This window comes from Streptomyces sp. NPDC058001 (genome assembly GCF_042886315.1).
GTDB lineage: Bacteria > Actinomycetota > Actinomycetes > Streptomycetales > Streptomycetaceae > Streptomyces.
In genome coordinates this window covers 1-227,892 of record NZ_JBHVQT010000001.1, presented here as the reverse complement: position 1 = coordinate 227,892, position 227,892 = coordinate 1, and the positions used below count along the sequence as shown (strand labels likewise).

Below are 227,892 nucleotides of genomic sequence, written 5' to 3'. Positions count from 1 at the left end.
CGTGAAGGACTTGCTCAGCGGAGTCTCGACGGTGTTCTTGCCCTCGGTGGCGTGGCGCTTCGCCTTGGCGAGGCGCGCGGCCTTGGCGGCCTTGGCCGCCTTGGGGGCAATGCTCGGGTGACGCGTGGCCATCAGGCGTCGCTCCCTTCGGTCTCGTTGGTCGCGGCGGGCGCGCCGGACACGAAGGACTCGAAGGCGGCCTGGGTGAAGACCACGTCGTCCGAGACGAGCACGTCGTACGTGTTCAGCTGGCCCGGCTCCAGGATGTGCACCTGGGGCAGGTTGCGGGCGGACAGCCACGCGGCCTCGTCGGCCCGGTCGATGACCAGGAGCAGGTTCTTGCGCTCGCTGATCTTGCCGAACAGGGTCCTGGCGGCCTTCGTGGACGGGTTCTCGCCCTCGATCACGCCGGAGACGACGTGGATGCGGTTGTTGCGGGCCCGGTCGGTGAGGGCGTGGCGCAGGGCCGCGGCCTTCATCTTCTTCGGGGTCCGCTGCGAGTAGTCACGCGGCTGCGGGCCGTGGACGACGCCACCGCCGGCGAACTGCGGGGCGCGGGTCGAGCCCTGACGGGCGCGGCCGGTGCCCTTCTGGCGGTACGGCTTCCTGCCACCGCCGCGGACCTCGCCGCGTGTCTTGGTCTTGTGCGTGCCCTGGCGGGCAGCGGCCAGCTGGGCGACGACAACCTGGTGGATCAGCGGGATGCTGATCTTCTCTACGTCGAAGATCTCCGAGGGGAGTTCGACGGACCCGGCCTTGTCGCCTGCCGGCGAAAGGATGTCAATGGTGCTCATCGTTACCTCAGGCCCCCTTGGCCGCGGTACGGACCAGGACGAGGCCGCCGTTCGGACCAGGAACCGCGCCCTTGATGAGGAGCAGGCCCTTCTCCGCGTCAACGGCGTGGACGGTCAGGTTCTGGGTGGTGACCCGCTCGTTGCCCATACGACCCGCCATGCGCAGGCCCTTGAAGACACGGCCCGGGGTGGCGCAGCCACCGATGGAGCCGGGAGAGCGGTGCTTGCGCTGGGTGCCGTGACCGGCGCCGAGGCCCTTGAAGTTGTGACGCTTCATGACACCGGCGAAGCCCTTGCCCTTGCTCTTGCCGGTGACGTCGACCTTGACACCGGACTCGAAGGTCTCGGCGGTCACTTCCTGGCCGAGGGTGTACTCGGCGGCGTCGCCGGTACGGATCTCGACGAGGTGGCGGCGAGGGGTCACGTCGGCCTTGGCGAAGTGGCCCTTGAGGGGCTTGTTCACCTTGCGCGGGTCGATCTCGCCGAAGGCGATCTGGACCGACTCGTAGCCGTCGCTGTCGTTCGTTCGGACCTGGGTGACGACACAGGGTCCGGCCTTGACCACGGTTACCGGGACGACACGGTTGTTCTCGTCCCAGACCTGGGTCATGCCGAGCTTCTCGCCCAGGATGCCCTTGATCTGCTTGGTCATCTCTTCCGCGCCTCTCAGAGCTTGATCTCGATGTCGACGCCGGCCGGAAGGTCCAGGCGCATCAACGAGTCAACGGTCTTGGGCGTCGGGTCGAGGATGTCGATCAGGCGCTTGTGCGTGCGCATCTCGAAGTGCTCGCGCGAGTCCTTGTACTTGTGCGGCGACTTGATGACGCAGTACACGTTCTTCTCAGTGGGCAGCGGCACCGGGCCCGCGACCGACGCACCAGTACGCGTCACCGTCTCGACGATCTTCTTCGCCGATGAGTCGATGACCTCGTGGTCGTAAGCCTTGAGCCGGATGCGGATCTTCTGTCCCGCCATGGCTGCTTCGTAGTCCTGTCTCTTGATGAACGCTCTGGAACCCGGGAGGGCTCGTACTACCGTCTTCTCCGACCCACGCGGTCGGGCGTGTCGCACTCCCGCTGACATGGATATCCCGAAGGATTTCCCTGCTAGGGGATGCGATCGACGACCGCGGAACCGGGGGAAAGACACCCACCGGGCGCCTGGTCGGTACCCCGCTGACACTTCCCGGAAGATTCCCGTACGTCCGCTCCAGCGCTGCCGTGAGGCAGTTGGGGCGACGAGTACTGTGGGACTCGCTTCCGGTCCTCCCGGCGGGAGGCGCGCAGCATCGGCACTCAACCGAGCAACCCAGGTAGTCTGCCATACGGGGCACAGACCACGCCAATCGAGCCGAGGATCGTACCCCACGCGGGGGCACTCGAAGCATGGACGGCGCGTGCGGGCGCATACCGGGTGGAACCCGGCCCCGCTGATCACCCTCTCCCCAGGCGTGCCCAACGAACCTGCTCGAAGACGCCTCGCGCCGGGGCGCCGGGCGCTCCTGCTCACCGGTGCCGCCGCGACGCTCACCACCGTCGTCGGCTGCGGCCGTACCCCGCCGGCGCCGCCGATATCGGCGCCCTCTCCCGCGAGCGGGACCCCCGCCACCGAGGGCGGCAGGGCCCTGCTGCTCCAGGTCCTCGCGCACCCCGACGACGACCTGTACTTCATGAACCCGGACACCCAGCGGGCCCTCGACGCCGGCATCCCCCTCGTCTGCGTGTACGTCACCGCGGGCGAGGCCGACGGCGTCAACCGGATACCCGGGCAGCCGCGTCCTCCGGCCCACCGGGCCGCGTACTCCGCCGCACGCCACCAGGGTCTGCGTCAGGCGTACGCCGGGATGCTGGGGCTGCCCCTGTTCACCGGCTGGCGGACCTCGGTCGCCCGACTGACCGGTGGATTCCGCGCGGAGACCAACACGCTGGAGCACCGGGGCCGCCGGGTCGAGCTGGTCTTCCTCAATCTGGCCATGCACACCCCGTACGGACAGCAGGGCCTGCCCGCGCTCTGGCGGGAACGGGCCCTGCGGCTGCGCACGTTCCCCGCCGAGGGCTCCCCGCTGAGCACGGTCCAGTCGTACGACGCGGACACGCTGATCGCCGTACTGACCGGCCTGTTCGACACCTACGCGCCGACCCTCGTGCAGACGCTCGACCCCGACCCGGACATCCGGCACACCGACGAGCGCACCCGGCGCCTCGACAGCGAACAGCGCGGCTTCTGTGACCACGCCGACCACACGGCGGTGGCGTCGTTCACCTGGGCCGCGCTGATCCGCTGGGCGCGGTCGACGCCGGGCGGACCGCCGCCGTTCGTGGCGACCGCGTTCCGCGGCTACTACGCCAACCACTGGCCCAAGAACCTCCCCGAGCGGGTGCTGAGCGCCAAGGCCGCGCATCTGGTGGCGTACGGCGCAGCGCCCGACTGGCCGTGCGGGAACCCCTCGGGCTGCGGCGACTACAACATCGGCGGCGACCGTCCGCTGACCAACCGCAAGGGCTGGGTCCGCTCCACGCACCACCGCTACCCGGGCCCCCGGCTCGCCCTCGCACCGGGCACGGGTGGCCGGCTCGCCGCGTACGGGGTGCTCGGGATGCGGGCCGTGCGCTGGCACGAGCGGACGGACGGCACCTTCGGTGAGCCGCTGGACCTGGGCGGCGGCCCGCTGGCGCCGGTCCTCGGCTCGGCCGTCCTTGACGACGGCCGCCATCTTCTGTTCGGGCTGCGCCTTGCGGCCCTGAGCCCGCGCGGCGGTCCGGACGTACGGGAGATCGTCGTCCTCGAACAGCGTTCCCCGCAGGGCGAGTTCAGCGCCTGGGACGGGCTCGGCAACCCGGAGTCCGACCCGGACCGGGGCCGCCGGATCGGGGTGCCCGTCGCGGTCACCGACCGGGACGGCCGGGTCCATCTCTTCGTACGCACCGCCGACCAGGGCGTCAGCACCCGGATACGGGGGCGCGACGGACGGTGGTCGTGGTGGCGGGACCTGGGGGGCGGTCCGGTCCAGGACGGGCTGACGGCGGCCGTCGGTGAGGACGGGGAGGTGCACCTCTACGCGCCCGGCCGGGACACCGTCCACCACTGGACACCGGACGGACCCGTGCCGCCGACCGGGCTTCCGGTGCCCGCGGGGCCGATAGCCGTGGCGGACGGCCGCCTGTACTACCGGCCACCCGCCGCACCGGACCTCGTCACGGAGCCGGGCACCGGCACCTCGGCGGCGGGCAACCCCCCGGTGTTCCCCGGTTACGGACCCGTCGTCGCGGTGGGCCGCTCCCTCGTCGGCCGCGATCTGCGCGGCACGCTGCGCCTGCTGCACGAGGGCCGGCTGTCCCCCGCGTCCGCCGCGCCGTCCGGCATCGACGGCCCGAACCTCACGCGCACCCCGACCGGACCGGCCGCCGCTGGGCTCTCCCCCGCGGCCCGCCCCTGGCTCTGGCGCCCCGGCGCCGACACCTCGGCGACCTGACCCCGCCCCTCCCCCTCCCCCACCCCCGTCCCCGGGCATGGCGAAGGGCCCGTACGACCGAAGTCGTACGGGCCCTTCGTGGTGCTCTCGGAGCAACCAGGCCGAAGCCGTCGAAGCAGGGAAACCTACTTGACGATCTTGGTGACCTGGCCGGCGCCGACGGTCCGGCCACCCTCACGGATGGCGAACTTCAGGCCCTCTTCCATGGCGACGGGCTGGATGAGGTTGACCGTCATCTCAGTGTTGTCGCCCGGCATGACCATCTCGGTGCCCTCGGGGAGGGTCACGACGCCGGTCACGTCCGTGGTACGGAAGTAGAACTGCGGGCGGTAGTTGTTGAAGAACGGGGTGTGACGGCCACCCTCGTCCTTCGACAGGATGTACGCCTGCGCCTCGAACTCGGTGTGCGGCGTGACCGAACCCGGCTTGATGATGACCTGGCCGCGCTCGACGTCCTCGCGCTTGATGCCACGAAGCAGCAGACCGACGTTCTCACCGGCCTGACCCTCGTCGAGCAGCTTGCGGAACATCTCGATGCCGGTGACCGTGGTGGTGGTCTTCTCGGTCTTGATACCGACGATGTCGACGGTCTCGTTGACCTTGAGGATGCCACGCTCGATACGACCGGTGACGACGGTGCCACGACCGGTGATCGTGAAGACGTCCTCGATCGGCATCAGGAACGGCTTGTCGACATCGCGCTCGGGCTGCGGGATCGACTCGTCGACGGCCTTCATCAGGTCGAGGACGGTCTGGCCCCACTCCTTGTCGCCCTCAAGGGCCTTGAGCGCCGAGACCTTGACGACCGGAAGGTCGTCGCCCGGGAACTCGTACTCGGAGAGCAGCTCACGAACCTCAAGCTCGACGAGCTCCAGGATCTCCTCGTCGTCCACCATGTCGGCCTTGTTCAGGGCGACGACGATGTACGGAACGCCGACCTGGCGGGCCAGGAGCACGTGCTCCTTGGTCTGCGGCATCGGGCCGTCCGTGGCGGCGACCACGAGGATGGCGCCGTCCATCTGGGCAGCACCGGTGATCATGTTCTTGATGTAGTCGGCGTGACCGGGGCAGTCGACGTGTGCGTAGTGACGCGTCTCCGTCTGGTACTCGACGTGCGCGATGGAGATGGTGATACCGCGCTGGCGCTCCTCAGGAGCCTTGTCGATCTGGTCGAAGGCCGAAGCCTCGTTCAGGTCCGGGAACGCGTCGTGCAGCACCTTGGTAATGGCGGCCGTGAGGGTCGTCTTACCGTGGTCGATGTGACCGATGGTGCCGATGTTGACGTGCGGCTTAGTCCGCTCGAACTTCGCCTTCGCCACTGGGGTCCTCCTGGGGAGTGGTTCTGTACGCCTTACTCATCGGCGCCAGGTGATCTTTGCTGGAAAGCCGGTCCGGGGGGTGCTCCGCAGAAATGCCGCGGAACACCCCGTGGGGCCCGGAGTCAAGCCTAAAGCGTGAACTCGGTGAGTTACTCGCCCTTGGCCTTCGCGATGATCTCCTCGGCGACGTTCCGGGGAACCTCGGCGTAGGAGTCGAACTGCATCGAGTAGCTCGCGCGACCCGATGTCTTGCTGCGGAGGTCGCCGACGTAGCCGAACATCTCCGACAGCGGGACCAGGCCCGTGACGAGCTTGGCACCGTGGCGGTCTTCCATGGACTGGATCTGACCGCGACGGGAGTTGATGTCACCGATGACGTCGCCCATGTAGTCCTCGGGCGTCGTCACCTCGACCTTCATCATCGGTTCGAGCAGGGCCGGTGAAGCCTTGCGCGCGGCCTCCTTGAAGGCCATCGAACCGGCGACCTTGAAGGCCATCTCGGAGGAGTCGACCTCGTGGTAGGCACCGTCGAGAAGGATGACCCGGACACCCGTGAGCGGGTAGCCGGCGAGCACGCCGAACTCCATGGCCTCCTGGCAACCCGCGTCCACGGAGGGGATGTACTCCCTCGGGATACGGCCACCGGTGACCTTGTTGACGAACTCGTAGCCGTCGCCCTCAAGCGGCTCAAGGGCGATCTGCACCTTCGCGAACTGACCGGAACCACCGGTCTGCTTCTTGTGCGTGTAGTCGAGCCGGTCGACCGTCTTGCGGAGGGTCTCGCGGTACGCCACCTGCGGCTTGCCGACGTTGGCCTCGACCTTGAACTCGCGCTTCATGCGGTCGACCAGCACGTCCAGGTGCAGTTCGCCCATGCCCGCGATGATGGTCTGGCCCGTCTCCTCGTCCGTGTGGACCTTGAACGACGGGTCTTCCTCGGCCAGGCGCTGGATCGCGATGCCCAGCTTCTCCTGGTCGCCCTTCGACTTGGGCTCGATGGCGACCTGGATGACGGGCGCCGGGAAGTCCATCGACTCCAGGATCACCGGGTTCGCCGGGTCGCAGAGGGTCTCACCGGTGGTGGTCTGCTTCAGACCCATGACGGCGACGATGTCGCCGGCACCCACCGCTTCGATCTCCTCACGCTTGTTGGCGTGCATCCGGTAGATCTTGCCGATGCGCTCCTTCTTGCCCTTGACCGAGTTCTGCACCTGCGAACCCGACTCCAGACGACCGGAGTACACCCGGACGAAGGTCAGCTTGCCCAGGTGCGGGTCGCTCGCGATCTTGAACGCGAGAGCGGCCAGCGGCTCGTCCACGGACGGCTTCCGCTCGATGACCTGCTCCGGGTCGCTCACCGAGTGACCCTCGATCGCCTCGATGTCGAGCGGCGAGGGCAGGTAGCGGACCACGGCGTCGAGCAGCGGCTGAACGCCCTTGTTCTTGAACGCGGTACCGCAGAACACGGGCGTGATGGTCGCGCCGTCGCCCTTGCCGGAGCCGATGGTGATACGGCGGATCGCCGCGTACAGCTGCTCCTCGGTGGGCTCCTGGCCCTCCAGGTACAGCTCCATCATGGCGTCGTCGTTCTCGGCGACCGTCTCCAGGAGACGGCCACGCCACTCGGCGGCGGCCTCGACGTGCGTGTCGGGGATCTCGACGACGTCGTACGCCTCACCGAGCGCGGTCTCGGCCGACCACACCAGGGCCTTCATGCGGACCAGGTCCACGATGCCCTTGAAGTCGGCCTCGGCACCGATCGGAAGCTGCATCACGATCGGGGTCGCGCCGAGGCGGTCCGTGATCATGTCGACGCAGCGGTGGAACTCGGCGCCGGTCCGGTCGAGCTTGTTGACGAAGCAGATACGCGGCACGCCGTAGCGGTCCGCCTGACGCCAGACGGTCTCGGACTGCGGCTCCACACCGGCGACACCGTCGAACACCGTCACCGCACCGTCGAGCACGCGCAGCGAGCGCTCCACCTCGACCGTGAAGTCGACGTGGCCCGGGGTGTCGATGATGTTGATGGTGTGATCGACGTCCTCAAGCGGCCAGTGACAGGTGGTGGCAGCAGACGTGATCGTGATGCCACGCTCCTGCTCCTGCTCCATCCAGTCCATGGTGGCAGCGCCGTCGTGGACCTCACCGATCTTGTACGAGACACCGGTGTAGTACAGGATCCGCTCGGTGGTCGTCGTCTTGCCCGCGTCGATGTGAGCCATGATCCCGATGTTGCGGACCTTGGCCAGGTCAAGTGAAGTGGTAGCCATAAGGCTCAGTCTTCTCTCGGTCTCTCGATAGGGGTTGCGACTACCAGCGGTAGTGCGCGAAGGCCTTGTTGGACTCCGCCATCTTGTGGGTGTCTTCGCGCTTCTTGACGGCCGCACCGAGACCGTTGGACGCGTCGAGCAGTTCGTTCAGCAGACGCTCGGTCATCGTCTTCTCGCGACGGGCGCGGGAGTAACCGACGAGCCAGCGCAGCGCCAGCGTGTTGGCGCGGCCGGGCTTGACCTCGATCGGCACCTGGTAGGTGGCGCCACCTACCCGGCGGGACTTGACCTCAAGGGTCGGCTTGATGTTCTCCAGCGCGCGCTTCAGCGTGATGACCGGGTCATTGCTGGTCTTCTCGCGCAGGCCCTCCATGGCGCCGTACACGATGCGCTCGGCAGTGGAGCGCTTGCCGTTCATCAGCACCTTGTTGATGAGGGAGGTCACCAGAGGAGAACCGTAGACCGGGTCGATGATGACCGGGCGCTTCGGGGCGGGGCCCTTACGAGGCATGCTTACTTCTCCTTCTTGGCGCCGTAGCGGCTGCGGGCCTGCTTGCGGTTCTTGACACCCTGGGTGTCGAGCGAGCCGCGGATGATCTTGTAGCGAACACCCGGCAGGTCCTTCACACGGCCGCCGCGCACGAGCACGATGGAGTGCTCCTGCAAGTTGTGTCCCTCACCCGGGATGTAGGCCGTGACCTCGATGCCGGAGGTCAGACGCACACGCGCGACCTTCCGCAGGGCCGAGTTCGGCTTCTTCGGGGTGGTCGTGAACACACGCGTGCAGACGCCACGGCGCTGGGGGGAACCGTCCAGTGCGGGCGTCTTGTTCTTCTCGACCTTGTCCTGCCGGCCCTTCCGGACCAGCTGCTGGATCGTAGGCACTACTTCTCCGGTTTCTGTGTGCCGATCATGAAGCTAACCTGGAACATCGCCGACCCACGCGGTCGGGTGTGTCGAATACCGCGGACTCCCGCAAAAAATGCGGGCAGGGCGCGAATTACGGTGGCCGCTAACGGCTCTCCACACGGCTGAGGACACGCGCAAGAGCCAGGGCACACCCCAGGCACAAGGTCTGAGCGTACCTACCGCATCCAGTCCGGTCAAAATGATATTGAGAAACCCAGACACGCCGGTCAGCGGAGCGTTCGTTTAAGGGGCGCGGGGAACTGCGCACCGCCCGAAGGGCGGCCCCCCCACAAGGGGAAGACCGCCCTCCGGCTCAAGCATCGCGCAGCGACCCCTACTGGTTGTACGGCCCGTAGTCGTAATCCTCCAACGGCACCGCTTGACCAGACCCCGTACCGAACGGCGAGTAGTCGATGTCGTCGTACCCGACGGCCGAGTACATCGCGGCCTTCGCCTCCTCGGTCGGCTCGACCCGAATGTTCCGGTAGCGGGCAAGACCCGTACCGGCCGGGATGAGCTTGCCGATGATCACGTTCTCCTTGAGGCCGATCAGGGAGTCGGACTTGGCGTTGATCGCCGCGTCCGTCAGCACCCTGGTCGTCTCCTGGAAGGACGCCGCCGACAGCCACGACTCGGTGGCCAGCGATGCCTTGGTGATACCCATCAGCTGCGGTCGGCCGGAGGCCGGGTGGCCGCCTTCCTGGACCACACGACGGTTCTCCTTCTCGAACCTCGTCCGCTCGACCAGCTCGCCCGGCAGCAGCTCCGCGTCGCCGGACTCGATGATCGTCACCCGGCGCAGCATCTGCCGGATGATGATCTCGATGTGCTTGTCGTGGATCGACACACCCTGCGAGTTGTAGACCTTCTGGACCTCGCCGACCAGGTGGACCTGGACGGCCCGCTGACCGAGGATGCGCAGCACGTCGTGCGGGTTGGTGGCACCCACGGTGAGCTTCTGGCCCACCTCGACGTGGTCGCCCTCGCCGACCTGGAGACGGGCGCGCTTGGAGATCGGGAACGCCGTCTCCTCGCTGCCGTCGTCCGGGGTGACGACGAGCTTCTTGGTCTTCTCGGTCTCCTCGATCCGGACACGACCGGCGGCCTCGGAGATCGGGGCGACACCCTTCGGCGTACGGGCTTCGAACAGCTCGACGACTCGGGGCAGACCCTGGGTGATGTCGTCACCGGCCACACCACCGGTGTGGAAGGTACGCATCGTCAGCTGGGTACCGGGCTCACCGATGGACTGGGCGGCGATGATGCCGACCGCCTCACCGATGTCGACCAGCTTGCCGGTGGCCAGCGAGCGGCCGTAGCACATGGCGCAGGTGCCGACGGTGGACTCACAGGTCAGGATCGACCTGGTCTTGACCTCCTCGACCCCGTGGTGCACCAGCTGGTCGATGAGCACGTCGCCGAGGTCCACATTGGCCGGCGCGATCACCTTGCCGTCGATGACGACGTCCTCGGCGAGCATGCGGGCGTAGACGCTGGTCTCGACGTCGTCGCCCTTGCGGAGCGTGCCGTCGGCGCCGCGTACGGCGATCCGCAGCTTCAGACCGCGCTCGGTGCCGCAGTCCTCCTCGCGGATGATGACGTCCTGCGACACGTCGACCAGACGACGGGTCAGGTAACCCGAGTCGGCGGTCCGCAGGGCGGTGTCCGCCAGACCCTTACGGGCACCGTGCGTGGAGATGAAGTACTCCAGGACGGAGAGACCCTCACGGAACGACGCCTTGATGGGCCGCGGGATGGTCTCGTTCTTGGCGTTGGACACCAGACCACGCATACCGGCGATCTGACGCATCTGCATCATGTTTCCGCGCGCGCCCGAGTTCACCATCATGAAGATCGGGTTCGTCTTCGGGAAGTTCTCGTTCATGGCCTCGGCGACCTCGTTCGTCGCCTTGGTCCAGATCGCGATCAGTTCCTGAGTGCGCTCGTCCTTCGTGATGAGGCCGCGCTCGTACTGCTTCTGGACCTTCTCGTCCTGGGCCTCGTAGCCCTTGACGATCTCCTTCTTCGCCTCCGGGACGACGACGTCCGAGATGGCGACGGTGACGCCGGAGCGGGTGGCCCAGAAGAAGCCGGACGCCTTCAGGTTGTCGAGCGTCGCCGCCACGATGACCTTCGGGTAGCGCTCGGCGAGGTCGTTGACGATCTCGGAGAGCTGCTTCTTGCCGACCTCGTAGTCGACGAACGGGTAGTCCTCGGGCAGCAGCTCGTTGAAGAGCGCGCGGCCCAGGGTGGTCTTCAGCCGGAAGGTGTCGCCCTGCTGCCACTCACCGGAGCCGAAGCCGTCGGTGGAGATGGCCGTGGAGCCGTCCTCGTCGACCGGCGGGGTCCAGCCGCGCGGCGGGATGGTGCCCACCGGGAAGCGGATGTCCACCCGCGACTGGAGCGACAGGTCGCCCGCGTCGAAGGCCATGATCGCCTCGGCCACGGAAGCGAAGGAGCGGTCCTCGCCCTTCACGTTCCGCATCTCGCCGTCCGTGGTCAGGAAGAACAGACCGAGGACCATGTCCTGGGTCGGCATCGTGACCGGGCGGCCGTCGGCCGGCTTGAGGATGTTGTTCGAGGACAGCATCAGGATGCGGGCCTCGGCCTGCGCCTCCGCGGACAGCGGCAGGTGCACGGCCATCTGGTCACCGTCGAAGTCCGCGTTGAACGCGGTGCAGACGAGCGGGTGGATCTGGATGGCCTTGCCCTCGACCAGCTGCGGCTCGAACGCCTGGATACCGAGGCGGTGCAGGGTCGGCGCACGGTTCAGCAGCACCGGGTGCTCGGCGATGACCTCTTCGAGGACGTCGTACACCACGGTGCGACCGCGCTCGACCATGCGCTTGGCCGACTTGATGTTCTGCGCGTGGTTCAGGTCGACCAGGCGCTTCATCACGAACGGCTTGAACAGCTCCAGGGCCATCGCCTTCGGCAGACCGCACTGGTGCAGCTTGAGCTGCGGGCCGACGACGATGACGGAACGGGCCGAGTAGTCGACGCGCTTACCGAGCAGGTTCTGCCGGAAGCGGCCCTGCTTGCCCTTGAGCATGTCGGACAGCGACTTCAGCGGACGGTTACCGGGACCGGTGACCGGGCGACCACGGCGGCCGTTGTCGAACAGCGCGTCGACGGCCTCCTGGAGCATCCGCTTCTCGTTGTTCACGATGATCTCGGGCGCGCCGAGGTCGAGAAGCCGCTTGAGGCGGTTGTTCCGGTTGATCACACGGCGGTACAGGTCGTTCAGGTCGGAGGTCGCGAAGCGGCCACCGTCCAGCTGCACCATCGGACGCAGGTCCGGCGGGATGACCGGCACGCAGTCCAGGACCATGCCCTTGGGGCTGTTGCTGGTCTGCAGGAACGCCGAGACGACCTTGAGGCGCTTGAGCGCACGGGTCTTCTTCTGGCCCTTGCCGGTACGGATGATCTCGCGGAGGCGCTCGGCCTCCTCGTTGAGGTCGAAGGACTCCAGGCGCTTCTGGAGCGCGGCGGCGCCCATCGAACCGTCGAAGTAGGTACCGAAGCGGTCGCGCAGCTCGCGGTAGAGCAGCTCGTCGCCCTCCAGGTCCTGGACCTTGAGGTTCTTGAAGCGGCTCCACACCTCGTCGAGACGGTCGATCTCGCGCTGCGCGCGGTCGCGCAGCTGCTTCATCTCCCGCTCGGCGCCTTCGCGCACCTTGCGGCGCACATCGGCCTTGGCGCCCTCGGACTCCAGCTCGGCCAGGTCGGTCTCAAGCTTCTTGGCGCGGGCTTCGAGATCGGCGTCGCGGCGGTTCTCGATCTGCTGCCGCTCGACAGAGACATGCGCCTCCAGCGACGGCAGGTCGCGCGTACGGCGCTCATCGTCCACGAACGTGATCATGTACGCGGCGAAGTAGATGACCTTTTCCAGGTCCTTCGGCGCGAGGTCGAGCAGGTATCCGAGGCGCGAGGGGACGCCCTTGAAGTACCAGATGTGGGTGACGGGCGCGGCCAGTTCGATGTGGCCCATCCGCTCACGGCGCACCTTGGCGCGGGTGACCTCGACGCCACAGCGCTCACAGATGATGCCCTTGAAACGGACACGCTTGTACTTGCCGCAGTAGCACTCCCAGTCCCGGGTCGGACCGAAGATCTTCTCGCAGAAGAGTCCGTCCTTCTCGGGCTTGAGGGTGCGGTAGTTGATGGTCTCGGGCTTCTTGACCTCGCCGTGGCTCCACTGACGGATGTCGTCAGCGGTGGCCAGACCGATCCGGAGCTCGTCGAAGAAGTTGACGTCGAGCACTATGCGTCAATCCCTCTCAGGGTTGTAAGTCTGGGGTCTGATACGGGGGTCCTGGGGCCGGCGGCCTTCGGGTGGAAGGCCGCCGGAACTCCCGTCAGACCTCTTCGACGCTGCTCGGCTCGCGCCGTGACAGGTCGATGCCAAGCTCTTCCGCAGCGCGGAAGACGTCCTCGTCGGTGTCGCGCATCTCGATGGACATGCCGTCCGAGGACAGCACCTCCACGTTGAGGCACAGGGACTGCATCTCCTTGATGAGCACCTTGAAGGACTCGGGGATGCCGGGCTCGGGAATGTTCTCGCCCTTGACGATGGCCTCGTAGACCTTCACGCGGCCGGTGACGTCGTCGGACTTGATGGTCAGCAGCTCCTGGAGGGCGTACGCGGCGCCATATGCCTCCAGCGCCCACACCTCCATCTCACCGAAGCGCTGGCCACCGAACTGGGCCTTACCACCCAGCGGCTGCTGGGTGATCATGGAGTACGGACCGGTCGACCGGGCGTGCAGCTTGTCGTCGACCAGGTGGTGGAGCTTGAGGATGTACATGTAGCCGACGGAGACCGGCTCCGGGAACGGCTCGCCGGAGCGGCCGTCGAACATCCGGGCCTTACCGGTGGGGAGCACCATGCGCTCGCCGTCACGGTTCGGGATGGTGTGCTGGAGCAGTCCGGCCAGCTCGTCCTCGCGGGCGCCGTCGAAGACGGGCGTCGCGACGTTGGTGCCCGGCGCGACCTGGTCGGCCTCGATGGCCTGGAGGCGCTGCGCCCACTCCTCGGTGATACCGGAGACGTCCCAGCCGCGGCTGGCGAGCCAGCCGAGGTGGATCTCCAGTACCTGTCCCGGGTTCATTCGGGACGGCACACCGAGCGGGTTGAGGATGATGTCGACCGGGGTGCCGTCCTCCAGGAACGGCATGTCCTCGATCGGCAGGATCTTCGAGATGACGCCCTTGTTGCCGTGCCGGCCGGCGAGCTTGTCACCGTCGGTGATCTTCCGCTTCTGCGCCACGTACACGCGCACCAGCTGGTTGACACCGGGGGGCAGCTCGTCGCCCTCCTCGCGGTCGAAGACGCGTACGCCGATGATCTTGCCGATCTCGCCGTGCGGCACCTTCAGCGAGGTGTCACGGACCTCACGGGCCTTCTCACCGAAGATCGCGCGCAGCAGCCGCTCCTCGGGGGTCAGCTCGGTCTCACCCTTGGGCGTGACCTTGCCGACGAGGATGTCACCGGCGACGACCTCGGCGCCGATACGGATGATGCCGCGCTCGTCGAGGTCGGCGAGGACCTCTTCGGAGACGTTCGGGATGTCCCGGGTGATCTCCTCGGGGCCGAGCTTGGTGTCACGGGCGTCGACCTCGTGCTCCTCGATGTGGATCGAGGAGAGGACATCGTCCTGTACGAGGCGCTGCGACAGGATGATCGCGTCCTCGTAGTTGTGGCCCTCCCACGGCATGAACGCCACGAGGAGGTTCTTGCCGAGCGCCATCTCGCCGTTCTCGGTGGCGGGACCGTCGGCGAGGACCTGGCCCTCGATGACCCGGTCGCCCTCGGAGACGACGACCTTCTGGTTGACGGAGGTGCCCTGGTTGGAGCGGGAGAACTTGGCGACGCGGTACGTGGTGTACGTGCCGTCGTCGTTGGTGACGGTGATGTAGTCGGCCGAGACCTCCTGGATCACACCGTCCTTCTCGGCCTTGATGACGTCACCGGCGTCGGTGGCACAGCGGTACTCCATGCCCGTACCGACCAGCGGCGCCTCGGCCTTGATGAGGGGCACGGCCTGACGCATCATGTTCGCGCCCATGAGGGCACGGTTGGCGTCGTCGTGCTCCAGGAACGGGATCATGGCGGTCGCGACCGACACCATCTGGCGCGGCGAGACGTCCATGTAGTCGACGTCCGTGCCGGGCACGTAGTCGACCTCTCCGCCACGGCGGCGGACCAGTACGCGGGCCTCTTCGAACCGGAAGTCGTCGGTCAGCGGCGCGTTGGCCTGCGCGATGACGAAGCGGTCCTCCTCGTCGGCGGTCAGGTAGTCGACCTCGTCGGTGACTTGGCCGTCGACGACCTTGCGGTACGGGGTCTCGATGAAGCCGAAGGGGTTGATCCGGCCGTACGAGGCGAGCGAGCCGATCAGGCCGATGTTCGGGCCTTCGGGCGTCTCGATCGGGCACATGCGGCCGTAGTGCGAGGGGTGCACGTCACGGACCTCGAAGCCGGCCCGCTCACGCGAGAGGCCACCCGGGCCGAGCGCGTTGAGGCGACGCTTGTGCGTCAGGCCCGACAGCGGGTTGTTCTGGTCCATGAACTGGGACAGCTGGCTGGTGCCGAAGAACTCCTTGATGGAGGCGACGACCGGCCGGATGTTGATCAGGGTCTGGGGCGTGATCGCCTCGACGTCCTGGGTGGTCATGCGCTCACGCACGACGCGCTCCATACGGGCGAGACCCGTACGGACCTGGTTCTGGATCAGCTCGCCGACGTTACGGATACGGCGGTTGCCGAAGTGGTCGATGTCGTCGGTCTCGACGACGATCTCCCGGCCCGACTCGCCGACCGTCTCGGTCTCGCCGGCGTGCAGCTTCACCAGGTACTTGATGGTGGCGATGATGTCGTCGGTGGTGAGCACGCCCGCGTTCAGCGGCTCGTCGGCACCGAGCTTCTTGTTGACCTTGTAGCGGCCGACCTTCGCGAGGTCGTAGCGCTTCGGGTTGAAGTAGAGGTTCTCCAGGAGCGTCTGCGCGGCCTCACGCGTGGGCGGCTCGCCCGGACGCAGCTTGCGGTAGATGTCGAGCAGCGCGTCGTCCTGGCCCTGGGTGTGGTCCTTCTCCAGGGTGGCGCGGATCGACTCGTACTCGCCGAACTCCTCAAGGATCTGCTCGGTGGTGTAGCCGAGCGCCTTGAGCAGGACGGTCACGGACTGCTTGCGCTTGCGGTCGACGCGGACGCCGACCATGTCGCGCTTGTCGATCTCGAACTCCAGCCAGGCACCCCGGGACGGGATGATCTTGGAGGAGAAGATGTCCTTGTCGGAGGTCTTGTCGATGGACGAGTCGAAGTAGACACCCGGCGAGCGGACCAGCTGCGACACGACGACACGCTCGGTGCCGTTGATGACGAAGGTGCCCTTGTTGGTCATGAGCGGGAAGTCGCCCATGAAGACCGTCTGGGACTTGATCTCGCCGGTCTCGTTGTTGGTGAACTCGGCGGTGACGAAGAGCGGTGCGGCGAACGTGAAGTCGCGCTCCTTGCACTCGTCGATGGAGTTCTTCGACGGCTCGAAGCGGTGGTCGCGGAACGTCAGGGACATCGACCCGGAGAAGTCCTCGATCGGGGAGATCTCCTCGAAGATCTCCTCCAGACCGGACTTGGTGGGGACGTCCCGTCCACTTTCCAGAGCCGCCTCGACACGAGCCTTCCACGCGTCATTGCCGAGCAGCCAGTCAAAGCTCTCGGTTTGCAGCGCAAGAAGGTTCGGAACCTCAAGGGGCTCCTTGATCTTTGCAAAGGAAATGCGCAGCGGGGCGGTGCTGGCGCCGTTGTTCGTATTCGCGGTCGAGGCAGTGCGCGAGGCGGCCAAGAGGGGGTCCTTCCGAGGGCTCGGACTCACTACGCGCGTACCGGTCCCATGAAAGGCACAGAGACAGAAATCCCAGGTCAGGGCTTCCGTAGTCGTCGATGCTCACACATGGGCATGCCCCTGGTGACGGGCAGGAGGCAGCTAACAGGCAGCGCAAAGGGTCAGTGTAGCCACTTGGCCCACTGATGTCCAGTGCGGGTTTTTCGAGACCCTCGTTGTTCTCATCACCTTGCTGCCAGTCACGCCCTCAACGCCTCGATACTGCCCTCTTCGCCGCCGATCCATGCCTCGGATCCCGGATCGTTGTGACGACGCGTCCTGAGAATTGCGCGCTGCGTGCGGTTCGTCAAGGCCCCCCAGCGCGAACGAAGTGCTCCGATCGTCACTGATCACCCGTCACTGCGAGCCGTCACCCGGACCGCCTGAGGCACGATGAAGATCACCATACTCGTCACGACCCGCTCCGCAAGGCAGCCCTCGCGGTGCCTTGGGGAACGCCGAAGGGCGACCACCCAGATGGGTGATCGCCCCGCGGTGCGTCCGCGTTACAGGGTTCCCCGTGAGGGTGACCCGAACGCGGCTGCGATTACTTGACCTCGACGGAGGCGCCGGCGCCCTTGAGGGACTCGGCGGCCTTCTCGGCGGCGTCCTTGGCGACCTTCTCCAGGACGGCCTTCGGGGCGCCGTCCACGAGGTCCTTGGCCTCCTTGAGACCCAGCGAGGTCAGCTCACGCACGACCTTGATGACCTGGATCTTCTTCTCGCCGGCGCCGGTGAGGATGACGTCGAACTCGTCCTGCTCGGGCTCGGCCTCGACGGCGGCGGCAGCGCCACCGGCGGCGGCAGCGGCGACCGGGGCAGCGGCGGTGACGTCGAACTTGGTCTCGAACGCCTTGACGAACTCGGAGAGCTCGATGAGGGTCATCTCTTCGAACTGCGCGAGCAGGTCGTCCTGGCTGAGCTTCGCCATGAGGGGCGATCCTTCCACTATTTCGGCAGGTGCCGGGATGTACATGTCGGCGGGCGTACGTGTGGCCCGCTGTGACCACCGCGTCGGGCGGCGGTCAATGTGCGAGCCGAGTTACTCGGCACCGCCCTGCTCGGCCTGCTTGGCACGAAGCGCCTCCGCGGTGCGGACGAACTTCGAGGGAAGCGCCTGGAAGAGCGCGGCAGCCTGGGACTGCTTGCCCTTCATGGCGCCCGCCAGCTTGGCGAGCAGAACCTCGCGGGACTCAAGGTCCGCAAGCTTCTTGATCTCGTCGGCGGTCAGCACCTTGCCGTCAAGGACACCGCCCTTGATGACGAGATTGGGGTTGTCCTTGGCGAAGTCACGAAGACCCTTCGCCGACACCACCGGGTCACCGGTGACGAAGGCGACCGCCGTCGGACCCGCGAACAGGTCGTCGAGCGCGTTGATCCCGGCCTCGTTGGCCGCAATCTTGGTCAGCGTGTTCTTCACCACGGCGTACTGGGCGTTCTCACCGAGCGAACGGCGCAGCTGCTTGAGCTGTGCCACGGTGAGACCGCGGTACTCGGTCAGCACAGCGGCGTTCGAGCTACGGAACTTGTCCGTCAGCTCGGCAACCGCGGCAGCCTTGTCGGGCCTCGCCATGAGCCTCGGCCTCCTTCCGGGTGATTCGGACCGCGCGGACCCGAAGGAGGACTGGGGAAAACGAAACGCCCCGGCGCAGGCGCTCGGGGCGTAGCTCGACCGGGGCGGAGAATCCGTCCGGGAGCACTTCCACGGTCACCTGCGCGGGTCGTCCGCAATTCAGCGGATCCTTCGGCCACCGCACTCTCGGACGAGCGCACGGCAACTACCAGCGGTCTTGGGCTTCCTGGGAAGCGTACGCGACCGGATCCTTGTCAAGCAAATCCGGTCGCGGGCTCCTGCTTCGGAGGATCTTCAGGCAGATCTCCGGACGGATCGTCAGCGGAGGGTGCCGGGGCTCAGGCCGGGTCCTCGGCGCCCAGCTCCTCCAGATCCTTCAGCATCTCCATCAGGTCGAAGGTGTCCTTCGCGGCCGGCGGCGAGACCTTCACCGCGGTGCCGTAGTCCGAGTACTTCATGGAGATGTCGACGGTGCCCTCGGCGTTGTCCATCGCGATGTCCATGCGGGCCGGGTAGTCGTCCTCGTTGACCCAGACCTCGGTGTCGTAGCCCGTGATGCCGGCCTTCTCGATGTTCTTCAGGATCTCGTCGCGCTCGCTCTCGCTGAAGACGTCGAGGGAGTCGTTGGACTCCATCATCTCGGTGACGGTCAGCTTGCCCTTGTAGTGCTCGGTCTGCTGACCGTCGATCTTCTCGCTGCCCACGTGCTTGAGGTTCGGCGAGTCGAGGAGCATCGCGAGCTGCTGCGCCGGGTCCTGGTTGGCGCTGTCGATGCTGCCGGTGAGCTGCTTGGCCATCTTGTCGTCGCCGGACTGCTCGGCGATGGCGTTGAGGTCCATCTTCATCCAGCGCTTGCCGTCCATGTCCTTGGCGGCTTCCGCCCCCATGTCCATGTACATGACGTTGTCCTGCCAGACCATACGGATCTTGTCGGGCCCGCCGGCCGCGCCGGCGAACGCGGAGCCCGACGCGGTCATGTCCATCACCGTCGGGTCCCAGCCCATCAGGCCGCTCATCTTCATGTCGCCGCCGCCGTCGGCCGCCCCGGCCGGCATCTTCATCGTCATCTCGACGTGCGCGGACTTGGCCGCGGCGGTCTTCTTGTACGCGGCGGTGATGGCCTTGGCGACCGCTGCCTTCGAGTGCGGCTGCTGGTCCGCCTTGGCCCCCTTGGAGCCGCCCCCCGTGCTCTCCGAACACGCGACTGCGCCACCGCACAGCAATGCGGTGGCGAGCACCGCACCCGTCATCCTTGACTTCTTCATGACCTTCATAGCCCCCGTCCCCTGTAATGCGAACAACACATAACTTTACTGGGACTTTAGCGGAGCACTACGACAGGGGCCGCAAATTAACTGCGTAGGCGGGTTCCGGCGACCAGCTCCGACCAGCTCCGACTAGCTCTGATCGAGAAGGTCCTGGTAGTCGACGGTGTCCTCGGCGGGCGGTGCCTTTCCGGCCTTTACGGGTGCGCCGAAATCGCTGTAGTGCGCGGTCGTGTCCATCGCCCCGGACGCCGTACCGCTGCGCTCCACGCGCTTGACGAGCAGGTTCCGGGCGTCGATCCAGACGTCGACCCGCTGGCTGGTGACCCCGGCGTCCTGAAGCTGTTTGCGCAGGTCGGCCGAGCCCGCGGCGTCGGGCCCCTCGGTCGGCAGATCGGCCACCCGTACGGTGCCGGTGTAGTGCGTCGTACTGACGCCCCGTACCGTCTCCCGGCCGACCTTGCGGGCGTCCCCGGCGGCGAGCAGGAGGGCGACGGACTGGTTCGGGGCGAAGTTCGTCGAGGCGTCGTAGCGGTACTTGACCCAGTGCCGGCCCTGGGCGAGTGCGGCGAACTTGTCGCTCATGCGCGCGTAGTACACGTCGGCGACGAAACGGGCCTCGGTCCGCGCGCTGCCCAACTCCCGCATCGTCCGGGCCATGGAGCCGCCGGTGTAGCCGATGGTCAGGGTGCCGCTGAGGCCGTCGGACCAGCCGAGGGTGCCACGGGTCGTCGTGGACATCCGGTCACCGATGCGCAGCACGGCGTCCACGCGCGCGGAGCCCGCCCTGTCGGTCGCGGTGTGCGCCGCGCGCAGGGCCTCGGTCACCTCGGGCGGCGCGGACACCGGGGCGCTCGTACGGGCCGTGGGCGCGGTCGTGTCGCCGTGGTCCGGATCGCAGCCGACGAGCCCGAGGAGCGCTGCGGATCCGGTCAGCGCGGCCACGATGAACGTACACATGGCCGTGAACACGACGTCGCCCCGCCCGGTGTCCCCGCTCCCTAGCATCCCGGCTCCCACCCCCGCGCCCGTATCGCCTGTCCTCCGCACGCTAGCGCAGCTCAGGCCGGGTCGGGGGGCGGCAATGGGACGGGCCCCGCACCTCGAAAGGTGCGGGGCCCGTCCGGGAACGCGTGCGTGGACGCGGTCGCCGTGGGGAGCCGGGAGGCTCAGACGGCGGCCGGGTCCTCCTCCGTGAGGAGGTTGCGGGTGCGGTTCGGGTCGACGGGAACGCCGGGGCCCACCGTGGTGGTGATGGCGGCCTTCTTGATGTAGCGACCCTTGGCGGCCGACGGCTTCAGACGGAGGATCTCCTCCAGCGCGGCGCCGTAGTTCTCCACGAGCTTGGTGTCGTCGAAGGACACCTTGCCGATGATGAAGTGGAGGTTGGAGTGCTTGTCGACGCGGAACTCGATCTTGCCGCCCTTGATCTCGTTGACGGCCTTGGTCACGTCAGGAGTCACGGTGCCGGTCTTCGGGTTCGGCATCAGACCACGCGGGCCGAGGACACGGCCGAGGCGGCCGACCTTGCCCATGAGGTCGGGGGTGGCGACGACGGCGTCGAACTCGTTCAGGCGGTTGCCCTTCGAGATCTCGTCGATCAGCTCGTCGGAGCCGACGATGTCGGCGCCCGCGGCACGCGCGGCCTCGGCACGGTCACCGGTCGCGAAGACCAGGACCCGGGCGGTCTTACCGGTGCCGTGCGGGAGGTTCACGGTGCCACGGACCATCTGGTCGGCCTTGCGCGGGTCGACACCCAGACGGAAGGCGACCTCGACGGTGCCGTCGAACTTGCTGGTGGAGGTCTCCTTGGCGAGACGCACGGCCTCAAGCGGGGCGTAGAGCTTGTCCCGGTCGATCTTGGCGTCCGCAGCGCGGAGAGACTTGCTGCGCTTCACTTCTACTCCTGGGTTCAGGGTGGGAGTTCGTGGTCCGGGCCAGCGCTGGCCCTACCACTGTGAAAGGTCGTACGGGGGCGCGATCAGCCCTCGACGGTCACGCCCATGGAACGGGCCGTACCAGCGATGATCTTCGCGGCGGCGTCCAGGTCGTTGGCGTTGAGGTCGGCCATCTTGGTGGTGGCGATCTCGCGGACCTGCGCGTCGGTGATCTTCGCGACCTTGGTCTTGTGCGGCTCGCCGGAGCCCTTCTCGATGCCCGCGGCCTTCAGGATCATCCTGGCGGCCGGCGGCGTCTTGGTGATGAAGGTGAAGGAACGGTCCTCGTAGACCGTGATCTCCACCGGGATCACCCAGCCACGCTGCGACTCGGTCGCGGCGTTGTACGCCTTGCAGAACTCCATGATGTTGACGCCGTGCTGGCCCAGCGCGGGGCCGACCGGCGGCGCCGGGTTGGCCGCACCGGCCTGGATCTGGAGCTTGATGAGCCCCGTGACCTTCTTCTTCTTGGGAGGCATTGCTCTCTCCGGGTCCTAGTGAGAGTTTTGAGCCGTCCACTCCGGATCATCCGGATGGAGGCATACCGCACCACGATAACGGGTAACCCGGCGGGGCCCAAACCGGAGTCCCGGCCACCCCCTGATGGCCGGGACCCTGAGTGAACGCGGACGCGTCCGGCGGTCTGGTGCTCAGCAGCGCTTCGACGTCACCGCCTGGCCGGGCACCGGGTCGCCAGGGGCGCGCAGGGTGCCGATGGCGGCGGTGCACTCCTTGACGGTCGCTGCGGGCAGCGACCAGAACTCCTGGCCGTTGGTCGCGTTCCACCAGTCCTGGCCGACGACCTGGTCCCGCGAGTAGCTGTACACGCCGACGCTGACGTCGTAGTCCTTGGTCTTGTCGCGGAAGCTCTGCCACACCCACAGATAGCCGTAGTTACGGTCGCAGCGGGGCGAGTAGAACTGCTTGACCGAGGCGGCGTGGGCGCCACCGCGGTTGATGTAGACGGTGGTGCCGATCTGGTAGGCGTCCGAACAGACGCCCGCCGCCGCGGCCTTGGCGGTGCGCGGGTTGCCGGCCTCCGACGCGGCGGTGGACTGGGTGGCCGCCTTCTTGGTGGGCGCGGGCGCGGGTCCCGTACCGGCGAGGGCGGTGGTCGCGGGAATGAGCGCGAAGGCGCAGGCCGCTGCCGCGATGAAGGGTGTGCGGGCACGCATGTGGTGGTTCCCCCTGACTGATGTGTGGCTACATACGCGGACGATGCCGGTCAACCTTCGTGGATCACGCAGAACACCACGAAGAACACCGTCCACGCGTTTCGGTCACAGGGTCAGACCCGCGGGGTCACCGGATGGTTGTGGCGCAGAACACATTCGGGGGGTACACGATCGGGGGGTACACGATCGGGGGGTACACGATCGCGCGTACGAAAAAGCCCCCGCCGACCGTCTCCGGTGAGCGAGGGCTTCCGCGTGCGGCGCGGTGACTGCCGGGCCGCTGGTTCTTCGTATGCGTCTAGTTCTTCTGGATCTGGTCGAAGCTCAGCTCGACCGGGGTCTCGCGGCCGAAGATCTCGACGAGGCCCTTGACCTTCTTCGAGTCGGCGTTGATCTCGTTGATGGTGGCCTGGAGCGTGGCGAACGGGCCGTCCGTGACGGTGACCGAGTCGCCGACCTCGAAGTCCAGGACCTGGACCTCGACCTTGCGCTGCGGAACCGGGCGGCCCTCGGCCTCGGCGGCCTCGCGGGCGGCCTTCTCCTCGGCCTCCGGGGCGAGCATCTTGACGATCTCGTCCAGGGTCAGCGGGTACGGGTCGTAGGCGTTGCCGACGAAGCCGGTGACGCCGGGGGTGTTGCGGACGACGCCCCAGGACTCGTTCGTCAGGTCCATGCGCACCAGGACATAGCCGGGGAGCTTGTTCTGACGGATGGTCTTGCGCTCGCCGTTCTTGATCTGGGCGACCTCTTCCTGCGGCACCTCGGCCTGGAAGATGAAGTCTTCGACGTTCAGCGAGACGGCACGCTGTTCGAGGTTGGTCTTCACACGGTTTTCGTAGCCGGCGTAGGTGTGGATGACATACCACTCGCCGGGCAGAGTGCGGAGTTCCTCGCGGAGGGCGGCGACCGGGTCGACCGGCTCGGCCTCTTCCTCGGCAGCCTCTTCTTCGGCTTCCTCGGCGGCTTCTTCGCTGCCCTCGGTGTCGTTCGTGTCGTCCGTGTCCTCGTCGGACTGCGTGGCTTCCTCAGCGGCCTCGGTCTCGTCCGTCTCGGACTCGTCGTCGGTCTCGACGTGCACAGCCGCCTGCTCGGCGGGCTTGCCCGCGGCGGCGTCGGAAGCTTCGGCCTGGTCCGGGTCCTCGGCGTCCGCCGCCTCGACGATGTCGAGCTCGTCCTCAGCGGACTCGACAGCGCCCGGCCGCGGCTCGACGGCGTCGTTCAGGTTCGGGTCAGACACTGTGGCTGCTTCTTCCTGGATACAAGGGGTGGAACACGCGAAAGGGGCGCCAGGAACGGCGCCCTTCGCCTTCGATCAGCCGAAGACGTATTTCGCGACGTGGCTGAGCCCATAGTCAATCACGGTCACAAGGCCGATCATGATGACGACGAAGACGATCACCACAGTGGTATACGTCGTCAGCTGATGGCGAGTCGGCCAGACCACCTTGCGGAGTTCCGCGACGATCTGGCGGTAGAAGAGCGCGAGCCGACCCAGGGGGCCCTTCTTGCCGCGCTTGCCGCCCTTACGGGCCTTCTTCTGGGACTCGGGCAACTCGTCCTGGGCATCAGGCATGTCGATGGAGCCCACGGCGTCCGTCACTCGTCCTCACCTGAATCCCGGGTCGTGGCCGTGCCGCGCCCGGTTGAGCCGCACGGCGATGCATTGCAGTGTGTACTTCCCACACATCCTGGCGGAGAGGTGTGTGTTGCAGGGCCGGAGGGACTTGAACCCCCAACCGCTGGTTTTGGAGACCAGTGCTCTACCAATTGAGCTACGACCCTTTGGTGCGCCCCAACGTACCGCATCCGCTCAACTGCGTGGAGTGCGCTGCGCGGGAGCGGCCCCTGAAGGCCAACGAGGTGAGAGTGTACGTGGTCCTCGGGCCGACGTCGAACAGTAAGCGCCGCTCACTCGCCGCGTGCCCGGCTGCCCGCACTGTGAAACCCGTGTGCCGGGTGCGTTTCCGGTCTGAAACGATGGGGTCATGAGCGCTGCAACCTCTCCGACCGAGCGCCGGGTCTCCGCCCGAGTCGGCGCGATCTCCGAGTCCGCGACCCTCGCCGTGGACGCCAAGGCCAAGGCCCTGAAGGCCGCCGGACGGCCGGTGATCGGCTTCGGCGCCGGTGAACCGGACTTCCCGACGCCCGACTACATCGTCGAAGCCGCCGTCGAGGCGTGCAAGAACCCGAAGTACCACCGCTACACGCCGGCCGGCGGACTGCCCGAGCTGAAGGCCGCGATCGCCGCCAAGACGCTGCGCGATTCCGGTTACGAGGTGGAGGCGTCGCAGGTCCTGGTGACCAATGGCGGAAAGCAGGCGATCTACGAGGCGTTCGCCGCGATCCTCGACCCGGGCGACGAGGTCATCGTCCCGACGCCGTACTGGACCACGTACCCGGAGTCGATCCGGCTCGCGGGCGGGGTGCCGGTCGACGTCGTCGCGGACGAGACGACGGGGTACCGCGTCTCGGTCGAGCAGCTGGAGGCGGCCCGTACGGAGCGCACCAAGGTGCTGCTCTTCGTGTCGCCGTCGAACCCGACGGGCGCCGTCTACAGCGCCGAGGACGTCGAGGCGATCGGCCGCTGGGCCGTCGAGCACGGGCTGTGGGTACTGACCGACGAGATCTACGAGCACCTGGTCTACGGCGACGCGACGTTCACCTCGCTGCCGACGGTCGTGCCGGAGCTGCGCGACAAGTGCATCGTGGTCAACGGCGTGGCCAAGACGTATGCCATGACCGGCTGGCGCGTGGGGTGGCTGATCGGTCCGAAGGACGTCGTCAAGGCGGCGACGAACCTCCAGTCGCACGCGACGTCCAACGTGTCCAACGTCGCGCAGGTCGCCGCGCTGGCCGCCGTCTCGGGCGATCTGACGGCCGTCGCGAAGATGCGGGAGGCGTTCGACCGGCGCCGCAGGACGATCGTGCGGATGCTGAACGAGATCGACGGCGTCCTCTGCCCGGAGCCGGAGGGCGCCTTCTACGCGTACCCGTCGGTGAAGGCCCTGATCGGCAAGGAGATCCGCGGCCGGCGCCCGAAGGACACGGTCGAGCTGGCCGCGCTGATCCTGGAGGAGTCGGAGGTGGCGGTCGTCCCGGGCGAGGCGTTCGGTACGCCGGGCTATCTGCGGCTGTCGTACGCGCTGGGTGACGAGGACCTCGTCGAGGGTGTCTCGCGGCTCCAGAAGCTTCTGGCCGAGGCCAAGGACTGACCGCTCCGGAACTTCGTCCGAAGGCGAAAAGCGCCTCTACGCGCGCGTGCGGGCCGTTTCCCCCTGGGGAGGCGGCCCGCTTCTTCGTTCGGTGCGGACCACGAACGGGGAAAGCGGCTACCAGGAAGCCGGGTGCGTGCGGCAAGATCCTGGGATGGAGCGAGTACGTGACCTGGCCGCATTGCCCAAGGCCCATCTGCATCTGCACTTCACCGGGTCGATGCGGCCCGCGACCCTGCTCGAACTCGCCGACAAGTACGGAGTGCACCTCCCGGCCGCGCTGACCAGCGGTGAGCCGCCGAAGCTGCGGGCGACCGACGAGCGTGGCTGGTTCCGTTTCCAGCGGCTCTACGACGCGGCGCGGTCGTGTCTGCGGGAGCCCGAGGACATACAGCGGTTGGTGCGGGAGGCCGCCGAGGAGGACGTCAGGGACGGCTCGCGGTGGCTGGAGATCCAGGTCGACCCGACCTCGTACGCGCCCCGGCTCGGCGGGCTGATCCCGGCCCTGGAGATCATCCTGGACGCGGTGGGTACGGCCTCGCGGGAGACGGGGCTCGATATGCGGGTCCTGGTCGCGGCCAACCGGATGAAGCACCCGCTGGACGCCCGTACGCTGGCGCGTCTCGCGGTGCGGTACGCGGACCAGGGTGTCGTCGGGTTCGGGCTGTCCAACGACGAACGGCGGGGCATGGCACGTGATTTCGACCGCGCCTTTGCCATCGCGCGCGAGGGCGGGCTCCTGTCGGCCCCGCACGGCGGCGAGCTGACGGGCCCCGCGTCGGTACGGGACTGCCTGGACGACCTGCACGCGAACCGGGTGGGGCACGGGGTGCGGGCCGCTGAGGACCCCCGGCTGCTGAAGAGGCTCGCGGACCGGGGCGTGACCTGCGAGGTGTGTCCCTCGTCGAATGTGGCGCTCGGCGTCTACGACAAGCCCGAGGACGTACCCCTGAGGACTCTGTTCGAGGCGGGGGTGCCGATGGCGCTCGGGGCGGACGATCCGCTGCTGTTCGGGTCGCGGCTGGCGGAGCAGTACGAGATCGCGCGCCGGGACCACGGTTTCGACGACCGGGAGCTGGCGGAGCTGGCCCGGCAGTCGGTGCGGGCGTCGGCGGCGCCGGAGGGCGTCAAGGGGGAGCTGCTGGCCGATGTGGACGCGTGGTTGACGGCGTGAGCCGGTGAGGGTGTGGGCTGACGCGTGTCCCGCGCGCGTGGGTGACGCTCAGGCGATACCGGCGACACCGGCGAGCAGGGTGCGGGCGATGCCGGCGGCGAAGGTGTCGAGGGACTGTGGGGGCCGGCCGGTCTCGGTCATGTCGTAGGCAAAGGCGCGCTGGGCGCAGGCGCCGAGAAGCAGCGACGCGGCGGCGAAGGTGTCGGCGTCCGCCCGGACCCGGCCGGCGCGCTGTTCGGCGCGCAGATAGGCGTCGAGGCTCTGGATGGGCCGGTGGGGGCCCGCGTCCATGTCGCGCAGGGCCGCGTCGTGGCGGCGCTTGAGGCGGGTCTCGGCGTAGAGCGACGCGGCTATCGGGAAGCTCTGCTCGTAGAAGAGGGCGGCCCGGCGGGCGATCTCGGTGAGGTTCTCCTCGACGGTGTGCGTCTCGGGTTCCTCCATGAGGTGTTCCAGCAGCGGTCCGAGCTTGGGCAGCCGCTCCGCGAGGACGCTGATGAACAGCTCCTCCTTGCTCGCGAAGTACTTGTAGAGCGCGGCTTCCGAGCAGCCGGCCGCCTTGGCGATCTCCTTGGTGGTCGCGCGGGCGAGCCCGACGGTGAGCATCAGCTCGTGCGCGGCGTCGAGGATGCGGGGCCTGGCGGACTGCTGCCGCATACGCGCTCCCTCCGGGCTTGACGGGTGGGTGACGACGTATCCACCCTAGTGGGTGAGTGAGTACTTACCCACCGCCAGGAGGCGCACGATGAGGCTGACAGTGTTCGGGGCGACCGGCGGCATCGGTCAGGAGATCGTCCGGCAGGGCCTGGCGGCGGGCCACCAGGTCACCGCGGTGGTGCGGGATCCCGCGCGGCTGTCGGTGACGGGTGAGGGTCTGGAGGTGTTCCGGGCGGATCTGACGGACGCGGAGGCGCTGCGGCCCGCCGTGACGGGCCGGGACGCGGTGCTGTCCGGGCTCGGCGCCCGCAGCCGCAAGGACGTGGGGGTCGCGTGCCGGCTGACCCGTACGGTCCTGGAGGCGATGCGGCCCGAGGGGGTGCGCCGGCTCCTGGTGGTGAGCGCGGCCCCGGTGGGGGCCTCCGCGGCGGACGAGCCGGTGCTGGACCGCGCGGTGCGGTCGGTGATCCGGTCGCTTCTGAAGGGCGTCTACGCCGATCTGGCGGAGATGGAGGCCGAGTTGGAGCGCAGCGACACCGGCTGGACGTCGGTGCGGCCTCCGCGCCTGCTGGACAGGCCCCTGACGGGTACGTATCGCCGGGTCGTCGGCGGGAATCCGCGCAAGGGGCGCATGATCGGCCGCGCGGACGTGGCGCACGCGATGCTGTCGATGATCGACGACCCGGCGACGGTACGGAAGGCGGTGGGGGTCGCGTACTGAGCGCGCACAGGGTGTACGGGGGCTTACTCGGCCTGTACTGCGCGTGCTAGAGGTCGACGCCGACCATCACGGGCTCGTTGACCAGGGTGACGCCGAAAGCGTCCCGGACTCCGGTGACGACCTCGCGCGCGAGGGCGAGCAGGTCCTCGGCCGTGGCACCGCCCCGGTTGGTGAGGGCGAGCGTGTGCTTGGTGGAGATCCGCGCCGCCCCGGTGCCGTATCCCTTGGTGAATCCGGCCCTGTCGATGAGCCAGGCCGCCGACGTCTTCGTACGGCCGTCCCCCGCGGGGAAGGCGGGCGGCGCCGCATCGGCGCCCAGTCGCTCCACCACGCGCGCGTGGAACACGCCGAACTCCTCTTCGGTGAGGATCGGGTTGGTGAAGAAGGACCCCGCCGACCAGGTGTCGTGGTCCTCCGGGTCGAGCACCATGCCTTTGCCCGCGCGCAGCTTGAGGACGGTCTCGCGCGCGCGGGCGAGCGGTACCCGCTCCCCCGCCTCGACGCCGAGGGCCCGCGCGGTCTCCGCGTACTTGAGGGGCGCCGACAGACCGTCCGCGTCCTCCAGGAGGAACCGCACCCGCAGCACGACGAAGCGCTCGGGCTCGGCCTTGAACCTGCTGTGCCGGTACGAGAACGCGCAGGCGTCGTTCGCCAGGGTGACCGTCTCGCGCGTATGCCGGTCGTAGGCGACGACCTCGGTGACGGTCGAGGAGACCTCCTGGCCGTAGGCGCCGACGTTCTGGATGGGCGTCGCGCCGGCGGAGCCGGGGATTCCGGCGAGGCATTCGATGCCGGCGAGTCCGGCGTCCACGGTGCGGGCGACAGCGTCGGTCCAGACCTCTCCGGCGGCCAGTTCGAGCCGGGTGCCGTCGAGGGTGAAGCCGCGGGTGGCGATGCGCAGGGCCGTGCCGAGGAAGCCCTTGTCGCCGATAACGAGGTTGCTGCCACCGCCGACGAGCAACAAAGGCGTGCCCGTGTCGTCGGCCTCACGGACGGCGTCGATCACTTCGGTGTCGGTCGTCGCGGTGATCAGACGGGTCGCGGGGCCGCCGAGCCGGAAGGTGGTCAGCGGGGCGAGCGGGGCATCGAGGAGTTCCTGCACGCGCACAAGGGTACGGTCTCGCCGGTGGGCGAGGGCCTGGCGCGCGTAAGGGGCACCCTTCATGGAGCAGCACCCCTTACCTGTCCCTCTCGGGTTACCCGTCTCTCCCGGGCCGACCACTCTGAGGCCAACCCTTCTCAGGCCAACCTCAGGCCAGCCGCACGACTGCCCGTGACATCCCCAGGACCTTCTGGCCGGCGGACAGGGCGGTCAGGTCGACGCGGACCTTGTTGTCGTCGAGTTTGGCGGCGACTTTGCCGGTGACCTCGATCGTGGCGCCCTCGTCGTCGTTCGGTACGACCACGGGACGGATGAAGCGGACGCCGTACTCCACGACCGCGCCCGGGTCGCCGGCCCAGTCGGTCACGACGCGGATCGCCTCGGCCATGGTGAACATGCCGTGCGCGATGACGTCCGGCAGTCCGACCTCCTTGGCGAACTTCTCGTTCCAGTGAATGGGGTTGAAGTCGCCGGAGGCGCCCGCGTAGCGCACGAGCGTGGCCCGGGTCACGGGGAAGGCCCGCGCGGGCAGTTCGGCGCCAACCTCGATGTCGTCGTACGCGATGCTCGCCGTCATGGTCACGCCTCCTCGGCCGCTCGGGACACCAGCTTGGTCCAGGCGGTGACCACATGGTCGCCCACCTCGTCGTGGACCTCGCCGCGGATGTCCAGGATGTCGTTGCCCGCCATGGACTTGATGGCCTCGATGGTCGAGGTGACGGTGAGCCGGTCCCCCGCGCGCACGGGGCGCGTGTAGGTGAACTTCTGGTCGCCGTGCACGACCCGGCTGTAGTCCAGGCCGAGTTGCGGGTCCTCGATCACCTGTCCGGCCGCCTTGAAGGTGATCGCGAAGACGAAGGTCGGCGGGGCGATCACATCGGCGTGGCCGAGCGCCTTGGCGGCTTCCTGGTCGGTGTACGCGGGGTGGGTGTCCCCCACGGCCACCGCGAACTCACGGATCTTCTCCCGGCCGACCTCATAGGGGTCGGTGGGCGGGTAGGTCCGCCCCACGAAGGACTGGTCGAGCGCCATGGCTCGGCACCTCCTGGTTTCCACGACGTGCTGACGGTTCCGGAGGGGCCGGCTCCGTAGCTCATGGCTCCGGAGGGCCAGGCTCCGTAGAGGGTGGGCGGCTGTCCGCCGAAGAGCGGTCGCCGCCAACGCCGCGAGGCCGCCCCCGGGGAGGGGACGGCCTCGCGAACGAGCCTGTTTTATCGCGTTTCGCGGTGCGCGGTGTGCGCGTTGCAACGCGGGCAGTGCTTCTTCATCTCAAGACGGTCCGGGTTGTTACGCCGGTTCTTCTTGGTGATGTAGTTCCGCTCCTTGCACTCCACGCAGGCCAGCGTGATCTTCGGGCGGACGTCGGTGGCAGCCACGTGAGTGCTCCTTGACGAACGGATGGAAATGGCATTAACGCAAGAAAGAGTAGCCGACTGAAGGACCGACCCCGCAATCGGCTACTGAGAGTAGCGGTGACCGGACTTGAACCGGTGACACAGCGATTATGAGCCGCTTGCTCTACCGACTGAGCTACACCGCTGCGATGCGCTTCGGCACCTCACCCGAGGGAGAGGAACCTCACACATCAGAGCCCCAAAACGGAATCGAACCGTTGACCTTCTCCTTACCATGGAGACGCTCTACCGACTGAGCTATTGGGGCGAGCGATGAAGACATTACACGCTCGCCCACCGATCGCCCAAATCCGTTTCGTACCGGGCACGCAGGGGCAGTACGGCTTCTTCTCCCCGCCCTCTCCCCGCCCTCTCCCGGCGCTCTCGCGACCCTCTCGCGCCTCTGACGCCCCTCCCGCGCGCGTTGTTCCGGACTGGGCCGAACCCCCGTGGACACACCCGCACCGCACCACACCGGTACGACTATTCCGCTCCTCCGCGAAGCCACCCGGCCGTCGCCCTAGGCTCGACTCACGCTGAGTGATCTTGCACGCAGAGCCCCCAGCAGAGCCCCAGGAGCGCGATGCCCGACAGCCAGCCGCAGCAGCCCCCGCCCTCCGGTTCGCCCCGCCCGACGCCCGGTGACGACGGCAAGTCGTCCGACGCCGCGGGCCTGCTGCTCTGCGGCGCCCGCCTCACGGACGGCCGGATCGTCGACGTACGGCTCGGTGGCGGGCGGATCGAGGCGGTCGGCACGACGGGGAGCCTGACGGCGTACACCGCGCGCGTGGACCTCGCCGGCCATCTGCTGCTGCCCGCGCCCGCCGAGCCGCACGCGCACAGCGACACGGCCCTGTCGGCGGACACGGACGGGCCGGTCTCGTACGAGGTCCACGATGTGCAGCGCAGGGCCACCGAGGCCGCGTTGCTGCAGCTCGGGCACGGTGCCACGGCACTGCGTTCGCATGTGCGGATCGGTGACGTACCGGGGCTCGCCGCGATGGAAGCGGTCCTTCAGGCGCGGCGGTCGCTGCGGGGTCTGGTGGATCTCTCGGTGGTGGCGATGCCCCGGCTGCTGACCGGAGTGGCGGGCGCCGACGGGCTCTCGGAGCTGCGCGACGCGCTCAAGATGGGCGCCTCCGCCGTCGGCGGCTGCCCGGACCTCGATCCCGATCCGACGGGCTATGTGGAAACTGTCCTGGAGGTCGCCGCGGAGCACGGCTGCGCGGTCGATCTGCACACGGACGGCGACGATCCCGCGCGGCTCGCACGGCTCGCCGCGATGGCGGGCGGGCTGCGGCCCGGTGTGACGATCGGGCCGTGCGGCGGTCTGGCCCGGCTGCCGGCGGACGCGGCAGGGCGGGTCGCGGACCGGCTCGCGGCGGCCGGTGTGACCGTGGTCTGTCTGCCGCAGGGCGGCTGCGACGGCGCCGAGCGCCGGGACACGGCGCCGGTACGGCTGCTGCGCGCGGCCGGGGTTCGGGTGGCCGCCGGGAGCGGCGCCCTGCGGGACGTGGGCAACCAGGTGGGGCGCGGCGACCCGTTGGAGGCCGCGTACCTGCTGGCGTCGCGGTTCGGGCTGCGGCCCGAGGACGCGTACGACGCCGTCTGCGCGGAGTCCCGGGCCGCGCTGGGGCTGCCCGAGGTACGGGTCGAGGCGGGCTTCCCTGCGGAGTTGCTCGCGGTGCGCGGCGAACGCCTGTCGGGGGTGCTGTCCCTCGCGTACAGCCGCATCGTGGTGCACCGGGGGCGCGTGGTGGCGCGGACGAGCGCGGTACGCGAGTACTGCGATTCGGCGGTGGCCGTGGCGCTCGACCTGCCACGCCAGGGGAGGACGGCGCCGGGTGGGGGTGCCGGGGGCGGCAGTGGGGGCGGTGCGGGGGGCTCGGGGGCGTCCTGACGCGGGGGTTGGATGCGTCCTCACGCGCGCGGCGGGATGTGTGGCGGGTGCGCGGTGGGATGTGTCGCGGGTGCGCGGTGGGTGGGTGTTGCGTCAACCTGGCGCAAGGCCGTACGGCGAGGACGTCCTGCCCGGCGTACGGTCGGAGGCATGCGCATTGTCATCGCTGGAGGTCATGGTCAGATCGCGCTGCGGCTGGAGCGTCTGCTCGCCGCGCGCGGTGACGAGGTGGCGGGGATCATCCGCCGCCCCGAGCAGAGCGGCGACCTGCTGGAGGCGGGCGCCGAACCGGTCGTGTGCGACCTGGAGTCGGCGTCGGTCGAGGACGTGGCGCGCCATCTGGCGAGCGCGGACGCGGCGGTGTTCGCGGCGGGCGCGGGTCCGGGAAGCGGCGCCGACCGCAAGGACACCGTGGACCGCGGCGCGGCCGTCCTGTTCGCCGACGCGGCCGAGGCCGCGGGGGTACGCCGGTATGTCGTCGTGTCGTCGATGGGCGCCGATCCGGCCCACCCGGGCGACGAGATCTTCGACGCGTATCTGCGCGCCAAGGGCGAGGCCGACGACAACGTACGCGCGCGTGCCGGTCTCGATTGGACGATCCTGCGCCCCGGGATGTTGACGAACGACGCCGGTACCGGGCAGGTGCGGCTGGAGGCGGACACAGGTCGCGGGCCGGTGCCGCGCGACGATGTGGCGGCGGTCCTCGCGGAGTTGGTCGACACTCCGGCGACGAGCGGGCTGACGCTGGAACTGATCAGCGGGTCGTCACCGGTGGCGGTGGCCGTGAAGTCGATCGCGGGGAACTGACCCGGCCCCCGGGCCGTTGACTCATCGGGGCGATCAGAAAAGTCAGTGGAGCCATCGGTAGAGCCATGAGTAGAGCCAGAAGAGCCGGTCAGAACAGCGGCAGTTGTCCGGGGAAGTCTGGGACCGTGTAGCCGTCCAGTGCGGGCTGGGCGGCGTCGAGTTGGGCCGGTCGGCGGGAGCCCGCGCAGGAGAGAAGGGTGCTCTCGCCGCGCGGACCCGGCGGATCGTGACGTGCGAAGCGGCCCGCGACGACGGCGATTTCGCGACGGCACTCGGGGCAGAACCTGCGACGGGACGACATGGCTTCAGTCTGCACCGAGGAAGCCCACAGGGAGCAGATACGCAGCGGACACGGCACACCGAACCCACGGGACCAGGCGTTGGGCCATGTCCTGGACGGTGGCTTCGAGATGGCGGATTCGGGATGGCGGTTTCGCGATATCAGTCGGCGGATAACGCATACCGGACGCCCCGGTGCCACAACTAGGTTGGGCTGATGGCAGAGATCAGCTATCGGGCGGCCGACCACTGTGCCCTGTACGCCACCACCCTCGGAGAGGGGCGGCCTCTTGTCCTCATGCATGCCGGAGGCCCCGACCACAAGAGCATGCTCCCGCTGGCCGAACGGCTCGCCGACCGCTTCATGGTCGTCCTCCCCGACCTACGCGGCTACGGCCGCTCGATCTGCACGGATCCCGCCCGCTACTCCTGGGCCCGGTACACCGACGATGTGGTCCAACTCCTGGACCACATGGACATCCCGGCCGCCGTACTCGCCGGCGCGGGCCTCGGTTCCACGATCACCCTCCGGACGGCAGCCGCGTATCCGGACCGGGTGCGGGCCGCCGTGCTGATCGGGGTCGAGGACATCGAGGACGACGAGGCGAAGGAGGCCGAGATCCGCTTCCTCGACGCGTTCGCCGCCCGGGTCGCGTCGGACGGTATCGAAGCGGGCTGGGAGCCCATCCTCGCCGACTTCCCGCCCGTCGTCGGAGCCATGGTGCGCGACGCCATCCCGCGCTCCGACCCCGCGAGCATCGTGGCCGCGGCGGCCATCGGCCACGACCGCTCCTTTCGCAGCGTTGCCGAACTCGCGACGATCGCCGCTCCGACACTCGTCTTCCGCGGCACCGATCCGCGCCACCCCTCCGCCCTCGCCGAGCAGGCCGCCGCGACCCTCCCCCACGGCCAACTGGCCGAACCCGCGATCGACGGCACCCTCCACACACCCACCGACCTCGCCCGCGCGATCGCCCCGGCCATCCGCGCCTTCCTCTGACCGAGCAAGCCATGTGATCGGTGCGCCCGGCTCAACACGTCCCGTACCGCGATGCGTTCGGCCGTCGCCAACGCGCCCACAAACGAAGAAACCCCCTCCGCACTGCACTCACGCAGTACGAAGGGGGTCTCTCACTGTGGCGGCGCCAGGATTCGAACCTGGGAAGGCGAAGCCGGCAGATTTACAGTCTGCTCCCTTTGGCCGCTCGGGCACACCGCCAGGGATTGCTGCTGTGGAGGCGCTTTCGCGGGGCTCCCCTGCAACGACGTAAACGATACCCGATGCCCAGGGGTGCTCCGCCACCCGATTCCGGGGCGCCCGGTGGGGGGCGCATGGCTAGTCTTTGCTGATGCGGCCCGGGACCGACGGCCGTGTCTTACGCACACCGTTTTGCGCACACCGATACACCGATACAAGGAGCCACAGGACATGGCCGACTCCAGTTTCGACATCGTCTCGAAGGTCGAGCGGCAGGAGGTCGACAACGCCCTCAACCAGGCCGCCAAGGAGATCTCGCAGCGCTACGACTTCAAGAACGTCGGCGCCTCGATCGCCTGGTCCGGCGAGAAGATCCTGATGCAGGCCAACTCCGAGGACCGGGTCGACGCCATCCTCGACGTCTTCCAGTCCAAGCTGATCAAGCGTGGTATCTCGCTGAAGGCGCTCGACACGGGTGAGACGCAGCTCTCCGGCAAGGAGTACAAGCTCTTCGCCTCGATCCAGGAGGGCATCTCCCAGGAGAACGCGAAGAAGGTCGCGAAGATCATCCGTGACGAGGGTCCCAAGGGCGTGAAGGCCCAGGTGCAGGGCGAGGAGCTGCGTGTCACCTCGAAGAACCGCGACGACCTCCAGGCCGTCATCTCCCTGCTCAAGGGGCAGGACTTCGACTTCGCGCTCCAGTTCGTGAACTATCGCTAGCTGAGTGGCGGCGCCCGCGGATGTGACGGAGGGCGGCACCCGGACCGGGTGTCGCCCTCCGCTGTACGTACTGTCGTGGGCGGCGTCAGCGGCGCGAGTGGCCGAAGAGAATGCGGTAGCCGATCAGCAGGACCAGGGAGCCGCCGATCGCGGCCATCCAGGTGGCGCCGTCGTAGAAGTGGGTGGCCACGGGACGGTCGAGGAAGCGGGCGGAGATCCAGCCGCCCACAAAGGCGCCCGCGATGCCGATGAGGGTCGTGCCGATGAAGCCGCCCGGGTCTCTGCCGGGCAGCAGGACCTTGGCGATGGCCCCGGCCAGCAGCCCCAGAACGATCCAGCTGATGATGCCCATCCGTGAACCCACCTTTCGCACGCTCTTGTCCCATGAGACGTAGAGGCGACTCGTTCCGGTTGCGGCGGTCAGTAGGGTGCGGCGCATGACACAGCGGCTGCGGCGGTCTCTCGGCGTCTTCGATGCCGTCGTCATCGGGTTGGGCTCGATGGTCGGCGCGGGCATTTTCGCCGCCCTGGGTTCGGCCGCGGGGGCTGCCGGGTCTGCCCTGTTGCTCGGGTTGGGGCTGGCCGCCGTGATCGCGTACTGCAACGCGATGTCGTCCGCGCGCCTCGCCGCCCTGTACCCCGCGTCGGGCGGGACCTATGTGTACGGGCGGGAACGGCTCGGACCGTTCTGGGGGTACCTCGCCGGCTGGGCGTTCGTCGTCGGCAAGACGGCGTCCTGCGCGGCGATGGCGCTCACCGTCGGCGCGTACGCGTGGCCCGATCAGGCACACGCGGTGGCCGTGGGCGCCGTGGTGGCGCTGACCGCCGTGAACTACGGGGGCGTTCAGAAGTCCGCGTGGCTGACGCGGGTGATCGTCGCGGTGGTCCTGGCGGTCCTCGTCTCGGTCGTGGTCGTCTGTCTCGGTTCGGCCGCCGCCGACTTCGGGCGGCTCGGAACGGGCGCGTCCGGTGGGCCGGACGGGGTGCTGCGGGCGGCGGGGCTGCTGTTCTTCGCCTTCGCCGGATACGCGCGCATCGCGACCCTCGGCGAAGAGGTACGCGATCCGGCGCGCACCATCCCCCGCGCGATCCCGCTGGCTCTGGGCATCGCGCTCGTCGTGTACGTGTGTGTGGCGACGGCCGTCCTTTCGGTGCTGGGGTCGGGCGGACTTGCGGACGCGACAGCTCCGCTGGCGGACGCGGTCCGGGCGGCGGGTGTGCCCGGACTGGTGCCCGTGGTGCGGGTGGGCGCCGCGGTGGCGGCTCTGGGCTCGTTGCTGGCGCTGATCCTCGGGGTGTCGCGGACGACGCTGGCGATGGCGCGGGACGGTCATCTGCCGGGTGCGCTGGCCGCGGTGCACCCCCGGTTCCAGGTGCCGTACCGCGCGGAGCTGGCCGTGGGTGTGGTGGTCGCGGTGCTCGCCGCCACAGTGGATGTCCGTGGGGCGATCGGTTTCTCCTCCTTCGGTGTGCTGGTGTACTACGCGATCGCCAACGCGTCCGCGTGGACCCTCGACTCCTCGCGGTTGTCGCGGGTCGTGCCGGTGGTGGGATTCGCCGGGTGCCTGGCGCTGGCCTTCGCCCTGCCGGTGCCGTCGGTCCTGCTGGGGGTCGGGGTCCTGGCGGTGGGTGTGGTGACGTACGGGGTGCGGGGGCGGTGACAGACTGGGGCCGGAACCGGGGCCGGGGTTACGGCATCGCGTCCGCTCCCCTCGACTCCCCCGCTTCCTTCGCCTCTCCCGCTGCCCGCTCCCGCTCCGTCCGTGCTCGGAACTCGGCCCACGGTGCCAGGTCAAGGCCGTCGTTGGCCTCCTCGTACCAGCCGGCGCCGTCGAGCCAGGTGCGCAGCCAGTCGGCGAGGCTCGGGGCGTCGAGGTACCAGGCGTGGTCCGCCTCGTCCGCGTTGGGCTCGAAGAGGAGGACCGGCGCGTCCTCGGTCAGGCAGTCGACGCAGGCGTACATCCCGCAGCCCCAGTGGGATATCGGGAGCAAGCCCTCGGGCCACGGCCAGGAAGGGTCGTCGCGGCCGTCCTTGCGGTGGTCCAGATACTGGGCGACGACGGGCATCTCGCCGGACGGGAAGCCTTCGAGCAGGGGCAACAGGCCGTATTCCGGACCGAATCCGCCGTCGCCTATCCGCAGGTAGAGGGCGGTGAGCAGTGGCGGCAGCGGGAAACCGAGCGCGGCCTCGGCGCGGGCCACGGACTCGGCGTCCACCGGGTCGGGCAGGGAAGTCCAGCCCCACGGCCGGCTTTCCCTCGCCCGGACGGCGAGCCTGGTCAGCAACTGCTCGATCTCGGTCATGGGTTCATGATGCAGGGCCCCACTGACAATCGGCCCTCGCCCGCCGCTCGGACGGAGTTCACCGTGAATCGACCGCCGTGCATCGATCGCTAGCGGTCGACCGCCGTCAGTCGATGACGACCCGGACGCCCCGCTCGGTGAGGTGCGTGAGGAATTGCTCGAAGGTGGCCGGGCGGTAGTCGGTGCGCGGAGTCACGCCGAGGCAGGTACGGGCCACTTCGGCGTCGTGCCAGACCAGGGTGAAGGGCGAGGTCGCGCCGAATCCGCCGCGCAGGCAGTCGAACAGGCCGCCCGAAGTGCCGCCGAAGTAGCCGCCGGGCCCGTTCATCGCCTCGCCGAGTGCGCAGTAGAAGCCCTTCTCGTCGGTGATGTGGCGGCCGTCGAGGTGGTACGGGGAACCGGGCGGCCGGTGCGGGGCGCCGCGGTGCCGGTTTTCGAGGGCCAGGGTCAGCCAGACGTCGCGGCCCTCCGAGGAGCAGGGCGCCCAGAGGTTGGTTCGGGTGGGGCGGCCGTCCCACCACAGGTCCCAGACGTGGCGGGCCGCGAACGGCGGCTGGTCCGACCAGGATTCGAGGGTGAGGTCGATGAGGCCGTGCCCGCGCGCGGAGGGGATCCACGCGGTGATCTCGCCCTCGACGGCGGACGCGAGAGTCCCGCCGAGGGCGTCCAGGCGGAGGAGCATGGCATGTCCGAGGTCTTCCTCGCCCCTGTCGAGGGCCTCGCGCAGGGCGCCGCGCGGGGAGCAGCCGGTGAGCCGTATCGGGGGCTCCTCGGGTTCGGAGCGGTCGTCCGCCACGCGCGCGAGGTCCTTGCAGCGGCCCCAGGGCCGGTCCTCCGCGTCGAGCAGTTGGTAGCCGGGCGAGAGGGCGGGGCGGGCCGGGTAGTCGGCCTGTTGGGCGTGGGCCGGCTCGGACGCCTCCACGGTGAGGTCGCGTAAGGACAGGTCACGCGCGCAGGGGCGGTCGCCGAGGAGGCGTACGTCCTCCAGACACCACTCGTCGACGTGGTGGCCGTTCTTGTCGAGTGCCTTCATGACCAGGACGCCGAGCGGCGCGGAGCCCTCGGTCCGGGCGCGGTCCAGGGCCGTACGCAACGCGCCCTCGACGGCGCAGCCCAGGAGTTCGTACCGCTCCCGCGCGCGGAGGCGCGGGTTCACGAACAGGTCGTCGGCGTCGGCGCACAGGGCCCACACCTCGTCGTACCCGGGCTCGCCGTCGGTGAGTTCGGCGGCGTCGTACGACACCAGCGCGTATCTCGGCAGTTGCACCCCCGTGCCGTCCGCTACCGCGAGGCGAACGGCTGGTCCGTCGGGACGATCTCGCGTCCCAGGGGCAGCAGCGAGACGGAGATCATTTTGAAGTTGGCGATGCCCAGCGGGATGCCGATGATCGTGAGGCACTGGAGGATGCCGGTGGTGATGTGGGCCAGCGCGAGCCACCAGCCCGCGAGGACCAGCCAGAGCACATTGCCGACGCACGACGGCGCTCCGGCGTCGCGGCGCTCGACCGTGGTGTAGCCGAAGGGCCAGAGCGCGTAGAGGCCGATGCGGAACGAGGCCAGGCCGAAGGGGATGCCGATGATGGTGATGCAGAGGATGACCCCTGCCAGGAGATAGCCCAGGAACAGCCAGAAGCCGCTCAGGACGAGCCAGATGATGTTGAGGATTGTCTTCACTGCTGACGACCTGCCATCTGTTCTAGCCGGGAGATGCGCTCCGCCATCGGCGGGTGCGTGGAGAACATTTTGGACAGCCCCTGGCCCGGACGGAAGGGGTTCGCGATCATCATGTGGCTCGCGGTCTCGATCCGCGGCTCGGGCGGCAGCGGCAACTGCTTGGTGCCGACGTCGAGTTTACGGAGGGCGCTCGCCAGAGCCAGGGGGTCGCCGGTGAGTTGCGCGCCGGACGCGTCCGCCTCGTACTCCCTGGAGCGGCTGATGGCGAGCTGGATGACGCTCGCCGCGAGCGGGCCGAGCAGCATGATGAGCAGCATGCCGAAGATGCCGGGACCGTCGTCGTTGTCGGAGCGGCCGAACGGGATCAGCCAGGCGAAGTTCACCAGGAACATGATCACGGAGGCGAGGGCTCCGGCGACGGACGAGATCAGGATGTCGCGGTTGTACACGTGGCTCAGCTCATGGCCGATGACGCCCCGCAGTTCCCGCTCGTCGAGGATCCGCAGGATGCCGTCGGTGCAGCAGACCGCGGCATTGCGCGGGTTGCGGCCGGTCGCGAACGCGTTCGGCGCCTCGGTCGGTGAGATGTACAGCCGGGGCATGGGCTGGCGGGCCTGCGTCGACAGGTCGCGGACCATGCGGTAGAGCTGGGGTGCCTCGAATTCGCTGACCGGGCGGGCCCGCATCGCGCGCAGGGCCAGCTTGTCGCTGTTCCAGTACGCGTACGCGTTGGTGCCGATCGCCACGACGAGCGCGATGATCAGGCCCGTACGCCCGAAGAGACTGCCGATGACGATGATGAGTGCGGACAGTCCCCCGAGGAGTACGGCGGTCTTCAGCCCGTTGTGCCGGCGGTGCACAGTACGCCCTCCTGATGGTGCGGCAGGGGAACCCTCTGCTCATTGATGCTCTGGTGCTTCCACTGTCCAGTGGACCCTCCCGCAATGGTCAACGCCAGGCGGGGAGCACTAGTTCCCTTGTGCGCGCACTCACCGTGATGGTCCGCTCGGGTGACGGCCTCACTACGGCCCGGGATGGGGCCTTCCGGCCGCCGGTGGGACGGGGTGTCAGAAGAGGCCGGTGGCGGAGAACCGGAGGACGAGTTGGGGTGCCCCGGAGAGCGCGATGCCCAGGACGGCGGTCAGGGCGATGGCCGCCGTCAAAGGCGCGGGGACCTTGAGACGGGCACTTTCGGATGCCTGTTCGGGGGCACGGAACAGGAGGGCCGTCCACCGGAGGTAGTAGTACAGCGCGATGACGACGTTCACGGCCATGACGACGGCGAGCCAGCCGAGGCCCGCGTCGACGGCCGCCGAGAACACGGTGACCTTCGCGAACAGACCGATGATGCCGGGCGGCAGTCCCGCGAGGCACAGCAGGAAGAAACCGAGCACCAGGGCGGTCAGCGGGCGCTCCGCGTAGAGGCCCCGGTAGTCGCTGATCCGGTTGAGGGGCCGCGAGCGGGCGACGAGGGCGGCCACCGCGAACGCGCCGAGGTTCACGGCCGCGTACATCAGCGCGTACGCGACGGTCGATCCGATGGCGCGCTCGGCGTCCTTCGCGTACCCGGCGGCGGCGATCGGTACCAGGAGGTAGCCGGCCTGGCCGACGGACGACCAGGCGAGCAGCCGGACCGCGCTGTACGCGCGCGTGGCGCGCTGGCGCAGCGCGGCGACATTGCCGGCGGTCATCGTGAGGGCGGCGAGCACGGCGAGCGCCGGGCCCCATACGTCCGCGTACGACGGGAAGGCGATGACGGTCACCAGGATCAGCCCGGAGAAGCCGACCGCCTTGCCGATCACGGACAGATAGGCGGCGATCGGGAGGGGGGCGCCCACATAGGTGTCGGGCACCCAGAAGTGGAAGGGCACGGCGGCCGTCTTGAAGGCGAAGCCGACGAGGGTGAGGGCGACGCCCGCCTGGGCGAGGGTGTGGAACTGCGGGTCGACCTGCTGAAGTTTTCCGGCGATCTCCGTCAGGTAGAGCGTGCCGGTGGTGGCGTAGACGAAGCTGACGCCCAGCAGGGTCACCGCGGTGGCCGTGACGGACGACAGGAAGAACTTGAGGGCGGCCTCCGACGACTTGCGGTCGCCGTGTTTGATGCCGACCAGCGCGAAGGCGGGCAGGGAGGCCACTTCGAGGGCGACGACCAGGGTGGCCAGGTCGCGTGAGGCGGGCAGCAGCGCGGCACCGGCCGCGGAGGACAGCAGCAGGAACCAGTACTCGCCGCCGGGCACGTCCCGCGCGCGGGAGGTGTCCTTGAGGGTGCTCATCGACAGCAGTGCGGTGAGCAGGGCGCCGCCGAGGACCAGGAACTGGATCACCAGCGTGAACCGGTCGGCGGTGTAGCTGCACACGGTCGGGTCGCCGGCGAGGCAGAACGAGGACCGGTCGCCGTCCAGGAGGGGCAGCAGGAACACCAGCGCGGCGACGAGTCCGGCCACGGACACCCAACCGAGGACGCTTTTGTGCCGCTCCCCCACGAACAGGTCGGCGACGAGCACCAGCAGGCCGACGACCGCGGCGATGGTGGGCGGCGCGATCGCGAGCCAGTCGACCGACTGGACGAGGCTGCCTCCGGCGGCGACTGTCACGATTTGCCTCCTGCGAGGAGCTGCTGCACGGCCGGGTCGGTCAGGCCGAGCAGCAGGGCGGGCCAGAGTCCGGCGATGACGGTGAGGGCGACGAGCGGGGTCCAGGCGGCGAACTCGTAGCCACGGACGTCGGCGAGTGCGGGACGTTCCCCCGCGCGCGGGGTGCCCATGCAGACCCGGCGCACCACGATGAGCATGTAGGCGGCGGTGAGCAGGGTGCCGAAGGCGGCGAAGGCCATGAAGGTCAGGTACGCGGGGCGGCTGAGCCCTTCGGCGGGCCGGAACGCGCCGAACAGGGCGAGCATCTCGCCCCAGAATCCGGCGAGTCCGGGCAGGCCGAGCGATGCGACGGCGCCGAAGGCGAGCAGACCGCCGAGGCGCGGTGCCTTGCCGTAGAGCGCGGCGCCCGTCTCCTCGGCGAGGGAGTCGAGGTCGGTGGTGCCGGTGCGGTCCTTGAGGGCGCCGACCAGGAAGAACAGCAGGCCGGTGATGAGGCCGTGGGCGATGTTCGCGAACAGCGCGCCGTTGACGCCGGTCGGGGTCAGGGTGGCGATGCCGAGCAGGACGAAACCCATGTGGCCGACGGACGAGTACGCGATGAGGCGCTTGAGGTCGCCCTTCGCGCCCTGCCGGGCGAGGGCGAGGCAGGCGAGGGATCCGTAGATGATCCCGATCACGGCGAAGGCCGCGAGATACGGGGCGAACGTGTGCATGCCATCTGGTGTGATCGGCAGCAGAATCCGGACGAACCCGTACGTACCCATCTTGAGCAGGACACCGGCCAGCAGGACCGAGCCGACCGTCGGCGCGGCGGTGTGGGCGTCCGGCAGCCAGCTGTGCAACGGCCACATCGGCGCCTTCACGGCCAGCCCGATCCCGATCGCCAAAACGGCGATGACCTGCACCGATGTACTCAGCGACCGGCCGTTGTCAGTGGCGAGTGCAACCATGTCGAATGTGCCCGCCCTCAGCCCGATGAGGAGCAGGCCGAGCAGCATCACGACCGAACCGAGCAGCGTGTACAGGATGAACTTCCAGGCAGCGGCCTGCCTGCCCTCGCCGCCCCAGCGGGCGATGAGGAAGTACATCGGGATGAGCACCATCTCGAAAGCGAGGAAGAACAGCAGCAGATCGAGGACGGCGAAGGTCGCGAGGGTGCCGGACTCAAGCAGCAGGACCAGGGCGACGAATGCCTTCGGGGACGGGCCCGCGGGCATCTTGAAGTACGAGTAGAGCGCGCAGAGGAAGGTCAGCAGCGCCGTCAGGACGAGGAGGGGGAGCGAAATGCCGTCGATGCCGAGATGGATCCGTACGTCGAGTGCCGGAATCCAGCTGATGTCCGTCGTGGCCTGCATCCTCGACGGCTGGTCGTGGTCGAAGCCGAGCGCGAGGACGATCGCCGCGAGGAGGACGGCGCCACTCACGGTCACGCCGTGCCGCAGCACGGCCTGGTCCGGTGACTTCCCCTTCAGCCCGGGAGGGGCCGGCAGCAGAGCCGTGGCCGCGCCGAGGAGCGGGCCGACGACCACGAACGCCAGAAGGAACTGCATCACGGACTCGCTGATATCGATCACTGCTGCTCACGCTCCGGCGGTGGCGACGAGGACGGCGGCGACCGCCAGGACGACGGATCCGGCGAGCAGCGCGGTCAGATAGGTCTGGACGTTGCCGGTCTGCGCGCGCCGTACGGCGGTGCCGAGCCAGCGGGGCAGGGCGCCCGCGCCGCGCACATAGGTGTCGACGACCTCGCGGTCGAGGAAGCGGACCAGTTCGGCCGCCGCCTGGACGGGGCGCACGAAGAGCGCGCCGTAGATCGCGTCCAGGTGGAATCCGGCGGCGGCGTGGCGGTGCAGGGGGCCGAGCAGCAGCCGTCCGGGGTCGGCCGGGTCGGGGGCGGACGCGATATCGCCGTAGGCGGGCGTGTGGGTGGCGATGGCCTCGGCCTCGACGAGTCCGGCGTCGCCCTCCGGGTGGGCGGCGAGGGCACCCAGTGGGTACCGCGCGGTGAGGGCCGTGGTCTGCCGCCAGGCGCCGTAGGTGACCAGCCCGCCGACGAGCGCGACACCCGTACCGAGGACGGAGGTGGTGAGCGTGGGGGTGAGCGCGCGCCCGTGGAACCAGTCGGGCAGTACGCCCACGGTCAGCCCGAAGGCGAGGGATGGGACGGCGAGTACCCATAGGACGGCGTTCATCGCGACCGGCTGTTTTCCGTGGTCCGGAGCCTCCGCTCCCTGACCGCGGAAGGTGAGCAGCCACAGCCGGGTCGCGTAGGCGGCGGTGAGCAGGGCCGCCACGAGGCCCGACACGAGGACGATCCAGCCCGCGGCGCCGGGGATGTCCGCCGCATGACCGGTGGCGGCGTGTTCGGCGGCACCGAGCACGGCCTCCTTGGAGAAGAAGCCGCTGAAGGGCGGGATCGCGGCGAGCGCGAGAAGCGCCACGGTCATCGTCCAGTACGCGTCGGGTACGCGGGCGCGGAGGTCCTTCATCCGGGACATCGTGGCCAGCGAGTTGGTGCCGGCGGCGTGGATGATCACGCCCGCCGCGAGGAACAGCAGCGCCTTGAAGGCGCCGTGCGACAGGAGGTGGAAGACGGCGGCACCACGGTCGCCGACGGCGAGGGCACCGGTCATGTAGCCGAGCTGGCCGATCGTCGAGTACGCGAGGACGCGTTTGATGTCGTCCTGCGCGAGCGCGGCGAGCGCCGAACCGGCCATGGTGATCGCGGCCATGACGGCGAGTACGACCAGCGCCGCGGCCGACGCGACGAAGACGGGGAGGAGACGCGCGACGAAGTAGACACCGGCGGCGACCATCGTCGCGGCGTGGATCAGCGCGGAGACCGGAGTGGGACCGGCCATCGCGTCGGGCAGCCAGGTGTGCAGCGGGAACTGCGCCGACTTGCCCGCGACACCGGCCAGGAGCAGCAGCGCGATCAGCGTGGGGTGGTCGATCGCGCCCGCCGCGACCGCGCCGAGGACCCGGGTGATGCGGAAGGACCCGGCGTCCACGGCGAGTGCGAACAGACCGATCAGGAAGGGGACATCGCCGAGCTTGGTGACCAGGAACGCCTTCAGGGAGGCCGCGCGGGCTTCCGGGGTCTCCCAGTAGTGGCCGACGAGGAAGTACGAGCAGATGCCCATGACCTCCCAGCCGACCAGCAGCACGATCAGGTCGCCGGAGTAGACGACCAGGAGCATGGCGGACGTGAACAGAGACACCAGCGCCGCGTACGAGGCGTAGCGCGGGTCGTCGCGCAGGTAGGCCGTGGAGTAGATCTGCACGCAGGAGGCGACCACGCCGACGAGGACGGCGACGAGGACGGCGAAGCCGTCGAGGTGCAGGGCGAGTTCGATCGGGACCGAGCCGGTGGGCGTCAGTTCGGTGGCCGCGTCGATGGCCCGGCCGCCGCCCTGCCGCGCCGCGACGAGCACGGCGAGCACCAGCGACAGCAGGGTCGGCAGCACCGCGAGCGGGCGTACGAAGCCGGGGGCCGTCCGGCCGATGAGCAGCCCGACGGCGGCGGCCAGGAACGGCAGAAGGGGGACGAGTACGGCGAGGGTCGTGGTGGTCACGCGGCGGCCTCAGTCCTGTCTGCCGTGGCGGGAGCGGCCGGGCGCCGGGTTGAGTCGGGGTGCTCCGGGTCGTCGGGGTCCGTGTCGGGCTCGGCGGTGTCACGGAGCTTGTCGACGTCGGAGGTGCCCCGGTTGCGGTACACGGCGAGGACGATCGCGAGGCCGATGCCGATCTCGGCGGCGGCGATGGCGATCGTGAACAGGGTCAGGGCCTGGCCGGAGTGCAGGGTGTCGCGGGCGGCCTTGCTGAGCCAGACGTCGAAGGCGACGAGGTTGAGGTTGACGGCGTTGAGCATCAGCTCGACGGACATCAGGACGAGGATCGCGTTCCGGCGGGCGAGGACCCCGTACAGGCCGGTGCAGAAGAGGAGGACGGAGAGCACGGCGGGATAGGCGAGATGCATCAGCGCTGGCGCTCCTTGTCGCTCGGGTCCGGGTCGCGGGGGTCCGGGGTGCTCGGGGTGCTCGGGGTGACGTTCTTGCGGGAGAGGACGATCGCGCCGACGAGCGCGGCGAGCAGGAGCACGGAGAGCGCCTCGAAGGGCAGTACCCAGTTCTGGAAGAGGGCCTCGCCGGTGACCTTGGTGGAGCCCTCGGCAGGCCCGTCCAGGTCGACCCAGGTGGTGCGGAAGGCGTCCACGACGACCCACACCAGGACGGCGGCCGAGGCGACGGCCACGGCGAGCGCGGCCCAGCGGTTGCCCGAATCGGCGTCCGGGGAACGGCCGATGGGCGCCCTGGTGAGCATCAGCCCGAAGAGGAGGAGGACCACGACGGAACCGACGTAGATGAGGACCTGTACCCAGGCGATGAACTCGGCCGTGAGCAGGAGGTATTCGACGGCGATCCCGCCGAGTGCGACGACGAGCCACAGTGCGGCGTGCACCAGTTGCCTGGTCGTGACGGTGACGATCGCCGCGCCGAAGGTGACGATGCCGACGAGAACAAAGGCGATCTCGACTCCGGTCGGGGAGAGGAAGCCGTGGCCGGCGGCTGCGAGGGTCACGGGGTTCCCTCCGGTCCGGGGGTTTCGGGGGCCGCGGTGTCCTGAGCCGCCGTTTCCTGAGCGGCCGTTTCCTGGGCAGTCGCCAGTTTGTCGGCGGTCTTGCGGGCGGCGGCGAGTTCCTTGGGCTCCTCGGCGCCGGGGTCCAGGGCGGGCGGCGCGGGCACGGTCCACATCCACTCGCGGAGCTTGTCGCGCTCGTGGGTGAGTTCGCGGATGTCGGTCTCGGCGTACTCGAACTCCGGAGACCAGAACAGCGCGTCGAAGGGGCAGACCTCGATGCAGATACCGCAGTACATACAGAGGGAGAAGTCGATGGCGAAGCGGTCGAGTACGTTGCGGCTGCGCTCGCGGCCACCGGGGGCGGCGGCCGGGACGGTCTCCTTGTGCGAGTCGATGTAGATGCACCAGTCCGGGCACTCGCGGGCGCACAACATGCAGACCGTGCAGTTCTCCTCGAACAGACCGATGACACCCCGGGAGCGGGGCGGGAGATCGGGCTGCACGTCGGGGTACTGCGCGGTGACCGTCTTCTTCGTCATCGTGCGCAGGGTGACGGCGAGGCCCTTGGCGAGACCGGCGCCAGGGAAGGTCCGCCGGGTGGGCGGGAGCGGCTCGGCCATGGTTACTGGATCACCACCTTGACGACGCCGGTGAGGGCGATCTGGGCGAGGGCGAGGGGGACGAGGAGAGTCCAGGCGAGCTTCTGGAGCTGGTCCTCACGCAGCCGCGGGTAGCTGACCCGCAGCCAGATGACGACAAAGGCGAGCAGTGCCGTCTTGAGCAGCGTCCACATCCAGCCGAGGCCGTCACCCCCGAAGGGACCGTGCCAGCCGCCCAGGAAGAGGACGGTGGTGAGCCCGCACAGGACGACGATTCCGGCGTACTCGGCGAGGAGGAAGAGGGCGAAGCGCAGGCCCGTGTACTCGGTGTACGCGCCGAAGATGATCTCGGAGTCGGCGACCGGCATGTCGAACGGCGGGCGTTGCAGCTCGGCGAGACCGGCGACGAAGAAAACGAGCGCGCCGACGATCTGCCAGGGAACCCACCACCACTCGAAGGCGTTGAGAACACCGGGGAGCGAAACCGTGCCGGCGGCCATCGCGACGGAGGCCGCGGTGAGCAGCATCGGCAGTTCGTAGGAGAGGAGTTGGGCGGCGGTGCGGAGACCGCCCAGGAGGGAGAATTTGTTGGCGGACGCCCATCCGGCCATGAGCGAACCGAGGACGCCGACGCCCATGACCGCGAGGACGAAGAAGATACCCGCGTCCACGATCTCGCCGACCGCGCCCTCCTGGGGGCCGATGGGGATGGCGACGAGTACGAGGAGATAGGGCAGCAGCGCGACGGCGGGGGCGAGTTGGAAGATTCGGCGGTCGGCGTCGGCCGGTACGACATCTTCCTTCTGCGCGAACTTCACACCGTCGGCGACGAGTTGGGCCCAGCCGTGGAAGCCACCCGCGTACATCGGGCCGAGGCGACCCTGCATATGAGCCATCACCTTGTGTTCCGTCTGGCCGATGACCAGCGGAAGGACGAGGAAGACGGCGAAGACGACGAGGAGTCGCAGAGCGACGTCGAGCACGTCGTTCACTGCGGGCCTCCGGTGGGGGTGTCGGGGTTGTCGGGGGATGTGGTGCCGGGGGCGTCCGGGGTGGCGTCCTCCGGGGCGGGCGGAGTCGCCGGGGGCTCCTGAGACTCCTGGCGGTCCTCGGGGGCGGGCTCGGGATCCCGGTCCGGTGCGGCCTCGTGGTCCGGAGTGGGCTCCCGATCTGGCGTGGGCTCCCGGTCCGGTGCGCGCTTCTGGTCCGGGTCCTCGAATGCCGGGCGGGCATGGTGCCACGGGGCGTCGGGGGCGGCGGGACGTGACGGGGTGGGGGCGGCTGCGGGTGCCTCGGTCTCGCTGGCCGGTGGCCCGGTGGCCGGTGGTTCGCTGGCCGGTGGCTTGGGGGCGACAGGCTCGGTGGCCTCTGTCACCTCGGTTGCCTCGCTTGCCTCAGTCGGCTGGGCGGTCGGGGCGGGGGCCTTCGTGCTCGTCGGGTCCGTGGTTCCGGGTCCGTTGGCCGGAGGCTTCGGGGCTGCGGCGCCCGTATCCGTACCCGCGCCCGTATCCGTACCGGAACCGGTATCCGTACCGGTGGCGGCGGGAGCCGGGGGTGCCTGGCTTGCTGAGCCGCTCGCCGCGGAGCGGGTGCGTCGGGGCGGGCGATCTCCCGCCGCGCGGGCCGCGCCACGGGCCGGGCGGGACGGCGCCGGCGGGAGTTGGCCCTTGAGGGGGCCCCACTCGTTGGGGTCGGGTACGCCGGGGGGCAGCATCTGGCGGCGCTTCGGGCCCCCGTGGTCCGACTCCCCCGGTTCCTTCGCGCCGGGCCACGCCTTGGCCACGCGCGCGGCGAGGACGAAGTCCTTGCGCAGGGGGTGGCCTTCGAAGCCCTCGGGAAGGAGCAGCGCGTCGAGTCCGGGGTGGCCGTCGAAGCCGACGCCGAACATCTCGTGGGTCTCGCGTTCGTGCCAGGCGGCGCCCGCGTAGACGCCGACGGCGGACGGCAGGACGGGCGCGTCGTGCGGGACGGTGGTCCGCACGAGCAGACGGCGTACGGGGGCGAGCGCGACCACGTGGGCCGCGACGCGGAAACCGGTGCCGGGTTCGTCGACGGCGCTCAGCCAGTCGAAATACGTGCAGCCCAGCACGGAGCGCGCGGTCTCCAGTGCGGCGATCCAGGAGGCGGCGGGTACGTCGACGGTGAGCAGGTCGTACGACTCGTCGGCGGTCGCGTCGGCGCCGAAGAGTTCCTCGACGGGGGCCGTCAGCCAGCCGGTCACCGGTCTCCCTCCCCGGCGGCATCGGCGGCATCGGCGGCGGGGGGCGCGGCGGGCGGCCGGACCAGGTCGCTCTGGAGTGCCGTGGCCGAAGGACGCCCGGCGACGGCCCCGTACCGCTCGCCCAGCGACTCGCGGGCGATCTTCTCCTGGAGTTTGAGGATGCCCTGGAGCAGCGCCTCGGGCCGGGGCGGGCAGCCGGGGACGTAGACGTCGACGGGGATGATCTGGTCGACGCCCTTGGTGACGGAGTACGAGTCCCAGTAGGGGCCGCCGCAGTTGGAGCAGGCACCGAAGGAGATGACGTACTTGGGCTCGGGCATCTGTTCGTAGAGGCGTTTCACGGCGGGGGCCATCTTGTCGGTGACCGTGCCGGAGACCACCATCAGGTCGGCCTGGCGGGGTCCCGGTGCGAAGGGGATGACGCCGAGCCGGATGAAGTCGTGCCGGGCCATGGACGCGGCGATGAACTCGATGGCGCAGCAGGCGAGTCCGAAGTTGAAGACCCAGAGGCTGTAGCGGCGGCCCCAGTTGAGGATCACCTTCATGGGCTCGGGGGCGAGCCGGGAGAGCGCGCCGAGCCGTTTCGGCTCGGGCAGGAACACGGGCGGGGCGACCGCGCCGGGCTCGGTGGGTGGTGCGGCGTCCTCGGCGGACGCGGGCCGGGTCACGTCCATGCGAGGACGCCCTTCTTGTACGCGTACAGCAGTCCCACGGCGAGGAAGCCGAGGAAGATGAACATCTCCACGAGCGTGGTGGCCCCGTACCCATCGGCGGCGAAGATCGTGGCCCAAGGGAAGAGGAAGATCGAGTCGACGGCGAAGATCACGTACAGGAACGCGTAGACGTAGTACCGCACCTGGGTGTGCGCCCAGCCTTCGCCGACCGGGTCGACTCCGCACTCGTAGGTGAGGAGTTTCTCGGGTGTGGGCACGACCGGCCGCAGCAGCCGTCCGGCGCCGAAGGCGACCGCGACGAAGAGCACGCCGATCAGGGCGAGCAGTCCTACGACGGAGTACGACTGGAAGTAGCCCTCCGCGAGCACGGTGGTCGGCTCCCGCACGTCCGCACCTCGCTCTCTGACCTCATGGACCTCGTGTCGGGTGGTGCGCCTGTCGTGCACCGTGTTCGACGATCTGTACGCACGGGAGTCTAGGGCCTGTTAAAGAGAGGGTAAGCAGTCCGTCACAGGAAGAGATAACCAGGGACGGGGCGGGACCGGGAAGGTATCGGGGAGGTATCGGTTCCGGGCGCGGAAAGGTCCCTGGTGGCGCCAGGTCCCGGGCGGGGAGGGGCCGTGGTCGTGCCGGGTCCTGGGCAGGGAGGGGCCGTGGTCGTGCCAGGTCCCGGGCACGGTGGGGTTATCCACAGTGCGGTTCTGCGGTCCACCTCATGGCGCCCGGCTTCCGGGCCGGGCACGCTGTCGATATGACCGCACGAATCATCACCACGACCGCCGACGGTGGCGGCGGCACCCAGCGGGGCGGATCCGGCGTCGCCGCCTTCCCCGCCGGTGCGACCGGCCCGGACCGGCTGCCTCCGGCGCGCTTCGCGCTGGGGCGGCAGACCTGGCTGGAGATCGCCCATCTCCTGACCAATCTTCCGCTGGGCCTGGTCGGCTTCGTGTATGTGGTGACGGCACTGTTCACCAGCATCGGGCTGGCCGTGACCGTGATCGGCTTTCCGCTGCTCGCCCTGGCGCTGCTGGGGACCCGGCAGCTCGGCAAGGCGGAGCGGGCGCGGGCGCGGGCCCTGCTGAAGGTGCGGGTGGACGAGCCGAGCCCGCTGCCACCGGGCCGGCAGGGTTTTCTCGGCCGGGTGTGGGCGGGCCTGAAGGACCCGGTCGGCTGGCGGACGGCGTTGTACGAGTTCATCCGCCTGCCCTGGGGCATCGCCACCTTCACGATCACGCTGGCCTCGCTGTTCGTGCTGTGGCCTGTGCTGCCGTTCATCGCGCGCGGTCTGACGAATGTGGACCGGATGATGGTCCGGGCCCTGCTGTCGCCGTCCGACGAGTTGGAGCGGCGGATCGCGGAGCTGGAGTCGGACCGGGGCGTCGTGGTCGACACGGCCAATGCGGACCTGCGCCGGATCGAGCGGGATCTGCACGACGGCGCGCAGGCCCGGCTGGTCAACCTCGCCATGGGCCTCGGCCTGGCGAAGGAGAAGCTGCTGGAGGACCCGGACACGGCGGCCTCGATGGTCGAGGAGGCACACGGCGAGGTGAAGCTCGCCCTCCAGGAGCTGCGGGACCTGGCCCGGGGTATCCATCCGGCGGTCCTCACGGACCGGGGCCTGGACGCGGCGCTGTCCTCGGTGTCCTCGCGGTGCACGGTGCCGGTGAAGGTGACGGCCGACCTGGACGCGCGCCCTGCGGCGGCGATCGAGGGCATCGCGTACTTCACGGTCTCGGAGCTGCTGCAGAACGTGTCGAAGCACAGCGGTGCCCGCTCGGCGGCCGTCGATGTGTGGCGGACGGACGACCGGCTGCTCATACAGGTGTGGGACGACGGCAAGGGCGGGGCGAACCTCGACGGGGGTACGGGGATGGCCGGCCTCGCGGATCGCCTCGGCGCGGTCGACGGGCTGTTCGTCATCGACTCACCGGTGGGCGGCCCGACGACGGTGACGGCGGAGCTGCCCTGGCGGGACCGGGAAGCGCCAAGAGGGTAGGGAAAACCCCCGGTCCAAGAGGCCGACCTGCCGCATGGTCCCGTGGCCGCGCGCCGAGCACTCTTGAGATACATCGGCACACACCGAGTGACCGCACGGGAACACCGAAGCGCTGCACGACCGGCACACCCGGAGCACCGGAACACCCGAGACGCCCAGTGACGCGATACCAAGAGGACGGACGAGAGCGATGGCCACGGAGTACGGACAGGGGTACGGACAGCCGGGCCGGCCCGGGTTCGACGGGGCGGGGGCCGGAGGCAGGCGGCATCTGCTGCCGGCGGGGCTGCGCGCGCCGATCGAGGGGCGGGCCTGGCGGGAGTTCGGCTATGTGCTGCTGAGCCTGCCGATAGCCATCGCGGCGTTCACGTTCGCGGTGACGATGGTGTCGCTGGGCGCGGGTCTGCTCGTCACGTTCCTCGGCATCCCGGTGCTGGCGGCGGCCCTGGCGGGGGCCCGGGGCTTCGGGGCGATGGAGCGGTTGCGGGCGCGGGCGCTGCTGGGCGTGGAGCTGGCGGACCCGGTGCCGCTCCGGGTCAAGAAGAACGGGCCGGTGGCGTGGATGGGCGCCGTGTTCAAGAGCGGCACCTCCTGGCGGAATCTGCTGTTCATGGTGCTGCACTTCCCGTGGGCGGTGTTCACGTTCTCGGTGGCGGTGACGTTCTGGACGACCGGCTGGACACTGCTGACGTATCCGCTGTGGCAGTGGACGCTCCCGATGTACGGGGGGCAGGGGGGCATCCAGTTGTACGGGGACGAGGACCACTCGGTGTATCTGGACAACCCCTTCGAGATCACGGTGACGGCGCTGCTCGGGCTGCTGGTGACGCTGGCGACGCCGTGGATCATCCGGGCGCTGACCACGGTGGACCGGCTGATGGTGCACGGGCTGCTCGGGCCGTCGCGGCTGGCCACACGCGTCGTGGAGCTGGAGTCGGACCGGGGGGTCGTGGTGGACACGGCGGCGGCCGATCTGCGCCGGATCGAGCGGGATCTGCACGACGGGGCGCAGGCCCGGCTGGTCAGCCTCGCGATGGATCTCGGGCTCGCGAAGGAGAAGCTGACGGAGGACCCGGAGGCGGCGGCGCGGATGGTGGACGAGGCGCACGGTGAGGTGAAGACGGCGTTGCAGGAGCTGCGGGATCTGGCCCGGGGTATCCATCCGGCCGTTCTCACGGACCGGGGCCTGGACGCGGCGCTGTCTTCGGTGGCGTCCCGGTGCACGGTGCCGGTGCAGGTGGAGGTGGATCTGCCGGCCCGCCCGGCGCCCGCGATAGAGGGGATCGCTTACTTCACGGTGTCGGAGCTGTTGCAGAACATCAGCAAGCACTCGCGGGCGTCACGGGCCACGGTGGATGTGTGGCGGGTGGAGAACCGGTTGATGCTCCAGGTCACGGACAACGGTCTGGGCGGCGCCGATGTCTCCCAGGGTTCCGGTCTGGCGGGGCTCGCGGAGCGGCTCGACGCGGTGGACGGCATCCTCGTGGTCGACTCGCCCCCGGCGGGCCCGACACGGATCACGGCGGAGCTTCCCTGGCGCCACTGACCGGCCTTCGTCTACCAGGGGCCCTGCCGGGACCGGGCTCGCCGTCCGCCCAAGGGCCCCGACCGACCAGAAGCCCGTGCCGCCCGGCACCAACCCCCGGGCGGTATGACCCCTGCCTCGCACCCCCACCTCGCGCCGCTCCCCTACCCCTCCCCGCCCCCACCCGACGCCCCGCTCACCGTCCACTTGCGGGGTCGTCACCCCTCGTGTTCCGGATGCTGGGATGCTGGACGTTGTTTGATGGGCGGGTCAAGGCGGGGGGCCGAGGGTTGTGGAGGACAGGGTGCGTGTGGTCATTGCCGAGGATTCGGTGCTGCTCAGGGAGGGCCTGACCCGGCTGCTGACCGACCGTGGGCACGAGGTCGTGGCGGGGGTCGGGGACGCGGTGGCGTTGATCAAGACGATCACCGAGCTGGCGGCGCAGGACGCGTTGCCGGATGTCGTGGTCGCCGATGTACGGATGCCGCCGACACATACGGACGAGGGCGTGCGGGCGGCGGTGCTGCTGCGTAAGCAGCATCCGGGGCTCGGGGTGCTGGTGCTGTCGCAGTACGTCGAGGAGCAGTACGCGACGGAGCTGCTGGCCGGGTCGAGCAGGGGCGTGGGCTATCTGCTCAAGGACCGGGTGGCCGAGGTCAGGGAGTTCGTGGACGCCGTGGTGCGGGTCGCCCGGGGCGGCACGGCACTGGACCCGGAGGTCGTGGCGCAGTTGCTAGGCCGCAGCCGTAAGCAGGACGTGCTCGCGGGGTTGACCCCCCGGGAGCGGGAGGTGCTGGGGCTGATGGCCGAGGGGCGGACGAACTCGGCGGTGGCCAAGCAGCTCGTCGTGAGCGACGGAGCCGTCGAGAAGCACGTCAGCAACATCTTCCTGAAGCTGGGTCTGTCGCAAAGTGACGGGGATCACCGGCGTGTTCTGGCAGTCCTTACATATCTGAATTCCTGAGGACCTGACACCCTGTCAGATATGCGAGGGAATACCGGCACAGAACCACCCGTTGCGCCGAGAGCGTCGTCATGGGAAGAGCCGGGGGACGAATCACATCATGGCAAATCAGGGCGTCAGGCCGTCTCAAATGAGCGTCCATCATACGAACGGCCGAGGGAAGGCGACCCTTACCGACGTAGGGTGGGCCCTGGGGAGGCCGGTCGGCCGACCGTCCCCGAAGAGCCGCCCCGAGGGAGGTCCAGTTCAGTGACCAGCCAGGTCAGTAGCCCAGCAGAGCCGGCCGACGGGACCGTCGTAGGTGAACACGTGGGAGGGCAGCGCCATGCGCCGTCCGACTCACCGGGTGAGAAGGAAGTACGCCGACTCGACCGGGTCATCATCCGCTTCGCGGGCGACTCGGGCGACGGCATGCAGCTCACCGGTGACCGTTTCACCTCGGAGACGGCGTCCTTCGGCAACGACCTGTCGACGCTGCCGAACTTCCCGGCCGAGATCCGGGCGCCCGCCGGGACACTGCCGGGTGTCTCGTCGTTCCAGTTGCACTTCGCCGACCACGACATCCTGACGCCGGGTGACGCGCCGAACGTTCTGGTCGCGATGAACCCGGCCGCGCTCAAGGCGAACATCGCGGACGTCCCGCGCGGCGCGGAGATCATCGTGAACACCGACGAGTTCACGAAGCGCGCGATGCAGAAGGTGGGGTACGAAACCTCGCCTCTGGAGGACGGCTCGCTGGACGGGTACAGCGTGCATCCGGTGCCGTTGACGACGTTGACGGTGGAGGCGCTGAAGGAGTTCGACCTCTCGCGCAAGGACGCGGGCCGCAGCAAGAACATGTTCGCGCTGGGGCTGCTGTCGTGGATGTACCACCGGCCGACGGAGGGCACGGAGAAGTTCCTGGCCACCAAGTTCGCGAAGAAGCCGGCCATCGCGGCGGCGAACATCGCGGCGTTCCGGGCGGGCTGGAACTTCGGCGAGACCACCGAGGACTTCGCGGTCAGTTATGAGGTGGCGCCGGCGTCGAAGGCGTTCCCGACAGGCACGTACCGCAACATCTCGGGAAATCTCGCGCTGTCCTACGGGCTGGTCGCCGCGTCCCGGCAGGCGGACCTGCCGCTCTACCTGGGCTCGTACCCGATCACCCCGGCCTCCGACATCCTGCACGAGTTGTCGCGGCACAAGAACTTCGGGGTGCGCACCTTCCAGGCGGAGGACGAGATCGCGGGGATCGGGGCAGCGCTGGGTGCGGCGTTCGGCGGATCGCTCGCCGTGACGACGACCTCGGGCCCCGGCGTCGCGCTCAAGAGCGAGACGATCGGCCTGGCGGTCTCCCTGGAGCTGCCGCTCCTGGTGATCGACATTCAGCGGGGCGGTCCCTCGACGGGGCTGCCGACGAAGACGGAGCAGGCGGACCTGCTCCAGGCGATGTACGGGCGCAACGGCGAGGCGCCGGTGCCGATCGTGGCGCCGTGCACCCCGGCCGACTGCTTCGACGCGGCGCTGGAGGCGGCGCGGATCGCACTGACGTACCGGACGCCGGTGTTCCTGTTGTCGGACGGCTATCTGGCGAACGGTTCGGAGCCGTGGCGAATTCCGGAGGTCGATCAACTTCCGGATCTGCGGGTGCAGTTCGCCCAGGGCACGAACCACACCCTGGAGAACGGCGAGGACGTCTTCTGGCCGTACAAGCGCGATCCCCAGACCCTCGCGCGGCCCTGGGCGATTCCGGGGACGCCGGGCCTTGAGCACCGTATCGGCGGCATCGAGAAGCAGGACGGGTCGGGCCATATCTCCTACGACCCGGCGAACCACGAGTTCATGGTCCGCACCCGGCAGGCCAAGATCGACGGCATCGAGGTCCCGGACCTGGTGGTCGACGACCCGGCGGACGCGTCGGGCGAGGGCGCGAAGCTGCTGGTCCTCGGCTGGGGATCGACATACGGGCCGATCACGGCGGCGGTCCGGCGCCTGCGGAAGGAGGGCGGGAAGGTCGCGCAGGCCCATCTGCGTCATCTGAACCCCTTCCCCGGGAACCTCGGGGAGGTGCTGCGGCGTTACGAGAAGGTGGTGATCCCCGAGATGAACCTCGGTCAGCTCGCCACACTGATCCGCGCGAAGTATCTGGTGAACGCCCACTCGTACAACCAGGTCAACGGAATGCCCTTCAAGGCTGAGCAGCTCGCCACGGCTCTCAAGGAGGCCATCGATGGCTGACACCACCACGGAAGGCACCGGTTCGGGGAGCATCGAAGCGCTCTCGCTGGTGCCCAAGGCCGAGGCCAAGCAGTCCATGAAGGACTTCAAGTCGGACCAGGAGGTCCGGTGGTGCCCCGGCTGCGGTGACTACGCGGTGCTGGCCGCCGTCCAGGGCTTCATGCCGGAGCTGGGCCTGGCGAAGGAGAACATCGTCTTCGTCTCGGGCATCGGCTGCTCCTCCCGCTTCCCGTACTACATGAACACGTACGGGATGCACTCGATCCACGGCCGTGCCCCGGCCATCGCGACCGGACTGGCGTCGTCGCGGCGGGACTTGAGTGTGTGGGTGGTCACCGGTGACGGCGATGCGCTGTCGATCGGCGGCAATCACCTGATCCACGCCCTGCGGCGTAACGTCAACCTGAAGATCCTGCTGTTCAACAACCGGATCTATGGGCTGACGAAGGGCCAGTACTCGCCGACCTCCGAGGTCGGGAAGATCACCAAGTCGACGCCGATGGGCTCCCTCGACGCGCCCTTCAACCCGGTGTCGCTGGCGATCGGCGCCGAGGCGTCGTTCGTGGCCCGTACGGTCGACTCCGACCGGCAGCATCTGACGAGCGTGCTGCGCCAGGCCGCCGCGCACCCCGGCACTGCGCTGGTGGAGATCTATCAGAACTGCAATATCTTCAACGACGGCGCGTTCGAGGTGTTGAAGGACCGTCAGCGGGCGCAGGAGGCGGTGATCCGCCTGGAGCACGGGCAGCAGATCCGTTTCGGCGTGGACGATGCCAAGGGTGTCGTACGGGACTCGCTGACCGGGGACCTCAAGGTGGTCGCCGTCACCGAGGAGAACCAGTCGCAGATCCTGGTCCACGACGCGCACAATCCGTCGCCGACGAACGCGTTCGCGCTCTCCCGGCTCGCCGACCCGGACACCCTGCACCACACGCCGATCGGAGTGTTCCGCTCCGTGGACCGGGCGGTGTACGACACGCAGATGTCGGACCAGCTGGACGCGGCGGTGGAGCAGAACGGTAAGGGCGACTTGCAGTCGTTGCTGACCGGTGGGGATACGTGGACGGTGGTCGGGTAGTTCCGGTTCCGTCGGCTCCCGTGCCCTCGCGGGGCTCCGCCCCGGACCCCGGTCCTCAAACGCCGGACGGGCTGATTGATTGCGCCAGGGCCCGGTTTTGAGCAACACCAAGGCCCGGTTCTGAGTACTTCTCAGAGCCGGGCCTTGTCGTATGCCTCCCGGGCCCCCTCCACCGCCTCCATCCGCCGCTCCGTCCACAGCGCCAGCCCCCGTACCTGCTCCGCCGCCTCGCGGCCCAGCGGGGTGAGCGAGTAGTCGACGCGCGGCGGGATCACCGGCTTGGCGTCGCGGTGGATCATGCCGTCGCGCTCCAGGGTCTGAAGGGTCTGCGTCAGCATTTTCTCGCTGACCCGGGCGACCCGGCCGATCTCCCGGCGCAGCTCGCTGAAGCGGTACGAGCGTTCCTCCAGGGCGATCAGGACGAGGACGCCCCAGCGGCTGGTGACATGTTCGAGGACCAGGCGGTACGGGCACAGGGCCTCGCTCACTGCGTTACTTACCGGCATGCCGGTACCTTACTTTGAAGTGGGTACTTTCGTGAAGTTAGTGCCAGTCCTAGGGTGAGTGTCAGAGCCGGTCGAGCAGCACGGGCCGGACCGTACCGACCTGATGAACTGGAGTTTTCCCTCATGAGCATCGTCGTCACCGGAGCCACCGGCCATCTCGGCCGCTTTGTCGTCGAAGGGCTGCTGGCCGCCCAGGTGCCCGCCGGGCAGATCGCCGCCGTCGTGCGCGACGAGGCGAAGGCCGCCGATCTCGCGGCGCGCGGCGTGGAGGTACGGGTCGCCGACTACAACGCGCCCGAGACGCTGAAGGGTGCCTTCGCCGCGGGCGACCGGGTGCTGCTGATCTCGGGCAGCGAGGTCGGCCGGCGGGTGGAGCAGCACACCGCCGTGATCGGGGCCGCGCGCGAGGCGGGTGTCGCGCTGCTCGCGTACACCGGGATCCTGGGCGGCCCCGACGCCGACTTCGATCTCGCCGACGAGCACAAGGCCACCGAGCGGGCGATCCTCGACTCGGGGCTGCCGTATGTCTTCCTGCGCAACGGCTGGTACCACGAGAACTACACCGAGAACCTCGCGCCGGTCCTGGAGCACGGCGCCGTCGTGGGCTCGGCGGGTGACGGCCGGGTCGCCTCGGCGTCGCGCGCGGACTACGCCGCTGCGGCCGTCGCCGTACTGACGGGCGAGGGCGAGGGGCACGAGGGCAAGGCGTACGAGCTGAGCGGCGACACGGCCTGGTCCCTGGACGAGTACGCGGCCGAGATCGCCCGGCAGTCCGGCAAGGACATCTCCTACGCGCGCGTGCCCGCCGAGCAGCACCTCGCGATCCTCACCGGCGCCGGGGTGCCGGAGCCGATGGCCGCGATCCTCGTGGATGTGGACGCGGCGATCGAACGGGGGCGGCTCGCCGGGACCAGCGGTGATCTCGCACGCCTCATCGGGCGGCCGACGACTCCGGTGGGCGAGGCGATCGCGGCGGCGCTGCGCGACTGACCTCAGAGCGGCGCATGTCATGACCGTATGGCGATACGCATATGACATGGCGCCCGGCGCGGCGCTACCTTCATCCACGGCTCGGGTGTCCGGGCGGTGGAGGAGGGGCTGTGGGGTCGTCGAAGGACGAGCGGCGGACGGGGCTGCTGAACGGCATCGCCGCGTACGCCATGTGGGGCCTGGTCCCGCTGTTCTGGCCACTGCTCAAACCCTCGGGCGCCGGGGAGATCCTCGCCCACCGCATGGTCTGGTCGCTGGTCGTCGTCGGCGTCGCGCTCGTCGTGATGCGGCGCTGGGCCTGGGCCAAGGAGTTGATACGGCAGCCCCGCAAGCTGGCCCTGATCGTGGTCGCTTCGGCCACGATCACCGTCAACTGGGGCGTCTACATCTGGGCCGTCAACTCCGGCCATGTCGTGGAGGCGTCCCTCGGCTACTTCATCAACCCGCTCGTCACCATCGCGATGGGCGTCCTGCTGCTGAAGGAACGGCTGCTGCCCGTGCAGTGGGCGGCGGTCGGCATCGCCTTTCTCGCGGTCGTCGTACTCACGGTCGGGTTCGGGCATCCGCCGTGGATCTCGCTCTGTCTGGCCTTCTCCTTCGCGACGTACGGACTGGCGAAGAAGAAGGTCAACCTCGGGGGTATCGAGTCCCTGGCCGCCGAGACCGCGATCCAGTTCCTGCCCGCGCTCGCATATCTGCTGTGGCTCGGGTCCCGGGGCGAGGCCACCTTCGGGGGCGACGGCACGGGACATGCCGTGCTGCTCGCGGCGACCGGCCTGGTGACCGCGGTGCCGCTGGTCTGCTTCGGGGCCGCGGCGATACGGGTGCCCCTGTCCACGCTGGGGCTGTTGCAGTACCTCGCACCGGTGTTCCAGTTCCTGCTGGGCGTCCTGTACTTCCATGAGGCGATGCCGGCGGAGCGGTGGGCGGGGTTCGCGTTGGTGTGGCTGGCGCTCAGTCTGCTGACGTGGAACGCGCTGCGGACCGCGCGACGGGCACGGGAGGGGGTCCGTTCGGCCACCGCCACGGCCAGTTCCCACACCGGTGCCGCCATCACCGCCACGGCCAATTCCCACACCGGTGCCGCTCTCACCGCCACCGCCGGCCCCGGCACCCATGCCGACACCGACACCGGCCCCGATCAGCCCCCCGCACCGGACCCCGACCCGATCTCCACCACCCGCGCCCACTCCGGCGGCGCATCCGGTACGTAATAGGGGTCGTCCTCATCCCACATCGCGTCCGTGTGATGCCGGGGGAACAGCCCCACCACCGTCCGGCACGGCGGCGGCGCGCTCGGCCAGGGTGTCTGCCCGTCGGTCAGGACCACGATGACATCGGGCCGGGGCGACTCCCGGAGCGCCCTGGCGAAACCCGTCCGCAGATCCGTACCCCCACCGCCCACCAGCGGTATCCCCTCGGCGTGGCACATCGAGTGCACCAGCCGGGCCGACGCGTCGCACGGCAGTACGGAGACCAGGTCGCGACGGCCGCCCACGGTACGGGAGATCTCCGCGACCTCGCGGAGCGCGCTGCCCAGTTCGGCGTCGCTGACCGAACCCGAGGTGTCGATGATCACGGAGACCCGGGGCGGTCTGCGCCGCAGGCTCGGCAGGACGACACCGGGCACCGAGGTCGAGCGGCGCGCCGGGCGCCCGTAGGTGTAGTCCTCGCCCACACCGGGCACCGAGGTCGCCGAGCGGACCGCCGCTCCCAGCAACTCCCGCCACGGCTGCGGCGGTTGGAACGCCTCCTCCGCCCAGCGCCGCCACCCCTTCGGCGCCTTTCCCGGACAGCCGGTGATGCCCTGCGCCACCAGGAACCTGACCGCGTCCCGTTCCTGCTCGCTGAGCCCGTACGCGCCGTCCGGACCCAGCTCCCACTCCCGCTCAAGCCCGTCGGCCCCGCTGCCGCAGTCCAGCCAGGCGAGACTCTGGGTGCGCGGCCCGAGCCGGAACTGGCGCAGATAGTCCTCCATGAGTTCGCCGTCGCTGAGCGCGAGCAGTGCCGGATCGACGGCGCCTTCGGGCCGGGTCAGACCGTCGCCGAACACGTCGTCGTTGATCTCGCAGTCCGCCGCGATGTTCATCCGCAGCCGTTCGGCGGGGCCGGACAGCCCGTGCTCGCGGGCGTACCGGTCGCTGCGCCCGTGGTGGTCACGGAGCAGATGCGACACCTCGTGCACCCATACCCCCGCCAACTCCTCCTCCGGGGTGCGGTCCACGAACGCCGGTGAGACATAGCAGCGCCAGTACCGGTCGACGGCCATCGTCGGTACGTGGCGGGACTCGACGATGTGCAGGGCGAAGAGTGCCGTGGCCAGGTAGGGGCGGGCGCGGACGGCGTGCAGTCGGGCGGCGAAGAGTTTGTCGCGGTCCAGGGTTCGCCGGGTGTTCGGGGGCTCCGGGGTGTCCGATGCGTCCGGGGTGTCCGGGGTTCGGGCGGTCATCGGCCCGCACGCGCGCCAAAGGTGCCCCGTTCCGCTGCCCTGTCCCCCACCCGATCCGCCCGCCGCGACAGGGTCACCACCCCGGCAAGCCGCTCGATCGACGCCGGAACCTCCCAGTCCGCCCGCCGCAGCGACGCGAGCGTGGTCGCCGGGACGACCACCAGGTCCGGGGCCCCGGTCTCCAGAGCCCGGACAAGCAGAGCCCAGGCCGCGTCCCAACGGGACTTCTCAGGCCGCTCACGCACCGCCGCCACCACACCGTCGAGCACGGCCTGCCGCAGATCGCCCCGTTCGGGCAGCTCGGCGCCCGCCGGGTCGGCGAGCAGCGTCTCCGGGTCCGGGAGGTCCATCCGGTCCAGGGATGCCAGCAGTTCAAGCCCCGGACCGTCCCCGACCGTGCCCCTGACCAGCAAGGACAGTACGTCCCGTGAGGAGCCGGCCGCCGTCGCGAAGGCGATCAGGCACAGCGTCATCTCCCAACTGCGCGGCGACGGCCAGGGCCCGCCCCGGCGGGTCTCACCGCTGGGCAGCCGGTGGACGAGGGTGGGGCGGGCGGCGAGCAGCCCGCACACCGCGCGCCGGGCGAAGTCCACGGCCTCCGGCAACCGCTCCGGTGCGAGCCGGGGCAGCGTCGCCCGGGGCCAGGTCCCGCCGAGACCGCGTACGACGACCTCGTGGTCGTGGGTCCACTGAAGGTGGACGAAACGGTTGGCCAGCGGTGGGCTCAGCTCCCAGCCGTCGGCCGCCGACGACCGCGGATTGGCGGCGGCCACGATCCGTACACCGGGCGGCAGTCGCAGCGCGCCGATGCGCCGCTCCAGTACGAGCCGGAGGAGGGCCGCCTGAACGGCGGGCGGCGCGGTGGACAGTTCGTCCAGGAAGAGCAGCCCCCGGCCGGCCCGTACCAGTCGGACCGCCCAGTCCGGCGGGGCCATCGGGACACCTTGCTCGGCGGGGTCGTCCCCGACGATGGGCAGCCCCGAGAAGTCGGACGGTTCATGGACGCTGGCGATGACCGTGGTGAGCGGCAGGTCGAGGGCGGCGGCGAGTTGGGTGAGGGCCGCGGTCTTGCCGATCCCCGGCTCACCCCACAGCAGGACGGGCAGATCGGCGGCGACGGCCAGGGTCAGGGCCTCCAACTGGATGTCGGGACGCGGTTCCGTGGTGGCGTCCCGGAGGAGGGACAACAGCGCTGCGGCTACGTCGAGTTGGGGGGCGGTCTGGGGCGTGAGGGACGGGGTGGCTATGGGCACGTTTGATCACCTTTGGGGTTGTGAGGAGCGATGAGTGATGCGCCGGGTGAGTGCCGGGAGGGTGCCTGGGGCTGGGAGGGTGCCGGGGGTGCCGGAACGTGCGATTCCCGGGTCAGGACAGGTCAGATCAGGTCAGGAGAAGGTCGCGAGGCGCGGGTGATCGCGACGGTGGAGAGGCCGGCCGGGGAGACGGTCCGGTGCGCGGTGATGATCCGGGCGGTCGCGTTCGGCTCTGCGGCCGGGCGCGGGTACGGGTACGGGTGCCGGGCCGGGTCGAGGCCCCGGTCCAGGTCCGGCCAGACCCACTCTGAACAGCCCGTACGCGATCCGCCGCGCCACGGCCCGCTCCAGTTCGTCCCGCAGAGCGCCCTCGCGCAGCACCGCATCGGGTCCGAGGAGGCCCTCGACCACGGCCAGTGCGCCGGCGGTATCGCCGTGGTGCAGGCGTTCGCGGACGCCGACGAGACAGTCCGGGTGCCGGTGTGCCTGGTCGATCGCCCGAAGGCAGGCGAGCGGAGTGCCGGTGAGTTCGGCCAGCAACTCCTCGCGGCGGATCTCGGCCGGGTCATGGTCCAGCGGGGCCAGTACGCCGTCGACCAGACCGATCCGGTGCGTGCCTCCCCGGCACTCCACGAGGTACGGCCGGTCCGCCGGGTCGGGAGTACGGGACGGACCGGACGGCGTGTGACCCGGTACGAGTGCCGAGGCCACCAGCGGATGCAGCCGGTCGGGCTCGATCGAACCGGTGCAGAGCAGGTCCAGGTCGGGGAGCGCCCAGGTCGCCGCGTCGGGCAGGACCGGCAGCGCGGAGGGGGCGGCACCGCCGTCCGTGGTCGCCGGCGCGATCCGGGGTACGGGGTTACCGAGGCCGTTCCGGTCCAGGTCCACGTCCAGGTGCACCCAGTGCCGGGTGCCGAGGCGCACGGCGACGGTACGGGGATCAGTGCCGGTGGCGGTCCCGGTGCCGGGGTGCCTCTCGGCGTGGAGCAGGATCGCCGCCTCGGCCGCCCATTGGTCAACGACACAGTGACGGTACGGCCCCTGCACGGAATGCCGTTCGCCGGGCGCCCGATCCGCCCCGGACCGGATCCGCAACTCATCGGTTCTGCGCGCGTCCCAGAGGTGGCGGTGCAGATCGAGACGGAATCGACGGCTCGGGTGGGGATGCGGATAGCGGTGGGCCGCACGCGCCTCGGGATGAGATCGACGGGACCCGTCCCACAGGGCGAGGCTCATCCGCTGACCGGCATCCGCCCAGGCAGGCGGAGTCCGGACCACCAGGAACACCGCCCCGTCCCGCCCAGGAACCGGGACCCGGACCCGGACCCGGCCCGGAACCTCGTACCGAGCCAGTGCGACCGTCAACCCCGGCCGCAGCACCCCGTACGGAGCGATCCTCGGCATGTGCCAGCGCAGCAGGTCAGGCGCCAAGTTACGGAGATCGGACCGGAGTTGGGTCACGAATTCCGTGCCGTGAGTGCGGGCCACAGCACGGAGATTCAGGTCGACGTCGATGCCCGCGGCAGCACACGCGCCTGCCCAGTCCCCGGCACGTCGGCGGGCGGTCGCGGTCTCGATCACGGACGGCAGCACGGCGAACTCGCGGACGCGCAGCCAGAAGGAGAGCCGGGATTCGTCGCGGGATTCCTCGGCGGATTCCTCGCGGGGTACTTCGGGGGATTCCTCGTTCGCGAGCGAAGGGAGCATCAGCACTCACCTTGCGCGGACGGGACCCCCAATCCGAGAGCGGAGTATGTCGTCATCGCGGGGAGAGTAGCCGGTCCCCGCTCCGGTCCGCCAACTGTTTATCCGCCCACAATTTATCGGCCCGCTATTGATCGGCCCGCAATTGATCGGCCCGCAATTTGTCGGCCCGCTACTGATGCGAGCTGCTCGGCGACCCCACGGCCGCCCCGCCGGAGGACGCCCCGTACGACTCTCCCCGCCGCTCACTCCGCCGCTTCCCCGGCCGCCTCCCCTGACTCCCCCACACCCCAACGCCGGACAACACCAACCCCACCACCACCATCACCACCGGCACGGTCAGCGCCGCGCGGAACGCCGTCAGGGTCGACTCCGCGTCCGTGGCCGGTCCTTCGGGCTTCGACAGACCGTAGACAGCGGTCACCGCTGAGATGCCGACCGCCGAGCCGAACTGGGTCGCCGTGTGCAACAGCCCACCCGCCAGCCCCTGTTCCGACGCGGCCACGCCATCGGTCGCCGCGATCGTGAGCGGCCCGTACGCCAGCGCGAAGGCCACACCGGCGAGGAACAGCGTGGGGAGCATCGCCATGTAGGTCCAGTCCATGCCGACCGGCAGGAAGAGCCCGTACGCCACCACCGCGAGGACGAAACCGCCGAGGATCACGCGGGCGTTGCCGAAGCGCTCGACGAGTTTCGGAGTGAGCGTGGGGGCGAGGATCGCGTCGCAACCCATGATCACCAGGGCGACGGCCGTCTGGAGCGACGACCAGCCGCGCAGTTCCTGGAGGTACAGCGTCACTACGAACTGGAACCCGAAGAACGCCCCGACGAACAGCAGCGCCCCCAGATCGGCCCGTACCACCGAGCTCATACGGAAGATGCCGAGCCGGACCAGCGGTGCGGCGCTACGGCGTTCGACGGCGACGAACGTGCCCACGAGCAGCAGCCCCGCCGCCACCGCGCCCGCCGTCAACGGCCAGCCCACGAGCCCGTGTTCGAGCCGGACGATCCCGTACGCGGTCAGCAGCATCGCGCCCGCGGCGGTGATCGCGCCCAGCGTGTCGAAGCCGCCCTTCGCGCGCGGGGGCGCCGGCTGTGCGGGGATCACCCGGACCGCCGCCGCCAGCAGCGCGCCGGCGAGCAGCACCGGCGCGAAGAACACCCATCGCCAGCCGAGTTCGGTGAGCAGCCCGCCGATGACCAGGCCCAGCGAGAAGCCGCCGGCCCCGGTGCCCGCGAAGACGAGGAGCGCCTTGTTGCGCTGGGGGCCCTCCTCGTAGGAGGTGGTGATCAGGGACAGCGCGGCCGGTGTCATGAACGCGGCCGACACGCCCGTGACGAAGCGCGCCACGATCAGCATCCACCCGTCCGTCGCGAAGCCGCCCAGGCCGGAGAAGAGCAGGAAGACCGTCAGCCAGAACAGGAACATCCGGCGCCGCCCGAGCAGATCGGCCGCGCGCCCGCCGAGCAGCGTGAAACCGGCGTACCCGAGGACGTAGGCGCTCATCACCCAGGCCGCCGTGCCGGTCTCCAGGCCCAGATCGGCCCTGATCGAGGGGATCGCCACGGCGAGCATCGCGACGTCGATGCCCTCCAGAAAAATCGTCCCGCAGAGGACGAGTAGCAGTGCCCAGGCGCGTGCGCCCATGGTGGCTCCTGAGGGTGATGGCAGCGATGTCGGCAGCGATGATTACGGCCCCTTGAAGGGCCTTGGTTACGGGAATGAGGGTCGGTTCCCTCTTGTAACCAATGGAAGCCTGCGGCACCATCGGCAGGTATGGAAGAAGGCACTTCGAAGTCACCCGGTTACCTGGAAGGCACCGTGGGCACGACGGGGGCCGCCGAGTGCCGGACGGGGGTGGCAGGGGCGGCGGGCGCGGCGGGCGCGGACTACGACGCCGACCCCTTCCAGTGGGACACCCGTGAGGACTGCGAGGTGCGGCAGATCCTCGACCGGGTCGCCGACAAGTGGTCCCTGCTCGTGATCGCGCTGCTCGACCGGCGCCGCATGCGGTTCACGGAACTCCGCCGGGAGATCGACGGCATCAGCCAGCGCATGCTGACGGTCACGCTCCGCCAACTGGAACGCGACGGCCTGGTCCTACGTACCGTGCACCCGGTGGTGCCTCCGCGCGTCGACTACGAAATGACGGACCTGGGCTGCACGTTGCACGACACGATCCAGGCGCTGGTGACCTGGACGGAGGAGCACCGGAACGAGATCGCGGCGGCGCGGGCGGCCTACGACGAGCGGTCGGCGGCGGAGGCGGAATCCCGCTCATCGGTCTGATCGGCCTGATCGGTCCGAGCCGGACGGGTGCGATCGGCGAGGTGGGCGCGGTGACTGCGCACCTTGTGCAGGTTTCCGCAGTGCTCCATGGCGCACCAGCGGCGGCGCCCGGGGCGCGAGGTGTCGACGAAGAGCAACTGGCAGTTGTCGGAGCCGCATTCGCGGATGCGGTCCGCGTACGGACCGGTGAGCAGGTCGACGGCGTCGCGCGCCACCGTCGCCAGTAGTTGCGGACCGGTGCCGCCGGGGGCCCACGCGCGCCCGCCGTCCGGTGTGATGCGGGCGGCCAGGGGCGCGCCCGCCGCCGCCGCGTTGACGACGGCCAGGTGTACGGGATCGAGGGGGCGGCCGTGCACCCGGTCGGACGCGATCGGCTGAAGGGCGTCACGGAGGGTCCGCAGCGCGGCCACGTCGCCGTCCGTGAGCGTCAGTTCGAGACCGGGGGCCAGTCGGCTCTGTTCGACCCAGCTCGCGAGGTCGGCCGGCTCGAACAACACCTCGAAGCGCGCGAGGGCCCCAGGGCCGCCGGTCACGAGCAGTTCCATGCAGAGGGCGCCGGGGTCGAAGCGGTAGGGCCGACCGGTGCGGGTGCGCAGCGTGAGGCCGGGCTCCGGTTCGGTCCGGCCCCCGGTCGGCTCCACGGCCGCCGCCACTGGGGAAGTCAGCCAGGACGTCTGCGTGGACGCTTGCGCGGACGCTTGCGCGGACGCTTGCCCAGAAACTCGCTCAGAAGCTTGCCCCGACGCCTGCCCGGACCCTCGTCCGCCCGCCGCATGTTCCCTTGCCGTCTCCGTCACGTAACCACTATAACTAGTTACATGACTCGTACGCAGCCCCTGCACTGGAAAGTCGTCGTCGACGCCGCCGACCCGCACCGCCAGGCGTCCTTCTGGTCCGACACCCTCGGCTACACGCTGGAGGACCACAGCGGTCTCATCGAGCACCTGCTCGGCCTCGGTGTGGTCACGGATGCGGACACGGTCGAGTACGAGGGCCGCCGCGCCTGGCGGGAGGCCGCGGCCGTACGGCACCCGGACGACCCGTACGCAGAGGAGAGCGGTACGGGACTGGGACGCCGGATCCTCTTCAACCGGGTGCCGGAGCCGAAGACCGGCAAGAACCGGCTGCACCTGGACGTCCACACGGGCGCCGGCGCCGACGAGCGCGCGGCGGAGGTCGCCCGGCTCACGTCACTGGGCGCGGCGGTGCAGCGCGAGGTCAAGGAACAGGGCGGCGAGTGGGTGGTCATGACGGACCCTGAGGGGAACGAATTCTGCGTCCACTAGCTGATGCCGGCCCAGGTGGGGAGCCAGACTTCCTCCGGGAGCGGGGGCAGGGTTCCGAAGTGGTCGATGATGGCCCGGAGTCCTGGGTGCGGGTTCGTTCTGGGGAAGATGAGCGAGAGCGGGTACGCGAGCGTCGGATTCACGATCGGGATGCGGCGCAGGTCGTAGCTCGTCGGCCAGATGTACCGGTCGCGGGCGCCGACGAGGGTGGCCACGTCCGCGGAGTCCGCGAGGGCGTCGAGGAGTACTTCGTTGCCGAAGTTCGGGCCCGCGGCGTCGACGCGTAGGTCGAACTCGGTGGTGAGCTGGTCGTAGAACTCCGCCCATTCGCTGCGGGGCGCGATTCCCGGCACCCAGATCCGATGCCGGCGTAGCTGCGGTGGCGTCAGTGTGCGCGCGGCGGCAAGCGGATGTCTCGGGCCGACGAGGAGTTCCAGCGGCGAGTGGAACGCGTGGATCATCCGCAGCTCGCGCGGCAGCGCGGCCGGATCGGTGACCGTGCGGAACGAGGCGTCGATATCGCCCGCCTCGACGGCGGCGACCGCCACGCGCGGGTCGTTGACCCTGAGGGTCACCACGTCGAGGTTGGTCTCGGGATGCGACCGCCAATAGTCGTGCAGAACGACGGCCTGCGCGGATCGCAGGCCGAGTACGTCGATCCGCAGGGCCCGGGAGCCCGGCCTGACGGCGCTGATGGCGCGCTCGGCACCCGTGACAATGCTCCGGGCGTGCGGGAGAAACGCCTGACCGTCGAGGGTCAGCTCGACCCCTCGGGCGGTACGGGTGAACAAGCGGACTCCGACTTCCCGTTCTAGGGTCGCGATCCGCTTCGAGACGGCCTGTTGCGTCACGCCCAGCTCGTCGGCCGCGTGTCGCAGCTGTCCCAGCTCGGCCGCCCGGACGAACGAGCGCACTGCCTCGGTATCCATGGACCCAGCCTATGTGCGCCCAACCAATGGTTGTGGCTGGTCGGGGGCTCAGTTGTTTGATCCTGATCCGGTACGGCTGATGTGATGCGGGGACCCGAGCATCGGTTGTCCGAAGGAGTGGGATGCGCGTTCAACTGGGACGCAACTTCGGCCGGCTGTGGTCGGCCTACGCCGTCAGCACCTACGGCACGTGGATCGCCTTCGGAGCGTTCCCGCTCATCGCGGTGCGCGTGCTGCACTCAACGGCCTTCGCCGTCGCGCTGCTTGAGGCGGCCGGGCTCGCCGTCGCCGCGGTCGTCGCGTTTCCACTGGGGCCGTGGGTCGACCGCCGGGCCAAACGGTCGGTGATGATCGCGATGGACCTGGCCCGGTTCCTCGCGACGGCGAGCGTTCCGGTCGCGTACTTCCTCGGCCTGCTGTCCTACGTCCAACTGCTGGTTGTCTCGGTCATTTCGGGGACCGCGAGCATCGCCTTCACGGCCGCCGCCGGCGCGTATCTGAAGCACCTCGTCCCCGGCGATCATCTCCTTGCCGCGAACGGAAGATTCGAAGGCACGAGCTGGGTGGCGACCGCGGCGGGCCCACCCCTCGGTGGCGCGCTCATCGGCTTGCTCGGCCCGGTCGTCACTGTCCTGGCCAACGCCCTCAGCTATCTGCTGTCCGCGCTCGGGGTCCTCCGCATCCGCGGCAGTGACGTCGCGGCACCCCGCGCCCCGGTCAGCAAGCGCACACCGGTCACCGAACGGGCCCCGGCCACCAAACAGGCACCGGCCACCGAAGGAGCCCCGGCCACCAGCTCGCGCGGATCCGACCTTCTGGCCGGCTGGCGGTTCATCGTCCACGACCACGCACTACGGCGCCTGTTCCTCAACTCGATCCTGGTCAGCGGCCTGATCATGGCCACCGTCCCGCTCCTGTCCGTCCTCCTGCTGGGCGAATACCGGTACCCGGCCTGGCAGTACGGTCTTGCCTTCGGCGTCCCGGCACTCGGCGGCTTCGTGGGGGCCCGCCTCTCCGCACGTCTCGTGAAGCGGTACGGTCGGCACCGGGTCATGATCGTGTCCGGCTGGTCGCGCTCGCTCTTCCCGCTCGGTCTCGCGTTCATCCGTCCCGGCATCCCCGGGCTCCTCACGGTGATCGTCGTCGAGGCACTGCTGATCACCTGCATGGGCGTCTTCAATCCGATCTACGCGACGGAACGCCTGCAACGGGCCCCCTCGGATCATGCCGCGCACATCCTCAGCACCTGGAGTGTCAGCAGCAAACTCGTACAGGCCGCCCTGATGGTGATCTGGGGCATCCTCGCCACACTCACCAGCCCACTCGCCGCGATCACCATGTCCGGCGTTCTCCTGCTGGCCACCCCGCTCCTGCTGCCCAAACGGATACACATGTCCGAACCGCCCTCGGTTCCGGCAGGGGAGACCCGGCGCCGGACCGCCCCCGGGGAATGGCGTGATCGGCCGTCACCACAGCGATCTGGCCACTTTCGAAGGCAGCGCGACGTCCGGTCGGCGCCTTCAGGAACAAGCCGAGACAGCACACCCCGATAATCGAACACCCGTGTCCAAATAGCGCTCTTGACGGAACTTCAGAATCCGTTGACCATCGGGCACCACATTCCCCCCACGGAATCCGGAGCCCCCCACATGAAGCTCTCCGTTCCCGGGCGCCTCTCGACGGCTGCCCTCGTCGCGGGTGTCACGGTCGTCGCGACGCTGCTCGCCACCGGCCCGATGGCCGGCGCGGCGCCCGCCCGGTCATCGGTCACGGCGCCCCTCCCGGCCGCGGCGCCCGACATACCCGTGGCCAACGTCCAGGCCCATCTCTCCCAGCTCCAGTCCATAGCCACCGCCAACGGCGGCAACCGCGCACACGGCCGCACCGGTTACCAGGCATCCCTCAACTATGTGAAGGGCAAGCTGGACGCGGCCGGATTCACCACCTCCGTACAGCAGTTCACCTCGGGCGGCAGGACCGGGTACAACCTCATCGCCGACTGGCCGGGCGGTGACCTCAACCAGGTCGTGATGGCGGGCTCGCACCTCGACAGCGTCACCGCCGGCGCCGGTATCAACGACAACGGCTCCGGTTCCGCGGCCGTCCTGGAGACCGCGCTCGCCGTGTCCCGCGCGCAGTTGCAGCCGACGAAACATCTGCGGTTCGCCTGGTGGGGCGCCGAAGAGCTGGGCATGGTCGGCTCCCGTACCTACGTCAACAGCCTCTCGACCGCCAACCGGGCCAAGATCAGCGGGTACTTGAACTTCGACATGATCGGCTCCCCCAACCCGGGCTACTTCGTCTACGACGACGACCCGGCGATCGAGAAGGTCTTCAAGGACTACTTCGCCGGCATCAACATCTCCACGGAGATAGAGACCGAGGGCGACGGCCGCTCCGACCACGCCCCGTTCAAGAACGCGGGCATCCCCGTCGGCGGCCTGTTCAGCGGCGCCGACTATCTGAAGACCTCCGCCCAGGCCGCGAAGTGGGGCGGCACCGTGGGTCAGCCCTTCGACCGCTGCTACCACTCCTCCTGCGACACCACCGCGAACATCTCCGCCACGGCCCTCGACCGCAACAGCGACGCACTCGCCCACGCGGTCTGGACCCTGTCCTCATAGCGACGGCGGCCCCGCGGTCACCGGCCAGGGCAGCCACGCGGTCCCCCGTCAGGGCGGCCACACGGTCACCCTGACACGGTCCCCCTGACACAAGTACTTGCGCGTGCATATACTGCATGCGCAAGTACTTGTTCCCCGTACTTGCGCGCCGTACCCGTTCGCCGTACGCCTGACCGCCGAGTCCGAGGAGTCCCCCATGGGCCGCCGCTTCCTGTTCCTGCTGGGCAGCAGCCGGAACGAGAGCAACACCGAGATGCTCGCCCGATGCGCCGCCGAGCAGTTGTCGCCGGACGTCGAACAGCGCTGGATCCGGCTCGCCGACCATCCGCTGCCCGAGTTCGAGGATCTGCGCCACGACACCGACCACGCCCGCCCGACCGACGGCAACGCGGCCATGCTCCTGGACGCCACCCTCGACGCCACGGACATCGTCATCGCCTCGCCCGTGTACTGGTACACGCTCTCCACGGCCACCAAGCACTACCTCGACCACTGGTCCGGCTGGCTGCGCACACCCGCCATCGACTTCAAGGCCACGCTCACCGGGCGCACCCTGTGGGGCGTGAGCGTCCTGGCGGCCGAGGAGAAGGTCTTCGCGGACCCGTTGATCGGCGCCCTCAACAACTCCGCCGCCTATATGGACATGCGCTTCGGCGGGGTCCTCGTCGGCAGCGGCAGCAAGCCCGGTGACGTACTCCAGGACACCGAGGCGCTCACCGACGCCAAGACCTTCTTCCGCCAGGACGCGCCGCTCGCCCGCTTCCCGTACGCGACGGCCACCGGCACGGCGATGGCCACCGCGTGAGGTCGACGGCTACGCCGTGATGTCCTTCGCCGTGAACCTCGCCCACGCCGCCGACCCGAACACGGCCGCGTACAGCGCCTGTATCTGCAGGTTCTTGACGAGGTCGTCCCAGTAGATCGGGTCCCGCATCAGGTCCGCGAAGGACAGCCAGTAGTGCGAGAAGAAGTACGGCTGTATCGCGTGCAGTTGGGGGATCTGGTCGAGGATCTGCACCGTGATCAGCAGACCGACCGTCGTCGCCATCGCGGCGATGCCACTGTTCGTCAGCGTCGAGACGAACAGGCCGAGCGCGGCCACGCCGATCAGTGACACGGCCACCGCCACGGCGATGAACAGCGCCCGCAACAGACCGTCCCCGAAGCTGATCCGGGTGCCCGAGATCGTCGTGACATCCCCCAGCGGGAACAGCAACGCCCCGACAGTCAGGGCCGACCCGGCCACGACGAGCGTCGCGACCAGGCAGAACGTCAACGTCGTCGCGTACTTCACCAACAGCAGCCGGGTACGGCCCGCCGGTGCCACCAGCAGATAGCGCAGCGTGCCGGAACCGGCCTCGCCCGCGATGGCGTCCCCGGCGATCACCCCGATCGCCATCGGCAGGAAGAACGGGAGGGTCGCTGCGAGTGCCGTGAAGACCAGGAACAGGCCGTTGTTGGTGACCTGGGCGATGAACGCCGGGCCCCCGGTGCCGTCCCCGGCGGGCCCGCCGCCCAGGCCGCCGCCGTCCGAGGTCTCGATCTTGATGGCGATACCCACCAGGACGGGCACCGCCGCGAGCACACCGAGCAGGGCGAGAGTCCGCCACCGCCGGAACGTCGTGGCCACCTCGGAACGGAACAGCCCCAGGGTCCACACCCACCGCACCTCGGGCACCGCGCCGACCGGGGTCCCGGATCTGGCGGCGGAAGCCGTCGTCTCAGCCCGCGACATCGAAGCCCTCCCCCGTCAACTGCACGAACGCGTCCTCCAGCGAGGCCCGTTCCACCGTGAATCCCCGCACCCGCACCCCCGCGGTGACCAACGCCGCCGTCAGCTCGGACAGTTCCCCGTCCGGGGGCTCGGCGGTCACCCGGTCCTCGGTCGCGACGACATCCGTCAGGCCCTGTTCCTTCAGGACGCGGACCGCGTCGGCCGGGTCCGGCGTCATCACCACGAGCCTGCCCCGGGCGTGCGCGGCCAGGTCGGCGACCGGGCCCTGCGTGATCAGCCGGCCCCGCGCCATCACGGCCGCATGGGTGCACACCTGCTCGATCTCGTCCAGGAGATGCGAGGAGAGGAAGACGGTGGTGCCGTCCGACGCCAACTCCCGGACCAGCGCCCGGATCTCCCGCATTCCCTGCGGATCCAGTCCGTTCGTCGGCTCGTCCAGTACGAGGAGTCTGCGGGGCTGGAGCAGCGCGGCGGCGAGAGCGAGCCGCTGCTTCATCCCCAGGGAGTACGCCCGCGCCTTCTTACCGCCCGCCGCGGTCAGTCCGACCCGGTCGAGTGCGGTGCCGACCCGCGCGCGGCGGGTACGCGGGTCGGCGGTCGGGTCGGCCGAGTCGTACCGCAGGAGGTTGTCCCGGCCGGACAGGAACCCGTACAGCGCGGGGCCCTCGATGAGTGCGCCGACCTGCGGCAGGACCGCGCGGGACGAGCGCGGCATCGGCCGGCCGAGGACCTCGGCGGAGCCCGAGGTCGGGTCGATCAGGCCCATCAGCATCCGGATGGTGGTGGTCTTGCCGGAGCCGTTGGGCCCGAGGAAGCCGAAGACGCTGCCCTCCGGAACGGCCAGGTCGAGCCCGTCGACGGCGAGCTGCCCGCCGCGGTAGCGCTTGGTCAGGGCACGGGTGGTGATCACCGTGTCCCGCCCCGCGGCGGACAGTTCCTCCATGCGCTCCCCCAGCCTGTTCCGGTGGCCGAGCGCCCCTGCTCCGGCCGTGCTGTGCCTCCTAGTGTGCCGCGTCGGCCGCCTTCACCAGGGCGTCCTTGGTGACCGCACCCACGTAGACCTTGCCGTTGTCCGTGACCAGGGCGTTGATCAGGCGGGTCGAGAAGACCGTGCCCTTGCCGAACTTGCCGGTCACCTGGTCACCCAGCGAGTTCAGGAACTTCTGCGCCTCGGGAGAGCCGCCCGTCTCGCTGCCTGACGGTATGCCCTGGCCACCCGGGGTGTTGATGACGGCGATGGAACTCCAGCCCTCGCCGATGACATCCGTGCTGTTGAAGCCCTGCTCGGCGGCGCCCTTGCCCTGGTCCTTCGCGGAGCCGTCGGCCTTGTGCTCGGCCTTGACGTCGTCGGCCTCGGTGACCTTGGCACCCTTCGGCGGAGTGAAGTCGAAGGTGGACGCGGCCGGCTTGGAGAAGTCGACGCTGGTGAATCCGGCGTCCACGACCGCGCTGCCGCCGCTCGCCGGGGTCAGCGTGAACTTCAGCGGCGTACCGTTCCGCGCGTCCACCGCGATGGTGATCGCGCCGACCGTCGAGCCGGACTGCTTCGGCTTGATCAGCAGCTTGTAGGCGTCGCGGCCCGCGACCTTCGCGGTGCCGTCGACCGTCACGGATGTGGTGTCGGCGGATGCCTTCAGGGCCTCGTCGGCGAACTCCTTCGGTGTGGAGGGGAGGTCCTTCGGCGCGGTCTTGTCGGCCTTGTCGCTCTTGTCGCCCTTGGCGCCGTGCTCGGCGGCTCCGGTGTCCTTGGCGTGGTAGACGGAGTTCGACTTGCTGTCGTACGCCCAGACCTGGTCGCCGTTGTGAATGAGGCTGTACTCCGCGGCGTCGTCCAGGACCGACAGCTTCTGCCGGTCCGGGCCGTCGCCCGCGACGCGCAGCGTGTGCGTGCCGGTCGCCAGCTCGGTGAGCTTGGCCTGCGGGTCCGCCGTCGCGTTCCCGCCCTTGGCGCCGGGCGCGAAGGAACTCAGGGCGCCACCCACATCCGGCAGGCCGAGGTCGGTGCTGATCTTCACGGTGCCGGAGAACTGCTGGGTGTCCGACTTGGCGATCTTCTCGATGAGCTGCTGTGCGCTGATCTTCGGCAGATCGGGGTCACCGGAGCTGGCGAGCGCGGGCACGAGCCCGATGGTCGCCGCCGCCACCCCCATGACCGTCACCGGGACCGCGTAACGCGCCGCCTTGCGGCGGCGCGCCGCGCGCAGGTCCGCGGCGTCCGCGGCGCCTTCGTCGGACGTGTTGCCGGATTCGTTCGGTGCCATCTGTTTGCCCTACCTCCGTGGTTCGGCGGCGGCCTTCGGTCATCCTGCGTCGTCCACCCCGCGCCGCCATGCTCACCCGTGTTGCTCAGGAGTGGTGCTTTCCATAAGACCAAATCGGCGCGGAAGAGGCGTCAACCCCCGGGGCCAACTCCGTGTACTGCTGCGGTATGACATCGAGTGCGCTCACCCTGACCCACCCGTAGGGGTCGGCCCTTGCGACACATACCCCAGTAGGGGGGTTCCCCGGTCCGGCGGGCGCGATCGGCCCGCCGGTGAAACGGGGGTCAGCCCGCCCGGTGCACCACCGCGTCGCACAGTTCCACCAGCGCCGCCTTCGCGTCGCACTCGGGCAGCGGTGCGAGCGTGGCGCGGGCCTCCTGGGCGTACCGCACGGTGTCGCGGCGGGCCTGCTCCAGGGCGGGGTGCGCGCGCAGCCGGTGCAGCGCCTCCTGGTGCCGGGCGTCGTCGGTCAGGTCGGAGTCGAGCAGTTCGCACAGGGCGATGTCCTCGGCCAGGCCCAGCCGGGCGACCCGCTCACGCAGCAGCAGCACGGGCAGCGTCGGAATGCCCTCGCGCAGATCGGTGCCCGGCGTCTTGCCGGACTCGCGGGAGTCGGAGGCGATGTCCAGCACGTCGTCGGCGAGCTGGAAGGCGACGCCCAGCCGTTCGCCGTACTGCGTGAGCACGTCCACGACGGTCTCGTCGGCGCCGGACATCATCGCCCCGAAGCGGCCGGACACGGCGATCAGTGAACCGGTCTTGCCGCTGATGACATCGAGGTAGTGCTCGACCGGGTCACGGCCGTCGCGCGGACCCGCGGTCTCCAGGATCTGACCCGTGACCAGGCGTTCGAACGCCTCGGCCTGGATGCGGACCGCCTCGGGCCCGAGGTCGGCCAGTATGTGGGACGCGCGCGCGAAGAGGAAGTCGCCGGTGAGTACGGCGACCGAGTTGTCCCAGCGGCTGTTGGCGCTTTCGACGCCTCGGCGGACCTCCGCCTCGTCCATGACGTCGTCGTGGTAGAGCGTGGCCAGATGGGTCAGTTCGACGACGACGGCCGAGGGCACGACACCCGGCGCGTAGGGGTCGCCGAACTGGGCGGCCAGCGTCACGAGCAGCGGCCGGAAACGCTTGCCTCCCGCGCGGACCAGGTGCTGCGCGGCCTCCGTGATGAAGGGGACCTCGCTCTTGGTGGCCTCCAGGAGGCCCTCCTCGACAGCAGCCAATCCGGCCTGGACATCGGCTTCGAGAGCCTGGTCCCGCACGCTCAGCCCGAACGGCCCGACGACGGTCACGAGGGGTTCTCCTGTCTGCTGACGATCACATGGTCGATGACATGGTTTGTCGATGTGTCGCTGCTGTCACTCAAGTCAGCGTATCCGGTCGCCTTTCGATCACCATGGTCGCCTGCCCGGCCAGAGGGGGCGGCACGCGATCGGCGCCGGTATGTTTTTGATCAGCTCATCGGATTTCACCTGACAGCCTGACGAATGCTGCTGAACCCCATGAAATAACGGCTCTGCCGACCATGACGATCGGATACCGCCCCTTTGTCCCGCAGCCCGGCCGATACCGATCCGTATCCCGAGCCCGAACGCGATCCGGCGTCCGAGCCGCCACCCGGTGACGACCACGCCTTCTTCGGGCACCCGAGAGGGCTGCTCACGCTCTCCGGCCTTGAGGTCTGGGAGCGTTTCTCTTTCCTCGGGATGCAGGCCATCCTGGTCCTGTTCTTCGCGGACACGGTCGCCCACGGCGGGCTCGGAATGTCCCCCGGAACGGCTGCATCCGTTTCGGCGGCGTACGGCACTCTGGTCTATCTGGTGTCGGTGGCCGGCGGCTGGCTCGCCGACCGTGTCCTCGGCTCCTACCGCGCGGTGCTGTGGGGCGGGATCCTCATCGCCTGCGGGCACTACGCGATGGCCGTGCCGGCGGCCGCGATGACCTGGGTGGGGCTCGGACTGATCAGCGCGGGCACCGGGTTGCTGAAGCCGAACGTGGCGACCATGGTCGGCAAGCTCTACCGCACCGACGACGAACGCCGCGACGCCGGTTTCGCCCTCTACTACATGGCCATCAACATCGGCGCCTTTGCCGGGCCGCTGGTCACCGGCTGGCTCGGCGAGCACAAGGGCTGGCACTGGGGTTTCTCGGCCGCCGCCGTCGGGATGACCTTCGGCCTGATCCAGTACGTCGCCGGACGGCGTCACCTGGCCGGGCGCACGGACGCGGCGGAATTCGCCCTCCCGCCCGAGACGATGCGCGCCACGGTGACCCGGATCGCCGGCGGACTGGTCGTGGTCGCGGCGTTCGCCACCGTGCTCGTCCTCGGGGGCGTGCTCACCATGGCCCGCTTCGTCGACGTCCTCACCGCGGTCTCGGTGGTCGCGCCGGTCGTCTACTTCGTGGTGATGTTCCGCAGCCCCCGGGTCGCCCCCGACGAACGCCGCAGGCTGCGCCCGTACATCGTGCTGTTCCTGGCGTCCGTGGTGTTCAACTTCATCCTCTTCCAGGCGTACTCGACGATGATCCTGCTTGCCTCCACCAACGCGCGCACCGAGATCCTGGGCTACCACTTCCCCGCGAGCTGGTACGCCTCCGCGCTCGGGGCCTTCGAGGTCGCCCTCGCGCCCGTGGTCGCCGCCGTCTGGTCGCGGATGGGGCCGCGCCAGCCGCACGCCTCGAACAAGATCGCCTTTGGTGTCGTCCTCGGCGGTCTGTCCTTCCTGCTGATGGTGGTGCCGACCTCCGGGCACAGCGGTGACACTTACAAGATGGCCGCCTGGTGGATCGTCGGCTCCTATCTGCTGCTCGGGCTCGGCGACATCCTTCTGGAGACCTCCGGCATGTCGGCCACCACGAAGCTCGCCCCGGCCGCCTTCGCCAGCCAGACGATGGCGCTCTGGTTCCTCTCGCTCGCCCTCGCCAACGGCATCCAGGCCCAGGTCGTGAAGCTCTACGACAAGGTCTCGCACCCGGCGTACTTCGGCGTCAACGGCGCCATCGCGGTCGCCGCGGGGCTCGCCGTGATGGCCGCCGCGCCCTGGCTGCGCCGCACCATGCACCCCGTCCACTGAGACCGCTGAAAACGCCCCGTCCACCGAAACCGCCGAGAAACTCCCGGCCGCCGAGAAACTCCCGCCCACGGAGATCACCGACGCCCCGTCCGATCGAGGTCACCGCTCATGCAGATCCGCACTTCCTTCCCGTACGAGACGACCCGTGAGGACATCCGGATCCCGCTCCCGGACGGCACCACGCTGTGCGCGCGGGTCTGGCGCCCCGTCACCGACGGACCCGTGCCCGCGCTGCTCGAATACCTGCCCTACCGGCTGACCGACTGGACCGCCCCCCGCGACTGGCAGCGCCATCCCTGGTACGCGGGCCACGGCTACGCGTCCGTGCGCGTCGACATCCGCGGACACGGCAACTCCGAGGGGCTGCCGGGCGACGAGTACTCCGCGACGGAGCTGGCCGACGGGGTGGCGGTCGTCGACTGGCTCGCCGCGCAGCCCTGGTGCGACGGCTCGGTGGGCATGTTCGGCATCTCCTGGGGCGGCTTCAACTCCCTTCAGATCGCGGCCCTCGCGCCCGAGCCGCTCAAGGCGGTCGTCACCGTCTGCTCCACGGACGACCGCTATGACAACGACGTGCACTACATGGGTGGTTCCGTCCTGGCGGTGGACATGCACGCCTGGGCTTCGACGATGCTCGCGTTCGTGTCCCGGCCGCCGGACCCGGTGTACGTCGGGGACGCGTGGCGCGAGCTGTGGGCGCGGCGCCTGGCGGCCGTCGACCCGTTCGTCCACACCTGGCTCGGCCACCAGACCCGGGACGCGTACTGGCGGCACGGCAGCGTCTGCGAGGACTACGCGGCGATCAAGGCACCGGTCCTCGCGGTGGGCGGCTGGCACGATCCGTACCGCGACACCGTCCTGCGTCTGATCGAACATCTGCCCGGTCCGGTAAGGGGTTTGATCGGGCCGTGGTCGCACCAGTACCCCGACCGGGGGCTGCCGCCGGGGCCCGCGATCGGGTTCCTCCAGGAGACGCTGCGCTGGTGGGACCAGCATCTGAAGGGCAAGGACACGGGGATCATGACGGAGCCCCGGCTGCGCTCGTACGTCACCGCCGCGCACCCGCCCGCGACGGTGTACGCCGAACTGCCGGGCCGCTGGGTCGGCGACCCGTCCTGGCCGTCGCCGCATGTCGCCTCAGTGCCGTACGCGCTCGGCGGGGCGCCCGTGATCGTACGGTCTCCGCAGCACACCGGTCTGGACGCGGGCCGCTTCTTCCCGTTCGGGAACGACGCCGATCTGCCCCCTGACCAGCGGGACGAGGACGCGAAGTCGGCGTGTTTCGAGTTCGAGGTACCGGACGACGTGTGGGTCCTGGGCCGGCCGCGGGTCCGGTTGCGGCTGACGTGTCCCGTGGAGCGTGGACAGGTCGTGGCACGGCTGTGCGACGTGGCGCCGGACGGGGCGTCGACGCTCGTCACGCGCGGGGTGCTGAATCTGTCCGCGCGGCACGGCCGGGACCGCGTGTCGCACTGGCCGCCGGGCGCCACGGAGACCGTCGAGTTCGACCTGAACGGCATCGGGTACGCGTTCCCGGCCGGGCACCGCATCCGGCTCGCCGTCTCCTCGGCGTACTGGCCGTGGATCTGGCCCCAGCCCGGCTCGGACCAGGGCTTCACCCTGCACCCCGAGGGCAGCGCCCTGGAACTGCCCGTACGCGCGCGGGAGTCGTCGTACGGGGCCGGGGAGCACCCGATCACCTTCGAACCCCCGGAGCAGGCACCGCCCCTGGGTGTCGTCTCGCCCGGCACGCTGGACGAACAGCGCCCGGAACGCCTGGTCGTACGGGACGTCGCCCAGGGCACCTGGCGCCTACAGGTCGACCCGCGCTACGGCGGTACGCGGATCTACCCCGACGGCCTGGAATTCACCGAGGACGCCCTGGAGACGTACACGATCGACGCGGCCGACCCGCTCTCCGCCCGCGCCGACGCGACCTGGTCGATCCGCCTGCACCGCCCCGACCTGGCCTGGGACACCTCCGTACACACCACGTCCTCGCTCACCTGCGACGCGACCCATTTCGTCACCGTGGACGAGGTGGTGTGCCGGGCGGGCGACGAGGTGGTTTTCCACCGGACCTGGCGGAAGAGAATCCCGCGCACGGCGGGGTGACGCGAGCGGACGCGACCAAAGGCGCCAGTCGTTACGCGCCGCACAGCCGGAAGCCATACGCGCCGGACAGCCGCGAGCCTCACGCGCCGCACAGCCACCGGCCTCACGCGCGCGTGGGGAACAGTCGCTCCGTGGGATCGGTGGGGTCGTTGGTACCGGTGCGGGCCGGGAACAGGTGCTCCAGGGACGCGGCGACGCCGTCCTCCTCGTTCGAGAGGGTCACCTCGTCGGCCACCGCCTTGAGGTCCTCGTGGGCGTTCGCCATCGCGACGCCGTGACCCGCCCACAGGAACATGGGGATGTCGTTCGGCATGTCACCAAAGGCGATGGTGGCCTCCGGCGACGTGCCCAGGCGCTCGGCGGCGAGGGCGAGCGCGGTCGCCTTGGTGACGCCGAAGGGCTGGAGTTCCACCGCGTCGGGGCCCGCCGTGGTCACCGTGACGAGATGCCCGGCGACCGCGCGGGCCACCTCCGCGAGGGCGTCCTCGGCGAGACCGGGGTGGTGGATCAGCACCTTGGTCAGCGGCCGGACCCACAGGTCGTCACGGCGCCGGGCCCGCTCCCCCCCGAGCGTCGGATGCGTCACCGTGAAACCCGGCTCCATCAGCATCAGACCGTCCGTACCGTCCTGGTTGACCGCCGCGCAGACCGCGCCGACCTCCGCCTCGATCTTGCCGAGCGCGGCCTCGGCGACCTCACGGTCCAGCGTCACGGACCACACGATGCGGTCCGCGCCGGCGTCGTACAACTGCGCGCCCTGCCCGCACACCGCGAGCCCCCGGTGCCCGAGGGCCCGCAGGACGGGTACGACCTGCGGCACGGGCCTTCCCGTCGCCACGAGATGCAGCGCCCCCGCCACGCGCGCGTGGGAGAGGGCGGAACGGGTACGGGACGACAGCGAGTCGTCGTCCCGCAGAAGGGTCCCGTCGAGGTCAGTGGCGATGAGGGCATATGCGAGTGCGGCCATGATCCGAGAGAATACGGACCCTGCGAGGGTCAGTGGGATGGCGGTTGCGCACACAAGCTCCACAGGGTATTGACACCGCCCACCGACAGATGAGCCGGACATCAGGCACTGATAACTTCCCTGGCGGGTAAGAAGGTTGTCACATCAGGGGTGTCGCCTTCGGGCGGACGTAACGGGGGACACGGGGTGGCGGGGAGTCGGCCGACGGATTGGCATGTCCTGGACCTGGACAAGGATCCGACGCCGGGTGATCCGGACCGGGTGCGGACGCTGGCGAAGGGACTGCACGACTTCGCGGACGACGTCGCCGAGGCGCTGCGGCTGATCAAAGGCATGGCCGAGGAGGACACGGTCCTGGTCTGGGCGGGCAAGTCCGCCAAAGCGTTCCAGGACGAGTTCTCCGGAGTGCCGAAGAACCTGCGCAAGCTGAAGAAGTCGTACGAGATGGCGGGCGACGCGCTCGCCGCGTACTGGCCGAAACTGGAGCGTGCCCAGGCCCTCGCCGACAAGGCACTCGTCAAGGGCCGCGAGGCGCAGACCGATCTCTCCTCGGCCCAGTCCAAGCTGACCTCCGCCGAATCCTGGGTCGACCGGGCCGGCAAAGAGGCCGACAAATACAAGGACGACCCCACCGGCGGCAAGGACGTCCCCAAGCCGGATCCGGACAAGGTGAAGGCGGCCACCCGGGACGCGCAGAGCGCCAAGGACGCCCGCAGCAGCGCGCAGTCGGATGTCACCTCGGCCGGCAACGCGCTGGACGCGGCGAAGAAGATGGCCGGGGACGCCCGCAAGATGCGGGAGGACGCGGCACGCGAGGCGAAGGACAAACTCGACGACGCCTCCGACGCCGGGATTCACAACCGCAAGTGGTGGGAAGAGGTCGGCGACTGGTTCACCGACAACTGGGACACCATCGTCGCCGTCTGCAAAGTCGTCGTCGCCGTCCTCGGCATCATCGCCCTGATCATCGGCGGGCCCATCCTCGGCGCGATCGTCCTCATCGCGGCCCTCATCGTCCTCGCGGACACCCTCAACAAATACTTCAAAGGCCAGGCATCCCTCTGGGACGTGGGCTTCGCCGCGCTGGACTGCATCCCCGGCATGAAGGGCCTGACCAGCCTCCGCGGCCTCGCCAAGGGTCTCAAGGGCCTCAGCAAGATCGGCCTGAAGGGTATGGCGCTCGGCGCCAAGGGCCTCGGCCCCAAGGTGAAGTCGCTGGGCCGTCAGATGAAGAACCTCTTCACCTGCGGAGACCCGATCGACGTGGCGACGGGCCAGATGGTCATGTCGATTCCGGACATCACCCTGCCCGGAGTCCTCCCCCTGGTCGTCGAACGCAGCCACCGCACCGGCGTACGGAACGGTCGCTGGTTCGGGCCCGACTGGACCTCCACGCTCGATCAGCGGCTCCTCGCCGACAGCGACGGCATCAGATTCATCGCCGAGGACGGCACGGTGCTGTACTACGCCGTTCCGGAACCGGACGCTCCGATGTACCCCGTGGCCGGTCCGCGGTGGCCGCTGCGCTGGGACGGTGTCCCTGGCAGCGAGATGACGGTGGAGCAGCCGGAGGCCGGCCGGACCCTTCAATTCCGGGCGTTGCCCGGCGATCCGTCGGCTGCGGCGCATGTCCTGACCGGCGTCCACGACCGTAACGGCAACGCGTGGGAGGTACGCCACTCCGAGACCGGCGCACCCTCGGAGCTGGTCCATCACGGCGGCTACCACATAGGCGTGACCTGCGAAGACGACCGCATCACCGCCTTCACCCTGCTCAGCGCGCCCGACCGGCCCCGGCTGCTGGACTTCGGATACGACGCGGACGGCCGGCTCGACACGGTGACGGACTCGTCGGGAATTCCCCAGCGGTACGCGTACGACCACGGGCAGCGCGTCTCGGGCTGGCAGAGCCGGGACGGCTCCTGGTACCGGTACCTGTACGACGACGCCGACCGATGTGTGGGCAGCGGCGGCACCGAAGGCGTACTCGCCTATGCGTACCGGTACGACGAGAACGCCCGGACCACCGTGGCCACCAACTCCCTCGGGCACAGCGTCACCTACGGATTCGACAAGAACTACCGCCCGGTCACCGAGACGGACGCGCTGGGCGCGACGGCCCTGCGTGGCTGGGACGAGGACGGCCGCCTCACCTCGCTGACCGACCCGCTCGGCCGGACCACACGCTTCGCCCACGACCCGGTCGGCAATGTCACGGAGATCGTCGGCGCGGACAGCTCCGTCATCGCCCGGGAGTACAACGACCTTCGCCAGGTCACCAAGGTGACGCAGGCCGACGGGGGCACCTGGGAGTCGGTCTACGACAGCCGGGGCAACCGGCTGGCCGTCATCGATCCGTCCGGCGCCAGGACGTCCTACACCTACGACGACCGCGGCGGCCTCACCGGCGTGGTCGACCCGCTCGGGCGACGCCAGGAGACGGCCGTCAACGACGCGGCGGGACTGGTCACCGGCACGACGGGCGCGCTGGGCGGAACCAACACCTTCGTACGGGACGCCTTCGGCCGGATCACCGAACTCACCGATGCCTTCGGGGCGGTCACCCGGGTGGGCTGGACCCGGGAAGGCCGCATCTCCTGGCGCGAGCTGCCCCAGGGCACCGTCGAACGCTGGACCTATGACGCGGAGGGCAATCCGCTGTCGTTCCGGTCGTCCACCGGCCGCCACACCACGTACCGGAACACACACTTCGACCTCTGCTCCGAGCGGGAGGACGAGGACGGGACGCTCGAACGCTTCACCTACGACACGGAACTCCGCCTGACGAGCGTGACCAACGCGGCCGGGCACACATGGAGTTACGCGTACGACCCGCTGGGACGACTCACCGCGGAGACGGACTTCAACGGCCGCACGCTCACCTACGGCTACGACGCCGCCGGGCAACTGGTCGAGCGCACCAACGGCGCGGGCCAGACCACACGGTTGCGATACGACGTCCTCGGCAACGTCACGGCGATGGACGCGGACGGCGCCACCACGACGTACGCGTACGACCCGCTGGGCAGACTGATCGGCGCGCGGAACGCGGACGGTGAACTCGGCCTCGAACACGACGCCGTGGGCCGGGTCACGGGCGAGCACTGGAACGGTCGGCGGGTCGGCTCCCGGTACGACATGACCGGGCGCAGGACGGAGCGCACCACGCCGAGCGGCGCCGTCACCCGCTGGACGTACGAGCCCGAGCGGCGGTCACTGGTGCAGCGGATGGGGACGCGTGACGTCACCTTCCGGTACGACATCGCGGGCCAGGAGATCGAGCGGCTGATCGGGGACGCGGTCCGGCTGACCCACCACTGGGACTCCGGGCGGCTGCGCACCACGCAGCGCCTCACCTCGACCGGCGGCGATGTACGGGGCCGGGTGTTCAACCACCGGGCGGACGGCGCCCTCACCGGGATCTCCGAGCTGGGTGACGGTCGCGCGGAACGGGCCTTCGAGTTCGACGGGGCGGGACGGGTCGTCGCCGTGCGAGGCGGAGCCGAGGAGACCTACGACTACGACGCCCTCGGGAACCTTACGCACTTTGGTACCTCCGGGACGGTCCGCGACCAGGACCAGGACATTTACCAGGAGTCCGGGCCCGGTGACCGCACCTACTCCGGCACCCTGATCGAGCGGGCGGGCCGCACCTTCTACCGCCACGACGGTCAGGGCCGGGTCACCGAACGAGTGACGAAGCTGCTGTCGGGCGGCCGGCGCGTGTGGCGGTACGCGTGGAACGCCGAGGACCAACTCACGGACGTCCTGACGCCCGACGGCCGGCACTGGCACTACGCGTACGACCCGCTGGGGCGGCGCACGGCGAAGCAACTCCTCGACGATGACGGTACGACCGTGGCCCAGGAGGTCTCCTTCCACTGGGACGGCGATCTCCTGGTCGAGCAGACGGACGGGGCGGTCAGCACGTCGTGGGACTTCGACGACGGGCACCACCCGGTCGGGCAGCGGGTCCGCGTCACCGGTATGTCGCAGGCCGAGATCGACGAACGTTTCTACGCGATCGTCACGGACCTCATCGGCACGCCGACGGAACTGGTCGACGCGGACGGCGACATCGTCTGGGAGCGGTCATCGACCTTGTGGGGCCTTCCCACCGGATCCGGCGACGGTGATCGCGTCGACTGCCCCTTGCGTTTTCCCGGTCAGTACCACGACGCGGAAACCGGGCTGCACTACAACCACCACCGCTACTACGAGCCGGGCACCGCTCGCTATCTGAGCCCCGACCCACTGGGCCGCACGCCCGCGCCGAACCAGCACGCGTATGTGAAGAATCCGCTGCAATGGACGGACCCGCTGGGCCTCAAAGCGCCCTGCATGGTCGACCTGTACCACGGGACGTTCGGCAGCGCGGCGGACAACATCATGAAGCACGGAATCGACATCAACCTGAGCCAACGCAAGATGGACTTCGGTAAGGGCGGCTTCTATGTCACCAACGACCCGAAGCAGGCCCTGGACTGGGCCAAGAACCTGGCCACACGCAATAGCGATGTGCCCGCAGTGATCCACTTCCGGGTCCCCAAGGCCCAACTGGACAGCCTGAACAGCAAGATATTCAATGGCCCCGGCGACGACGTGGCCGACTTCATCCGCCACCATCGCAATGGTGGCGCCATGCACGGCTACGAGATGGTGGAAGGACCCATGCTCCTCAACCTCAAGGGCTTCCTGAAGGGCGGCAAACCTCCGGTACTCGAAGGTCACCAGATCGCCATCTTCGGCGACCGGGCGGCCGAACTCTTCAGCAATTCCATCCATAGGCGAGTGGGGCCATCGACGTCATGACCGAAGAATTCCTGATGCGCCTCGACGAGGGCATGCTTGAGTATTTCCGCGACATCGCGCAGGAGATGACCGAGCGGTTCGGCGTCTCCCACGCGGAGGCCGTCGCACGGATCAACGAGCGCTACGGGGACACGGAGATCGGCCCCTATCCGGATGTCATGGGTCATGAGATGCCGGAGTTCTGGGCGTACGGGCTGTACTACCGGCCCGACGCGCAAGGCCGGCTGCCGTCCGGCGACGAGGACGCGGACGCGGACATCGACGAGTCCGCCCTTGAGGTCCGCCCGGCACCTCCGGCCGACTCGTCCGCGTGGACCCTTCCCCGATCCTGACCGACACCCGACCGGGGGCCCGCGTCGCCGGCCAGGAGCGCACCTTCACCCCGGTGAACAGGGCGAGCGGCGTCGAGTCGGCGCCGAAGTAGGCGTGCACGATCCAGTCCTCGGCGTCCTCGCGCGGCAGATACTCCTGGAGGACGACCCCGGGGTCCTCCCCCCAGCCACGCGCCGGCGCGAGCAGCGCCGCACGGTGCGCTGTCCGGGTGGTGCCGTGCACCGCGGGGCCGGGCCCGTCGGACGAACGCCTCCCGGTTCTTCGCGACCACCGGGAACCGCGCGGAACGGGCGAACGTTTCAATATCGGCGTAGGACCGCGGAAACGCCGCCGCCCGACTCGGGAAGCCGTGCTCGACGCAGAGTTCGTGCAGCCCCTGCTTGCTCGCGAGGCGCCGGGGTAGCGCGGCCTCCACGCGCGGGAAGAGGAACTTCCCGTCACCGGCGAGCTGTTCCTGGTGTTCGGCGATGAGGACGGCGGCCTCCTCGTCGGTCGGGATCAGCACGGTCGGCCGGCCGATCTGGCGCGCGATGCGCAGCAGACCCTCGACCAGCCGGCCCGGCTCCTCGGTGCCGGTGGTCGGCCAGACGAACGCCCGCCGCAGATAGCGGGACACCGCCGCCGGTGTGTGACGGTCCTCCGTGATCGCATACATGGGGACCCCGATACGCCCCAGGCTGCGGATGGCGCCGACGCCTCCGTGGTGCAGTGGATAGTCGCCGAACTTCACGATCAGCCCCGGTACGTCCCGGTCGGCGTCGCACGGCACACCTGCGGTGTTCCTGGCCACGGGTCCCCCCACGTGTCCCCCCTACGACCCGGACCCACCCCGTCCGCGTCCCCCGAAGACGCCAGGGCGGAACAGAACAATCCAGCAAGGCTCGTTAATCGGACATTGCGAACTCTTTAGACGCTGCCCTCCGATGGAACTCCCACGTAACGTGTGCCCCAACCACACGGAAAGCGAGGCAGCAGCCGATGCCCGAGCAGCACGAGCAGACCCCGCTCGACCTTCCCGAGGGTGACCCGTCCAGCCTTCCCGAGAGCGACCCGTTCGGGCTTCCGGCCGGTGACCCCTTCGGCCCGCACAACCTTCCCTACGGCGTGTTCTCCCGTACCCCCGCCGAGGGTGCCTCCGCCGAGGACGCGTCCGCCAAGGGCGCGGCGGAGACCCCGCGCGTGGGCGTGCGCCTCGGCTCCTATGTCCTGGACGCGGGAGCGGCGGCGGCGGCCCTCGGCTCCCCGTATGTGTCCCTGCTCGCCCAGCCCACACTGAACGCCCTCCTGGCGGCCGGACGCACGGCCTGGAGCGACGTACGGCGCGCGATCACAGCCTGGGTGACGGTCCCCGCCCACCGCGACACGCTACGGCCGCTGCTGCACCCTTTGTCCGAGGTGACCCTGCATCTGCCGTTCGAGGTCGCGGACTACGTCGACTTCTACGCGTCCGAGAATCACGCGCGCAATGTTGGCCAGATCTTCCGCCCCGACGCCGAGGACTCGCTGACCCCCAACTGGAAGCATCTGCCGATCGGTTACCACGGCCGCTCCGGCACGGTCGTCGTCTCCGGTACGGCGGTCGTCCGGCCGCACGGCCAGCGCAAGTCACCCGCCGACCCGGCCCCCGTCTTCGGCCCCTCGGTACGGCTCGACATCGAGGCCGAGGTCGGTTTCGTCGTCGGCCTCCCCACCGAACAGGGCGCCCCGGTGGCCCTGCGCGACTTCCGCGAGCACGTGTTCGGCCTGTGCCTGCTCAACGACTGGTCCGCGCGGGACGTCCAGGCGTGGGAGTACGTGCCCCTGGGCCCGTTCCTCGGCAAGTCCTTCAGCACCTCCGTCTCCGCGTGGATCACGCCCCTGGACGCCCTGGACGACGCCCGGACCGCCCCGCCCGCCCGCACCCACGAGCTGCTGCCCTACCTGGACGACTCCACGGAGGCCGCGGACGAACCCGGCGGCTACGACATCCGCATCACCGTCGCGATCAACGGCCACGTCGTCTCGGAACCCCCCTTCGCCACCATGTACTGGACCGCCGCCCAGCAACTCGCCCATATGACGGTCAACGGCGCTTCCCTGCGCACCGGCGACCTCTACGGCTCCGGCACCGTCAGCGGCCCCACCGAAGCCGAACGCGGTTCCCTCCTGGAACTCACCTGGAACGGCCGCGACCCCCTGGAACTGCCCGACGGCAAGCGCACGTTCCTGGAGGACGGCGACGAGGTGACCCTCACGGCCTGGGCCCCCGGCCCGGACGGCACCCGGGTGGACCTGGGTGAGGTACGGGGGCGGATCGCGGCGGCGAGGTAGGCCCGGCGCGGGACCGAGCCGGCGGAGAAGCCGGGGGCGGGGCGAGCGCTACCAGCCCAAGTCGTCCTCCGGCTCCTCCGGTTCGGGCTCCCGCTCCCACGCGGCATCCGCCTCGCCGGAACCCGCACGGCCCACGACGGACCCGGCGGCGGCAACGGAACCCGCAGTGACACCGGAACCCACGACGGCGGCCACCTCGCCGGGCCCAGGTCCCTGCGCGGACAGGACCCCGAGCACCCCCTCGCCATACGTCATCAGCTTCTTCTCGCCGACCCCGCTGATACCGCCCAGTTCCTCGATGGACCGCGGCGCCACCGTGACAATCTCCCGCAGGGTCGCGTCGTGGAAGATGACATACGCCGGAACGCCCTGTTCCCTGGCCTGTTCGGCGCGCCAGGCGCGCAGGGCCTCGAAGACCGGGAGCAGTGCCTCGGGCAGTTCGACGGCGGCCGTCTTCGCCTTGCGCTCCCCCTTGCCCCCGCCCGACCGGGATGCCGTGGGCCGCTTCGGCTCCTTGCGCAGCGGTACGTCCCGCTCGCGCCGCAGCACCGTCCCGCTGGCGTCGGTCAGCACCAGCGTGCCGTACTCGCCCTCGACCGCGAGGAGTCCCTGGGCGAGCAACTGCCGTACCACGCCCCGCCATTCGGCCTCGGCCAGCTCCTCGCCGATACCGAAGACGGACAGCTGGTCGTGGTCGAACTGAATGATCTTGGCCGTCTTACGGCCCATCAGGATGTCGATGATCTGTCCCGCGCCGAACTTCTGCCCGCGCTCCCGCTGCAACCGCACCACCGTCGACAGCACCTTCTGCGCGGCCACCGTGCCGTCCCAGGTCTCCGGCGGGGTGAGGCACGAGTCGCAGTTTCCGCAGGTCGACGCGGACGGGTCCTGGCCGAAGTAGGTCAGGAGCTGGGCGCGCCGGCACTGGACGGTCTCGCACAGGGCGAGCATCGCGTCGAGATGGGATGCGGCCCGGCGGCGGAACGCCTCGTCGCCCTCGCTGGACTGGATCATCTTCCGCTGCTGCACGACGTCCTGGAGGCCGTACGCCATCCAGGCCGTGGACGGCATTCCGTCGCGGCCCGCGCGGCCCGTCTCCTGGTAGTACCCCTCGACCGACTTGGGCAGATCGAGGTGGGCCACGAACCGTACGTCAGGCTTGTCGATGCCCATGCCGAACGCGATGGTCGCGGTGACGACGAGGCCGTCCTCGCGCAGGAATCGTGACTGGTGGGCGGCGCGCGTCCCGGCGTCCAGGCCCGCGTGGTACGGCACGGTCTCGATCCCGTTGCGCGAGAGGAACTCGGCGGTCTTCTCGACCGACGCGCGCGACAGGCAGTACACGATGCCCGCGTCGCCGGGGTGCTCCTCGCGCAGGAAGGTCAGGAGCTGCTTCTTCGGGTCGGCCTTCGACACGATCCGGTACTGGATGTTCGGCCGGTCGAAGCTCGCCTCGAAGTGCCGCGCGCCGGGCATGCCGAGCCGCTGGGTGATCTCCTGATGCGTCGCGTGCGTGGCCGTCGCGGTCAGGGCGATGCGGGGGACGTCGGGCCAGCGCTCGCCGAGGACCGACAGGGCCAGATAGTCGGGCCGGAAGTCATGGCCCCACTGCGCCACACAGTGCGCCTCGTCGATCGCGAACACCGACACCTTGCCGCGCGAGAGCAGATCCAGGCTGGAGTCGAGGCGCAGCCGCTCCGGCGCCATGTAGAGCAGATCCAGCTCGCCCGCCATGAACTCGGCCTCGACCACGCGCCGTTCGTCGAAGTCCTGCGTGGAGTTGATGAATCCGGCCCGCACGCCGAGCGCCCGCAGCGCGTCCACCTGGTCCTGCATGAGGGCGATCAGCGGGGAGACCACCACACCCGTACCGGGTCGGACCAGGGCCGGGATCTGGTAGCACAGGGATTTGCCGCCGCCGGTCGGCATCAGCACCACCGCGTCACCACCCGCGACCACGTGCTCGATGACCTGTTCCTGCTCGCCACGGAAGGCGTCGTACCCGAAGACCCGGTGCAGGGCCTCCAGTGCCTCGCTCCGCATACCTCCGTCGACACCGCCCGCCCCGGGCACCCCCGCCGCCCCACTCGCTCCAGTCGCCTCGGTCATTCCGCCGATCCCACCCATCCCGGTCATCGCCTTGCCCCCGTGCTCCGTACTTCCGCCACCACAGCCACGATAGGCGCCCGCACCGACACAGAGAGAGTTATCCACAGGCCCACGGAGCGCACGACCCGGTCGCGCGCCCCGCCCCCCGTCACCACACGCCGGTGGCCCGGCGCCCTCCATGGGGGCACCGGGCCACAAAGCCGGGTCACGCCGGCACAGGCGCTACGCACTACGCACTGCCTGTTACCGAACGAACACCCCCGCCTGCCCCGCCAGATCAAGGAAGTACTGCGGCGCCACACCCAGCACCAGCGTGACCGCCACGCCGACCGCGATCGCGGTCATCGTCAGCGGCGACGGCACGGCGACCGTCGGGCCCTCGGGCCGCGGCTCGCTGAAGAACATCAGCACGATCACCCGGATGTAGAAGAACGCGGCGACGGCCGACGAGATCACACCGATCACGACCAGCACACCCGCGCCGCCCTCGGCCGCCGCCTTGAAGACGGCGAACTTCCCGGCGAACCCGGAGGTCAGCGGAATGCCGGCGAAGGCGAGCAGGAACACCGCGAACACGGCCGCCACCAGGGGCGATCTCCGGCCGAGCCCCGCCCATTTCGACAGATGGGTGGCCTCGCCGCCCGCGTCCCGTACCAGCGTCACGACCGCGAACGCGCCGATCGTCACGAAGGAGTACGCGCCCAGGTAGAAGAGCACCGAGGAGATGCCGTCGGGCGTGGTCGCGATGACACCCGCGAGGATGAATCCCGCGTGCGCGATGGACGAGTACGCGAGCAGGCGTTTGATGTCGGTCTGGGTGATCGCGACGATCGCACCGCCCAGCATCGTGATGATCGCGATGCCCCACATGACCGGCCGCCAGTCCCAGCGCAGGCCCGGCAGGACCACGTACAGCAGGCGCAGCAGGGCGCCGAACGCGGCGACCTTGGTTGCGGCGGCCATGAAGCCCGTGACGGGCGTCGGGGCGCCCTGGTACACGTCCGGGGTCCACATGTGGAACGGGATGGCGCCGACCTTGAACAGCAGGCCCATGACGACCATGGCGGAGCCGACGAGCAGCAGCGCGTCATTGCCCATGGTGTCGGCGAGCGCCGGGTTGACGTCGGCGACGGTGCCCTCGACGACCTGCGCGATCGTGGCGTACGAGACGGAGCCCGCGTACCCGTACAGCAGGGCGACGCCGAAGAGGGTGAACGCGGAGGCGAACGCTCCGAGGAGGAAGTACTTGACCGCCGCTTCCTGCGACAGGAGCCGCTTGCGGCGGGCCACCGCGCACAGGAGGTAGAGCGGGAGCGAGAAGACTTCCAGGGCGATGAAGAGGGTCAGCAGGTCGTTCGCCGAGGGGAAGACCAGCATGCCGCCGATGGCGAACAGGGCCAGCGGGAACACCTCGGTGGTGGTGAACCCGGCCTTGACCGCCGCCTTCTCACTGTCGCTGCCCGGCACGGCGGCGGCCTCGGCGGCGAACGAGTCGACGCGGTTGCCGTGCACCGCCGGGTCGAGATGCCGTTCGGCGAAGGTGAACACCGAGAGCAGCCCGACCAGCAGGATCGTGCCCTGGAGGAACAGGGCGGGGCCGTCGACCGCGATGGCCCCCATGGCGGCGATGTGCGCCTTTGTCGTGCCGTACCCGCCGGACGCGAGGGCGATCACCGCGGCGAACGCGGCGGCCAGGGCGACGACGGAGAGGAACAACTGCGCGTAGTACCGGGACTTACGCGGCACGAATGCCTCGACGAGAATCCCGAGGACCGCCGCGCCGATGACAATCAGCGTGGGCGACAGCTGGGCATACTCGATCTTGGGCGCCTCGATCTTGGAGATCGGATCGGCCGCCGTTGTCCACAGGCTGTGGACGGCTGATGCGCTCACTTGGCCGCCTCCACCTCGGGCTTGGGGTCCTTCTGCTGGACGTCGGACATGGTGTGCCGCACCGCCGGGTTGACGATCTCGGTGAGCGGCTTCGGATAGACACCGAGGAAGATCAGCACCGCGATCAGCGGGACCACCACGGCGAGTTCACGCACCCGCAGGTCGGGCATCTTGGCGACCTCGGCCTTCACCGGGCCTGTCATCGTCCGCTGATAGAGGACGAGGGTGTAGAGCGCGGCCAGGACGATGCCGAACGTCGCGATGATGCCCGCCGCCGGATAGCGCTCGAAGGTGCCGACCAGCACCAGGAACTCGCTGACGAAAGGCGCGAGTCCCGGTAGTGACAGGGTCGCAAGGCCGCCGATCAGGAAGGTGCCGGCGAGTACCGGGGCGACCTTCTGCACTCCTCCGTAGTCCGCGATGAGCCGCGAGCCGCGCCGCGAGATCAGGAAGCCCGCGACCAGCATCAGCGCGGCCGTCGAGATGCCGTGGTTGACCATGTACAGCGTCGCGCCGCTCTGGCCCTGCGAGGTCATCGCGAAGATGCCCAGGACGATGAACCCGAAGTGCGAGATCGACGCGTACGCCACCAGGCGTTTGATGTCGCGCTGGCCGACCGCGAGCAGTGCGCCGTAGATGATGCTGATGAGGGCCAGGACCACGATCACCGGGGTCGCCCACTTCGACGCCTCGGGGAACAGGCCGAGGCAGAAGCGGAGCATCGCGAAGGTGCCGACCTTGTCGACGACGGCCGTGATCAGCACGGCGACCGGCGCGGTCGATTCACCCATGGCGTTGGGCAGCCAGGTGTGCAGCGGCCACAAAGGCGCCTTCACGGCGAACGCGAAGAAGAAGCCGAGGAACAGCAGCCGTTCGGTGTTGGTCGCCATATCGAGCGTGCCGGCGGCCCGTGCCTGCGCGATCTCCTGGAGCGAGAAGTTCCCCGCGACCACATACAGGCCGATGACGGCGGCCAGCATGATGAGGCCGCCGACGAGGTTGTAGAGCAGGAACTTCACGGCCGCGTACGACCGCTGGGTCGCGGCCGTCTCGTCGCCGTGCTCGTGGGCCCGGTCCCCGAAGCCACCGATGAGGAAGTACATCGGGATGAGCATGGCTTCGAAGAAGATGTAGAAGAGGAAGACGTCGGTGGCCTCGAAGGAGATGATCACCATCGCCTCGACGGCCAGGATCAGGGCGAAGAAGCCCTGCGTCGGCCGCCACCGGGAACTCTTCGTCTCCAGGGGATCCGCGTCGTGCCACCCGGCCAGGATGATGAACGGGATGAGCAGCGCGGTGAGCGCGATCAGGGCGACCGCGATGCCGTCGACCCCCAGCTCGTACCGCACCCCGAACTCCGGGATCCAGGCGTGCGATTCGGTGAGCTGGTAACGGGCGCCGCCGGGCTCGAAGCGGACGAGGACGACCGCCGCGAGGACCAGGGTGGCGAGCGAGACGAGCAGCGCGAGCCATTTGGCCGCGGTGCGCCGGGCGGCGGGCACGGCGGCGGTGGCGATCGCACCGACCGCCGGAAGCGCCGCCGTCGCTGTCAGCAGAGGAAAGGACATCGGTATCAGACCGCCCTCATCAGCAGGGTGGCGGCGATGAGGAGCGCCGCACCGCCGAACATCGAGACGGCGTACGAGCGTGCGTAGCCGTTCTGAAGCTTGCGCAGGCGTCCGGAGAGGCCGCCGACCGAGGCCGCCGTGCCGTTGACCACGCCGTCGACCAGGGTGTGGTCGACGTACACCAGGGAGCGCGTGAGGTGCTCGCCACCACGGACCAGGACCACATGGTTGAAGTCGTCCTGGAGGAGGTCGCGCCGGGCGGCGCGGGTGAGCAGCGAGCCGCGCGGTGCGGTGACCGGGACGGGGCGCCGGCCGTACTGCGCGTACGCGATGGCGGCGCCGACGACCAGGACCACCATGGTGGCCAGGGTGACCGTCGTGGCGCTCAGCGGCGAGTCTCCGTGCGTGTGCCCCGTGACGGGCTCCAGCCAGTTCAGGAAGCGGTCGCCGATGCTGAAGAAGCCGCCGGCGAAGACCGATCCGAAGGCGAGGATGATCATCGGGATCGTCATGGACTTCGGAGACTCGTGCGGGTGCGGCTCATGGCCTTCCGCATCCGGCTGCCAGCGCTTCTCGCCGAAGAAGGTCATGATCATCACGCGCGTCATGTAGAACGCGGTGATCGCGGCGCCGAGCAGGGCCACGCCGCCGAGGATCCAGCCCTCGGTGCCGCCCTTGGCGAACGCCGCCTCGATGATCTTGTCCTTGGAGAAGAAGCCGGACAGACCGGGGAAGCCGATGATCGCCAGATAGCCGAGGCCGAAGGTGGCGAATGTGATCGGCATGTACTTCCGCAGGCCGCCGTACTTGCGCATGTCGACCTCGTCGTTCATCCCGTGCATCACGGAACCCGCGCCGAGGAAGAGACCCGCCTTGAAGAAGCCGTGCGTCACCAGGTGCATGATCGCGAAGACATAGCCGATGGGGCCGAGTCCGGCGGCCAGCACCATGTACCCGATCTGCGACATGGTCGAGCCGGCCAGCGCCTTCTTGATGTCGTCCTTCGCGCAACCGACGATCGCACCGAACAAAAGCGTGACCGCTCCGACGACGGCGACCGCGAGTTGGGCGTCCGGCGCGGCGTTGAAGATCGCGCCGGAGCGGACGATCAGATAGACACCGGCGGTCACCATGGTCGCGGCGTGGATGAGGGCCGAGACCGGAGTCGGGCCCTCCATCGCGTCGCCGAGCCACGACTGGAGCGGTACCTGGGCGGACTTGCCGCACGCGGCGAGCAGCAGCATCAGGCCGATCGCCGTCAGCTTGCCCTCGGACGTGTCGCCCACGGAGCCCAGGACCGGCCCGAAGGTGAAGGTCCCGAAGGTCGTGAACATCAGCATGATGGCGATCGACAGACCCATGTCGCCGACCCGGTTGACCAGGAACGCCTTCTTCGCGGCGGTGGCCGCGCTGGGCTTGTGCTGCCAGAAGCCGATCAGGAGGTACGAGGCGAGGCCGACGCCCTCCCAGCCGACGTACAGCAGCAGGTAGTTGTCGGCGACGACGAGGAGCAGCATCGCCGCGAGGAACAGGTTCAGATAACCGAAGAAGCGGCGGCGGCGCTCGTCGTGCTCCATGTAGCCGACCGAGTAGATGTGGATCAGGGTGCCCACACCGGTGATCAGCAGCACGAACGTCATCGACAACTGGTCGAGCTGGAAAGCGACGTCCGCCTGGAAGCGTTCGACGGGGATCCAGGTGTACAGGTGCTGATACAGGGCGCGGTTGTCGGCGCTCTTGCCGAGCATGTCGGCGAACAGGACGACACCGACGACGAACGACGCGCCGGCGAGTGCCGTACCGATCCAGTGGCCGATACGGTCCAGGCGTCGGCCGCCGCAGAGCAGGACGGCGGCTCCGAGCAGGGGCGCCGCTACCAGCAGCGCGATCAGGTTCTCCACGATTCAGCGACCCCTTACAGCTTCATCAGGTCGGCGTCGTCGACCGAGGCCGAGTGGCGGGAACGGAACAGCGACACGATGATCGCGAGCCCGACCACGACCTCCGCGGCGGCGACGACCATCGTGAAGAACGCGATGATCTGCCCGTCGAGATTGCCGTGCATGCGCGAGAAGGCGACGAACGCGAGATTGCAGGCATTGAGCATCAGCTCGATGCACATGAAGACCACGATCGCGTTCCGCCTGATGAGCACGCCGGTGGCACCGATCGTGAACAACAGGGCGGCGAGATAGAGGTAGTTGACCGGATTCACTTCGACGCCTCCTCGGGGCGCGTCCGCTCCAGACGATCCTCGGAGCGTTGTTCGAGCGCCTTCAGGTCGTCGATGGCCTCGGCCGACACATCGCGGATCTGGCCCCGCGCGCGCAGCGTCTGGTTGACGGTCAGCTCGGACGGGGTGCCGTCCGGGAGGAGTCCGGCGATGTCGACGGCGTTGTGCCGGGCGTAGACACCCGGGGCGGGCAGCGGCGGCAGTTGCTTGCCCTCGCGTACGCGCTCCTCGGCCAGCTCGCGCTGGGTCTTCGCGCGCTCGGTGCGCTCGCGGTGCGTGAGCACCATCGCGCCGACCGCCGCCGTGATGAGCAGGGCGCCGGTGATTTCGAAGGCGAAGACGTACTTGGTGAAGATGAGGGCGGCCAGGCCCTCCACGTTGCCGTTGGCGTTCGCCTTTGTCAGGCCCGTGGACTGGGTGATCGACGCGTTGCCGATCCCGGCGATCAGGAGGACGCCGAAGCCGAGGCCGCACACCAGGGCCAGCCAGCGCTGTCCCTTGATGGTCTCCTTCAGCGAGTCCGCCGCGGAGACACCGACGAGCATGACGACGAAGAGGAACAGCATCATGATCGCGCCGGTGTAGACGACGATCTGGACGATGCCCAGGAAATAGGCGCCGTTGGCGAGGTAGAAGATCGCCAGGACGATCATCGTCGCGGCGAGACAGAGGGCGCTGTGCACGGCCCGCTTCATGAACACCGTGCACACCGCGCCGATCAGGGCGACCGAGCCGAGGATCCAGAACTGGAACGCCTCGCCGGTGGAGGTGGAGTAGGCGGCGAGCTGATTCATGCCTGCTCCCCCTTGCCGGTGTCCGCGTCGGGCCCCTCGCCCTTGGAGACGGCGACCTGCTGGGTGGTGCCCGGGGCGGCGTGCGTGACCAGCAGGTTGTAGTAGTCCTGCTCGTCGGTGCCCGGGAAGATCGCGTGCGGCGTGTCGACCATGCCCTCTTCGAGGCCGGCGAGCAGCTGCTCCTTGGTGTAGATCAGGTTCTCGCGGCTGCTGTCGGCCAGTTCGAACTCGTTCGTCATCGTCAACGCGCGCGTGGGGCACGCCTCGATGCACAGGCCGCACAGGATGCAGCGGGCGTAGTTGATCTGATACACCCGGCCGTACCGCTCGCCCGGCGAGTAGCGCTCCTCGTCGGTGTTGTCGGCGCCCTCCACATAGATGGCGTCGGCGGGGCAGGCCCAGGCGCACAGCTCGCAGCCGACGCACTTCTCCAGACCGTCCGGATGGCGGTTGAGCTGGTGCCGGCCATGGAACCGCGGCGCGGTCGTCTTCGGCTGCTCCGGATACTGCTCGGTCAGCCGCTTCTTGAACATGGCCTTGAAGGTCACGCCGAAGCCGGCCACGGGATTCTGGAACCCCTGTGCGGTATCCCTGGACTCGCTGGACTCGCTGGGCTCCCTGGATCGCTCAGTCATCGGACGCCTCCTTTCCATCTGCACCGTCACTCGCAGTATCCGACCCACCACTGACAATCAGCTCCCGCTCCCGGCGCGGGCGTCGCCGCGGCACCGGGGGAAGAGTCTGTCCGGGCAGGGGCGGCACGGGGAATCCGCCCGCCATCGGGTCGAAGCCGGTGGGTTTGTCGACCGGCTCCGCACCGGACGCCGCCTGGCCGCGGCCCTTGTCGCGGAAGATGTCCACGACGAACGAGAGCAGCAGCAGGGCGAGGATTCCGCCGCCGACATAGAGCGCGATCTCGGCGAAGTCGTAGTTCTCGTTGCGCAGGGTCCGCACGGTCGCCACCAGCATCAGCCACACGACCGAGACCGGGATGAGGACCTTCCAGCCCAGCTTCATCAACTGGTCGTAGCGGACGCGGGGCAGGGTGCCGCGCAGCCAGATGAAGAAGAACAGAAGCAGCTGCACCTTGATCACGAACCAGAGCATCGGCCACCAGCCGACGTTGGCGCCCTCCCAGAAGGTGCTGATCGGCCACGGGGCCCGCCAGCCGCCCAGGAAGAGGGTCACCGACACCGCCGACACCGTCACCATGTTCACGTACTCGGCGAGCATGAACAGCGCGAACTTGATCGAGGAGTACTCGGTGTTGAAGCCGCCGACGAGGTCGCCCTCGGACTCCGGCATGTCGAAGGGCGCGCGGTTGGTCTCGCCGACCATCGTCACGATGTAGATCACGAACGACACCGGCAGCAGCAGTACGTACCAGCGGTCCGCCTGCGCCTCCACGATGGTCGACGTCGACATCGAACCGGAGTACAGGAACACCGACGCGAAGGCGGCGCCCATCGCGATCTCGTACGAGATCATCTGCGCCGCGGAGCGCAAACCGCCGAGCAGCGGGTACGTGGATCCGGAACTCCACCCCGCGAGCACGATGCCGTAGATGCCGACGGAGGCGACCGCGAGGATGTACAGCATCGCGATCGGCAGGTCGGTGAGCTGCATCGTGGTGCGCTGGCCGAAGATCGAGACCTGGTTGTCCGCGGGCCCGAACGGGATCACGGCGATCGCCATGAAGGCGGGGATCGCGGCGACGACGGGGGCGAGGATGTAGACCGCCTTGTCCGCGCGCTTGACGACCAGGTCTTCCTTGAGCATCAGCTTGATGCCGTCGGCGAGCGACTGGAGCATGCCCCAGGGGCCGTGCCGGTTCGGGCCGATGCGCAGCTGCATCCAGGCGACGACCTTGCGTTCCCACACGATGGAGAACAGCACGGTCACCATCAGGAAGGCGAAACAGAACACCGCCTTGACTGCCACGAGCCACCAGGGGTCGCGGCCGAACATCGACAGGTTCTCCAGGGCGAGCGAAGTCACCGTGTCCGGCGTCATGACGTCACCTCCGTGACCTCCTGTGACACCGGCGCCACGGCCGGTCCGATACGGACGAGTTCACCGGGGCGCGCGCCCGTGTCGGAGGCGACGCCTCCCCCGGTGGAGTTCAGCGGGAGCCAGACCACGCGGTCGGGCATCTCCGTCACCAGCAAAGGCAGTTCGGTGCTGCCCGCGGATCCGGAGACGGCGAGAACGTCACCGCTTTTGACGCCGACTTCGGCCGCCGTGGTCGCCGACAGGCGGGCGACGGCAGCGTGCCGGGTCCCGGCGAGCGCGTCGTCGCCCTGCTGAAGGAGGCCCTGGTCGAGCAGCAGCCGGTGTCCGGCGAGCACGGCCTCCCCCGCGGCGGGGCGCGGCGGCGGCGTCGTGGTCTCCAGCGGGTCGGTGGCCAGGGGCCCGTCCCACGCGCCGAGCCGGTCCAGTTCGCCGCGCAGGGTGCGCAGGTCGGGCAGGCCCAGGTGCACGTCCATCGCGTCGGCGATCATCTGGAGCACGCGCGCGTCGGTGGGCGCCAGCCGGCGGACCATCTGTTCCGGCTTGAGCGCGGCCTCGAAGGTGCGGGCGCGGCCTTCCCAGTTGAGGAAGGTGCCCGCCTTCTCGGCGACCGCGGCCACCGGGAGGACCACGTCGGCACGCCGGGTGACCTCGCTCGGGCGCAGCTCCAGGGACACGAGGAAGCCGACCGCGTCGAATGCGCCACGCGCGCGTACCGGGTCCGGCAGGTCGGCGACCTCGACGCCCGCGACGAGCAGGGCGCCGAGTTCACCGGTCGCGGCGGCCTCGACGATCTGGCCGGTGTCGCGGCCGTAGCGGAGCGGGAGTTCGGCGATGCCCCAGGCGGCGGCGGTCTCGACCCGCGCGCGCGGGTCGGTGGCCGGGCGTCCGCCGGGCAGCAGCGACGGCAGGGCGCCCGCCTCGACGGCGCCCCGGTCACCGGCGCGGCGCGGGATCCACACCAGCCGGGCACCGGTCGCGGTCGCGGTCCGTACGGCGGCGGTGAGGCCGCCCGGCACGGCGGCCAGGCGCTCACCGACGACGATGACGGCGCCCTCGGCGCGCAGGGCCTCGGCGGCACGCGCCCCGTCCCCGTCGAGTCCGACACCGCCCGCGAGGGCGTCCAGCCACTCGGTCTCGGTGCCGGGCGCGGCGGGCAGCAGCGTGCCGCCGGCCTTCTCCAGACCGCGGGTGGCGTAGGTCGCGAGGGAGAACGTGCGCTGTCCGTGGGCACGCCACGCCTTGCGCAGCCGCAGGAAGACACCGGGTGCCTCCTCCTCGGCCTCCAGGCCGACGAGCAGGACGGCGGACGCGCCCTCCAGCTTGTCGTACGTGACGCCCGTGCCGTCGAGGTCGTGGCCCCGGCCCGCCACGCGGGCGGCCAGGAAGTCGGCTTCCTCGCTGCTGTGCACGCGCGCGCGGAAGTCGATGTCGTTGGTGTCGAGCGCCACGCGCGCGAACTTGCTGTACGCGTAGGCGTCCTCGACGGTGAGCCGGCCACCGGTCAGAACACCGGTGCGGCCCCTCGCCCCGGCGAGTCCGCGGGCCGCCGCGTCCAGCGCCTCGGGCCAGCTCGCGGGCTCCAGCTCACCCGTGTCCGCGTTGCGTACCAGGGGCTGGGTGAGGCGGTCGGGCTTCTGTGCGTACCGGAAGCCGAAGCGGCCCTTGTCGCACATCCACTCCTCGTTGACCTGGGGGTCGTTGGCCGCGAGGCGGCGCATGACCTTGCCGCGCCGGTGGTCGGTGCGGGACGCGCAGCCGCCGGAGCAGTGCTCGCACACACTGGGCGACGACACCAGGTCGAAGGGGCGTGAGCGGAACCGGTAGGCCGCCGAGGTGAGCGCGCCGACCGGACAGATCTGGATGGTGTTCCCGGAGAAGTACGACTCGAAGGGGTCGCCCTCGCCGGTGCCGACCTGCTGGAGCGCGCCCCGCTCGATCAGCTCGATCATCGGGTCGCCCGCAATCTGGTTGCTGAACCGGGTGCAGCGGGCGCACAGCACGCACCGCTCACGGTCGAGGAGCACCTGCGTGGAGATCGGTACGGGCTTCTCGTACGTGCGCTTCTTGCCGTCGAAGCGGGTGTCCGGGGCGCCGACCGACATGGCCTGGTTCTGCAGCGGGCACTCGCCGCCCTTGTCGCAGACCGGGCAGTCCAGCGGGTGGTTGATCAGCAGCAGTTCCATCACACCGCGCTGTGCCTTCTCGGCGACGGGCGAGGTGATCTGGGACTTGACGACCATGCCGTCGGTGCACGTGATCGTGCAGGACGCCATCGGCTTGCGCTGGCCCTCGACCTCGACGATGCACTGACGGCAGGCGCCGGCCGGGTCGAGGAGCGGGTGGTCGCAGAACCGGGGGATCTCGATGCCGAGGAGTTCGGCGGCCCGGATGACCAGGGTGCCCTTGGGCACGCTGATCTCGATGCCGTCGATCGTCAGGGACACGAGGTCCTCGGGCGGGGGCGCCGCCTCGCCGCCCCCGGAGGGAGCGCTAGTGGTGACCGTCATGCGTTCACCTCCGTGGTGTCGATGGGGCCGGCGGCCCAGGCGGTCGACCGTGCGGGGTCGAAGGGGCACGCCCGGCCGGTGATGTGCTGCTCGTACTCGTCACGGAAGTACTTCAGCGAGGAGAAGATCGGGGCGGCGGCTCCGTCACCGAGCGCGCAGAACGACTTGCCGTTGATGTTGTCGGCGATGTCGTTCAGCTTGTCGAGGTCGCTCATGGTGCCCTTGCCGGCCTCGATGTCCCGCAGCAACTGCACGAGCCAGTACGTGCCTTCACGGCAGGGGGTGCACTTGCCGCAGGACTCGTGGGCGTAGAACTCGGTCCACCGGGTGACGGCCCGTACGACACAGGTCGTCTCGTCGAAGCACTGGAGCGCCTTGGTGCCGAGCATGGAACCGGCGGCGCCCACGCCCTCGTAGTCCAGCGGGACGTCGAGGTGTTCGTCGGTGAACATCGGCGTCGACGAGCCGCCGGGGGTCCAGAACTTCAACCGGTGCCCGGGGCGCATCCCGCCGCTCATGTCGAGGAGTTGGCGCAGCGTGATGCCGAGCGGTCCCTCGTACTGGCCGGGGCTCGCGACATGGCCGCTGAGCGAGTACAGCGTGAAGCCCGGGGACTTCTCGCTGCCCATCGACCTGAACCAGTCTTTTCCCTTGTGCAGAATCGCGGGAACCGACGCGATCGACTCCACGTTATTCACAACAGTGGGGCAGGCGTAGAGGCCGGCGACGGCAGGGAAGGGGGGACGGAGTCGCGGCTGACCGCGGCGGCCTTCGAGCGAGTCGAGCAGCGCGGTCTCCTCACCACAGATGTACGCGCCCGCGCCCGCGTGCACGGTGAGTTCCAGGTCGAGTCCGCTGCCCAGGATGTTCTTGCCGAGGTAGCCCGCCTCATACGCCTCACGGACAGCCTCGTGCACCCTGCGCAGCACGGGGACGACTTCACCGCGCAGATAGATGAACGCGTGTTCCGAACGGATCGCGTAACAGGCGATCACGATGCCCTCGATGAGGCTGTGCGGGTTCGCGAAGAGGAGCGGGATGTCCTTGCAGGTCCCGGGCTCCGATTCGTCGGCGTTGACAACAAGATAGTGAGGCTTGCCGTCTCCCTGCGGGATGAACTGCCACTTCATGCCCGTGGGGAATCCCGCCCCGCCGCGCCCGCGCAGGCCGGATTCCTTGACGTAGGCGATGAGGTCGTCCGGCGACATGGCGAGTGCCTTGCGCAGTCCCTCGTACCCGTCGTGGCGTCGGTAGACGTCCATCGACCAGGACTTCTCCTCGTCCCAGAAGGCGGAGAGGACGGGTGCCAGGACCTTCTCCGGGTCCGTGTCGTTCAGCTCGGCTGCCAATGTCATCACTCCCCCTCCTCGGATACCGGACCCGCGGGGTGGGACGGGTCGGACGCCGAGGTGTTCTGCGGTGCGTCGTGCGAGCTGAGGTGCTCGGACCCGGGTTGCGGCCGGTCTTCGGGTGCGCGGTCCTCGGGGGTACCGGCGCGGGGGTGGACCACCCGCGGGGTGACGCCTTCGCCCCTGGCCAGGCGGAGCCCGGTGAGCGAGGCGGGGCCGGCGCCGCCGGTCGCCTCGACGGCTCCGGGGCGCTCGTCGGGGAAACCGGCCAGGATCCGGGCGGTCTCCTTGAAGGTGCACAGGGGGGCGCCGCGCGTGGGCCGGACGGTCTCTCCCGCGCGCAGGTCGTCGACGAGGCGCTTCGCGGAATCGGGGGTCTGGTTGTCGAAGAACTCCCAGTTGACCATCACGACGGGCGCGAAGTCGCAGGCCGCGTTGCACTCGATGTGTTCGAGGGTGACCTTGCCGTCGTCGGTGGTCTCGCCGTTGCCGACGCCGAGGTGCTCCTGGAGGGTGGCGAAGATGGCGTCGCCGCCCATCACCGCGCAGAGCGTGTTGGTGCAGACGCCGACCTGGTAGTCACCGCTCGGCTTGCGCCGGTACATGGTGTAGAAGGTGACGACCGCGGTGACCTCGGCGGTGGTCAGGTCGAGGATGTCCGCGCAGAACTTCATGCCGGTGCGCGTGACATGACCTTCCTCGGACTGGACGAGGTGGAGCAGCGGCAGCAGCGCGGACCGGGAGTCCGGGTAGCGGGCGATGACCTCCTTGGCGTCCGCCGTGAGCCGGGCGTGGACGTCGGCCGGGTAGTCGGGTGCGGGCAGCTGGGGCATGCCCAGGCTCACCTCATGAGCAGGTGTGGCTGTCACCGGTCAACGCCTCCCATCACGGGGTCGATGGACGCCACGGCGACGATGACGTCGGCGACCTGGCCGCCCTCGCACATCGCTGCCATGGCCTGAAGGTTGGTGAAGGACGGGTCGCGATAGTGGACCCGGAAGGGGCGGGTGCCGCCGTCGGACACGACGTGCACGCCGAGTTCGCCCTTGGGGGACTCGACGGCGGTGTAGACCTGTCCGGCGGGGACGCGGAAGCCCTCGGTGACCAGCTTGAAGTGGTGGATCAGGGCCTCCATCGAGGTGCCCATGATCTTCTTGATGTGGTCGAGGGAGTTGCCGAGTCCGTCCGGGCCCAGGGCGAGCTGCGCGGGCCAGGCGATCTTCTTGTCGGCGACCATGACCGAGCCGGGCTCCAGGCGGTCCAGGCACTGTTCGACGATCCGCAGCGACTGCCGCATCTCCTCCAGGCGGATCAGGAAGCGGCCGTAGGAGTCGCAGGTGTCCGCGGTGGGGATGTCGAAGTCGTATGTCTCGTAGCCGCAGTACGGCTGGGCCTTGCGCAGGTCGTGCGGGAGGCCCGCGGAGCGCAGGATGGGGCCGGTGGCGCCGAGGGCCATGCAGCCGGCCAGGTCGAGATGGCCGATGTCCTGCATACGGGCCTTGAAGATGGGGTTCCCGGTGGCGAGCTTGTCGTACTCGGGAAGGTTCTTGCGCATCTTCTTGATGAACTCGCGGAGCTGGTCCACCGCACCGGACGGCAGGTCCTGGGCGATTCCGCCGGGCCGGATGTACGCGTGGTTCATGCGCAGGCCGGTGATCAGTTCGAAGATGTCGAGAATGAGTTCACGATCACGGAAGCCGTAGATCATGATCGTGGTGGCGCCGAGTTCCATACCGCCGGTGGCGATGGCGACGAGGTGCGAGGACATCCGGTTCAGCTCCATGAGGAGCACCCGGATGATCGTCGCGCGGTCGGGGATCTCGTCCTCGATGCCGAGGAGTTTCTCGACGGCGAGACAGTAGGCGGTCTCGTTGAAGAACGGCGTCAGGTAGTCCATGCGCGTCACAAAGGTGGTGCCCTGTGTCCACGTACGGTATTCGAGGTTCTTCTCGATGCCGGTGTGCAGATAGCCGATGCCGCAGCGGGCCTCGGTGACCGTCTCGCCGTCGATCTCCAGGATGAGGCGGAGCACTCCGTGGGTGGAGGGGTGCTGGGGGCCCATGTTGACGATGATGCGCTCGTCGTCGGCCTTGGCGGCGGACTGGACGACCTCGTCCCAGTCGCCGCCGGTGACCGTGTAGACGGTCCCCTCGGTCGTCTCGCGTGACGATGCAGATGGAGTAGTCATCAGGAGTACGACCTCCGCTGGTCCGGAGCCGGGATCTGGGCGCCCTTGTATTCGACGGGGATGCCGCCGAGGGGGTAGTCCTTGCGCTGCGGGAAGCCCTGCCAGTCGTCCGGCATCATGATCCGCGTCAGCGCGGGGTGGCCGTCGAACACGATGCCGAAGAAGTCGTACGTCTCGCGCTCGTGCCAGTCGTTCGTCGGGTAGACGAGGACCAGTGAGGGGACGTGCGGGTCGGCGTCGGGGGCGGAGACCTCCAGGCGGATCAGCCGGTTGTGGGTGATCGAGCGCAGGTGGTAGACGGCGTGCAGCTCGCGGCCCTTGTCACCGGGGTAGTGCACACCGCTGACACCGGTGCACAGCTCGAAGCGGAGCGCCGGGTCGTCGCGGAGGGTCTGGGCGACCCGGACGAGGTAGTCACGTTCGACGTGGAAGGTGATCTCGTCGCGGTCGACGACCGTCTTCACCAGGGCGTTCTCGGGGACGAGGCCCTGTTCCTCCAGGGCGCCCTCCAGCTCGTCGGCGACCTCGTCGAACCAGCCTCCGTAGGGGCGGGTCGCGGCGCCGGGGAGCCGGATGGAGCGGACGAGTCCGCCGTAGCCGGAGGTGTCGCCGCCCTTGTCGGCGCCGAACATGCCGCGCTGGACGCGGATCTCCTCGCCGTGGTCGCCCCGCTGACCGGGGAGGTTCTCGGCGTTGATGTCCTTGTCGGGGTTCACACCGTTCTGCTCAGTCACCGCAGCAGCCCCTTCATCTCGATGGTGGGAAGCGCCTTGAGCGCCGCTTCCTCCGCCTCGCGGGCCGCCTCCTCGGCGTTCACCCCGAGCTTCGAGGTCTGGATCTTCTGGTGCAGCTTGAGGATCGCGTCGATCAGCATCTCGGGCCGTGGCGGGCAGCCCGGGAGGTAGATGTCGACGGGGACGATGTGGTCGACGCCCTGGACGATCGCGTAGTTGTTGAACATGCCGCCCGACGAGGCGCAGACGCCCATGGAGATGACCCACTTCGGGTTCGGCATCTGGTCGTACACCTGCCGCAGCACGGGCGCCATCTTCTGGCTGACACGGCCGGCCACGATCATCAGGTCGGCCTGGCGCGGTGAACCGCGGAAGACCTCCATGCCGAACCGCGCGAGGTCGTAGCGACCCGCGCCGGTCGTCATCATCTCGATGGCACAGCAGGCCAGGCCGAAGGTGGCCGGGAAGACGGATGACTTGCGCACCCAGCCCGCGGCCTGTTCGACGGTGGTCAGCAGAAAACCGCTCGGCAGCTTCTCTTCGAGTCCCATTGGTGGCCCCTAGACCCCTCTATCCCTCGCGGGTTCTCAGTCCCATTCCAGGCCGCCGCGCCGCCATACATACGCGTATGCGACAAAGACGGTGAGCACGAAGAGCAGCATCTCCACGAGCCCGAAAAGCCCCAGGGCGTCGAAGGTGACCGCCCAGGGGTACAGAAAGACGATCTCGATGTCGAAGACGATGAAGAGCATCGCCGTCAGGTAGTACTTGATCGGGAATCGTCCGCCGCCGGCCGGTGTCGGCGTCGGCTCGATACCGCACTCGTACGCCTCTAGTTTGGCCCGGTTGTAACGCTTTGGACCGATTAGCGTGGCCATGACCACGGAGAAGATCGCAAAGCCTGCCCCGAGGGCTCCCAGTACGAGGATGGGCGCATACGCGTTCACCGCTCCTCGCTCCTCTCAGTCGGCACTGACTGCTACGGCGGGTTGAACTCACCCGCCTCACACATCCCATGGATCCCACGGGCCTCGACCATCTCGTGGATCATCTCGGCCCTGAAGATCGTGCTCATGTGAAGCAGGTCACAAGCCCAACTGCCGTGCATCCTATGCCTGCGGGTCTGTGATCTGCGACACGGGGTCCTTGATCGTCCTTGTGATCTCCACCACCCGGCCTCTGATCATGGACTTTGGGGGCCTGCGGCGCTCGTACGCGAAGCGCCCGAGCGGTCACCAGACGCGACAACTTCCCCCATTACCCCTGGTAGATGACGTTTCGCACTATCAAGGGGCGAGAGGCGGAGGCAAATTGGCGCTGGACGCGTGGCCCTGATAGAGGAGTCCGTTCACACGTCGGGGGGAGTCGGGGGGACGGACGTGGACAGCCTTGGACGGCGGGCGGGACCGGAGAGACCGGACGGCACGCACGGACGACACGCACGCATGCGTGCACGCGTTCACGAGCGACCTGCCACATCCGGTCGAACCCGGCCGCACCAGATCGAACCCGGCCGAATCGGTCGCCCCATCAGGTTCACCCTCACCGAGGAACCCAACAAAGACGCAGTTCATCGTGAGACCGTTCCGTGACCTGTGCCACATTGGTGAAGATCGTGGACATGTGGGGCTTGGCCATCGGTGTCAACGGGTGGTAGGTGCGGGGCAATTCGGGCGAAATTCAGAAAGCCCATGATCACAGGCATGATCGCCCGTGTCCGCATTGCCCGTTACGGCGTCAATAAGGAGTGACACGCCTGGGATTCAGCCACCCTGTGAGCCAACTGTGGCGCAGCACACGTACCTTGAAGGTAACGGCGACCCCCTGATACCCGTTGTCTCATGTCCCACACCGCTCACATACCCAGCCACCGGAAGCCCCGCCGCAGTGGCTCGAAGCTCGCACTGCGCGCCGGAGTTGCCGGTGGCGTCCTCAGCACCCTGGCAGTGGCCGGTGCGGCCGGGCCGGCGACCGCCGCCGAGCCCGTGACCGAGACCATCGAACTGCCCACGCTCACCGCCGATCTGGCCATCCAGGTAGCCCAGTCCGCGAGCGCCACGCAGCTCGCCGCGGTCTCCTACGAGGTCCAGGCCGAGCAGGACGCGGCCACCGCGAAAGCCGCGAAGCAGGCCAAGAAGGACCTTGCGGACGCCGAACGCAAGGCGGAGGCCAAGAAGAAGGCCAAGGCCGAGGCGGAGCGCAAGGCCGCCCAGGAGCGCGCGTCGCGGACCGCCTCGCGCACCACGCTCAGCGCCTCCGCGGCTCCGTCCGCCTCGACGGGCAGCCAGGTCTCCGTCCCCTCCAGCGGCAGCGTCTCGGCCGTCATCAGCTTCCTGAAGGCGCAGCTCGGTGACGCGTACGTCATGGGTGGCACCGGACCGAACTCCTGGGACTGCTCCGGCCTCGTCCAGGCCGCGTTCCAGCAGGCCGGAGTGAGCCTGCCGCGCACCTCGCAGCAGCAGTCGACGGCGGGTACGCAGGTCGGTACGTCCAACCTCCAGGTCGGCGACATCCTCTACTGGGGCGGCGCCGGATCCGCGTACCACACGGGTGTGTACATCGGGAACGGCCAGTACCTCGACGCGGCCAACCCCGGCAAGGGCGTGGTCATACAGAACCTGTCGGGTTACCCGGCGAGCGGTGCCATCCGCGTCCTCTGACGCGCGGAACAAAGCAGAACAAAGACGCCCGGAACAGAGCCGAGGGCCGTCCTTCCCGAGTGGGAGGGACGGCCCTCGGCGTCCTCAGGCGTCCTCACGGCGTCGGCGCCCGCGAAGGGCGACCGGGTCACGCCTCTGGAGCGGAGCGACCGGGTCACGCCTCACGGGCGACGGGTCACGCCTTCGGCGCCACCTTGCTGAGGCCGTTGATGATGCGGTCGCTGGCGTCGCCGCCCGTCGGGTCCGTCAGGTTGGCCAGCATCTTCAGGGTGAAGCGCATCAGCATGGGGTGGGTCAGGCCGCGCTCGGCGGCGAGCTTCATGACCTTCGGGTTGCCGATGAGCTTCACAAAGGCGCGGCCCAGCGTGTAGTAGCCGCCATAGGTGTCCTTGAGGACCTTGGGGTAGCGGTGCAGGGCGAGTTCGCGCTGTGCGGGGGTCGCGCGAGCGTGGGCCTGCACGATGACATCGGCGGCGATCTGCCCCGATTCCATCGCGTATGCGATGCCTTCGCCGTTGAAGGGGTTCACCAGGCCGCCCGCGTCACCGACGAGGAGCAGGCCCTTGGTGTAGTGCGGCTGCCGGTTGAAGGCCATGGGGAGCGCGGCGCCGCGGATCGGCCCGGTCATGTTCTCCTCGGTGTAGCCCCACTCCTCGGGCATCGAGGCGCACCACGCCTTGAGGACCTCGCGCCAGTCGAGTTCCTTGAACGCGGCGGAGGTGTTGAGGACGCCGAGCCCGACGTTGGAGGTGCCGTCGCCCATGCCGAAGATCCAGCCGTACCCGGGCAGCAGCCGGTCCTGCGGGCCGCGCCGGTCCCACAGCTCAAGCCAGGACTCCAGGTAGTCGTCCTCGTGCCGGGGCGAGGTGAAGTACGTACGGACCGCGACGCCCATCGGGCGGTCCTCGCGACGGTGCAGGCCCATCTGGAGGGACAGCCGCGTGGAGTTGCCGTCGGCCGCGACGACCAGCGGGGCGTGGAAGGTGGCGGGCGTCTTCTCCTCGCCGAGCTTGGCGTGGACGCCGGTGATCCGGCCGGTGCGCTCGTCGACGATCGGGGCGCCGACATTGCACCGCTCGTGGAGCCGGGCGCCCGCCTTCTGGGCCTGGCGGGCGAGCTGCTCGTCGAAGTCGTCGCGCTTGCGGACGAGTCCGTAGTCCGGGAAGGACGCGAGATCGGGCCAGTCGAGCTGGAGGCGGACACCGCCGCCGATGATCCGCAGGCCCTTGTTGCGCAGCCAGCCGGCCTCTTCGGAGATGTCGATGCCCATGGCGACGAGCTGTTTGGTGGCGCGTGGCGTGAGGCCGTCCCCGCACACCTTCTCGCGGGGGAAGGCGGTCTTCTCCAGAAGCAGTACGTCCAGGCCGGCCTTGGCGAGGTAGTACGCGGTCGTCGATCCGGCCGGCCCGGCTCCGACGACGATCACATCCGCCCGGTGTTCGGAGACGCGCGACTCGGAGACGCGAGGCTCGGAAAGGGGTTCGGAGGAGGGCTCGGAGAAGGGTTCGGAGAGGGGCTCGGTCACGGCGGGTTCTCCCCCAGGACTCGTAAAGACTCGTAATCAGCGTGCCGATGGCACTGGACGTGTGCAGTCTATGAGGCGGTACTGATCAACGAGCTGAAGGGCTGCCCTGTGAGCCGAGCACTCCCCGCCGTACAGCTACGAGTCCCCACCGACGAGGACGCTTTCGCCTGGCACCGCGTCTTCGACGACCCCGACGTGATGGAGTTCCATGGCGGCAGGTCCGCGGAGCTTTCGGTGTACGAGGAGTTGACGGCACGCCAGCGCCGGCACGACGCCGAACACGGCTTCTGCTTCTGGACGATGCTCGGCGAGGGGGGAGATGAGGCAGGAACGAACGGGGCGAACGGCGGTGAGGTCATCGGATTCACCGGCGCGCAGCCGTGGCCGCACGCCTGGGGCCCCGTGGGCGAGATCGAGATCGGCTGGCGGCTCGGCCGCGCGTACTGGGGGCAGGGCTATGTGACGGCGGCGGCGCACGCGACCCTGGAGCGGCTACGGGCGGCGGGCGTCCGCGGTGTCGTGGCGATGGTCGACGCGCGCAACGAACGGTCCATCGCGGTGACACAGCGGCTGGGCATGGACCTGGCGGAGACGTTCACGACACCGACGTCGGCGCGGATCGGCCACTGCTATCGACTGGAGCTGTGAGGCGCACATAGGTATCGGGGAGCTACTGGGGTACGGGGCGTGGTGGCCCGCGCACCGGACGTCGCGGCGGTTCCGGCGGACCGGTGCGGAGAGCTACCCTTTCCGGTACCGCTGGGGGTGAGTCCGTGCGCTTTACACCCAAAACACCGGAAGTGCGGGTACCGCGGTTCGTCGGCCTCATGGCGATGGACGCGCGGGAGACCGCCGCGGCGCGGGGTGTGCTGCTCGCCGCGCCCGACCGCCCGGACTTCCGACGCGTTGTCGTCGACTACGTCGTACGCCAGTACCCGCCGCCCGACACCGAGGTGCCGCGCGGCGCGGTGGTGACCGTGTGGTTCGAACTCGGTCCCGACGAGGGCGACGGCGGCGCGGGCGTCCGTGAGCCGCGCGTTCCGGCCCCGCCGTCGGGCGGGCTGCGCCGCGAGATCGACGAGACCGGCACGCCGCCCGGCGAGTTCGAGCCGCTCAGGACGGGTCCGTGAGCCGCCAGGAGTCCAGCGCGACGCGGAGCGTGGTGGCCAGATCGCTCTCCCACAGATCGTCGTGGCCGCTGAGAAGGATCGCGTACTCGGTGCCGTTCGCGGCCACGTATCCCTGGTCCTTGCCGTGGATGGTCTGTCCGGCCTCGTCGGTGTAGGTGTACTCCCAGACCGCGCCCGCGCGCCCCTGGAAGCTGTTCTTCGACAGTTCGAGACGCCGGTAGTCGGTCTTGTTCTTCTTGGCGATCGCTTCCATCTTCAGGAAGTTGTCGTACGAGGAGTAGCCCGCGTCGGGGATGACGCCGACGGTGAAACTCTCCAGGCCGGTCGACCCGGCGTACGTGACCTGGCTGCCGTTCTTCACGCCCCGGCGGCTCCAGACGTCCGGCACGGCGAAGGAGAAGCCGAGGGGGTCGGTGACCTGGTGATACCCGTCGGGAGCGGCGTCGGTTCCGGTGGCGGTGTCCCCGCTGTCGGTGGAATCGGTCGGGGCCGTGGTCAACTCCTCGGTGACGTCGGCCGGTTGCCGCTCGGTACCGGTCGGATCCTGCGACAACTCAGCGCTGTAGGTCTCCTCGGGCTTCGGCTTGGGCTTGGGATCGTCGCTGCCCCGGTCCTGCCACACGAGCACCCCGGCGGCGGCACCGCCCCCGACGAGGAGCGCCCCGGCGATGGTCGCGGCCCAGATCCCGGTACGGGTACGGCGGGACGACCCGGAGTCCGGGGTTCCGGCGGCCAGGTGGACGGGATGGAGGGCGTACGGGGGTGGGGAACCGTCGGGGGGAGGCACCGGCATGAAGGCCGGGGTCGGGGGCGGGGGCGTGGACGTGGGCGGCACTGGAGTGCCGGTCGAGAGGGAGGGGGCCGTGGCCGGGTGGGCGGGATCGGAATCGGGGGGTGTGGGCGGCGCGGGGGTTCCGGGCGGGACGGGCGTTCCGGGTGGCACCTCAGCCCCAGGCACCGGCGAAGTCCCAGGCGGCACCGGACCAGCGGGCGGTACCGGAGTACTCGGCGACACCGGAGTACTCGGCGGCACCGGACTGGCCGGCGGTATCACCAGCACCCCAGTCCCCGCGTGGGCCCCGCCACCCCACTCCCCCGTATGCCCCACATACCCCGCACGCCCCACCCGCCCCGCCACCAACGGCCCCAGGAGCACCCCGCCCCCGACCCACAGCACCCCGAACAACAGCGCGTCCGGCACGCTCGTGCCCAAGTGGAACGTGCCGCTGCCACCGCCGACGCCGAGCAGCCCCGCCGACTCGGAGGTCTCGACACCCAGCCCACCGACCCCGGCGAGCAGCAGGAACAGGCCCAGGAAAACGGCCCCGGCGAGTACCCGTTCCCGCAGATCGGCAGAGCGGCGCGCGGCCAGTACGCCGAGGGTGAGTACGCAGATCGCGCCGAGCGCCAGCGCGCCCACCACGGCCCAGGCACCCCACGCGTCACCCAGGTCGGAGAGCCCGAACGACTCGTGCTCGTAGCCACCGCCGCCCGACAGCGAGCCGCCGCGTGCCTCGGCCTCCACGGGGGCGCCCCACGACAGTCCGAGCAGTCCGACGGCCAGATTCGGCAGGATGAGGAGCGCGACGGCGAACGGTGGGACCCCGCTGCCGTCGAGGTCGGACGACACGCTCGACACGTCGTCGTCCTGGGCGGCGACGACGACGAACGCGACGACCGAGCAGAGCACCAGGACCACGCCGAGCGCCCGCAGCGCGGTGCCGGTGGCCCGTACCAGCGCGTGGACGCCGGGGCGGGCGGCGAGCCAGTGACCGAGGTCGACGCCGCACAGGACACCGCAGGCGACGGCGAGTGAGAGCAGCAGGGCGCCGAGCGCGGCGAGCACCGGCGCCGACGAGAACTCCACGCCGGCGACCGTGGGCTGCGCGAACAGGGCGAGGACCAGGACGGCGACGGTCACCGTCACGGCGACCCGGACGGCGGCTTCGAACCCCTCCGTGCGCCCGGGACCGCTCGGCACGCCGATCGGGACACCGTACGGGCGGCGCGCGAGGGTCCGGGTCCGCAGCACCCGTACGCCGATGTACAGCGCGAGGAGCCACAGGGCCGTCACGGCCAGCGGGACCATCGAGAAGGAGACGCCGTCCCCGGCGGCAGCACCGGCCCCGCGCCCGAAACCGTCACCGTAGCCGTCCCCGTAGGCGCCGCCCGGCGAGTCTCCGAAGACCCCGCTCCCGCTCGCGCGGAAGGAGAAGCCCCCGCCGAGTCCCTGGAGCAGCATCGCGAGCGTGATCCGTGTGCGGTCGGCGAATCCGACGAGGACGTCGTCGCCCTGCCCGTACGACGGGACGGCGATGGTGAGCGCCGCGAGCACCAGCAGCCCCACGGGCCAGAGCGCGGCCTGCGCGGCACCGGCCCAGTCCCCCCGGAACGTCCGCCCGAGGAAGGCCCCGACGGGCGAGGGCCGGGCGGGACCGGGGGCGGGACCGGGAACGTAGACGGGCGGCGGCGGCCCGGCGGGCGGACTCATACCGGGCGGACTCATACGAGGCGGACTCACAGGAGGCGCGGCACCCGGCACCGGAGGCGCCCCGTCCGGCACCGTCGGCACCCGCTCACGCCCGCAGCGCATACAGAAGCGGGCTTCGTCCGGCGAGGGTGACCCGCAGTGCGGGCAGTACGACGTCACGTAGTCATCGGACACCACATCCGCGTGACCGGTTCCCGTCAAGCAGGGTTCCGTTCAAGGAAGTTCTGTGGAGATGCCGCCCGCGACTCAACCCCGGACGGACGACCTCACCCCTCCGTGAACCCGCCTCACGCCCCCGTAAAGCTGCCTCACGCCTCCTTGAACCCCCGGTGCAGCGCCACGATCCCGCCGGTCAGATTCCGGTACGCCACCTTCGACCAGCCCGCCTTCACCAGCCGGGCGGCGAGCGCGGGCTGGTCGGGCCAGGCGCGGATGGACTCGGCGAGATAGACGTACGCGTCGGGGTTGGACGAGACCGCGCGGGCCGTCGGGGGCAGGGCGCGCATCAGGTACTCGGTGTAGACCGTACGGAAGGGGGCCCAGGTCGGATGCGAGAACTCGCAGATCACGACCCGTCCGCCGGGCCGCGTGACCCGGTACAGCTCCCGCAGCGCGGTGTCCGTGTCCTGCACATTGCGCAGCCCGAAGGAGATGGTCACGGCGTCGAAGGTGTCGTCCTTGAACGGCAGTTTGGTCGCGTCGCCCGCGGTGAACGGCAGCCAGGGGTGCCGTCCTTTGCCGACCTGGAGCATGCCGAGGGAGAAGTCGCACGGCACGACATAGGCGCCGGTCTGCGCGAAGGGCAGCGACGAGGTGGCGGTCCCGGCGGCCAGGTCGAGGACCTTCTGCGCGGGCCGGGCGTCGACGGCCTTAGCGACCGCCTTCCGCCACACTCGGTCCTGGCCGAGCGACAGCACGTCGTTGGTCAGGTCGTACCGTTCCGCCACGTCGTCGAACATCGAGGCGACTTCGTGCGGCTGCTTGTCCAGGGATGCGCGGGTCACTCCCCCATTGTGGCAGGGCGGCTCAGGTCAGCAGCCTCGGCCTCCGCCCGGATGTGAGACATTTCCGTTCTATGGCAGGAAAAGGGACCACACGGGAACGGATGACAGCACGGTGCGGACTCTTGTGAAATCGGCCGCTCTTCTGAAATCGGCCGCCGGACTCGTCTGCGCCGGCGCGTTGGCCATGACGGGATGCTCGTCGCCCTGGACGTCAGGGTCGGCGCCCGCGCCCTCCGCGTCCCACGCGGCGTCCGCCTCCGCGGCGGCCACCGGACCGCCGTACACCCCTTACGTCAGCGCCACGACCGCCGCCGACACGGACACGGCGGGCTCCCCCGCCGCGTACAACCTGGCCTTCGTCGTGGCGGACATGGCCAGTTGTACGCCCCAGTGGGGCGGCACCGCCGCCGTGGACGACCCGGCCGTGTCGCACCGCATCCGCGAACTGACGGCGCCTGGGCGTGCGGTACGGGTGTCGTTCGGCGGCGCGGACGGCACCGAACTGGCGCTGGCCTGCGACAGCGCGTCCGCGCTCGCCGACGCCTACGCCCGCGCGCTGGACAACGCCGACGCCACCGAGGCCGACTTCGACATCGAGGGCACGAATCTCACCGACACGACCTCGCTCGCGCGGCGCCTGGAGGCCATCGCGCAGTTGCAGAAACGGCGCGATCTGAAGGTCTCGTTCACCCTGCCCGTCCTGCCGACCGGTCTCGACCCGGACGGAGTCGCGCTGCTCGAATCCGCCAACGACCACGGTGTGAAAATCGCGACGGTCAATGTGCTGGCGATGAACTACGGCACGTCCTACACCGGCGACATGGGCGACTACGCCATCACGGCGGCGACCGCGGCCCAGGCCCAACTCGGCTCCGTGTTCGGCCTGTCGGAGCCGGACGCGTGGCAGCGCCTGGCGGTGACGGTCATGCTCGGCGTCAACGACGTGGCGGGCGAGACCTTCACCCTCGCCGACGCGACCCACTTCCGCGCCTTCGCCGAGAAGAAGAACCTCGCCTGGCTCTCCTCCTGGTCCACCTTCAGGGACCGCCAATGCACCAACGGCACAGCGACGAGATCATCGACGACGTGCAGTGGGGTCCTACAGGTACGGGGCGCATACGCCAGAGCCTTGTCGGGCTAGCCTCGTTGTGCCCTAACGGAGCCGGTGCACCAGTCGCCCCGCGCAGACGGTGGCCACGCATACCCCGCCCCCATCGAGAACGGCAAGATCAGCCCGCCCACCCTCGGAGAGAACCGGCACCGGGTCCAGGGAGCCGAGCACCAGCAACCCGCCCCGCTCGACGGCGACCCTGACGGCCCCGGACTCGACGCGATCCCCCCGAACGGCCACCACCCCCGCCCGAAACAGCAGATGCACCCGCTCCCGAGGCGTCGGCGCGTCCGGCAGTACCCCGGTGTGCACCCGGCCGGGGCCCAGCACCCCGCCCCACTCCCGTACCCGCGCCCCGGGAAACCGCTCCCGCAGCGCCGCGAGCGTCCCGATCCCGGCGACCCGGTCGCCCCGCAGGGCCACGGCGCCCCCGTCCAGGGGCTCCGCGTCCCAGGCGACCCGCACGGAGTCGGCGGTGTGAATCGTCAGCACGGCGCGGTCAGTTGGAGGCGAGCAGCTTCAGCTCGGGATGCGCGGTGCCGCCCGCGATGGCGGTGGACGAGATGTGGGACTGCACCCGGTCGTCCACGGGATCGTTCGCCGGGTCGTCGTGCACGACGAGGTGCTCGTACGTCGTGGCCCGCTGCGCCGGTACGCGCCCCGCCTTGCGGATGAGGTCGATGATCTCCATCCGGTTCGAACGGTGCTTGGCGCCGGCCGACGAGACGACGTTCTCCTCCAGCATGATCGACCCCAGGTCGTCCGCGCCGTAGTGCAGCGAGAGCTGGCCGACCTCCTTGCCGGTGGTGAGCCAGGAGCCCTGGATGTGGGCGACGTTGTCGAAGAAGAGCCGCGCGATGGCGATCATCCGCAGGTACTCGAACAGCGTCGCCTGGGTGCGGCCCTTGAGGTGGTTGTTCTCGGGCTGGTACGTGTACGGGATGAAGGCGCGGAAGCCACCCGTCCGGTCCTGTACGTCACGGATCATCCGCAGGTGCTCGATGCGCTCGGCGTTGGTCTCGCCGGTGCCCATGAGCATCGTGGACGTGGACTCGACACCGAGTCCGTGCGCGGTCTCCATGATCTCCAGCCAGCGTTCGCCAGACTCCTTGAGCGGGGCGATGGCCTTGCGGGGGCGCTCGGGCAGCAGTTCGGCACCGGCGCCCGCGAAGGAGTCGAGTCCGGCGGCGTGGATCCGGGTGATGGCCTCCTCGACGGAGACCTTGGAGATCCGGGCCATGTGCTCGACCTCGGACGCGCCGAGTGAGTGGATGACGAGGTCCGGGAAGTCCTTCTTGATCGCCGCGAAGTGCTTCTCGTAGTACTCGACGCCGTAGTCCGGGTGGTGGCCGCCCTGGAACATGATCTGCGTCCCGCCGAGTTCCACGGTCTCCGCGCAGCGGCGCAGGATGTCGTCGAGGTCCCGGGTCCAGCCCTTGGCGGTGTCCTTGGGGGCCGCGTAGAAGGCGCAGAACTTGCACGCCGTCACGCAGACGTTCGTGTAGTTGATGTTCCGCTCGATGATGTACGTGGCGATGTGCTCGGTCCCCGCGTACCGCCGTCGGCGTACCGCGTCGGCCGCCGCGCCCAAGGCGTGCAGGGGGGCGTCGCGGTAGAGGTCGAGGGCCTCTTCGGGGGTGATCCGCCCACCGGCGGCGGCACGGTCGAGGACGGACTGAAGGTCGGCCTTCTCGGTCACCGGGCGTCCCTTTCATAAGGGGGTGGACGGACCGATCCAGCGTACGCCAGGCTCCCCCGGTCCCCGACGCCAGGCATGGTCAGGCCCCGTACGCGCCGAGCACGAGCCCCACGAAGGCGCCGCCGAGCAGGAACGGGCCGAACGGCATCGACGTCTTGCGCCCCGCCCGCCGCACCACGACGAGCCCCATTCCGTACAGCGCGCCGAACAGGAACCCGGCGAAGGTGCCGAGCAGCACGACGGGCCAGCCGTACCAGCCGAGTACGGCGCCGAGCGCTACGGCGAGCTTGACGTCGCCGAAGCCCATGCCGTTCGGGTTGATGAGGAACAGGACGAAGTATCCGGCGCCGAGGGCGAGGGCGCCGTAGAGGGCGGTGAGCCAGGTGCCGGCGTGCTCGGGGAGCAGCGCGGCGGCGCCGAGGAGGGCGAGCGCGGTGGCGGCGAGCGGGAGGGTGAGTACGTCGGGGAGGCGCTGTACGGAGAAGTCGACCACGGCGAGGAGGATGCCGATGGGGGCGAGCAGGAGCCAGGCCGCGAGTTCGGGGCGGGTGCCGGTCGCTGCCGCGAGGGTTGCGGTGACCAGGGCGGTGGCTACCGCCACCGGGGTCGTGCCGGGGCCGTATCGGTCGCCCTCGGGGCAGCGGGCGCGGCCCAGCCAGCTTCCCAGCGGGTGCCCTTCCGGGCAGGTGGTACGCCAGTTCTCCTCGGGCGGCACGGAGAGCCGGTACGCGGCCCTCGGTACGAGCAACCCTGCGCACAGGCCCCACAGAGCCGAGCAGACGATCAACCAGGCGTCGAGATCCACAAGACGTCAGCTGACTGCGGTGACGGCTGAGCGCCAGGTCGGGAGGAGTTCGTCCAGCAACGCCTCTGTCCTCGGGGGGACCCCCCTCGCGCCGCTCCTCGCCACCAGATCCGCCGCCACCCTCTTCAACCTGTCGTCGTCGCCCGTCGCATGTGTCGCCCGCAGGAGTTCGTTCCACAGGCGCTCGTCGCCCGGTGCGGAGCCGAGCGCCGCGGTCAGGGCCTCGATCGCCTTTTCGGCACGGTCCCGCTCCAGGTGGAAGGCGGAGAGCGCGAGTCCGATGTCCGCGACGAGCAGCGGCAGTTGGGCGTCGATGATCTCGTGCGTGAGCCATCCGTACCGGCCGGCGGACCGGTCCGCGAGCAGCGGTCCCCGTACCAGCACGAGCGCGTCCGTGAGCAGCCGTCCCCGTACCTGTCGGCTACCGGCCCCGCGCCCCTGTGTCGCCTCGTGGTAGAGCGAGCGCAGGACGTCCAGGTCGGACACGACGGTCCTGGCGAGGGTGAGCCGTCCGGTGTCGTCGGTGCCGAGGCGCCCGGCGCCGTCCGGGTCCGTACCGAGCCAGGTCCGCAGGCGTTCGATCAGCGCGTCTCGTACGTCCTCGGTGACCCCGCGCGGCCAGAGCGCCGAGGAGAGCACCCGGGGGTGGACGCCCTCCCTGTGCAGCAGGAGCAGCGCCAGCGCCTCGTGCATCAGCGGGCTGCGGTCGCCGTCGGGCGTCTCCAGGCCGATGATCTCGTACGGTCCGACCAGGCGCGCGTACACGGCGGGCCGGCCCTGTTCGCTGACGTCGACGAGGAACGGCGGCCGGTTGGCGGGGCCGTTGTCGGACGAGGGCTCCGGGTCGGCGTCCGAGAACAGGTCGACCACGGCGCGCTGCTGCTCCATCGGCAGCCGCTGCGCGTCGAGTTCGAGTCCGAGGAGCGGGGCGAGGAGCTTGCCCTCGGTGGTGATCTCCATCTGCCAGGCGGCGCCTGGCAGATCGCCGCTCTCGGTGCCGACGAGGTAGCCGATGCCGAGGCGGCTGGCGTCGGCGGCGAGTTCGGCGAGCTTGATCGCGTCGTCGGCGTCGGGCTCGGCGGCCAGGAGGACCAGGTGCGGGGCCCAGCGGGTGTGCTGCGCCGGTCCCGTACGGCCGGTGAGGACCGAGTCGTGTCCGGCGGCGCCGAGCGCGCCGCGCCGCTGCCGGGTCTCGGCCTCCATCGTCTCGATCAGGGCCTCGATGTCGTCCAGGTGGCGCAGCCGGTTGGGCGCCAGCGGGGTGAGGTCCTGGCCGAAACCGACCAGCGTGATGGTCATCCGGTCCGACCAGCCGTTGGTCGCCAACTCGGCGGCGACGGAGGCGAAGACGGCGGCGCGGTCCTGTTCGGTGCCGCTCAGCGAGACGATGCCGGGCACCGACTCCAGGTTCATCAGGAGCCGTGAGTCGTCCAGGGTTCCGAGGCTGACCAGGCCCGGGTAGGGCGCGGCGGTGTCGACGTCCTCGTACTGCTCGGCGTCGGCGCGGGCCAGCATCCAGAACGTCTGGTCCTGGCCGAGCTGCCACGGTGTGGGCGGCTTCCCGGCGGGCTGGGCGAGTTGGAGGTGCAGGTCGCCGTTGCTGAGCCAGGCCGCGTACACGGTCGGCAGCGGCCGTGACTGCTCGCCGAGCGCGGCGGCGAGGCCGCGCAGCGACAGGTCGAGGAGGCGTACGCCCTCGGGGTCGGCGCCGATGAGGAGCGCGTCCTGCGCGTCGGCCGCCGGACCGGTCGGCGTCGGCGGTTCCATGCCGCGCCGCCCACCGATGGCGCCCATCGCGGACTGCCAGAGCGCGGCCCGGCGCCGACGCCCCAGGGCGCCCAGGAGGCCCGCCGCGAGCAGCGGGGCGCCGATCAGGGCCTCGGGCAGACCGAAGGAGAAGCCGTCGCTCTCGGCGGCCGGGGTCGCCTGCGGGGGCGCCTGCTGGTCGCCCTGCTGCCCCTGCTCCGCGGGGCGCTGCGGCGGTACGGAGATGTGCGCGGTGTCGCGGTCGACGGACCCGCTGCCGGACCCACCGCCCTGCTGTCCGCCGCCCTGCCGGCCCGCGCCCTGCTGGTGGTCGCCGGACTTGGAGTAGTCGGAGATCTGCCGCTGCACCTCTTCGGACACCTTGGGCGCCTCGTCGGGCATCTCCACGAGGTCGCCGCCGTGGGCGTCGGCGGGCATCTCCATGATCCAGCCGGGCCGGATCAGACTGGCCTCTGAAAGGCGCGAACCGTCGGGCTGCTCGCGGTCCTTGTTGAGCTGGTAGATCTCCTTGTAGCGGCGGCCGTCGCCGAGGTGGCGTTCGGCGATCTCCCAGAGCGAGTCGTGGTGGCGGCCCTCGGGAGGCTGGATCCGGTAGTACTTGGTGTCGCCGTCCTTGGCCGTACTGGAGCCCGCCTCGGCCTGCGCGTTGGCGTTCGCCGCCTGCTCGGCGATGGCGCTCGCGGTCTGGGCCGCGGACTGCTGCTCCTGCCCGAAGAGGGTGCCCGGCGTCTGCTGCGCGGCGGCCGACGGCGCCTTCTGATTGCCTTCGAGCGACTGCCCGAGCTGGGCGAGGCCGGGCGCGAAACTGGCGGCGGTCGCGGTCACCAGGAGGAGCGCGGCGATGAGCTGCCGGGCGAGCAACTGGCTGGGGCCCGCGCCGGGTACCCGGCCGGGTACCCCGACGCCGGAGACCGCCGCCTTCACCTCGACCAGTACACACGCCGTGAACTGCGCCCACGCCAGCCAGACGACGACGGTGAGCACATTCAGGAATGTGTCGACCGTGATCTCCTGCTGGAGCCAGTCCATGGACGGCGCGCCGGTGGGCAGCGGCCATCCGAGCTGGGTCGCGAGCGCACCGGGCACCGCGACCAGCAGAACGAGCAGCGCGACGAGCGCGAAGAACGCCTTCACGAAGTCCCCGGCCGACCGCTGCCGGGGCAACGGCTGCGGAGTTCGCCGGCTGTTCGATCCCGTCGAGCTTGAACTGCTGCGCGCCATGGCGGGTTCCTGGTGTCCTCTGGGGGGCGAGACGTATATGGGGTACGGGGTGCGGCGGTACGGGTGCGGGGGTACGGCGAGACCTTCGGGCCGAGACTACTGAGATGGTACGGACGGTGTCGAAGGCCAGACACCCCACCGACCTGCGACAAAGCCCCTTTTGCCAGCTTGCTCCGGATTCCCGGTCCGCATTCCCGGCCCCCCTTTCACCATTCATCCTCAACCACGCCGATGGGCTCCGGCTCGGTTCCCTCACCCGTCCCTCTGCCCGTTGCCCTCTGCCCGCTGTCGGTGCCTGGTCGTACCCTTCTTGAAGGGGCTGACCGCCCGTCGACGCCAGGAGGGGGACCTGACATGGGAAAGCCGGATCTCGCGCTGCCGCTCAGCGACTTGGAGGACTACGGGGGACGGCTCCGGTCGATCAAGACGCGGTTGAACGGCACCAAGAAGCTCTTCCAGTCCTATGAGGACGACATCGGGGACAAGGGCGTGTATGACGCGTTGGACGACTTCGAGTCCGGCTGGGAGGACGGCCGCGAGGACATCTCGCAGCAACTCACCGCGCTCGCCGAGATGTCCGACGCCGTGGTCCGCGAGTTCAAGAAACTCGACGACCAACTCGCCAAGGACGTCTCGGAGGGCGTGAAGACGGAGGAGAAGTAACGGGCGCCTCCGGCCGCGTACTTGTGACGGACGGTGACGGACGGCCCCGGGAACGCCCCGGGGCTCAGCCGACCTGGTTCTCCGCGATCGAGCGGCCCCGCACCACGACCGAGCCGCCGTAGAACACCCCCGTGAACACCGGGTCGTAGGTGAGCTGGATCTCCACCTCCACCTGCTGGGCGTTGGCCGCGACGCAGTGGCTCGCCGCGATGTCCGCGCCGTTCATCCCCATCTCCGCGGCGAACGCCTTCACGCGTGCCCCGCAGTTCTGGTAGTTGATCGGCGCGCCCTGGGCACCCTCGTACAGGCCCTCGGTGTCGACGTCCTGCGCCGCGTACCGTGCGGCCTGCTCGGCGATGTCGGCGGCGCGTTCCCGCTTGGAGATGGACAGGCCGCCGTCGATCACGAACGCCGACAGGGAGAGGAAGACCAGCGCGAAGATGATGACCGCGCCGGCGCCCGAACCCCGGTCGTCCAGACGGTCCTTGCGCGCCGCGAGCCACGATCCGAAGCCGGTGCCGCCGCTCACGCCGACCTCCGGTACGGGTCCAGCGGTGAGCTGAAGCTCGCGCTCAGCGTCGTCGGAATGTCCAGGCCCAGCATCGCCAGGCCCCTTACCTCACAGCTGACTTCGACGGTGAAGAGGGTGTCCGGCTCGAAACCGGCACTGGTCTGGCTGACCTTCACCGGGCCCGAGCAGACGTCCGCGAGATCGGCCTCGGCCGCCTTCTTCGCCTCCGACATGGCCGTCGCGTAGTCCTTCTGGATCGATCCCGCCCGCGCCGCGTCCCGGGCCGCGCCGTCGATCGCGCCGCGCCCGTCCACGAGTTGCCCGAACGCGACCAGGACCAGAATGAACATGATCATCACCGGGGCGAGGATCACCACCTCGACGGTCGAGATCCCCCGGTCCGCTCTCCTCCTCGCCAGGGCCGTCAGCCGGTCCCGGAGCCAGGCATGTGTACGCCCCGGCATCACCCACCCCCCTCTTCCACGAACCGCTCCACCGGCCCCGACGACTGCGCGTGCACCGTCAGATCCAGGCCGGGGAACACCGTGGGCACCCGTGCCGTGATCTCCACGCCGACCGTGTTCGGCTCCGGCTGGAGCGTCGTCACCCGGGGCGAGAGGACCAACTGCGGTCCGAGCTGCTGGATGTAGCTGTCGACCACGTCCCGCGCCTGGCCGCGCCACGCGCCGGGGTTCTCGTCCGCCGTGGCCCGCGCCTTGCGGGCGCCCGCCTGGGCCGCCGCCTGCGCCACATGGTCGGCGAAGAAGTACAGACCGAACTGCACCGTCGCGAAGATCATGAAGAAGAGGACAGGCGTGAGCAGCACGAACTCGATCGCGGTCATGCCGGATTCGCCGCGGGTGGAGGCTGCCTCCACCCGGCGGCGTACCCACGTCCGCACGCGCCGCACCACGGTCCCTTTCGCCTCCGGTCTCAGCAAGTACCGCTCTGGTTGGCGCCCTTGATGCAGTCGCCGACCTTGTTGGCGCCGTCGCTCAGCGCGGCGTTGATGATCGCGGCGACCACGCCGACGATCGCGACGACGACCGCCGAGATGATGACCCACTCGACGGCGGACGCGCCGCGGTCGAGTTCGCCGGAGCGGGCCCGCCGCACTCGGCCCTGGAGAAAAGTGATCAGGAAGTCCACAGTCGGGTGGCTGAAGCGCCGTCCGTTCATTGCTCAGTCCTTTCGGGAAGAAGTCGAGAAGAAGGCGGAAGTAGACGGGAGAAGGAGAAGAAGACGGTGGATGGAGGCACACATCAATCGGATCGGATCGGGCAGGTCGCACCGCACGGGCCGACCGGGACCGCGTGCCGCTGCCGTACACCTACCCCGGAACAGCTGCGCGGCCTCACACCTGGAACACGCGCACCGCCGCCGGAAAGATCAGGAAGACCAGGAAGCCGGCACACAGCAGGAGTTGCGCCACCAGCATCGACTGGGACTTCTCGCCCGCGCTGCCCTCGATCTCGGAGAGTTCGCGATGCCGCATCGTCTCCGCGCGCGAGGCCAGCGACTCACGCACCTTCGCTCCGTCGTCCGCGACCAGCGCCAACGACGCGGAGAGGTCCTTGAGTTCCTCGACGCCGAGTTCCTCACCGAGTGAACCGAGCGCCTGCCACTGGCTGATACCGGTGATCCGCGCGTCGGCGAGCGCGTTGCGGATCCGGTGGGTCGCCCAGCCGTCGGACACCTCGGCCGCCGCCATCAGCGCCTCGGGCAGACCGCGCCCGCCGGCCAGGCTCATCGACACCAGGTCCAGATAGGCGCCGATGACCCGTCGCAGGTCGCGGCGCTTGTCGGCCGCGTCGCGCCGTACCTCAAGGTCGGGCAGGAAGAAGAAGAGGAGCGCGAAGGCGAGGGCCAGCCACACCGGGATGACCGGGCTGCTGCCGAAGCCGAGCGTCCACACCACCGCGAACAGGAACGGCCCGAAGAACAGGCCGGCCGCCGCGAGCAGCACCTTCGTCGCCAGGAAGCGTTCCCAACTCCGGTCCAGGACCGCGAGGTCGGCGCGGAGCGACCGCTGCTCCCAGCCCTGCTGGAGGTAGAAGTCGGCGACCCGGTCGCCCACCCGGGCGCGTACGCCGGCCAGTCGCCCGGAGTCCTTCTCGGCCGTGCGGTGCGACGACTCGTACGCCGCTCCGCGCGCCCGCATCGCGTCGATACGGGCCACCGTGGCGACCGCGCTGCGCTTCGTCGGCATCAGGGCGCGGACCAGGGCGAAGATGCCCAGGCCAAGGACGGCGCCGATGACGATCGGCAGGGTCAGGTTCATCGGCGTACCGCCCCCTCGCTCTCGGAAGACCCGGCGGTACCGGACGGCGGACCCTGCGGGCCCCCCGCCGCGTGCGGCGAGCGGGGCCGGACGAACTTGACCGCCGACTCGTCGTGCACCAGGAACCGTTCGGGCGTCTCGATGGTGGACAGCTTCCGCAGCCACCAGAAGCCGAGTGCGAACAGGCCGCAGACACAGACGAGTACGAGCTGTCCCACCGCGGTGCCGTAGGGCTCCACGAAGTCACGGTTGAAGATCGACAGGCCGAGCACGAAGGCGATCGAGACGGCGACGACGATCTGTACGGAGCGCCGGGTCGAGGCGCGCTGGGCCATGACCCGCTGCCGCATGTCGACCTCTTCGCGCGCCGACTTGGCGAGCGCGCCCAGGACCTGGCGCAGACCGGGGCCGCGCAGCCGGGCGTTGAGGATGAGCGCGGCGACGATGATGTCGGCGGACGCGTCGTCGATCTCGTCGGCGAGCTGCTGGAGCGCGTCGGGCAGCGGGGTGCGGGAGCGCAACCGGTCGACCAGCGAGTCCAGATGGGGGCGCAGGACGGGAGCGGAGGCCCGTGCGGACGCGGGGATGGCCTGCTCCAGGCCGACGGCCCCGGCGATGGTGTCGCGCAGCGACTCGGTCCAGGAGGCGAGGGCCTCGACGCGCTTCATCGCGGACTTCTCCTCGGACGCGCCGCCGAACAGCTTGTCCCAGAAGAAGACGAGGACACCGGAGGCGATACCGGCGACGGCCCATCGGGTGAGCAGCAGGACGGCGAGTCCGACGCCGACCGCGAGGGAGCCGCGCTGTCCCGCGAACCGGATCAGTTCGTTGGCGCGTTCGCTCGCCTTCTGCTTCTCGTGCTCGGGCTTGGCGGGCAGTCCGCGCACGGCGACCACGAGCAGTGCGAGGCCGCCTCCGACGGCGACTCCGCAGCCGAGCCCGTACAGGACGGACGTCGAGAACAGGCCACCCATGGAGCCGAGCGAGCCCAGTGCGGCGAGGGAGGTCATGTCGGTACTCACCCCCAGCTTCCGGTCGGCCGGTAGCCGTAGACGGCGAGGTCGTCGAGGCAGGAGATCGGCGCGTGCGGCACGATCCGGCCGTCCGACGTCTCGGCGAACACCTCGCTGGACAGGACGCGTCCGTCGACGCCGTTGACTTCACGGACCGAGGTCACCATGCGTTGCAGCCTGCCGCCGCTCTCGAAGTTGTTGCGCCGCTGGATGAACACGACGAAGTTGACGGCGCCCGCGACGAGCATCTGGCTGGCCTCGATGGGCAGCCGCTCATTCGCCTGGAGCGCGTAGGTCGAGATGCGGTTGAACACCTCGCTGGAGCTGTTGGCGTGGATCGTGGACAGCGAGCCGTCGTTGCCCTGCGACATCGCGTTGAGCATGGTGACGATCTCGTCGCCGAGCACCTCACCGACGATGACCCGCGACGGGTTCATACGCAGCGACCTGCGCACCAGCTCGGCCATCGAAATGGTGCCCTGGCCCTCGGAGTTGGGCAGCCGCTCCTCGAACGCCACGACGTTGGGGTGCAGGTCCGCGAAGGTGTCGAGGCCGAGTTCCAGGGCGCGTTCGACGGTGATGAGCCGCTCGTGCGGCGGGATCTCGTTGGCGAGCGCGCGCAGCAGTGTCGTCTTACCGGCGTTGGTGGCGCCCGCGATCATGATGTTCTTACGGGCCCGTACGGCGCAGGCGAGGAAGTGCGCGACCTCGGGTGTGATGGTGCCGTTGCCGACCAGGTCGGCCATGAACACCTTGCCCATCCGGGCGCGCCGGATGGACAGCGCGGGCCGCCGGGTGACGTCCATGACCGCCGACAGACGCGATCCGTCGGGCAGCCGCAGGTCGAGTTGCGGGTTCGCGGAGTCGAACGGCCGTGAGGACAGACCGGAGTAGGCGCCGAGGATCTGGATCAGCTCGATCAGTTCCTCGTCGCTCTCGGCGACCGGCTCGCCCGTCACCTCCTGGCCGTTGGCGTATCCGACGAAGACCTGGTCGTAGCCGTTGATGTCGATGTTCTCGACCTCGGGGTCGTCCAGGAGCGGCTGGAGCCGTCCGACGCCGAACAGCGCGGCGTGCACGGCCGCCGCGTACTGCTCCTCGGTCTCCGCGTCCAGCGGCGTACGCCCGGCGTTGATCTCCGTACGGGCGTACTCCTCCAGGATCTGGGCTATCACCGCGCGCGCGTACTGGCGTTCGTCCTCGTTGGACATCGGCGTGACGCCGGAGACCTGGTCGACGCGGCGCTGTTCGGCGATACGGTCGCCGGCCTCCTGCCGGAACCGCTTGACCAGCTGGTGGTCGACGGCACTCATCGACCGGCCCCTGCGGCGGGTCCGCCCGCGGGGACGGCCCACGCGGCGCCGAACTGCTGGTAGAGGTCCACGGTGACCTTGCGGGCCGAGCGGATGAGCAGCGACTTGTCGAGCCGGCCGCGCCTGCGGCCCGCCAACTGCTCGGCGCCCGCCGGGTCGTCGGCCAGGGTGCCGACCACGCGGGCGCCGGTCTGGGCGGCGACGAGCATGTCGTTGACCTGGTGGACGACCTTCGCGGACTCGCCGGGGTCGGCGATGAGGATGACGCCGATGAGCGGGGTGCCGAGGGACGCGGCGCCCCGGGTGCCGCCGTGCAGCTTGGCGTTGAGCGCCGCCGCCCGGTCCCGTACCCGGGCGATGGCCTCGGGTTCGGTACGGGAGATCAGCAGGACGAGCGCGGCGTGCGGGAACAGTTCGGCGGCCGGGGTCTCGCCGCTGATCCGGCCGCAGTCGGCGATGACGTCTGCGGGCGCGTGCGGTGAGTCGGCGAGCTGCGAGAAGGCGCGGCCCAGCGTGGGCCACAACCCGGCGAGCCCGGCGGCCTGTTCGGCGATGCCGAGCCCGACGAGCACTTCGAGCCCGCCGCTCAACGGCTGTACGTGGTCCCAGAGTTGGTCGGGTACGAGGCCGCGGCGCGCGGTCGCGGCGATGGACAGCATCCCGGTGTTCGGGTTGAGCTGACCGCCGTGCGCTGCGGCGCTGCGGTACACGAGGTCGCCGCCCGCCGGGTCGGTCTCGGCGAGCAGTGCCCGCCGCGGCCAGACGGCGGCGAGCGCGACGGCCGCGGTGGTGACCCCGGGGGATCCCTTGTCGGCGGCCAGAGCGATGAGGGCCATCTCTGCCGCGCGCCTAGCCGGCGGAGCCGCTGGACGGTACGCGGACGACGGCGACGTCACCGGCGGCCGCGGCCCGTGCGAGGGCGGCCACGTCGGCGGAGTCCACGGTGACGGTGACCGGCAGGTTGGTGCTGCTGATGGTGCCGTCGCTGGTGACCTTGACGGAGGCGACGAGGGCGTTGGCGACGAGGGGGGTGCCGCTCGTCCCGGTGGAGCCGGAGGCGCCGTCCTTGCTGTCGCCGCTGCTGCTGTCGCCGACCTGGTAGGCGGCGACGATGTCACCGGGCTTCAGGCCGTTCGGGTACTGGCCCTCCTTGAGGGAGAGACCCACATTGGACTTGCCGTCGGGCAGCTCGTTCTTCTCGCTGAACATGTCACCGATGACGACGGTGCCCTTGAAGACCTTCGACTTGGCGTGCAGCTTGACCAGGGCGTTCACCTGGGTCCACTTGATGTAGTTGACGTCGCCGTCGTCGGCGACCATCACGGAGGTCACCTTGTCCTTGGTGACGAGTTCGCCGGCCTCGATGTCCGCGGTGACCTTGACGACCTCGATACGGTCGCCGGCCCGCAGGACGAGAACGGTGGCACCCAACGCGCCCACCAGGATGAGCAGTACGGCCAGAGCGGCCAGTGCCGGTTTGCGCTCGCGAGGCGGCGAGGGAAGACGCTCACCGACCGGAGGCTGAACCGGTGCGGGAGAGCGGTGACTGCCCGCCCCCGCACGCTCTTGGATCTTCACGCAACTGCTCCCCGTACACCCAAGAAGAATTCGGTCAATTGACACACTTCAGATGTCTGGGGTCGTTAATCCGGCCCCAGGACGACTGTCAAGTCATCGCACCGTATCAGCAGCACATAAGCCCCTCAAGGCGCTTCGCGCGTCGCCGAGGCCGTGCCCCGCATCGTTACTCACGCGCAATCAGGTACGTCCGGTTCCCGGGGTGGGGAGGGTCGTTGGACGGGCCCTGGACGGGGGTACGAAGCGGCCCCGGCGGACCGTGGACGGAACGCGGAAATGTGCGCTCGCGAACTCAACTTCTTTGCGGTGGCTCCACATTCACCACGGGATCGCCACATGGACCTATTCCACGAACCGGAAGGTGGAGGTGATGGCGTCGAACACGTCGAAGAAGGACTCGGCGAGGTCGAGTACCTGGCTGCTCCCCGAGACGAGCGCGACCTTGCCCTCCTGGCCGGGCACCGGGATGAAGGTCTGCATCAGCACGGCGCGAACGGTCCGGGTGTCGTTGGGGATCGGGATGTCCTCGATGCCGTACGTACGGGCGGCGGCGCCGACACCCGGGATGTCGACGGTCGTCACCTTCCGCCAGGCGTCCCCCTCACGCTTGGCCTCCCGCACGGCGAGTTGCCCGGCGATGGCCTGCGGGTCGGTGGACAGGGGCTCACCGGACTGCTTGCGTCCGCCGACGAGGGAAACGGTGATGGACCCCGTGATCGGGGTGTCACCACCGAAACTCTCCGCCATGCAGCCGCAGTAGAGGGCGCCGGACTGCCATGCCTCCCGGGCGGACTTCTGGAGAAAACCGGTGTAGACGTCCCGGTACGGAGCCAACTCCGGGTGCTGTCGCACCCGTTCATTGACCATGGTCCGGATCGAGTCGTCCCGCGACTCGGGCCGCACGTCGAACTCCCACCAGGACTCGGGCACCTTGATCCGGAATCCGCCGCGCTCGACGGTGAGGGTTTCCATGTAGCGGGCCATGGTGGTGGGTTCCCCGTTTCGGTGGGTGGTAATGGGCGAGTGGTGGGTGGTGGTGATCGTTGGGCCGAGGGTTCAATTTTCGCAAGGGTGCGCAAGGGGTGGGGGCGGCGGGGTCGATCGGGCGCCGATCTCGGCGCCGGTTCGGCCCGGCTTCGTCATGGCGAAGTTCACGGTGGCGAAACCGCAAGGCCCACGGTTAACGTCGTGACTCCTTGACCACGCCCTCGCCCCACCGGGAGTCGACCGTGAAACGCCGTACCCTGCCCGCCGCCGCCGCGCTCACCGCGACCGCAGCCTTGCTGCTGACGGCATGCGGGGGCGACGAAACCCCCAAGGACCAGGACAAAATCGCAGGAGCAGAATCCAGCGACGCAAAGAAGTCCCCGTCCCCGACAGCGACTCCGGACACGGCTGGGCGACCGGACATTGCGCTGCCGAAGGACGTCAAGGACGTCTTCGAGGGGTGGAAGACGGGGGACGCCACGAAGGACGCGGTGCTGGCTGACGCGGGTCGCGCTCAGACCGCCACCAACTACGCGATCATCAAGGGCAATCCCGAGGAACCTGCCATGGCTTTCTACCGTCAGGGCGACGCCTTGGTCAGCGGCCAGGAATGGGTCCAGTCCTTCGTCAAGGACAACATCTCCTACACGGGGACTGTCCGGTACTACTCACCCAACCTCCAGATGTTCGACAAGAAGGCCGCGGGCCTTGTGTTCTGCATCGACGAAAGCAAGGCGTACAACAAGGATCTCAAGACCGGAAAGGTCGAGAAGACCACGCCCTCGAACGACTCCTACGTCCTGTACAACACGCGCCTGGAGAAGAACGACCAGGGCATCTGGCAGACCACAAAGCTCATTTCCGAACGGGGGAACAAGAAGTGCACTCCGTGACCGGGCGACACCGATGGTTGACCGTGACTGCGATCACGGCTCTCTGTGTAGCACTGCCGGGAACTGCTAACGCCGACCGAGGCAGGGGAGGTTCGGACGGCAAAACCAAAGTGACCGGTGAAGAGAAAGCCGGCACGCTGCGCTCGGAGATCGTCTTCTCCGGCTCCACCCGGGGAACGGGTGGAAAGAATGCCGGTCCCGTCACCCCGTTGGGGAACTGGACCCCGCCCGCCTGCTGGTACGAACCCCGCTCGGCCGCCGAGTTCCAGAAGTACGTCGAGGGCTTCTACAAAACCACCGTGAACTACCCGGGTCAGCACAGCTATGCGAAGACGGCGGTCGGACAGTTCCGGGAGATGTACAAGGACGGGGAGTACAAGAACTACAACCTCGACAAGGCGGACGAGGGCAACTTCTGGGTGTCGGTGCAGGACGAGAGCCGTCTCGATGACCCGGGTGCATTCACGTGCAGCAAGCTACCGTTCTGGGTCGAGAACGGCGACCCGCCCAATGTCGAGAACGCGGTGACCCCCGCAATCCTCGCCGCCCTCGCCTACAACGAGATCGAACTCCCGGACACAGAAGTGACGTTGGCCCCGGAAAACGTCACCAAGGTGAATCTCCCGACCTGGGCCTGGCTCGACAAGGCGAAATTCAAGCCGGTCTCCGTCACCGCAAGGCTCGCGGTCAACGGCTTGAACATCGAGGCCACGACCACCGCGACACCCGACTCACTGAAACTGGAACCCGGCACCAGCGAAGCGAAACTGCACCCCGGCTCGGGAGAATGCAAGTTCGGCGCGGACGGCAGCATCGGCACCCCGTACCAGAAGGGCAACGCGGGCAAGACACCCCCGTGCGGCCTCACCTACCTGAGGTCATCAGGCACCGACGCCTACCAGTTGAAGGCCACGGTCACCTGGAAAATCCGCTGGACAGGCACAGGCAACCCGGAGCCCCAGACCCTCCCCGCCGGCACTTTCGGCACGGAACAAGCCATCACGGTCCAGGAAATCCAGTCCATCAACCGCTGACCAGGTCGTCGAACGGATCCTGCTCGGCGGTGACCCCCGCGTCCGAGGGTGAGGACAGGCAAGAGGACCTCCTCACCCTCGTTCAGGCGCGGGAGAAGAACCCTGTCCGCCCACCCGGCGTCGTACCGTTCCACTCGGGACGCATGTCGAAACGCATGGGGGACGGTCTGCACTGCCCGCGGAGTATCTGGCTGAATCCGGACCCCCGATGAGGGACGGAGCCCGGGTGGGTCGGGGGCGTTCCGGGTGAGGGGACTCGGGCCGGTACAGTCCTCACGCCTTCTCGATCCGTATGCGAGGGAGTTTCAACTCGCCTTTCCCTCAAGGGAGTAGCCCCCGTGCCCAGTGGTCGGTTCGGTGTGGTTCGGGGTGGGATTCGCCTTTTCGTGTGCGTAGCCGCTCTGGGCGTTTTCCTTGGCGGGACCGCCTTTGCGGAAGCAGGGCGGCGGCCCAATCCCGGGGGGTCGCTCAGTGTCGGGCAGAAGATAGCCGACGCGTTGCGGGTGTCGCCCGTGTATGTGGATCCCGCGTATGCGGAGGCCGTTCCGGACGCTCGGCGGACACGGCTTGTCGCGCAGATCCGGACGACGCACCTCCCGATCAAGGTGGCCCTCGTGCCGCTCGCCGAAGGCGACGTCTTCGGCGGGGACCCGGGCGTCCTCGCCCGGGTGCTGCACGACCGCATCAGCGGCGAACTCGTCGTGATCACTGTCGGCGACGACGACTGGCTCGGTGGCAGGGAGTGGCCCGACGGCAAGTACCAGGCGCAGCACGCGGTCAGCGCCGTCGCCCTGCTCGGCGACACGAGGAACGCCGGGCTCGCCGACCGCGTCGCCAAGGCCGTGGAGCTGGTCGCCCGGGGCGACGGCGACTCCGTCTACGAGCAGGCGACCGCCGAGCTGTCGCGGGACGACGAACCCGGTATCCCCTGGGCACCGGTCACCCTCGCCGCCGCCCTCATCGCCGGCTGCGCCTTCTACGCCGTACGCCGACATCGTTTTCCTCAGCGCGGCCAACTCTTCTCGGTGGCCCCCTCCGACGACAGCGGCACCGGCACCAATACCGGCTCCGATGAACTCCGGTTCCGCGCCGAGGCCGAGGTCGATGCCCTGGGACATCTGGTCAAGGCGGGCCCGGTCCAGGCCCAGCACGCCCACGAGGCCGCCCTCATCGCGCTGCACGGCGCCCGGGGCACCGCCGACCTCGCGGGAGTACTCGTCCTGGCGGCAGCGGGCCGCGACGCCCTCGGGCCGGGCGCGGGGGCCGAACTCCCGTACCCGCTCTGCTACTTCAACCCCCTGCACGGCCGCGCCCGGCACCGAAGCTCCGGCACGGCGGTCTGCCCGCCGTGTCACGCCGCGCTGCGCGCCCGCCGCGCCCCCGATGTCCTCACCGACGAGGGCCCCGACGGGCGCACGGTCCCGTACTTCGACGTCCCGGCGGACCACAGCGTGTGGGCCGCGATCGGCGGCGGCTCCCCGTTGGCCGACGACGAACTCGTCCCGCGCATCCGCCGCGCCCTCGGCCTCGTCAGCGGTTGACCGACTGGATCTCCTTCACGGCGACGTCCTGCTCGTACGTCGACAGCCCGTCCGGCAGGCCCGGCTGCTGCGCGGGCCCGTCCGGGTTCGCCGAGTCGGTCCAGGTCACCTTCCAGGTGATGGACGCCTTGAAGGGGTACGTGCCGCTGCCCGACGAACGCCGGTAGGTGACATTGCAGCCGGCGTCCTCGCTGTTGACCTGGTAGCCGCCCTTGCCCTTGGTGAGGTCGTAGGTGCAGGTCTGCGGGTCGGCGTCGTCCGTGCCGGCCTCCACCTTGAGCGCCACGGGTGTCGCGACGGTGGTCGCCGCCATCTGGACGCCCTTGTAGTTGATGCTGGCGGTCGTCCAGACACGGTCGAAGTCGCCCTCGAAGGCCACGCGGGTACCGAGGTTGACGACCAGGCGGTCCGCTCCGGGCTTCAACCTCACCGGCGGGGCCGGGAGTTCGGTGGCGTTGTAGGCGAGTTCGGACAGCTTCTCCGGGGTGATCTTGTTCGGGTCCGGCTGCGGGTCGGCGGGCGGAACCCAGATCTCCCAGTTGTCCGTGCTGATCGGGCACGCCTCCTGGTACGTGTCGTTCCGGAAGGCGACCTTCCACCACAGACCGTCGTCACCCTTGTGGTACTTCTCGCCGTCCCGCTTCTTGGCGTAGCTCGCGGCGGGTTCCTGGGCGCCGTTGTACGCGTCCTTGATGAACTTCTCGTACTCCTCGGGCGTGTACTCGGGCTCGTACCAGCACACCGGCGGCTTCCAGTTGGGGTTGATCGGCCGCACCGGCGTGGTCTTGGTCCCACCGCCCGGGGCGTGCCGGTTCAGGTTGATGTGCGCCCCGATGGTGCCGTCGCCGGACTCGCCGCCCCGGTTCGGGGGCTGTGTCGATCCGCTGTCGCCCTCGTTGCGCTCGCTGCCGGCGTACGCGGGTACCGCGCCGCCCAGCACCACGCTCAGGCACACGGCGGCCCCGATGCCCACCGCCGCCCGGCGGTGCCCCGTCTCCCGTGTCCTCATCCCCGTACGCATGCCTCGACCCCCTTCTTCCAGCTCACCGAACGCACTTGCCAGTCGCCCTTGGGGCCTTGCACGGCCTCCAGGCGGTTCTCGATGAAGTCGTCCTTGCCGGGTTCGGTCCGGTGGATCTTGCCGCTCTTGATCTCCTTGTCGAACCCTTCGCGCTGGTCCTCGCAGTAGCGGACGGCCGCGGACTTCTTCTGGAGGTCGGTCACCTCGAAGTCGTAGTACGCGTACGTGCCCGTCGCCGTGAGCCCGTCCTTCTTGAGCCGGTCGATCTGCTCGCCCCAGTAGGACAGGGCGGGCATCGCGAAGTACCGGTTCATGTTGGCCGTCTTGCCGTCGCCCTTGGCGAAACCTTCGTTGAGCGCCCGTACCGCATAGCCGACGTCCCGGATGAGCGCGTCCTTGGCCGCGTCCTGCGTCGGCTTGGCCGTGACGTCGACCGTGAGGTCCGACGGCAGGTCGAAGGTGGGCGCGTCCTTCTCCGGTGTCGCCGACGCGGACGGCGACGGGGACGACTTCCCGCCGGTCTCCGCCCCCTCGATCTTGTCGTTCCCCGAACCGCCGCCGGAATCGCCGCCGCCGCACGCCGTCAGCGTCAGCGCCGCCGCGGTGAACAGCCCGGTCGCAACCGTCACGGCCCGACGTCGCGTGGTCAGCATCGTTGTCTTCCCCAAGGGTTGGTCGTCGACGTGGTCAAGGAGGCCGGTGCCGGTTGTTGACGTACTCACCGATGATGGCACGGCAGGTACATGACCGGACAAGCCGTACTGTGGGACGGATACGGGACTGTGGAAAGGCTGTTACGAGACGACCACGGGCGGACGGCTCCGAGCTACCGGCACCGGCTAACGGAACCCGCCATCTGCTACCGGCTTCTGGCCGCGCGACTCTTGCCCTTACCCTTCTTGCGGAGCCCCCACAGCCGCTCCCGCTCGGCCACCGCCCGTGCCTGGGCCCGACGTCCCCTCAGCAGGACCACTCCCCCGCCGACCACGGCCAGTGTCAGGGCGTGGGCGAACAGCGCGGTGCCGTTCCCGGGAATGTACGCACAACCCTCCCGGTACGACGGGCAGTTCTTGCCGAGCAGCGACCCCAGTACGAACAGGAACGCGGCGAGGGCAAGTCCCCAGCTCAGCCCCGCCCGTGCCCGCCCGGCTCGGCCCTCGTCATCGACGCGCAGTCCGGCGACGGCACCGAGCACGATGCCGAGGAGAGCGAGCCAGTCCCGCCCCCGGAACCCACCACGCGCGTCTTCCTCAGTCAACGCCTGCCCCCACCCTCATGGTTCCCTCAGTCCCAGTGCAGTGTCCCCGCCACGACGTCGAACAACTCCACCATCCGGTCCGCGAGCGGGTCCATCGGCGTGGAGAAGGTGAGCAGCAGCCACCGGGTGGTCACGGGAATCGGCACGTAGTAGGTGAGCGTCGTGGTGGGGAGCGTGTTGCCGAGTTGCTCGGCGGGGTCGGCTTCCTCTCTGCGACGCTGACGGACCGCCCTGCCCGCCGCTTCGAGTTCCACGACGCCGATCTCGCCGTCCGTGACCCGGGGCGGAGGCGTCATTCCGGCCAGGTGCTCGGCGAATTCGTCGGCGTCCTCGCACACCGGCCACTCGTCCGGTGCCGGGAGACTGATCAGAAGCGAGGACGCGAGCGGGACCGGGCCGATCGTCAGCGTCGACAGATACAACTCGGTGCCACCGACCTTGAAGGCGTCCTTGGCCTTTTTCTGCAGATCCCGCATGAACTGCTTCTTCAGGTGCGGAGCGTTGTCCACACCCTGGAACTGCCGGTCGGCGAGGGCGATGATGCCACGGTCCCGGTCCGCCGGATCGAGCGCGAGCTGAAACCAGCCGTCCGGCACGACGACGTTGTAGTCACTCGGAGGCGACGTGAATTCACTGGCCTTCTTCATGAGAACTCCGCCCCGCTACCCCGGCTCGATTTCATTACCGTCGGCGTCCACCGGGACGACTTGCATGCCGGCTACCAAATCGTCCGTGATCTGAGTCAAGTCATCATGTTCATGGATACGCTGCCAACTCACGGTGACCACGACAAGTGAAGTGAATCCTGGTGGAAAAACGGCGTACTTGACGAATTCTCCGAGCTGACGACCGAAACCGAGTAGGCGCTTGGTGCTCACCATCGCGTGCACACGAACCGCGGGCCCCGCAGGGTGATCGAAGTTCGTGACTTCCGGTTCACCCGCAATGGTCGCATTGGACCAGTCCAGAAGGAGTGGCGTGACCTCTTCGGGCGAGGGCCTCGGCACCCCGTCCTCGCCGTAGGAGTCGACCATGAGGTCGGCCAGCGCGATTCCTCCGGGCGTGTAGTAGGCGGCGGCCATGATCGGCTCGTCGCCGTTGAGGTCCATCGCCCGGTCGACCAGATCGTCGAATAGTTTCCGGCTGTCGACCGACAATTCGACCGGGTTGAAGTGGCGCATCACGGCACCCGCGAGGCCCATGGCCTCGGCTCGCGTGCGGCCTTCCAGGGTCAGATCGACCCATCCGTCCTGAAAGCTGAAACGACACTTGTAGTCGTCGGCCACAGGGAAACCGCTCTCCATCGCGCTCATCACTTTCCTCAACTCAGCAAGGGGTTCAGGTTACTGTCCAGGGAGAGACCAGCGGCAGTGATACCTGAGCCGACCAGTGAGACGCCGGTCGCCATCCTTGAGATCCTGTTGACAGCCTGAGAGTCCGACAACCCGTGGGCCGCGTACTTGATGTCCTTCAGATGCGAGGCGATGCCGGGATCAGCGAAGGAGAGGGAACGCCCCACCCCGAGAGCTATATTTCCGTCACCCCGGATCGTCATCTTCGACCACGCCGCACTGTAGTTTCCACTGCCGGGCTTGAGAACGCTCAGATTGTCTTTCCAGGCACGAGAGAAAGGTTCGACGAAGGGCTCCTTCAGGGATTTCCATCCTTCCCCAGGTTCCAGCTTGAAGGACTTCATCTTCCCCGCGACCGACTCCTTCAACGAGCCCCACGGACGTGACTTCTCGACTTTGAAGGCATTGCCGGCCATCTTGTTGATCTTCTTCTGCGCCCGCCCCGCCTGCTTGGTGGTCGACGCCGTCCCTGCCTTACCGAGCCGGCCGAGCGCCGTCTTGGCGAAGCGTCCCGCCACCTTCGAGAACGCCTTGCCCACGCCCATCATCAGGAAGCCGAGGGCGGCCATTCCCAGGTCGGTCCAGTCGGCGTTTCCCTGGAGCACCTGCACCAGCGTGGCCAAGGTGTTGACCAAGGTCGCGATCATGGCGATGGCGCCCAGTACTCCTGCCAGTGCCTGGCCGATCACCGGGATCCAGCCGACCACCAAGGAGAGGATTCCGCACCAGGTGGCGATGATCGAAGTCCACTCGGCGATGTCCGCGACGACGGAGTCCCAGAAGCCGTCCTTCAACGAGTCGTGGTTGATGACCGCGTCGATGGACTCCCGCGCGCGCTTGGCCGCGTTGTCCCGGATCCGCCGGGCCTCGTTGATCTTCTCGCGGGCCGCCGAGATCTCGTCACCGGCCGCGTCCCGCTTGGCCTCCAGCTCCGTCTTCCGCTGCTTCGCGTCGGCGCCTTTGTCGTCGCCGGAGCCCTGGCCGCCCTTCTTGTCGGACAGACCGTCGAGGGTCTTCTGCGCGGCACCCTTGCGCTGGTCCGCCTCCTGGGCCTCCTTGAGCGCGGCGTCCGCGATCTCCTGGGCCCGGTGCAGATCGGACGCGTAGTTCTGGGGGCTCGCGTGCAGCTTGTCCTGGTAGCTGCCGCCGACCTCCGTGACATCCGTACCGATGGCGTCGGCCGCCGTGTCGTACCGCTTGAAGGCCGCTTCGAGCTTCTTGACGTTGCCCTTGGCCTTTTCGCGGAACTCCTTGCCGGACTTGTTGTCCCAGGCGTCGACGTCGGCGACCGCCTTGAGGTTACGGATCTGTCGTTCCAGCTCGTCGGCGGTCTTGCGCAGCGTCCTGCCCAGAGACTTCATCCGCTCCGGGTCACCGGGAATCGGATCGCCGTCGGCGACCGGGTCCCAGTCGCGTGGTCGTCCGCCCGCCACCGCTAGCCGCCCTTCTTCGGGCTGTCCGCGCCTCGGATCGCCTCGGCCAACTGATGGTCGATGTCCTCGTACGCCTCCGCAGCGGCCTTCGCGATCTGGGCGAGGGTGTCGATCTCGCCGGTGAGTTTCTCGCGGCTGATCTCCCAATTGCTCGCGAAGTCACCGAACTTGTCGGCGAGGTCGCCGTCGCCGAAGTCGTCCCCGTATTTGCCGCCGAGCTTGTCCAGGTCTTCGAACGCCTTCTTGACGTTGCTCAGACCCGTGCCCATGCCCTTGATCACGTCCAGGTCGAGTTTTGTGTGGTCGCCTTCGTTTCCCATCGGCGCCTGCCTCTGTCGCCGTGCCCGGCCGGACCTGATCCGCCCAGGACCGGTGCCGGCCCCCGTCGGACAGCCCGGTGCGACGGGTCGCCGTCGTGGCGTGCCCGTCGCACCGGGGTGTCCCAAGTGCCCCCGGAGGGTCAGCCCTTGACGCCCTTGGCCAGCTCGTCGTCCAGGTCCTGGTACGCCTTGGCGGCGTTCGTCAGGAACTTGGCCATGCCGGTCAGGCCCTCAATGGTGTCCTTGGCGCCCTTCTTGAACTCGGTGAAGGAGTCCTCGAACGCCTGCGAACCCTTGCGGGTGGTGTAGCCGTCCTTGACGAGACCCTGGATGTAGCGCTCCAGCGCGTCCAGCTTCTCGTCGATCTTGTCCTTGGCGTCCGTCAGCTTCCCGGCCGCCTTCTCCATCTCGTCATATGTGATATCCGCGTCTTTGCCGCCGGCCATGTGGCGTCCTCCCTCTCAACTTGCCCCAGGGCCAACCCCCGTGGCTCCCGTCGCGGAGATGATTGCGATCGTCCGCTGAGCCGTCAGCTTACGCAGGACGCTTGCACGAGCACACCCCGCGCCTGCAACAGCCCCGCCACAGTTGTCCACAGGCCGCTGCCCCCGTGTCGCACCGAGCGGCTATGGTCAAGGACATAGGTGGACCGCGTGTCGGAAGCGGTCACGGGGGCCTCGGGAGGACGATCGTGCGCCTGAATCTGACCGTCGTCGATCCACTCGGCGGCGCACAAGCCGACGTCGTGCTCGACGCCGATCCGGAGTCCCCGGTGGGGGACATCGCGAAGGAACTGGCGACCCATGTCGGGTATGCCGGTGGAGCGCAGATCATCCCGATCGGCCAGCACCAGGCGGCCGGTGGGGGTGCGCCAGTTGCTTATGTCGACGGTTTCCCGGTCGACCCGGTGGCCACAATCGGTACGTCACCGCTGCGCGAGGGAGCCGTCGTCAGCCTGCACGACCCGGCGGGCTGTCTGCCCGGCGAGCCGACGGGTCTGGTCGAGCTGCGGGTGGCGAGCGGCCCCGCCGCGGGCTCGGTCCACCGCCTCGGCATCGGGCGGTACGACATCGGCGGTGGCCCCGCCGCGTACCTCAGGATCGACGACCCGGAAATGCCGGCGCGGGCGCTCACGTTGTCAGTTGCAACCGATGGAACCTGCCAAGTCGCCGTACATGGGGACAAGGACGGCGTCACCCTCGACGGCGAGAAGATCGAGGACCTGGAGAACGCCGAGGACTTCGACGGCACCAAGCGCGGCGCCAAGGGCGGCACCTGGCCGCTCGGCGCGCAGATCGCCGTCGGCAACACCCTGCTGGAGCTGGACCGTTATCAGCCGCCGAACGCCGCGCTGAAGTGGTCCGAGGACGGCACGGGCCTGGACTACAACCGTCCGCCGCGCCTCCAGCCACCCGAGCGGCAGACCCGGTTCAAACTGCCGGCTCCCCCACGCGACTTCGAGGCGCGTCCCCTGCCGTGGCTGATGGCGCTGACACCGCTGGTCGGTGCCTGTGTCGCGGTGATGATCTTCGGCCGCTGGTACTACATGATCATGGCGCTGCTGAGCCCGCTGATCCTCTTCGGCAACTACTTCATGGACAAGAAGCACGGCCGGAAGTCCCACGCGAAGCAGGTCAAGGAGTACAAGGAGCACAAGGAGCGGATCGAGAAGGACGCCCAGGACGCCCTGGTCACCGAGCGGCTCGACCGGCGCCAGGCGGTGCCCGACCCGGCGAGTGTCCTGTCGCTCAGCACCGGACCCCGCACCCGCCTCTGGGAGCGCCGCCGCACCGACCCCGACCATCTGCTGCTGCGCGTGGGCACCGGCCAACTCCCGTCCGAGGTCGTACTCGACGACCCGGAGCAGGACGACCACAAGCGCGAGGTCACCTGGACCATCGAGGACGCCCCGGTCGCCATCGACCTCGGCGAGCGCGGTGTCATCGGCGTCGCGGGACCCGGCGACGCCCCGCAGGCCATCGGCCGCTGGCTCATCGCCCAGTCCGCCGTGCTGCACAGCCCGCTGGACGTCCAGTTCTACGTCCTGACGGAGAACAGCGCGCAGACCACCTGGGACTGGGTCCGCTGGCTCCCGCACTCCCGCCCCTCCGGCGGCCAGGACGCGAACATCCTGATCGGCACCGACGCCGAGACCGTCGCCGCCCGCATCGGCGAGCTGACCCAACTCCTCGACGCCCGCCAGAAGGCGTCGAAGGAGAACGGCCGGCAGAAGGCGTTCACCGACCCGGACATCGTGGTCGTCTGGGACGGTTCGCGCCGCCTCAGGTCGATGCCGGGCGTGGTGCGGCTGCTGCGCGAGGGCCCGTCCGTCGCGATGTACGCGGTCTGTCTGGACGCCGAGGAGCGGTTCCTGCCCGGCGAGTGCCAGGCCGTCGTGGTCGCCGAGCCCCGGCCCGACCTGGACTCCGACCCGACGCCGGCGACCACGCCCGCGACGCGGGGCGCCGCGGCGGCGCCCGGCGGCTTCCCGTCGTTCCAGGCTTGGCACACGGCCGAGACCGACGACAGCGGCACCGGTTCGGACAAGCCCCTCGAACTGCGCCTGCGTGTCGAGCAGACCGGTACCGCGCGCGTGCGCAAGGTCCGCCCCGACTTCGTCTCCGCGGCCTGGTGCGCCCGGCTCTCCCGGTCGCTGTCCCCGCTGCGGGACATCAGCGGCGAGACCGAGGACTCGGCGCTGCCCGGCTCCAGCCGCCTCCTGGACGTCCTGCAACTGGAGCCGCCGACGGGCGACGCCATCACCGCGCGCTGGCGCATGGGCGGCCAGTCCACGATGGCCGTGGTCGGCGAGTCGTACGACGGTCCGTTCGGTATCGACATCCGCCGGGACGGACCTCACGGCCTCATCGCCGGTACGACGGGTTCCGGTAAGTCGGAGCTGCTCCAGACCATCGTCGCCGCGCTCGCGGTGGCGAACACCCCGGAGAACATGACGTTCGTCCTCGTCGACTACAAGGGCGGTTCGGCGTTCAAGGACTGTGTGAAGCTGCCGCACACCGTCGGCATGGTCACCGACCTCGACGCCCACCTCGTGGAGCGCGCCCTGGAGTCCCTGGGCGCGGAGTTGAAGAGGCGCGAGCACATCCTGGCCGCCGCGGACGCCAAGGACATCGAGGACTACCAGGACCTGGCGCGCCGCGATCCGTCTCACGCACCGGTGCCCCGACTCCTCATCGTCATCGACGAGTTCGCGTCGATGGTGCGTGACCTGCCCGACTTCGTCACGGGCCTGGTCAACATCGCCCAGCGGGGCCGTTCCCTCGGTATCCATCTGCTCCTCGCGACGCAGCGGCCGAGCGGTGTGGTCTCGCCGGAGATCCGCGCCAACACCAACCTCCGGATCGCGCTGCGCGTGACGGACGGCGGCGAGTCCAGCGACGTCATCGACTCGCCGGAGGCCGGGCACATCTCCAAGAGCACCCCGGGCCGCGCGTACGTCCGGCTCGGTCACGCCTCCCTCGTGCCGTTCCAGTCGGGCCGTGTCGGTGGCCGCAGGCCCGGCGCCGCCGACCCGGCGCTCCTCGCGCCCTGGGCGGGCCCGCTGAGCTGGGAGGACCTGGGCCGGTCCATGCTGGTGAAGCCGAAGGCGGAGGCCCGCGAAGAGGAGGAGATCACCGACCTCAAGGTCCTCGTCGACGCGGTCAACGACGCGAACGCCACGCTGGGCATCCCGCCGCAGCACAGCCCCTGGCTGCCGGCGCTCTCGGAGACCCTGCTCCTGGACGACGTCCCGCAGCCCGCGGCCCCTGCCTCGCCGTCCGCGCTGACGCCCGCCGCGTTCGGTGTCGAGGACCTGCCCGCCGACCAGGCCCGCAGGCCGGTCGTCGTGGACTTCGCGTCCTTCGGGCACCTGCTCATCGGCGGCGCCCCGCGCAGTGGCCGCTCGCAGATCCTGCGGACCATCGCGGGCTCCCTGGCCCGCACCAACTCCACGGGGGACGTCCACCTCTACGGCATCGACTGCGGCAACGGCGCGCTGAACGCCCTCACCCGGCTCCCGCACTGCGGCGCGGTCGTCGCCCGTAACCAGACGGAGCGCGCGGTCCGGCTGATCACCCGCCTCAAGGCCGAACTGACCCGCCGCCAGGACCTGTTGGCGGACCAGGGATACGCGGACATCGGCGAGCAGCGGGCGGCGGCTGCCGCGGAGGACCGTCTGCCGCACCTGGTGATCCTGCTGGACCGCTGGGAGGGCTGGCTGCCGACGCTCGGCGAGTACAACCACGGTGAGCTGACGGACGAGTTGCAGACGATGATGCGCGAGGGCGCCAGCGTCGGCATCCACGCCGTCATCACCGGCGACCGGCAGATCCTGCTGGGCCGCATGGCGTCCCTGACGGAGGACAAGTACGGCCTGCGGCTCGCCGACCGGTCCGACTTCACGATGCTCGGCATCAACGCCCGCAAGGTCCCCGAGGAGATCCCGCCGGGCCGCGGCTACAAGAACGAGGCGGGTACGGAGACACAGTTCGCGCTCCTGGCCGAGGACACCACGGGTCAGGGCCAGGCAGCGGCGCTCACCGCGATCGGCGAGGCGGCGGCCGAGCGGGACACCGAAGTACCCCGCGCGCGGCGCCCGTTCCGGGTGGATGTGCTGCCCACGCGCGTGGGGTTCACGGAGGCGTGGGAGATGCGGGACCCGGAGGCGTCCGGTTCGAAGCTGTGGAGCCTGGTAGGCATCGGCGGCGACGACATCATGGGCTTCGGTCCGGACCTCTCGCAGGGGGTGCCGACGTTCGTGATCGCGGGCCCGGCGAAGTCCGGACGCAGTACGACCCTGATGAACATGGCGCGCTCCTATCTGGAGCAGGGGGTGCGCCTGGTGATCGCGGCGCCCCGGCCCTCACCCCTGCGCGAACTGGATGGCCGGGAAGGCGTCCTGAAGGTGTTCACGGGCGACGACATCGAGAGCGACGACTTCAACGAGGCCGTCGAGTCCGCGACCCCGGAGGAACCGATCGTGGTCCTCGTGGACGACGGCGAGACCCTGGAGGACGCCGACTGCGAGCGGGAGTTGAAGCGACTGGTGCAGCGCGGCGGTGAGCGGGGCCTCGCCCTGGTCATCGCGGGCGACGAGGAAGAGGTCTGCGGCGGCTTCTCCGGCTGGCAGGTCGAGATGAAGAAGGGCCGTCGCGGCATCCTGCTCTCGCCGCAGGACTCGGGTTCGGGCGATCTGATCGGCATCCGGACGACCCGCAGCATGGTCGGCGGCCCGATAGCCCCCGGCAAGGGCCTGCTGCACCTGGGCGACGGCGAACCGCTGACGGTGACGACGCCGATGTGATGGCCGCCGGGGGCCGGGACGAGACCCCGCGAAGGGGCCCGGGAGGAGGGGGCGGGGTCGGTGTCGGCTATCCGACCTTGTCCATCCGGGCCTCCGGGTCGCCGGCCTCCGGGTTGTCCGTCCGGTACGTGAGCTGGTCGCCCTTGGGCGTGAGGCGGACCTCGTGGTCGCCGGTCGTGCATTGGGAGCCGTTGGACTCCTTGGCGCGGCTGGTGGCGACGATGCCGTCGGCGGTGGCCTTCTTCAGGATCAGTACGTCGTCGCAGACCCCGCCGATCTGGTCGGTCTGCCGGAAGGTGCCGAACTCCTCGCCGACCGTGCCCTGTCGGACGGTCACCCGGAAGGTGCCCATCGGCAGCGACCCGTCCAGCGCGACACCGGGACCTTCCCAGGTGCCGAGGAAGGACGCCGGTACGGACGTTGCGGCGCCTCCGTCGGTACCGCTGGACGGTTGGGGCGCGCCCGAGGCCGCCGGAGGCTGACCGGCGGTGTCGGAACTTTTGCCCTTGTTCAGTCCCGGCAGCAGATCGAAGACGAACACCGACCCGACGGTCACGGCGGCGAGCGCTCCGGCGACGGCGAGGGCGACCGTACAACTGACCCTGCGGCCACGGCCGTTCGGATCCCTGGTCGCGGCAAGACTGAGGGACAGTCCCCCGGAACCGGAACCGGAACCGGAACCGGGCACTGAGCCGGGTCCCACGCCGACCCCCGCCGACTCGTGCGTGACGGCTGTACGCGGCGCGGACACACCACCCCCGACCACCTCACCGGAACTACTGGCACCACCGGCACCACCCGTCCCAAGGTTCGTATACGGCCCAGGTTGCCCGTACGAGGGATCCGGCGGGCCGAACACCCCGGCCACCGACACCCCACTGAACGACACCGGCCCGGAGACCCCCGCACCTCCGATATCGGTACCGGTACCGGTACCGGACCCGTCGAGCCGGCCGCCCGGCACATCCCCCGTAGCCTCCAGATCCAGCAACCCCACCGCCGACCGGCTCACCTGTTCGACCAGGGGGCCGGGGAGCCAGCCCGTCGAGACCAGGCGGGCCGGTCCCTCCGGGGTGAGTCGGTGGGCGAGGTCGGCGGGGGTCGGCCGGGCCGCCGGGTCCTTGCGGAGACAGGCGGCCACGATGTCCCGCAACCCACCCCGCACCGCGCCGAGTTCGGGTTCCTCGTGGACCACCTTGTACAGCAGCGAGGCCGACGAGTCACCGGGAAAGGGCGGCTCGCCCGTGGCCGCGTAGACCAGGACCGCGCCGAGCGAGAAGACGTCGGACGCGCCGGTGACGCCCTTGCCGAGGATCTGTTCGGGGGCCATGTAGCCCGGGGAGCCGATGGAGACCCCGGTCGAGGTGAGGGACGCGGTGCCGTCCGTGGCGCGGGCGATGCCGAAGTCGATGAGGCGGGGGCCGTCGAGGGCGAGCAGCACGTTGGACGGTTTCACGTCGCGGTGGACGAGCCCGAGTCCGTGTACGCGCGCCAGCGCCTCGGCGAGTCCGGCGCCGAGCACCCGTACGGTGTGCTCGGGCAGCGGAACGGGTCCTTCCGGGCCCTTGACCGCGCGGGCGAGCGAGGGGCCCGCGACATAGCCCGTGGCCACCCAGGGGACGGACGCGTCGGGGTCCGCGTCGAGTACGGGCGCCGTCCAGTCGCCGCCGACCCGCCGGGCCGCCTCGACCTCCCGGTGGAAGCGGGCGCGGAACTCCTCGTCCAGCGCGAAGTGCGGGTGCACGACCTTGATCGCGACGGTTCGGCCGCCGGCGGTGCGGCCCAGATAGACCCGGCCCATGCCGCCCGCGCCGAGCCGGCCGAGCAGCCGGTAGGGCCCGACGGTGGTGGGCTCGTCGGGATCCAGCGGTTGCACGGTGCTCGGCTGCACGGTGATGGCCTCCCCCAGAAGCATGGATCCGCGGCGGGGATCCGCGCCCGGAACCGGGTCCGCGCGCATCGGCAAGCGTAGTGCGGGACCGCGCGAAGGACCGGGCACCCACCGCCCGCCCATCCCCCACCGTCCCGTAACTCCCCACCCGGAAAGGCAAGTTGCCGCGCAAATACCACAACGGCAATCCCCGAAAGCTTGCCGAAGGAAAAACGGACGGGGATACCACGGGGAACAGGTCTACAACGGGGATACGGGGATTACGTACCGGCGAATTCGGCAACCGCCCGGCTACGGCTCCAGGAGGCGCACCTTCACATCCGCCGGGAACCCGGTCGTCGGCCCCACCCGGCGGGCGAACTCGGACACGGCGGCGAGCTGCGGTTCGGCGAATCGGAAGTCGAGCGTCGTGAAGTACCGCTCCAGGACCTCCTCGTCGAATGCCTCCCAGCGGGCGGCCTGCTCGGCGACCTTGGTGACCTCTTCGAGGGACACGTCCCGCGACGCGAGGAACGCCTCGTGCACCTTCCGTACGACGACGGGCTCGCGCTCCAGGTAGTCGCGGTGGACCGCCCACACGGCGAAGACGAACGGCAGTCCGGTCCACTCCTTCCACAGGGCGCCGAGGTCGTGCACGTCGAGGCCGAGGCGGGGCGCGTAGTGCAGGTTGGCGCGCAGCGCGGCGTCGCCGATGAGGACGGCGGCATCGGCCTCCTGCATCATCAGGCCGAGGTCGGGCGGGCACGAGTAGTACTCGGGCTGGACCCCGTACCGCTCCGCGAGCAGGAGCTGGGCGAGGCGGACCGAGGTACGGGACGTGGAGCCGAGGGCGACCCGGGCGCCGTCGAGGCGGTCGAGGGGGACCTGGGACACGATCACGCAGGACATCACCGGGCCGTCGCAGCCGACGGCGATGTCGGGCAGGGCGACGAGCTGGTCTGCGTTCTTCAGGAACTCCACGAGGGTGACCGGGCCGATGTCGAGGTCGCCCCTGATCAGCTGTTCGCTGAGCTTCTCCGGGGTGTCCTTCGACAGCTCCAGATCAAGGAGGGTGCCGGTCCGCGCGAGGCCCCAGTAGAGAGGCAGACAGTTCAGGAACTGGATGTGGCCGACGCGCGGCCTGGTGCGACGAGGGCCCGGACGCGGGGTGGTGTCCGGGCCGCTGAGAGATTCCGCGGGAGAATTGTCCACATCGGGAGGCTAGCCCCCAGGGGATACGGTGCAGGGCCCAGGGGGTGCCGGAGGGGTCCGATGGAGGCCGGAACGTCAACCTGATCATGGTCCCTCAAACATCCGGGTGGCGTGATCTTGACCTCTATCGCTTTCGGTTGCCACCGTGCTAGGCTCGCCGCAAGTTGCAGTTTGGTTTCCCTTGCAGTACAAAGCCTGCGGAGCATGTAACCCGCAGGCTTTTGTCGTTTTCAGACTTTTGCAGTTGTCTCAACAGCAGGTTCTGGAGCAGGGCAACCCTTTGGCCCAAGGAGGGCTTATGGCTACCGGAACCGTGAAGTGGTTCAACGCCGAAAAGGGCTTTGGCTTCATCGCCCAGGAAGGCGGGGGCCCCGACGTCTTCGTCCACTACTCCGCGATCAACGCTAACGGCTTCCGCTCCCTTGAGGAGAACCAGGCCGTGAGCTTCGACGTCACGCAGGGCCCGAAGGGTCCGCAGGCGGAGAACGTCACCCCGATGTAACTCGGGGTCCCGAGGCCACTCGGGATCTGATCCGGAACGGATGCTGTACCCAAGGAGCCCTGCACCTCCCGCCCCGGCGGGGGGCAGCGGGGCTCCTGCCTTTTGCCCGCCGGCGGGCTACGCCGCAGAGGTGTGCCCGTCCGGCCGGACGTCGGCCCCGTCAGGACCGCCACCGGAGTGCGGCGTGAAGACGAAGGCCGAGGTGTCGCCGTCCAGATCGATGGTCAGCGAGGCGTCCAGGGCGTTGGCCAGCCGCGTCAGCAGCGGCAGGGTGGGCACCGAGTCACCGCCCTCGATGTTCGAGATCTGCGGCTGGGCCATACCGGCCCGCCGAGCCAATTCGGCCTGCGACAGCCCCAGCTCGGTACGCCGGTCATATACGGCCTGCCCCAACGCGAACCCGTACCCGGCCTCGACGTAGGCAGGAGACTCCTCGACGGACTCCTCCAGGAGCTTCCGGGTCCGACGGGTCTTCCACTGGGAGTGATTCACGAACTCTCCTCCTCGCTCCGGTCATAGCTGTGCCGCGCGCGGCCATGACCGGCCTCACACACTTTCTGCGCCTGCCACGCCCGCTCAACCTCGGCGCTCTCGCGTTGCCTGGTCTTACGAAACACGGTCAGGAGCACGATGCGCCGATCAGGGGCGAGCCAGTACGTGATCCGGACGGCATTGCCGTCCATCGTGAAACGCAGCTCCCGCACCTTGCCACCCAGATGCCGTGAGTACGGTTCTCCGAGTGTGGTCGGTTGCGCCGCGAGCATGTCTGCCGCGCGTTCCGCCCTGTCGTAGTGCGGATCGGAGAGGAGCTCCAGCCACTGCCTGACCTCCGGTTCGATCTCGACCTGCCACGGATCACTCACACTCCGACTATACAGAAATCTATATAGGGCACCCACCACGATCTACGGACCCAGCACCGCACCTCCGTGCCGTCCCACTGTCGAAGGTGCAGCTCGTCGGCGACGGCGACGCCCCGCTGATCACGCTCGGCGGTGTCGTGACCCGCCCGGTGCGTGGCCTGTCACCGGTCCGGTACTCCCTCGCCCGGTGTGTGGACGGCGTCCGTCCGCTGGTGTGTGCCTTCGGCGGCGGCTGTCGTCAGGTCGGCGGACGTCTCGGGTGAGGCGGGGCACGACGAGCCCGATGCGGGTAGGTCGCCCAGGAGGAAGAAGGTGTCGACCTTGCCCCTGACGCACTTCGACGACAGATACGCCCCGTGTCCCTCTCCCCGGTTGTCGAGGACCACCGCCGAGTCCCCGAGCCGTTTCGCCGTCTCGACGGTCCAGCGGTACGGGGTCGCCGGGTCCCCTCGGGTGCCGACCAGGAGGAACTTCGGCGCGGGGACGTTCCGTATCTTCCGGATGAAGTCCGTGCCCCGGGGTTGACCGACGCACTGGAGTATCTGGGTGAACTGCGCGGCGCCGAACACCGGGGACGCGTCCTCGTACTCCTTCAGCAGCCGCGCGTACTTGGCCTCGTCGCCGAGGTCGGCGGCCGTCATACGGTCGGGGTCGTCCGCGCAGTTGACGGCGGTGAGGGCGACCTCCGGGTTGTCCGCGGGCACGGTGGACACGGGGGTGTGCGAGGCCGAGGCGGGGCCGCCGCCGACCATCAGGCCCGACGGGTCGCCGTTGTCGATCAGATCGGCCAGTCCACGGGACAGGAAGAGCCAGTTGGCCTGCTGGTAGAGGGCGGCGCCGAGCGCGTTCACCAGGTCGGGTCCCGCGAACACGGTGCCGTCGCCGAGCGGGATCGGCTGCGCGTCCAGGTCGTGCACCAGCGTGACGATGCTCTGCCGCGCGTCCCGGGCGTTGGAGCCGAGCGCGCAGTCCTTGCGTGACGCGCACCAGGCCGTGAAGTCGTCCAGGGCGGTCTGCTGGCCCTGGGCGCTCACGAGGGCCTGCTGGGTGAGGGGTTCGGTGAGCGTGTCGACGCCGTCGAGGACCATCCGCCCGACCTTGTGCGGGAACTGCGCCGCGTACACCGCGCCGAGCCGGGTCCCGTACGAGAAGCCGAGGAAGTTGAGTTTTCGGTCGCCGAGGACCTGGCGCATCACGTCCAGGTCGCGCGCGACGTTCATCGTGCCGACGTACGGGAACACGGGTCCCGACGCCTTGCGGCACGCGTCGTAGTACGCGGTGGCCGCCTTGAGCAGGGCGCCGGGCGGCATTCCGTTGATGTCGGGGCGCCGGGTGTTCCCGCAGGTCACCGGGGAGCTGCGGCCTACTCCGCGCGGGTCGAAGGTGACGACGTCGTAGGTGTTGGTGAAGTCGTTGAAGGTCCGGCCGAAGGCCGCGAGGGAGCTGATGCCCTCGCCCCCGGGCCCGCCGAAGTTCAGCAGCACCGACCCCTTGGGCCCGGGTGTGTCGGCCGCTATTCGGGCGAGGGCGATGTCGACCGTGCCCTTGCCCGGGTCCGCGTAGTCGAGCGGCACGGTGACCTTGCCGCAGCGCATGTCCTCCGGATTGTCCGGCAGACCGTCGCAGGCGCGCCAGGTGATCTTCTGATGGTAGAAGCGGGACAGATCGGGACCGGCGCTGTCGGCAGCCGCCGGTGGGCCCTCCGTCACCCCAGCACCCGCCGCCATCAGGGTCAGGACGGCTGCGGCGGCGACCACGGAGCGTGCACGCATGGCGACCTCCTGAAAGGTGCCCCTCGGAACACCATAGGGGTGACCCCGACAGTGCGCCTGTTCACGCTCCGTGCCCGCGACCACGGAGCGTGAACGGCCGGATCAGCGCGGGCGCAGCCGCTCGCTCACCCCTGGCACTCCCCCTCGATCACCTCCGGTACAGCCCCTCGATCACCCCCGCGAAGTCCCGTTCGATCGCGTCCCGTCTCAGCTTCATCGACGGTGTGAGATGCCCGGTCTCCTCCGCGAAGTCGACCGGGAGGACCGCGAACCGGCGGATCGATTCGGCGCGGGACACCTGCTTGTTGGCGTCGTCCACGGCGCGCTGGAGCGTGGCGAGGAGGTCCGGGTCCCGGGTCAGTTCGTCGGCCGTGGCGCCCTTCCCCTTCATCCGCTGCCAGTGCGCGATCCCCTCCGGCTCAAGGGTGATCAACGCGCTGATGTACGGGCGGTTGTCGCCGACGACCAGGCACTGTCCGACCAGCGGGTGCGCGCGCAGCCAGTCCTCCAGGGGCGCCGGGGCCACATTCTTGCCGCTGGTGGTGATGAGCAGGTCCTTCTTGCGGCCGGTGATGGTGAGATACCCGTCGGCGTCGAGCGCGCCGAGGTCCCCGGTGCGCAGCCAGCCGTCCGGGCTCCCCGGTGTGACACCGCCGGCCTGCGGGTTCCAGTAACCACGGAAGACCTGGCCGCCGCTCAGCAGCACCTCACCGTCCGCCGCGATCCGCACCCGGGTACCCGGCAGCGGCCAACCCACCGTGCCCATACGGGGTTTGAGCGGAGGCGTGACGGTCGCCGCCCCCGTGGTCTCGGTGAGCCCGTACCCCTCGTAGATCTCGATCCCGGCGCCCGCGTAGAAGGAGGCGAGCCGGTGCCCGAGCGGGGAGCCGCCGCAGATCGCGTACCGCACCTTGCCGCCGAGCGCCGCGCGGATACGGCGGTAGACCAGCGGATCGTAGAAGGCGCGGGCGAGCCGGAGGCGGGTCGTGGGCCCGGGTCCGGTGCCGTGCCGCTGCTCCTCGACGGCCTCTCCGTACCGCCGTGCGATCGCCGCCGCACGGTCGAAGGACGCGGCCCGGCCCATCTTCTCGGCCGTGGCCCGGCCGGTGTTGAACACCTTCTCCAGGACGTACGGGATGGCGAGCAGGAAGGTCGGGCGGAACCCGCCGAGATCGGCGAGGAGTTCGTCCGTGGTGAGGGCGGGCGCGTGGCCGAGCCGGACGCGGGCGCGCAGACAGCCGACGGCGACCATCCGCCCGAAGACATGGGCGAGCGGAAGGAAGAGCAGGGTCGACGCGGGCTCGTCGGTGAGGGACTTGAAGACGGGGTGGAGGAGTTCGATCGCGTTGTCGACCTCGGCGAAGAAGTTGCCGTGGGTGAGCGCGCAGCCCTTGGGGCGGCCGGTGGTCCCGGAGGTGTAGATGAGGGTGGCGAGGGTGTCGGGCCCGAGCACGCCCCGCCGTACGGAGACCTCCGCGTCGGGCATGTCCCGTCCGCGCTCGGCGAGTTGGCCGAGGTGATCCTTGTCGAAGACCCACAGGTGCCGCAGATCGGGCAGCCGGTCCCGCTCGGGCCCGAGCGCGGACGCCTGCTCGGCGGACTCGACGGCCAGCGCGACGGCCCCCGAGTCCTGGAGGATCCAGCGCAGTTGGAAGGCGGACGAGGTCGGATACACCGGCACCGTGACCAACCCGGCGGCCCACGCGGCGAAGTCGAGCAGCGTCCACTCGTAGGTCGTACGGGACATGATCGCGACGCGGTCACCCGGCCGCAGCCCCTCGGCGATCAGGCCCTTGGCGACCGCGAGCACCTGCGCGGCGAACTCGGCGGCCGTGACATCGGCCCAGGCGCCGGTCGGCCCCTTGCGTCCGAGGACCACGTCGTGCGGGGCGTCACGGGCGTTGTCGAAGGGGATGTCGGCGAGCGAGCCATGGGTCACGGGGGCGACGAGCGGCGGGACATACGCCTCGCGGACCTCGCCGTCGAGTCGCTTGAGTTCGGGTTCGGCGCGGGAGATTCGTCCGTGGCCGGTCGTGGGGCCGGGGACCTGCCTGTCGCCGGGTCCGGCGCCCGGGACCTGGTGGTGTGACACATCGGGGACCTGGTGGCGTGACATGGGCGGCTCCTTGTCGTGCCGGTCGTGCCGGTCGTGCCGGTCGTGCCGGTCGTGCCGGGGGCATGAGACTCGTCTCGACCTGCTCCTGACCCCCGAGTAACCTTACTCAGAAGTAAATTTAGGGCCGAGGGGTGAGTTGGACAATGGCCAAGGGTCATCTGCGCGTCACCGGCACAACAGCGAACCGTTTCCCCACAGAAACCCCGTCCCTCCTTCCGTCCTTCATACGCGGCGCGTCCCGGTCACCGTTCAAACGGCCGCGCCCCGACGCGCCGTTGCCGTCCGGCCGCGTGACCCGGCCCGCCGTCCGCGCCGACCCCCGGCGGCTGGCCGCGTACGAGCGGATCTGCGGGTTCGCGACCGGGCGGGACGCGCTGCCCGTGACCTATCCGCACGTCCTCGGGTTCCCGCTCGCCATGCGGTTGATGTCCGCGCGTGACTTCCCGCTGCCGCTGCTCGGTCTGGTCCACACGTCGATCGAGATCGTCCAGCACCGGGCGATCGGTCCCGGCGAGGAACTCGAACTCACCGTGTACGCGGAGGGGTTGGCGCCCCATCGGAAGGGCACGGAGGCGACGGTGGTGACGGGGGCGCGGGTCGGCGGGGCGGCGGTGTGGGAGTCGCGCAGTACGTATCTGGCGCGGCACGGGACTTCGGCGAAGGACGCGGCAACCGGCACCGGCGCCGGTACCGGATTCGAACCGCTGCCCGCCCGTGCCGAATGGCGTCTCTCCGGGGACCTCGGTCGGCGCTACGGCGCCGCGTCAGGGGACCGCAACCCGATCCATCTGCATCCGCTGAGCGCCCGCCTCTTCGGTTTCCCGAGGGCCGTCGCACACGGCATGTGGACGGTCGCCCGCTGCCTCGCGGCCCACAGTACGGACGGTCCCGTACGGGTGCGGGCCGACTTCAGGGCGCCGGTGCTGCTGCCGGCGACGGTGACGTACGGGGCGAGCGGCGCGGCGTTCGACCTGCGGAGCGGCGATGACGGCGGGCGGCTTCATGTGCGGGGCGAGGCACGGCCGTTGGACCTGCCATTGGACCCACCGTTGGACCCTCGCCCCTGAGCGGTGAGCGGTGAGCGGTGAGTGGTGAGCGGTGAGCGGTCAGCCGGTCTGCGCGGTGCGGCCGGCGGAGCCCTGCGCGGCGGAGGCACGGGCCGCGTCGTCCGCCACGTCCTCCTGGGTGCGGTTCGCCTCCATGCTCGCCTTCGCCCGGTCGACCCGGTCGATGATCTGCGCGGACGCACGGTCGCGCTGTCCGCGCAGGACGATGAAGCTGACCGGCGCCGAGATCACCATGGCGAGCAGAAGGACCCACAGGAAGTTGGAGCCGCCGAGGCCACGCGGGAGTACGCCGACGTAGACCAGGCCCCAGACGAACACGAAGGAGCCCACGAAGATACCGAGGCGCATCAGCGTGTAGCGGAGCATGTCAATCCACTCTTCCGTTCAGAAAATGGGCGCCTCCCCAGTGAAGCACGGGGTGTCCGGGGAGCGGCAGGCGGGTCGCGGCGGTGCGACTCCGGCGCCGGGCGGGGGGCGCCGAGTCACGTCAGGCACTGGCCCCCGGCCCTCAGCCCTCGGCCCCGGGTCACGTCAGGGTCAGCAGCATGGTGATGTCGTCGCGGTCGTCGCCCGGGGCCACCCGGATCGCGGCGGGTACCCGACCGACCTCCTTGTAGCCGCAGGAGGCGTAGAACTGTTCCAGTCCGAGGCCGCCTCGGCAGCCGAGCCGCACCGCCTCTATGCCGTCCAGGTCCCGCGCGGCGCGTTCCACGGCGGCCAGCAGATCGCGCCCGTACCCCTTGCCCTGGTGCCGTGGATGCACCATCACCGTGTACAGCCACACCCAGTGCCGCATCAGACGGTGGCTGTTGTGCGCGAGGAACGCGGTCGCGGCGACGGCGCCGGTGTCGTCCCGGCCGATGAGCAGCCGCATGCGCCCCTCGGCCATCACCGTGAGCTGCCGCAGCCACTCGGGCCGTATGTCGTCGGGCGTGACGGGCGGGACGAAACCGACGGCGCCGCCCGCGTTCGACACGTCCGTCCACAGGGCGAGTACGCCGTCGCGCAGGTCGGGACCGACGGGCGGGTCCAGTTCGAAGCGGAGCGTCATGGCGGAACCGTCAGACCCGCATGGCCTGCGGGGCCTCACGACGATCCCGGTCCGGTCCCTCGTACTCGCGGATGATCTCGTACCGCGTGTTCCGCTCGACCGGCCGGAAGCCCGCGTCGCGGATGAGGTCGAGCAGGTCCTCGCGGGTCAGCTTGTTCGGCGTACCGAAGTTGTCGGCGTCGTGCGTGATCTTGTACTCGACCACCGAGCCGTCCATGTCGTCGGCGCCGTGCTGGAGGGCGAGTTGGGTGGTGTGGATGCCGTGCATCACCCAGAAGCACTTGACGTGCGGGACGTTGTCGAAGAGGAGCCGCGAGACCGCGAAGGTCTTCAGGGCCTCGGCGCCGGTCGCCATGGTGGTGCGCGCCTGGAGGCGGTTACGGACCTTGCCGTCCTGCATGTCCACGAAGTCGTGCTGGTAGCGCAGCGGGATGAAGACCTGGAACCCGCCGGTCTCGTCCTGGAGTTCGCGCAGCCGCAGTACGTGGTCGACGCGGTGCCGGGGCTCCTCGATGTGCCCGTACAGCATGGTCGAGGGGGTCTTCAGACCCTTCTCGTGCGCCAGGCGGTGGATCCGCGACCAGTCCTCCCAGTGCGTGCGGTGGTCCACGATGTGCTGGCGGACCTCCCAGTCGAAGATCTCCGCGCCGCCACCGGTCAGCGACTCCAGACCGGCGTCGATCAGCTCGTCCAGGATCTCCGACGCGCTCAGCCCCGAGATGGTCTCGAAGTGATGGATCTCGGTGGCCGTGAACGCCTTGAGCCCGACGTTCGGCAGGGCCTCCTTGAGGGCCTTCAGCGAGCGCGGGTAGTAGCGCCAGGGCAGCGTCGGGTGCAGGCCGTTGACGATGTGCAGCTCGGTGAGGTTCTCGTTCTCCATGGCCTTCGCCAGGCGTACGGCCTCCTCGATCCGCATCGTGTACGCGTCCTTCTCACCCGGCTTGCGCTGGAAGGAGCAGTACGCGCACGAGGCGGTGCACACATTCGTCATGTTGAGGTGCCGGTTGACGTTGAAGTGGACCACGTCACCGTTCTTGCGGGTCCGTACCTCGTGCGCGAGGCCGCCGAGCCACGCCAGGTCGTCGGACTCGTAGAGCGCGATACCGTCCTCACGGCTCAGCCGCTCCCCGGCCGCGACCTTCGCCTCCAGCTCCCGCTTGAGCCCCGCGTCCATGCCCTTCACGTCCTACCTCTTCCTGTGAGCGACCTGCACCACCGTACGCTCAGACCTCTTCGGGCAGCTCTCCGACCCGGTTCTCCCACTTCGTGGAGAGCACGATCGTGGTCCGCGTACGGGACACGCCCTTGGTGCCGGACAGCCGGCGGATCGTCTTCTCCAGACCGTCGACGTCGCTCGCGCGGACCTTGAGCATGAACGAGTCGTCGCCCGCGATGAACCAGCAGTCCTCGATCTCGCTCAGGTCCCGCATGCGCTGCGCCACGTCCTCGTGGTCGGCGGCGTCCGACAGGGAGATGCCGATGAGGGCGATGACCCCGAGGCCGAGCGACGCGGAGTCGACGGTCGCGCGGTAGCCCGTGATGACGCCGGCCGCCTCCAGACGGTTGATCCGGTCGGTGACGCTGGGCCCGGAGAGGCCGACGAGCCGCCCGAGTTCGGCGTAGGAGGCCCTGCCGTTCTCCCGCAGGGCCTGGATGAGCTGCCTGTCCACGGCGTCCATAGGTCCGATGCCTTTCATTGTTCAGCGGTCCTGCGAGTTTACGTGTAGAATCTAAGGCATGCAGGGTTGAAACCCTGCGAATCTTTCAAGATTCGCGAGAATTTCCGTGAATCATCACCGTAGACACCTGTCAGGAGTGAGTGTCCCCGTGTACACGATCGAGATGGCCTACGCCCGTATGCGTGAGCTTCAGGAGCTGGCCGACCGCTCGCGTGCCCATCAGCCCACCACGACCCGCCGCGCGGGCACCGGCCGGAAGCGGCGGCGCTCCGCTGGGGGTGCGGGAGGTTCGGTCGCCTGACTCCGGGCCGCCGGAGACTCCGGTGACCGATTGCGCAGTTCCCCGCGCCCCTGAAGGTTCTCGCCGCTGAGGGGTCCGGTCGCTTGGCTGCGGGTCCCCGGAGACTTCGGTGACCGGTCGCGCAGTTCCCCGCGCCCCTGGAGAGGGTTCCCCTCGGTGGGAATCTTGCCGCTGCAAGCGGCGTCCGTGGCATCGGTGACCGGTCGCGCAGTTCCCCGCGCCCCTGGAGGGGCTTGCCGCTATGGGCGTGCGCCACGGCCCAGTTCTCCCTCCCAGCGGCGGTACAGCCGGTGCGGCACCTCTGCCGCGTCCAGCGTCCGCCCCGCGACGAAGTCCACCAGATCCTGGATGTGCGTCGCGCCCGCGTAGAACGCCGGTGAGGCGGGCAGTACGACCGCGCCCGCCTCGTCCAGCGTCACCAGATGCCGCAGCGTCTGCCCGTTGAGCGGGGTCTCCCGGACGGCGACGACCAGCCGCCGCCCCTCCTTGAGCGTCACGCTCGCCGCGCGCTGCAACAGGTCCTTCGACAGGCCGAGCGCGACCCCGGCCACACATGCCGTGGACGCCGGCACGATCAGCATGCCGCGGGTCGCGTACGAACCCGAGGAAGGGCCGGCCGCGAGGTCACCGGCTGCCCAGTGCCGTACGCCGTCCAGGTCCGGCGCCGGAAAGGTGTGCGGTTTGCCGTCCGCGCCGCGGGTCAGCCACTCGCGCAGGTCGTCGCGCCAGCGCGCGTCACGGAACGCGATTCCCGTCTCGTCGAGAAGCGTCAGCCGTGACGCGCGCGAGACGATCAGATCGACGGATTCGCCTGCCGCGAGCAGTGCCCGTAGTACGGACGCGGCGTACGGCGTGCCCGAGGCCCCGGACACCCCGACGACCCAGGGCCGACGCCCGCCCCCTGTCTGCTCCTTCACCTGGTCCACAGCCCCGAGCCTATCCGGCACCCCGGGAAGGCAAATCCGGGCGTCGACCCTCCGGGCCAGGCGAAGGCCACTCCCTGCCGGGGCGCGAGAAGGCCACCCCCTGCCGGGTCGCGTGAGGGCGCTCCCTTCGCACCCGTCACAGCGGCGCCCATTCCCGCACGGCTGAAGGACACCCCCTTCGCATCCCGGCACGACGGAAGCGGCCCCGGACCCGGCGTCCTGCGCATCCGCCCCAGCGGAAGCGGCCACGGACCCGGTGAAGGGCACCACCCTCAAACCCGCCACGGCGGAAGCGGCCCGGCCGGATCGGTGAAGGGCACCGCCCTTCAAACCCGCCGCGGCAGCGCTCAACCACCACACGCCCTACCGGCGGTGCCGAGCCGCCCCCTGCGGGTGCTGCTTCCCACACCGCCGAACACCCCGCATGGGGCTTCTCGCCGTCGCGACGGAAGAAGAAACCGGGCCCCGGCCCCGAAGCCGCCCGGCACTCATTCCCGAACCGGTGTAGGGCACCGCCCTTCGCATCCGCCCCAGCGGAAGAGACCCCGGATCGGTGAAGGGCTCCGCCCTTCAAACCCGCCGCCGCAGCGCTCAACCACCACACGCCCTACCGGCGGGTGCCGAGCCCACCCCGCGGGTGCTCGGATCGGTGAAGGGCTCCGCCCTTCAAATCCGCCGCGGCGGCGCTCAGCCGCCGCGTGCCTGTCCGGCGGTGCCGAGCCGAGACCCGCCCTCCCCCGGGTTGTGTGAAGGGCGGAGCCCTTCGAAACCCCCGTGCCGGAACCGGCGTTCAGGGACCCTGCTCAACCAGCGGAGCGTCCGGCGCTGGGGACAGTGCCACGATCGCCTCGCTCGTGTGGACCAGGAACGTCAGGGACTCCTGGAAGTACAGGGTGACGCTCGTCGCGTCGTGGGAGAGGTAGCCGATCGACAGGTCCTGGCCGAGCCGCAGTTCGTAGTCGCCACCCCGCGCCGACATCAAGAACGCCCCGTCGATCGCCGGCGCCCACACGATCTCACCGTCGAGCAGCCGGGCCAGATGCTCGTGGATCGGGTACCCGTGGTCCGACGTCTCGCTGACAGCGGTGTATGCGTCGGCGCTCAGCGCGAGCGTGTACGGACCGCCGACCCCGGCGAGCCGCAGCTCCGACACGGCCTGGCTGACGGCGTCCGGATACGCGCGGGCGTCACCCGGCAGCACCAGCGGCGGGTTGGACGAGCTGGCGCGGATCCCGGTGATACCGGCCGCCGAGTATCCCTCGAAGATCGCCCGGTCCTCGGCGAACGCGATCCGCCGGGCGGCGTCCTTGACGGGCTGCCAGTCCGCGTCCTGCGCACCCCGCTCCACGTCGTCCACCTGCTGCCGGTGCACGGTGAACGGAACCCGCAGCTCCACCACGGGCTGGGCGATCCGGCTGTGCGCGAGGACATCCTCGGCGGGCGCGGTGACGGGCGTACGGTGCCCGGTGCCGACGGCGGCCAACTCGGGCCCCGCGGCGTCCGGCACGTCCACGATGCGGCGCGCGGCGACATGGCGCTTGAACGTGCGCCGCGCCTCGTTCTCCAGATCGGCCCAGGCGGCGCCGGAGATCGGGGCGAGTTCGCGGTGCAGGTTGTTCATGACGGCGCGCTCCTCTTCAGGTCGCCGATCCCGAGGGAAGCGTCGGCGGGGACGGTGACGGGCACGGGCACGGGGCCGGACACGGTGGGCGTCGAATCGGAGGCCGCTTCGGCGCCGGCCGCTTCCGGCGCGGGCGGCGGGTCGTCGAGGAAGTCGGCGGTCGGCGCGTAGAAAAGGGTGCCGGTGACGGCGGTCGAGAAGTCCAGGATCCGGTCGTGCGAGGACGGCTCACGCCCCAGGAACATGTTCCGCAGCATCTCCTCCGTCACCTCCGGAGTCTTCGCGTACCCGATGAAGTACGTGCCGAACTCGCCCTGCCCCGGACTGCCGAACGGCATGTTGTCCCGCAGGATCTTCCGCTCGGTGCCGTCGGGCTCGGTGATCGTGGTGAGGTCGAGATGCGAACCGGGCGCGTCCAGCTCGACGTTGGTGAGCTTCGTCCGGCCGATGATCTGCTCCTGCGCCTCGACGGACAGGGCGTTCCAGCCGTCGAGGTCGTGCACGTACTTCTGCACGATGACGTACGAGCCGCCCGCGAAGTCCTGGTCCTCGGCGCCGACGAGCGCGGCGGCGTCCGCAACCGGCCCGGTCGGATTCTCGGTGCCGTCCACGAAGCCGAGCAGATCGCGGAAGTCGTAGTACGAGAAACCCTGGACCTCGTCCCGGACGGTGACCGAGCCCCGCAGCCGCCGCATGATCTGCGCGGCCAGGCCGAAACAGAGGTCCTGTCCGGTGGCCCGGATATGGAAGAGCAGATCGCCGGGGGTCGCCACGGCGTGGTGGCGGGGGCCCGTCAGCTCGACGAAGGGGTGCAGCTCGGCCGGGCGCGGACCGTCGAACAGCCGGTCCCACGCGGCGGATCCCACCCCGGCCACACAGCTCAGCCCGTCCTCGGGCCGGCCGAACCCGAGGGCACGCACCAGCCCGGCGAGATCCCCGAGCAGATCGCGCACGTCGTCCTCGCCGCCCGGGTCGACGGTCAGTACGAGAAAGTGGGCGGCCCTGGTGAGGGGGCCGAGGACGTCCTGCGGAACGGGGTCCGAGGTCGGCACGGTGAATCCTCCCGGTCGTTCCGGTCGTTCCAGCCATTCCGGTCACTGCTCGGGATGCACTCCGTACCGGAGGGCACCAGCATGCCCGCACGGGCCGGGGCGTGCATCCCGTGTACGGCACCGGACGGAATCGGACGGAATCGGCTGGAACCACGGCGGGGAGCCGGGCGTTGAGGAAGGCAGAGAGGGAAGACGTCACGGATGACGTCGGCGGAGGACCGGTCGAAGGGGCTCGGGGCGGGCGAGGGACGGGACGGGCGAGGGGACGGGGAGGACAGCGATGGCATTCGACACACCGAGGCCGTACGGGCAGCCGTACGGCACCCCGGGCGAGCGGCCGGACGACGGCGGGCGCTCCCGTGGCGGGGGCCTTCGCGGAAGGGGCCTGCGCGGCAGGGACCTTCGCGGCGGACGGGCGATGACGGCCGGCAAGGTGATGCTGGTCTGGGTGGCGCTGCTGTGGATCCTGGAGGGCGTCGACACGGCGACGAACCACGCCCTGGACACCTACGGCATCACACCCCGCCGCCTCACCGAACTGCGGGACATCGTCCCGGCGGCGTTCCTGCACGGCAGTTGGGACCATGTGGCGTCCAACACCGTGCCCCTGCTGATCCTCGGCTTCATCGCCGCCCTCGCGGGGATACGGAGATTCGCCGCCGTCGTCGCCACGGTGATCGTGGTCAGCGGCCTCGGCGTCTGGCTGACGGCTCCGCCGAACACGGTGACGCTGGGCGCGTCCGGTGTGGTCTTCGGCCTCTTCGGCTATCTCCTGGTGCGCGGCTTCGTGGACCGCAGACCGCTGGACATCGTGGTGGGCGTGATCGTCGCGGCGGTCTACGGCTCGATCCTGTGGGGCGTGCTGCCGACGGACTCCGGTATCAGTTGGCAGGGCCATCTGTTCGGGCTGATCGGCGGTGTCCTCGCGGCCTTCTTCTTCCGGCGGCCCCGGGAGATCACGGCGACACCGCGCACGGCACCGCCGTACATACCCTGAGTCGCGGCCTCAGACCGTCAGACCGCGCACCAGCAGGTCGAGCAGCGCGCACACGAACAGGGCGATCCCGATGAAGCCGTTCGTGGTGAAGAAGGCGCGGTTCAGCCGGGAGAGGTCGTTCGGGCGGACGATGGAGTGCTCGTAGAGGAACGCCATGGCGACGATCACCAGACCGAGCCAGAAGAAGAACCCGGCACCGGTCGCCATCGCGTACCAGACGAACAGCGCCATGGTGATCACGTGGCACACCCGGGCGCCGTACAGCGCGGCGGGGATGCCGAAGCGGGCCGGGACCGACTTCACGCCGTGCGCGCGGTCGGCCTGGACGTCCTGGGAGCCGAAGATCAGGTCGAAGCCGCCGATCCAGACGCCGACGGCGAGTCCGAGGATCACCGCGTCCCAGTCCCAGGAGCCGGTGATCGCGATCCAGGCGCCGACCGGGCCCATGGCCTGGGCGATACCGAGGATGGCGTGCGGGAAGTTCGTGAACCGCTTGCCGTAGGGGTAGACGACCATCGGGACGACCGCGATGGGCGCGAGCGCGAGACAGAGGGGGTTCAGCAGGGCGGCGGCACCGAGGAAGAGGACGACGGCGACGAGTGCGCCGGTCCACGCGGAGCGTACGGAGACGGCGCCGGTGACGATCTCGCGGCCTGCGGTGCGGGGGTTGCGGGCGTCGATCTCGCGGTCGATGATCCGGTTGCAGGCCATCGCGAAGGTCCGCAGCCCGACCATGGCGAGGGTGACCAGCAGCAGTCGGCCCCAGTGGATGTTCTTGTCCCACTGGAACATGGCGGTGAGGGCGGCGATATAGGCGAAGGGCAGCGCGAACACCGAGTGCTCGATCATGACGAGCCGCAGGAACGACTTGACCTTGCCGGCGGGGCGGGCGGGCCCGGCACCTCCGATGAGCCCTTCGGCGGCGGAACTCACAGCCCGTACTCCTTCCAGCGGCGGTCGACCGTGGCCGCCGTCTCCGGGTCGGGCAGCACCATGTCCGGCCAGCCGCCGTCGCGGGTGTAGCCCTCCTCGGGCAGCTTCTTGGTGGCGTCGATGCCGGCCTTGCCGCCCCAGAACTGCTGGTAGGAGGCGTGGTCGAGATGGTCGACGGGGCCTTCGACGACGGACAGGTCGCGGGCGTAGTCGACATTGCCGAGGGCGCGCCAGGCCACCTCGTGCAGATCGTGCACGTCGCAGTCGGAGTCCACGACGACGATCAGTTTGGTCAGGGACATCATGTGGGCACCCCAGATGGCATGCATGACCTTCTGGGCGTGCTTCGGGTACTTCTTGTCGATCGAGACGATCGCGCAGTTGTGGAAGCCGCCGGCCTCGGGCAGGTGGTAGTCCACGATGTCCGGCACGATGATCTTGAGCAGGGGAAGGAAGAACCGTTCGGTGGCGCGGCCCAGGGGGCCGTCCTCCAGCGGGGGGCGGCCGACGACGGTCGACTGGAGGAGCGGTCGCTTGCGCATGGTGACGCAGTCGATGGTGAGCGCGGGGAAGGGTTCCTGCGGGGTGTAGAAGCCGGTGTGGTCGCCGAAGGGGCCCTCGGGGAGCATCTCCCCGGGTTCGAGCCAGCCCTCCAGGACGACCTCGGCCTGCGCGGGGACCTGGAGCGGCACGGTCTTGCAGTCGACCATCTCGATGCGCTTGCCCTGGAGGAAACCGGCGAAGAGGTACTCGTCGATGTCGCCGGGGAGCGGGGCGGTGGCGGCGTAGGTCACGGCGGGCGGGCAGCCGAAGGCGATGGCGACGGGCAGCTTCTCGCCCCGGCGGGCGGCGACCTGGTAGTGGTTGCGGCTGTCCTTGTGGATCTGCCAGTGCATACCGATGGTGCGGCGGTCGTGGCGCTGGAGCCGGTAGAGCCCGAGGTTGCGGATGCCGCTGTCCGGGTCCTTGGTGTGGGTGAGACCCAGATTGAAGAAGGAACCGCCGTCCTGCGGCCAGGTGAACAGCGCGGGCAGCGCGTCCAGATCGACGTCGTCACCGCGCAGCACCACCTCCTGCACGGGTCCGTCCTTGACCTTCTTCGGCGGTACGTGGGCCATGGCGCCGAGCTTGCCGAATGCCTCGCGGACGCCGACGAAGCCGTGCGGCAGCTCCGGCTTGAGCAGGCCGCCGATGCGGTCGCTGATCTCGGCGTACGACTTCAGGCCGAGGGCCTTCAGCAGGCGACGGTCGGTCCCGAAGACGTTCATCGCCAGCGGCATGGCGGAGCCCTTGACGTTCTCGAACAGCAACGCGGGGCCCTGGGCCTTCTGGACCCGGTCGACGATCTCCCCGACCTCCAGGTAGGGGTCGACTTCCACCTTGACTCGCTTGAGATCGCCCTCGCGTTCCAGTGCGCGGAGCAGGGACCGAAGATCGTCGTAAGCCATGCGGTCCAGTATCCGGTACCGGTTACCCTGGCCCCGTCACCGGGGCCGCGCTGCGGCCCACCGTCACATTCCGGGGGTTCGGACCACCATGCTCAGGTATCTGCCCACTCTGCTGGTACTGGCGCTGTGGATCTACGCGTTCATCGACTGCCTGAACACACCGGAGGAAGAGGTCAAGCACCTCCCGAAGGTGGTCTGGGTGATCATCGTGCTGCTCTTCGGCACGGTGCTGCTCGGCCCGATCGCGTGGCTGGTCGCAGGCAAGGTCCGCAAAGCCCCCGCCGGCGGCGCGACCCCGTCGGAATGGCACCGCAACCACCGCACGGAGTTCGTCGCCCCCGACGACAACCCGGACTTCCTGAAATCCCTGAAGGAAGAGAACAAGAAGGACGAAGCCCTCCTGAAGGACTGGGAAGCCGACCTCCGCCGCCGAGAGGAAAACCTCCGCCGCAACGGAGAGACCCCCAACCCGGAAGAAGACCCCAAGCCGTAACCTCCGGCGGACAACCGGAAAAACCCCGCCTGCGGCGCGCCCCCCTGCCGGGGTACACCCCACGCAGTCCGCCGTAACCTCCGCCAGAACCCGCCTGCGGCCGGAAGCATCGACCCTGACGGGTCCGGAGGCGCGCACCGTACAGCCCGCCGAATACCCGAGACTGTTCCAGCCCCGGCGGGGTTGACTCCGCCACAGGCGCGAGGCCGTCCGCGCCGCAGGCGCGAGGTTGGTCCCGCCGCAGGCGGGTTTCTCTCCCGCCCCAGCGGCGCTCAGCCCCCGGCGAGAGTGTCCGGCGGTGTGGGGACGGGCCCGGGACCCGCTCCGGGGTTCATTGGCGCCACACCGAAAAGGGGCTCCCGCCCCGGCGGGTTTGGTTCTTTGCGCCGCAGCGGCGCTCAGCCCCGGCGGGGGCGTCGGAACGGGGCACGCTCCGCCACCGACAGGCGCGGCCCGCGCTCCCGCCACAGGCGCGAGACAGTTCCCGCCGCACGCGCAAGGCTCTTCCCGCCCCGGCGGGGTTGACTCCGCCGCAGGCGCGAGACCGTCCGCGCCGCAGGCGTGAGGTTGGTCCGCCGCAGCGGTGGTCAGCCCCCGGCGGGGGTGTCCGGCGGTGTGGGGCAGGCATCCGATGGGGGGTATGGGGGGGCACCCCCCATACGACCGGTCTATACGCCTGCGTACGAGTGTTTGCCGGTGACGAAGATGTTGACTCCGTAGTAGTTGAAGAGCCAGCAGCCGAAGGCGATCAGGGCCAGGTAGGCGGCCTTGCGGCCCTTCCAGCCGGCGGTGGCGCGGGCGTGCAGGTAGCACGCGTAGGCAATCCAGGTGATGAAGGACCAGGTCTCCTTCGGGTCCCAACCCCAGTACCGACCCCACGCGTCGCCGGCCCAGATCGCCCCGGCGATGATCGTGAAGGTCCACAGCGGGAACACGGCGGCGTTCACCCGGTACGAGAACTTGTCCAGCGTCGCCGCCGCGGGCAACCGCTCAAGGACCGACGTGGCGAACTTCCCGGGCGTCCCCCCGCTCGCGAGCTTGTTCTCGTACGAGTCCCGGAACAGGTACAGGATCGTGCTGACGGCACCCACGTAGAAGACCGCGCCGCAGAAGATGGCCGTCGAGACGTGGATCCACAGCCAGTACGAGTGGAGCGCGGGCACGAGCTGGTCGCTGGCCGTGTAGAGGACGGTGACGGCGAGTCCGAGGTCGAGCAGGACCGTGGTGACCAGCGGGAGCCCGATCCAGCGGACGTTCTTCTTCAGCGCGAGCAGCGCGAGGTAGACACCGACGGCGACCGTGGTGAAGGTGATGTTGAACTCGTACATGTTGCCCCACGGCGCCCGCTGCACCGACAGGGCGCGGGTGACGACACCGCCCGCCTCGACGAGGAACGCGAGCGCGGTGAGCGAGACCGCGATCCGGCCGTACAGGTCGCCCTGCGCGTCACCGCCCGAGGCACCGGGACCGTCCGGCACGTCACGCGTGCCGGCCGCGGACCGGGTGATGACCTGGGGCCGTTCCAGAACGGTCGTACCGCCCTCGGACCGCACGGTCACGGCGGGCCCGGCACCGGCGGCGCCCTTGCCGGAGCCGGAGCCCGAGCCGGAGCCGGAGGTCGCGGTCAGCGCCGCGGCCGTACGGCCGACCTTGCTGCGGCTACCGAAGACCCACTCGGCCAGATGCGCGAAGAAGGCCAGTGTGTAGACGGCCATCGCGGAGTAGATCAGCACATTGCTGATCTGCGCCAGGTTTTCGTTGGTTGCGGCGGCGAGAGTCACTTCTCTGCCCCTTCGACGGGTACGACTGGGGTGTCGGGGTCGGTGGCCGTGGGCGGGCTGCCCCCGGTCGATGTGGGTGCCGTGGGTGCCGTGTCGTGCACGGCACCGGCGAGTTCGGAGAGTTCCTCGGGCACCTTCGCGGACTCGCTGCGGCCGAGCCCGGCCATCTCGACGACGGTGACCCCGTCGGCTCCGGTGGTGGCCCGCACCCACACGCGGCGGCGCTGGATGAAGAGGGAGCCGGCGAGTCCGGCGATGGCTGCGAGCGCGGCGCCGAGCGCCCAGCCGCTGCCGGGCTGACGGGTGATCTGGAAGCCGGCCCACTCCCGGATGTCCTTCTCGAAGGTGATCGAGCCGGCGCCGTTCGGAAGCTCCATGGTCTCGCCGGGCCGCAGCCGCGTCTTGAGCAGCTCACCCTTGGAGTCCTTGAACTCCTTCAGCTTGGTCTTGTCGAGCTGGTACACGTTCTGCGGCAGCCCCGCGTCGACGCCGAGGGAGCCGTGGTACGCGGACAGCGCGAGGACGGGGTAGTCGAGCGCCGGGAACTGGGAGAGCATCTGGCCCTGCCCGAAGCCCGCGAAGGTCGGCACGAAGAAGGCGTTGAACCCGAGCTGTTCCTTGGTGCCGTTCTTGTCGCGGTAGCCGTCGAGCACCTTGATGGCGCCGGACGAGGTGACGTTCGAGTCGAGCGGCAGCAGCGGCACGGCCTGGCTGAAGACGACCTTGCCGCGGCCGTCCCGGACGGTGACGACGGGCGCGTACCCGTGACTGACGAGGTAGACCTTGGAACCGTTGATCTCCAACGGCTCGTTGACCTTGATAAGCCGTTTCTGCTCGGCACCGTCGACGCCTTTGCTGTACGTGACGTCCGCCTGGTACGTGCGCGGGGTGCCCTTGTTGGGTCCGGTGGGCTCGTAGCTGCCCTCGAACTTGTCGAGGCGGAAGCTGAACGGTTCCAGCTCGTCGGGCGTGAAGAGGTTGCCGGACTTGAAGTCGTCGTACTGCGTGAGCGTGTTGGAGAAGCCGTCGCCCTCCAGGATCAGCTTGTTGCCCTCGGACTTGAGGAGCTGGCCCGCGGCGAAGGCGATCAGCATCACGATCAGCGCGATATGGAAGAGGAGGTTCCCGGCCTCGCGGAGATAGCCCTTCTCGGCGGCGACGGCGTCCCCGGCGAGGTGCGCGCGGAAACGGCGCCCCTTCAGCAGGGTGAGCGCGGCCTCACGTACCCGCTCGGGTTCCGCGTCGGTGCGCCAGGTCGCGTAGGCCGGCAGCCGGGTCAGCCTGCGCGGCGCGCCCGGCGGGCGGCTGCGGAGCTGGCCGACGAACTGCCAGGTGCGGGGCACGATGCAGCCGATGAGCGAGACGAACAGCAGGATGTAGATCGCCGAGAACCACACCGAGCTGTAGACGTGGAAGAGGCCGAGCTTGTCGTAGAGCGGCCCGAGCGTGTCGTGGCTCTTGCGGAACTCGTCGACCCGGAAGTCGTCGGTGCCGCTCTGCGGGATGAGGGAGCCGGGGATCGCGCCGAGCGACAGGAGCAGCAGCAGGATCAGGGCGACCCGCATCGAGGTGAGCTGCCGCCAGAACCAGCGGGCCCAGCCGATGACGCCGAGCGCGAAGAAATTGGTCGCGGAGTCCTCGACGGGGGCGGTGGACAACTGCGAGCCGGCGGCGCCGAGATCGCGGTCGTCGGCGGCGGCCTGGGCGCGGTCGGCTTCGGCCTGTGCTCGCTCGCCGTCCGTCTTGATGTCGCTCATGGATCAGATCCCCACCGTGAAGCCGTTGGACCAGACCTGCATCTCCTGGACGATGCTGTCCCACGCGCCGGTCAGCAGCAGCAGCCCGGTCGCGATCATCATGCCGCCGCCGATCCGCATCACCCACGCGTAGTGGCGCTTGACCCAGCCGAAGGTGCCGAGCGCCTTGCGGAAGGCGATCGCCGCGACGACGAAGGGGAGCCCGAGGCCGAGGCAGTACGCGACCGTCAGTATGGCCCCGCGGCCCGCGCTCGCCTGGTCCATCGCGAGCGCGTTCACGGAGGCGAGGGTCGGGCCCACGCACGGGGCCCAGCCGATTCCGAAGAGGGCGCCGAGTACCGGGGCGCCCGCGAGACCCGCGGCCGGCCGCTTGTGGAAGCGGAACTCACGCTGGGTCAGCCAGGGCATCAGGCCCAGGAAGAACACCCCGAGCAGCACCATCAGCACGCCGAGCACCCTCGACAGGGTCTCCTGGTGCTCCTTGAGCGTTTCGCCGAAGAAGCCGAACAGGGCGCCGCCGGAGACGAACACGACGGTGAAGCCGAGCACGAACAGTCCGGCGCCCGCCGCCATCCGCCCGCGTCTGGCCTCCGCCAGATCGGTGCCGGAGACCCCGGTGACGTACGAGAGGTAGCCGGGGACGAGGGGCAGGACGCAGGGCGAGAAGAAGGAGACGAGACCGCCGAGTACCGCGATCGGCAGGGCGAGCAGCAGGGCCCCGCTGAAGACGGTCTGGTTCAGGTCGCCGACCGCGGCGAGTGCGCTCACACCGATCACTTCTCCGCGATCAGCGGCTTGAGGATGGAGCGCAGTTTCTCCTCGCTGAGCGCCGTCAGCGACCGGACGGCGATCTTGCCGTCGCGGTCGAGTACGACGGTGGAGGGGATCGACTGCGGGTTGAGCGTGCCCTTCGGGAAGCGGAGCATCAGCTTGCCCATCGGGTCGTAGAGGCTCGGGTAGGTGACGCCGAAGTTCTTCTCGAACTCCTTGGCCGGGGCCCGGTCGGTGTCACGGGTGTTGATGCCGACGAACTCGACGCCCTGTGCCTTGGACTCCTTGGAGACCTTGGCGAAGCCGGGTGCCTCCGCGCGGCAGGGCGGGCACCACGAGCCCCAGATGTTCAGGACGACGATCTTCCCTTTGAGGTCCGTGACGTCGAGCTGCTTGCCCTCCAGGGTCTCGCCGTCGAGCTGCGGACCGCTCTTGCGGTCGGCCTTCTTGACGGTGGCGACGCCGTCGGAGCCGGTGATGTAGTTGGTGTTCCCGGAGCCCCCGGAGGTGCCGCCCGAGGCGCACGCGGTCAGGGCGAGCGCGGCGGTCACGGCGCCGGCCGAGAGCAGGACGGCGCGGCCACTACGGGTGTGACGGCTCTGGGGGGTGCGGCGGGCGGCACTCATGTGAAAAGTTTCGCATGCCCGTTTCGGGGATCTTCCGCACCCCCCTCGGGGAGGAGAAACCGCCTATCAGGTGGCACTTCCGGTGTCCGGGGATGTATTGGTGCCGGTGCTCGACCCGCTCGCCGGGGCCTCCTTGAGGAAGGCGTTCCAGCCACCCGCCGGTTCCTGGCCCACGTCGAGCGTGCGGAGCTTCTCCAGGACCTCGGGGCGTTGGACGTCGAGCCAGTCCACGAACTGCCGGAAGGAGACCAGCCGTACATCCTTCTTGCCCGCCATGCGCCCCAGTGCTTCCTCGACGGCATCCATATAGATACCGCCGTTCCACTCCTCGAAGTGGTTGCCTACGAAGAAGGGCGCCCGGTTGGTCTCGTACGCGCGGCGGAACCCGGCGAGGTAGGCGCCCGCCGCCTGCTCGCGCCAGCGCGGGTAGTTCGCCGGGGGCGCCTTGGTCGAGTTCTGGGACTGGTTGGCGAGGATGTTGTAGTCCATCGAGAGAACCTCGAACGTGTGGCCGGGGAACGGGATGCCCTGGAGTGGCAGATCCCACACGCCGCCCTTCTTCCGCGGCCACTGCTGCCGCCCGCCCGGCGAGGACGCGTCGTAGCGCCAGCCCAGCGCGCGGGCGGTGGGCAGCAGGTTGTCCTGGCCGAGCAGACAGGGCGTACGGCCGCCGATGAGTTCCTTGTCGTAGTCGAAGGGCAGCGCGGGCAGATCGGTCCAGCCCGAGTTGGTACGCCAATTCTTGACAAAGGACTTGGCCTGGTCGATCTCGCTGCGCCACTGCGTCGGGGTCCAGTTGCCGACGGAACCGCCGCCGCCGCAGAAGTGCCCGTTGAAATGCGTGCCGATCTCATGCCCGTCGAGCCAGGCGCGCCGAAGGTTCTTCAGGGTGTCCTTGATATGGGCATCGGTGAGATACCCGATATCGGAGGCACCCACCGGGTTGTTCGGCGGGCGATAGAGGCGCTTCTTCGACTCGGGCAACAGATAGATCCCGGAGAGAAAGAAGGTCATGTGCGCGTCGTGGTCCTCGGCGAGCTGGAGGAAACGCGGGAAGAGACCATTTCCGACTTCACCCGCACCGTCCCAGGAAAAGACCACGAACTGCGGTGGAGTTTCCCCGGGTTCGAGCGGAACGGGCTTCGCGGGCTGCTTCGGCTGCTTTCCGGTGTACGCGGTCGAACCGTCCCCGAGCGGTTTGGCGGGGTGGCCCGTGGGACTGGGCTTGCCGCCGCCGGGCCGGTCGCCGCCCGTGTGCCCGGCTCCCGTACCGGAACCCGAACTGCCCTTGCTGCATGCGGCGAGGCCGAGTGCGGCGGCGGTGCCCGCGCCGAGCCCGAGCATGCCCCGGCGGCTGAGTCCCCGGCGATCGAGCCCCCGCCGCCGGGCGCCGCCACCTATGTCGCTGTCGGCGCCTGTGTCGCTGTCGGCGGCTATGTCACCGCGACCTATGTCATCGCCGCCTATGTCACCGCGGCCGTCCCCGTCGTCGCTTCCGTGTGCACTACCGCCGCCGCTTCCGCTTTCCGTACGGCTCCGGCTTCCCCCGCGGTCGATGTCCCGCATTCCGTCCGTCCCCTGATTCGTCGCGCCCCGTCGTGGTCCGTCCATTCCTGATGAACGACCTGTTAGAGGGCGCGCAGAACCCACGGGTTCCGATCACAGGAACATATGCCGGGGATTTTGCGGAGATGTAACTCACCGCGCGGGAAAGGCGCTCGGCTCGCTGGCGTATCGCTGACGCATCGCTTACGGATGCCTACGCTCTGCCCACGCGGTGCTTACGCTCCGAATGCCTTGTCCTTACCCTTCACCGGCTTGGCGCCCGCCAGAAGATGGGACGGTACGAGGTCCCTCGCCGGTTCCGTGTAGCCGACCGAGACGATGCGGTCGCCCTCGTAGGTGAAGGTCGTCAGGGACGCGAGGGTGCACTGGCGGCGGCGCGGGTCGTGCCACAGCCGGCGCCCCTCCACCGCGCTGCGCACGATCCAGATGGGCAACTGGTGGCTCACGCACACCGCTTCGTGCCCCCGGGCCGCGTCGCGGGCCGCGTCCAGGGCCGCCTTCATCCGGGCGACCTGCTCGATATAGGGCTCGCCCCAGGACGGCTTGAACGGGTTGACCAGGTGCTTCCAGTTCTCCGGCCGGCGCAGGGCGCCGTCGCCGACGCCGAAGGTCTTGCCCTGGAAGACGTTGCCCGCCTCCATCAGCCGTGCGTCGCTCGCCACATCGAGACCGTGCGCCTTGGCGATCGGCGCCGCCGTCTCCTGCGCGCGCTCCAGCGGCGAGGCGACGACATGGGTGATGTCGCGGGTCGCGAGGTGCTCGGCGACCCGGTCGGCCATCTGCCGCCCCAGCTCCGAGAGGTGGTAGTCGGGCAGCCGCCCGTAGAGGATCCCGTCAGGGTTGTGCACCTCGCCGTGCCGCATGACGTGCACGACGGTGCGCTCGGCTGTGCTCTCGGCTGCGGGCTCGGCTGCGCGTTCGACGCTGTCACTCATTCGGTGACCTCCGTGGCCTCGGCGGCGGCGCGGGCGGCGGCCGGGAGGGCCTCGGCGACGCGCTCGATCGCCCGCTCGTCGTGGGCGGTCGACACGAACCAGGACTCAAAGGCGGAGGGCGGCAGATAGACGCCCTGCGCGAGCATGGAGTGGAAGAACGCGGTGAACCGGAACGACTCCTGCCGCTTGGCGTCCTCGTAGTTCCGCACCTCGCCGTCCGTGAAGAACACCGAGAACATGTTGGAGGCGTTCTGCACCTGGTGCGCGACGCCCTCCTTGGTGAGCGCGTCCCCGACGAGCCCCCGCAGCCGGGCCGAGACGGCGTCGACCGTCGCGTACGCGGCGTCGTCGAGGAGGCGGAGCTGCGCCAGGCCCGCGGCGGTCGCGACCGGGTTCCCGGAGAGGGTGCCCGCCTGGTAGACCGGCCCGGCCGGGGCGAGCGCGGCCATGACGTCGGCGCGTCCGCCGAACGCGGCGGCCGGGAACCCGCCGCCCATCACCTTGCCGAAGGTCATGAGGTCCGGCTCGACGCCGTCGATCCCGAACCAGCCCGCCTTTGACGTACGGAATCCGGTCATCACCTCGTCGGAGATGTACAGCGCGCCATTGTCCCGGCAGAGCTGTTTCAGGCCCGCGTTGAACCCCGGTTCCGGCGGCACCACGCCCATGTTGCCGGGCGACGCCTCCGTGATGAGGCAGGCGATCTCACCAGGGTGCGCGGCAAAGGCGGCACGGACCGCGTCGAGGTCGTTGTACGGGAGTACGACGGTGTCGCCGGCCTGGGCACCGGTGACGCCCGGCGTGTCGGGGAGCGCGAACGTCGCGACACCGGAACCGGCGGCGGCGAGCAGCGCGTCGACGTGCCCGTGGTAGCACCCGGCGAACTTGATCACCTTGGCGCGTCCGGTGAATCCGCGCGCGAGACGGATGGCGGACATCGTCGCCTCCGTACCGCTGGACACCAGCCGGACCTGGGCGACCGGCGCCACCCGGGCCACGATCTCCTCGGCGAGCGCGACCTCGCCCTCGCCGGGCGTACCGAAGGACGTGCCGCGCACGACGGCGTCCTGGACGGCGGCGATCACCTCGGGCCTGGCATGGCCGAGGATCATCGGCCCCCAGGAGCACACCAGATCGACGTACTCACGGCCGTCGGCGTCGGTCAGATACGGGCCCGTACCGGACACCATGAAACGGGGTGTACCGCCCACGGCGCGGAACGCGCGCACGGGAGAGTTCACGCCGCCGGGCGTCACGAGGGCCGCGCGGTCGAACAGCGTCTGTGAGACGGGGGCTTCATATCGATAGGGCAGTTCGGTCATGACCTGCGGCTTCTCCGACTCCGGGGGCGGGTGACCTCCCCAGGGTAGGTCAGTGCTCCGACACCGCCCACGAGCGGAAGATCTCGGCCACCGAACGGCGCGCGGACACCCGCGTCGCACCACGACCGGCCCCCAGCCCGCTCGCGTCTGCGAAACTGGGCCTGCGTACGGACAGCTCACACGAGCCGTCGTGTCAGACGCGCCGTCATCCTGCGGACACATGTTTCACCGCACGTTTCGCCGGGCGGACGTGGGGGAGGTCACTGACACGATGATCGGGTTGCGCGGCCGGGGCCGTGCGCCTTAGAAAAGCAGTCGGGTGGAGATATGCATCGCGGTGGCGGACTGGGCGAGGGGACCGACGACCTGGGTCCCGGGCGTGCCCGGCGGGGAAAGCACCGGCGCGAGGCGGAGGCGGCGGGAGCGGCGGGAGCGCAGATCCCGTCGGCACGAGGCGGTGCGGAGCGGGCACACGCGGGAAGCAGGAGTGGGCGGGTGGGGGTGACGTACAAATATTTCGGTGCCCCGGACGGCGCCACAGCGGCACGTGTGCCGATTTCGATGCGCCCCGAGGAACTCGGCGGCGACGAACTCGGCATGGGCGGCATGTTCACCAAGATCAAGCCGGAGACGATGGCCGCGATGGTCCTCACGGGCATCGAGGGCATACCCCTGCACAAGGTCCCCCCGCTCGAACTGGTCGTCCTCCACCCGGACTACGCGGTGGTGAAGCTCCCCATGACCGTCGTCGACCCACTGCGCGGCATCGGCGAGGAGGCGGTGGGCGCGGCGGCGTTCATCTGGTCCACGGTCCCCGACCGCGGCGGCCCCCGCGACGCGTACAACGTCTATCAACTGCTGCACGAGTGGCAGGATTTCAGCCACCGTCTGCATGAGGCGGGGCATCAGCCTTATTGCCTTGTGTGGCCCTGAGCAGACCCGAGCAGACCTGAGCAGCAGCCTCAGTGCTTGGTGTGGCCCTGGGCCCTCGTACCGTTCGTGTCGGGCGGTAGGGGCACCGTGAAGCCGATGGTGGCTCCGCCGGAGGGGCGCAAGGACGCGAAAGCGGTGCCTCCGTGGGATGTCGCCACGTCCTGGACGATCGACAGGCCCAGGCCCGAGCCGGGGAGACTGCGGGCGTCGGCGGCGCGGTAGAAGCGGTCGAAGATATGGGCGAGGTCGGACTCGGCGATGCCGGGGCCCCGGTCGCGCACCTCGACGCGGCCCCCGCCGTGGGCGTCCCTCGTGACCACGATCTCGATCGGCGCGGTGCCGTCGCGGTCGAACTTGGCGGCGTTCTCGACCAGGTTGGACAGTGCCCGCTGGAGCGCGGCCGGGCGGCCGAGGACGACCGGGCCACCGGACGGACCGGCCGAGACCGTCACGGTGCGGCCGGTGCGGCGCCGTGCCAGTGCCGCGACGTCCTGCGCGATGTCGCCGAGCGCGACCTCCTCGGGCGGCTCGTCGTCCTGCTGGCCCGCCGCGAGGTCGACCAGCTCGTTGACCAGGTCGGTCAGCTCCAGGGACTCCTGGGCCAGGTCCGCGACCAGTTCGTCCCGGGCCGCCGGGGGCAGCTCCTCGATACGGCGCAGCATCGAGATGTTCGTACGGAGCGACGTGAGCGGGGTGCGGAGTTCGTGGCCCGCGTCCTGCACCAGTCGCCGCTGGTCCTCCTCGGAGCGGGCCAGGCGGCCCAGCATCCGGTCGAAGGAACGGCCCAGACGCCCCACCTCGTCGCGTCCGGCGACCGGCACGCGCGCGTCCAGGATCCCCGTACGGGCCACGTCCTCGGCGACGCCGGCGAGCCGCACCAGGCGTTCGGTGATGCGGCGCGCGAGCCACCAGCCGACGATGCCCGCGGCGACGACCACCGCCAGGGCGAAGAGCACGGTGCGCTGCTGGAGGGTCTGGAGCAGGTCCTCGGTGTCGCTCAGCTCCTGCGCGACCTGCACCGCGCCCCGCCCCTTGCCGAGCGACACGGTCGCGATCCGGTAGTGGCCGTCCCCCGCCTCCGCGTTCTCCCGCACCGTCACACCCGAGTCGCCGGCGTTCGCGACGGTGCGTTCCCGTTCGCCGACGGGTAGTTCGGGCTTGCCCTTGTCGGCGATCGCGCCGCCCGGACCGAGGATCTGGACATTGGTGTGGGTGGGCCGGAACAGCTCGTCGAGCGGACCGTCGTGGTCCGGATCGGTCAGGGTGAAGTCCTTCGAGTCGAGCGTGGTCACGATCACCTGGTCACGCAGGTCCCGCACGACCCCGTCGAACGCGGTCTGCTGGTCGACCCGGACCAGCCGCGCCGCCGAGTCGTAGCTGAGGAACCCGACGAGCAGCGTCACCACGGCGGCGACGGCCGCGAACGACACCGCGAAGGTGGTCCGCAGCGACGCGGGAGGCAGCCGCAGCCACCGGCGGACCCGGAGTCTCGCGACAGCGGCACGAAGGCGCCCACGGGCCATGGCGTCAGTTCTCCCGCAGGACGTAGCCGACGCCCCGCACGGTGTGGATCAGGGCGGGTCGCTCCGGCTCGTCGACCTTGCGGCGCAGATAGCCCACGTACACGGCGAGGTTCTTGGAGCCGGGGCCGAAGTCGTAGCCCCAGATGCGGTCGTAGATCGTGGCGTGGTCCAGGACGATGCCCTCATTGCGTACGAGTAGTTCCAGCAGGTCGAACTCGGTCCGGGTCAGCTCCAGCTCGCGGTCGCCCCGCCAGACGCGCCGGGCCTGCGGGTCGATCAGCAGATCGGCCGCCGTCACCTGCCCGGCGCCCGGCGCGTGTCCCCCGCCCGGTTCACCCGACGGACCACCGGCTCCCTGGCCGGCGCCCGCCGCGCCGGAACCGGAAACCGCACCGGAACCGGAACCCGCGTTGGACCCCCAGCCGAAAGGACCCGTACCCGCGGCGCCCGCGATCCCGACGTCCCCGGTCCGCCGGAGCAGCGCCCGCAACCGTGCGAACACCTCTTCGATGTCGAACGGCTTCACCACATAGTCGTCGGCCCCCGCGTCCAGACCCGCGATCCGGTCGGCGGTCTCCACGCGCGCGGTGAGCATCAGAATCGGCGTACGGTCCCCTTCCGCGCGCAGCACACGGCACACCTGGAGCCCGTCGATCCCGGGCATCATCACGTCGAGGACGAGCACGTCGGCACCGTGCGTATGGGCACGCGCCAGTGCCTCGATCCCGTCGGCGACAGCGGTCACCTCGTAACCCTCCAGCGTCAGCGCGCGTTCCAGGGAATGGCGGATGGCACGGTCGTCCTCGGCGAGCAGCACAGTGTGGGGCACTCCCCCAGTGTGCCCATACCGGCGCGTCGAACGGCCTGGCCAGCGCCTCCGCAGTGGTCTTCTTACCCGGCTCTCACCCGGGCCGGATGGTCGGCTTACCTCGCCCGGCCAGTCTGAGCCCGTGCATACGCCGGGTGGACCGCGGGGGCCCGCCGCACTACGGCCGTATGACGAGACGCGGAAGCCCCGGGAGGACATCGCGTGAAACCGCCGGAGGACGTGCAGGGACGCGGACAGGACGGTCCCGACCAGACCGAGCCCGCCGAGCAGCCCACCGAGCCCACCAGGCCCACCGACACCACCGGGCCCACCCAGGACGCCGAGGACACCGTATGAAGATCGTGTTCCTGCTCCACAACGCGTACGCGATCGGCGGGACCGTACGGACGACCCTCAACCTCGCCGCCGCGTTCGCCGGCCGGCACGAGGTCGAGATCGTCTCGATGATGCGGCACCGGGAGGACCCCCGGTTCACCGTCGACGCGCGCGTGGGGCTCGTTCCGCTGGTCGACACCAGGGTGGGCAGCCAGGACTCGCGGTACGCCGCCTTTGGCCAGCCCGCCCGCGACTTCCCCAAGGAGGACAAGCGCCACCACCAGTACAACCGGCTCATCGACATCCGCGTCCGCGAGTACCTGGAGCGGAGCGACGCGGACGTCGTCATCGGGACGCGCCCCGGCATCAACGTCTATCTGGCGCTCTTCGGCCCCCGCCGCGCCCTGCGCGTCGCCCAGGAGCACCTGCGGCACGACGCCCACGGCAAACAGCTCCGCAAGGTCCTGACCCGGCACTACCGCACCCTGGACGCCGTGGTCACCATGACCGCGGCGGACGCGGCGGTGTACCGCGAGCGGATGCCGCTGCCGGGCGTATCCGTGCAGTCGGTGCCGAACATCGTGCCCGCGCCCCACGACTGCCCGCCGTCCGACGGCTCCGCACCGGTCGTCGCGGCGGCGGGGCGGCTGGTGCGCGGGAAGCGGTTCGACCTGCTGATCGAGGCGTTCTCGACCATCGCCGAGAAGCAGCCCGACTGGCGGCTGCGGATCTACGGCGGCGGTGAAGACCGCGAACGCCTCCAGACCCTCATCGACGACCTCGGCCTCGACGGACACGCCACGCTCATGGGCGCGCACTCCCCCATCGAGCCGCAGTTCGCGAAGGCGTCCCTGGTGGTGAGCGCGTCGGACGCCGAGTCGTTCGGCATGACCCTGGTCGAGGCGATGCGCTGCGGGGTACCCGTGATCAGTACTGACTGTCCGCTCGGACCCGGGGAGATCATCCGCGACGGGGTCGACGGGCGACTGGTGCCGGTCGGCGACGCGGAGGCGCTGGCGGAGGCGATGCTCGACCTGATCGAGAACGACGGCCACCGGCGGGCGATGGGTGCGGCGGCCCTTCAGAGCGCCCGCCGCTTCGACCCGGACCCGATCGTCGGCCGTTACGAACTCCTCTTCGACGAGCTGCGGTCGACCCGGCTGCGCCGCGCCTGGCTGCGGACCCGCCACCGGTACTCGGCCTCGCTGCGCCGCCGTCGGCGCGCGCTCGTCCGGGCCCTGCGCGGCGGACGCCGTCCGGGCACCCTGACCGTCGCCCCGCGGAGCACCACCCGACGCGCATGACCGCGTACGTCCCGCACGGGGGACCGCCTGACGGATGGCCGGCCCCCCGTGCGGGCCGCCCGGGGACCTGGTTCCCGGGCATCCGGCGCCTGCCGACCGGCCGCAGGTCCTCCTCGGCTCCGGTCCGGTCGGCAGGCCCCGGGTCGGACCGGGGGCGGGACGCAGTGAGAAGACGGTGGCGTCCCGCCTCCCGCTCCACCGAAGCCCTGTCGGGGCGCCCTGGTCCGCCCTCGCTCGCGCGCCGGTCGCCCGACGCCTCCGCCGGGGGCACCACGGCCGTCCTGGGCCGCGCCGATCCCGCCGTACAACCCGGGCGCGCGGCCCCCTGGTACCCCGACCGTGTCCCCTGGCTCGGGCTCGTCGCCTGCGCGTACGCGCTGCTTCAGCTCCTGCTCGTCGTGCCCCGGCTCTCGGGAGCGCTCGGGTGGGACGAAAGCGTGTACGTCTCCCAGGTCGACCCGCGGAATCCCGCCGCCTGGTTCAGCGCCCCGCGCTCACGCGGCACCAGCTTCCTCGTCGCGCCCGTGATTTTCGCGACCCCGTCCGTCCTGGCCCTGCGGATCGCACTCGCGCTCGGCGCGGCGGCGGCCCTGTACGGGGCGTTCCGGGTCTGGCGGCACCTCGTCGGACCGGCCGCCACGGCGCTCGGGGCGCTGCTGTTCGCCGGGCTGTGGACGACCCAGCTTTACGGGCCGCAGGCGATGCCCAACATGGGGGTGGCCCTGGCGTCGGTGGCCGCGGTGGGCTGGTTCCTGCGACTGCCGGGCCACCCGCGCGCGGGATGGTGGCTGGCCGGTTCGCTCACGGTGGTCACCCTGCTGCGGATCCACGACGCCGCCTGGCTGGGTCTGCCTTTGCTGCTGACGGCGGCCGTCGTCCGTGCCCGGCGCCGGGCACTGCCGTATCTGCTCGGCGGCCTCGCGGCGGGCGCCGTGCCGTGGGCCGTCGAGGCGTACGCGCGCTGGGGCTCGATCCGGGAGCGTCTGCGTGTGTCCAGCGCCACCGAGGGCGGCATGGGCCTGCATCTCAACGTCGGCAATGCCTGGCGCGCGCTGGACGGCCCCATGCTCTGCCGCCCCTGCACCGGGGAGCCGTACCCGCCGGTCGGTGTCTCGCTGTGGTGGCTGTGCCTGCCGGTCCTCGCGGCCGTCGCGGCAGCGCTGGCACTGCGCGACCGCCGACAGGTCACCGGCGGGGACCTCACGCGCGCGGAGGTGACCCTTCTGCCGCTGGCCTGCGCCGCCGCCATGGCGGTGCCCTATGTGCTCCTGATCGGCTACGCGGCGCCCCGGTTCCTGCTGCCCACGTACGCCCTGGCCGCGCTCCCGGTCGCGGCGCTCGCGGTCCGGGCCGTGCACCGGTACGGGCGGCCCGCTGCTGCGGTGGTACTGCTGCTCGTGGTCGCCCAGCTCGCCTCGCAGGCGGCGCAGACGGACCGGCTCACACCGGTCACGGCGGCCGTCGACCAGCGGTACCGCGCCGCCGCCGACGGGCTGCGCGCCCTGGGCCTGAGCCCGCCCTGCCTGGTCACCGGGGATCGCGCGCTGCCGGTGGCGTACGACGCGGGCTGCGCGTCGGCGCAGATCGGCGGCAACAACACCTCGGTGACCCGGGCCGAGTTGCTGCGCATGATCCCCCGGCAGCCGACCGCGGTCCTCACGGCCGGCGGCCGGCGGCCCCCGTCGTACGCGCGCGACTGGACCCCGTATCCGCTCCCGCACAGCGGCGGTCTGACGGCCTGGCGGCCACCGGCCGGGTAGCGACTCTGGGTAGCGACTCCGGGTAGCGACTCCGGGTGGTGGCGCCGGGTGGTCACGGTCCCGGCGGCCCTCAGAGGGCGCGTACAGCGGCGAGTTGCTGCTCGAAGGGGATGACGGTCAGCCCGGCCTTCTCGGGCGCCGTGGGGGCCGGTACGGCGGCCGTGAGGGCCGTCGCGTCGGTCGCGGGGACGGTAGTGGCTACGGCAGTGGCCGACGTGGCGGGCCCGGTGAGCGTCACCAGCTCGCGCGCGGCGCGTCCGATCCGCTCGGCGAGACCCTCTGCGCCCCAGTCCTCGGACGCCGCGTACACGGCCGTCGGCACGACGACCGCCCGCAGATACGCGAACAGCGGGCGCAGCGCGTGCTCCAGGACCAGGGAGTGACGGCCGGTGCCCCCGGTGGCGGCGGCGAGTACCGGCTTCCCTGTCAGCGCGTCCTTGTCGATCACGTCGAAGAACGACTTGAACAGCCCGCTGTACGAGGCCGAGAACACCGGTGTCACGGCGATCAGGGCGTCCGCGCCGGTGACCTCGTCCAGCGCCTCGCTCAGCGCGGGCCCGGGAAATCCGGTGACCAGATTGTGCGCGATCTCGACGGCGAGGTCACGCAGTTCCACGACGCGCACCTCGGTACCGGGGGCCTGCCGTACGACCGCCTCGGTGAGACGGTCGGCGAGCAGCCGGGTGGACGAGGGGACACTCAGTCCCGCGGACACGACGACGAGCTTCATGCGGTGGTCACCTCCTGCGGTCCTTCCTGCCCTTCGGGGGCCTGGTCTTCGGCGGCGCGGGCCGCGAGGCGGGACGCGTGGGTCGGGGCGTCCGGCACTCCGGCGGGGCGGTTCTTGGCGAACTCCTCGCGCAGCACCGGCACGACCTCCTCGCCGAGCAGATCGATCTGTTCGAGCACCGCCTTCAGCGGCAGGCCCGCGTGGTCCACGAGGAACAGCTGGCGCTGGTAGTCACCGGCGTACTCGCGGAACGACAGCGTCTTCTCGATGACCTCCTGCGGCGAGCCCACGGTGAGCGGGGTCTGCGCGGTGAAGTCCTCCAGGGAAGGGCCGTGCCCGTAGACCGGCGCGTTGTCGAAGTACGGGCGGAACTCCCGTACCGCGTCCTGCGAGTTGCGGCGCATGAACACCTGGCCGCCGAGGCCGACGACGGCCTGTTCGGGGGTGCCGTGGCCGTAGTGCGCGTACCGCTCCCGGTACAGCTCGACCATCTTCCGGGTGTGCTCCTTCGGCCAGAAGATGTTGTTGTGGAAGAAGCCGTCGCCGTAGTAGGCGGCCTGTTCGGCGATCTCCGGGGAGCGGATGGAGCCGTGCCAGACGAACGGCGGCAGCCCGTCCAGGGGGCGCGGGGTCGACGTGAACGACTGGAGCGGCGTACGGAACTTGCCCTCCCAGGTGACGACGTCCTCACGCCACAGGCGGTGCAGCAGCGCGTAGTTCTCGACGGCGAGCGCGATGCCTTGGCGGATGTCCTTGCCGAACCAGGGGTAGACCGGGCCGGTGTTGCCGCGGCCCATCATCACGTCGACACGGCCGTTCGCGAGGTGCTGGAGCATCGCGAAGTCCTCGGCGATCTTCACCGGGTCGTTGGTCGTGATCAGGGTGGTGGAGGTGGACAGCACCAGCTTCTCGGTGCGGGCGGCGATCCAGCCGAGCATGGTCGTCGGCGAGGAGGGCACGAAGGGCGGGTTGTGGTGCTCGCCCGTCGCGAAGACGTCGAGACCGACCTCCTCGGCCTTCTCCGCGATGGCGACCATGGCCTTGATCCGCTCGTGCTCAGTCGGGACACGCCCGGTCGTCGGATCGGGCGTGACGTCCCCGACGCTGAAGATCCCGAACTGCATGCTGCTCTCACCCTCGGTATTGTTTACGTTTCAACTACATGACGGAACGGTACCCCGGGACGGAGTATTCCCGCGAGTCGCGGCACGCACGGCCGTATGCGTGTCCCGCCCGTATGCGCGGCCGTATGTGCGTCCCGTCCCTATGCGTGGCCGTATGCGGCGCTGCGCGCGCAAGAGGGCTGTCGCGTTTCTTCAAGCCCCGCGCGCGGGGGCTCTCGTACCGTCGCCCCATGAGCGACCTCGACGACCTCCGGACCACCCCGCCCTCTCAGGACGCACCGCCCCTGGGGGACCTTCTCCGGTCCTCCGGCGCGCAGGCGGTGCCCCTGATCCACGGGCTGCGCGACGATCAGCTGTCCGCCCCGACCCCCTGTGCCGAGTACGACGCACGGTCCCTGGTGAACCACCTCTTCCATGTGGTCACGCAGTTCACCGAGCTGGCCCGCAAGAAGCCGTCCGACTTCACCGTCACCCCGGACTACGTGGCCGAGGGCGACGACTGGCGCGAACGGTTCACCGCCGCCGTCGACGCCTTGGTGGACGCCTGGTCCGCGCCCGGCGCCGAAGAGGGCACCACCGGAGCCATGGACATGCCCGCGCGGACCGTCGGCTGCATGGCCCTCCTCGACCTCACGGTGCATGTGTGGGACCTCGCGCGCGCGACGGGCACCGACTACCGGCCCGACCCGGCGGGCGCCGGCGTGGTCGGCACCCTCACCGACGCCGTCGCCGGGCTCGCCCCGACCGCCCGCAAGATGGGCATGCTCGCCGACCCCGTACCCGTACCGGCCGACGCCTCCGACTTCGACCGGCTGCTCGGCACCACCGGCCGCGACCCGCGCTGGCACCGCCCCTGACCCGAGCCGGGTGAGTGTCAGTGGCCCGACTTACGATCGGGCCATGGCACCTCCGCGCCGGGACACCAAGGGCATCGTGGACGCACGCGAGCTGTTCGCGCGCGTGGACTTCCGCCGCCGTGAACCCGCCGAGGCCCTGCGCCCGTACCTGGAGCACTACTGGCTGATCGACTGGGACCTGACCGAGCCCTACGCGTCGATCGTCGTACCGCACCCGTCCGTGAACCTCGTCTTCCAGCGGTACACGGGCACCGCGCCCTTCGGCGAGGTGGCCGGCATCGACCCGCGTCTGTTCACGAAGAAGCTGGAGCACCAGGGGCGGGTCTGCGGGATCACCTTCCGCGCGGGCGGCTTCCGCCCGTTCGCGCCGGGCCGGGCGGTGGCGGAGTGGACCGGGCGGTACGTGCCCCTGGGCGAGGCGTTCCCCGACCGGGCGGAGGCCATGGCGGCGGCGGTCGGCCCGGTACTCGGCCCGGACGACGAGGACGCGCGCGTGGCGGCGCTCGACGCCTTCCTGCTCACCCTCGGACCGCACGGCCGGGGACCCGAGCCCGACCCGCAGGCCGACCTCGCGATGACCCTGGCCGACCGTATCCGCACGGACCCGACGATCCGGCGCGTGAACGACTTCGCGGCGGCCGAGGGCATGTCCGTCCGCGCGATGCAGCGGCTGTTCGCCGAGTACGTCGGGGTGGGCCCGAAGTGGATCATCCTGCGCCGCCGGATCCACGAGGCGCTGGAGCACGCCGAGACACAGGCCGACGTCGACTGGGCCGCGCTCGCCGCCGACCTCGGCTATGCCGACCAGGCCCATCTCGTACGGGACTTCACAGCGACGGTCGGGGTGCCACCGACGGCGTACGCACCGCGGGCGGACCGGCGCTGACCTGCGCCGGAGCGCGGGCCGGGACCAGGTCCGGGGCCGTTGTCAGTGGCGGCGCCTACGGTGGGGGAATGGACAGCGAGACGACTCCCACGGTGCGGCTGGAACCCTGGTCGGAAGGCGACTTCGACCTGCTCGTACGGAACAACGCGCCGGAGATGACCGAGCATCTGGGCGGCCCCGAGACCGAGGAGCAGGTGGCGGCCCGGCACCGCCGCTATCTGGCGATGGACGGCACGGGTGGCCGGATGTTCCGCATAGCCCTCGGCGCGGCGGACACCGAGGGCGGCCGGGCCGGCACGACGGACGCCGTCGGCGCGATCGGCTACTGGGTGCGGGAGTGGGGCGGGCTGCCCGCGTGGGAGACGGGCTGGGGGGTCCTGACCGAGTTCCAGGGCCGGGGCATCGCGGCGGCGGCGGCCCGGCTCATCGTGGAGCGCACGCGCGCGGACGGCACCCGACGCCATCTGCACGCCTTCCCGTCCCAGGACCACCCCGCGTCCAACGCCGTCTGCCGCAAGGCCGGTTTCACGCTGATCGGGCCGTGCGACTTCGAGTATCCGAAGGGACACTGGCTGCGCAGTAACGACTGGCGGGCGGATCTGACCCAGCCCTGACCCGGCCCTGACCCGGGCGGCTTCAGAGGGGCCGCTTCAGGGAGCAGCTGGAGGGAGCGGCTAGGGAATCAGCACCAGCTTGCCGCGCAGACCGCCCTCGGCCAGCCGGGCGTGCGCCTTGGCGGCGTCGTCCAGGGCATAGGTCTCGGCCACGCGGGGCGTCAGGGCGCCCTCGTCCACGAGTGCCACCAGCTCGGCCAGCCGCACCCCGTCCGCGGCGACCTGGACCGCCGTCGTACGGACGCCCCGTACCGGTGCCGGGGCCTGAAACGGGATGGGGCCCACGTAGACGCCACCGTCGCGTACCGCCGCCAGCGCCGCGTCGCCGATGAAGGCGGCGTCCAGGACGGCGTCCACGCTCGCGGGGGCCACCGGGACAGCGGAGGCCGTGGCGGCACTGTCGCGGGACACGAAATGCGCCGCCCCGAGGTCGCGGACCAGCGCGGCGTCCGCCTCGCCCGCGAGCGCCGTGACGGTCACTCCCCGGCGGGACGCGAGCTGGACCGCGTAGCCGCCGACCGCGCCCGCCGCGCCCGTCACCAGCAGGCTCTGGCCGGACTTCAGGTCCAGCAGGTCCAGGGCCTGGGCGGCGGTGAGGGCGTTGAGCGGCACGGTGGCCGCGTGCGCGACGTCCACCGAGGTGGGGGCGCCGGCCACCGCCGACGCGTCCACGACCACGTACTCGGCGTGGGCGCCGAGCGGGCGGACCGTGCCGTAGGACAGGGCGACCACCCGGTCACCCACGGCCCATCCCGCATCGGGCTCCGCCGCGTCCACCGTCCCGGCGACGTCCCAGCCGAGGCCCAGCGTCTCGCCGGCGCCTCCGAAGGCGCCCGCCCGTACCCCGGCGTCCACCGGGTTGAGGGCGGCGGCCCCGACCTTGATCCGGATCTGTCCGGGACCCGGCTCCGGCACCGGAATCTCCACGACCCGTACGGCCTCCGGACCACCGAACTCGGACACGACGACCGCACGCATGACAGCAGGCATGACAGCACCCATGACAGCACTCCCCTGGGATGAGAACGACAACTGGCGTAGATCCGGCACCCCACGCTTACGGCCGGGGTGCGCTTTCCAATCCGCAGTGACAACCCTAGGAAGAGCAACTATCTTTCGGTAAGTACGCACTTCGAGGTGCCTACGTCACCCGGAGGTGAGCCCATGGCCACGACGACGGCGGCGCAGCGGCGGGCGCGGGCCCGTGCCGATTACGACGCGTTCCTGAAGAGCTGCCCGACCAACCAGCTACTCGACCGGATCAGCGACAAATGGGTCAGCCTGATCGTCAGCGCGCTCGCGCCGGGGCCACTGCGGTACAGCGAGCTGAACCGCGTGATCGCGGGGGTGAGCCCCAAGATGCTGACGCAGACGCTGCGTTCACTGGAGCGCGACGGCATCCTCACGCGCGCGGTGACCCCGTCGGTCCCGGTCCGCGTCGACTACGCGCTCACCCCGCTCGGCCTCAGCCTGAGCCGGCTGCTGTCCGCCGTGAAGGACTGGGCGGAGACGCATATCGAGGAGGTGCACGAGGCGCGGACGCGGTACGACGGGGGTAGCGACGGGGACGGGGATCAGAAGGTGTAGACGTCGCCGGTCTCCAGGACGAGGACCTCGTGCCGGTTGTTGTCCGGGTTGATGTCCTTGGCGCCGCCGTTCCAGAGGGTGTCGATCCGTACGGAGACCTCGGACCGCAGCCCCTTGAGGCGTACCGGCACCACGATCTCGTCGCCCCGGCTGCCCGCGGTGAGCGCACCGGTACGGCACAGCACCGTCGTACGCGCCGACCGCACACACCCCGCGGGAAGCTCCTGCCGATCGGTGAGCGGCACCGACCAGACGAGCCGCAGGGTGGTGTCGGCGACGTCGGACGGGCCGTGGTTCTGGGGGGTGAGCCGGACGGTGAGACGGCCGTCGGCGAGGGTGAGGGAACCGTGCTGGGCGACGTCGGCCTCGTGGGGGTCGACGGCGGGGGCGACCGGCTTGGGTTTCGGAACCGGCGCCGCAGCCCCGACGACGAGCCCGACCACTCCAAGGGCGACCCCGGCCCGCAGAACCCGCCGAGCAGCCCCCACCACACACGTAGGCACGGACTTCGGCACCAACTTCGGCATCGACTTCGCCTTCGACATCGACTTCCGCATCGATTTGGGCATCGACTTCGCCATCACCACTCCAGCCACTTCAGACACCTACGCACGCCTACGCACGCCTCAGCACGACTGACGCACACACGAGATCTTCACATCACCCGATGTATCCCCCGCATCACGCTCCGCAGGCACCGCTCATCAGGTGACCGTCGAATGGCCCTCGGGCACCGGCCTATCCTGGCGGCACCGAACCCTCGCGCACCGCTTCCGGAGGAACCCCGCATGACCGCCCCGCAGGACGTGCCCGCAGCCCACCCCGCCGCCGACCGCGTGGCCGTCATCACCGGGGCGAGCAGCGGTATCGGCGCCGCGACCGCGCGGCAACTGGCGGCGACCGGACTGCGCGTCGTCCTCACCGCGCGCCGCAAGGACCGTATCGAGGCGCTGGCGGCGGAACTGACGGCGGCCGGGCACCGGGCCACGGCGTACGCGCTGGACGTGACGGACCGGGCGGCGGTGAACGCGTTCGCGGCGACGCTCGACCACTGCGAGGTGCTCGTGAACAACGCGGGCGGCGCGCTCGGCGCGGACCCGGTGGCGACCGGCGACCCGGAGGACTGGCGCCGGATGTACGAGACGAACGTGCTCGGCACCCTCCATGTCACCCAGGCCCTGCTGCCCGCGCTGGTCGCGAGCGGCGACGGCACGGTGGTGATCCTGTCCTCGACGGCGGGCCACGCGACCTACGAGGGCGGCGCCGGATACGTGGCCGCGAAGCACGCGGAACACGTACTCGCCGAGACCCTGCGGCTGGAGATCGTCGGGCAGCCGGTCCGGGTGATCGAGGTGGCGCCGGGCATGGTGAAGACGGACGAGTTCGCGACGACGCGGTTCCACGGGGACGCGGAGAAGGCGGCCAAGGTCTACCAGGGCGTGGCCGAGCCCCTGACCGCCGACGACGTGGCCGACACCATCACCTGGGCGATCACCCGCCCGTCGCACGTCAACATCGACCTCCTGGTGGTCCGCCCAAGGGCCCAGGCATCCAACTCCAAGGTCCACCGCACCCAATGACCCAGAACCCGCCGACCCCGGACCCGGACCCGGACCCGGAAGCCCACCGCCGCAAGGAAGAAAAGCGCAACGAGCGCTACATGTGGTGGTACCTGGCCTACTTCCTCTTCGGCATCCACCTGGTAGCCCTGGTCATGATCTACGCGGTCCGCCACGGCAAGTAGCCCCGGCACCGGGTCCCGCCGGCCTCCCGCCACCCACACGAGTGAAGTCACTCCAACACCCGCTCGATCGGTGAACACGCGATCTAGGCTCGCGGCACAGACATCAGCGCGGCCCCCGGCCGGGACCGGCATCCCGAGCGAGGGCCTGACCACCAGGAAGGCGTACTTCCCGTGGCTGAACGCGAGCCTATAGCCCAACAGTTCACCCTCGACCAAGCACTCGATGAGGCACGCCAAGAGGACCCTCACGACACGTCCGGCGCCGACTTCACGGGGTTCATGGACCTCGAAATCCCCGACTACGCCTACATGTTCGGCTTCTTACAGGCCGACGGACACCTGGCGAAGGGCCTGGGCCGGAAAGGCAGCCTGACCGTCGAGATCAGTGTGCGGGACATCGACATCCTGCTCAGATTCCAGCAGTTGACTCCGTACAAGAGCACGATCACCGAGCGCGTCCGCACCACGAACTTCTCACAGGAGCACCACTCCGCCACCTGGACCCTCTGCGCCATGGAAGCCCGAGCGACGATCAACGACCTCGGCCTGCCCTACGGCCGCAAGTCCAAGAAGATCACCCCGCCCCGGGTCCCGTTCTCCCGCAGGGACTACCTACGCGGAGTCATCGATGCCGACGGGTCCGTGGGCTACACCGGCCAAGGGCTGCCCTTCGTCTCGCTGACGACGGCCAGCACCGCCGTCGGGGTGTATCTGGCGTTCTACGCGAGGAAGATCACGGGCATCGAGCGGCGGACCAAGCGCAACGCGCGCGACGGCGTCTACAACATCATGTACACGAACGAGGCCGCGCAAGGGCTCGCCGCCCATCTCTACTATCCGAGATGCCTCGCCCTGGAGCGCAAGCAGGCGTCCGCCGACGGGCTCGCCGACTGGGTGCGGCCCGCCGACATGAGGGTGGCTCCCGAGCGACGGAGCTGGCGGGAGTCGGAGGACCGCATCCTGCTCGCCCACGGCGACCCCGTCACCGCCGCCGAGGCGCTGGACCGAACCGTGCGGAGCTGCCAAGTCCGGCTGTGGCGCCTGCGCAGCGGCCGGGTCCCGCTCCCCTCGGACGACCAGTGAGCCGCTGAACGACGAGACCCCGGGCGGGGGCCCAGGGTCTCGGTGGTTCTCCGACATTCAGGTCAGCCCTTCACGCAGACGACCTGCTTCAGCTTCGCCACGACCTCCACCAGGTCGCTCTGCTGTGCCATCACCTGCTCGATCGGCTTGTACGCGGCCGGGATCTCGTCCACGACGCCCGAGTCCTTGCGGCACTCGACGCCCCGCGTCTGCTCCTCCAGGTCCTGCGTCGAGAAGCGGCGCTTCGCGGCGCCACGGCTCATCCGCCGACCCGCCCCGTGCGACGCCGAGTTGAACGCCTTCTCGTTGCCGAGGCCCTTCACGATGTACGTCGCCGTGCCCATCGAGCCGGGGATGATGCCCAGGTCGCCGTTGCCCGCGCGGATCGCACCCTTGCGGGTCACCAGCAGATCCATGCCCTCGTACCGCTCCTCCGCCACATAGTTGTGGTGGCAGGAGATCTCCGGCTCGAAGGTCACCTTGGCCTTCTTGAACTCCTTGCGCACGACGTCCTTGAGCAGCGCCATCATGATCGCGCGGTTGTGCTTCGCGTACTCCTGCGCCCAGTACAGGTCATTCCGGTACGCCGCCATCTCCGGGGTGTCCGAGACGAACACCGCCAGGTCGCGGTCCACCAGGCCCTGGTTGTGCGGCAACTTCTGCGCCACGCCGATGTGGAACTCGGCCAGTTCCTTGCCGATGTTCCGCGAACCGGAGTGCAGGGTCAGCCACACCGCCCCCGTCGAGTCGACGGAGACCTCAAGGTGGTGGTTGCCCGAGCCCAGTGTTCCCATCTGTTTCGTAGCCCGTTCCTCGCGGAACTTCACCGCGTCCGCGACGCCTGTGAAGCGGGACCAGAAGTCCGTCCAGCCGGCCGTGGCGAAGCCGTGGAAGCGGGACGGGTCGATCGGGCTGTCGTGCATGCCTCGGCCCACCGGAATGGCCTGTTCGATCTTCGAGCGGAGGCGGGACAGGTCGCCCGGCAGGTCGTTCGCGGTCAGGGACGTCCGTACCGCCGACATACCGCAGCCGATGTCCACGCCGACCGCCGCCGGGCACACCGCGTCCCGCATCGCGATCACCGAACCGACCGTCGCACCCTTACCGAAGTGCACGTCCGGCATGACCGCGAGGCCCTTGATCCACGGCAGTGTCGCGACGTTCTGGAGCTGACGGAGCGCCACATCCTCGACCGACGCCGGATCCGTCCACATCCGGATGGGCACCTTCGCACCCGGAACCTCTACATACGACATAGCGTCCTCATTCCCCCGTAATCGTTCAAAAGTCTGTAAGCGCAAATACCGGAGCCAAGGTCGTCGAATGGGATGACGGACCGGCGTCCACGGCCGTGCGTGCGATACACATTGTGACGACAGGGTCCAGGTCGGCAGCAAGCGAATAACCACTTCGGGCAACCCAGCGCGCGCCCGTCGAGAGGAGCCATCACCGTGCAGCGGAAGGCGTACGTCCCGGGCATCGCAGTGCTCCTGACAGCCCTGCTCGCCGGCTGCACCGGCGGTTCGGGCTCGGATGACCCGGCGACCGACGCCAAGCCGGGCGACACGAGCGCGACGGTCCCCGCGGCGGAGCCCGGCAAGTACCGCACCCTGCCCGAGCCCTGCGGCGCCGTCGACCACAGCACCCTCGACACCCTCCTGCCCGGTATCCGGCAGCTCACGGACGAGGAACAGCGCACCAAGGCGTACACGGGCGTGGCCACGACGACGTACGACACCGACCGGCGCGTGGGCTGCCGTTGGAAGGTCGAGGCGACGGGCGCGACGAACCATCTCCTCGTCGACTTCGAGCGGGTCGTCTCCTACGACGGCGCGGTCAGCGACGACACCCGCGCGGAGCAGGTGTACACGGACAAGCAGAAGGCCGCCGACCTGCCCGAGCCCACCACGAGCAACAGCGGTAACGGCAACAAAGGCGCCAACGGCGACAAAGGCGGCAACGCGGACCCCTCCACCAGTTCGTCCGCCACGCCCTCCGGAACCGCGTCCGCGCCCGCCGCCTCCGACTCGTCGGACCCCGGCTCCGGCGGCCCGGCCGCCGAGAATCTGCTGCCCCGCGTCCTCGACAAGCTCGGTGACGCCGCGTACCTGGAAGACCGGCTCTCGACCTCCGCGTCGGCCACCCGCCAGCGCACCGTGACTGTGGTGTTTCGCACGTCGAACGTCATCGTGACCATCCAGTACGACGAGCAGTCGACGGTCCCGGACGTGCAGCCGGACAGCAAGGAGTTGCAGGACAGGGCGCAGAAGTTGGCCCAGCGGCTGGCTGAGGGCTTCACCGGCTGACGCCTGTCGCGCCGGCCGCCGGGCGCCCGCGGGTCGGGCGGATCCGGAACGGCACCCGGCACGTTCGGCGTACGGTGGCCCTTCCGGTGCATCCGGTAAGAGAGTCATACAAGAGCGTCACGAGTGAAGGAACCATGCAGCGACCCGCCAAGCGACTCACCCGCATCCTTGTCTGCGCAGCCGCCGTCCCGGTGCTCCTCGCCGCGTCCGGCTGCTCGTCCGACTCCGGCTCGGGCGACAGCGGCGCGAAGAAGGACTCCGGTTCGCCGGCGTCCTCGTCCGGTGGCTCGGGCGACACGGCGACGGTCGACAAGGCCGCGTTCGGGAAGCTGCCCGACCCGTGTGCCGCGCCGGCGAAGAAGACGCTCGCCGATCTGGTCCCGAAGGCCGGTTCGGGCAAGGGGGGCCGCTCCGAGGACACCTCGACCCGGAGTACGTGCTCGTGGAGCAGCCTGGAGAACAAGGGCGTCAAGGGCTCCCAGTTCCGCTGGCTGAACGTGTCGCTGCTCCGCTTCGAGTCGGACGCGGCCCGGGGCAGCGGTGCCAAGCTGGCCGGTGAGTACCAGGCGAAGCAGGTCAAGGACGCGCAGGCGACGGACGGCGCGGCGAATGTGAAGACGTCGGCGCTGTCGACGGGCGACGCCGCGCAGCTCGTGCGATACGACCTGAAGAAGAAGGAAGGGTCCTTCAAGCAGCAGACGGTGGTGGCCCGGGTCGAGAACGTCGTGGTGACGGTCGACTACAACGGCGCCGGTCTCGCGGGCGACGAGGCGCCGAGCGCGGACACGCTGGCGAAGGCGGCGCAGAAGGTGGCGCAGGAGACGGTGAACGCGGTGATCGCCGCGAACTCCGCGTCGAACGGTTCGCCGTCACCCTCCAAGTCCTCAAAGGCCAAGAGCTGAAGCTGATGCTGATCAGCGAGCGGTAAGGGACTCCGACCCTCCACTCCCCGCACACATGTGCCAGTCTGTTCCGCGCAACAAGCCGCACAGGGAGGGGAGTAACGGTGGCCGGGCCACTTCAGCTGACACGGACGCACCGGATCCTGATCGCTCTGGTCGTCTCGGGCGCCGTCATCATCGCGGGCATCGGCTTCGCGGGTTCGTACGCGGCCGTACGGGAGTTGGCGATCCAGAAGGGGTTCGGGAACTTCAGCTATGTCTTCCCGATCGGCATCGACGCGGGCATCTGCGTACTCCTCGCCCTCGATCTGCTGCTGACCTGGATCCGTATCCCGTTCCCGCTGCTGCGTCAGACGGCGTGGCTGCTGACGGCGGCGACGATCGCGTTCAACGGCGCCGCCGCATGGCCGGATCCGCTCGGTGTGGGCATGCACGGGGTGATCCCGATCCTGTTCGTGGTCTCCGTCGAGGCGGCCCGGCACGCGATCGGGCGGATCGCGGACATCACGGCCGACAAGCACATGGAGGGCGTACGGCTCACCCGCTGGCTGCTGTCGCCGGTGCCGACCTTCCTCCTGTGGCGGCGGATGAAGCTGTGGGAGCTGCGCTCGTACGAGCAGGTGATCAGGCTGGAGCAGGAGCGGCTTGTGTACCAGGCGCGGATGCGCTCCCGCTTCGGGCGCGCGTGGCGCCGCAAGGCTCCGGTGGAGTCCCTGATGCCGCTGCGCCTGGCCAAGTACGGCATCCCGCTCGCGGAGACGGCACCGGCGGGCCTCGCGGCGGCGGGCATCGAACCGGCCCAACTGCCCCCGGCACCGACCCCGACCGCCACCGCCACCGCCGCGCTGGAACCCGCGCCCGCGATCAACGCCGAGGCTCGGCCCGCACCCGCTCCGGCCGCCCAGCAGTCCCCGCAACAGGCGCCGGAGCCGGATGAGTTGAACCCCTGGTTCGCCCAACCGCAGCCGGCCGCGTACGAGGGCGGCTACAACCCGGAGTTCACGCCGGAGGACCAGTACGCGCAGTACTACTCGGAACAGCAGCGGTACGAGGAGTACGCGGAAGCGGGTTTCGTCCAGCAGGAGTTCGTCCAGCAGGAGTACCCGCAGGGGGACTACCCCCAGCCGGAGTATGTCCAGCCGGAGCCCCCGGAGCCGGGGTTCCGCGTTCCGTCGGGCCCCGGCCGCACCCGCCCCCTCGGCAACGCGGGCATCCCGTCGCCGCGCTCCGAGCAGCAACCGGCGGCCGACCCTCAGGAAGTCCTGCGCGAGGAACAGCAGTTCGCGGACGACGCGTCACAGGAGGACGCGTACTACCAGGTGTTCCGGCAGTCGACGAAGAGCCAGGGCAGCATGCCGTCCCCGGCGTCGTTCGGCGCGGACATAGAGTCCTCTTTCGGCCACACCCTCACCGACACGGCCCTGAAGCGTCACTTGAAGACCTTCGAGGCCCGCCTGAACCAGGAACTGGCGGAAGACCACATCGCGTAGCGGCTGATGGCGGGCGCGGCCCCCGTGAAGGGGCGCGCCCGCAGACGAACCTCTACGCCGACAGAAGCTTCCGCACCCGCTCCACCCCTACCGCAAGCAAAAGCGTAGGCAGTCGAGGCCCGGTCTCCCGTCCCACCAGCAACCGGTACAGCAGCGCGAAGAACGACCGCTGTGCGGCCTTCAGTTCGGCCGTGGGCCTGGCGTCGGCGTCCAGTCCCTCCAGCGTCTTGGGAACCCCGTAGACGAGCGTGGTGAGCCCGTCCAGGGACCAGTGGCTGTCCAGCCCTTCGAGAAGCAGCCGCAGCGACTCACGGCCGCGCTCGTCCAGGGAGACGAGCAACTCGGTGTCGGGCTCGGCCCGCACCACGGTCCGCTGCTCGGCGGGCACCTGTGTGTTGATCCACGCCTGGGCCTTGTCGAACCGGGGCCGCACCTCGTCCAGCGAGGCGAGGGGGCGCTCGGGGTCGAGTTCGCCGAGGATCCGCAGCGACTGGTCCTCGTGGCCGCCGGTGATGTCGGCGACGGACGCGAGCGTGCGGTACGGCAGCGGGCGCGGGGTGCGCGGCAGCTCAGCGGCGGCGGTGCCGACCGCACGGGCGTACGCGGCGGCGTCGGCGGGCAGCACCGACGCGTCGGCGACCTTGGCGGCGAGCTTGTCCCACTCGTCGTAGAGCCGCTGGATCTCCTGGTCGAAGGCGATCTTGAAGGACTGGTTGGGGCGGCGCCGGGCGTAGAGCCAGCGCAGCAGCTGGGGCTCCATGATCTCCAGGGCGTCGGCCGGCGTGGGCACCCCTCCCTTGCTGCTGGACATCTTCGCCATGCCGCTGATGCCCACAAAGGCGTACATGGGCCCGATGGGCTGCTCGCCGCCGAAGATGCCGACGATCTGGCCGCCGACCTGGAAGCTGGAGCCGGGCGAGGAGTGGTCGACGCCGGACGGCTCGAAGATCACGCCCTCGTAGGCCCAGCGCATGGGCCAGTCGACCTTCCAGACGAGCTTGCCGCGGTTGAACTCGCTCAGCCGCACGGTCTCCGAGAAGCCGCAGCCGGAGCAGGTGTACGTCAGCTCGGTGCTGTCGTCGTCGTACGCCGTGACGGTGGTGAGGTCCTTCTCGCAGTTCCCGCAGTACGGCTTGTACGGGAAGTAGCCCGCGGAACCACTGCCGTCGTCCTCGGCGGCGGCGCCCGAGCCTTCGGCGGCCTCCAGCTCGGCCTCTTCGACGGGCTTCTGGGACTTCTTGCCGGGGCCCTTCTTCGTCCGGTACTGGCCGAGGATCGCGTCGATGTCACCGCGGTGCTTCATCGCGTGCAGCACCTGCTCGCGGTAGACGCCGGAGGTGTACTGCTCGGTCTGGCTGATCCCGTCGTACTCGACGCCGAGCGCGCCGAGCGAGTCGACCATGGCGGCCTTGAAGTGCTCGGCCCAGTTCGCGTACGCGGAGCCCCCGGGCGCGGGGACGGAGGTCAGGGGCTTGCCGATGTGCTCGGCCCAGGAGTCGTCCACGCCCGGAATGCCGACGGGCACCTTGCGATACCGGTCGTAGTCGTCCCACGACAGCAGGTGGCGGACCGTGCGGCCACGGCGGCGGATCTCGTCGGCGACGAGGTGCGGGGTCATGACCTCGCGGAGGTTGCCCAGGTGGATCGGACCGGAGGGGCTGAGACCGGACGCGACGACGACGTCTTTCTTCCCGGGCGCGCGGCGCTCCGACTCGGCGATGACCTCGTCCGCGAAACGGGAGACCCAGTCGGTGGTCTCGTTGCTGCTCTGAGCCACGATCGGCACGTCCTTCTTTCCTGATGGAGCCGCCGCACGGTCCCACGGGGCTGTCCGTCCATTCTCCCAGCTCGGGCCGCGAGCGCGAAAATGGCTTTTCAACGCATGGAATACTTGAGTTTTGTAGCTACACCCGACTCAGGAACCCGAGCAGAACGGCATCCTTCATGGCCTCGGTCACGTCCCTCACCGCTACCGTCCATCAGCGTCTCGCGACCGCCCTCCAGGCTGCACTGCCGGAGGCGGGCTCCGCGGACCCGCTGCTGCGACGAAGCGACCGGGCCGACTTCCAGGCCAACGGCATCCTGGCCCTCGCGAAGAAGGCGAAGGCGAACCCGCGCGAGCTGGCCGGGCAGGTCGTGGAAGCGCTCCCGGCGGACGAGGTGATCCAGGAGATCGAGGTCTCCGGACCCGGCTTCCTGAACATCACGCTCACCGACCGGGCGATCACGGAGAACCTGGCCGCGCGCGCGGCGGACGACGAGGGCCGCCTCGGCGTCCCGCGCGCGGAGCACCCGGGTACGACGGTGATCGACTACGCGCAGCCGAACGTGGCGAAGGAGATGCACGTAGGGCACCTGCGGTCGGCGGTGATCGGTGACGCGGTCGTCAAGATGCTGGAGTTCACCGGTGAGTCGGTGGTGCGCCGGCACCACATCGGCGACTGGGGCACCCAGTTCGGCATGCTCATCCAGTATCTGACCGAGCACCCGCACGAGTTGGACCACGGCGACGCCGACGCCCTGGACGGCCGGACGGCCATGTCGAACCTCGACCGGCTCTACAAGGCCGCGCGCGTACTGTTCGACTCGGACGAGGAGTTCAAGACGCGGGCGCGCCTGCGGGTGGTGGACCTCCAGGCGGGCGAACCGGCGACGCTGGCGCAGTGGCAGAAGTTCGTGGACGAGTCGAAGCTGTACTTCTACTCGGTCTTCGACAAGCTCGACATGGAGATCCACGACGAGGACGTGGTCGGCGAGTCCGGCTACAACGACATGCTGGACGAGACCTGCCGGCTCCTGGAGGAGTCGGGGGTCGCGGTGCGGTCCGAGGGCGCGCTGTGCGTGTTCTTCGACGATGTGAAGGGCCCGGACGGCCAGCCCGTCCCACTGATCGTGCGCAAGTCGGACGGCGGCTACGGATACGCGGCGACGGACCTGTCCGCGGTCCGGGACCGTGTCTTCCGCCTCAAGGCGAACACCCTGCTGTACGTGGTGGACGCCCGTCAGTCCCTGCACTTCAAGATGGTCTTCGAGACGGCCCGCCGCGCCGGCTGGCTGAACGACGACGTAAAGGCGCAGCAGCTCGCCTTCGGCACGGTCCTCGGCAAGGACGGCAAGCCGTTCAAGACCCGTGCCGGTACGACGGTCCGCCTGGAGGACCTGCTGGACGAGGCGATCGAGCGGGCGTCGGCTGTCGTACGCGAGAAGGCGCGGGACCTGACCGAGGACGAGATCGCCGAGCGCGGCGCCCAGGTGGGCATCGGCGCGGTGAAGTACGCGGACCTGTCGACGTCGGCGAGCCGCGACTACAAGTTCGACCTGGACCAGATGGTGTCCCTGCACGGCGACACGAGCGTGTATTTGCAGTACGCGTACGCCCGGATCCAGTCGATCCTCCGCAAGGCCGGTGAGGTACGTCCGGTCGCCCACACCGACCTCGAACTCGCCGAGGCGGAGCGGGCGTTGGGCCTGCACGCGGACGCGTTCGCGGAGACGATGGCGGAAGCGGCTGCGGAGTACGCACCGCACAAACTGGCGGGGTACTTGTACCAGTTGGCGTCGCTGTACACGACGTTCTACGACAAGTGCCCGGTCCTGAAGGCGGACACCAAGGAACAGACGGAAAACCGCCTGTTCCTCTCCAACATCACAGCCCAAACCCTCCACAAGGGAATGCAACTCCTGGGCATCAGGACCCCGGAACGCCTCTGACCCGGAGACGCCTGCCCCGTTGTGGGCAGGCGTCCCGCAGGGCGATGGGGGTCCCCCCTGGACGGAGCTTGTCGGAGTCCTTGGGGGAGGGTGGGCACAACACCACCGACTAGCTGAGCCCGGCAGCAAACGCCAGCCCAAGCCGACGCAGCCCAACGCGAATCTCGTCAGGGGTATGCGTGACAAAGCACAGCCGAAGGGTACGGGCGTCCGGGGCACCGGCAAAGAACGGCGCCCCCGGCACGTACGCGACGTCATGCTCAACGACCCCGGCAAGCAGCGCAGCGCTGTCGAACCCCTCAGGCAACCGAGCCCAAAGAAACATCCCCCCGGAGGGCCGACTCCAGGTGGCCCCGCCAGGCAGCGCATCGCCCAACCCCCCAAGCATCGCGTCCCGCCGCTCCCCATAGGCACGCGCGACCCGCACCACATGCGCGTCAAGATCCCGCTCGGCGAGATACCGCGCGGCGGCGAGCTGGTTGACTGTCGGCGTATGCAGGTCGGCGGCCTGCTTGGCCACCACGCAGGCGCGCCGCACGGCGTCCGGCGCCCGCAGCCACCCGAGCCGCAGTCCCGGCGCCATCACCTTGGAGAAGGTCCCGAGCAGTACGGTCCGGTCCTCGGCGCCCGGGTAGGACGCGATCCATGGCACCCGCTCCCCCTCGAACCGCAGTTCCCCGTACGGGTCGTCCTCCACGATCCACAACCCGCGCCGGGCCGCGACGGAGGCGATGGCGGCGCGCCGCTCGCCGGGCAGCGTCCGCCCGGTCGGGTTCTGGAACGTCGGCACCGCGTACAGCAGCTTGGGCCGGTGCTCGGCGACGAGCGCGTCCAGGGCGTCGGGGTCGATGCCGTCGTCGTCGCACGGGACGGGCACCACGCGCGCGCCCGCGAAAGCGAACGCCTGGAGGGCGGCGAGGTAGCAGGGTGTCTCTACGAGGACGGTGTCGCCGGGCTCGACGAGCACCGTGGCGAGCAGGGAAAGCCCCTGCTGCGAACCGGTCGTGACGAGCAGGTCGTCGGGTGCTGTCGGGAGCCCGCGCGCGGTGGTGCGTTCCGCGAGTGCGGTACGGAGGGTGGGCTCGCCCTCGGTCGTGGCGTACTGGAGGGCCCGCGCGGGCGACCGCGTGAGTACGTCATGGAACGCGGCGGCGACGCCCTCGCTGTCGAAGAGTTCCGGTGCCGGGAGTCCGCCCGCGAAGTTGATCACCTCGGGCCGTGCGGTGACGGCGAGGATGTCCCGTACCGGTGAGCCGCCGATCGCGGTGGCCCGCGCGGCCAGTGGCGGCGGGGCGAGGCACTGAGCGGCGGCGGTCTGGTAGGCAGGCCCGGTCACGGTCACGTCGGCTCCTTCGGCACGGCACGGGCGGATGCCCGTGAGCCTAAGCATGTGGGTGCCGCCTACAAACATCGTTTCGCGATACGGACACCTCGCCGCACGCCCGGCATCCGGGGCCTACGGGGTCTGCTCCTCCTGGACGGGCGCCGTCTCCCAGCGTGACGCCCCGCCCAGCGGGTAGTTGAACTTCCCCGTGCCTTTGCTCGCGCTGGTACGGAAGGGGAGGCCGCTGTCGTCGATCCGCACCGTGCCCCGGCGGGTGCCGCTCGACCAGTCCAGTTCCAGGTACCAGCTCACATCGCGCGCCCGCGCGTTGGCGGTGATGTAGAAGACCTCCGGGTCGCTCTCGCTGACCTTGTAGGGGAAGTCCCGCTGGCCGTTGAGGGGGTTCGCCGACGGGTGGCCCGAGTCGAGGGCGATGTCGAAGGAGGCGGTGCGGACTCCGCCGCCGCAGCCGACGCCCATCTCGTAGTCGTTCCAGACGAGCGGGGGGCCGGACTTCACCACGCGTACGTGCAGGGCCTCCAGGACCACGGTCTCGCCGCCGGTGCCCTGCACGGTGAGTGCCACGTACTGCTCGTCGGCCGAGACGCCGCCCAGCGCGCGTACCCAGCCCCGGGCGTCCTGCTCACCGGGCGGCGGCGGGACCTCGGTGGACGGCCGGTTCACGAGGTAGCTCTGGGTGCACGGGCCCTCCCACGCGTACGGGCGCGTGGCCACCGTCACGGGCGGTGCGGAACTCTCCGTGCGCGACGTGGAAGGAGAGGGCGCCCCGGTCGGGGTCGGTTCTGTCGTGCGGGACGCGCGCGGGGACGGTGTTTTCGAGGGGGACGCGGAGGGCGCGTCGGGGGACGGCGACTTCGAGGGGGCGTCGGTGACCTGCGAGCCGTGCGCCTGGGGTGCCGCGTCCGGGCCGGGCGGCAGCAGTCGCGTACTGAGGACCACGGCACCCACGACCGCGAGGACACCGCCGGCGACGTACAGGGCCCGCCTACGCGCGCGGGGGGACGGCTGCGGCTCCCCCGGCTCGCTCGGCACCTCCGGCGCACTCGGCGCGCCCGTCTCCCCCGGCACCTGCGGAGCGACCGGTACCGCTTCGGCCGCGACCGGTTCGACCCGTTCTGCCACCCGTTCTGCCACCGGTTCCGTGATCGCCGCCTTGCGCCCCCGTACCGCGTCCGCGACGACCCACGCGCGGTGGACCTCCACCAGCTCGTCGGGTGACGCCTTGCAGAGCCGGGCGAACCGCTCCACGGCCGCGTAATCGGTGGGTACGGCGTCGCCGTTGCAGTACCGGTGCAGTGTCGACGTGCTCATGTGCAGGCGTTTGGCGAGCGTCCCGTAGCTGAGGCCGGACCGCTCCTTCAGGTCCCGCAGGCGCTCCGCGAACGCCGCCGTCTCGTCCCGTCCTGCTTCCCCCGACACCGTTTCCCCTCGTTTCTCCGTGTGTCCCGCAGCCTCGCGCGTCCCGTACCGGCGTTCCAGGCGGTGGTCATTTCCGCAGGTCACGGCCGGTGGAACCGTTCCAGTGTCCCTGATCGCGTGGCGGTCCTGGCAGCCGGGACGGATCGCCCCACAAGCTCTGGTCATCCAAGCACGACACCACCACCCCCACCGAAAGGGCCCAGCCATGACCGTACGCATTGCCCGCCCCCGCGTCCGTCTGTTCGCCGCCGCCACCTCCGTCGCGCTGTCGGCGCTGGCGCTGACCGCCTGCCAGAACGGCGAGGGTGTCCGCGACGAGGGGGCGTCCGCCGGGAACTCGAAGGTGACGACGGGCGACGAGAAGCCGGCCGGGGCGAAGGAGTCCGACGGGGCGAAGGAGTCCGGCAAGTCGGACGCGAAGCCGGAGGCGCCGCAGGCCCCCGCGGCACCCGGTCACCAGAACTCGGCCGGCGCGCAGGGGTCGACGGCGGGTTCGGGTTCGGGTTCGACCAGCCGTAAGACGGTCACCTGCACGGGGGCCACCACGCGCGTGACCGTGACGCAGGTGTCCCGGCCCATCAACCACCTCCTGCTGACCGCCACCAACACCGGCACGGCGCCCTGCTACGCGTACGGCGCCCCGTACCTCCGCTTCGACCAGGCGCAGTCCGCCGTCCAGTTCATCGAGGACAGCAAGCCGCAGGCCGTGGTCACGCTCCAGCCGGGTGAGTCCGCGTACGCCGGGATCATCACCTCGTCACCGGAGGGCGCCGAGGGCTACACCGCGAAGAAGCTCGGTGTCCTGTTCGCGAACCGCGCCATGAACGGATCGGTCGGCTCCGAGGCCCCGGTGACCCTGCCGAAGGGCGGCGTGTACGTCGACAGCTCGAACCAGGTCACGTACTGGCAGACCGACCTCTCCACCGCCCTGGAGTGGTGAGGCCGTCGTCGCGTGGGCAATCGGGGGCAACGGGGGCTCCTGGCGGGAGCGTTGTCAGTGGGCGGTCGTAAGGTCGGGGCCATGGCGATGCTTCCGAATCCGCTCCCGGCCCTCGCGGGTGACCCGACGGGCCAGGCCCTGGGCCTGGACCTGCCGCCCGGGGCGCTGGTCGACGAGACGATCGACGGGACCTGGCATGAACCGCTGTTGTGGTGCGCCGACGCGCCTGCCGTGCCCGGCGACTGGCGGCAGCTGCTGCCCGCGCGCCGCACGGCGGGGCTGCATCCGGTGCTGATCGGCAGCGCCGGGTCCCAGGGCGGGCGCCCCGAGAAGTGGGACCTCAACCCGCAGGGGACGACGTACGCGGGCGACCACGACGCCGAAGAGGTCCTGGCCGAGGTCTGGGAGGCGTACGCGCAGGACGAACTCTCCGGTGAACTGGCGGACGGGGCCGCTCCGGTGGGTCCCTGGCCGGGTCTGGCTCCCCCCGGCTCCTCCGACTACGACCCGGACGGCGAGGCGGCCGAGCTGGCGGACATCCTCACCCTCGGCGACTCCTGGCTCGGCGACCCCCGGCTCGCCCTTGTCCCGGCCCGCCGCAGCGCCGACATACCGGCGGCGATCGGCTGGTCGGGGCCGCTGAACTTCGAGGACGACGTGGCCCGGCTCTCGGCGGTGCTGCGGTCCTGGGAGGACCGGTTCGGGGTGCGGGTGGTGGCGCTCACCTTCGACCAGCTCGTCGTCTCGGTGGCGGCCCCGCCGACCACGATGGAGGCGGCGGAGGCGCTCGCTGTGGAACATTTCGCGTTCTGTCCGGACAACATCCAGCAGGGAGCGCACCCGGCCTTGTCGGCGTACGCCAAACACCGGATCATCGACCAGCCGACGTGGTCGTTCTGGTGGGACTAGACCCCGCCTGACGCGGCGGCCGGGAGCCAACTCCCAGGGGGAGCAAGGGGGAACACATGAGCACGGTCGATCCGGTCGCCGAGCGGCGCCGTAAGGAGCGGGCGGCGCGTGAGCGGGGGCCCGGCGTGGGCACGCTCATCGGCGTCGCGCTGTGCGCCGGGCTCTGGTACATGTTCGGGCGAGGGGTCGCCGACGCGGCGGCCTATCCGGTGGGCACCGGCTATCTGCCGGCCGAACTCGCCCCGCCCAACGACACTCCGCCGCTGCTGTGGATGTTCTTCGTAGGGCTGTTCGGCGGCCTGATCGTCAGCCTGTCCGTGCACGGCACCCTGAGCGAGCGGATGGGTCCGGCCGCGAAGGGCGCGATCTCGCCGGCCATGACGCATCTGCCCATCGCGGCCGGGCTGCTGATCGGCGCGCGCTCGTCCTGGGTCCCCGCGCCGGACGACCGGGGCTCGTGGGGTGTGGGTGCCTGGCTGTCCTGGACCTCGCAGTACTGGGTCCCCGCCCTCCTCACGCTGTACGTCGTCCTGCGAATCGCGGTCTCGACCCGGATCCGGCGAGCGCGCGCCCGCCGTGAGTCCCGCGCCCGCGAGGTCATGGCCACCGGCACCCGCACCCAGGGCGTGATCACCGACGTCACGGAGACGGGCGTGGAGATCCACCACCGCCCGCACATACAGTTCGTGGTCAAGTTCACCGACCACGAGGGCGTGGACCGCTGGGTCACCAAGTCCGGCACGGTCCCCCGCACCGGAATCCCCGCCACAGGCACCCCGGCCACGGTCTGGTTCGACCCGGCGACCCCGGCCGACGCATCGGCGATCCCGGTCACCCTGGGCCCTCCCGAGGACACCACCCCCGACACCCCACAGGACACCCTCACCTTCCTATGACCCACCTCCCGGACACGGCACCACCCACGAACACCCCGCCCCCGCCCCGCCTGGGGGTCGGCATCGTGACCATGGGCAACCGCCCCGAAGAACTGGCCGCCCTCCTGGACTCCGTCACCAAACAGGACGTCGCGCCCACGCACGTCGTCGTCGTGGGCCAGGGCACCCGTCTGCCCGACCTCGGCGACGGCATCGACCAACTCGATCTGGAGGAGAACCTCGGCTGCCCCGGCGGCCGGAACGTCGCGATGGCCCGGCTGCGGGAACTCGGCGGCGTGGACGTCGTCGTGGAACTGGACGACGACGGCCTGCTCGTGGACCCGGACGTGTTCGGCACGGTACGGGACCTGTTCGCCGCCGACCCCGCCCTCGGCATCGTCGGATTCCGTATCGCCGACGAGACCGGCGAGACCCAGCGACGGCACGTACCGCGACTGCGCGCCAAGGACCCGATGCGGCGCGGACTCGTCACCGCCTTCCTCGGCGGCGGGCACGCCTTCTCGATGCCGATGCTGGACGAGATCGGCGACTGGCCGGCGGACTTCTTCTTCACGCACGAGGAGACCGACCTCGCGTGGCGCGCCCTCGACGCGGGCTGGCAGGTCCTCTACGAGCCGGCGCTGCTGCTCCAGCATCCGAAGACCTCACCGGCGCGGCACGCCGTGTACTACCGGATGACCGCCCGCAACCGCGTCTGGCTCACCCGCCGTCGTCTCCCCTGGCCCCTCGTCCCCGTCCACCTCGGCGTATGGATCCTGCTCACCCTCGCCCGTACCCGGTCCTGGGCCGGACTCCGGGCCTGGGCGGGCGGGTTCGTCGAAGGACTACGGCAACCTGCCGGGGAGCGGCGGCCGATGACCTGGCGGACGGTGTACCGCATGGCCAGGCTGGGTCGGCCCCCGATCGTCTGAGGCCGCCGACGCGACGTACCCACCAACGCCGAACGCGGCTCCCCGTACCCCGGAACGCCGAACGCGGCCCCCCGGTACCCCGGAAAGCCGCGTCGGTCAGTGAACCGGTACCGATCAGACGGCCGGGGCCAGCTTCGGGTTCGGGCCGTACTGGTTCTCGTTCGGCTTGCCCTCGGTGGCCATGAAGACCAGGAGGATGATGCCGCCGACGAACGGGATCAGGCCAATGAGGAGGAACCACCCGGACTTGTCCGTGTCGTGGAGGCGACGGACCGCGACCGCGAGGCTCGGCACCAGGACGCCCAGCCAGTAGATGATGATGAGGATGTTCGAGCCGATCACCGCGTCGATGATGGACAGAATGATCGCCGCGATCACGTTGAACAGGACGAACATCCAGTACTCCTGCCGGCGCGCACGCCCGCTGAACACCGCGTACTTCTTGAGCACATCCAGGTACCAGTTCACAGCAGTCCCCCAAGGGCCAGTAAAGCCTGTCCGTTTAAGCCCGTCCGTTTGGATCAGGCCGGTGGCTGAACATATGTGCTTGATGCGAACTGGTCAAACTGTTACCTGCCGTTTGTCAACTCGACGCTCTCCCACGGCGTCACGGGCCTCTCACGGGGTCGCCAGCGCCTCCGTCGGCGCCAGCCGTGACGCCCTGATGGCCGGATACAGACCCGCGAGTCCGCCGATGACGAGCGTCGCGGCGACCCCGCCCGCGACGGCCCACGGCGGCACCACCGTCGGCCAGCCCTGATAGAGGGCGAACCCGGAGGTCACGGCGGCTCCGAGGACCGCACCGCCGACCCCGCCGAGCGCCGAGAGCAGCAGCGACTCGGTGAGGAACTGGGCCCTGATCTGTCCCCGGGTCGCGCCGAGCGAGCGCCGCAATCCGATCTCGGCCCGCCGTTCCAGGACCGAGATGACCATCGTGTTGGCGACGCCGACCCCGCCGACGAGCAGCGCCACCCCGCCGAGCCCGAGCAGCAGCCCGGTGAACGCCTTGCCCGCCGCCTGCTGCGCGGCGAGCGCGTCGGACGGCCGCGACACCTCGACCTCGTTCGGCGCCTGCGGGTTCGCGGTGGCGCCGAGCACGGACTGCACGGCGGGCACCGAGGACTCGGCGGAGCGGGTGTAGATGGTCGTCGCGTGCCCGTCGAAGCCGAGATACGTCTCGGCGGCCTGCCATCCGACGAGCGCGGCCGAGTCCAGTTCGGGCGCGAGCGGCGACGGTTCCAGGACCCCGACAACGGTGAACCAGCGCTGTCCGACGAGGACTTGGGTGTCGGTCCCGATCCGTCCGATGCCGAGCCGTTCGGCGGTGTCGGAGCCGAGGACGACCGCCGGATAGCGGCTGGTCACGGCGTTGAGCCAGGTCCCGGAACGGAGTTGCGCGCCGATCGTGGCCCGCAGATCGGTACGGGCCGCGTACACACCGAGCCCGTTGGTCTCCACCTCGGGGATCCGGTCGCTCCGGTACACCTTGTCCTCGATCGCGCCGACCGCCGACACGGACTCGACGGGCGCGATCCGGTCGACCATCTTCTCGGCGTCCAGCGGCAGCGTCGCCTGCCCGCCCGAAAAGGTCTGACCGGGCGAGACGGTGAGCAGATTGGTACCGAGCGCGGAGAGCGTACGGTCCAGATCGGCGCGCGACGACGACGAGATACCGACCACGGAGACCATCGCGGCGATCCCGATGGCGATCCCGAGCGCGGACAGGAACGCCCGCAGGGGCCGCGTCCGCAGTCCCACGGCACCGACCTTGACCACATCGCGCGGGCTCAGCCGGGCGGGCCGCAGCGCCTCGACGGTCCCGGGCCCGGCGACCGGACGCAGGGTGTCGGCGCTCATCGCGCCACCCCCGCGACCGGACTGCCGTACCGGGTCTCGTCGGCGATCACGCGCCCGTCGCGCATCCGGACCTGCCGGGGCAGCGCGTCGGCGATCTCACGGTCGTGCGTGATGACGACGACGGTCGTGCCGGACGCGTTCAACTCCCGTAGCAGCGTGAGGACTCCGTCGCCCGACACGGAGTCGAGGGCTCCGGTCGGTTCGTCCGCGAGGAGCAGCGACGGGTCGCCCGCGACGGCCCGCGCGATGGCGACGCGCTGCCGCTCACCGCCGGACAGTTCGTGCGGCTCGTGGTCGAGCCGATGACCGAGCCCGACCCGCTCCAGGACGGCACCCGCGCGCCGACGCCGCTCACCGGCGCGCAGCCCGGAGTACAGGAGCCCGTCGGCGACGTTGTCGAGGGCCGAGGTGCCCGCCGCCAGATGGAAGTGCTGGAACACGAAACCGATCCGGCTCGCCCGCAGCGCCGACAACTCGGCGTCCTTCAGTGCCCCGACGTCGTACCCGTCGATCCGTACCCGGCCCGACGTCGGCCGGTCCAGGGTGCCCAGCACATGGAGCATGGTCGACTTGCCGGACCCGGACGGGCCGACGATCGCGACGAGTTCACCCGGGTCGACGGCGAGCGACACCGCGTCGAGCGCCGTGACACCCCCCGGATAGGTCCGGGTCACCTCCTCAAGGACGATCACTGCGGCACCCCCACCCGGGTGCCCTCGGCGAGCCCGTCCCCGGTGATCTCGACCCGGCCGTCCGCGAACAGACCGGTCGTCACGGGCACGTACCGCGACCGCGACCCCTCGACCACCTCCACGCCGAAGCCGCCCTCGGCCAGCGCGAGGAGCGCGGCGACCGGCACGGTCAGCACGTTCTTACGGGTGTCCGACGTGAACTCGACGTGCACCGCGGCGAGCGCGTACGCGTCGGCCGCCTTCCGTGCCTTCGCGTCCGCCAGCGCGACGACGACCTCGACCTTCGTCTTGGCCTCACCGCCGTCGGTGGCCGGCTGCACGACCGTCGCGACCTCCTCGACACGGCCCTTGACCCGGCTGTCGTCCAGCAGGACCACCTCCGCGTCCACGCCCTTCTTCGCCAACCCCTGGTCGGCCGGGTCGAGTTCGAGCGTGACGGCCTTCGCGGTGCCCGTGTAGGTGAGTACCTTGCCGCCCGGGGTGAGGGCGTCGCCCTTCTCCGCCTCCACGGCGTCCACCCGGATCGCGCCCGTCGCGAACACCACCCGGCCCAGCTCGACCGTCCCGGTCTCCTCCAGCCCCCGGTCCTCCTGCCACTCCTTCACGGCGTCGGCCGTCAGATCGGTGTACTCGTCGTCGACGGTGAACCCGGTGTACCCGAGCGCGCTGAGGTTCTTCTCCAACTGGCGTACGTCGGCGCCCTCGTCGCCCGTCTTCAGCGTCCGGTACGCGGGCATCGACCCGTACATCAGCGTCACCGGCAGATCGTCCACCTCGAACAGCGACGTGCCGCGCTTCACCTCGTCGCCCGCCTGCGGTACGGCGGTCAGGGTGCCCGCGATACGGCTGCCCGCGGTGGTCGTGGCGCCGAAGCCGAGCTGGCCGTCCTCGCTCTGGGTGTCCTGGAGGGTCCGCCGGGTCACCTCGGCGGTCTTCGGCGGCAGGTCACTCGCCCGCGCCCCGCCCGACTCACCGCCACCGCCGAGCCCGAGCGTGGCGGCGGTGACGGCGCCGCCCGCGAGCAGGGCGAGGGCCGCGAGGGCGACCTTCTTGCCCCGCATCAGCCCTTCTCCGTGTGCTGGCTTCCGCCACTGCCCATGATGGACTGGCACGCCTTCTCGGCGTTCTTGAAGTCGGGATCCTTCATGACCGAACCGTCGAGCTGGATCCCTCCGCTCTTCGGGTCCGGGAACTTCTCGACGCCTTCCTTCCGCATGCACTTGGCGTACTCGCGCATGGTGTCGGGGATCTTGCCGCTGCCGTCGGGTGCGGTCCGCTGCGGCTCGTACTTCTTGCAGGCTTCCATCGCCTTGTCGATCTCGGCCTTGCTCATCGGCTTGTCCGGGTTCCCCTTGATCCCTATGCCGCCGCCGGGCTTCGGGTCGTCCACGTCGAGGCCCTGCTTGCGCAGACACTGGGCGAACTTGATGCCCTGCTGGTCGGGGTCCAGATTCTCCTTCGCCGAGCTGGTGTCCTTCTTGGCGCCGCCGGCCGATGCCACGCCGGTGTCCCCGCCGCCGTCCCCGCATCCGGCGAGCGCCAACGCCAGGGTCACCAGCAGCGCGGCGGGCACGCCATGCCTCCGTAGTCGCGTCACATGGGTCACGTGTGTCTCCTCGCAGCCGTCGCGTCCTCGCGGCCGACCTCCTGGCCGGCCGTCTGGAAGCGAGGGAACGCCCCGCCGCGTTTCCCGGGCGTTTCCCCGCCCCGCGCCTGCGCCGACGCCGCTCACTAACGGAAACGAAACACACCCGGGGCGACCATGAACCGTCCGGCGGAACGGCGAAAAGCCAAGGAGCCCGGGAACCGGGGAGCCGGAATGCCGGAAAGGGCGGGGGCCCATGCGCGTACTGGTGGTGGAGGACGAGCCGATGCTCGCCGACGCGATCGCGGAGTGGCTGCGCGACGAGGCGCACGCGGTGGACATCGCGTACGACGGCGGCGCGGCCCTGGAGCGGCTGACGGTCCACGACTACGACGTGGTCGTCCTCGACCGTGACCTGCCCGCCGTGCACGGCGACGACGTGTGCCGGGAGCTGGTGGCGTCGGGCGCCGCCCCACGCGTCCTGATGCTGACGGCCGCCGCCGAGGTCGCCGACCGGGTCGCGGGCCTTTCGCTCGGCGCCGACGACTACCTCACCAAACCGTTCGCGTTCCCCGAACTCGCCGCCCGTGTCCTCTCGTTGGGCCGCCGTTCCCGCCCGGCCGCGCCGCCCGTACTGCGGCACGGCGGCATCACCCTGGACCCGGCCCGCCGGGAGGTCTACCGCGACGGACGGTACGTACCGCTGTCGAGGAAGGAGTTCGCCGTGCTGACCGAACTGCTGCGCGCCGAAGGGGCCCCGGTGTCCGCCGAGGCGCTCCTGGAGAAGGCGTGGGACGAGCACGCCGACCCGTTCTCCGGGGTCGTCCGGCTCACCATCCTCAAACTCCGCCGCAAACTCGGCGGGCCACCGGTGGTCGAGACGGTGACCGGCGTCGGGTACCGCATCCCATGAGCACGCATCCCATGAACACGCGTCCCATGAACACGCGCCCCATGAAAGCGCGCCCCGGCACCACCCCGCGCCGCCCCCGCCGCATCACCCTCCGCGCCCGCCTCACCCTGCTCTACGGCGGACTGTTCCTGGTCGCCGGAGTGGTGCTGCTCGGCCTGACCTACGCCCTGTTCCAGCAGCAACTCACCGGCTCCGGACCCCAGATGATCGCCGGGATGTACGCGGACGACTCCGGCCGCCCCGGCGCCCCCGGCTCCAAGGCCCCGGCCGGCGGCAAGCGGGACAGCGACGGCGTCTCGCCCAAGGACCTTCCACACACCCAGATCCGCACCGCCGACGGCACGGTCCTCACCGGCGATGCGGCGGCCAAGTGGCTGCGCGACGAGACCCAGCGGCTGCGCTCGGCCGCCACCACCTCGCTGATCACCCAGGGCGGTATCGCGCTCGGCGTGGTCGGCGCGGCGGCGGCCGGTTTCGGCTGGCTCGTCGCGGGCCGGGTCCTCGCGCCGCTGCACCGGGTCACCGACACCGCCCGCCGGATCGCGAGCGCCCCGGCGGCCGACCGGGGTCTGCACGAACGGATCGCCCTGCACGGCCCGGACGACGAGGTGAAGGACCTCGCCGACACCTTCGACACCATGGTGGAACGCCTCGACCGGTCCTTCGACGGTCAGCGCCGCTTCGTCGCCAACGCCTCGCACGAGCTGCGCACCCCGCTCACCCTGGGGCGTGCCCTGGTCGAGGTGGCGATGCACAGGAAGACGGCGTCCGATGACGTGCACCGGCTCGGCGAGAACCTGCTGGAGATCAACGCCCGGCACGAGCGCCTGATCAGCGGCCTGCTGATGTTGGCGTCCTCCGAGAACACCCTCACCGAACGCGTCCCCGTCGACCTCGCCGACATCACCGCGCACGTCGTCGCGCAGCTCGCGCCGGAGGCCAGGACGGCGGGGGTCGTCGTCCATGAGAAGACGACCGAGACCCTGACCGGCGGAGACGCGCTGCTCCTGGAACGGCTGGTGCACAACCTGGTCGAGAACGGCATCCGCCACAACACGGGCGACGGCCACGGCTGGGTCCGGATCGTCACACGCGCCCGCGAGGGCCGTACCGAGGTCGAGGTCTCCAACACCGGCCCGGCCGTTCCGGTCTACGAGATCCCGTCCCTGTTCGAACCGTTCCGCAGGGGCGGCGGCGACCGGCTGGTCTCGGGCCGGGGCGCCGGGCTCGGCCTGTCGATCGTGCGGTCCATCGCCCGCGCCCACGACGGTGAGGTCACGGCCCACCCGCGCGGCGACGGCGGCCTGCACATCACGGTCCGGCTGCCGAACTGACGCGCGTACGGGCCGCCTACGGCTCAGAGCCGGCGCGCGACCTCGGTGGCCCAGTAAGTAAGGATGACGCTCGCGCCCGCCCGCTTGATCCCGAGCAGAGCCTCCATGATCGCCCGGTCCCGGTCGATCCAGCCCCTCTCGGCGGCGGCCTCGATCATCGCGTACTCACCGGAGACCTGGTACGCGGCCACGGGCACGTCCACCGCGTCCGCGACCCGGGCGAGGATGTCGAGGTAGGGCCCGGCCGGCTTCACCATCACCAGGTCGGCGCCCTCCGCCAGGTCGAGCGCCAGCTCCCGCAGCGACTCACGGACGTTCGCCGGGTCCTGCTGATACGTCTTGCGGTCCCCCTTGAGCGACGACGCCACGGCCTCGCGGAAGGGCCCGTAGAACGCGGAGGAGTACTTGGCGGTGTACGCGAGGATCGCGACGTCCTCACGGTCGATCTGGTCGAGCGCGTCCCGTACGACACCGATCTGGCCGTCCATCATGCCGCTGGCGCCGACCACATGGGCGCCCGCGTCGGCCTGGACCTGCGCCATCTCGGCGTACCGCTCCAGCGTCGCGTCGTTGTCCACGCGCCCCTCGGCGTCGAGCACCCCGCAGTGGCCGTGATCGGTGAACTCGTCCAGGCACAGGTCGGACATGACGAGCAGTTCGTCCCCGACCTCGGCCCGCACATCCCTGAGCGCGACCTGGAGAATCCCGTCCGGATCGGTACCGGCCGACCCGACCGCGTCCTTCTTGTCGTCGTCGGGCACCCCGTACAGCATGATCCCGGACACCCCCGCGCCGACCGCGTCGACCGCGGCCTTACGGAGACTGTCCCGCGTGTGCTGAAAGACCCCGGGCATCGACCCGATCTCGACGGGCGCCGTAATCCCTTCCCGCACAAAGGCGGGCAGCACGAGATCGGCGGGGTGCAACCGCGTCTCGGCGACCATGCGCCGCATCACGGCGGACCCCCGCAACCGCCGAGGCCGAACCGAGGGAAAGGAACCGTACTTACTCACGTCGAAACTCCCGTACTCTCCGTCAGCTGGTGGTGCGTCGGCGCCGCGACCCCGGCCGCCGCTCACTGGGCCGGGTGACGATGTCCCCGGCCTCCAGAGCCGCCGCGCGGCGCCCAGCGCCGAACTCCGCCAGAGCCGCCGCCAGCGTCAGCACGGACGGCTCGGGAGCCATCACATCCACCCGCAGCCCGTGCTCCTCGGCCGTCTTCGCCGTGGCGGGCCCGATACACGCGATCACGGTGACGTTGTGCGGCTTCCCCGCGATCCCGACGAGATTCCGCACGGTCGACGACGAGGTGAAGAGCACCGCGTCGAACCCGCCGCCCTTGATCGCCTCCCGCGTCTCGGCCGGCGGCGGCGACGCGCGCACCGTCCGGTAGGCGGTGACGTCGTCCACCTCCCAGCCCAGCTCGATGAGGCCGGCGACCAGCGTCTCGGTCGCGATGTCCGCACGCGGCAGGAACACCCGGTCGATCGGGTCGAAGACCGGGTCGTAGGGCGGCCAGTCCTCCAGGAGACCTGCGGCCGACTGCTCACCGCTCGGCACCAGGTCCGGCTTCACACCGAAGGCGACGAGCGCCTGCGCGGTCTGTTCGCCCACCGCCGCGACCTTGATCCCGGCGAAGGCACGCGCGTCGAGCCCGTACTCCTCGAACTTCTCCCGGACGGCCTTCACGGCGTTGACCGAGGTGAAGGCGATCCACTCGTACCGCCCGGTCACCAGGCCCTTCACCGCGCGCTCCATCTGCTGGGGCGTGCGCGGCGGTTCGACGGCGATCGTCGGCACCTCGTGCGGTACCGCGCCGTACGAGCGCAGTTGGTCGGAGAGCGAGGCCGCCTGCTCCTTGGTACGCGGTACGAGCACCCGCCAGCCGAACAGCGGCTTGGACTCGAACCACGAGAGCTGGTCGCGCTGCGCGGCCGATGACCGCTCACCGACCACGGCTATGACCGGCCTGCCGCCCTCGGGGGACGGCAGCACCTTGGCCTGCTTGAGGGTCTGCGCGACGGTGCCGAGCGTCGCGGACCAGGTCCGCTGCCGGGTCGTCGTACCGCCGACCGTGACCGTCATCGGGGTGTCCGGCTTGCGGCCCGCGGCCACCAGCTCCCCGGCCGCCGCGGCGACGGTCTCCAGGGTCGCCGAGACCACGACGGTGCCGTCCGACGCACCCGCCTCGGTCCAGCAGCGCTCGGGTGCGGTACGCGCGTCGACGAACCGGACGTCGGTGCCCTGCGCGTCCCGCAGCGGCACCCCGGCGTACGCGGGCACGCCGACGGCCGTGGCGATGCCCGGGACGACCTCGAAGGTCACCCCCGCGGCGGCGCACGCGAGCATCTCCTCGGCCGCGTAGGTGTCGAGGCCGGGGTCGCCCGTGACGGCACGGACGACCCGCTTGCCACCCCGCGCGGACTGCATGACAAGATTGGCCGCGTCCCTCAACACGGGGGCACCGACGGAAGTTGACGACGTGTCAGCACCGGTCGGACCCGGTGCGGCCATGTCGATCACGGTCACACCCGGCCTGGCGTGCGCGCGGATCACGTCGACCACGTCGGGTTCGGCGATCAGGACGTCCGCGCTGCTCAACGCCTCTACGGCGCGCAGTGTCAGCAGCCCCGGATCGCCGGGTCCGGCACCGAGGAAGGTGACGTGCCCGTGCGCGAGGCCGGCGGAACGGTTCGAGGTGGTGGGGCTCAAAGTGCTCGCTCCCCCATCAGACCGGCCGCGCCCTTGGCAAGCATCTCGGTAGCGAGTTCGCGACCGAGCGCCAGCGCCTGGTCGGATGTCTCGGGCACGGGACCGGTGGTGGAAAGCTGCACCAGCGTCGAGCCGTCGGTCGTGCCGACGACGCCGCGCAGGCGCATCTCCTTGACAATGTGCCCGTCGTCCAGCAGGTCGGCGAGCGCACCAACAGGTGCGCTGCAACCGGCCTCCAGGGCGGCGAGCAAGGACCGCTCGGCGGTCACGGCGGCCCGGGTGAACGGGTCGTCGAGTTCGGCGAGCACGGCGGCGAGTTCCGCGTTGTACGCGGCGCACTCGACCGCCAGCGCCCCCTGACCGGGGGCGGGCAGGACGGTGTCGACCGACAGGAAGTCGGTCACCTCGCCGATCCTGCCGAGGCGATGGAGCCCGGCGGCGGCGAGCACGACGGCGTCGAGCTCCCCGCTGCGGACGTAACCGATACGCGTGTCCACGTTCCCGCGGATCGCGACGGTGTCGACGGTGAGGCCGTGGCTGCGCGCGTACGCGTTGAGCTGGGCCATCCGGCGCGGCGAGCCGGTGCCGATCCGGGCCGGCCTGCCGCTGGTCGCGGCGCCCAGCTCCGGCAGGGTCAGCCCGTCGCGGGCGACCAGCACGTCCCGGGGGTCCTCGCGCGGCGGCACGGCGGCCAGCGTGAGGTCGTCGGACTGCGTGGTCGGCAGGTCCTTCAGGGAGTGCACGGCGAAGTCCACGTCACCGCGCAGCAGCGCGTCGCGCAGCGCGGTCACGAAGACGCCGGTGCCGCCGATCTGCGCGAGGTGTTCCCGCGACGTGTCGCCGTACGTGGTGATCTCGACCAGTTCGACGTCCCGCCCGGTCACCCTCCTGACGGCGTCCGCGATCTGACCGGACTGGGCCAGGGCGAGTCTGCTGCGCCTGGTCCCCAGCCTCAGTGCCTTCTCAGTCATGCCCGCCCTCGGTTCTTGCCGTTCGTGACGTTCGGGACGCCGGTGACGCGCTGGGCGTCGGCATCGTTCAGGTCCGCCCGTGACACGGAGGCGACGGCCTCCGGGTCCAGGTCGAACAGGGTCCGCAGCGCGTCCGCGTACCCGGCGCCGCCGGGCTCGGCGGCGAGCTGCTTGATCCGTACGGTCGGCGCGTGCAGCAGTTTGTCGACGACGCGCTTCACGGTCTGGGTGATCTCGGCGCGCTGTTTCGCGTCGAGTTCGGGGAGCCGCCCGTTGAGCCGGGCGACCTCACCGGCGACCAGGTCGGCGGCCATCGTGCGCAGCGCGACGACGGTCGGCGTGATGTGCGCGGCGCGCTGGGCGGCGCCGAACGCGGCGACCTCGTCCGAGACGATGCCGCGCACCTGGTCCACGTCGGCGGCCATCGGCGCGTCGGCCGACGCGTCGGCCAGCGACTCGATGTCGACGAGCCGGACGCCCTCGGCACGGTGGACGGCCGCGTCGATGTCGCGCGGCATGGCGAGGTCGAGCAGCGCGAGCGGGCCGCGCCCGCCGGCCGCGGCGCGGGCCTCGGCGGCGACGGTGACGTCCCGCGCGCTCAGCACGAGGCCGGACGCGCCGGTGCAGGAGACGGCGATGTCGGCACGTGTCAGCTCTTCTGCCGTCGCGTCCATCGGCACGGCGCGCGCGGTGACTCCGGTGGAGCCGGGCTCGCCGAGGATCGCGGCGAGCCGCTCGGCGCGCTCCAGGGTGCGGTTGGCGATGACGACCTCGGCGACTCCGGTACGGGCCAGCGTCGCGGCGGCCAGCGCGGACATCGACCCGGCGCCGATGACCAGGGCGCGCTTGCCCTTGGCCCAGGCGTCCACGGCGTCACCGGCGGCGAGTTGCTGGAGGCCGAAGGTGACGAGGGACTGCCCGGCGCGGTCGATCCCGGTCTCGGAGTGGGCGCGCTTGCCGACCCGCAGGGACTGCTGGAACAGATCGTTGAGGAGGCGGCCCGCGGTGTGCAGGTCCTGCGAGGTGGCGAGGGCGTCCTTGATCTGGCCGAGGATCTGCCCCTCGCCGACGACCATCGAGTCCAGTCCGCAGGCCACCGAGAACAGATGGTGGACGGCGCGGTCCTCGTAGTGGACGTAGAGGTGCGGGGTGAGTTCGTCCAGGCCGACGCCGCTGTGCTGGGCGAGCAGGGTGGACAGTTCGGCGACGCCCGCGTGGAACTTGTCGACGTCCGCGTACAGCTCGATCCGGTTGCAGGTGGCGAGGACCGCGGCCTCGGCCGCGGGCTCGGCGGCGACCGCGTCCTGGAGGAGCTTGCCCTGCGCGTCCGGGGACAGCGTGGCCCGCTCCAGCACGCTCACCGGCGCGCTGCGATGGCTCAGTCCGACGACCAGGAGACTCATGCCGGCATCACGGCGGGTACGTCCCCGTCGGGTCCCTTGGTGGTGTTCCTGGCGGTGCGCTCGGCGGCGGCCTCGGCGCTGACGGCGGCTTCGGCGGCCTCCGCGTCCTCCAGGGCCTTCGCGGCCTCGGCGGCGGCGTGCTCGTCGGCCTCACCGGCCTTGCGCTGCTCGTGGAAGGCGAGGATCTGCAGCTCGATGGAGAGATCGACCTTGCGTACGTCGACACCGTCCGGGACGGTCAGGACGGTCGGCGCGAAGTTGAGGATGGAGGTCACACCGGCGGCGACCAGCCGCTCGCAGACCTGCTGGGCGGCGCCGGCCGGGGTCGCGATGACACCGATCGACACCCCGTTGTCGCTGATGATCTTTTCCAGCTCGTCGGTGTGCTGCACCGGCATACCCGCGACCGGCTTGCCGGCCATCTCCGGGTCGGCGTCGATGAGCGCGGCGACCCGGAAGCCCCGGGAGGCGAATCCGCCGTAATTGGCGAGGGCGGCACCGAGGTTACCGATGCCGACGATCACGACCGGCCAGTCCTGGGTGAGGCCCAGTTCGCGGGAGATCTGGTAGACGAGATATTCGACGTCGTAGCCGACACCGCGGGTTCCGTACGAACCGAGGTAGGAGAAGTCCTTACGCAGCTTCGCGGAGTTGACCCCCGCGGCGGCTGCCAGTTCCTCCGACGAGACCGTGGGTACCGAGCGTTCCGACAGCGCGGTGAGGGCTCGGAGGTACAGCGGAAGCCTGGCGACGGTGGCCTCGGGAATCCCTCGGCTGCGGGTCGCCGGTCGGTGCGTTCGGCCAGTTGCCACGGTGCTCCTGCGGGTAGAGCGGGGCTGTAGGCGGTCATACGTCCCAGGACCGCCCCGTCGAATGCAGGCTATGTCTTTGTGAACGCGTGCACAAAGATGGTGTCCGATTTGCCCGCCCAACGTGACCGGGGTCACGCACCCCCGGCGCATGTTCCGGGAACCGGCGCACGGGCTGTCACGTCGCTCACCTGATGGGGGCAAAGCGGTACACACTCCTCAACAGACCCTCGCCCCCGAAGCCGAACCGACTTGATGGTAAACCCTTTCCGGCGCAAGGAACCGCGCCGTCACAGGCCGTTACAAGGGCAAAGGCACGCCCATTCGGTCATTCGGTGAGTGCGCGCCGCAATCGATCTTCCTTCACCCGCCAGAAATCGTGCTGCGCGCCGTCCACGAGCACCACGGGAATCTGCTCCCAGTACTTACGGTGCAGTTCCGTGTCCTGCGTGATGTCCTTCTTCTCCCACGAGGCCCCCAGTTCCCCGCAGACCTTCTCGATCACCACCTGCGCGTCGTCGCACAGATGACACCCCGGCTTCCCGATCAGGGTCACCACCCGGTCCCGCGGCGGCTTCTTGGGTGTACGTCGAAACATCGGACTCATACGGACCATTCTCGCCCCGCGCCCCCGCACCCGCGGTCACGCGTACGGCACGGATGTGACGCGAGTACGGCATGAGTTCTTTAACGGGACGGTCGCGGAGAGTTCACAGCGCCGCATCCTCACGACTCCGGAACCGCCGAACAGACTGGCTATGCTCACGGCATGGCCGCTCTCGGATGGCTCACCCCCCGTAGGCGCTCCGCCACGGCGCGGAGCGTGTTGGCAGGCGAGGCTTCGGCGGAGGCAGCGCGCAAGTCCTCGCAGGAACTCAGCGCTGCCCCGGACCCGGCCGCCCTGGAGTCCCCCGGCACGGAAGCCGCCGAGCGGGAACCGGAGTTCCCCGTCGCCGGTGACGACCGCGCCGCCGCCTTCTTCGACCTCGACAACACCGTGATGCAGGGCGCCGCCCTCTTCCACTTCGGCCGCGGTCTGTACAAGCGGAAGTTCTTCGACACCCGCGACCTGACCCGGTTCGCCTGGCAGCAGGCGTGGTTCCGGCTCGCCGGCGTCGAGGACCCCGAACACATGCAGGACGCCCGCGACTCCGCGCTGTCCATCGTGAAGGGTCATCGCGTCTCCGAGCTGATGTCCATCGGCGAGGAGATCTACGACGAGTACCTGGCCGACCGCATCTGGCCCGGCACCCGCGCCCTGGCCGAGGCCCATCTGGAGGCCGGCCAGAAGGTGTGGCTGGTCACCGCGGCCCCCGTGGAGATCGCCACGGTCATCGCCCGCCGCCTGGGCCTGACCGGCGCGCTCGGCACGGTCGCCGAGTCCGTCGGCGGCGTCTACACCGGCAAGCTCGTCGGCGAGCCCCTGCACGGCCCCGCGAAGGCCGAGGCGGTCCGCGCCCTGGCCGCCGCCGAGGGCCTGGACCTGACGCGGTGCGCGGCCTACAGCGACTCGCACAACGACATCCCGATGCTGTCCCTGGTCGGACACCCGTACGCCATCAACCCCGACGCGAAGCTGCGCAAGCACGCGCGGGCCCGTGACTGGCGGCTGCGCGACTACCGCACCGGACGCAAGGCGGCCAAGGTCGGCATCCCCGCCGCCGCAGGCGTCGGCGCGGTCGCGGGCGGCACCGCGGCGGCCATCGCCCTGCACCGCCGCCGCCGCTGAGCCGACGGCAGGAGGCCCGGGGCGCGGGGCCGCGGGCCCGGAACGCGGCGATTCGGTCCCCTTACCCGGCCGATCCCCCCGCCAGTCCCGTTGATGCCACTCGGGCACAACACGCCCCGGACTCGGACGGAACGTGACCTTATCTGATCAACAACCGGTCACTCTCGGATACTTGAACCGGCGAGGATCGGTTACAGAAGCGACGTAATCGATGATTTGAGCAACTGGGTGTAGCACTGCCTGTACGAAGCGTTATTCTCCTCAGACGCAAACCGGTACCCACCCGCCACCACGAGGGGTGAACGGTTCCGCACTGCACGTGATGGAAGCTCTGCCTCTGGGAGTCCCGTGTACCCACACGTCGGGGTTGACGCCTCGGGCCTGGCTACGCTGCGCGCAACGGTCCTCGACCACTTGCGCGGCTTCGTCCCCACCGCGTACGCCGTCCCCGCCCTCGTCGCGCCGCGCCTTGCCACAAGCGGCCCGGCCGCCCCCTGCTATGCCCTGGCGGACGGCACCGCGGCAGTCGGCCGACGGAGCCGCTCAGGCTCCGCGACCACCGCCGCGCGCCGTCCCGCCGCCGACAGCGACAGCGCCCGCATGATGGACCTCGTCGAGCGCGCCCAGTCCGGCGAGGCCGAAGCCTTCGGACGCCTCTACGACCAGTACAGCGACACCGTCTACCGCTACATCTACTACCGCGTCGGCGGGAAGGCGACCGCCGAGGACCTCACCAGCGAGACCTTTCTGCGCGCCCTGCGCAGAATCGGTACGTTCACCTGGCAGGGCCGCGACTTCGGCGCCTGGCTGGTCACGATCGCCCGCAATCTGGTCGCCGACCACTTCAAATCGAGCCGCTTCCGGCTCGAAGTGACCACCGGCGAAATGCTCGACGCCAACGAGGTCGAGCGCAGCCCCGAGGACTCCGTCCTGGAGTCCCTCTCCAACGCCGCCCTGCTCGACGCCGTGCGCCGGCTCAACCCTCAGCAGCAGGAGTGCGTGACCCTGCGCTTCCTCCAGGGCCTCTCCGTCGCCGAGACCGCACGCGTCATGGGCAAGAACGAGGGCGCGATCAAGACCCTCCAGTACCGGGCCGTCCGCACCCTGGCCCGACTGCTCCCGGACGACGCCCGCTGATCCCCGTGCACAGACCCACGACGGGCCGACCGGTGACGGACCGACCGGCCACGGACAGCGACAGCCAACTCACCCTACGTACAAGCAAGTTGCTTCGACGGTCGGATCATCTTTCGTCCGTAACCCAAGTACCGCGCCGCTCGTTGTGCGGGATACAGGCTCCCTGTGGTCACTCCCCGGCTGCCCGCGCTCACTCGAACGGGTGGGAGCGGACCGGGGACGCAACCCTCAGGACCCCCTGGGGAGTCGACCGTCTTGACGAGAGGAGGTGCCGCCAGTGATCGCAAACGTATCGGCACACCGGCGGGCGAACGCCTTCGCCCAGGCCCTGGAGGAACCGTCCGACCGGGGCCCGGCGGCCGAGCAGTCCGAACCGCCGGCGACCGGAGGGTCCCCGCCCCCCGCGCCGGTCAGCACCGAACAGGCCGAGCGGAGCCGCATGCTGGCTCTGGCGGGCGGACTCGGCGACCTGCCGAAACCGGAGCTGGACCCCGAGGTCAAGGTCGTCCAGCGCGCCCAGCTCGTGGCCGCCATGGAGACCATGCTCCTGGAGGGCAGAGCCCCGGGCGGCGAAGCGGACCCTTCGGTGCCCGAGCAGCGGTCCCGCAAGGGGGCCAAGGGCGCCCACCGGGCCAGTCCGCTGCGGAAACTGCGCCCCCGGTCCCGCCTGTCGAAGAGCCTCGCGGCGGGCGGCCTCACCGTGGGTGTCGCCGCCGGCGCCTTCGGCGGAGTGGCCGCTGCCAGTACGGACGCCCTGCCCGGTGACTCCCTCTACGGCCTCAAACGGGGCATGGAGGACTTCAAACTGGGCCTGGCCGACGGCGACACCGACCGCGGCCAGATCTATCTGGACCAGGCGTCCACGCGGTTCAACGAGGCGCGCAGACTCATGGAGCGCGGACGCGGCGGCCACCTCGACCACGAATCGCTCGGCGAGGTCCGACGCGCCCTCTCGGGCATGCGGTTCGACGCGTCGGAAGGCCACCGGCTCCTCCTCGCGGCCTATGAACGGGACGGCTCCATCGGCCCCATCCAGGCACTCTCCGCCTTCTCGCAGTCCCACCGCGAGAGCTGGAGCACCTTGCGCGACCGACTCCCCGTCCAGCTCGGAGACGTCAGCCAGGAGGTCAGCTCGGTCTTCGACGCCATAGACCAGGAGGTCGACCCGCTGCGCTCCCTGCTGCCCCAACCCCCCGCCAAGGGCAGCGGCAGCACCGCACCGGGCAGCGACCAGGACACCACGGGCACATCCGGTACGGACCGGCCGGAGCCCGGCAGGTCCGAGGCGTCCACCGACAGTGGCGAACGCGGCCAGGACGCCCGTCCGCACCCCTCCGCATCCAGCAGCGGTAGCGGCGACGGCCTGCTCGGCGGCAACACCGGCGGCCTGCTCGACCCGCCGAAGGACACCACCGGCCCGAGCCTGCCCGGCAAGAACGCCCTGCCGAGCAAACCCGACGTCACCCTGCCACCGCTGCTCCCCGGCCTCCTGCCGGGCCTGGGCATCGACGCACAGGACGCGGACCAGTAGATCCATCGGTTACGTGTGTGGGGCGCCCCCCGATCGGGGGGCGCCCCACACACGTACGGAGCCACTCGTACGGGGCTAGAAGAACACCGACCGGCGCTGCACCAGCAGCTTGTACAGGGTGTGCTGGATCTGCTCGCGGACCTGGTCGGTCAGGTTGAACATCAGCATCGGGTCCTCGGCCGCCTCCGGCGGATACCCGTCCGTCTCGATCGGCTCACCGAACTGGATCGTCCACTTCGTCGGCAGCGGGACGGCACCCAGCGGACCCAGCCAAGGAAACGTCGGCGTCAGCGGGAAGTACGGGAACCCCAGGAGCCGCGCGAGCGTTTTCGCGTTACCGAGCATCGGATAGATCTCCTCGGCCCCGACGATCGAGCAGGGCACGATCGGCGTCCCCGCCCGCAGCGCCGTCGACACGAAGCCACCCCGCCCGAAGCGCTGCAACTTGTAGCGCTCGCCGAAGGGCTTGCCGATGCCCTTGAAGCCCTCCGGCATCACCCCGACCAGCTCACCGCGCTGGAGCAGCCGTTCCGCGTCCTCGGCGCAGGCCAGCGTGTGCCCGGCCTTGCGCGCCAGCTCGTTGACCACCGGCAGCATGAACACCAGATCGGCCGCCAGGAGCCGCAGATGGCGCTGATGCGGGTGGTTGTCGTGGACGGCGACCTGCATCATCAGCCCGTCCAGCGGCAGCGTCCCCGAGTGGTTCGCGACGATCAGCGCCCCGCCGTCCGCCGGGATGTTCTCGATGCCCTTCACCTCGACCCGGAAGTACTTCTCGTACACCGGCCGCAGCAGCGACATCAGGACCTGGTCCGTCAGCTCCTCGTCGTACCCGAAGTCGTCGACCTCGTAGTCCCCCGTGAGCCGCCGCCGCAGAAAGGCCAGGCCCCCGGCCACCCGCCGCTCCCAGCCACGCTCCCCGTCCTGCGGGAGCGACTCCCGCGCCTCTCGCGTCACCGGCACATCATCCTGCGCAATCTGCGGCGCGGGCACGGGCTGGACCCCGCGTACCTGCGCCCCTCGCCGGCCGGACGCCGTGGTCCGGCGGCGCGCCGGGCGCTGGGCGCCCCCGCGCGACCGGTCGTCGTCGAAGGGAATGACCTTGGCGTCCGCCATCGTTGATGCGCTCCTCGGTTGGCGCTCTGCGTCAGGTAGGGCCGTGCGTCGGCGTCAGGTGGGGCTCTGCGTCGGCGTCGGGATGGTCGGGCTCGATGCCGGCGTCCTCGGGTCCGCCGGCGGCCTGTCCGGGTCCGCCGAGGGCTTGTTCCGGTCCGGTGCCGGGTGCCCGCCCCGCAGGACCGGAAGCGCGGCGACCCGGTCGACGGCCTGCGCCACAGCCTCCGGCGGCAGCAGCCCGGGACCACGGCTGCGCGCGAACTCCGCGAAGGTCTCCGCGGTCGTGAACTCCGGTACGTAGCCCAGGGTCTCGCGCATCTGGTGCGTGGCGACCATCCGGCCGTGCGTCAGCAGCCGCAGCTGCTCCGGTGAGAAGTCCGTCATCCCCAGGGTACGCAGCGCCGACCCCAGCCAGGTCACGGCCGGCAGCAGCACCGGCACCGTGGGGCGGCCCAGGCGCCGCGCGCACTGCGACAGGAGCAGCACCCCGTCCCCGGCGATATTGAACGTGCCGCTGTTCAGCGTCCCGCGCGCGGGATCGTGCGAGGCGATCCGCAACACCTCGACGACATCGTCCTCGTGCACGAACTGGAGCCGGGGGTCGTAGCCGAACACGGTCGGCAGCACCGGCAGCGAGAAGTACTCGACGAGCGGCGAGTCCGCGGTCGGACCGAGGATGTTGGCGAACCGCAGCACACACACCGCGACATCCGGGCGCCGCCGCGCGAAGCCCCGCACATAGCCCTCGACCTCGACGGTGTCCTTCGCGAAGCCGCCGCTCGGCAGCGACTTGGGCGGGGTGGTCTCGGTGAACACGGCCGGGTCGCGCGGCGCCGAACCGTACACATTGGTCGAGGACTTCACGACGAGCCGCTTCACCGTCGGCGACTTCTGGCAGGCGCCGAGGAGCTGCATCGTCCCGATGACGTTGGTCTCCTTCAGCGTGGTCCGGCCGCCGCTGCCCAGCGGGGTGCCCGTGACGTCCAGGTGCACGACCGTGTCGACGGAGTGCTCGGCGAGAACCCGCGCGATCGTCGGCTGCCGGATGTCCGCGCGGACGAAGTCGGCGCCGCCCAGAGGGTGTCCCGGGGCCACCGCGTCCACGGCGACGACCCGGTCGACCTGGGGATCCCGCAGGATCCGCCGGACGAATCGGCCCCCCAACTGCCGGGCCGCCCCGGTCACGAGCACGACCTTGCCCAAGATCAGCGCCTACCTTCCGCGTCGCCGCGCTCTGCCCTTGCCGCCGTCATCGCCGTGTCGTCGCCTTCATCGCCCTCATCGGCGCCGCCGGTCTCCGGGGCCTCTCGCGGCCACGTTAGCGGGTCGGTGTTGCCCTGTGATGACCGTGCGACGCCCGAAGTCGGGACAGCCACCGATGGCGCACAGGAAGGCGGGCGCGGGCACCGGACCGCCCTTCGCGGCCGGAACGTGCTGTGGCCCCTCCACCAATCGGTGAAGGGGCCACAGAGCGCGCTGTCGCAGCGGTCGCTTACTTCTTGTTGCGACGCTGAACGCGAGTGCGCTTGAGCAGCTTGCGGTGCTTCTTCTTCGCCATCCGCTTGCGCCGCTTCTTGATAACAGAGCCCACGTCAACCCTCGCTCACTTCTCGGACAACCCCCGCGTGCGGGGACAATCACTCGGTGCGGGGCTGCAATGGGGCCCACACGACCTACCTACGAGCGGCCTAGCCTACCCCGCCCGAGTGCCGAGACTGTAATCGAGGGTGACGATCAGGCGGTGTCCACCCCCACATACGACTCGCGAAGGTACTCGTGAACCGCGTTCTCAGGGACCCGGAACGACCTACCGACCCTGATCGCGGGCAGATGACCACTGTGCACCAGCCGGTACACGGTCATCTTGGACACTCGCATCACCGAGGCGACTTCCGCCACAGTGAGAAACTGAACCTCGCTGAGAGGCCGTTCGTCAGCAGCCATCACACACCTGAACCTTCCACACATGACGGGCACCGGCTTCCCCTCCGGTGACTCCTCGTCGCTGTGCGCTCACTCCCCAGACTAGGGGCGGGTGATGCGAGTGGGGAAGAGGAGCAGCCATCGGCCGCCTACTGTGACAGACACGCTCGATTGAGTACATAGCGAGTAAGCGGCCGGTAGTAATCAGACCGCACAGCGTCATCAAGTGGAACGACCACGGACACCTGCCCCTCGGCCTCACCCACGAACAGCGCGGGATCATCCGTATCGGCCAGCCCCATGGCGTCAAACCCCAGCTGACCTGCCCCGCACACCCATCCATGGTCCCCCACGACCAGCCCAGGAAGGGGTCCCCCGGCATCCGCCGCAGCCCCCAGAACGGTACGAACCGGGAGCGGCGAGTGGGTGTGTGCGCCGGTCTCACTCGCGTCACCCCGCGCGCCGGGTTCCCGCACCAGCGCGACTCCCCGTACGTAGTCGAGGTTGTACGTACGTAGACCGAACCTAGTCGTTATGTCGACACAGCCACCCTGCGCAAAGGTGAGAACAGGGCATCCCGCCGCCGACAGGGCACCGGCCAAAGCGGCGTAGAAACCCAGCAGTCGATGCGGATGTCCCGTACCGATCAGCACCGGCTCCCGACGCGCCCCGGCCACACCGAGCCGCTCCGCGAACGCGTCCAGCGCCGCCAACGTCCGCTCCGGGTCGATCACATCGTGCCCCGTCGTCAGCCGCGGATCGTCCGAGACCCCGCACTTGTCGGCCATCAGCGCCATCACATCCCGCTGACCCCAGTTCCACTCGGGGTCGAGGCCGAGCAGCACCCGCGGATCCCGCGCGGCGAAGAGCCGGTAACTCCGCAGACTCTCCTCCCGCGAAGTCGCCACGGGTCCGGCCAGCCTGGCCGCCAACAGATGCGCCCGCAAGGCGCCGGCACTCAACATCCTGAGATGCTGACGCACCCAGCCCCCTCGCTCCCCCAAAACCTACAAAACCCCCACACTTGGCGTAACGCCGACCCGCACAGGGGAAAGGCGCAGGCGTCGCCGGGGCTCGCTAGGGCATCAGCCCGCGCAGCGGAAAGACGGCCCGCCGGGTGGCCAGCACGGCCTGGTCAAGCCGATCGGCCGGGTCGTACCCGGACTCCCACGACTTCCAGCCCACCGGCCACCCCCCATCCGTCATCCGCCCAGGCCCCCGGACACGGGCCCGCGCGTACACCTCCCGCAACCACTCCTCAGGAACCTCCGCCTCCGGCTCCACCGGAACCCCCGCCGCGATCCCCACCAAATGCGTCCACGACCGAGGCACCACATCCACCACGGCATAACCCCCGCCCCCGAGCGCGACCCACCGCCCCTCCGCGTACTCATGCGCCAGCTCATGGCACGCCACCTGCACCGCGCGCTGCGCGTCCAACGACACCGCGAGATGCGCGAGCGGATCCTCGAAGTGGGTATCCGCGCCATGCTGCGTCACCAGCACCTGCGGCCGGAAGTCGGCCAACAGCTCTGGCACCACGGCATGGAACGCCCGTACCCACCCGGCATCCGCGATCCCGGCGGGCAGCGCCACATTCACCGCCGACCCCTCGGCCGAGTCGCCACCGGTCTCCTCCGGCCACCCGGTCCCGGGGAACAGCATCCTCGGATGTTCGTGCAGCGAGATCGTGAGCACCCGGGGGTCGTCCCAGAACGCCGCCTGCACCCCGTCCCCGTGGTGCACGTCCACATCCACATAGGCGACCCGCTCGGCACCCAACTCCAGGAACCGGGCGATGGCCAGCGACGCGTCGTTGTAGATACAGAACCCCGACGCGCTCCCCGGCATCGCATGGTGCAGCCCACCCGCGAAATTCACCGCGTGCAGGACATGACCGCGCCACACCGCCTCGGCCGCGCCGACTGACTGTCCGGCGATCAGCGCCGACGCCTCGTGCATCCCCGCGAACGCCGGGTCGTCCGCGGTCCCGAGACCGTAGGAACCGTCCGCCGACTCGGGATCGGCGGAGGCGGCCTTGACCGCCTCGATGTAGTCCTCACGGTGCACGAGCCGAAGCGTCGACTCGCCGGCCGGCTGAGCCGCGACCACATCGAGCCTGCTGTCCAGCCCGAACGCGCTCACGAGCCGCCGGGTCAGAGCCAGCCGGACCGGATCCATCGGGTGATCCGGGCCGAAGTCATAGCCCGTCACCGCTTCGTCCCACATCAGCTGTGCGCGACCGCTCATGCACCTCACCGTATCGGTCCGGTCGCGGGGCGAACGACCGGGCGTACAGCAGTGTCACAAGCACCAACACCATGGGAACGACCATCGCGCCGCGATAGTTCCACGCGTCCCCGAGCGCCCCGACCAGCGGGGAACCGATCAGGAATCCCACGTAGTTGAAGACATTGAGCCGCGCTATAGCCGTGTCGGACGCTCCGGGGAAGAGCCGTCCGGCCGCGGCGAACGTCTGCGGCACGATCACACAGAGCCCGAGGCCCAGCAGGGTGAAGCCGAGCATCCCGATCCAGGGCCCCGGCGCCACGGCGACCACCCCGAACCCGAGCGCGGCCACCACACTCCCGGCCCGCACCACCCCGACCGCCCCGAAGCGCCGCACACCGAAATCCCCAAGTGCCCGCCCGACGAGCGTGGTCACCATATAGACGTTGTACGGAACGGTCGCGAGCTGCTCCGAACTGCCCAGCACGTCCTGGAGGTACTTCGCGCTCCAGTTCGAGACAGTCGAGTCCCCGATATAGGCGAAGGTCATCACCAGGCACAGCGGCAGCAGCATCCGGAAGACGACGGGCCCGGCCTCGCCGCCCTTCTGCGCGCCCCCGTCCCCCTCCGCACCGCCGACACCCCCGCCGACACCCGCGTCGACGTACCACCAACTCCCCACGAACACGGCCGGCAACAACACCACGACCACCGGCAGATACGACACGAACAGCGCTAGATCCCAGTGCGCCCCGACCCAGGCCAGCGAGGCTCCGATGATCCCCCCGAGGCTGTACGCGGCGTGGAATCCGAGCATGATGCTGCGCCCGTAGGCCCGTTGCAGGCTCACGCCGAGCATGTTCATGGACGCGTCGAGCGCGCCGACCGCGAGCCCGAACACCCCGAGCGACACGGCCACCTGCCACAGCCGGTCGCCGGAGGCAACCCCGAGCAGCGCCAGGAGCACGACGGGCTGCGACCACCGAAGGACCCTGCTGGGCCGCACCCGCTTCACCAGATGTTCGGTGCACACACTGCCGACCCCGGCGAGCACCGGCACCGCGGCGAGAAAGGCGGGCAACAGCCCGTCGGATATCCCGTACCGGTCCTGGATCGCGGGAATCCGGGTCACCAGAAGAGCGAAGGCGGCACCCTGCACGAAGAAGCTGAACGCCAAGGAGGCTCGGCCGCGCCGCAGCACATCTGTCATGGCGGCACAGCGTAAGGCCCCGAACTACCCGTGGGTAGATAGATCAGGAAGCGACTTTTCGGATCACGCGAGCAGGGCGGGGAGTTGCTTCATGTCCGAGAAGAACGCGGTGGCTCCGGCGAGCCGTTCCGGGGGCGCCATCGCGGTGAATCCGTACACGTCCATCCCCGCCGCGACCGCGGCCTCCACACCCAGGGGACTGTCCTCGACGACCGCGCACCGCCCGGCGACCACGCCCATCCGCTCGGCCGCGTGCAGAAAGAGATCCGGCGCCGGCTTTCCCTTGCCCACATCCTCGGAGCTGAAGATCCGCGCATCGTCGAACCACCGGTCGAGCCCGGTCTTCCGGTGCCCGACCCGAATCCGCTCATGGCTCCCTGACGAAGCGACACAGGTGACGACCCCGTCGGCGCGAAGTATCTCCAGAACGTCCATAACCCCGTCGACCGGCTCCAACTCCCGCTCGAACGCGCCGAATACGCGCTGATGAAAGCTGTCGTCAAACCCTTCGGGCAACCGCTCCCCGGTCCGCTCCCTCACCAGATCGTGTACGCGATGCATGGCACCCCCCATGTAGTCGCGCAGGGAGTCTTCGTACGTGGTGGGGTGCCCGATCTCGGTCAGGTAGCCGGCGAGGATTCGATTGGAGATCGGCTCACTGTCCACGAGAACGCCGTCGTTGTCGAAGATGACCAGGTCGTATCGCATGACTCGACCCTAAACGACCGGGAAAACCCGTAAAACGAAAAAGCCCCCGCACCGAGGTGCGGGGGCTTTCCCATAAAGATAGTTCGGCGGTGTCCTACTCTCCCACAGGGTCCCCCCTGCAGTA

General features: G+C 69.8%; 207 protein-coding genes, 4 tRNA genes and 2 pseudogenes (1 of these 213 only partly in view). 64 read left to right on the top strand and 149 right to left on the bottom strand.

Annotated features, from left to right (window positions below; genetic code table 11):
- The 4 genes in view from rplW to rpsJ are tightly spaced (at most 14 nt apart) and all read right to left on the bottom strand, a layout consistent with a single transcriptional unit that may run on beyond the window.
- Positions 1-132: the beginning of a 50S ribosomal protein L23 gene (rplW, locus tag ACFVT5_RS01065; RefSeq protein ID WP_389880083.1), read on the bottom strand. Its footprint begins 285 nt before the window's first position; 132 of the gene's 417 nt are visible here — the first part of the coding sequence; it begins with the start codon at positions 130-132; its stop codon lies off the left edge, out of view.
- Positions 132-794, bottom strand: coding sequence for a 50S ribosomal protein L4 (rplD, locus tag ACFVT5_RS01060; RefSeq protein ID WP_389880081.1), 663 nt, complete (start codon positions 792-794; stop codon positions 132-134). Before rplD ends, rplW begins: the two co-directional genes overlap by 1 nt.
- A gap of 7 nt (positions 795-801) precedes the next feature.
- Entirely contained in the window at positions 802-1,446 is a 645-nt protein-coding gene (gene rplC / locus ACFVT5_RS01055; RefSeq protein WP_389880079.1) for a 50S ribosomal protein L3, read from the bottom strand.
- 14 nt (positions 1,447-1,460) lie between these two features.
- Complete coding sequence (gene rpsJ, locus ACFVT5_RS01050) at positions 1,461-1,769, bottom strand: 30S ribosomal protein S10 (protein WP_003948644.1); 309 nt, start codon at positions 1,767-1,769, stop codon at positions 1,461-1,463.
- Positions 1,770-2,244: 475 nt separating this feature from the next.
- Here rpsJ and ACFVT5_RS01045 point away from each other — a divergent pair, with 475 nt between their 5' ends.
- Entirely contained in the window at positions 2,245-4,266 is a 2,022-nt protein-coding gene (locus ACFVT5_RS01045; RefSeq protein WP_389880077.1) for a PIG-L family deacetylase, read from the top strand.
- 125 nt (positions 4,267-4,391) lie between these two features.
- Here ACFVT5_RS01045 and tuf read toward each other — a convergent pair whose 3' ends face one another.
- From tuf to ACFVT5_RS00965, 16 genes are all read right to left on the bottom strand, one after another.
- Complete coding sequence (tuf, locus tag ACFVT5_RS01040) at positions 4,392-5,585, bottom strand: elongation factor Tu (RefSeq protein WP_389880075.1); 1,194 nt, start codon at positions 5,583-5,585, stop codon at positions 4,392-4,394.
- Positions 5,586-5,734: 149 nt separating this feature from the next.
- Positions 5,735-7,855: an elongation factor G gene (gene fusA, locus ACFVT5_RS01035; protein ID WP_389880073.1), complete on the bottom strand. Its 2,121-nt coding sequence runs from the start codon at positions 7,853-7,855 to the stop codon at positions 5,735-5,737.
- Between the two features lie 40 nt (positions 7,856-7,895).
- On the bottom strand, positions 7,896-8,366 hold the full coding sequence (rpsG, locus tag ACFVT5_RS01030) for a 30S ribosomal protein S7 (RefSeq protein WP_031045724.1): 471 nt from the start codon (positions 8,364-8,366) through the stop codon (positions 7,896-7,898).
- 2 nt (positions 8,367-8,368) lie between these two features.
- On the bottom strand, positions 8,369-8,740 hold the full coding sequence (gene rpsL, locus ACFVT5_RS01025; RefSeq protein ID WP_007823146.1) for a 30S ribosomal protein S12: 372 nt from the start codon (positions 8,738-8,740) through the stop codon (positions 8,369-8,371).
- Between the two features lie 358 nt (positions 8,741-9,098).
- Entirely contained in the window at positions 9,099-13,028 is a 3,930-nt protein-coding gene (locus ACFVT5_RS01020) for a DNA-directed RNA polymerase subunit beta' (protein WP_389880071.1), read from the bottom strand.
- A 94-nt stretch (positions 13,029-13,122) separates the two neighbouring features.
- A complete protein-coding gene (gene rpoB, locus ACFVT5_RS01015) occupies positions 13,123-16,608 on the bottom strand; it encodes a DNA-directed RNA polymerase subunit beta (protein WP_389880069.1) in 3,486 nt (1,161 codons plus the stop codon).
- Between the two features lie 586 nt (positions 16,609-17,194).
- Positions 17,195-17,578: a 50S ribosomal protein L7/L12 gene (gene rplL, locus ACFVT5_RS01010; protein ID WP_389880067.1), complete on the bottom strand. Its 384-nt coding sequence runs from the start codon at positions 17,576-17,578 to the stop codon at positions 17,195-17,197.
- A gap of 111 nt (positions 17,579-17,689) precedes the next feature.
- Complete coding sequence (rplJ, locus tag ACFVT5_RS01005) at positions 17,690-18,220, bottom strand: 50S ribosomal protein L10 (RefSeq protein WP_389880066.1); 531 nt, start codon at positions 18,218-18,220, stop codon at positions 17,690-17,692.
- A gap of 338 nt (positions 18,221-18,558) precedes the next feature.
- Positions 18,559-19,470 (bottom strand): hypothetical protein, encoded by a 912-nt coding sequence (locus ACFVT5_RS01000; RefSeq protein ID WP_389880064.1) that lies wholly within the window; start codon positions 19,468-19,470, stop codon positions 18,559-18,561.
- Positions 19,471-19,617: 147 nt separating this feature from the next.
- Positions 19,618-20,493 carry a hypothetical protein gene (locus ACFVT5_RS00995; protein WP_389880062.1) on the bottom strand — a complete coding sequence of 292 codons (876 nt, stop codon included), beginning with the start codon at positions 20,491-20,493 and terminating at the stop codon, positions 19,618-19,620.
- 161 nt (positions 20,494-20,654) lie between these two features.
- Positions 20,655-21,383: a 50S ribosomal protein L1 gene (rplA, locus tag ACFVT5_RS00990; protein ID WP_389880061.1), complete on the bottom strand. Its 729-nt coding sequence runs from the start codon at positions 21,381-21,383 to the stop codon at positions 20,655-20,657.
- Positions 21,384-21,466: 83 nt separating this feature from the next.
- Positions 21,467-21,901, bottom strand: a complete 435-nt coding sequence (gene rplK / locus ACFVT5_RS00985) for a 50S ribosomal protein L11 (protein WP_389880059.1) — start codon at positions 21,899-21,901, stop codon at positions 21,467-21,469.
- A gap of 171 nt (positions 21,902-22,072) precedes the next feature.
- Positions 22,073-22,597: a hypothetical protein gene (locus ACFVT5_RS00980; protein ID WP_389880057.1), complete on the bottom strand. Its 525-nt coding sequence runs from the start codon at positions 22,595-22,597 to the stop codon at positions 22,073-22,075.
- Between the two features lie 298 nt (positions 22,598-22,895).
- On the bottom strand, positions 22,896-23,834 hold the full coding sequence (gene nusG / locus ACFVT5_RS00975) for a transcription termination/antitermination protein NusG (protein ID WP_389880055.1): 939 nt from the start codon (positions 23,832-23,834) through the stop codon (positions 22,896-22,898).
- Between the two features lie 75 nt (positions 23,835-23,909).
- Positions 23,910-24,197 carry a preprotein translocase subunit SecE gene (gene secE / locus ACFVT5_RS00970; protein ID WP_389880053.1) on the bottom strand — a complete coding sequence of 96 codons (288 nt, stop codon included), beginning with the start codon at positions 24,195-24,197 and terminating at the stop codon, positions 23,910-23,912.
- A gap of 109 nt (positions 24,198-24,306) precedes the next feature.
- A tRNA-Trp gene (locus ACFVT5_RS00965) sits at positions 24,307-24,379 on the bottom strand.
- Between the two features lie 203 nt (positions 24,380-24,582).
- Between ACFVT5_RS00965 and ACFVT5_RS00960 the strand changes: the two genes are divergently transcribed.
- Positions 24,583-25,809 carry a pyridoxal phosphate-dependent aminotransferase gene (locus tag ACFVT5_RS00960; RefSeq protein WP_389880051.1) on the top strand — a complete coding sequence of 409 codons (1,227 nt, stop codon included), beginning with the start codon at positions 24,583-24,585 and terminating at the stop codon, positions 25,807-25,809.
- Positions 25,810-25,963: 154 nt separating this feature from the next.
- Positions 25,964-26,983, top strand: coding sequence for an adenosine deaminase (locus ACFVT5_RS00955; protein ID WP_389880049.1), 1,020 nt, complete (start codon positions 25,964-25,966; stop codon positions 26,981-26,983).
- Positions 26,984-27,031: 48 nt separating this feature from the next.
- Here the strand turns inward: ACFVT5_RS00955 and ACFVT5_RS00950 are convergent, their stop codons facing one another.
- Positions 27,032-27,637: a TetR/AcrR family transcriptional regulator gene (locus ACFVT5_RS00950; protein WP_389880047.1), complete on the bottom strand. Its 606-nt coding sequence runs from the start codon at positions 27,635-27,637 to the stop codon at positions 27,032-27,034.
- Positions 27,638-27,725: 88 nt separating this feature from the next.
- On the opposite strand from ACFVT5_RS00950, the gene ACFVT5_RS00945 reads away from it, so the two are divergent.
- Entirely contained in the window at positions 27,726-28,358 is a 633-nt protein-coding gene (locus tag ACFVT5_RS00945; RefSeq protein ID WP_389880045.1) for an NAD(P)-dependent oxidoreductase, read from the top strand.
- Between the two features lie 46 nt (positions 28,359-28,404).
- On the opposite strand, the gene ACFVT5_RS00940 is transcribed toward ACFVT5_RS00945, so the two are convergent.
- The 6 genes from ACFVT5_RS00940 to ACFVT5_RS00915 all read right to left on the bottom strand — a co-directional run bounded on the left by ACFVT5_RS00940 (position 28,405) and on the right by ACFVT5_RS00915 (position 31,122).
- Entirely contained in the window at positions 28,405-29,460 is a 1,056-nt protein-coding gene (locus ACFVT5_RS00940) for a UDP-N-acetylmuramate dehydrogenase (protein WP_389880042.1), read from the bottom strand.
- A gap of 148 nt (positions 29,461-29,608) precedes the next feature.
- Positions 29,609-30,037, bottom strand: coding sequence for a MaoC family dehydratase (locus ACFVT5_RS00935; RefSeq protein ID WP_389880040.1), 429 nt, complete (start codon positions 30,035-30,037; stop codon positions 29,609-29,611).
- Positions 30,038-30,039: 2 nt separating this feature from the next.
- On the bottom strand, positions 30,040-30,492 hold the full coding sequence (locus ACFVT5_RS00930) for a MaoC family dehydratase N-terminal domain-containing protein (protein ID WP_389880039.1): 453 nt from the start codon (positions 30,490-30,492) through the stop codon (positions 30,040-30,042).
- A 179-nt stretch (positions 30,493-30,671) separates the two neighbouring features.
- A complete protein-coding gene (gene rpmG / locus ACFVT5_RS00925) occupies positions 30,672-30,836 on the bottom strand; it encodes a 50S ribosomal protein L33 (protein WP_003948671.1) in 165 nt (54 codons plus the stop codon).
- 91 nt (positions 30,837-30,927) lie between these two features.
- Positions 30,928-31,000, bottom strand: a tRNA-Met gene (locus ACFVT5_RS00920).
- Between the two features lie 49 nt (positions 31,001-31,049).
- Positions 31,050-31,122 (bottom strand) — tRNA-Thr (locus tag ACFVT5_RS00915).
- A gap of 315 nt (positions 31,123-31,437) precedes the next feature.
- Here ACFVT5_RS00915 and ACFVT5_RS00910 point away from each other — a divergent pair.
- On the top strand, positions 31,438-32,754 hold the full coding sequence (locus ACFVT5_RS00910) for an amidohydrolase family protein (RefSeq protein ID WP_389880037.1): 1,317 nt from the start codon (positions 31,438-31,440) through the stop codon (positions 32,752-32,754).
- Between the two features lie 150 nt (positions 32,755-32,904).
- On the top strand, positions 32,905-33,561 hold the full coding sequence (locus tag ACFVT5_RS00905) for an SDR family oxidoreductase (protein WP_389880035.1): 657 nt from the start codon (positions 32,905-32,907) through the stop codon (positions 33,559-33,561).
- A gap of 88 nt (positions 33,562-33,649) precedes the next feature.
- Here ACFVT5_RS00905 and ACFVT5_RS00900 read toward each other — a convergent pair whose 3' ends face one another.
- Positions 33,650-33,862, bottom strand: coding sequence for a hypothetical protein (locus tag ACFVT5_RS00900; RefSeq protein ID WP_389880033.1), 213 nt, complete (start codon positions 33,860-33,862; stop codon positions 33,650-33,652).
- A 195-nt stretch (positions 33,863-34,057) separates the two neighbouring features.
- On the opposite strand from ACFVT5_RS00900, the gene ACFVT5_RS00895 reads away from it, so the two are divergent.
- Positions 34,058-34,840: an alpha/beta fold hydrolase gene (locus tag ACFVT5_RS00895; RefSeq protein ID WP_389880031.1), complete on the top strand. Its 783-nt coding sequence runs from the start codon at positions 34,058-34,060 to the stop codon at positions 34,838-34,840.
- 137 nt (positions 34,841-34,977) lie between these two features.
- Here ACFVT5_RS00895 and ACFVT5_RS00890 read toward each other — a convergent pair.
- A tRNA-Tyr gene (locus ACFVT5_RS00890) sits at positions 34,978-35,059 on the bottom strand.
- A gap of 210 nt (positions 35,060-35,269) precedes the next feature.
- On the opposite strand from ACFVT5_RS00890, the gene ACFVT5_RS00885 reads away from it, so the two are divergent.
- Complete coding sequence (locus ACFVT5_RS00885) at positions 35,270-35,758, top strand: YajQ family cyclic di-GMP-binding protein (RefSeq protein WP_389880029.1); 489 nt, start codon at positions 35,270-35,272, stop codon at positions 35,756-35,758.
- 85 nt (positions 35,759-35,843) lie between these two features.
- Here the strand turns inward: ACFVT5_RS00885 and ACFVT5_RS00880 are convergent, their stop codons facing one another.
- Positions 35,844-36,110, bottom strand: coding sequence for a GlsB/YeaQ/YmgE family stress response membrane protein (locus ACFVT5_RS00880; RefSeq protein WP_389880028.1), 267 nt, complete (start codon positions 36,108-36,110; stop codon positions 35,844-35,846).
- An 85-nt stretch (positions 36,111-36,195) separates the two neighbouring features.
- On the opposite strand from ACFVT5_RS00880, the gene ACFVT5_RS00875 reads away from it, so the two are divergent.
- Positions 36,196-37,419: an APC family permease gene (locus ACFVT5_RS00875; protein WP_389880026.1), complete on the top strand. Its 1,224-nt coding sequence runs from the start codon at positions 36,196-36,198 to the stop codon at positions 37,417-37,419.
- Between the two features lie 28 nt (positions 37,420-37,447).
- Here the strand turns inward: ACFVT5_RS00875 and ACFVT5_RS00870 are convergent, their stop codons facing one another.
- The 14 genes from ACFVT5_RS00870 to ACFVT5_RS00805 form a co-directional block, all read right to left on the bottom strand.
- Entirely contained in the window at positions 37,448-38,062 is a 615-nt protein-coding gene (locus ACFVT5_RS00870) for an SMI1/KNR4 family protein (RefSeq protein WP_389880024.1), read from the bottom strand.
- 106 nt (positions 38,063-38,168) lie between these two features.
- The gene (locus ACFVT5_RS00865) at positions 38,169-39,329 is read right to left on the bottom strand and encodes a barstar family protein (protein WP_389880022.1); all 1,161 of its coding nucleotides are present in this window, start codon (positions 39,327-39,329) and stop codon (positions 38,169-38,171) included.
- Between the two features lie 14 nt (positions 39,330-39,343).
- The gene (locus ACFVT5_RS00860; RefSeq protein WP_389880020.1) at positions 39,344-39,736 is read right to left on the bottom strand and encodes a YccF domain-containing protein; all 393 of its coding nucleotides are present in this window, start codon (positions 39,734-39,736) and stop codon (positions 39,344-39,346) included.
- Entirely contained in the window at positions 39,733-40,596 is an 864-nt protein-coding gene (gene htpX / locus ACFVT5_RS00855; RefSeq protein WP_389880018.1) for a zinc metalloprotease HtpX, read from the bottom strand. Before htpX ends, ACFVT5_RS00860 begins: the two co-directional genes overlap by 4 nt.
- Positions 40,597-40,803: 207 nt before the next feature.
- A complete protein-coding gene (locus ACFVT5_RS00850; protein ID WP_389880956.1) occupies positions 40,804-42,333 on the bottom strand; it encodes an NADH-quinone oxidoreductase subunit N in 1,530 nt (509 codons plus the stop codon).
- Complete coding sequence (locus ACFVT5_RS00845; protein WP_389880016.1) at positions 42,327-43,904, bottom strand: NADH-quinone oxidoreductase subunit M; 1,578 nt, start codon at positions 43,902-43,904, stop codon at positions 42,327-42,329. Before ACFVT5_RS00845 ends, ACFVT5_RS00850 begins: the two co-directional genes overlap by 7 nt.
- Before the next feature lie 6 nt (positions 43,905-43,910).
- The gene (locus tag ACFVT5_RS00840; protein WP_389880014.1) at positions 43,911-45,905 is read right to left on the bottom strand and encodes an NADH-quinone oxidoreductase subunit L; all 1,995 of its coding nucleotides are present in this window, start codon (positions 45,903-45,905) and stop codon (positions 43,911-43,913) included.
- On the bottom strand, positions 45,902-46,309 hold the full coding sequence (nuoK, locus tag ACFVT5_RS00835) for an NADH-quinone oxidoreductase subunit NuoK (protein ID WP_389880012.1): 408 nt from the start codon (positions 46,307-46,309) through the stop codon (positions 45,902-45,904). The genes ACFVT5_RS00840 and nuoK (ACFVT5_RS00835) overlap by 4 nt, the downstream gene beginning before the upstream one ends.
- Complete coding sequence (locus ACFVT5_RS00830) at positions 46,309-46,911, bottom strand: NADH-quinone oxidoreductase subunit J (protein ID WP_389880010.1); 603 nt, start codon at positions 46,909-46,911, stop codon at positions 46,309-46,311. The genes nuoK (ACFVT5_RS00835) and ACFVT5_RS00830 overlap by 1 nt, the downstream gene beginning before the upstream one ends.
- Complete coding sequence (locus ACFVT5_RS00825; RefSeq protein ID WP_389880008.1) at positions 46,908-47,531, bottom strand: NuoI/complex I 23 kDa subunit family protein; 624 nt, start codon at positions 47,529-47,531, stop codon at positions 46,908-46,910. Before ACFVT5_RS00825 ends, ACFVT5_RS00830 begins: the two co-directional genes overlap by 4 nt.
- Before the next feature lie 2 nt (positions 47,532-47,533).
- Complete coding sequence (locus ACFVT5_RS00820) at positions 47,534-48,502, bottom strand: NADH-quinone oxidoreductase subunit H (RefSeq protein WP_389880006.1); 969 nt, start codon at positions 48,500-48,502, stop codon at positions 47,534-47,536.
- Positions 48,499-49,731, bottom strand: coding sequence for an NADH-quinone oxidoreductase subunit C (locus ACFVT5_RS00815; protein WP_389880004.1), 1,233 nt, complete (start codon positions 49,729-49,731; stop codon positions 48,499-48,501). The genes ACFVT5_RS00820 and ACFVT5_RS00815 overlap by 4 nt, the downstream gene beginning before the upstream one ends.
- Positions 49,728-50,405: an NADH-quinone oxidoreductase subunit B gene (locus ACFVT5_RS00810; protein WP_389880003.1), complete on the bottom strand. Its 678-nt coding sequence runs from the start codon at positions 50,403-50,405 to the stop codon at positions 49,728-49,730. Before ACFVT5_RS00810 ends, ACFVT5_RS00815 begins: the two co-directional genes overlap by 4 nt.
- Complete coding sequence (locus ACFVT5_RS00805; RefSeq protein WP_389880001.1) at positions 50,396-50,791, bottom strand: NADH-quinone oxidoreductase subunit A; 396 nt, start codon at positions 50,789-50,791, stop codon at positions 50,396-50,398. The genes ACFVT5_RS00810 and ACFVT5_RS00805 overlap by 10 nt, the downstream gene beginning before the upstream one ends.
- Positions 50,792-51,156: 365 nt before the next feature.
- Between ACFVT5_RS00805 and ACFVT5_RS00800 the strand changes: the two genes are divergently transcribed.
- The 5 genes from ACFVT5_RS00800 (at position 51,157) to ACFVT5_RS00780 (ending at position 58,185) form a co-directional block, all read left to right on the top strand.
- Complete coding sequence (locus tag ACFVT5_RS00800) at positions 51,157-52,401, top strand: sensor histidine kinase (RefSeq protein WP_389879999.1); 1,245 nt, start codon at positions 51,157-51,159, stop codon at positions 52,399-52,401.
- 190 nt (positions 52,402-52,591) lie between these two features.
- Complete coding sequence (locus ACFVT5_RS00795) at positions 52,592-53,947, top strand: sensor histidine kinase (RefSeq protein WP_389879997.1); 1,356 nt, start codon at positions 52,592-52,594, stop codon at positions 53,945-53,947.
- 283 nt (positions 53,948-54,230) lie between these two features.
- Positions 54,231-54,890 (top strand): LuxR C-terminal-related transcriptional regulator, encoded by a 660-nt coding sequence (locus tag ACFVT5_RS00790; protein ID WP_389879995.1) that lies wholly within the window; start codon positions 54,231-54,233, stop codon positions 54,888-54,890.
- A 249-nt stretch (positions 54,891-55,139) separates the two neighbouring features.
- Positions 55,140-57,107, top strand: coding sequence for a 2-oxoacid:acceptor oxidoreductase subunit alpha (locus tag ACFVT5_RS00785; protein WP_389879993.1), 1,968 nt, complete (start codon positions 55,140-55,142; stop codon positions 57,105-57,107).
- Positions 57,100-58,185, top strand: a complete 1,086-nt coding sequence (locus ACFVT5_RS00780) for a 2-oxoacid:ferredoxin oxidoreductase subunit beta (RefSeq protein WP_389879991.1) — start codon at positions 57,100-57,102, stop codon at positions 58,183-58,185. The genes ACFVT5_RS00785 and ACFVT5_RS00780 overlap by 8 nt, the downstream gene beginning before the upstream one ends.
- 131 nt (positions 58,186-58,316) lie before the next feature.
- Here ACFVT5_RS00780 and ACFVT5_RS00775 read toward each other — a convergent pair whose 3' ends face one another.
- Complete coding sequence (locus tag ACFVT5_RS00775) at positions 58,317-58,691, bottom strand: winged helix-turn-helix transcriptional regulator (protein WP_389879989.1); 375 nt, start codon at positions 58,689-58,691, stop codon at positions 58,317-58,319.
- Positions 58,692-58,814: 123 nt separating this feature from the next.
- On the opposite strand from ACFVT5_RS00775, the gene ACFVT5_RS00770 reads away from it, so the two are divergent.
- Together ACFVT5_RS00770 and rarD are read left to right on the top strand one after the other, a co-directional pair.
- Positions 58,815-59,681 carry an SDR family oxidoreductase gene (locus ACFVT5_RS00770; protein WP_389879987.1) on the top strand — a complete coding sequence of 289 codons (867 nt, stop codon included), beginning with the start codon at positions 58,815-58,817 and terminating at the stop codon, positions 59,679-59,681.
- 170 nt (positions 59,682-59,851) lie between these two features.
- The gene (gene rarD, locus ACFVT5_RS00765; RefSeq protein WP_389880954.1) at positions 59,852-60,895 is read left to right on the top strand and encodes an EamA family transporter RarD; all 1,044 of its coding nucleotides are present in this window, start codon (positions 59,852-59,854) and stop codon (positions 60,893-60,895) included.
- On the opposite strand, the gene ACFVT5_RS00760 is transcribed toward rarD, so the two are convergent.
- The 4 genes from ACFVT5_RS00760 to ACFVT5_RS00745 all read right to left on the bottom strand — a co-directional run bounded on the left by ACFVT5_RS00760 (position 60,823) and on the right by ACFVT5_RS00745 (position 66,735).
- Positions 60,823-62,130 (bottom strand): VWA-like domain-containing protein, encoded by a 1,308-nt coding sequence (locus tag ACFVT5_RS00760; RefSeq protein ID WP_389879985.1) that lies wholly within the window; start codon positions 62,128-62,130, stop codon positions 60,823-60,825. The genes rarD and ACFVT5_RS00760 overlap by 73 nt on opposite strands.
- Positions 62,127-63,383 (bottom strand): AAA family ATPase, encoded by a 1,257-nt coding sequence (locus tag ACFVT5_RS00755; protein ID WP_389879983.1) that lies wholly within the window; start codon positions 63,381-63,383, stop codon positions 62,127-62,129. Before ACFVT5_RS00755 ends, ACFVT5_RS00760 begins: the two co-directional genes overlap by 4 nt.
- Before the next feature lie 132 nt (positions 63,384-63,515).
- Positions 63,516-65,090, bottom strand: coding sequence for a hypothetical protein (locus tag ACFVT5_RS00750; RefSeq protein ID WP_389879981.1), 1,575 nt, complete (start codon positions 65,088-65,090; stop codon positions 63,516-63,518).
- Between the two features lie 169 nt (positions 65,091-65,259).
- The gene (locus ACFVT5_RS00745) at positions 65,260-66,735 is read right to left on the bottom strand and encodes an MFS transporter (protein ID WP_389879979.1); all 1,476 of its coding nucleotides are present in this window, start codon (positions 66,733-66,735) and stop codon (positions 65,260-65,262) included.
- Positions 66,736-66,864: 129 nt separating this feature from the next.
- Here ACFVT5_RS00745 and ACFVT5_RS00740 point away from each other — a divergent pair, with 129 nt between their 5' ends.
- Positions 66,865-67,377, top strand: coding sequence for a winged helix-turn-helix transcriptional regulator (locus ACFVT5_RS00740; protein WP_389879977.1), 513 nt, complete (start codon positions 66,865-66,867; stop codon positions 67,375-67,377).
- Here the strand turns inward: ACFVT5_RS00740 and ACFVT5_RS00735 are convergent.
- The gene (locus ACFVT5_RS00735; protein ID WP_389880952.1) at positions 67,329-67,922 is read right to left on the bottom strand and encodes a CGNR zinc finger domain-containing protein; all 594 of its coding nucleotides are present in this window, start codon (positions 67,920-67,922) and stop codon (positions 67,329-67,331) included. The two genes, ACFVT5_RS00740 and ACFVT5_RS00735, sit on opposite strands and share 49 nt — an antisense overlap.
- 273 nt (positions 67,923-68,195) lie before the next feature.
- On the opposite strand from ACFVT5_RS00735, the gene ACFVT5_RS00730 reads away from it, so the two are divergent.
- On the top strand, positions 68,196-68,663 hold the full coding sequence (locus tag ACFVT5_RS00730) for a VOC family protein (protein WP_389879975.1): 468 nt from the start codon (positions 68,196-68,198) through the stop codon (positions 68,661-68,663).
- On the opposite strand, the gene ACFVT5_RS00725 is transcribed toward ACFVT5_RS00730, so the two are convergent.
- Positions 68,660-69,592: a LysR family transcriptional regulator gene (locus ACFVT5_RS00725; protein ID WP_389879973.1), complete on the bottom strand. Its 933-nt coding sequence runs from the start codon at positions 69,590-69,592 to the stop codon at positions 68,660-68,662. The genes ACFVT5_RS00730 and ACFVT5_RS00725 overlap by 4 nt on opposite strands.
- Before the next feature lie 122 nt (positions 69,593-69,714).
- On the opposite strand from ACFVT5_RS00725, the gene ACFVT5_RS00720 reads away from it, so the two are divergent.
- From ACFVT5_RS00720 to ACFVT5_RS00710, 3 genes are all read left to right on the top strand, one after another.
- The gene (locus ACFVT5_RS00720) at positions 69,715-71,145 is read left to right on the top strand and encodes an MFS transporter (protein WP_389879971.1); all 1,431 of its coding nucleotides are present in this window, start codon (positions 69,715-69,717) and stop codon (positions 71,143-71,145) included.
- A gap of 96 nt (positions 71,146-71,241) precedes the next feature.
- The gene (locus ACFVT5_RS00715) at positions 71,242-72,216 is read left to right on the top strand and encodes a M28 family metallopeptidase (RefSeq protein WP_389879969.1); all 975 of its coding nucleotides are present in this window, start codon (positions 71,242-71,244) and stop codon (positions 72,214-72,216) included.
- A gap of 196 nt (positions 72,217-72,412) precedes the next feature.
- On the top strand, positions 72,413-73,021 hold the full coding sequence (locus tag ACFVT5_RS00710; protein ID WP_389879967.1) for a flavodoxin family protein: 609 nt from the start codon (positions 72,413-72,415) through the stop codon (positions 73,019-73,021).
- 9 nt (positions 73,022-73,030) lie between these two features.
- Here the strand turns inward: ACFVT5_RS00710 and ACFVT5_RS00705 are convergent, their stop codons facing one another.
- From ACFVT5_RS00705 to ACFVT5_RS00690, 4 genes are all read right to left on the bottom strand, one after another.
- Complete coding sequence (locus ACFVT5_RS00705; RefSeq protein ID WP_389879965.1) at positions 73,031-73,951, bottom strand: ABC transporter permease; 921 nt, start codon at positions 73,949-73,951, stop codon at positions 73,031-73,033.
- On the bottom strand, positions 73,938-74,894 hold the full coding sequence (locus ACFVT5_RS00700) for an ATP-binding cassette domain-containing protein (protein ID WP_389879963.1): 957 nt from the start codon (positions 74,892-74,894) through the stop codon (positions 73,938-73,940). The genes ACFVT5_RS00705 and ACFVT5_RS00700 overlap by 14 nt, the downstream gene beginning before the upstream one ends.
- A 58-nt stretch (positions 74,895-74,952) precedes the next feature.
- Positions 74,953-76,212 (bottom strand): outer membrane lipoprotein carrier protein LolA, encoded by a 1,260-nt coding sequence (locus ACFVT5_RS00695; RefSeq protein ID WP_389879961.1) that lies wholly within the window; start codon positions 76,210-76,212, stop codon positions 74,953-74,955.
- A gap of 284 nt (positions 76,213-76,496) precedes the next feature.
- A complete protein-coding gene (locus ACFVT5_RS00690; RefSeq protein ID WP_389879959.1) occupies positions 76,497-77,507 on the bottom strand; it encodes a polyprenyl synthetase family protein in 1,011 nt (336 codons plus the stop codon).
- 255 nt (positions 77,508-77,762) lie between these two features.
- On the opposite strand from ACFVT5_RS00690, the gene ACFVT5_RS00685 reads away from it, so the two are divergent.
- Complete coding sequence (locus ACFVT5_RS00685; protein WP_389879957.1) at positions 77,763-79,289, top strand: peptide MFS transporter; 1,527 nt, start codon at positions 77,763-77,765, stop codon at positions 79,287-79,289.
- 108 nt (positions 79,290-79,397) lie between these two features.
- Positions 79,398-81,404 (top strand): CocE/NonD family hydrolase, encoded by a 2,007-nt coding sequence (locus tag ACFVT5_RS00680; protein WP_389879955.1) that lies wholly within the window; start codon positions 79,398-79,400, stop codon positions 81,402-81,404.
- 103 nt (positions 81,405-81,507) lie between these two features.
- Here ACFVT5_RS00680 and ACFVT5_RS00675 read toward each other — a convergent pair whose 3' ends face one another.
- The gene (locus ACFVT5_RS00675) at positions 81,508-82,374 is read right to left on the bottom strand and encodes an HAD family hydrolase (RefSeq protein ID WP_389880949.1); all 867 of its coding nucleotides are present in this window, start codon (positions 82,372-82,374) and stop codon (positions 81,508-81,510) included.
- 183 nt (positions 82,375-82,557) lie between these two features.
- Here ACFVT5_RS00675 and ACFVT5_RS00670 point away from each other — a divergent pair, with 183 nt between their 5' ends.
- A complete protein-coding gene (locus ACFVT5_RS00670; protein ID WP_389879953.1) occupies positions 82,558-87,183 on the top strand; it encodes an RHS repeat-associated core domain-containing protein in 4,626 nt (1,541 codons plus the stop codon).
- Positions 87,180-87,515, top strand: a complete 336-nt coding sequence (locus tag ACFVT5_RS00665) for a hypothetical protein (RefSeq protein WP_389879951.1) — start codon at positions 87,180-87,182, stop codon at positions 87,513-87,515. The genes ACFVT5_RS00670 and ACFVT5_RS00665 overlap by 4 nt, the downstream gene beginning before the upstream one ends.
- A gap of 28 nt (positions 87,516-87,543) precedes the next feature.
- Here the strand turns inward: ACFVT5_RS00665 and ACFVT5_RS00660 are convergent.
- Positions 87,544-88,285: pseudogene (locus ACFVT5_RS00660) on the bottom strand (ATP-grasp domain-containing protein); the annotation flags it as partial.
- Positions 88,286-88,494: 209 nt separating this feature from the next.
- Between ACFVT5_RS00660 and fahA the strand changes: the two are divergent.
- Positions 88,495-89,826, top strand: a complete 1,332-nt coding sequence (gene fahA / locus ACFVT5_RS00655; protein WP_389879949.1) for a fumarylacetoacetase — start codon at positions 88,495-88,497, stop codon at positions 89,824-89,826.
- A 48-nt stretch (positions 89,827-89,874) separates the two neighbouring features.
- Here fahA and recQ read toward each other — a convergent pair whose 3' ends face one another.
- The 15 genes from recQ to ACFVT5_RS00580 all read right to left on the bottom strand — a co-directional run bounded on the left by recQ (position 89,875) and on the right by ACFVT5_RS00580 (position 108,161).
- A complete protein-coding gene (gene recQ, locus ACFVT5_RS00650; protein ID WP_389879947.1) occupies positions 89,875-91,962 on the bottom strand; it encodes a DNA helicase RecQ in 2,088 nt (695 codons plus the stop codon).
- Positions 91,963-92,178: 216 nt separating this feature from the next.
- A complete protein-coding gene (gene nuoN / locus ACFVT5_RS00645; RefSeq protein ID WP_389879945.1) occupies positions 92,179-93,828 on the bottom strand; it encodes an NADH-quinone oxidoreductase subunit NuoN in 1,650 nt (549 codons plus the stop codon).
- Positions 93,825-95,396, bottom strand: a complete 1,572-nt coding sequence (locus tag ACFVT5_RS00640; protein ID WP_389879943.1) for an NADH-quinone oxidoreductase subunit M — start codon at positions 95,394-95,396, stop codon at positions 93,825-93,827. Before ACFVT5_RS00640 ends, nuoN begins: the two co-directional genes overlap by 4 nt.
- Before the next feature lie 5 nt (positions 95,397-95,401).
- Positions 95,402-97,297 carry an NADH-quinone oxidoreductase subunit L gene (gene nuoL, locus ACFVT5_RS00635; RefSeq protein WP_389879941.1) on the bottom strand — a complete coding sequence of 632 codons (1,896 nt, stop codon included), beginning with the start codon at positions 97,295-97,297 and terminating at the stop codon, positions 95,402-95,404.
- 14 nt (positions 97,298-97,311) lie between these two features.
- A complete protein-coding gene (nuoK, locus tag ACFVT5_RS00630) occupies positions 97,312-97,611 on the bottom strand; it encodes an NADH-quinone oxidoreductase subunit NuoK (protein WP_389879939.1) in 300 nt (99 codons plus the stop codon).
- The gene (locus ACFVT5_RS00625) at positions 97,608-98,423 is read right to left on the bottom strand and encodes an NADH-quinone oxidoreductase subunit J (protein WP_389879936.1); all 816 of its coding nucleotides are present in this window, start codon (positions 98,421-98,423) and stop codon (positions 97,608-97,610) included. The genes nuoK (ACFVT5_RS00630) and ACFVT5_RS00625 overlap by 4 nt, the downstream gene beginning before the upstream one ends.
- Positions 98,420-99,058: an NADH-quinone oxidoreductase subunit NuoI gene (gene nuoI, locus ACFVT5_RS00620; RefSeq protein WP_389879934.1), complete on the bottom strand. Its 639-nt coding sequence runs from the start codon at positions 99,056-99,058 to the stop codon at positions 98,420-98,422. Before nuoI ends, ACFVT5_RS00625 begins: the two co-directional genes overlap by 4 nt.
- The gene (gene nuoH, locus ACFVT5_RS00615; RefSeq protein ID WP_389879932.1) at positions 99,051-100,436 is read right to left on the bottom strand and encodes an NADH-quinone oxidoreductase subunit NuoH; all 1,386 of its coding nucleotides are present in this window, start codon (positions 100,434-100,436) and stop codon (positions 99,051-99,053) included. The genes nuoI and nuoH overlap by 8 nt, the downstream gene beginning before the upstream one ends.
- A complete protein-coding gene (locus ACFVT5_RS00610; RefSeq protein WP_389879931.1) occupies positions 100,433-102,943 on the bottom strand; it encodes an NADH-quinone oxidoreductase subunit G in 2,511 nt (836 codons plus the stop codon). Before ACFVT5_RS00610 ends, nuoH begins: the two co-directional genes overlap by 4 nt.
- Complete coding sequence (gene nuoF / locus ACFVT5_RS00605; RefSeq protein ID WP_389879929.1) at positions 102,940-104,301, bottom strand: NADH-quinone oxidoreductase subunit NuoF; 1,362 nt, start codon at positions 104,299-104,301, stop codon at positions 102,940-102,942. The genes ACFVT5_RS00610 and nuoF overlap by 4 nt, the downstream gene beginning before the upstream one ends.
- Positions 104,298-105,125: an NADH-quinone oxidoreductase subunit NuoE gene (gene nuoE, locus ACFVT5_RS00600; RefSeq protein WP_389879927.1), complete on the bottom strand. Its 828-nt coding sequence runs from the start codon at positions 105,123-105,125 to the stop codon at positions 104,298-104,300. Before nuoE ends, nuoF begins: the two co-directional genes overlap by 4 nt.
- 32 nt (positions 105,126-105,157) lie before the next feature.
- Positions 105,158-106,480, bottom strand: coding sequence for an NADH-quinone oxidoreductase subunit D (locus ACFVT5_RS00595; protein WP_389879925.1), 1,323 nt, complete (start codon positions 106,478-106,480; stop codon positions 105,158-105,160).
- Positions 106,480-107,214 (bottom strand): NADH-quinone oxidoreductase subunit C, encoded by a 735-nt coding sequence (locus tag ACFVT5_RS00590; protein WP_389879923.1) that lies wholly within the window; start codon positions 107,212-107,214, stop codon positions 106,480-106,482. Before ACFVT5_RS00590 ends, ACFVT5_RS00595 begins: the two co-directional genes overlap by 1 nt.
- Complete coding sequence (locus tag ACFVT5_RS00585) at positions 107,211-107,765, bottom strand: NADH-quinone oxidoreductase subunit B family protein (RefSeq protein ID WP_301983200.1); 555 nt, start codon at positions 107,763-107,765, stop codon at positions 107,211-107,213. Before ACFVT5_RS00585 ends, ACFVT5_RS00590 begins: the two co-directional genes overlap by 4 nt.
- Positions 107,766-107,801: 36 nt before the next feature.
- Positions 107,802-108,161, bottom strand: a complete 360-nt coding sequence (locus ACFVT5_RS00580; protein ID WP_030494815.1) for an NADH-quinone oxidoreductase subunit A — start codon at positions 108,159-108,161, stop codon at positions 107,802-107,804.
- An 894-nt stretch (positions 108,162-109,055) separates the two neighbouring features.
- Between ACFVT5_RS00580 and ACFVT5_RS00575 the strand changes: the two genes are divergently transcribed.
- Positions 109,056-109,874, top strand: coding sequence for a C40 family peptidase (locus ACFVT5_RS00575; RefSeq protein WP_389879921.1), 819 nt, complete (start codon positions 109,056-109,058; stop codon positions 109,872-109,874).
- Between the two features lie 175 nt (positions 109,875-110,049).
- Here the strand turns inward: ACFVT5_RS00575 and ACFVT5_RS00570 are convergent, their stop codons facing one another.
- Positions 110,050-111,300 carry a geranylgeranyl reductase family protein gene (locus ACFVT5_RS00570; RefSeq protein ID WP_389880947.1) on the bottom strand — a complete coding sequence of 417 codons (1,251 nt, stop codon included), beginning with the start codon at positions 111,298-111,300 and terminating at the stop codon, positions 110,050-110,052.
- Between the two features lie 207 nt (positions 111,301-111,507).
- Between ACFVT5_RS00570 and ACFVT5_RS00565 the strand changes: the two genes are divergently transcribed.
- The gene (locus tag ACFVT5_RS00565) at positions 111,508-112,047 is read left to right on the top strand and encodes a GNAT family N-acetyltransferase (protein WP_389879919.1); all 540 of its coding nucleotides are present in this window, start codon (positions 111,508-111,510) and stop codon (positions 112,045-112,047) included.
- 125 nt (positions 112,048-112,172) lie between these two features.
- Positions 112,173-112,529 (top strand): PASTA domain-containing protein, encoded by a 357-nt coding sequence (locus tag ACFVT5_RS00560; RefSeq protein WP_389879916.1) that lies wholly within the window; start codon positions 112,173-112,175, stop codon positions 112,527-112,529.
- Here ACFVT5_RS00560 and ACFVT5_RS00555 read toward each other — a convergent pair.
- From ACFVT5_RS00555 to ACFVT5_RS00545, 3 genes and pseudogenes are all read right to left on the bottom strand, one after another.
- Complete coding sequence (locus ACFVT5_RS00555) at positions 112,513-115,020, bottom strand: hypothetical protein (protein WP_389881027.1); 2,508 nt, start codon at positions 115,018-115,020, stop codon at positions 112,513-112,515. The genes ACFVT5_RS00560 and ACFVT5_RS00555 overlap by 17 nt on opposite strands.
- Before the next feature lie 90 nt (positions 115,021-115,110).
- Positions 115,111-115,179 (bottom strand): annotated as a pseudogene (locus ACFVT5_RS00550) (zinc-ribbon domain-containing protein); the annotation flags it as partial.
- A 149-nt stretch (positions 115,180-115,328) separates the two neighbouring features.
- A complete protein-coding gene (locus tag ACFVT5_RS00545) occupies positions 115,329-116,024 on the bottom strand; it encodes a demethylmenaquinone methyltransferase (RefSeq protein ID WP_389879914.1) in 696 nt (231 codons plus the stop codon).
- A 184-nt stretch (positions 116,025-116,208) separates the two neighbouring features.
- Between ACFVT5_RS00545 and ACFVT5_RS00540 the strand changes: the two genes are divergently transcribed.
- Positions 116,209-117,165, top strand: a complete 957-nt coding sequence (locus ACFVT5_RS00540) for a chitinase (protein ID WP_389880944.1) — start codon at positions 116,209-116,211, stop codon at positions 117,163-117,165.
- A 12-nt stretch (positions 117,166-117,177) separates the two neighbouring features.
- Here ACFVT5_RS00540 and ACFVT5_RS00535 read toward each other — a convergent pair whose 3' ends face one another.
- From ACFVT5_RS00535 to ACFVT5_RS00520, 4 genes are all read right to left on the bottom strand, one after another.
- Positions 117,178-117,627, bottom strand: a complete 450-nt coding sequence (locus ACFVT5_RS00535) for a hypothetical protein (RefSeq protein ID WP_389879912.1) — start codon at positions 117,625-117,627, stop codon at positions 117,178-117,180.
- Positions 117,628-117,634: 7 nt separating this feature from the next.
- Positions 117,635-118,834, bottom strand: a complete 1,200-nt coding sequence (gene mqnC, locus ACFVT5_RS00530; RefSeq protein ID WP_389879910.1) for a cyclic dehypoxanthinyl futalosine synthase — start codon at positions 118,832-118,834, stop codon at positions 117,635-117,637.
- 79 nt (positions 118,835-118,913) lie between these two features.
- On the bottom strand, positions 118,914-119,639 hold the full coding sequence (locus ACFVT5_RS00525) for a prepilin peptidase (protein ID WP_389879908.1): 726 nt from the start codon (positions 119,637-119,639) through the stop codon (positions 118,914-118,916).
- A gap of 6 nt (positions 119,640-119,645) precedes the next feature.
- On the bottom strand, positions 119,646-122,627 hold the full coding sequence (locus ACFVT5_RS00520) for a BTAD domain-containing putative transcriptional regulator (protein ID WP_389879906.1): 2,982 nt from the start codon (positions 122,625-122,627) through the stop codon (positions 119,646-119,648).
- Between the two features lie 354 nt (positions 122,628-122,981).
- Between ACFVT5_RS00520 and ACFVT5_RS00515 the strand changes: the two genes are divergently transcribed.
- Positions 122,982-123,290: a hypothetical protein gene (locus ACFVT5_RS00515; RefSeq protein ID WP_389879904.1), complete on the top strand. Its 309-nt coding sequence runs from the start codon at positions 122,982-122,984 to the stop codon at positions 123,288-123,290.
- Positions 123,291-123,354: 64 nt separating this feature from the next.
- Here ACFVT5_RS00515 and ACFVT5_RS00510 read toward each other — a convergent pair whose 3' ends face one another.
- The 10 genes from ACFVT5_RS00510 to ACFVT5_RS00465 form a co-directional block, all read right to left on the bottom strand.
- Entirely contained in the window at positions 123,355-123,819 is a 465-nt protein-coding gene (locus tag ACFVT5_RS00510; RefSeq protein WP_389879902.1) for a pilus assembly protein TadG-related protein, read from the bottom strand.
- Positions 123,816-124,265 carry a TadE/TadG family type IV pilus assembly protein gene (locus ACFVT5_RS00505; RefSeq protein WP_389879901.1) on the bottom strand — a complete coding sequence of 150 codons (450 nt, stop codon included), beginning with the start codon at positions 124,263-124,265 and terminating at the stop codon, positions 123,816-123,818. Before ACFVT5_RS00505 ends, ACFVT5_RS00510 begins: the two co-directional genes overlap by 4 nt.
- Positions 124,265-124,645: a TadE family protein gene (locus ACFVT5_RS00500; protein ID WP_389880941.1), complete on the bottom strand. Its 381-nt coding sequence runs from the start codon at positions 124,643-124,645 to the stop codon at positions 124,265-124,267. The genes ACFVT5_RS00505 and ACFVT5_RS00500 overlap by 1 nt, the downstream gene beginning before the upstream one ends.
- An 89-nt stretch (positions 124,646-124,734) precedes the next feature.
- Positions 124,735-124,980: a hypothetical protein gene (locus tag ACFVT5_RS00495; RefSeq protein WP_389879899.1), complete on the bottom strand. Its 246-nt coding sequence runs from the start codon at positions 124,978-124,980 to the stop codon at positions 124,735-124,737.
- Between the two features lie 175 nt (positions 124,981-125,155).
- Positions 125,156-126,082, bottom strand: coding sequence for a type II secretion system F family protein (locus ACFVT5_RS00490; protein ID WP_389879897.1), 927 nt, complete (start codon positions 126,080-126,082; stop codon positions 125,156-125,158).
- A complete protein-coding gene (locus ACFVT5_RS00485) occupies positions 126,079-127,056 on the bottom strand; it encodes a type II secretion system F family protein (protein WP_389880938.1) in 978 nt (325 codons plus the stop codon). The genes ACFVT5_RS00490 and ACFVT5_RS00485 overlap by 4 nt, the downstream gene beginning before the upstream one ends.
- 44 nt (positions 127,057-127,100) lie before the next feature.
- Positions 127,101-128,408: a CpaF family protein gene (locus ACFVT5_RS00480; protein ID WP_389879895.1), complete on the bottom strand. Its 1,308-nt coding sequence runs from the start codon at positions 128,406-128,408 to the stop codon at positions 127,101-127,103.
- Positions 128,405-129,244, bottom strand: a complete 840-nt coding sequence (locus ACFVT5_RS00475; RefSeq protein WP_389879894.1) for a hypothetical protein — start codon at positions 129,242-129,244, stop codon at positions 128,405-128,407. The genes ACFVT5_RS00480 and ACFVT5_RS00475 overlap by 4 nt, the downstream gene beginning before the upstream one ends.
- Before the next feature lie 13 nt (positions 129,245-129,257).
- Positions 129,258-129,986, bottom strand: a complete 729-nt coding sequence (locus tag ACFVT5_RS00470; protein ID WP_389879892.1) for a hypothetical protein — start codon at positions 129,984-129,986, stop codon at positions 129,258-129,260.
- 342 nt (positions 129,987-130,328) lie between these two features.
- The gene (locus ACFVT5_RS00465; protein WP_389879890.1) at positions 130,329-130,970 is read right to left on the bottom strand and encodes a hypothetical protein; all 642 of its coding nucleotides are present in this window, start codon (positions 130,968-130,970) and stop codon (positions 130,329-130,331) included.
- 245 nt (positions 130,971-131,215) lie between these two features.
- On the opposite strand from ACFVT5_RS00465, the gene ACFVT5_RS00460 reads away from it, so the two are divergent.
- The 3 genes from ACFVT5_RS00460 (at position 131,216) to ACFVT5_RS00450 (ending at position 134,441) form a co-directional block, all read left to right on the top strand.
- The gene (locus ACFVT5_RS00460; protein WP_389879888.1) at positions 131,216-131,866 is read left to right on the top strand and encodes a hypothetical protein; all 651 of its coding nucleotides are present in this window, start codon (positions 131,216-131,218) and stop codon (positions 131,864-131,866) included.
- 23 nt (positions 131,867-131,889) lie between these two features.
- The gene (locus ACFVT5_RS00455) at positions 131,890-132,900 is read left to right on the top strand and encodes a hypothetical protein (RefSeq protein ID WP_389879886.1); all 1,011 of its coding nucleotides are present in this window, start codon (positions 131,890-131,892) and stop codon (positions 132,898-132,900) included.
- A gap of 512 nt (positions 132,901-133,412) precedes the next feature.
- Positions 133,413-134,441 carry a hypothetical protein gene (locus ACFVT5_RS00450; RefSeq protein WP_389879884.1) on the top strand — a complete coding sequence of 343 codons (1,029 nt, stop codon included), beginning with the start codon at positions 133,413-133,415 and terminating at the stop codon, positions 134,439-134,441.
- Here the strand turns inward: ACFVT5_RS00450 and ACFVT5_RS00445 are convergent.
- From ACFVT5_RS00445 to ACFVT5_RS00410, 8 genes are all read right to left on the bottom strand, one after another.
- Positions 134,431-135,462 carry a hypothetical protein gene (locus tag ACFVT5_RS00445; RefSeq protein WP_389879882.1) on the bottom strand — a complete coding sequence of 344 codons (1,032 nt, stop codon included), beginning with the start codon at positions 135,460-135,462 and terminating at the stop codon, positions 134,431-134,433. The genes ACFVT5_RS00450 and ACFVT5_RS00445 overlap by 11 nt on opposite strands.
- The gene (locus tag ACFVT5_RS00440; RefSeq protein WP_389879880.1) at positions 135,447-136,115 is read right to left on the bottom strand and encodes a hypothetical protein; all 669 of its coding nucleotides are present in this window, start codon (positions 136,113-136,115) and stop codon (positions 135,447-135,449) included. Before ACFVT5_RS00440 ends, ACFVT5_RS00445 begins: the two co-directional genes overlap by 16 nt.
- A 206-nt stretch (positions 136,116-136,321) precedes the next feature.
- Positions 136,322-136,720 (bottom strand): hypothetical protein, encoded by a 399-nt coding sequence (locus tag ACFVT5_RS00435; RefSeq protein ID WP_389879879.1) that lies wholly within the window; start codon positions 136,718-136,720, stop codon positions 136,322-136,324.
- Positions 136,721-136,746: 26 nt separating this feature from the next.
- Positions 136,747-137,367: a hypothetical protein gene (locus tag ACFVT5_RS00430; protein ID WP_389879877.1), complete on the bottom strand. Its 621-nt coding sequence runs from the start codon at positions 137,365-137,367 to the stop codon at positions 136,747-136,749.
- Between the two features lie 15 nt (positions 137,368-137,382).
- Positions 137,383-138,033, bottom strand: a complete 651-nt coding sequence (locus ACFVT5_RS00425) for a hypothetical protein (protein WP_389879875.1) — start codon at positions 138,031-138,033, stop codon at positions 137,383-137,385.
- Positions 138,034-138,041: 8 nt separating this feature from the next.
- Positions 138,042-139,505, bottom strand: a complete 1,464-nt coding sequence (locus tag ACFVT5_RS00420) for a putative T7SS-secreted protein (RefSeq protein ID WP_389879872.1) — start codon at positions 139,503-139,505, stop codon at positions 138,042-138,044.
- Between the two features lie 2 nt (positions 139,506-139,507).
- Complete coding sequence (locus ACFVT5_RS00415) at positions 139,508-139,825, bottom strand: hypothetical protein (protein ID WP_389879870.1); 318 nt, start codon at positions 139,823-139,825, stop codon at positions 139,508-139,510.
- A gap of 140 nt (positions 139,826-139,965) precedes the next feature.
- On the bottom strand, positions 139,966-140,271 hold the full coding sequence (locus tag ACFVT5_RS00410; RefSeq protein ID WP_389879868.1) for a WXG100 family type VII secretion target: 306 nt from the start codon (positions 140,269-140,271) through the stop codon (positions 139,966-139,968).
- A gap of 245 nt (positions 140,272-140,516) precedes the next feature.
- Between ACFVT5_RS00410 and ACFVT5_RS00405 the strand changes: the two genes are divergently transcribed.
- Positions 140,517-145,130, top strand: coding sequence for an FtsK/SpoIIIE domain-containing protein (locus ACFVT5_RS00405; RefSeq protein ID WP_389879866.1), 4,614 nt, complete (start codon positions 140,517-140,519; stop codon positions 145,128-145,130).
- Positions 145,131-145,197: 67 nt separating this feature from the next.
- Here ACFVT5_RS00405 and ACFVT5_RS00400 read toward each other — a convergent pair whose 3' ends face one another.
- A complete protein-coding gene (locus ACFVT5_RS00400) occupies positions 145,198-147,006 on the bottom strand; it encodes a serine/threonine-protein kinase (RefSeq protein WP_389880936.1) in 1,809 nt (602 codons plus the stop codon).
- A gap of 306 nt (positions 147,007-147,312) precedes the next feature.
- Positions 147,313-148,125, bottom strand: a complete 813-nt coding sequence (locus ACFVT5_RS00395; protein ID WP_389880933.1) for a menaquinone biosynthetic enzyme MqnA/MqnD family protein — start codon at positions 148,123-148,125, stop codon at positions 147,313-147,315.
- Positions 148,126-148,510: 385 nt separating this feature from the next.
- Here ACFVT5_RS00395 and ACFVT5_RS00390 point away from each other — a divergent pair, with 385 nt between their 5' ends.
- On the top strand, positions 148,511-148,714 hold the full coding sequence (locus ACFVT5_RS00390; protein ID WP_006138897.1) for a cold-shock protein: 204 nt from the start codon (positions 148,511-148,513) through the stop codon (positions 148,712-148,714).
- A gap of 117 nt (positions 148,715-148,831) precedes the next feature.
- Here ACFVT5_RS00390 and ACFVT5_RS00385 read toward each other — a convergent pair whose 3' ends face one another.
- The 4 genes from ACFVT5_RS00385 to ACFVT5_RS00370 all read right to left on the bottom strand — a co-directional run bounded on the left by ACFVT5_RS00385 (position 148,832) and on the right by ACFVT5_RS00370 (position 153,465).
- Positions 148,832-149,206, bottom strand: coding sequence for a helix-turn-helix domain-containing protein (locus tag ACFVT5_RS00385; protein ID WP_389879864.1), 375 nt, complete (start codon positions 149,204-149,206; stop codon positions 148,832-148,834).
- Positions 149,203-149,577: a type II toxin-antitoxin system RelE/ParE family toxin gene (locus tag ACFVT5_RS00380; protein ID WP_389879862.1), complete on the bottom strand. Its 375-nt coding sequence runs from the start codon at positions 149,575-149,577 to the stop codon at positions 149,203-149,205. The genes ACFVT5_RS00385 and ACFVT5_RS00380 overlap by 4 nt, the downstream gene beginning before the upstream one ends.
- Positions 149,578-149,738: 161 nt before the next feature.
- Positions 149,739-151,349 carry an alpha/beta hydrolase gene (locus ACFVT5_RS00375; RefSeq protein ID WP_389879861.1) on the bottom strand — a complete coding sequence of 537 codons (1,611 nt, stop codon included), beginning with the start codon at positions 151,347-151,349 and terminating at the stop codon, positions 149,739-149,741.
- 148 nt (positions 151,350-151,497) lie between these two features.
- Positions 151,498-153,465 carry an AMP-dependent synthetase/ligase gene (locus ACFVT5_RS00370; RefSeq protein WP_389879859.1) on the bottom strand — a complete coding sequence of 656 codons (1,968 nt, stop codon included), beginning with the start codon at positions 153,463-153,465 and terminating at the stop codon, positions 151,498-151,500.
- Positions 153,466-153,608: 143 nt separating this feature from the next.
- Between ACFVT5_RS00370 and ACFVT5_RS00365 the strand changes: the two genes are divergently transcribed.
- Entirely contained in the window at positions 153,609-154,532 is a 924-nt protein-coding gene (locus tag ACFVT5_RS00365) for a MaoC family dehydratase (RefSeq protein WP_389880932.1), read from the top strand.
- 39 nt (positions 154,533-154,571) lie between these two features.
- Here the strand turns inward: ACFVT5_RS00365 and ACFVT5_RS00360 are convergent, their stop codons facing one another.
- The 4 genes from ACFVT5_RS00360 to ACFVT5_RS00345 all read right to left on the bottom strand — a co-directional run bounded on the left by ACFVT5_RS00360 (position 154,572) and on the right by ACFVT5_RS00345 (position 157,262).
- On the bottom strand, positions 154,572-154,898 hold the full coding sequence (locus tag ACFVT5_RS00360) for a DUF4229 domain-containing protein (RefSeq protein ID WP_389879858.1): 327 nt from the start codon (positions 154,896-154,898) through the stop codon (positions 154,572-154,574).
- 160 nt (positions 154,899-155,058) lie between these two features.
- Positions 155,059-155,583, bottom strand: coding sequence for a GNAT family N-acetyltransferase (locus ACFVT5_RS00355; protein WP_389879856.1), 525 nt, complete (start codon positions 155,581-155,583; stop codon positions 155,059-155,061).
- 10 nt (positions 155,584-155,593) lie between these two features.
- Positions 155,594-156,757 (bottom strand): aminofutalosine synthase MqnE, encoded by a 1,164-nt coding sequence (gene mqnE / locus ACFVT5_RS00350; protein ID WP_389880930.1) that lies wholly within the window; start codon positions 156,755-156,757, stop codon positions 155,594-155,596.
- 49 nt (positions 156,758-156,806) lie between these two features.
- Positions 156,807-157,262, bottom strand: a complete 456-nt coding sequence (locus ACFVT5_RS00345; protein ID WP_389879854.1) for an Lrp/AsnC family transcriptional regulator — start codon at positions 157,260-157,262, stop codon at positions 156,807-156,809.
- Positions 157,263-157,410: 148 nt separating this feature from the next.
- Between ACFVT5_RS00345 and ACFVT5_RS00340 the strand changes: the two genes are divergently transcribed.
- Positions 157,411-157,563, top strand: a complete 153-nt coding sequence (locus ACFVT5_RS00340) for a hypothetical protein (RefSeq protein ID WP_389881025.1) — start codon at positions 157,411-157,413, stop codon at positions 157,561-157,563.
- 239 nt (positions 157,564-157,802) lie between these two features.
- On the opposite strand, the gene ACFVT5_RS00335 is transcribed toward ACFVT5_RS00340, so the two are convergent.
- The 3 genes from ACFVT5_RS00335 to ACFVT5_RS00325 form a co-directional block, all read right to left on the bottom strand.
- Positions 157,803-158,489: a UbiX family flavin prenyltransferase gene (locus ACFVT5_RS00335; protein WP_389879852.1), complete on the bottom strand. Its 687-nt coding sequence runs from the start codon at positions 158,487-158,489 to the stop codon at positions 157,803-157,805.
- Between the two features lie 790 nt (positions 158,490-159,279).
- Entirely contained in the window at positions 159,280-160,110 is an 831-nt protein-coding gene (locus ACFVT5_RS00330) for a family 1 encapsulin nanocompartment shell protein (RefSeq protein ID WP_389879850.1), read from the bottom strand.
- The gene (locus ACFVT5_RS00325) at positions 160,107-161,162 is read right to left on the bottom strand and encodes a Dyp-type peroxidase (protein ID WP_389879848.1); all 1,056 of its coding nucleotides are present in this window, start codon (positions 161,160-161,162) and stop codon (positions 160,107-160,109) included. Before ACFVT5_RS00325 ends, ACFVT5_RS00330 begins: the two co-directional genes overlap by 4 nt.
- A gap of 418 nt (positions 161,163-161,580) precedes the next feature.
- On the opposite strand from ACFVT5_RS00325, the gene ACFVT5_RS00320 reads away from it, so the two are divergent.
- Complete coding sequence (locus tag ACFVT5_RS00320; RefSeq protein WP_389880928.1) at positions 161,581-162,159, top strand: rhomboid family intramembrane serine protease; 579 nt, start codon at positions 161,581-161,583, stop codon at positions 162,157-162,159.
- A gap of 9 nt (positions 162,160-162,168) precedes the next feature.
- Here ACFVT5_RS00320 and mqnP read toward each other — a convergent pair whose 3' ends face one another.
- The gene (gene mqnP, locus ACFVT5_RS00315) at positions 162,169-163,092 is read right to left on the bottom strand and encodes a menaquinone biosynthesis prenyltransferase MqnP (RefSeq protein ID WP_389879846.1); all 924 of its coding nucleotides are present in this window, start codon (positions 163,090-163,092) and stop codon (positions 162,169-162,171) included.
- The gene (locus ACFVT5_RS00310; RefSeq protein ID WP_389879845.1) at positions 163,089-164,540 is read right to left on the bottom strand and encodes a menaquinone biosynthesis decarboxylase; all 1,452 of its coding nucleotides are present in this window, start codon (positions 164,538-164,540) and stop codon (positions 163,089-163,091) included. Before ACFVT5_RS00310 ends, mqnP begins: the two co-directional genes overlap by 4 nt.
- 88 nt (positions 164,541-164,628) lie before the next feature.
- Here ACFVT5_RS00310 and ACFVT5_RS00305 point away from each other — a divergent pair, with 88 nt between their 5' ends.
- Positions 164,629-165,033, top strand: coding sequence for a PLD nuclease N-terminal domain-containing protein (locus tag ACFVT5_RS00305; RefSeq protein ID WP_389879843.1), 405 nt, complete (start codon positions 164,629-164,631; stop codon positions 165,031-165,033).
- A 668-nt stretch (positions 165,034-165,701) separates the two neighbouring features.
- Here ACFVT5_RS00305 and ccsB read toward each other — a convergent pair.
- The 7 genes from ccsB to hemL all read right to left on the bottom strand — a co-directional run bounded on the left by ccsB (position 165,702) and on the right by hemL (position 173,791).
- Positions 165,702-166,814, bottom strand: a complete 1,113-nt coding sequence (ccsB, locus tag ACFVT5_RS00300; protein ID WP_389879841.1) for a c-type cytochrome biogenesis protein CcsB — start codon at positions 166,812-166,814, stop codon at positions 165,702-165,704.
- A complete protein-coding gene (locus ACFVT5_RS00295) occupies positions 166,811-168,571 on the bottom strand; it encodes a cytochrome c biogenesis protein ResB (protein ID WP_389879840.1) in 1,761 nt (586 codons plus the stop codon). The genes ccsB and ACFVT5_RS00295 overlap by 4 nt, the downstream gene beginning before the upstream one ends.
- 3 nt (positions 168,572-168,574) lie before the next feature.
- Positions 168,575-169,339, bottom strand: a complete 765-nt coding sequence (locus ACFVT5_RS00290) for a cytochrome c biogenesis CcdA family protein (RefSeq protein WP_389879838.1) — start codon at positions 169,337-169,339, stop codon at positions 168,575-168,577.
- A 5-nt stretch (positions 169,340-169,344) separates the two neighbouring features.
- A complete protein-coding gene (locus ACFVT5_RS00285) occupies positions 169,345-169,968 on the bottom strand; it encodes a TlpA family protein disulfide reductase (RefSeq protein WP_389879836.1) in 624 nt (207 codons plus the stop codon).
- Positions 169,969-170,034: 66 nt separating this feature from the next.
- Positions 170,035-171,312 carry a hypothetical protein gene (locus ACFVT5_RS00280; protein ID WP_389880926.1) on the bottom strand — a complete coding sequence of 426 codons (1,278 nt, stop codon included), beginning with the start codon at positions 171,310-171,312 and terminating at the stop codon, positions 170,035-170,037.
- A gap of 437 nt (positions 171,313-171,749) precedes the next feature.
- Positions 171,750-172,469: a histidine phosphatase family protein gene (locus tag ACFVT5_RS00275; RefSeq protein ID WP_389879834.1), complete on the bottom strand. Its 720-nt coding sequence runs from the start codon at positions 172,467-172,469 to the stop codon at positions 171,750-171,752.
- Complete coding sequence (hemL, locus tag ACFVT5_RS00270) at positions 172,466-173,791, bottom strand: glutamate-1-semialdehyde 2,1-aminomutase (protein ID WP_389879832.1); 1,326 nt, start codon at positions 173,789-173,791, stop codon at positions 172,466-172,468. Before hemL ends, ACFVT5_RS00275 begins: the two co-directional genes overlap by 4 nt.
- 327 nt (positions 173,792-174,118) lie before the next feature.
- Here hemL and ACFVT5_RS00265 point away from each other — a divergent pair, with 327 nt between their 5' ends.
- Entirely contained in the window at positions 174,119-174,724 is a 606-nt protein-coding gene (locus ACFVT5_RS00265; RefSeq protein WP_389879830.1) for a hypothetical protein, read from the top strand.
- 29 nt (positions 174,725-174,753) lie between these two features.
- On the opposite strand, the gene ACFVT5_RS00260 is transcribed toward ACFVT5_RS00265, so the two are convergent.
- Positions 174,754-176,247 (bottom strand): ATP-binding protein, encoded by a 1,494-nt coding sequence (locus ACFVT5_RS00260; RefSeq protein ID WP_389879828.1) that lies wholly within the window; start codon positions 176,245-176,247, stop codon positions 174,754-174,756.
- Between the two features lie 4 nt (positions 176,248-176,251).
- On the bottom strand, positions 176,252-177,076 hold the full coding sequence (locus ACFVT5_RS00255; protein WP_389879826.1) for a response regulator transcription factor: 825 nt from the start codon (positions 177,074-177,076) through the stop codon (positions 176,252-176,254).
- Between the two features lie 201 nt (positions 177,077-177,277).
- Here ACFVT5_RS00255 and ACFVT5_RS00250 point away from each other — a divergent pair, with 201 nt between their 5' ends.
- The 3 genes from ACFVT5_RS00250 to ACFVT5_RS00240 all read left to right on the top strand — a co-directional run bounded on the left by ACFVT5_RS00250 (position 177,278) and on the right by ACFVT5_RS00240 (position 180,455).
- Positions 177,278-177,412 carry a hypothetical protein gene (locus ACFVT5_RS00250; protein ID WP_389879824.1) on the top strand — a complete coding sequence of 45 codons (135 nt, stop codon included), beginning with the start codon at positions 177,278-177,280 and terminating at the stop codon, positions 177,410-177,412.
- Positions 177,409-178,695, top strand: a complete 1,287-nt coding sequence (locus ACFVT5_RS00245; protein WP_389879822.1) for a glycosyltransferase family 4 protein — start codon at positions 177,409-177,411, stop codon at positions 178,693-178,695. Before ACFVT5_RS00250 ends, ACFVT5_RS00245 begins: the two co-directional genes overlap by 4 nt.
- Before the next feature lie 164 nt (positions 178,696-178,859).
- The gene (locus ACFVT5_RS00240) at positions 178,860-180,455 is read left to right on the top strand and encodes a hypothetical protein (protein WP_389879820.1); all 1,596 of its coding nucleotides are present in this window, start codon (positions 178,860-178,862) and stop codon (positions 180,453-180,455) included.
- 70 nt (positions 180,456-180,525) lie between these two features.
- On the opposite strand, the gene ACFVT5_RS00235 is transcribed toward ACFVT5_RS00240, so the two are convergent.
- Both ACFVT5_RS00235 and ACFVT5_RS00230 read right to left on the bottom strand, forming a co-directional pair.
- Complete coding sequence (locus ACFVT5_RS00235) at positions 180,526-181,185, bottom strand: FMN reductase (RefSeq protein WP_389879818.1); 660 nt, start codon at positions 181,183-181,185, stop codon at positions 180,526-180,528.
- Positions 181,182-182,309 carry an LLM class flavin-dependent oxidoreductase gene (locus tag ACFVT5_RS00230; protein ID WP_389879816.1) on the bottom strand — a complete coding sequence of 376 codons (1,128 nt, stop codon included), beginning with the start codon at positions 182,307-182,309 and terminating at the stop codon, positions 181,182-181,184. The genes ACFVT5_RS00235 and ACFVT5_RS00230 overlap by 4 nt, the downstream gene beginning before the upstream one ends.
- A 230-nt stretch (positions 182,310-182,539) precedes the next feature.
- Between ACFVT5_RS00230 and ACFVT5_RS00225 the strand changes: the two genes are divergently transcribed.
- From ACFVT5_RS00225 to ACFVT5_RS00215, 3 genes are all read left to right on the top strand, one after another.
- On the top strand, positions 182,540-183,166 hold the full coding sequence (locus tag ACFVT5_RS00225) for a TIGR03086 family metal-binding protein (protein WP_389879814.1): 627 nt from the start codon (positions 182,540-182,542) through the stop codon (positions 183,164-183,166).
- A 43-nt stretch (positions 183,167-183,209) separates the two neighbouring features.
- The gene (locus ACFVT5_RS00220; RefSeq protein ID WP_389879812.1) at positions 183,210-184,052 is read left to right on the top strand and encodes a DUF6597 domain-containing transcriptional factor; all 843 of its coding nucleotides are present in this window, start codon (positions 183,210-183,212) and stop codon (positions 184,050-184,052) included.
- A gap of 68 nt (positions 184,053-184,120) precedes the next feature.
- Entirely contained in the window at positions 184,121-184,666 is a 546-nt protein-coding gene (locus ACFVT5_RS00215) for a GNAT family N-acetyltransferase (protein WP_389879811.1), read from the top strand.
- 60 nt (positions 184,667-184,726) lie between these two features.
- Here ACFVT5_RS00215 and ACFVT5_RS00210 read toward each other — a convergent pair whose 3' ends face one another.
- On the bottom strand, positions 184,727-185,644 hold the full coding sequence (locus ACFVT5_RS00210) for an NADP-dependent oxidoreductase (RefSeq protein WP_389880925.1): 918 nt from the start codon (positions 185,642-185,644) through the stop codon (positions 184,727-184,729).
- A 186-nt stretch (positions 185,645-185,830) separates the two neighbouring features.
- Between ACFVT5_RS00210 and ACFVT5_RS00205 the strand changes: the two genes are divergently transcribed.
- Positions 185,831-186,253, top strand: a complete 423-nt coding sequence (locus ACFVT5_RS00205; protein WP_389879809.1) for a winged helix-turn-helix transcriptional regulator — start codon at positions 185,831-185,833, stop codon at positions 186,251-186,253.
- Here the strand turns inward: ACFVT5_RS00205 and ACFVT5_RS00200 are convergent.
- Positions 186,241-186,849: a hypothetical protein gene (locus ACFVT5_RS00200; RefSeq protein ID WP_389879807.1), complete on the bottom strand. Its 609-nt coding sequence runs from the start codon at positions 186,847-186,849 to the stop codon at positions 186,241-186,243. The two genes, ACFVT5_RS00205 and ACFVT5_RS00200, sit on opposite strands and share 13 nt — an antisense overlap.
- A 192-nt stretch (positions 186,850-187,041) precedes the next feature.
- On the opposite strand from ACFVT5_RS00200, the gene ACFVT5_RS00195 reads away from it, so the two are divergent.
- The 3 genes from ACFVT5_RS00195 to ACFVT5_RS00185 all read left to right on the top strand — a co-directional run bounded on the left by ACFVT5_RS00195 (position 187,042) and on the right by ACFVT5_RS00185 (position 189,080).
- On the top strand, positions 187,042-187,833 hold the full coding sequence (locus ACFVT5_RS00195; protein WP_389879805.1) for an SDR family NAD(P)-dependent oxidoreductase: 792 nt from the start codon (positions 187,042-187,044) through the stop codon (positions 187,831-187,833).
- Entirely contained in the window at positions 187,830-187,997 is a 168-nt protein-coding gene (locus tag ACFVT5_RS00190) for a hypothetical protein (RefSeq protein ID WP_389879803.1), read from the top strand. The genes ACFVT5_RS00195 and ACFVT5_RS00190 overlap by 4 nt, the downstream gene beginning before the upstream one ends.
- A 279-nt stretch (positions 187,998-188,276) precedes the next feature.
- On the top strand, positions 188,277-189,080 hold the full coding sequence (locus tag ACFVT5_RS00185; RefSeq protein ID WP_389880922.1) for an LAGLIDADG family homing endonuclease: 804 nt from the start codon (positions 188,277-188,279) through the stop codon (positions 189,078-189,080).
- Positions 189,081-189,142: 62 nt separating this feature from the next.
- Here the strand turns inward: ACFVT5_RS00185 and ACFVT5_RS00180 are convergent, their stop codons facing one another.
- Positions 189,143-190,336 carry an RtcB family protein gene (locus ACFVT5_RS00180; RefSeq protein WP_389879802.1) on the bottom strand — a complete coding sequence of 398 codons (1,194 nt, stop codon included), beginning with the start codon at positions 190,334-190,336 and terminating at the stop codon, positions 189,143-189,145.
- Positions 190,337-190,531: 195 nt separating this feature from the next.
- Here ACFVT5_RS00180 and ACFVT5_RS00175 point away from each other — a divergent pair, with 195 nt between their 5' ends.
- From ACFVT5_RS00175 to ACFVT5_RS00165, 3 genes are all read left to right on the top strand, one after another.
- Entirely contained in the window at positions 190,532-191,386 is an 855-nt protein-coding gene (locus ACFVT5_RS00175) for a DUF3558 domain-containing protein (protein WP_389879800.1), read from the top strand.
- A gap of 134 nt (positions 191,387-191,520) precedes the next feature.
- Positions 191,521-192,288 carry a DUF3558 domain-containing protein gene (locus ACFVT5_RS00170; RefSeq protein ID WP_389879798.1) on the top strand — a complete coding sequence of 256 codons (768 nt, stop codon included), beginning with the start codon at positions 191,521-191,523 and terminating at the stop codon, positions 192,286-192,288.
- Between the two features lie 104 nt (positions 192,289-192,392).
- Positions 192,393-193,778, top strand: coding sequence for a DUF2637 domain-containing protein (locus ACFVT5_RS00165; protein ID WP_389879796.1), 1,386 nt, complete (start codon positions 192,393-192,395; stop codon positions 193,776-193,778).
- Positions 193,779-193,830: 52 nt separating this feature from the next.
- On the opposite strand, the gene lysS is transcribed toward ACFVT5_RS00165, so the two are convergent.
- A complete protein-coding gene (gene lysS / locus ACFVT5_RS00160; RefSeq protein ID WP_389879795.1) occupies positions 193,831-195,564 on the bottom strand; it encodes a lysine--tRNA ligase in 1,734 nt (577 codons plus the stop codon).
- 158 nt (positions 195,565-195,722) lie between these two features.
- On the opposite strand from lysS, the gene argS reads away from it, so the two are divergent.
- A complete protein-coding gene (gene argS, locus ACFVT5_RS00155) occupies positions 195,723-197,489 on the top strand; it encodes an arginine--tRNA ligase (protein WP_389879793.1) in 1,767 nt (588 codons plus the stop codon).
- Between the two features lie 109 nt (positions 197,490-197,598).
- Here argS and ACFVT5_RS00150 read toward each other — a convergent pair whose 3' ends face one another.
- Complete coding sequence (locus ACFVT5_RS00150; RefSeq protein WP_389879791.1) at positions 197,599-198,831, bottom strand: PLP-dependent aminotransferase family protein; 1,233 nt, start codon at positions 198,829-198,831, stop codon at positions 197,599-197,601.
- A gap of 114 nt (positions 198,832-198,945) precedes the next feature.
- Positions 198,946-200,253: a helix-turn-helix domain-containing protein gene (locus ACFVT5_RS00145; RefSeq protein WP_389879789.1), complete on the bottom strand. Its 1,308-nt coding sequence runs from the start codon at positions 200,251-200,253 to the stop codon at positions 198,946-198,948.
- A gap of 205 nt (positions 200,254-200,458) precedes the next feature.
- Here ACFVT5_RS00145 and ACFVT5_RS00140 point away from each other — a divergent pair, with 205 nt between their 5' ends.
- From ACFVT5_RS00140 to ACFVT5_RS00125, 4 genes are all read left to right on the top strand, one after another.
- Positions 200,459-201,193 carry a DUF4232 domain-containing protein gene (locus ACFVT5_RS00140; protein WP_389879787.1) on the top strand — a complete coding sequence of 245 codons (735 nt, stop codon included), beginning with the start codon at positions 200,459-200,461 and terminating at the stop codon, positions 201,191-201,193.
- 81 nt (positions 201,194-201,274) lie between these two features.
- Entirely contained in the window at positions 201,275-202,102 is an 828-nt protein-coding gene (locus ACFVT5_RS00135) for a DUF4253 domain-containing protein (protein WP_389879785.1), read from the top strand.
- Positions 202,103-202,158: 56 nt separating this feature from the next.
- Positions 202,159-202,998: a DUF3592 domain-containing protein gene (locus ACFVT5_RS00130; RefSeq protein WP_389879784.1), complete on the top strand. Its 840-nt coding sequence runs from the start codon at positions 202,159-202,161 to the stop codon at positions 202,996-202,998.
- Entirely contained in the window at positions 202,995-203,909 is a 915-nt protein-coding gene (locus ACFVT5_RS00125; RefSeq protein ID WP_389879782.1) for a glycosyltransferase family 2 protein, read from the top strand. The genes ACFVT5_RS00130 and ACFVT5_RS00125 overlap by 4 nt, the downstream gene beginning before the upstream one ends.
- 114 nt (positions 203,910-204,023) lie before the next feature.
- On the opposite strand, the gene ACFVT5_RS00120 is transcribed toward ACFVT5_RS00125, so the two are convergent.
- The 5 genes from ACFVT5_RS00120 to ACFVT5_RS00100 all read right to left on the bottom strand — a co-directional run bounded on the left by ACFVT5_RS00120 (position 204,024) and on the right by ACFVT5_RS00100 (position 208,064).
- On the bottom strand, positions 204,024-204,377 hold the full coding sequence (locus ACFVT5_RS00120) for a DUF805 domain-containing protein (RefSeq protein WP_389879781.1): 354 nt from the start codon (positions 204,375-204,377) through the stop codon (positions 204,024-204,026).
- Positions 204,378-204,527: 150 nt separating this feature from the next.
- Entirely contained in the window at positions 204,528-205,766 is a 1,239-nt protein-coding gene (locus ACFVT5_RS00115; protein ID WP_389879779.1) for an ABC transporter permease, read from the bottom strand.
- On the bottom strand, positions 205,763-206,458 hold the full coding sequence (locus ACFVT5_RS00110) for an ABC transporter ATP-binding protein (RefSeq protein ID WP_389879777.1): 696 nt from the start codon (positions 206,456-206,458) through the stop codon (positions 205,763-205,765). The genes ACFVT5_RS00115 and ACFVT5_RS00110 overlap by 4 nt, the downstream gene beginning before the upstream one ends.
- The gene (locus ACFVT5_RS00105) at positions 206,455-207,519 is read right to left on the bottom strand and encodes a peptidoglycan-binding protein (RefSeq protein WP_389879775.1); all 1,065 of its coding nucleotides are present in this window, start codon (positions 207,517-207,519) and stop codon (positions 206,455-206,457) included. Before ACFVT5_RS00105 ends, ACFVT5_RS00110 begins: the two co-directional genes overlap by 4 nt.
- Positions 207,519-208,064 carry a hypothetical protein gene (locus ACFVT5_RS00100; protein ID WP_389879773.1) on the bottom strand — a complete coding sequence of 182 codons (546 nt, stop codon included), beginning with the start codon at positions 208,062-208,064 and terminating at the stop codon, positions 207,519-207,521. Before ACFVT5_RS00100 ends, ACFVT5_RS00105 begins: the two co-directional genes overlap by 1 nt.
- Positions 208,065-208,299: 235 nt before the next feature.
- On the opposite strand from ACFVT5_RS00100, the gene ACFVT5_RS00095 reads away from it, so the two are divergent.
- On the top strand, positions 208,300-208,956 hold the full coding sequence (locus ACFVT5_RS00095) for a response regulator transcription factor (protein WP_389879771.1): 657 nt from the start codon (positions 208,300-208,302) through the stop codon (positions 208,954-208,956).
- 41 nt (positions 208,957-208,997) lie between these two features.
- Positions 208,998-210,290 (top strand): sensor histidine kinase, encoded by a 1,293-nt coding sequence (locus ACFVT5_RS00090; protein ID WP_389879769.1) that lies wholly within the window; start codon positions 208,998-209,000, stop codon positions 210,288-210,290.
- A 23-nt stretch (positions 210,291-210,313) separates the two neighbouring features.
- Here ACFVT5_RS00090 and hemB read toward each other — a convergent pair whose 3' ends face one another.
- From hemB to ACFVT5_RS00060, 6 genes are all read right to left on the bottom strand, one after another.
- Positions 210,314-211,303 carry a porphobilinogen synthase gene (gene hemB, locus ACFVT5_RS00085; RefSeq protein ID WP_389879767.1) on the bottom strand — a complete coding sequence of 330 codons (990 nt, stop codon included), beginning with the start codon at positions 211,301-211,303 and terminating at the stop codon, positions 210,314-210,316.
- Between the two features lie 22 nt (positions 211,304-211,325).
- A complete protein-coding gene (locus ACFVT5_RS00080; protein ID WP_389879765.1) occupies positions 211,326-213,002 on the bottom strand; it encodes a uroporphyrinogen-III synthase in 1,677 nt (558 codons plus the stop codon).
- A complete protein-coding gene (hemC, locus tag ACFVT5_RS00075) occupies positions 212,999-213,973 on the bottom strand; it encodes a hydroxymethylbilane synthase (RefSeq protein ID WP_389879763.1) in 975 nt (324 codons plus the stop codon). The genes ACFVT5_RS00080 and hemC overlap by 4 nt, the downstream gene beginning before the upstream one ends.
- A complete protein-coding gene (locus ACFVT5_RS00070; protein ID WP_389879762.1) occupies positions 213,970-215,376 on the bottom strand; it encodes a glutamyl-tRNA reductase in 1,407 nt (468 codons plus the stop codon). Before ACFVT5_RS00070 ends, hemC begins: the two co-directional genes overlap by 4 nt.
- Positions 215,373-216,188, bottom strand: coding sequence for a redox-sensing transcriptional repressor Rex (locus ACFVT5_RS00065; protein WP_389879760.1), 816 nt, complete (start codon positions 216,186-216,188; stop codon positions 215,373-215,375). The genes ACFVT5_RS00070 and ACFVT5_RS00065 overlap by 4 nt, the downstream gene beginning before the upstream one ends.
- Positions 216,189-216,513: 325 nt before the next feature.
- Entirely contained in the window at positions 216,514-216,801 is a 288-nt protein-coding gene (locus tag ACFVT5_RS00060) for a glutaredoxin family protein (RefSeq protein WP_389879758.1), read from the bottom strand.
- A gap of 153 nt (positions 216,802-216,954) precedes the next feature.
- Between ACFVT5_RS00060 and ACFVT5_RS00055 the strand changes: the two genes are divergently transcribed.
- From ACFVT5_RS00055 to ACFVT5_RS00045, 3 genes are all read left to right on the top strand, one after another.
- Positions 216,955-217,914: an HAD family hydrolase gene (locus tag ACFVT5_RS00055; RefSeq protein WP_389879756.1), complete on the top strand. Its 960-nt coding sequence runs from the start codon at positions 216,955-216,957 to the stop codon at positions 217,912-217,914.
- Positions 217,915-218,262: 348 nt separating this feature from the next.
- Positions 218,263-219,051: an ECF subfamily RNA polymerase sigma factor, BldN family gene (locus ACFVT5_RS00050; RefSeq protein ID WP_389879754.1), complete on the top strand. Its 789-nt coding sequence runs from the start codon at positions 218,263-218,265 to the stop codon at positions 219,049-219,051.
- A gap of 277 nt (positions 219,052-219,328) precedes the next feature.
- On the top strand, positions 219,329-220,582 hold the full coding sequence (locus tag ACFVT5_RS00045) for a DUF5667 domain-containing protein (RefSeq protein ID WP_389879752.1): 1,254 nt from the start codon (positions 219,329-219,331) through the stop codon (positions 220,580-220,582).
- 75 nt (positions 220,583-220,657) lie between these two features.
- Here ACFVT5_RS00045 and ACFVT5_RS00040 read toward each other — a convergent pair whose 3' ends face one another.
- The 8 genes from ACFVT5_RS00040 to ACFVT5_RS00005 all read right to left on the bottom strand — a co-directional run bounded on the left by ACFVT5_RS00040 (position 220,658) and on the right by ACFVT5_RS00005 (position 227,768).
- Positions 220,658-221,698, bottom strand: a complete 1,041-nt coding sequence (locus tag ACFVT5_RS00040; RefSeq protein WP_389879750.1) for a lysophospholipid acyltransferase family protein — start codon at positions 221,696-221,698, stop codon at positions 220,658-220,660.
- 54 nt (positions 221,699-221,752) lie between these two features.
- Positions 221,753-222,901, bottom strand: a complete 1,149-nt coding sequence (locus ACFVT5_RS00035) for an NAD-dependent epimerase/dehydratase family protein (protein WP_389879749.1) — start codon at positions 222,899-222,901, stop codon at positions 221,753-221,755.
- Positions 222,902-223,190: 289 nt separating this feature from the next.
- Positions 223,191-223,289: a 30S ribosomal protein bS22 gene (locus ACFVT5_RS00030; RefSeq protein WP_003948845.1), complete on the bottom strand. Its 99-nt coding sequence runs from the start codon at positions 223,287-223,289 to the stop codon at positions 223,191-223,193.
- A 143-nt stretch (positions 223,290-223,432) separates the two neighbouring features.
- Positions 223,433-223,642: a helix-turn-helix domain-containing protein gene (locus ACFVT5_RS00025; protein ID WP_389879748.1), complete on the bottom strand. Its 210-nt coding sequence runs from the start codon at positions 223,640-223,642 to the stop codon at positions 223,433-223,435.
- 128 nt (positions 223,643-223,770) lie between these two features.
- The gene (locus tag ACFVT5_RS00020; protein ID WP_389879746.1) at positions 223,771-224,586 is read right to left on the bottom strand and encodes a phosphatase; all 816 of its coding nucleotides are present in this window, start codon (positions 224,584-224,586) and stop codon (positions 223,771-223,773) included.
- A gap of 112 nt (positions 224,587-224,698) precedes the next feature.
- Positions 224,699-225,871, bottom strand: coding sequence for an acetoin utilization protein AcuC (locus ACFVT5_RS00015; RefSeq protein WP_389879744.1), 1,173 nt, complete (start codon positions 225,869-225,871; stop codon positions 224,699-224,701).
- Positions 225,822-227,060: an MFS transporter gene (locus tag ACFVT5_RS00010; protein ID WP_389879742.1), complete on the bottom strand. Its 1,239-nt coding sequence runs from the start codon at positions 227,058-227,060 to the stop codon at positions 225,822-225,824. Before ACFVT5_RS00010 ends, ACFVT5_RS00015 begins: the two co-directional genes overlap by 50 nt.
- A 63-nt stretch (positions 227,061-227,123) precedes the next feature.
- A complete protein-coding gene (locus tag ACFVT5_RS00005; protein ID WP_389879741.1) occupies positions 227,124-227,768 on the bottom strand; it encodes an HAD family hydrolase in 645 nt (214 codons plus the stop codon).
- Positions 227,769-227,892 lie beyond the last annotated feature (124 nt).

What these genes read in the sequence shown, in the direction of transcription:
- rplD (WP_389880081.1), bottom strand. Translation starts at nt 794, where the DNA reads ATGAGCACCATTGACATCCTTTCGCCGGCAGGCGACAAGGCCGGGTCC.
- rplC (WP_389880079.1), bottom strand. Translation starts at nt 1,446, where the DNA reads ATGACCAAGCAGATCAAGGGCATCCTGGGCGAGAAGCTCGGCATGACC.
- rpsJ (WP_003948644.1), bottom strand. Translation starts at nt 1,769, where the DNA reads ATGGCGGGACAGAAGATCCGCATCCGGCTCAAGGCTTACGACCACGAG.
- fusA (WP_389880073.1), bottom strand. Translation starts at nt 7,855, where the DNA reads ATGGCTACCACTTCACTTGACCTGGCCAAGGTCCGCAACATCGGGATC.
- rpsG (WP_031045724.1), bottom strand. Translation starts at nt 8,366, where the DNA reads ATGCCTCGTAAGGGCCCCGCCCCGAAGCGCCCGGTCATCATCGACCCG.
- rplL (WP_389880067.1), bottom strand. Translation starts at nt 17,578, where the DNA reads ATGGCGAAGCTCAGCCAGGACGACCTGCTCGCGCAGTTCGAAGAGATG.
- rplJ (WP_389880066.1), bottom strand. Translation starts at nt 18,220, where the DNA reads ATGGCGAGGCCCGACAAGGCTGCCGCGGTTGCCGAGCTGACGGACAAG.
- ACFVT5_RS01000 (WP_389880064.1), bottom strand. Translation starts at nt 19,470, where the DNA reads ATGACGGGTGCGGTGCTCGCCACCGCATTGCTGTGCGGTGGCGCAGTC.
- ACFVT5_RS00995 (WP_389880062.1), bottom strand. Translation starts at nt 20,493, where the DNA reads ATGCTAGGGAGCGGGGACACCGGGCGGGGCGACGTCGTGTTCACGGCC.
- rplK (WP_389880059.1), bottom strand. Translation starts at nt 21,901, where the DNA reads ATGCCTCCCAAGAAGAAGAAGGTCACGGGGCTCATCAAGCTCCAGATC.
- ACFVT5_RS00980 (WP_389880057.1), bottom strand. Translation starts at nt 22,597, where the DNA reads ATGCGTGCCCGCACACCCTTCATCGCGGCAGCGGCCTGCGCCTTCGCG.
- ACFVT5_RS00960 (WP_389880051.1), top strand. Translation starts at nt 24,583, where the DNA reads ATGAGCGCTGCAACCTCTCCGACCGAGCGCCGGGTCTCCGCCCGAGTC.
- ACFVT5_RS00955 (WP_389880049.1), top strand. Translation starts at nt 25,964, where the DNA reads ATGGAGCGAGTACGTGACCTGGCCGCATTGCCCAAGGCCCATCTGCAT.
- ACFVT5_RS00950 (WP_389880047.1), bottom strand. Translation starts at nt 27,637, where the DNA reads ATGCGGCAGCAGTCCGCCAGGCCCCGCATCCTCGACGCCGCGCACGAG.
- ACFVT5_RS00945 (WP_389880045.1), top strand. Translation starts at nt 27,726, where the DNA reads ATGAGGCTGACAGTGTTCGGGGCGACCGGCGGCATCGGTCAGGAGATC.
- ACFVT5_RS00935 (WP_389880040.1), bottom strand. Translation starts at nt 30,037, where the DNA reads ATGACGGCGAGCATCGCGTACGACGACATCGAGGTTGGCGCCGAACTG.
- ACFVT5_RS00930 (WP_389880039.1), bottom strand. Translation starts at nt 30,492, where the DNA reads ATGGCGCTCGACCAGTCCTTCGTGGGGCGGACCTACCCGCCCACCGAC.
- ACFVT5_RS00910 (WP_389880037.1), top strand. Translation starts at nt 31,438, where the DNA reads ATGCCCGACAGCCAGCCGCAGCAGCCCCCGCCCTCCGGTTCGCCCCGC.
- ACFVT5_RS00905 (WP_389880035.1), top strand. Translation starts at nt 32,905, where the DNA reads ATGCGCATTGTCATCGCTGGAGGTCATGGTCAGATCGCGCTGCGGCTG.
- ACFVT5_RS00900 (WP_389880033.1), bottom strand. Translation starts at nt 33,862, where the DNA reads ATGTCGTCCCGTCGCAGGTTCTGCCCCGAGTGCCGTCGCGAAATCGCC.
- ACFVT5_RS00895 (WP_389880031.1), top strand. Translation starts at nt 34,058, where the DNA reads ATGGCAGAGATCAGCTATCGGGCGGCCGACCACTGTGCCCTGTACGCC.
- ACFVT5_RS00885 (WP_389880029.1), top strand. Translation starts at nt 35,270, where the DNA reads ATGGCCGACTCCAGTTTCGACATCGTCTCGAAGGTCGAGCGGCAGGAG.
- ACFVT5_RS00880 (WP_389880028.1), bottom strand. Translation starts at nt 36,110, where the DNA reads ATGGGCATCATCAGCTGGATCGTTCTGGGGCTGCTGGCCGGGGCCATC.
- ACFVT5_RS00875 (WP_389880026.1), top strand. Translation starts at nt 36,196, where the DNA reads ATGACACAGCGGCTGCGGCGGTCTCTCGGCGTCTTCGATGCCGTCGTC.
- ACFVT5_RS00870 (WP_389880024.1), bottom strand. Translation starts at nt 38,062, where the DNA reads ATGACCGAGATCGAGCAGTTGCTGACCAGGCTCGCCGTCCGGGCGAGG.
- nuoK (WP_389880012.1), bottom strand. Translation starts at nt 46,309, where the DNA reads ATGCATCTCGCCTATCCCGCCGTGCTCTCCGTCCTCCTCTTCTGCACC.
- ACFVT5_RS00825 (WP_389880008.1), bottom strand. Translation starts at nt 47,531, where the DNA reads ATGGCCGAGCCGCTCCCGCCCACCCGGCGGACCTTCCCTGGCGCCGGT.
- ACFVT5_RS00810 (WP_389880003.1), bottom strand. Translation starts at nt 50,405, where the DNA reads ATGGACGTGACCCGGCCCGCGTCCGCCGAGGACGCCGCACCACCCACC.
- ACFVT5_RS00800 (WP_389879999.1), top strand. Translation starts at nt 51,157, where the DNA reads ATGACCGCACGAATCATCACCACGACCGCCGACGGTGGCGGCGGCACC.
- ACFVT5_RS00795 (WP_389879997.1), top strand. Translation starts at nt 52,592, where the DNA reads ATGGCCACGGAGTACGGACAGGGGTACGGACAGCCGGGCCGGCCCGGG.
- ACFVT5_RS00780 (WP_389879991.1), top strand. Translation starts at nt 57,100, where the DNA reads ATGGCTGACACCACCACGGAAGGCACCGGTTCGGGGAGCATCGAAGCG.
- ACFVT5_RS00775 (WP_389879989.1), bottom strand. Translation starts at nt 58,691, where the DNA reads ATGCCGGTAAGTAACGCAGTGAGCGAGGCCCTGTGCCCGTACCGCCTG.
- ACFVT5_RS00770 (WP_389879987.1), top strand. Translation starts at nt 58,815, where the DNA reads ATGAGCATCGTCGTCACCGGAGCCACCGGCCATCTCGGCCGCTTTGTC.
- rarD (WP_389880954.1), top strand. Translation starts at nt 59,852, where the DNA reads ATGTGGGGCCTGGTCCCGCTGTTCTGGCCACTGCTCAAACCCTCGGGC.
- ACFVT5_RS00760 (WP_389879985.1), bottom strand. Translation starts at nt 62,130, where the DNA reads ATGACCGCCCGAACCCCGGACACCCCGGACGCATCGGACACCCCGGAG.
- ACFVT5_RS00750 (WP_389879981.1), bottom strand. Translation starts at nt 65,090, where the DNA reads ATGCTCCCTTCGCTCGCGAACGAGGAATCCCCCGAAGTACCCCGCGAG.
- ACFVT5_RS00745 (WP_389879979.1), bottom strand. Translation starts at nt 66,735, where the DNA reads ATGGGCGCACGCGCCTGGGCACTGCTACTCGTCCTCTGCGGGACGATT.
- ACFVT5_RS00740 (WP_389879977.1), top strand. Translation starts at nt 66,865, where the DNA reads ATGGAAGAAGGCACTTCGAAGTCACCCGGTTACCTGGAAGGCACCGTG.
- ACFVT5_RS00735 (WP_389880952.1), bottom strand. Translation starts at nt 67,922, where the DNA reads ATGGAACTGCTCGTGACCGGCGGCCCTGGGGCCCTCGCGCGCTTCGAG.
- ACFVT5_RS00730 (WP_389879975.1), top strand. Translation starts at nt 68,196, where the DNA reads ATGACTCGTACGCAGCCCCTGCACTGGAAAGTCGTCGTCGACGCCGCC.
- ACFVT5_RS00725 (WP_389879973.1), bottom strand. Translation starts at nt 69,592, where the DNA reads ATGGATACCGAGGCAGTGCGCTCGTTCGTCCGGGCGGCCGAGCTGGGA.
- ACFVT5_RS00720 (WP_389879971.1), top strand. Translation starts at nt 69,715, where the DNA reads ATGCGCGTTCAACTGGGACGCAACTTCGGCCGGCTGTGGTCGGCCTAC.
- ACFVT5_RS00715 (WP_389879969.1), top strand. Translation starts at nt 71,242, where the DNA reads ATGAAGCTCTCCGTTCCCGGGCGCCTCTCGACGGCTGCCCTCGTCGCG.
- ACFVT5_RS00710 (WP_389879967.1), top strand. Translation starts at nt 72,413, where the DNA reads ATGGGCCGCCGCTTCCTGTTCCTGCTGGGCAGCAGCCGGAACGAGAGC.
- ACFVT5_RS00705 (WP_389879965.1), bottom strand. Translation starts at nt 73,951, where the DNA reads ATGTCGCGGGCTGAGACGACGGCTTCCGCCGCCAGATCCGGGACCCCG.
- ACFVT5_RS00700 (WP_389879963.1), bottom strand. Translation starts at nt 74,894, where the DNA reads ATGGAGGAACTGTCCGCCGCGGGGCGGGACACGGTGATCACCACCCGT.
- ACFVT5_RS00695 (WP_389879961.1), bottom strand. Translation starts at nt 76,212, where the DNA reads ATGGCACCGAACGAATCCGGCAACACGTCCGACGAAGGCGCCGCGGAC.
- ACFVT5_RS00680 (WP_389879955.1), top strand. Translation starts at nt 79,398, where the DNA reads ATGCAGATCCGCACTTCCTTCCCGTACGAGACGACCCGTGAGGACATC.
- ACFVT5_RS00665 (WP_389879951.1), top strand. Translation starts at nt 87,180, where the DNA reads ATGACCGAAGAATTCCTGATGCGCCTCGACGAGGGCATGCTTGAGTAT.
- fahA (WP_389879949.1), top strand. Translation starts at nt 88,495, where the DNA reads ATGCCCGAGCAGCACGAGCAGACCCCGCTCGACCTTCCCGAGGGTGAC.
- recQ (WP_389879947.1), bottom strand. Translation starts at nt 91,962, where the DNA reads ATGACCGGGATGGGTGGGATCGGCGGAATGACCGAGGCGACTGGAGCG.
- ACFVT5_RS00640 (WP_389879943.1), bottom strand. Translation starts at nt 95,396, where the DNA reads ATGTCCTTTCCTCTGCTGACAGCGACGGCGGCGCTTCCGGCGGTCGGT.
- ACFVT5_RS00625 (WP_389879936.1), bottom strand. Translation starts at nt 98,423, where the DNA reads ATGAATCAGCTCGCCGCCTACTCCACCTCCACCGGCGAGGCGTTCCAG.
- nuoI (WP_389879934.1), bottom strand. Translation starts at nt 99,058, where the DNA reads ATGACTGAGCGATCCAGGGAGCCCAGCGAGTCCAGCGAGTCCAGGGAT.
- nuoH (WP_389879932.1), bottom strand. Translation starts at nt 100,436, where the DNA reads ATGACGCCGGACACGGTGACTTCGCTCGCCCTGGAGAACCTGTCGATG.
- ACFVT5_RS00610 (WP_389879931.1), bottom strand. Translation starts at nt 102,943, where the DNA reads ATGACGGTCACCACTAGCGCTCCCTCCGGGGGCGGCGAGGCGGCGCCC.
- nuoE (WP_389879927.1), bottom strand. Translation starts at nt 105,125, where the DNA reads ATGCCCCAGCTGCCCGCACCCGACTACCCGGCCGACGTCCACGCCCGG.
- ACFVT5_RS00595 (WP_389879925.1), bottom strand. Translation starts at nt 106,480, where the DNA reads ATGACTACTCCATCTGCATCGTCACGCGAGACGACCGAGGGGACCGTC.
- ACFVT5_RS00585 (WP_301983200.1), bottom strand. Translation starts at nt 107,765, where the DNA reads ATGGGACTCGAAGAGAAGCTGCCGAGCGGTTTTCTGCTGACCACCGTC.
- ACFVT5_RS00575 (WP_389879921.1), top strand. Translation starts at nt 109,056, where the DNA reads ATGTCCCACACCGCTCACATACCCAGCCACCGGAAGCCCCGCCGCAGT.
- ACFVT5_RS00555 (WP_389881027.1), bottom strand. Translation starts at nt 115,020, where the DNA reads ATGAGTCCGCCCGCCGGGCCGCCGCCGCCCGTCTACGTTCCCGGTCCC.
- ACFVT5_RS00540 (WP_389880944.1), top strand. Translation starts at nt 116,209, where the DNA reads ATGACGGGATGCTCGTCGCCCTGGACGTCAGGGTCGGCGCCCGCGCCC.
- ACFVT5_RS00520 (WP_389879906.1), bottom strand. Translation starts at nt 122,627, where the DNA reads ATGGCGCGCAGCAGTTCAAGCTCGACGGGATCGAACAGCCGGCGAACT.
- ACFVT5_RS00515 (WP_389879904.1), top strand. Translation starts at nt 122,982, where the DNA reads ATGGGAAAGCCGGATCTCGCGCTGCCGCTCAGCGACTTGGAGGACTAC.
- ACFVT5_RS00505 (WP_389879901.1), bottom strand. Translation starts at nt 124,265, where the DNA reads ATGCCGGGGCGTACACATGCCTGGCTCCGGGACCGGCTGACGGCCCTG.
- ACFVT5_RS00500 (WP_389880941.1), bottom strand. Translation starts at nt 124,645, where the DNA reads ATGACCGCGATCGAGTTCGTGCTGCTCACGCCTGTCCTCTTCTTCATG.
- ACFVT5_RS00495 (WP_389879899.1), bottom strand. Translation starts at nt 124,980, where the DNA reads ATGAACGGACGGCGCTTCAGCCACCCGACTGTGGACTTCCTGATCACT.
- ACFVT5_RS00490 (WP_389879897.1), bottom strand. Translation starts at nt 126,082, where the DNA reads ATGAACCTGACCCTGCCGATCGTCATCGGCGCCGTCCTTGGCCTGGGC.
- ACFVT5_RS00485 (WP_389880938.1), bottom strand. Translation starts at nt 127,056, where the DNA reads ATGGGTGGCCTGTTCTCGACGTCCGTCCTGTACGGGCTCGGCTGCGGA.
- ACFVT5_RS00480 (WP_389879895.1), bottom strand. Translation starts at nt 128,408, where the DNA reads ATGAGTGCCGTCGACCACCAGCTGGTCAAGCGGTTCCGGCAGGAGGCC.
- ACFVT5_RS00475 (WP_389879894.1), bottom strand. Translation starts at nt 129,244, where the DNA reads ATGGCCCTCATCGCTCTGGCCGCCGACAAGGGATCCCCCGGGGTCACC.
- ACFVT5_RS00465 (WP_389879890.1), bottom strand. Translation starts at nt 130,970, where the DNA reads ATGGCCCGCTACATGGAAACCCTCACCGTCGAGCGCGGCGGATTCCGG.
- ACFVT5_RS00445 (WP_389879882.1), bottom strand. Translation starts at nt 135,462, where the DNA reads ATGCGTACGGGGATGAGGACACGGGAGACGGGGCACCGCCGGGCGGCG.
- ACFVT5_RS00440 (WP_389879880.1), bottom strand. Translation starts at nt 136,115, where the DNA reads ATGCTGACCACGCGACGTCGGGCCGTGACGGTTGCGACCGGGCTGTTC.
- ACFVT5_RS00430 (WP_389879877.1), bottom strand. Translation starts at nt 137,367, where the DNA reads ATGAAGAAGGCCAGTGAATTCACGTCGCCTCCGAGTGACTACAACGTC.
- ACFVT5_RS00425 (WP_389879875.1), bottom strand. Translation starts at nt 138,033, where the DNA reads ATGAGCGCGATGGAGAGCGGTTTCCCTGTGGCCGACGACTACAAGTGT.
- ACFVT5_RS00415 (WP_389879870.1), bottom strand. Translation starts at nt 139,825, where the DNA reads ATGGGAAACGAAGGCGACCACACAAAACTCGACCTGGACGTGATCAAG.
- ACFVT5_RS00410 (WP_389879868.1), bottom strand. Translation starts at nt 140,271, where the DNA reads ATGGCCGGCGGCAAAGACGCGGATATCACATATGACGAGATGGAGAAG.
- ACFVT5_RS00390 (WP_006138897.1), top strand. Translation starts at nt 148,511, where the DNA reads ATGGCTACCGGAACCGTGAAGTGGTTCAACGCCGAAAAGGGCTTTGGC.
- ACFVT5_RS00375 (WP_389879861.1), bottom strand. Translation starts at nt 151,349, where the DNA reads ATGCGTGCACGCTCCGTGGTCGCCGCCGCAGCCGTCCTGACCCTGATG.
- ACFVT5_RS00370 (WP_389879859.1), bottom strand. Translation starts at nt 153,465, where the DNA reads ATGTCACGCCACCAGGTCCCCGATGTGTCACACCACCAGGTCCCGGGC.
- ACFVT5_RS00365 (WP_389880932.1), top strand. Translation starts at nt 153,609, where the DNA reads ATGGCCAAGGGTCATCTGCGCGTCACCGGCACAACAGCGAACCGTTTC.
- ACFVT5_RS00360 (WP_389879858.1), bottom strand. Translation starts at nt 154,898, where the DNA reads ATGCTCCGCTACACGCTGATGCGCCTCGGTATCTTCGTGGGCTCCTTC.
- ACFVT5_RS00355 (WP_389879856.1), bottom strand. Translation starts at nt 155,583, where the DNA reads ATGACGCTCCGCTTCGAACTGGACCCGCCCGTCGGTCCCGACCTGCGC.
- mqnE (WP_389880930.1), bottom strand. Translation starts at nt 156,757, where the DNA reads ATGGACGCGGGGCTCAAGCGGGAGCTGGAGGCGAAGGTCGCGGCCGGG.
- ACFVT5_RS00345 (WP_389879854.1), bottom strand. Translation starts at nt 157,262, where the DNA reads ATGGACGCCGTGGACAGGCAGCTCATCCAGGCCCTGCGGGAGAACGGC.
- ACFVT5_RS00330 (WP_389879850.1), bottom strand. Translation starts at nt 160,110, where the DNA reads ATGAACAACCTGCACCGCGAACTCGCCCCGATCTCCGGCGCCGCCTGG.
- ACFVT5_RS00320 (WP_389880928.1), top strand. Translation starts at nt 161,581, where the DNA reads ATGACGGCCGGCAAGGTGATGCTGGTCTGGGTGGCGCTGCTGTGGATC.
- ACFVT5_RS00310 (WP_389879845.1), bottom strand. Translation starts at nt 164,540, where the DNA reads ATGGCTTACGACGATCTTCGGTCCCTGCTCCGCGCACTGGAACGCGAG.
- ACFVT5_RS00305 (WP_389879843.1), top strand. Translation starts at nt 164,629, where the DNA reads ATGCTCAGGTATCTGCCCACTCTGCTGGTACTGGCGCTGTGGATCTAC.
- ACFVT5_RS00295 (WP_389879840.1), bottom strand. Translation starts at nt 168,571, where the DNA reads ATGAGCGACATCAAGACGGACGGCGAGCGAGCACAGGCCGAAGCCGAC.
- ACFVT5_RS00285 (WP_389879836.1), bottom strand. Translation starts at nt 169,968, where the DNA reads ATGAGTGCCGCCCGCCGCACCCCCCAGAGCCGTCACACCCGTAGTGGC.
- ACFVT5_RS00280 (WP_389880926.1), bottom strand. Translation starts at nt 171,312, where the DNA reads ATGCTCGGGCTCGGCGCGGGCACCGCCGCCGCACTCGGCCTCGCCGCA.
- ACFVT5_RS00275 (WP_389879834.1), bottom strand. Translation starts at nt 172,469, where the DNA reads ATGAGTGACAGCGTCGAACGCGCAGCCGAGCCCGCAGCCGAGAGCACA.
- hemL (WP_389879832.1), bottom strand. Translation starts at nt 173,791, where the DNA reads ATGACCGAACTGCCCTATCGATATGAAGCCCCCGTCTCACAGACGCTG.
- ACFVT5_RS00265 (WP_389879830.1), top strand. Translation starts at nt 174,119, where the DNA reads ATGCATCGCGGTGGCGGACTGGGCGAGGGGACCGACGACCTGGGTCCC.
- ACFVT5_RS00260 (WP_389879828.1), bottom strand. Translation starts at nt 176,247, where the DNA reads ATGGCCCGTGGGCGCCTTCGTGCCGCTGTCGCGAGACTCCGGGTCCGC.
- ACFVT5_RS00245 (WP_389879822.1), top strand. Translation starts at nt 177,409, where the DNA reads ATGAAGATCGTGTTCCTGCTCCACAACGCGTACGCGATCGGCGGGACC.
- ACFVT5_RS00235 (WP_389879818.1), bottom strand. Translation starts at nt 181,185, where the DNA reads ATGAAGCTCGTCGTCGTGTCCGCGGGACTGAGTGTCCCCTCGTCCACC.
- ACFVT5_RS00230 (WP_389879816.1), bottom strand. Translation starts at nt 182,309, where the DNA reads ATGCAGTTCGGGATCTTCAGCGTCGGGGACGTCACGCCCGATCCGACG.
- ACFVT5_RS00225 (WP_389879814.1), top strand. Translation starts at nt 182,540, where the DNA reads ATGAGCGACCTCGACGACCTCCGGACCACCCCGCCCTCTCAGGACGCA.
- ACFVT5_RS00220 (WP_389879812.1), top strand. Translation starts at nt 183,210, where the DNA reads ATGGCACCTCCGCGCCGGGACACCAAGGGCATCGTGGACGCACGCGAG.
- ACFVT5_RS00215 (WP_389879811.1), top strand. Translation starts at nt 184,121, where the DNA reads ATGGACAGCGAGACGACTCCCACGGTGCGGCTGGAACCCTGGTCGGAA.
- ACFVT5_RS00210 (WP_389880925.1), bottom strand. Translation starts at nt 185,644, where the DNA reads ATGCGTGCGGTCGTCGTGTCCGAGTTCGGTGGTCCGGAGGCCGTACGG.
- ACFVT5_RS00205 (WP_389879809.1), top strand. Translation starts at nt 185,831, where the DNA reads ATGGCCACGACGACGGCGGCGCAGCGGCGGGCGCGGGCCCGTGCCGAT.
- ACFVT5_RS00195 (WP_389879805.1), top strand. Translation starts at nt 187,042, where the DNA reads ATGACCGCCCCGCAGGACGTGCCCGCAGCCCACCCCGCCGCCGACCGC.
- ACFVT5_RS00190 (WP_389879803.1), top strand. Translation starts at nt 187,830, where the DNA reads ATGACCCAGAACCCGCCGACCCCGGACCCGGACCCGGACCCGGAAGCC.
- ACFVT5_RS00185 (WP_389880922.1), top strand. Translation starts at nt 188,277, where the DNA reads ATGGACCTCGAAATCCCCGACTACGCCTACATGTTCGGCTTCTTACAG.
- ACFVT5_RS00180 (WP_389879802.1), bottom strand. Translation starts at nt 190,336, where the DNA reads ATGTCGTATGTAGAGGTTCCGGGTGCGAAGGTGCCCATCCGGATGTGG.
- ACFVT5_RS00170 (WP_389879798.1), top strand. Translation starts at nt 191,521, where the DNA reads ATGCAGCGACCCGCCAAGCGACTCACCCGCATCCTTGTCTGCGCAGCC.
- argS (WP_389879793.1), top strand. Translation starts at nt 195,723, where the DNA reads ATGGCCTCGGTCACGTCCCTCACCGCTACCGTCCATCAGCGTCTCGCG.
- ACFVT5_RS00140 (WP_389879787.1), top strand. Translation starts at nt 200,459, where the DNA reads ATGACCGTACGCATTGCCCGCCCCCGCGTCCGTCTGTTCGCCGCCGCC.
- ACFVT5_RS00135 (WP_389879785.1), top strand. Translation starts at nt 201,275, where the DNA reads ATGGCGATGCTTCCGAATCCGCTCCCGGCCCTCGCGGGTGACCCGACG.
- ACFVT5_RS00130 (WP_389879784.1), top strand. Translation starts at nt 202,159, where the DNA reads ATGAGCACGGTCGATCCGGTCGCCGAGCGGCGCCGTAAGGAGCGGGCG.
- ACFVT5_RS00125 (WP_389879782.1), top strand. Translation starts at nt 202,995, where the DNA reads ATGACCCACCTCCCGGACACGGCACCACCCACGAACACCCCGCCCCCG.
- ACFVT5_RS00115 (WP_389879779.1), bottom strand. Translation starts at nt 205,766, where the DNA reads ATGAGCGCCGACACCCTGCGTCCGGTCGCCGGGCCCGGGACCGTCGAG.
- ACFVT5_RS00105 (WP_389879775.1), bottom strand. Translation starts at nt 207,519, where the DNA reads ATGCGGGGCAAGAAGGTCGCCCTCGCGGCCCTCGCCCTGCTCGCGGGC.
- ACFVT5_RS00095 (WP_389879771.1), top strand. Translation starts at nt 208,300, where the DNA reads ATGCGCGTACTGGTGGTGGAGGACGAGCCGATGCTCGCCGACGCGATC.
- ACFVT5_RS00090 (WP_389879769.1), top strand. Translation starts at nt 208,998, where the DNA reads ATGAAAGCGCGCCCCGGCACCACCCCGCGCCGCCCCCGCCGCATCACC.
- hemC (WP_389879763.1), bottom strand. Translation starts at nt 213,973, where the DNA reads ATGACTGAGAAGGCACTGAGGCTGGGGACCAGGCGCAGCAGACTCGCC.
- ACFVT5_RS00070 (WP_389879762.1), bottom strand. Translation starts at nt 215,376, where the DNA reads ATGAGTCTCCTGGTCGTCGGACTGAGCCATCGCAGCGCGCCGGTGAGC.
- ACFVT5_RS00060 (WP_389879758.1), bottom strand. Translation starts at nt 216,801, where the DNA reads ATGGTCCGTATGAGTCCGATGTTTCGACGTACACCCAAGAAGCCGCCG.
- ACFVT5_RS00055 (WP_389879756.1), top strand. Translation starts at nt 216,955, where the DNA reads ATGGCCGCTCTCGGATGGCTCACCCCCCGTAGGCGCTCCGCCACGGCG.
- ACFVT5_RS00040 (WP_389879750.1), bottom strand. Translation starts at nt 221,698, where the DNA reads ATGGCGGACGCCAAGGTCATTCCCTTCGACGACGACCGGTCGCGCGGG.
- ACFVT5_RS00025 (WP_389879748.1), bottom strand. Translation starts at nt 223,642, where the DNA reads ATGGCTGCTGACGAACGGCCTCTCAGCGAGGTTCAGTTTCTCACTGTG.
- ACFVT5_RS00020 (WP_389879746.1), bottom strand. Translation starts at nt 224,586, where the DNA reads ATGTTGAGTGCCGGCGCCTTGCGGGCGCATCTGTTGGCGGCCAGGCTG.
- ACFVT5_RS00015 (WP_389879744.1), bottom strand. Translation starts at nt 225,871, where the DNA reads ATGAGCGGTCGCGCACAGCTGATGTGGGACGAAGCGGTGACGGGCTAT.
- ACFVT5_RS00010 (WP_389879742.1), bottom strand. Translation starts at nt 227,060, where the DNA reads ATGACAGATGTGCTGCGGCGCGGCCGAGCCTCCTTGGCGTTCAGCTTC.
- ACFVT5_RS00005 (WP_389879741.1), bottom strand. Translation starts at nt 227,768, where the DNA reads ATGCGATACGACCTGGTCATCTTCGACAACGACGGCGTTCTCGTGGAC.